157 protein-coding genes, 2 tRNA genes and 1 riboswitch are annotated in these 180,899 nt (G+C 72.0%); of the genes, 70 read left to right on the forward strand and 89 right to left on the reverse strand.

Going from position 1 to position 180,899, the window contains the following annotated elements:
• Positions 1-110: 110 nt before the first annotated feature.
• Positions 111-356 (forward strand): hypothetical protein, encoded by a 246-nt coding sequence (locus ACWEVP_RS37875; protein ID WP_452067390.1) that lies wholly within the window; start codon positions 111-113, stop codon positions 354-356.
• Between the two features lie 58 nt (positions 357-414).
• Here the strand turns inward: ACWEVP_RS37875 and infA are convergent, their stop codons facing one another.
• From infA to ACWEVP_RS37910, 7 genes are all read right to left on the reverse strand, one after another.
• On the reverse strand, positions 415-636 hold the full coding sequence (gene infA, locus ACWEVP_RS37880) for a translation initiation factor IF-1 (protein WP_364462868.1): 222 nt from the start codon (positions 634-636) through the stop codon (positions 415-417).
• Complete coding sequence (locus ACWEVP_RS37885; protein ID WP_452067391.1) at positions 626-1,408, reverse strand: GNAT family N-acetyltransferase; 783 nt, start codon at positions 1,406-1,408, stop codon at positions 626-628. Before ACWEVP_RS37885 ends, infA begins: the two co-directional genes overlap by 11 nt.
• 176 nt (positions 1,409-1,584) lie before the next feature.
• Positions 1,585-2,196 (reverse strand): TMEM175 family protein, encoded by a 612-nt coding sequence (locus ACWEVP_RS37890; RefSeq protein WP_452067392.1) that lies wholly within the window; start codon positions 2,194-2,196, stop codon positions 1,585-1,587.
• Between the two features lie 29 nt (positions 2,197-2,225).
• A complete protein-coding gene (locus ACWEVP_RS37895; protein WP_452067393.1) occupies positions 2,226-3,728 on the reverse strand; it encodes a phosphodiester glycosidase family protein in 1,503 nt (500 codons plus the stop codon).
• A gap of 87 nt (positions 3,729-3,815) precedes the next feature.
• Entirely contained in the window at positions 3,816-4,424 is a 609-nt protein-coding gene (locus ACWEVP_RS37900) for a DUF3618 domain-containing protein (protein ID WP_452067394.1), read from the reverse strand.
• Positions 4,421-4,849 carry a phage holin family protein gene (locus ACWEVP_RS37905; RefSeq protein WP_452067395.1) on the reverse strand — a complete coding sequence of 143 codons (429 nt, stop codon included), beginning with the start codon at positions 4,847-4,849 and terminating at the stop codon, positions 4,421-4,423. The genes ACWEVP_RS37900 and ACWEVP_RS37905 overlap by 4 nt, the downstream gene beginning before the upstream one ends.
• Positions 4,849-5,388, reverse strand: coding sequence for a hypothetical protein (locus ACWEVP_RS37910; protein ID WP_452067396.1), 540 nt, complete (start codon positions 5,386-5,388; stop codon positions 4,849-4,851). The genes ACWEVP_RS37905 and ACWEVP_RS37910 overlap by 1 nt, the downstream gene beginning before the upstream one ends.
• Positions 5,389-5,449: 61 nt before the next feature.
• Here ACWEVP_RS37910 and ACWEVP_RS37915 point away from each other — a divergent pair, with 61 nt between their 5' ends.
• A complete protein-coding gene (locus tag ACWEVP_RS37915) occupies positions 5,450-5,701 on the forward strand; it encodes a hypothetical protein (RefSeq protein ID WP_452067397.1) in 252 nt (83 codons plus the stop codon).
• A 105-nt stretch (positions 5,702-5,806) separates the two neighbouring features.
• Here the strand turns inward: ACWEVP_RS37915 and ACWEVP_RS37920 are convergent, their stop codons facing one another.
• The 3 genes from ACWEVP_RS37920 to ACWEVP_RS37930 all read right to left on the reverse strand — a co-directional run bounded on the left by ACWEVP_RS37920 (position 5,807) and on the right by ACWEVP_RS37930 (position 9,163).
• Positions 5,807-7,789 (reverse strand): amino acid transporter, encoded by a 1,983-nt coding sequence (locus tag ACWEVP_RS37920; protein ID WP_452067398.1) that lies wholly within the window; start codon positions 7,787-7,789, stop codon positions 5,807-5,809.
• 96 nt (positions 7,790-7,885) lie between these two features.
• On the reverse strand, positions 7,886-8,686 hold the full coding sequence (locus tag ACWEVP_RS37925; RefSeq protein WP_452067399.1) for a MerR family transcriptional regulator: 801 nt from the start codon (positions 8,684-8,686) through the stop codon (positions 7,886-7,888).
• Between the two features lie 12 nt (positions 8,687-8,698).
• Positions 8,699-9,163 carry an SRPBCC family protein gene (locus ACWEVP_RS37930; RefSeq protein WP_452067400.1) on the reverse strand — a complete coding sequence of 155 codons (465 nt, stop codon included), beginning with the start codon at positions 9,161-9,163 and terminating at the stop codon, positions 8,699-8,701.
• Between the two features lie 104 nt (positions 9,164-9,267).
• Here ACWEVP_RS37930 and ACWEVP_RS37935 point away from each other — a divergent pair, with 104 nt between their 5' ends.
• Positions 9,268-9,630: an STAS domain-containing protein gene (locus ACWEVP_RS37935; RefSeq protein ID WP_452067401.1), complete on the forward strand. Its 363-nt coding sequence runs from the start codon at positions 9,268-9,270 to the stop codon at positions 9,628-9,630.
• A gap of 32 nt (positions 9,631-9,662) precedes the next feature.
• On the opposite strand, the gene ACWEVP_RS37940 is transcribed toward ACWEVP_RS37935, so the two are convergent.
• The 4 genes from ACWEVP_RS37940 to ACWEVP_RS37955 form a co-directional block, all read right to left on the reverse strand.
• Positions 9,663-9,935 carry a hypothetical protein gene (locus tag ACWEVP_RS37940; protein ID WP_452067402.1) on the reverse strand — a complete coding sequence of 91 codons (273 nt, stop codon included), beginning with the start codon at positions 9,933-9,935 and terminating at the stop codon, positions 9,663-9,665.
• 62 nt (positions 9,936-9,997) lie between these two features.
• Positions 9,998-10,435, reverse strand: a complete 438-nt coding sequence (locus ACWEVP_RS37945) for an Hsp20/alpha crystallin family protein (protein WP_452067403.1) — start codon at positions 10,433-10,435, stop codon at positions 9,998-10,000.
• Between the two features lie 98 nt (positions 10,436-10,533).
• On the reverse strand, positions 10,534-11,316 hold the full coding sequence (locus ACWEVP_RS37950; protein WP_452067404.1) for a GAF and ANTAR domain-containing protein: 783 nt from the start codon (positions 11,314-11,316) through the stop codon (positions 10,534-10,536).
• Entirely contained in the window at positions 11,306-11,695 is a 390-nt protein-coding gene (locus ACWEVP_RS37955; RefSeq protein ID WP_452067405.1) for an STAS domain-containing protein, read from the reverse strand. Before ACWEVP_RS37955 ends, ACWEVP_RS37950 begins: the two co-directional genes overlap by 11 nt.
• 146 nt (positions 11,696-11,841) lie before the next feature.
• On the opposite strand from ACWEVP_RS37955, the gene ACWEVP_RS37960 reads away from it, so the two are divergent.
• Complete coding sequence (locus ACWEVP_RS37960) at positions 11,842-12,012, forward strand: hypothetical protein (RefSeq protein ID WP_452067406.1); 171 nt, start codon at positions 11,842-11,844, stop codon at positions 12,010-12,012.
• Positions 12,012-12,509, forward strand: a complete 498-nt coding sequence (locus ACWEVP_RS37965; RefSeq protein WP_452067407.1) for a hypothetical protein — start codon at positions 12,012-12,014, stop codon at positions 12,507-12,509. Before ACWEVP_RS37960 ends, ACWEVP_RS37965 begins: the two co-directional genes overlap by 1 nt.
• Here the strand turns inward: ACWEVP_RS37965 and ACWEVP_RS37970 are convergent.
• Entirely contained in the window at positions 12,485-13,063 is a 579-nt protein-coding gene (locus tag ACWEVP_RS37970; protein ID WP_452067408.1) for a TetR/AcrR family transcriptional regulator, read from the reverse strand. The genes ACWEVP_RS37965 and ACWEVP_RS37970 overlap by 25 nt on opposite strands.
• Before the next feature lie 96 nt (positions 13,064-13,159).
• Here ACWEVP_RS37970 and ACWEVP_RS37975 point away from each other — a divergent pair, with 96 nt between their 5' ends.
• The gene (locus tag ACWEVP_RS37975; RefSeq protein ID WP_452067409.1) at positions 13,160-14,053 is read left to right on the forward strand and encodes an SDR family oxidoreductase; all 894 of its coding nucleotides are present in this window, start codon (positions 13,160-13,162) and stop codon (positions 14,051-14,053) included.
• A 3-nt stretch (positions 14,054-14,056) separates the two neighbouring features.
• Here the strand turns inward: ACWEVP_RS37975 and ACWEVP_RS37980 are convergent, their stop codons facing one another.
• The 3 genes from ACWEVP_RS37980 to ACWEVP_RS37990 form a co-directional block, all read right to left on the reverse strand.
• Positions 14,057-15,727: an alpha/beta fold hydrolase gene (locus tag ACWEVP_RS37980; protein ID WP_452067410.1), complete on the reverse strand. Its 1,671-nt coding sequence runs from the start codon at positions 15,725-15,727 to the stop codon at positions 14,057-14,059.
• Between the two features lie 111 nt (positions 15,728-15,838).
• The gene (locus ACWEVP_RS37985) at positions 15,839-15,997 is read right to left on the reverse strand and encodes a hypothetical protein (RefSeq protein WP_452067411.1); all 159 of its coding nucleotides are present in this window, start codon (positions 15,995-15,997) and stop codon (positions 15,839-15,841) included.
• A 37-nt stretch (positions 15,998-16,034) separates the two neighbouring features.
• Complete coding sequence (locus ACWEVP_RS37990; RefSeq protein WP_452067412.1) at positions 16,035-17,159, reverse strand: serine hydrolase domain-containing protein; 1,125 nt, start codon at positions 17,157-17,159, stop codon at positions 16,035-16,037.
• A gap of 161 nt (positions 17,160-17,320) precedes the next feature.
• On the opposite strand from ACWEVP_RS37990, the gene ACWEVP_RS37995 reads away from it, so the two are divergent.
• Positions 17,321-18,271, forward strand: a complete 951-nt coding sequence (locus ACWEVP_RS37995; RefSeq protein ID WP_452067553.1) for a zinc-binding dehydrogenase — start codon at positions 17,321-17,323, stop codon at positions 18,269-18,271.
• Between the two features lie 2 nt (positions 18,272-18,273).
• On the opposite strand, the gene ACWEVP_RS38000 is transcribed toward ACWEVP_RS37995, so the two are convergent.
• Positions 18,274-19,467 carry a S8 family peptidase gene (locus ACWEVP_RS38000; protein ID WP_452067413.1) on the reverse strand — a complete coding sequence of 398 codons (1,194 nt, stop codon included), beginning with the start codon at positions 19,465-19,467 and terminating at the stop codon, positions 18,274-18,276.
• Positions 19,468-19,568: 101 nt separating this feature from the next.
• Here ACWEVP_RS38000 and ACWEVP_RS38005 point away from each other — a divergent pair, with 101 nt between their 5' ends.
• On the forward strand, positions 19,569-22,205 hold the full coding sequence (locus tag ACWEVP_RS38005; RefSeq protein WP_452067414.1) for a CHAT domain-containing protein: 2,637 nt from the start codon (positions 19,569-19,571) through the stop codon (positions 22,203-22,205).
• On the opposite strand, the gene ACWEVP_RS38010 is transcribed toward ACWEVP_RS38005, so the two are convergent.
• Complete coding sequence (locus tag ACWEVP_RS38010; RefSeq protein ID WP_452067415.1) at positions 22,206-22,871, reverse strand: DUF4097 family beta strand repeat-containing protein; 666 nt, start codon at positions 22,869-22,871, stop codon at positions 22,206-22,208.
• 96 nt (positions 22,872-22,967) lie between these two features.
• Positions 22,968-23,930 carry a LysR family transcriptional regulator gene (locus ACWEVP_RS38015; RefSeq protein ID WP_452067416.1) on the reverse strand — a complete coding sequence of 321 codons (963 nt, stop codon included), beginning with the start codon at positions 23,928-23,930 and terminating at the stop codon, positions 22,968-22,970.
• Between the two features lie 136 nt (positions 23,931-24,066).
• Here ACWEVP_RS38015 and ACWEVP_RS38020 point away from each other — a divergent pair, with 136 nt between their 5' ends.
• The gene (locus ACWEVP_RS38020) at positions 24,067-24,867 is read left to right on the forward strand and encodes an alpha/beta hydrolase (RefSeq protein WP_452067417.1); all 801 of its coding nucleotides are present in this window, start codon (positions 24,067-24,069) and stop codon (positions 24,865-24,867) included.
• 2 nt (positions 24,868-24,869) lie between these two features.
• On the forward strand, positions 24,870-25,664 hold the full coding sequence (locus tag ACWEVP_RS38025; protein WP_452067418.1) for an SDR family NAD(P)-dependent oxidoreductase: 795 nt from the start codon (positions 24,870-24,872) through the stop codon (positions 25,662-25,664).
• 5 nt (positions 25,665-25,669) lie between these two features.
• Here the strand turns inward: ACWEVP_RS38025 and ACWEVP_RS38030 are convergent, their stop codons facing one another.
• Positions 25,670-26,401: a hypothetical protein gene (locus tag ACWEVP_RS38030; protein WP_452067419.1), complete on the reverse strand. Its 732-nt coding sequence runs from the start codon at positions 26,399-26,401 to the stop codon at positions 25,670-25,672.
• Positions 26,402-26,870: 469 nt separating this feature from the next.
• On the opposite strand from ACWEVP_RS38030, the gene ACWEVP_RS38035 reads away from it, so the two are divergent.
• On the forward strand, positions 26,871-27,662 hold the full coding sequence (locus ACWEVP_RS38035) for an SDR family oxidoreductase (protein ID WP_452067554.1): 792 nt from the start codon (positions 26,871-26,873) through the stop codon (positions 27,660-27,662).
• Between the two features lie 27 nt (positions 27,663-27,689).
• Here the strand turns inward: ACWEVP_RS38035 and ACWEVP_RS38040 are convergent, their stop codons facing one another.
• Entirely contained in the window at positions 27,690-28,766 is a 1,077-nt protein-coding gene (locus tag ACWEVP_RS38040; RefSeq protein ID WP_452067420.1) for a DUF5937 family protein, read from the reverse strand.
• A 104-nt stretch (positions 28,767-28,870) separates the two neighbouring features.
• Between ACWEVP_RS38040 and ACWEVP_RS38045 the strand changes: the two genes are divergently transcribed.
• From ACWEVP_RS38045 to ACWEVP_RS38060, 4 genes are read left to right on the forward strand one after another with little or no spacing between them, the layout of a single operon-like run.
• Complete coding sequence (locus ACWEVP_RS38045; protein ID WP_452067421.1) at positions 28,871-29,617, forward strand: amino acid ABC transporter permease; 747 nt, start codon at positions 28,871-28,873, stop codon at positions 29,615-29,617.
• Positions 29,617-30,345, forward strand: a complete 729-nt coding sequence (locus tag ACWEVP_RS38050; protein ID WP_452067422.1) for an amino acid ABC transporter ATP-binding protein — start codon at positions 29,617-29,619, stop codon at positions 30,343-30,345. Before ACWEVP_RS38045 ends, ACWEVP_RS38050 begins: the two co-directional genes overlap by 1 nt.
• A gap of 22 nt (positions 30,346-30,367) precedes the next feature.
• The gene (locus ACWEVP_RS38055; RefSeq protein ID WP_452067423.1) at positions 30,368-31,189 is read left to right on the forward strand and encodes an ABC transporter substrate-binding protein; all 822 of its coding nucleotides are present in this window, start codon (positions 30,368-30,370) and stop codon (positions 31,187-31,189) included.
• Positions 31,189-33,006 carry a CocE/NonD family hydrolase gene (locus ACWEVP_RS38060; RefSeq protein ID WP_452067424.1) on the forward strand — a complete coding sequence of 606 codons (1,818 nt, stop codon included), beginning with the start codon at positions 31,189-31,191 and terminating at the stop codon, positions 33,004-33,006. The genes ACWEVP_RS38055 and ACWEVP_RS38060 overlap by 1 nt, the downstream gene beginning before the upstream one ends.
• Here the strand turns inward: ACWEVP_RS38060 and ACWEVP_RS38065 are convergent.
• The 3 genes from ACWEVP_RS38065 to ACWEVP_RS38075 are packed head-to-tail and all read right to left on the reverse strand — an operon-like array spanning position 33,003 to position 34,894.
• A complete protein-coding gene (locus tag ACWEVP_RS38065) occupies positions 33,003-33,350 on the reverse strand; it encodes a UBP-type zinc finger domain-containing protein (protein WP_452067425.1) in 348 nt (115 codons plus the stop codon). The genes ACWEVP_RS38060 and ACWEVP_RS38065 overlap by 4 nt on opposite strands.
• A gap of 34 nt (positions 33,351-33,384) precedes the next feature.
• Positions 33,385-34,380, reverse strand: a complete 996-nt coding sequence (locus ACWEVP_RS38070) for an aldo/keto reductase (protein ID WP_452067426.1) — start codon at positions 34,378-34,380, stop codon at positions 33,385-33,387.
• 58 nt (positions 34,381-34,438) lie between these two features.
• Positions 34,439-34,894: a VOC family protein gene (locus ACWEVP_RS38075; RefSeq protein ID WP_452067427.1), complete on the reverse strand. Its 456-nt coding sequence runs from the start codon at positions 34,892-34,894 to the stop codon at positions 34,439-34,441.
• 91 nt (positions 34,895-34,985) lie between these two features.
• Here ACWEVP_RS38075 and ACWEVP_RS38080 point away from each other — a divergent pair, with 91 nt between their 5' ends.
• Positions 34,986-35,975, forward strand: a complete 990-nt coding sequence (locus ACWEVP_RS38080; RefSeq protein WP_452067555.1) for a helix-turn-helix transcriptional regulator — start codon at positions 34,986-34,988, stop codon at positions 35,973-35,975.
• 149 nt (positions 35,976-36,124) lie between these two features.
• Here ACWEVP_RS38080 and ACWEVP_RS38085 read toward each other — a convergent pair whose 3' ends face one another.
• The 3 genes from ACWEVP_RS38085 to ACWEVP_RS38095 all read right to left on the reverse strand — a co-directional run bounded on the left by ACWEVP_RS38085 (position 36,125) and on the right by ACWEVP_RS38095 (position 39,059).
• Positions 36,125-37,438, reverse strand: a complete 1,314-nt coding sequence (locus tag ACWEVP_RS38085) for a glycoside hydrolase family 6 protein (RefSeq protein WP_452067556.1) — start codon at positions 37,436-37,438, stop codon at positions 36,125-36,127.
• A gap of 151 nt (positions 37,439-37,589) precedes the next feature.
• Positions 37,590-38,192 (reverse strand): TetR/AcrR family transcriptional regulator, encoded by a 603-nt coding sequence (locus ACWEVP_RS38090; protein WP_452067428.1) that lies wholly within the window; start codon positions 38,190-38,192, stop codon positions 37,590-37,592.
• 9 nt (positions 38,193-38,201) lie between these two features.
• The gene (locus tag ACWEVP_RS38095) at positions 38,202-39,059 is read right to left on the reverse strand and encodes an oxidoreductase (protein ID WP_452067429.1); all 858 of its coding nucleotides are present in this window, start codon (positions 39,057-39,059) and stop codon (positions 38,202-38,204) included.
• 146 nt (positions 39,060-39,205) lie between these two features.
• On the opposite strand from ACWEVP_RS38095, the gene ACWEVP_RS38100 reads away from it, so the two are divergent.
• From ACWEVP_RS38100 to ACWEVP_RS38110, 3 genes are read left to right on the forward strand one after another with little or no spacing between them, the layout of a single operon-like run.
• Complete coding sequence (locus ACWEVP_RS38100) at positions 39,206-39,412, forward strand: heavy-metal-associated domain-containing protein (protein ID WP_452067430.1); 207 nt, start codon at positions 39,206-39,208, stop codon at positions 39,410-39,412.
• A gap of 27 nt (positions 39,413-39,439) precedes the next feature.
• Entirely contained in the window at positions 39,440-40,294 is an 855-nt protein-coding gene (locus tag ACWEVP_RS38105; protein ID WP_452067431.1) for a hypothetical protein, read from the forward strand.
• Between the two features lie 20 nt (positions 40,295-40,314).
• The gene (locus tag ACWEVP_RS38110) at positions 40,315-42,543 is read left to right on the forward strand and encodes a heavy metal translocating P-type ATPase (RefSeq protein WP_452067432.1); all 2,229 of its coding nucleotides are present in this window, start codon (positions 40,315-40,317) and stop codon (positions 42,541-42,543) included.
• A gap of 8 nt (positions 42,544-42,551) precedes the next feature.
• Here ACWEVP_RS38110 and ACWEVP_RS38115 read toward each other — a convergent pair whose 3' ends face one another.
• The 5 genes from ACWEVP_RS38115 to ACWEVP_RS38135 all read right to left on the reverse strand — a co-directional run bounded on the left by ACWEVP_RS38115 (position 42,552) and on the right by ACWEVP_RS38135 (position 46,967).
• The gene (locus ACWEVP_RS38115) at positions 42,552-43,481 is read right to left on the reverse strand and encodes a M56 family metallopeptidase (protein WP_452067433.1); all 930 of its coding nucleotides are present in this window, start codon (positions 43,479-43,481) and stop codon (positions 42,552-42,554) included.
• Complete coding sequence (locus ACWEVP_RS38120) at positions 43,478-43,840, reverse strand: BlaI/MecI/CopY family transcriptional regulator (protein ID WP_452067434.1); 363 nt, start codon at positions 43,838-43,840, stop codon at positions 43,478-43,480. Before ACWEVP_RS38120 ends, ACWEVP_RS38115 begins: the two co-directional genes overlap by 4 nt.
• Before the next feature lie 85 nt (positions 43,841-43,925).
• A complete protein-coding gene (locus tag ACWEVP_RS38125) occupies positions 43,926-44,465 on the reverse strand; it encodes a DUF305 domain-containing protein (protein WP_452067435.1) in 540 nt (179 codons plus the stop codon).
• A 59-nt stretch (positions 44,466-44,524) separates the two neighbouring features.
• Complete coding sequence (locus ACWEVP_RS38130; RefSeq protein WP_452067436.1) at positions 44,525-44,905, reverse strand: DUF6153 family protein; 381 nt, start codon at positions 44,903-44,905, stop codon at positions 44,525-44,527.
• Between the two features lie 49 nt (positions 44,906-44,954).
• Entirely contained in the window at positions 44,955-46,967 is a 2,013-nt protein-coding gene (locus tag ACWEVP_RS38135) for an APC family permease (RefSeq protein WP_452067437.1), read from the reverse strand.
• A 245-nt stretch (positions 46,968-47,212) separates the two neighbouring features.
• Here ACWEVP_RS38135 and ACWEVP_RS38140 point away from each other — a divergent pair, with 245 nt between their 5' ends.
• Complete coding sequence (locus ACWEVP_RS38140; protein ID WP_452067438.1) at positions 47,213-48,769, forward strand: Na+/H+ antiporter; 1,557 nt, start codon at positions 47,213-47,215, stop codon at positions 48,767-48,769.
• Positions 48,770-48,872: 103 nt separating this feature from the next.
• Here ACWEVP_RS38140 and ACWEVP_RS38145 read toward each other — a convergent pair whose 3' ends face one another.
• Complete coding sequence (locus tag ACWEVP_RS38145; RefSeq protein ID WP_452067439.1) at positions 48,873-49,247, reverse strand: hypothetical protein; 375 nt, start codon at positions 49,245-49,247, stop codon at positions 48,873-48,875.
• Positions 49,248-49,264: 17 nt separating this feature from the next.
• Positions 49,265-50,245, reverse strand: a complete 981-nt coding sequence (locus tag ACWEVP_RS38150) for a hypothetical protein (protein ID WP_452067440.1) — start codon at positions 50,243-50,245, stop codon at positions 49,265-49,267.
• 194 nt (positions 50,246-50,439) lie between these two features.
• On the opposite strand from ACWEVP_RS38150, the gene ACWEVP_RS38155 reads away from it, so the two are divergent.
• Together ACWEVP_RS38155 and ACWEVP_RS38160 are read left to right on the forward strand one after the other, a co-directional pair.
• Positions 50,440-53,292 carry a hypothetical protein gene (locus ACWEVP_RS38155; protein ID WP_452067441.1) on the forward strand — a complete coding sequence of 951 codons (2,853 nt, stop codon included), beginning with the start codon at positions 50,440-50,442 and terminating at the stop codon, positions 53,290-53,292.
• A 182-nt stretch (positions 53,293-53,474) separates the two neighbouring features.
• On the forward strand, positions 53,475-56,606 hold the full coding sequence (locus tag ACWEVP_RS38160) for a tetratricopeptide repeat protein (RefSeq protein ID WP_452067442.1): 3,132 nt from the start codon (positions 53,475-53,477) through the stop codon (positions 56,604-56,606).
• Between the two features lie 59 nt (positions 56,607-56,665).
• On the opposite strand, the gene ACWEVP_RS38165 is transcribed toward ACWEVP_RS38160, so the two are convergent.
• The 3 genes from ACWEVP_RS38165 to ACWEVP_RS38175 all read right to left on the reverse strand — a co-directional run bounded on the left by ACWEVP_RS38165 (position 56,666) and on the right by ACWEVP_RS38175 (position 60,034).
• Positions 56,666-57,184 carry an RICIN domain-containing protein gene (locus ACWEVP_RS38165; protein ID WP_452067443.1) on the reverse strand — a complete coding sequence of 173 codons (519 nt, stop codon included), beginning with the start codon at positions 57,182-57,184 and terminating at the stop codon, positions 56,666-56,668.
• A 120-nt stretch (positions 57,185-57,304) separates the two neighbouring features.
• A complete protein-coding gene (locus ACWEVP_RS38170) occupies positions 57,305-58,753 on the reverse strand; it encodes a non-reducing end alpha-L-arabinofuranosidase family hydrolase (protein WP_452067444.1) in 1,449 nt (482 codons plus the stop codon).
• A gap of 123 nt (positions 58,754-58,876) precedes the next feature.
• The gene (locus tag ACWEVP_RS38175) at positions 58,877-60,034 is read right to left on the reverse strand and encodes a mandelate racemase/muconate lactonizing enzyme family protein (RefSeq protein ID WP_452067445.1); all 1,158 of its coding nucleotides are present in this window, start codon (positions 60,032-60,034) and stop codon (positions 58,877-58,879) included.
• A gap of 71 nt (positions 60,035-60,105) precedes the next feature.
• Here ACWEVP_RS38175 and ACWEVP_RS38180 point away from each other — a divergent pair, with 71 nt between their 5' ends.
• From ACWEVP_RS38180 to ACWEVP_RS38200, 5 genes are all read left to right on the forward strand, one after another.
• Complete coding sequence (locus tag ACWEVP_RS38180; RefSeq protein WP_452067446.1) at positions 60,106-60,852, forward strand: FadR/GntR family transcriptional regulator; 747 nt, start codon at positions 60,106-60,108, stop codon at positions 60,850-60,852.
• Between the two features lie 48 nt (positions 60,853-60,900).
• Positions 60,901-62,049, forward strand: a complete 1,149-nt coding sequence (locus ACWEVP_RS38185) for a Gfo/Idh/MocA family protein (protein WP_452067447.1) — start codon at positions 60,901-60,903, stop codon at positions 62,047-62,049.
• Between the two features lie 95 nt (positions 62,050-62,144).
• Positions 62,145-63,569 (forward strand): ABC transporter substrate-binding protein, encoded by a 1,425-nt coding sequence (locus ACWEVP_RS38190; RefSeq protein ID WP_452067448.1) that lies wholly within the window; start codon positions 62,145-62,147, stop codon positions 63,567-63,569.
• The gene (locus ACWEVP_RS38195; protein ID WP_452067449.1) at positions 63,566-65,572 is read left to right on the forward strand and encodes an ABC transporter permease; all 2,007 of its coding nucleotides are present in this window, start codon (positions 63,566-63,568) and stop codon (positions 65,570-65,572) included. The genes ACWEVP_RS38190 and ACWEVP_RS38195 overlap by 4 nt, the downstream gene beginning before the upstream one ends.
• Positions 65,569-66,837 (forward strand): mandelate racemase/muconate lactonizing enzyme family protein, encoded by a 1,269-nt coding sequence (locus tag ACWEVP_RS38200; protein ID WP_452067450.1) that lies wholly within the window; start codon positions 65,569-65,571, stop codon positions 66,835-66,837. The genes ACWEVP_RS38195 and ACWEVP_RS38200 overlap by 4 nt, the downstream gene beginning before the upstream one ends.
• Here the strand turns inward: ACWEVP_RS38200 and ACWEVP_RS38205 are convergent.
• Positions 66,834-67,574: a ribonuclease activity regulator RraA gene (locus ACWEVP_RS38205; RefSeq protein WP_452067451.1), complete on the reverse strand. Its 741-nt coding sequence runs from the start codon at positions 67,572-67,574 to the stop codon at positions 66,834-66,836. The two genes, ACWEVP_RS38200 and ACWEVP_RS38205, sit on opposite strands and share 4 nt — an antisense overlap.
• Positions 67,575-67,928: 354 nt before the next feature.
• Here ACWEVP_RS38205 and ACWEVP_RS38210 point away from each other — a divergent pair, with 354 nt between their 5' ends.
• The gene (locus tag ACWEVP_RS38210; protein ID WP_452067452.1) at positions 67,929-74,498 is read left to right on the forward strand and encodes an RHS repeat-associated core domain-containing protein; all 6,570 of its coding nucleotides are present in this window, start codon (positions 67,929-67,931) and stop codon (positions 74,496-74,498) included.
• On the forward strand, positions 74,495-74,971 hold the full coding sequence (locus tag ACWEVP_RS38215) for a hypothetical protein (protein WP_452067453.1): 477 nt from the start codon (positions 74,495-74,497) through the stop codon (positions 74,969-74,971). The genes ACWEVP_RS38210 and ACWEVP_RS38215 overlap by 4 nt, the downstream gene beginning before the upstream one ends.
• Before the next feature lie 7 nt (positions 74,972-74,978).
• On the opposite strand, the gene ACWEVP_RS38220 is transcribed toward ACWEVP_RS38215, so the two are convergent.
• Together ACWEVP_RS38220 and ACWEVP_RS38225 are read right to left on the reverse strand one after the other, a co-directional pair.
• Positions 74,979-76,577, reverse strand: a complete 1,599-nt coding sequence (locus ACWEVP_RS38220; protein WP_452067454.1) for a hypothetical protein — start codon at positions 76,575-76,577, stop codon at positions 74,979-74,981.
• A 369-nt stretch (positions 76,578-76,946) separates the two neighbouring features.
• Entirely contained in the window at positions 76,947-77,936 is a 990-nt protein-coding gene (locus ACWEVP_RS38225; RefSeq protein ID WP_452067455.1) for a PaaX family transcriptional regulator, read from the reverse strand.
• Positions 77,937-78,148: 212 nt separating this feature from the next.
• Here ACWEVP_RS38225 and ACWEVP_RS38230 point away from each other — a divergent pair, with 212 nt between their 5' ends.
• The 10 genes from ACWEVP_RS38230 to ACWEVP_RS38275 all read left to right on the forward strand — a co-directional run bounded on the left by ACWEVP_RS38230 (position 78,149) and on the right by ACWEVP_RS38275 (position 88,601).
• Positions 78,149-79,066, forward strand: coding sequence for a transporter substrate-binding domain-containing protein (locus ACWEVP_RS38230; RefSeq protein WP_452067456.1), 918 nt, complete (start codon positions 78,149-78,151; stop codon positions 79,064-79,066).
• On the forward strand, positions 79,063-79,938 hold the full coding sequence (locus ACWEVP_RS38235; RefSeq protein ID WP_452067457.1) for an amino acid ABC transporter permease: 876 nt from the start codon (positions 79,063-79,065) through the stop codon (positions 79,936-79,938). Before ACWEVP_RS38230 ends, ACWEVP_RS38235 begins: the two co-directional genes overlap by 4 nt.
• Positions 79,935-80,720: an amino acid ABC transporter ATP-binding protein gene (locus tag ACWEVP_RS38240; protein WP_452067458.1), complete on the forward strand. Its 786-nt coding sequence runs from the start codon at positions 79,935-79,937 to the stop codon at positions 80,718-80,720. The genes ACWEVP_RS38235 and ACWEVP_RS38240 overlap by 4 nt, the downstream gene beginning before the upstream one ends.
• The gene (locus ACWEVP_RS38245; protein WP_452067459.1) at positions 80,717-81,856 is read left to right on the forward strand and encodes a CapA family protein; all 1,140 of its coding nucleotides are present in this window, start codon (positions 80,717-80,719) and stop codon (positions 81,854-81,856) included. Before ACWEVP_RS38240 ends, ACWEVP_RS38245 begins: the two co-directional genes overlap by 4 nt.
• Positions 81,853-83,091, forward strand: coding sequence for a CaiB/BaiF CoA transferase family protein (locus ACWEVP_RS38250; protein WP_452067460.1), 1,239 nt, complete (start codon positions 81,853-81,855; stop codon positions 83,089-83,091). The genes ACWEVP_RS38245 and ACWEVP_RS38250 overlap by 4 nt, the downstream gene beginning before the upstream one ends.
• The gene (locus tag ACWEVP_RS38255; RefSeq protein WP_452067461.1) at positions 83,088-84,104 is read left to right on the forward strand and encodes a 2-hydroxyacyl-CoA dehydratase; all 1,017 of its coding nucleotides are present in this window, start codon (positions 83,088-83,090) and stop codon (positions 84,102-84,104) included. The genes ACWEVP_RS38250 and ACWEVP_RS38255 overlap by 4 nt, the downstream gene beginning before the upstream one ends.
• Entirely contained in the window at positions 84,101-85,324 is a 1,224-nt protein-coding gene (locus ACWEVP_RS38260) for a 2-hydroxyacyl-CoA dehydratase (protein ID WP_452067462.1), read from the forward strand. The genes ACWEVP_RS38255 and ACWEVP_RS38260 overlap by 4 nt, the downstream gene beginning before the upstream one ends.
• 61 nt (positions 85,325-85,385) lie before the next feature.
• Positions 85,386-86,258, forward strand: coding sequence for a transporter substrate-binding domain-containing protein (locus ACWEVP_RS38265; RefSeq protein ID WP_452067463.1), 873 nt, complete (start codon positions 85,386-85,388; stop codon positions 86,256-86,258).
• A 411-nt stretch (positions 86,259-86,669) separates the two neighbouring features.
• A complete protein-coding gene (locus ACWEVP_RS38270) occupies positions 86,670-87,206 on the forward strand; it encodes a hypothetical protein (RefSeq protein ID WP_452067464.1) in 537 nt (178 codons plus the stop codon).
• A gap of 12 nt (positions 87,207-87,218) precedes the next feature.
• Positions 87,219-88,601 carry a hypothetical protein gene (locus tag ACWEVP_RS38275; RefSeq protein ID WP_452067465.1) on the forward strand — a complete coding sequence of 461 codons (1,383 nt, stop codon included), beginning with the start codon at positions 87,219-87,221 and terminating at the stop codon, positions 88,599-88,601.
• Positions 88,602-88,623: 22 nt separating this feature from the next.
• On the opposite strand, the gene ACWEVP_RS38280 is transcribed toward ACWEVP_RS38275, so the two are convergent.
• Both ACWEVP_RS38280 and ACWEVP_RS38285 read right to left on the reverse strand, forming a co-directional pair.
• Positions 88,624-89,046: a PPOX class F420-dependent oxidoreductase gene (locus tag ACWEVP_RS38280; RefSeq protein WP_452067466.1), complete on the reverse strand. Its 423-nt coding sequence runs from the start codon at positions 89,044-89,046 to the stop codon at positions 88,624-88,626.
• Positions 89,047-89,083: 37 nt separating this feature from the next.
• Entirely contained in the window at positions 89,084-90,268 is a 1,185-nt protein-coding gene (locus ACWEVP_RS38285; protein WP_452067467.1) for an MFS transporter, read from the reverse strand.
• An 83-nt stretch (positions 90,269-90,351) separates the two neighbouring features.
• Between ACWEVP_RS38285 and ACWEVP_RS38290 the strand changes: the two genes are divergently transcribed.
• From ACWEVP_RS38290 to ACWEVP_RS38305, 4 genes are all read left to right on the forward strand, one after another.
• Entirely contained in the window at positions 90,352-91,290 is a 939-nt protein-coding gene (locus ACWEVP_RS38290; RefSeq protein WP_452067468.1) for a LysR family transcriptional regulator, read from the forward strand.
• A 339-nt stretch (positions 91,291-91,629) separates the two neighbouring features.
• Positions 91,630-92,163, forward strand: a complete 534-nt coding sequence (locus ACWEVP_RS38295; protein WP_452067469.1) for an RNA polymerase sigma factor — start codon at positions 91,630-91,632, stop codon at positions 92,161-92,163.
• Positions 92,164-92,218: 55 nt separating this feature from the next.
• Positions 92,219-93,505 carry an ABC transporter substrate-binding protein gene (locus ACWEVP_RS38300; RefSeq protein WP_452067470.1) on the forward strand — a complete coding sequence of 429 codons (1,287 nt, stop codon included), beginning with the start codon at positions 92,219-92,221 and terminating at the stop codon, positions 93,503-93,505.
• A 34-nt stretch (positions 93,506-93,539) separates the two neighbouring features.
• Positions 93,540-94,217: a hypothetical protein gene (locus tag ACWEVP_RS38305; protein WP_452067471.1), complete on the forward strand. Its 678-nt coding sequence runs from the start codon at positions 93,540-93,542 to the stop codon at positions 94,215-94,217.
• An 18-nt stretch (positions 94,218-94,235) separates the two neighbouring features.
• Here ACWEVP_RS38305 and ACWEVP_RS38310 read toward each other — a convergent pair whose 3' ends face one another.
• Both ACWEVP_RS38310 and ACWEVP_RS38315 read right to left on the reverse strand, forming a co-directional pair.
• Positions 94,236-95,603 carry a DUF2867 domain-containing protein gene (locus ACWEVP_RS38310; protein WP_452067472.1) on the reverse strand — a complete coding sequence of 456 codons (1,368 nt, stop codon included), beginning with the start codon at positions 95,601-95,603 and terminating at the stop codon, positions 94,236-94,238.
• Complete coding sequence (locus ACWEVP_RS38315) at positions 95,600-97,672, reverse strand: glycosyltransferase family 4 protein (protein ID WP_452067473.1); 2,073 nt, start codon at positions 97,670-97,672, stop codon at positions 95,600-95,602. Before ACWEVP_RS38315 ends, ACWEVP_RS38310 begins: the two co-directional genes overlap by 4 nt.
• A gap of 56 nt (positions 97,673-97,728) precedes the next feature.
• Between ACWEVP_RS38315 and ACWEVP_RS38320 the strand changes: the two genes are divergently transcribed.
• Positions 97,729-99,099 (forward strand): glycosyltransferase, encoded by a 1,371-nt coding sequence (locus tag ACWEVP_RS38320; RefSeq protein ID WP_452067474.1) that lies wholly within the window; start codon positions 97,729-97,731, stop codon positions 99,097-99,099.
• A 349-nt stretch (positions 99,100-99,448) separates the two neighbouring features.
• Positions 99,449-100,171, forward strand: a complete 723-nt coding sequence (locus ACWEVP_RS38325; RefSeq protein ID WP_452067475.1) for an oxygenase MpaB family protein — start codon at positions 99,449-99,451, stop codon at positions 100,169-100,171.
• A 1,029-nt stretch (positions 100,172-101,200) separates the two neighbouring features.
• Here the strand turns inward: ACWEVP_RS38325 and ACWEVP_RS38330 are convergent.
• A tRNA-Lys gene (locus tag ACWEVP_RS38330) sits at positions 101,201-101,273 on the reverse strand.
• Positions 101,274-101,439: 166 nt separating this feature from the next.
• Here ACWEVP_RS38330 and ACWEVP_RS38335 point away from each other — a divergent pair.
• Entirely contained in the window at positions 101,440-102,624 is a 1,185-nt protein-coding gene (locus tag ACWEVP_RS38335; protein WP_452067476.1) for a L,D-transpeptidase, read from the forward strand.
• Here ACWEVP_RS38335 and proP read toward each other — a convergent pair.
• The 3 genes from proP to orn all read right to left on the reverse strand — a co-directional run bounded on the left by proP (position 102,621) and on the right by orn (position 105,048).
• The gene (proP, locus tag ACWEVP_RS38340; RefSeq protein ID WP_452067477.1) at positions 102,621-104,024 is read right to left on the reverse strand and encodes a glycine betaine/L-proline transporter ProP; all 1,404 of its coding nucleotides are present in this window, start codon (positions 104,022-104,024) and stop codon (positions 102,621-102,623) included. The two genes, ACWEVP_RS38335 and proP, sit on opposite strands and share 4 nt — an antisense overlap.
• A 262-nt stretch (positions 104,025-104,286) precedes the next feature.
• Positions 104,287-104,362, reverse strand: a tRNA-His gene (locus tag ACWEVP_RS38345).
• Between the two features lie 77 nt (positions 104,363-104,439).
• Entirely contained in the window at positions 104,440-105,048 is a 609-nt protein-coding gene (gene orn, locus ACWEVP_RS38350; protein WP_452067478.1) for an oligoribonuclease, read from the reverse strand.
• A 102-nt stretch (positions 105,049-105,150) separates the two neighbouring features.
• Here orn and ACWEVP_RS38355 point away from each other — a divergent pair, with 102 nt between their 5' ends.
• Both ACWEVP_RS38355 and ACWEVP_RS38360 read left to right on the forward strand, forming a co-directional pair.
• Positions 105,151-106,686, forward strand: coding sequence for a helicase HerA-like domain-containing protein (locus ACWEVP_RS38355; protein ID WP_452067479.1), 1,536 nt, complete (start codon positions 105,151-105,153; stop codon positions 106,684-106,686).
• A 67-nt stretch (positions 106,687-106,753) separates the two neighbouring features.
• Positions 106,754-107,131, forward strand: coding sequence for a DUF3224 domain-containing protein (locus ACWEVP_RS38360; RefSeq protein ID WP_452067480.1), 378 nt, complete (start codon positions 106,754-106,756; stop codon positions 107,129-107,131).
• A 115-nt stretch (positions 107,132-107,246) separates the two neighbouring features.
• On the opposite strand, the gene ACWEVP_RS38365 is transcribed toward ACWEVP_RS38360, so the two are convergent.
• From ACWEVP_RS38365 to ACWEVP_RS38375, 3 genes are all read right to left on the reverse strand, one after another.
• Positions 107,247-108,275, reverse strand: coding sequence for a S1C family serine protease (locus ACWEVP_RS38365; protein WP_452067481.1), 1,029 nt, complete (start codon positions 108,273-108,275; stop codon positions 107,247-107,249).
• 98 nt (positions 108,276-108,373) lie between these two features.
• A complete protein-coding gene (locus ACWEVP_RS38370; RefSeq protein ID WP_452067482.1) occupies positions 108,374-109,696 on the reverse strand; it encodes a M20 family metallopeptidase in 1,323 nt (440 codons plus the stop codon).
• Positions 109,697-109,735: 39 nt separating this feature from the next.
• Positions 109,736-110,488 carry a class I SAM-dependent methyltransferase gene (locus ACWEVP_RS38375; RefSeq protein ID WP_452067483.1) on the reverse strand — a complete coding sequence of 251 codons (753 nt, stop codon included), beginning with the start codon at positions 110,486-110,488 and terminating at the stop codon, positions 109,736-109,738.
• Positions 110,489-110,631: 143 nt separating this feature from the next.
• Between ACWEVP_RS38375 and ACWEVP_RS38380 the strand changes: the two genes are divergently transcribed.
• The 3 genes from ACWEVP_RS38380 (at position 110,632) to ACWEVP_RS38390 (ending at position 114,032) form a co-directional block, all read left to right on the forward strand.
• Positions 110,632-111,534 carry a DNA-3-methyladenine glycosylase family protein gene (locus ACWEVP_RS38380; RefSeq protein ID WP_452067484.1) on the forward strand — a complete coding sequence of 301 codons (903 nt, stop codon included), beginning with the start codon at positions 110,632-110,634 and terminating at the stop codon, positions 111,532-111,534.
• Between the two features lie 442 nt (positions 111,535-111,976).
• A complete protein-coding gene (locus ACWEVP_RS38385) occupies positions 111,977-112,744 on the forward strand; it encodes a M50 family metallopeptidase (RefSeq protein WP_452067485.1) in 768 nt (255 codons plus the stop codon).
• A 55-nt stretch (positions 112,745-112,799) separates the two neighbouring features.
• On the forward strand, positions 112,800-114,032 hold the full coding sequence (locus tag ACWEVP_RS38390; protein WP_452067486.1) for an aldehyde dehydrogenase family protein: 1,233 nt from the start codon (positions 112,800-112,802) through the stop codon (positions 114,030-114,032).
• 444 nt (positions 114,033-114,476) lie between these two features.
• Here ACWEVP_RS38390 and ACWEVP_RS38395 read toward each other — a convergent pair whose 3' ends face one another.
• A complete protein-coding gene (locus ACWEVP_RS38395; protein ID WP_452067487.1) occupies positions 114,477-114,728 on the reverse strand; it encodes a hypothetical protein in 252 nt (83 codons plus the stop codon).
• Between the two features lie 87 nt (positions 114,729-114,815).
• Here ACWEVP_RS38395 and ACWEVP_RS38400 point away from each other — a divergent pair, with 87 nt between their 5' ends.
• On the forward strand, positions 114,816-115,907 hold the full coding sequence (locus ACWEVP_RS38400) for a dihydrofolate reductase family protein (RefSeq protein ID WP_452067488.1): 1,092 nt from the start codon (positions 114,816-114,818) through the stop codon (positions 115,905-115,907).
• A gap of 5 nt (positions 115,908-115,912) precedes the next feature.
• On the opposite strand, the gene ACWEVP_RS38405 is transcribed toward ACWEVP_RS38400, so the two are convergent.
• The 9 genes from ACWEVP_RS38405 to ACWEVP_RS38445 form a co-directional block, all read right to left on the reverse strand.
• Positions 115,913-117,121, reverse strand: a complete 1,209-nt coding sequence (locus tag ACWEVP_RS38405) for a chitinase (protein WP_452067489.1) — start codon at positions 117,119-117,121, stop codon at positions 115,913-115,915.
• A 146-nt stretch (positions 117,122-117,267) separates the two neighbouring features.
• Complete coding sequence (locus ACWEVP_RS38410; RefSeq protein ID WP_452067490.1) at positions 117,268-118,350, reverse strand: sensor histidine kinase; 1,083 nt, start codon at positions 118,348-118,350, stop codon at positions 117,268-117,270.
• A complete protein-coding gene (locus ACWEVP_RS38415) occupies positions 118,347-119,003 on the reverse strand; it encodes a response regulator transcription factor (protein ID WP_452067491.1) in 657 nt (218 codons plus the stop codon). The genes ACWEVP_RS38410 and ACWEVP_RS38415 overlap by 4 nt, the downstream gene beginning before the upstream one ends.
• Before the next feature lie 35 nt (positions 119,004-119,038).
• Positions 119,039-120,868, reverse strand: coding sequence for an ArnT family glycosyltransferase (locus ACWEVP_RS38420; protein ID WP_452067492.1), 1,830 nt, complete (start codon positions 120,866-120,868; stop codon positions 119,039-119,041).
• Between the two features lie 39 nt (positions 120,869-120,907).
• Positions 120,908-124,471 (reverse strand): cobaltochelatase subunit CobN, encoded by a 3,564-nt coding sequence (cobN, locus tag ACWEVP_RS38425; RefSeq protein ID WP_452067493.1) that lies wholly within the window; start codon positions 124,469-124,471, stop codon positions 120,908-120,910.
• A 32-nt stretch (positions 124,472-124,503) separates the two neighbouring features.
• A riboswitch (cobalamin riboswitch) is annotated at positions 124,504-124,615 on the reverse strand.
• Positions 124,616-124,665: 50 nt separating this feature from the next.
• Positions 124,666-125,673 (reverse strand): NlpC/P60 family protein, encoded by a 1,008-nt coding sequence (locus ACWEVP_RS38430; protein WP_452067494.1) that lies wholly within the window; start codon positions 125,671-125,673, stop codon positions 124,666-124,668.
• Positions 125,674-125,680: 7 nt separating this feature from the next.
• Complete coding sequence (locus ACWEVP_RS38435; RefSeq protein ID WP_452067495.1) at positions 125,681-126,163, reverse strand: poly-gamma-glutamate biosynthesis protein PgsC/CapC; 483 nt, start codon at positions 126,161-126,163, stop codon at positions 125,681-125,683.
• Positions 126,163-127,341 (reverse strand): poly-gamma-glutamate synthase PgsB, encoded by a 1,179-nt coding sequence (pgsB, locus tag ACWEVP_RS38440; protein WP_452067496.1) that lies wholly within the window; start codon positions 127,339-127,341, stop codon positions 126,163-126,165. The genes ACWEVP_RS38435 and pgsB overlap by 1 nt, the downstream gene beginning before the upstream one ends.
• Before the next feature lies 1 nt (position 127,342).
• A complete protein-coding gene (locus ACWEVP_RS38445) occupies positions 127,343-129,709 on the reverse strand; it encodes a HAMP domain-containing protein (protein ID WP_452067497.1) in 2,367 nt (788 codons plus the stop codon).
• Between the two features lie 195 nt (positions 129,710-129,904).
• Here ACWEVP_RS38445 and ACWEVP_RS38450 point away from each other — a divergent pair, with 195 nt between their 5' ends.
• Entirely contained in the window at positions 129,905-130,807 is a 903-nt protein-coding gene (locus ACWEVP_RS38450; protein ID WP_452067557.1) for a hypothetical protein, read from the forward strand.
• Here ACWEVP_RS38450 and ACWEVP_RS38455 read toward each other — a convergent pair.
• From ACWEVP_RS38455 to ACWEVP_RS38465, 3 genes are read right to left on the reverse strand one after another with little or no spacing between them, the layout of a single operon-like run.
• On the reverse strand, positions 130,804-131,037 hold the full coding sequence (locus ACWEVP_RS38455; RefSeq protein WP_372671072.1) for a helix-turn-helix transcriptional regulator: 234 nt from the start codon (positions 131,035-131,037) through the stop codon (positions 130,804-130,806). The two genes, ACWEVP_RS38450 and ACWEVP_RS38455, sit on opposite strands and share 4 nt — an antisense overlap.
• A 2-nt stretch (positions 131,038-131,039) precedes the next feature.
• A complete protein-coding gene (locus ACWEVP_RS38460) occupies positions 131,040-131,891 on the reverse strand; it encodes an ABC transporter permease (protein WP_452067498.1) in 852 nt (283 codons plus the stop codon).
• A complete protein-coding gene (locus tag ACWEVP_RS38465) occupies positions 131,888-132,814 on the reverse strand; it encodes an ABC transporter ATP-binding protein (RefSeq protein WP_452067499.1) in 927 nt (308 codons plus the stop codon). Before ACWEVP_RS38465 ends, ACWEVP_RS38460 begins: the two co-directional genes overlap by 4 nt.
• A 109-nt stretch (positions 132,815-132,923) precedes the next feature.
• On the opposite strand from ACWEVP_RS38465, the gene ACWEVP_RS38470 reads away from it, so the two are divergent.
• The 4 genes from ACWEVP_RS38470 to ACWEVP_RS38485 are packed head-to-tail and all read left to right on the forward strand — an operon-like array spanning position 132,924 to position 136,423.
• A complete protein-coding gene (locus ACWEVP_RS38470) occupies positions 132,924-133,238 on the forward strand; it encodes a DUF6191 domain-containing protein (RefSeq protein ID WP_452067500.1) in 315 nt (104 codons plus the stop codon).
• Positions 133,239-133,242: 4 nt separating this feature from the next.
• Positions 133,243-134,316 (forward strand): precorrin-3B synthase, encoded by a 1,074-nt coding sequence (locus tag ACWEVP_RS38475; protein WP_452067501.1) that lies wholly within the window; start codon positions 133,243-133,245, stop codon positions 134,314-134,316.
• The gene (locus tag ACWEVP_RS38480; RefSeq protein WP_452067502.1) at positions 134,313-134,936 is read left to right on the forward strand and encodes a precorrin-8X methylmutase; all 624 of its coding nucleotides are present in this window, start codon (positions 134,313-134,315) and stop codon (positions 134,934-134,936) included. Before ACWEVP_RS38475 ends, ACWEVP_RS38480 begins: the two co-directional genes overlap by 4 nt.
• Complete coding sequence (locus tag ACWEVP_RS38485) at positions 134,933-136,423, forward strand: precorrin-2 C(20)-methyltransferase (protein ID WP_452067503.1); 1,491 nt, start codon at positions 134,933-134,935, stop codon at positions 136,421-136,423. Before ACWEVP_RS38480 ends, ACWEVP_RS38485 begins: the two co-directional genes overlap by 4 nt.
• Here the strand turns inward: ACWEVP_RS38485 and ACWEVP_RS38490 are convergent.
• Positions 136,420-138,393 (reverse strand): S53 family peptidase, encoded by a 1,974-nt coding sequence (locus ACWEVP_RS38490; protein ID WP_452067504.1) that lies wholly within the window; start codon positions 138,391-138,393, stop codon positions 136,420-136,422. The genes ACWEVP_RS38485 and ACWEVP_RS38490 overlap by 4 nt on opposite strands.
• A gap of 260 nt (positions 138,394-138,653) precedes the next feature.
• Here ACWEVP_RS38490 and ACWEVP_RS38495 point away from each other — a divergent pair, with 260 nt between their 5' ends.
• Entirely contained in the window at positions 138,654-139,361 is a 708-nt protein-coding gene (locus tag ACWEVP_RS38495; protein WP_452067505.1) for a GNAT family N-acetyltransferase, read from the forward strand.
• Between the two features lies 1 nt (position 139,362).
• Here ACWEVP_RS38495 and ACWEVP_RS38500 read toward each other — a convergent pair whose 3' ends face one another.
• Genes ACWEVP_RS38500 through cbiE form a run of 6 tightly spaced genes read right to left on the reverse strand, consistent with a single transcriptional unit; the run spans position 139,363 to position 146,768 of the window.
• Positions 139,363-142,455 carry an arabinosyltransferase domain-containing protein gene (locus tag ACWEVP_RS38500; RefSeq protein ID WP_452067506.1) on the reverse strand — a complete coding sequence of 1,031 codons (3,093 nt, stop codon included), beginning with the start codon at positions 142,453-142,455 and terminating at the stop codon, positions 139,363-139,365.
• 18 nt (positions 142,456-142,473) lie between these two features.
• A complete protein-coding gene (gene bluB / locus ACWEVP_RS38505; protein WP_452067507.1) occupies positions 142,474-143,133 on the reverse strand; it encodes a 5,6-dimethylbenzimidazole synthase in 660 nt (219 codons plus the stop codon).
• On the reverse strand, positions 143,130-143,849 hold the full coding sequence (locus tag ACWEVP_RS38510) for a cobalt-precorrin-6A reductase (RefSeq protein ID WP_452067508.1): 720 nt from the start codon (positions 143,847-143,849) through the stop codon (positions 143,130-143,132). The genes bluB and ACWEVP_RS38510 overlap by 4 nt, the downstream gene beginning before the upstream one ends.
• A complete protein-coding gene (locus ACWEVP_RS38515; RefSeq protein WP_452067509.1) occupies positions 143,846-144,862 on the reverse strand; it encodes a Gfo/Idh/MocA family protein in 1,017 nt (338 codons plus the stop codon). Before ACWEVP_RS38515 ends, ACWEVP_RS38510 begins: the two co-directional genes overlap by 4 nt.
• A complete protein-coding gene (gene cobM / locus ACWEVP_RS38520; protein WP_452067510.1) occupies positions 144,859-145,620 on the reverse strand; it encodes a precorrin-4 C(11)-methyltransferase in 762 nt (253 codons plus the stop codon). The genes ACWEVP_RS38515 and cobM overlap by 4 nt, the downstream gene beginning before the upstream one ends.
• Positions 145,617-146,768, reverse strand: a complete 1,152-nt coding sequence (gene cbiE, locus ACWEVP_RS38525) for a precorrin-6y C5,15-methyltransferase (decarboxylating) subunit CbiE (protein WP_452067511.1) — start codon at positions 146,766-146,768, stop codon at positions 145,617-145,619. Before cbiE ends, cobM begins: the two co-directional genes overlap by 4 nt.
• 68 nt (positions 146,769-146,836) lie before the next feature.
• Here cbiE and ACWEVP_RS38530 point away from each other — a divergent pair, with 68 nt between their 5' ends.
• The 5 genes from ACWEVP_RS38530 to ACWEVP_RS38550 all read left to right on the forward strand — a co-directional run bounded on the left by ACWEVP_RS38530 (position 146,837) and on the right by ACWEVP_RS38550 (position 152,176).
• Positions 146,837-148,789, forward strand: a complete 1,953-nt coding sequence (locus ACWEVP_RS38530) for a putative cobaltochelatase (protein ID WP_452067512.1) — start codon at positions 146,837-146,839, stop codon at positions 148,787-148,789.
• The gene (cobO, locus tag ACWEVP_RS38535; RefSeq protein ID WP_452067513.1) at positions 148,789-149,403 is read left to right on the forward strand and encodes a cob(I)yrinic acid a,c-diamide adenosyltransferase; all 615 of its coding nucleotides are present in this window, start codon (positions 148,789-148,791) and stop codon (positions 149,401-149,403) included. Before ACWEVP_RS38530 ends, cobO begins: the two co-directional genes overlap by 1 nt.
• On the forward strand, positions 149,397-150,728 hold the full coding sequence (locus ACWEVP_RS38540) for a cobyrinate a,c-diamide synthase (protein WP_452067514.1): 1,332 nt from the start codon (positions 149,397-149,399) through the stop codon (positions 150,726-150,728). The genes cobO and ACWEVP_RS38540 overlap by 7 nt, the downstream gene beginning before the upstream one ends.
• Positions 150,721-151,737 carry an Rv2231c family pyridoxal phosphate-dependent protein CobC gene (gene cobC, locus ACWEVP_RS38545; RefSeq protein WP_452067515.1) on the forward strand — a complete coding sequence of 339 codons (1,017 nt, stop codon included), beginning with the start codon at positions 150,721-150,723 and terminating at the stop codon, positions 151,735-151,737. Before ACWEVP_RS38540 ends, cobC begins: the two co-directional genes overlap by 8 nt.
• Positions 151,738-151,819: 82 nt before the next feature.
• Positions 151,820-152,176 carry a VOC family protein gene (locus tag ACWEVP_RS38550; protein WP_452067516.1) on the forward strand — a complete coding sequence of 119 codons (357 nt, stop codon included), beginning with the start codon at positions 151,820-151,822 and terminating at the stop codon, positions 152,174-152,176.
• Here ACWEVP_RS38550 and ACWEVP_RS38555 read toward each other — a convergent pair.
• Genes ACWEVP_RS38555 through ACWEVP_RS38570 form a run of 4 tightly spaced genes read right to left on the reverse strand, consistent with a single transcriptional unit; the run spans position 152,160 to position 155,281 of the window.
• A complete protein-coding gene (locus ACWEVP_RS38555) occupies positions 152,160-152,846 on the reverse strand; it encodes a helix-turn-helix transcriptional regulator (RefSeq protein WP_452067517.1) in 687 nt (228 codons plus the stop codon). The two genes, ACWEVP_RS38550 and ACWEVP_RS38555, sit on opposite strands and share 17 nt — an antisense overlap.
• 32 nt (positions 152,847-152,878) lie before the next feature.
• Positions 152,879-153,592 carry an adenosylcobinamide-GDP ribazoletransferase gene (locus tag ACWEVP_RS38560; RefSeq protein ID WP_452067558.1) on the reverse strand — a complete coding sequence of 238 codons (714 nt, stop codon included), beginning with the start codon at positions 153,590-153,592 and terminating at the stop codon, positions 152,879-152,881.
• A gap of 23 nt (positions 153,593-153,615) precedes the next feature.
• Positions 153,616-154,629, reverse strand: a complete 1,014-nt coding sequence (cobT, locus tag ACWEVP_RS38565; protein WP_452067518.1) for a nicotinate-nucleotide--dimethylbenzimidazole phosphoribosyltransferase — start codon at positions 154,627-154,629, stop codon at positions 153,616-153,618.
• Positions 154,630-154,642: 13 nt separating this feature from the next.
• Positions 154,643-155,281, reverse strand: a complete 639-nt coding sequence (locus tag ACWEVP_RS38570; protein WP_452067519.1) for a bifunctional adenosylcobinamide kinase/adenosylcobinamide-phosphate guanylyltransferase — start codon at positions 155,279-155,281, stop codon at positions 154,643-154,645.
• Between the two features lie 36 nt (positions 155,282-155,317).
• Here ACWEVP_RS38570 and ACWEVP_RS38575 point away from each other — a divergent pair, with 36 nt between their 5' ends.
• Positions 155,318-156,265: a cobalamin biosynthesis protein gene (locus ACWEVP_RS38575; RefSeq protein ID WP_452067520.1), complete on the forward strand. Its 948-nt coding sequence runs from the start codon at positions 155,318-155,320 to the stop codon at positions 156,263-156,265.
• Positions 156,262-157,743 (forward strand): cobyric acid synthase, encoded by a 1,482-nt coding sequence (locus tag ACWEVP_RS38580; RefSeq protein WP_452067521.1) that lies wholly within the window; start codon positions 156,262-156,264, stop codon positions 157,741-157,743. Before ACWEVP_RS38575 ends, ACWEVP_RS38580 begins: the two co-directional genes overlap by 4 nt.
• Positions 157,744-157,746: 3 nt before the next feature.
• Here ACWEVP_RS38580 and ACWEVP_RS38585 read toward each other — a convergent pair whose 3' ends face one another.
• From ACWEVP_RS38585 to ACWEVP_RS38595, 3 genes are read right to left on the reverse strand one after another with little or no spacing between them, the layout of a single operon-like run.
• Positions 157,747-158,382, reverse strand: a complete 636-nt coding sequence (locus tag ACWEVP_RS38585; RefSeq protein WP_452067522.1) for a septum formation family protein — start codon at positions 158,380-158,382, stop codon at positions 157,747-157,749.
• Positions 158,383-158,438: 56 nt separating this feature from the next.
• Complete coding sequence (locus tag ACWEVP_RS38590; protein ID WP_452067523.1) at positions 158,439-159,200, reverse strand: CbtA family protein; 762 nt, start codon at positions 159,198-159,200, stop codon at positions 158,439-158,441.
• An 18-nt stretch (positions 159,201-159,218) separates the two neighbouring features.
• The gene (locus ACWEVP_RS38595) at positions 159,219-159,428 is read right to left on the reverse strand and encodes a CbtB domain-containing protein (protein ID WP_290052629.1); all 210 of its coding nucleotides are present in this window, start codon (positions 159,426-159,428) and stop codon (positions 159,219-159,221) included.
• A gap of 195 nt (positions 159,429-159,623) precedes the next feature.
• On the opposite strand from ACWEVP_RS38595, the gene ACWEVP_RS38600 reads away from it, so the two are divergent.
• Complete coding sequence (locus tag ACWEVP_RS38600; RefSeq protein WP_452067559.1) at positions 159,624-160,520, forward strand: ROK family protein; 897 nt, start codon at positions 159,624-159,626, stop codon at positions 160,518-160,520.
• 89 nt (positions 160,521-160,609) lie between these two features.
• Here the strand turns inward: ACWEVP_RS38600 and ACWEVP_RS38605 are convergent, their stop codons facing one another.
• Together ACWEVP_RS38605 and ACWEVP_RS38610 are read right to left on the reverse strand one after the other, a co-directional pair.
• The gene (locus tag ACWEVP_RS38605) at positions 160,610-162,007 is read right to left on the reverse strand and encodes a Dyp-type peroxidase (protein WP_452067524.1); all 1,398 of its coding nucleotides are present in this window, start codon (positions 162,005-162,007) and stop codon (positions 160,610-160,612) included.
• 223 nt (positions 162,008-162,230) lie between these two features.
• Positions 162,231-162,863, reverse strand: a complete 633-nt coding sequence (locus tag ACWEVP_RS38610) for an RICIN domain-containing protein (RefSeq protein WP_452067525.1) — start codon at positions 162,861-162,863, stop codon at positions 162,231-162,233.
• A 258-nt stretch (positions 162,864-163,121) separates the two neighbouring features.
• Here ACWEVP_RS38610 and ACWEVP_RS38615 point away from each other — a divergent pair, with 258 nt between their 5' ends.
• On the forward strand, positions 163,122-164,108 hold the full coding sequence (locus ACWEVP_RS38615) for an ArsR/SmtB family transcription factor (protein ID WP_452067526.1): 987 nt from the start codon (positions 163,122-163,124) through the stop codon (positions 164,106-164,108).
• A 76-nt stretch (positions 164,109-164,184) separates the two neighbouring features.
• Here the strand turns inward: ACWEVP_RS38615 and ACWEVP_RS38620 are convergent, their stop codons facing one another.
• Complete coding sequence (locus ACWEVP_RS38620) at positions 164,185-165,633, reverse strand: glutamate synthase subunit beta (protein WP_452067527.1); 1,449 nt, start codon at positions 165,631-165,633, stop codon at positions 164,185-164,187.
• Positions 165,626-170,197: a glutamate synthase large subunit gene (gene gltB, locus ACWEVP_RS38625; RefSeq protein WP_452067528.1), complete on the reverse strand. Its 4,572-nt coding sequence runs from the start codon at positions 170,195-170,197 to the stop codon at positions 165,626-165,628. Before gltB ends, ACWEVP_RS38620 begins: the two co-directional genes overlap by 8 nt.
• A gap of 547 nt (positions 170,198-170,744) precedes the next feature.
• Here gltB and ACWEVP_RS38630 point away from each other — a divergent pair.
• Both ACWEVP_RS38630 and ACWEVP_RS38635 read left to right on the forward strand, forming a co-directional pair.
• On the forward strand, positions 170,745-171,377 hold the full coding sequence (locus ACWEVP_RS38630; RefSeq protein ID WP_452067529.1) for a YigZ family protein: 633 nt from the start codon (positions 170,745-170,747) through the stop codon (positions 171,375-171,377).
• Between the two features lie 229 nt (positions 171,378-171,606).
• Complete coding sequence (locus ACWEVP_RS38635; RefSeq protein ID WP_452067530.1) at positions 171,607-174,318, forward strand: GH92 family glycosyl hydrolase; 2,712 nt, start codon at positions 171,607-171,609, stop codon at positions 174,316-174,318.
• A 61-nt stretch (positions 174,319-174,379) separates the two neighbouring features.
• Here ACWEVP_RS38635 and ACWEVP_RS38640 read toward each other — a convergent pair whose 3' ends face one another.
• From ACWEVP_RS38640 to ACWEVP_RS38660, 5 genes are read right to left on the reverse strand one after another with little or no spacing between them, the layout of a single operon-like run.
• A complete protein-coding gene (locus ACWEVP_RS38640) occupies positions 174,380-175,453 on the reverse strand; it encodes an ABC transporter ATP-binding protein (RefSeq protein WP_452067531.1) in 1,074 nt (357 codons plus the stop codon).
• A gap of 2 nt (positions 175,454-175,455) precedes the next feature.
• Complete coding sequence (locus ACWEVP_RS38645) at positions 175,456-176,289, reverse strand: carbohydrate ABC transporter permease (protein ID WP_452067532.1); 834 nt, start codon at positions 176,287-176,289, stop codon at positions 175,456-175,458.
• Positions 176,286-177,218 (reverse strand): carbohydrate ABC transporter permease, encoded by a 933-nt coding sequence (locus ACWEVP_RS38650; RefSeq protein WP_452067533.1) that lies wholly within the window; start codon positions 177,216-177,218, stop codon positions 176,286-176,288. The genes ACWEVP_RS38645 and ACWEVP_RS38650 overlap by 4 nt, the downstream gene beginning before the upstream one ends.
• On the reverse strand, positions 177,218-178,552 hold the full coding sequence (locus ACWEVP_RS38655) for an ABC transporter substrate-binding protein (RefSeq protein WP_452067534.1): 1,335 nt from the start codon (positions 178,550-178,552) through the stop codon (positions 177,218-177,220). The genes ACWEVP_RS38650 and ACWEVP_RS38655 overlap by 1 nt, the downstream gene beginning before the upstream one ends.
• Complete coding sequence (locus ACWEVP_RS38660) at positions 178,545-179,549, reverse strand: zinc-dependent alcohol dehydrogenase family protein (RefSeq protein ID WP_452067535.1); 1,005 nt, start codon at positions 179,547-179,549, stop codon at positions 178,545-178,547. Before ACWEVP_RS38660 ends, ACWEVP_RS38655 begins: the two co-directional genes overlap by 8 nt.
• A 128-nt stretch (positions 179,550-179,677) precedes the next feature.
• Here ACWEVP_RS38660 and ACWEVP_RS38665 point away from each other — a divergent pair, with 128 nt between their 5' ends.
• The gene (locus ACWEVP_RS38665; RefSeq protein ID WP_452067536.1) at positions 179,678-180,667 is read left to right on the forward strand and encodes a sugar-binding transcriptional regulator; all 990 of its coding nucleotides are present in this window, start codon (positions 179,678-179,680) and stop codon (positions 180,665-180,667) included.
• Positions 180,668-180,899: the final 232 nt, after the last annotated feature.

The raw sequence follows: 180,899 nt of genomic DNA on the forward strand, positions 1-180,899 counted from the left end.
GGCTACACACCTACAATCACCACCGCGGACACACCGCACTCGCAGGCCACCCACCCGCCAGCCGCGTCCCCAACCTCACAGGGCAATACAGCTAGGCCGGCCGCAAGCGGGTGCACACCACCGAAGTCCGCAACGGCCGGTTCGCCTTGCTGCGCCTGGGCTCCGGCACGCTCGGCCTGCTCGAACTCGGCGCCGTCGTCGCACGGGAAGCCGGGCGGCTGCGGCAGTTCGTCCAGGTCGAACTGCTCGCCGGCGACGTCGTCGAGCTGTACGAAGACTTCCTCGCCCGCGAGCTCCAGCTGCGCGACCCGGACGGCTTCACCGTCGAGTTCGCCGACCGGAGTCCCCGCGGCTGAGGGTCGTGGGTGGGAAACAGTGTCAGAACACCGTTTCCCACCCACGACCGCGGCGGGACTAGGTGCGGTAGCGGAACAGGATGCGGCCGCGGGCGAGGTCGTACGGGCTCAGCTCCACCAGGACCCGGTCGAACGGCAGGATCTTGATGTAGTTCTTCCGGATCTTCCCGCTGATGTGGGCCAGGACGTGGTGCCCGTTCGGCAGTTCCACCTTGAAGGTGGCGTTGCGCAGGCACTCGATCACGGTGCCCTCGACTTCGATGCCGCCCTTATTCGCCATGGTGCACCAGCTCCAGGGTGCTGCTCGCCCGCCGGGCGCCGACGCTCTCGAACAGCGCCGTCGCCGCCGGGTCGGCCTCGCTCACTTCCGCCGTGGCCGTGGGGATCCCCGCCGCGCGCAACGAACCCAGTACCTCGGCCAGCAACGCGCGGGCGATGCCGCGGCGCTGCCGGTCCGCGCGGACCGCGACCAGGCCGATCCGCGGCAGCCGCGTCACCTGGACCACCCGGACCAGGCCGACGTAGGAACCGCCCTCGGCCGCCGCGGCGTACAACGCCGGGTCGACGATCGTGTCCCCGGCCGGCCGGGGCAGCACCTCGGCCGGCATTTCCCGCCAGCCGACGCTCGCCTCGACCTCGGCCCGGATCACGCGGTCCAGCTCGCGCAGCGGACCTTCGGAAGCCGAGCCGCGGGGCACGATCGTCACGCCCGGCGGCGGGGCGGCGGCCGGCTGATCGGTGGGCACCAGGTACTCCCACTCGCGACGCCGGATCGTGAAGCCGGCTCGTTCCCACCCCGCCGTCAGGTCGGTGTGGACTTCGTCGACCACCGTGTGCAGAGGGGCGGGCAGGTCCGTGCGCATCGCGGCGGCGAGCTGGTCGAAGACCGAGCGGTGCCAGGTGTCGATGCTCAGGAAGACGCGCCCGTCGGGCCGGGTGGTGGCTTCGCCGCGGCCGACGACGACGTCGTCCTCCAGCGCGTGCCAATGCCGTGGCGTCACCCGCGTGATCACCGCCGCGGGTTCGCCCGCGACGAAATGCGTGGTTTGCATGGGGTTCGTACCTCTCGGGAGTGCTCGAAGCGCTCCCGGCGACCCCTACGTCAGTCGCCCGACCGTGACGACGAGGGGAGCACCCACATCGAAACAGCGTTCATGGGGCTCACCTCCCGGTGTCGAGTCACGGTCTCCGGCACGATAGCGCTCCGGTATCCGCGCGCCCAACCGATTTACCGGGCGGTGCGGCGCTCCCGCAGCCAGAAGGCGATCCGGGCCGGGAAAAGCAGCAGCAACAGCACGTAGTAGCCGAAAGCGGGCTTGACGAACCCGACCACGACCGCGAGCGCGAACACGACCGAGCTCAGCGCGTGGTTCCAGAACACCTCGTCCGACACGGGCTCGGCGTCCCCGCGGATCGCCGGGTCGCGGCGGATGATGAACACCATCGTCGTGTGGCACAGGCTGCTGGCCAGCAGCGTCCCGAGGTAGAACAGCACGGTGAAGCGCTCGGACTGGTACGCGCCGATCAGCTCGGTGGGGAAGGGCAGCAGGGCGATCGTCAGCAGCCAGCAGAAGTTGACGCGGACGAGCGCGCTGCTGTACGAGCGCACGTGCTCGAAGATCCGGTGGTGGACGCCCCAGAACCGGCCGATCACGACGAAGCTGAGCACGAAGCTGACGATCTTCGACCAGTTGCCGGTCACCGCCTCCACCGCGGGCTTGTGCTCCGCCACGAGTTCGGGCACCAGGTCGGTGAGCGGCAGGACCAGCAGCGTCAGGGCGATCGCGACCACGGCGTCGGTGAAGAACACCAAGCGCTCGGCCGACTTCTTCTGCTCCACGCGAGCATCCAACACCACGATCCCGGGGGTCAGCGCCGCGGCACCACCAGCACCGCGTCGCCCACCGGGCGCTCGCCCGTCACGTCCGACGGGGAGCTGACCAGCTTGCCGCCGATCGCCATCGCCGTCGAGCCGCCGCCGTCGAGGTTGATCGCCGTCACCGCGCCCAGCCGGGCCATCAGCCGCGCGCCCTCGATGAGGGAAAGTCCTTCGGCGAAGCCCGGCTGACGCCCGTCCGCGGTGACGATCAGCAGCCGTCCCCGCCGGTCGAGGCCGACCATCGTGCGCGGGTTGCGCTTGACGCCCCAGCCGTACACGAAGGACGGGTCGCCCGGGTGCACGATGCCGTCCGAAGCCGCGTTCACCGCGATCCGCCCGTCGCGGACCAGCCACGGCCCGCCGTTGACGACGCCGGTGGGGTGGACCGGGCGGCCGGCGTCGAAGACGTGCGTGCCGACCGGCAGTTTCCCGCCCGGCCGCGCGTGCGCGGTCAGCCACGTCGCCGCCGCGCCGATGCCCTGCACGGTGTGCCCGCCGGCGGGCACGTCGCCGCCGGCCGGACGCATCGCCGTGACGACGTCGCGGGCGTCCAGCACGGCCTCGACGCCGGCGTCGGCCGGGGTCGGCGTGCCGAGCTGCGGGGTGAAGAGCACGAGTTCGTCCGGGTGGGTGCAGGTCGTGTCGTGCAGCGGCCGGTCCGTCGGGACGTCGCCGGGCTCGCCGCAGTTGCGGATCAGGCCGGGCTTGCGGTTGACGCCGTTGACCTCGCGGCCGCCGACGGTGAGCACGGTTCGCGGGACGCCGATCGACGGCCGCTCGCCGAGCAGCAGCGCGGGCCGCCCGGCGGTGGCTTCGCTTTGGAGGAGGCCTTGGTAGACGCCGATGCCGGCCGGTTCGCCGGGAATGCCGTCGCGCGGGTCGATGACGAAGAAGCCGCCGTTGGTCCCGACGAGCGCCCCGGCCGCGGCCGCGAGCGCCGAGGTCGTGCGCCGGCCCGCGACGGACTCGCCGTGCGAGGCCACGATGTCGCCGCGGAACCGCCGCGGATCGACGACGGCGACGCGGACGCGTTGCGGCCCTTGGGCTTCCGGCCCGTCCTGACCGGTCCACTCGACGGCCCCGGTGAAGCCGTTGGCGGCCATGGCGCTCGCGGTCGCGGAGGCCTGCGCGCGGTCGGCGAAGGAGCCGACGCGGACCCGCCAGCCGAGGGGACCGCGGGGAGTGTCGGCGAAGGCGGGCCAGTCGACCTCTTCGGCGCGCGCGGCGAAACCCTTGCCGTGCAAGGCGGTGACGAGTGCGTCGGCGTGCTCGCGGGACCCGAGCGCGGACGGCGGCGCGTCCGGATCGGGGCTCGACCCGCCGGGCACCTGCGTGGTGACGGTCCAGGAGTTGTGCCCGGTGCCGTCACCGGTGGCGGTGGTGGAGACGGTCAGCCCCGGCGCGAGAACCTCCCCGGCGGCCGAAGCCGGGGAGCTCAGCGCGAGGGTGAGCACGGCGGACAGGGTCAGGGCGAGCGGCGCCGGTGTCTTCACGCGGAGCAAGCTACCCCGCCGGGGTGGACCGCGCGTGGGTTCCGGTTGAACTCCCGGGGCACGGCGCGACCGCCGTGCCCCGGAAGGTCACGACGAGCGGACGTTCTGCTGTGCTTCCTGCGCCCGGCCGGTGACGTCGCCCGTCGCCGAGCGCGCCTCCTCCTTCACCGTCGAGGCGCTGTCGGCCGCTTCGGACTTCACCGACGCGACCGCCTGCTGCGCCGGCTCGCGGAGGTTGTCCTTGAGCTCCTCCGCCGCCTGCTGGGCGACCGGGGCGAGCTGCTCGCGGGCCAGGTCCGTCGCCTGGCTCGCCAGCCTGCGCTCCGGCTCGCTCGCCGGCAGCAGGGACGACACCAGCCAGCCGGCGCCGAACGCGATCAGGCCGGCCGCCAGCGGGTTGCCCTGCGTGCCGCGGCGGATCTGCTGCGGTGCTTCGGACACCGCGTCGGCCGCGGAGCTCACCTTGTCCTGGGCGGTCGAGGCGACCGAACCCGCCTTGTCACCCGCGACCGACGCGTGGTGGTCGGCGGCGCCCATGACACGGTCCTTGGCGTTGCCGAACGCCGTCCGCACCCGGCCGACCCGGCGCTCGACGATGCGGCCGGGGCTCACCTTCTCGGTCAGCGCGTTGACGTCGGTGCTCAGGTTCCGTTGCGTGCCTTCGATTTCCCGGCGGATCCGGTCCGGTTCGGTCATGGTCGTTCGCCTTTCAGTGCGTCCGGGACCTGCTGCAGGGTCTCGACGGTGCGTTCGGGTTTCGGGTTGATCCGGCGGAACTCGCTGCGCCCGGTGGCGTACAGGACCGCGCCGGCGATCGCCCAGACCGCGGCCACGACGAGCGCCGCCCAGCCGCCGTCCATCACGTTCTCGAGGGCTTGCCAGAGCGCGACGGACAGGAACAGCAGGACCATGTAGCCGGCGAACCCGGCGCCGCCGAACATGCCGGCGCCCTTGGCCGCCTTCGTGGCTTCGGCTTTCGTCTCGGCCTTGGCCAGCTCCACTTCCTGGCGCACCAGGGTGGAGAGGTCCTTCATCACGTTGGACAGCAGCTCGCCGACCGAGCTGTCGGCGACGTCGACGGGCGGGCTCGCCTGTGGCGGGGGCCCGGGTGGCTGCGTCATCACGGCACCTGCCCGCGGCTGGGCTGCGGCAGGGGCGGCGCGGCGAACCCGCCGGGCGTGGTCGGCGGCGCGTCGGCCGCACCGGAACCGGGCTGCGGCGCGGTGAGGCCACCCGGGCCCGGCTGGGGCGCGATGAGGCCATCGGGACCGACCGGCCCACCCGGCTGGGGCGCGGTGTACCCGCCCGGCGCGACCGGCGGCGGGTAGCCCGGCCCGCCCGGGCCGGGAGCCGGCGGCACCGGCGGGACTCCGGCCGGACCGGGGTGCGGCGGCGGGGTGGCCGCGGCGGCCTGGCCGTTCGCGGAGTTTTCCTGCTGCTGCTGGGCGACGACGCCGCGGGTGAGCCGTCCGACGAGGGCGCCGGCCACCGCCGCGCCCACCAGGAAGGTGCCGGGACGGCGGCGGGCGAAGCGCCGCACCTCGTCGAGGAGGTCGCCGGGTTCGCGGTGCTCCAGCCAGTCCGCCACCGAGCGCGTCCGGTCGGACACCTGCCGCGCGACGTCGGCGGCGACGCCGGGGGAGTCGGTCTGTTCGGCCATCCACCAGCTGGCCCGCCAGCTGGTGGAGGCTCCGGGCCGCCTTCCGCTGGCCGTCCTTGGCTTGCGCCTCGAGCTGCGCGCGGCCTTCGCGAAGGAGGTCGCGCGCTTCGTGCTGAGCGTGCTCGGCGACGTGTTTCGCTTCCTGCGCGGCGGTTTGCGCGACCTCGCCCCCGCGGTCCGTGGCCGTCGTGGCCACTTCGCGGGCTTCGTGCTTGGCGGTGTCCGTCGTCGACGGCGGCGACTGGCCGCCGGATCCCTGTGTCATCTCGACCTCCTTGCGGGAGAGGCACATCCGGTGCCCCCGGCCTCGTAGGGCGGCGGGCTACCCGGGCGGAACCGGCATAAACGGGCATGCGTGTCCGGCCGGGAACGGGGTAGCCCCGCTCGCGGAGGTGGTCGATGGGAGGGAAAGCCGCCGTCAGCCGCCGACGTGGATGCCCGGCCTGCGCGCCGGGTCCTTCTCCGCGCTGCGGATGATCTCCCTGACCACCGGGGCGGTGTCGCCGCGGCCCAGGATCAGGTAGCGGAACAGGTGCCCGAGCGGGTTGCCCTCCGACCACTCGAAGTGGCACTGCGGCCGGACGCCCGTGACGTCGCGCAGGGCCAGCAGGATCGCCGCGATCGCGTTCGGCGCCGCGGGGCTGTCCGCGCGCAGGATGCGGTAACCGTCGACGTCGACGCCGCGGACCTTCAGCACGTTGCTGAACTCCGACGGGTCCACCACGTCGATCTCGAGGAACAGGATGTCGGCCGCGCCGGGCACCGGGTTCATCCCGCGCTGTTCGGCTTCCTTGGCCGAGTACTCGGCTTCGTCGCCGCCCTGGCGGCGGTTCGCCACGATGTGCAGCGCGCCGTCGTTGGCGAGGGAGTCGGCGACGAACCGGCGGGCCTCTTCGTCGAACTCGATGCGCTCGGCCCGCAGCTCCGTCGTCCGCGAGACCCGCGACACCAGCGAAACCACGATGATGCCGAGGATGAACAACGCCGAGATGGCGATGCCGTCCGGCTTCTCGATGACGTTCTCGACGAGCGCGTACACCAGGACGAGCGTCAGCACGACGAACCCGATCGCCGCACCGCGCTGGTGGCGCCGGATCGCCGAGATGCTGACCGCGACCGAGCCGGACACCATCATCGCGAGGATCCCGGTGGCGTAGGCCCCGGCCTGCGCGTTGACGTCGGCGCCGAAGGCGACGGTGATGAGGACGCTGATCACCGTGTAGACGATCACCACCGGCCGCACCGCGCGGCCCCACTCCGGCGCCATGCCGTAGGACGGCAGGTAGCGCGGGACGATGTTGATCAGCCCGGCCATCGCCGACGCGCCGGCGAACCACAGGATCAGGACGCTCGAGATGTCGTAGGCGGTGCCGAAGATCTCGCCCAGCTCGTGGTGGGCGAGGTAGGCCATGGCCCGGCCGTTGGCCTCGCCGCCTTCCTTGAACGCGTCCGCCGGGATCAGCACGGTCGTGATGAAGCTGGTGGCGATCAGGAAGACCGACATGATCAGCGCGGCGGCGGTCAGCAGCTTGCGCGTGTTGCGGATCCGCGACTCGAGCTTCTCCTCCGGCGTCTTCCCCTTCGCGGCGACCAGCGGCATCATGCTGACCCCGGTTTCGAACCCGGAAAGACCCAGCACCAGCAGCGGGAAGGCGATCACGGCGGGCCCGACGATGCCGCCGAACCCGCCGCCGTTCGCGGTGAGCGCGTCGGTCCAGTGCGACAGCGCCGCGGAGTTGCCGAGCAGGTCGAAGACGCCGGCGACCGTGACGATCGCGTTGAGCAGCAGGAAGACCGCGACGAGCGGGATGGCGACGCCGACCGCCTCGCTGAAGCCCAGCAGGAAGACCCCGCCGAGGATGAGCAGCAGCACGACGGTGATGAGCACGGCGTGACCGTGCAGGAAGCCCGGCAGGTACGGGTTCTCCAGCATGTGCACGGTCGCGTCGGCCGAGGACAGCGTGATGGTGATGATCCACGACGTCGCGACGAAGCCGAGGAGCGTGAGGACGAACAGCTTCCCGCGCCAGAACGGCAGCAGGTCCTCCAGCATCGCGACCGAGCCCTGCCCGTGCGGGCTTTCGCGGGCGACCCGGCGGTACATCGGCAGCATGCCGAGCAGCGTCAGCGCGACGATCAGCAGGGTCGCCAGCGGCGAGAGCGCCCCGGCGGCGAGCGCGGCGATGCCGGGCAGGTAGGAGAGGGTGGAGAAATAGTCGACGCCGGTCAGGCACATGACCTTCCACCAGGCCTGCGGGGTACCGTGATCTTCGCCGCCCTGCCTGCCGACGGGCGCCACCCGGTGCTCCAGCAGCCACCGGGCCAGACCGGAGGCCGGTGGCTTCGGCGGCACGGGGCTCTCGACGCTCGCCGGCACGGTCACCTCGGGTGAAGCACCCATCCTCGTCCCCTCATCGCCCGACAACTCCGGGCACCAATATGCCCGACGCGCGGGGGACCGTTCGCGCAGGTGGCGATCACCGCCGGACGAGCGTGGTCAGCCCGGTCGCCCGGCCAGACAGCGGAGCGCGTCGCCGAGGGTCGCCGGGCGCGCCGGGCGGCCGGTGCGGGCCGGCCAGCCGGGCCCGGCCAGGACGAGCCGCGGCACGCGCAACCCGCGTGGAGGGGCCGCCGCGCGGCTCGCCCACAGCACCACGGCCGCCGGGTGCACGCGGGCCACCGCGTCCCGCAGCGCGGTGTCCGGAATGGACGCGCCCAGGAACAGCGCTGCCCGGCCGCGCTCCGCCAACGCCGCGCGCAGCGCCTCCGGCGCCAGGGTGTGCCGGTCCCCGTCCGCGCAGGCCAGCAGGACCGGCGCGGCCGCGCCGCCCGGCGTCGGGACGCGGTGCAGGGCCGCGGCGATGGCCCACGACAGCCCGTGCGTCAGGTCGATGCACCGGTCGCCGTCCAGCGCGCCCAGGGCGGGCCGGCAGAGCTGCTCCCACGTCCCGGTGACGCCGTGGCCGCCCAGGTGGGCGTCCAGCAGGGCGGTCGCCGTGTCGATCTTCAGCTGCCGGACCGCGGCCAGCAGCGTCGCGACGTCGGTGCGGCCGCCGTGGAACGCCCGGGCGGCCGCGGACTCCGCGCCGAGCCCCTGGTCGATCAGGTGCTTCATGCGCAGCAGCGCGTCGACGTCGGACTGGCCGTACCGGCGGTGGCGGCCCGGCTGGGGCGTGGTGAGCCGCAGGTCGTAGCGGCGGTGCCACGCGCGCAGCGTCGACGGCGGCAGGCCGAGCATGCGCGCGACCGCCCCCGCCGTCCAGGTGACGGCGGGGGCGGTCGCGGTGGGATCCGGCAAGGGTCCGCCCGATCAGGTCCCGGGGCGCTGGACGTCACCGCGCCACGCGCCGGTCTCGCGGCCGCCGCGTTCCTCGATGAAGGTCTTGAACCGGCCCAGGTCGCCCTTGACCCGGCGGTCGAGGACGCCGAGCTTGTCGGCCACGTTCTCGACGAAGCCCTCGGGGTCGATGTCCAGCTGCGCGGTGACCCGCGTGTGCCGGTCGTCGAGGCGGTGGAACGTCACCACCCCGGCGTGGTTCGGGCCGGTGTCGGACTTCCACGCGACGCGCTCGTCGGGGTGCTGCTCGGTGATCGTCGCGTCGAACTCGCGCGTCTGCCCGCCGACGCTGATCTTCCAGTGCGTGTGCGTGTCGTCGAGCTGCCGGATCTCGTCGACGCCTTCCATGAAGTGCGGGAAGGACTCGAACTGGGTCCACTGGTTGTAAGCGGTGCTGACATCGGTTTCGACGTCGACGGTCTCGGTCACGGTGCTCATCGTGGGCGTCTCCTTCCTGATGTGGTCGAGGTCCGGTTACCCGGGGAATCGATGACAAAACGATGCGGGCCGCATAAAGTCGGGCGGCGGCGGAAGGAGGCTCGGTGACCGACGACCGGACACTGACCGTGCGGGTGCGCACGGTGCCCGGAGCCGTCGTCGTCGCGGCCGCGGGCGACCTGGACCTCGGCACCGCGCCGGTGCTGCGTGCCCGGGCCAGGGCCGTGCTGGACGACCGGCCGGGTGCGCTCATCGTCGACCTGGACGGGATCGGGTTCTGCGGTTCGGCGGGCCTGCAGGTGCTGGCCGAACTCGCGGCGGCGACCACGGCGGACGGCGTGCCGCTGGCCGTGGTCGCCGACGGGTACCCGGTGCTGCGCGTGGTGCGGATCAGCCGGCTGAACGAGGCGTTCGCCGTGCACGCGTCCGTGGACGACGCCTGCGCGTGGCTCCGCGACCGACCGTAAGTCCGCAGTGGACGTCCACTGTGGACGATACGTCAGGCGGCCGCGCGCGGCTTCCGCGCGGCGCCGGTGACGGCGGCCAGCACGGCGTCCGCGTCGAGGGCCGGGTCCCACAGCGCGCAGCCGGCGACGTGGGCGAGCCGGCGCCGCCGGTGCGTGGCGGAGTCGGTGAGCGCGACGTCGGTGCTGCGGCCGTTTTTGACCGCGTGCACCGCGCGCGTGACGAGGACGGCTTCTTGGCGGGTGGTGCCGAGTTCTTCGGCCGCGGCGAAGATCCGGTCCGCCGCGGCCTGGACGGGATCGGTCATGGTGTTCCTCGGAAGCCCTTCGCGGCGGACCGGCCGGTGCCGGTCCGCCGCGTGCGGGTGGGTCAGGCCTTGATCTGCTTCCGGTCGGAGTCCGCGCCGGCGATCTCGATGCGGCGCGGCTTCGCCTTCTCGGCGACCGGGATGCGGAGGGTCAGGACGCCGGCCTCGTAGTCGGCCTTGATGTGGTCGGCGTCGAGGGTGTCGCCGAGGAAGAGCTGGCGCGAGAAGACGCCGAGGGGACGCTCGGAAACCTGCATCTGGACGTCGTCGCCGCCGGGCAGGGGCCGCCGTTCGGCCTTGACGGTCAGGACGTTGCGCTCGATGTCGAGCTCGATGGCGTCCTTGGTGACGCCGGGCAGGTCGAAGCAGACGACGAACTCGTCACCGGCGCGGTAGGCGTCCATCGGCATCGCGGCCGGCTTCGACCAGGTGCCGGGGCTGCCGAAGACCTGCTGGGCGAAGCGGTCGAGCTCGCGGAACGGGTCGGTGCGCATCAACATCGTTCTCCTCCTGTTCGACGATCGGGGTGTCAACACGCACCACCGTTCTAACATGTCATCGCAACGATGACAAGAGGGAAGTCGTCTATGTGATGACCTCAGCCGGGCAGGTCGATTTCGGCGTGCCGGTCGGCGAGGGTCGCGGCCAGCTCCGCCAGCTTGACGTTCAGGTCCTGGGACGTGCGCCGCAGGACGTCGAACGCTTCGTCGGCCGAAACGCCGCGGCGGGCCATGATGATGCCCTTGGCCTGGCCGATCACGTCCCGGCTGTCGATCGCCTTGCGCAGGTGCGCGGCCTGCAGCTCGCCGCGGGTGACGGCGTCGGTGGCCGCGAGGGCCAGCGACGCGTGAGTGGCCAGCAGCAGCAGGACGTCGCGGTCGGCTTCGTCCAGCCCGTTCGGGGAGCGCGAGTACACGTTGAGCGCGCCGATGGACCGGCCGGTGGGCGCGCCGGGGATGAGCGCGGTGGAGACGACGGCGCGCACCCCCAGCCCCGCCGCGGCGGGGGCCCACCGCGGCCAGCGGGGCTCGTCGGCGAGGTCGGGTGCGATCGCGACCGCGGGCCCGGCGGGCTCGGCCGCCTCGACGCACGGCCCTTCCCGGAACCGGTACTGCAGCAGGTCCAGCTCGATGGCCACCGTGCCGGTCTCGGCCGGGGTGTGGAACAGCCCGTCGGCGTCGATCAGCGTGAAGCTGGCGAGGTCGGCGGACGGAACCATCAGGGTGGTGGCCTCCAGGACGCGCTCCAGCACGTCCTCGACGCTGGGTGCGGTCAGCAGCCGGGCGGTCAGCCGGGCGAACTCCCCGGCGAGCGGACCGGGCCGGGTTTCGCCGGCGACGAAGGTTTCCTTGTCGCGCTGCCATTCCCGCTCACAGGTCATGGTGCCCCGTCGCTTCGGCGAGGGTCCGGTGCAGCGGCAGCTCGTCCGCCAGCCCCAGGGCCTGTACCGGGCGCAGCACCGCCCGGTTCCCGGCGACGACGGCCACCGGCACGCCCGCCGCGCGGGCCGCCGACACCGCGTCGAGCACCACCCCCAGCCCGCGGGCCGAGCAGAAGTCCAGTCCGGTCAGGTCGATGACCAGCGCTCTCGGCGCCAGCTCGAGCTCTTCGCCCAGCAACGACGCCAGGTGGTCCGTCCGCGCCAGGTCGAGGTCGCCCGTGACGGCCACGACCGTGCGGTCGGCCGTCGTGGTGATCGCGGTGCGGGACGGTGCGTTCGCCAGCAGGGCGATGCCCGGGCGGATGACGGTGGCTTGCATGGTTTCTCACCTCGGTCCCGGCCGGCGCGGGAGTGCGCGGGCCTTCGGGGTTCCAGGAGGCGGCTGCTGTGCTCAACCGCAGCGACGACGACACTACCCCCGCGTGGCACCCGAGTCACCAGGCGCGCGCCGGTACCGTGAGCCGCGTGGCCGGCGACACCTGGGCCGCGCCGGCCGGCCGGTTCGCCGACGACGCCTACGCGTCGGTGAAGGGCCGCGTGCGCACCTACGTCCTGCCCCCGCCGGCTGCTGGAGCACCTGCCACCAGTCCTTCCCGCCGGCCAAGGCGCGGCAACGGCCGGGCGCCGAGCGCGTGATGTTCCTCCAGGCAGCGGGTGAGCACGCCGAGGAGGCGGTGGGCGGCCGGCGCTTCGACGCCGTCCTGTGCCACGGCGTCCTCGGGTACCTCGAGCGGCCGGAGCCGGTGGTCGGCCGGCTGTGCCGGCTCGCCGCGCCCGGGGGTGTCGTCTCGATCATGGCGGGCAACGCCCACGCCACGGCGGTCCGGCCGGTGCTGGAGCAGCGGTGGGAGGACGCGCTGGCGGCGTTCGGCGCCCGCGGCGAGATCGGCGTGCTGGGCGTCCCGACCCGGGCCGACACCGTGGAAGAGCTGAGCGGGCTGCTCCGGGCCCGCGGCGTGGAACCCGTGCGGTGGTACGGGGTCTGGCTGTTCGTCGACTGGCTCGGGTTCGGCGGCGCCGAAGTGGACCCGGCCGACGCGGAACGGGTCGCGGCCGTCGCGTTCGAGGCCGGCCGGCGCGATCCCTGCCGCGGGCTCAGCCGCGTCTTTCACCTCGTCGGGCGCAAGGCCTGAGCGGCCAGCGTCAGCAGCTCGGTCAGCACCTCGGCCGCGATGTCGGCCATCGACCGCTCTTCGCGCAGCCAGCGGGTGAACGCGATCCCGAACACAGTGGCGCCCGACTCCGCCGCCAGCGTCGCCGCGACGTCGTCGACGCCCCGGTCGCGCAGGGCGGCGGCGACCGTCTTGGCCAGGGTCGTGAGCTTGTGGTGCTCGCGTTCCTGCAGCGCGGGGTTGCGGTCGATCACCGACTGCCGGGTGCGGGAGTGCGGGCGGCGCTCGTCGGGGAAGAAGGTCGCCGCCGACCGCAGCGCGCAGGCCACGACTTCGAACGGCGAAGCGTCCGCTGGAGCGGCGTCGATGCCGTCGAGGAACGCCTTGACCAGCAGTTCCTGTCCCTGGAAGAGCACTTCGCGCTTGTCGCTGAAGTGCCGGAAGAAGGTGCGCTCGGTGAGGCCGACGGCCTGCGCGATCTCCGCGGCGGTCGTCTGCTCGTAGCCGCGGGTGGCGAACAGCTCGAGTGCGGCCTTCTGCAGCCGTTCCGCGGTTCCGGGTTCCCAGCGCACCATGCGCTCGAGTCTAGGTGATGACAGCCGCTGACATGGAGGCGTAGGGTAGGGATGTCAGCCACTGACATCGTCTCTCTTCTTCAAGGAGTTCACGCCATGCGCGTTTTCGTCACCGGAGCCTCCGGCTGGATCGGCTCCGCCGTCGTCGACGAGCTGCTCGCCACCGGCCACGAGGTCGACGGGCTGGCCCGGTCGGCCGCGTCCGCCGCCAAGCTCGAGGCGAAGGGGGTCCGGGTCCGCCACGGCGACCTCGACGACCTGGCCGGCATCCGGGCCGGCGCCGAGGCGGCCGACGCCGTCATCCACCTGGCGAACAAGCACGACTTCGCCAACCCGGCGGTGTCGAACGCGGCCGAGCGGGCCGCGGTCGAGACCATCGGCGACGCCCTGTCCGGCAGCGGCCGTCCGTTCCTCCTGGCGTCCGGGATCGCCGGCATCCGGCAGGGCCGCCCCGCGACCGAAGCGGACGCGTCCCCGTTCCACGGCCCGGACTCCCCGCGCGGCGGCGCGGAGAACCTGGCGCTGGAGTACGCCGACCGCGGCGTGCGGCCGGTGAGCCTGCGGTTCTCGCCGACCGTGCACGGGACCCGCGACCACGGGTTCATCGCGGTCCTGTCGGCGATCGCCCGGGAGAAGGGCGTGTCGGCCTACCCGGGCGACGGCACCAACCGCTGGGCGGCGGTCCACGTCCGCGATGCCGCGCGCATGGTCGTCCTGGGGCTGGAGAAGGCTCCGGCGGGCCCGCGGCTGCACGCCGTGGCCGAGGAGGGCGTGCCGACGAAGGAGATCGCGGAGGCGATCGGCCGGGCGTTCGACCTGCCGGTCAAGCCGGTGGACCCGGACGACGTGGCGGCGCACTACGGGTGGATCGGCGGGTTCTTCGCGATGGACCTGGCGGCGACGAGCACCGCGACCCGGGAACTGCTCGGCTGGACCCCGGAGGGACCGACGCTGATCGAGGACCTCGACGCGGGCGCCTACTCGGGCTGACCGTCAGCCGCGGTTGACGGCGCTGATGCGGTCCTGGAGTCGTTGGCGCGCCGGCGAAAGCGCGTCCCGGGGAGTCGGCTCCGGTGGCGTGGTCGCGTCGCCGGCCGGGCCCGTCACCGGGAACACCGTCTTCTCGCCCGGCAGCGGCACGCCGGGGCAGATCGTCGCCGCGGGACGGGCGGCGCCCAGGAAGAAGCCGCTCACCAGAGCGTCCACACAGGAATTGCCGCTGACCGCGTACTGGCCGTGGAACGGCGAATCCGCCACCGACACCATCGGGACCCCGGCGGCGCGGGCCGCGGCCTCGGCCTGCTCGTAGCCGGTCTGCGGGTCGAACTCGCCCTGCACCACCAGCACGTTCTTCGCCGCCTCCGCCGGCAGCGCCGGCAGCTCGTGGCGGGGGAGGTCGGACCAGAACCCGCACGGCTCGCCCAGCCCGTACGCCCAGCCGAACAGCGGGTACTGCGGTCCCTGCAGGTCGCTCAGCAGCTTGTACCAGGTCGCCGCGCGGGTCGGCTGGTCGCCGCACGCCACGGCCAGCCGGGTGCCGCCCACGTCCGCGTAGTCGGGCTCGGGCGGCGCCACGTCCGCCGCCGTCAGCCGGGCCGCCGGGACGCCGAACTCCGCGCGGGACACGCGGTCGAGGTCGTCCGCCAGCGCGGCGGGCGGCGCCGCGGCGGTGCCGTCGAGGGCCGCCACGCCCTTGGTCAGGACCAGCGCGCCGACCAGCCACTGCTTCGTGCTGCCGTTGCCGACGAAGACGTGGTCGAAGACGTCCGGGGCGAGGCCCTGGCCGCGGAAGTAGCTCCGCACCCGCTCGAAGGTCTTCTTGACCTCGGGGACGGTCTTGCCGAGCCGGTCCGGGAACCGCCGGGCCAGCCACGGCGCGTAGACCCGGTCGAACTGGCGCTGGTCGATCTTCGGGAAGGCCTCGAACGCGGCCTGCAGCCTGCCCTCGAAGTTGACGCTGGAGTCGAGGACGACCCGGCCGGCGTGCTCCGGGAACAGCGACGCGTACTTGGCGCCGAGCCAGGTGCCGTAGGAGTAGCCGAGGTAGTTCAGCTTCCCGTCGTCCAGCAGCGCGCGGATCAGGTCCATGTCGTGCGCGGTCTGCCAGGTCGTGACGAACGGCGCGAGCGCGTCGCTCTGGCAGGCTTCGGCGACCGCGCGGGGGGTCCGCTGGTGGGCGGCGATGCTGGCGGGCGAGCGGTCGCGCGCGTCGAGATCGGCTTCGGCCGGCAGCCGCCCGGTCGGTACCCGGCAGACGAACCCCGCGTCGTCGCCGCCTTCCTGGCCGGTGCCGCGCGGGTCCATGCCGACGAAGTCGTAGTGCTCGTTCACCGCCGGTTCCAGGCCGGCCAGCGCGCCCGCGAGCGACGTGCCCTGCCCGCCGGGGCCGCCCGGGTTGACCAGGATCGCGCCCCGCCGCTCGCCGGTGGCGGCGGCGCGGCTGATCGCCACCTTGAGGTCGGTCCCCGGCGACGGCGCGGACCAGTCCCGCGGCACGGTGATCCGCGCGCACTGGGCCTTGCCGCCCTTGAACGGGCAGCTGCCCCACTCGACCTTCTGCGTCAGGTAGGGCGCGAGCGGATCGGGCGTGGTCGCCGCGGCCGGCGCCGTCGCCGCCACCAGGATCGAGACGGCGATCGCCAGCCCCGCTTTGGACGTCCGCACCGCAGCTTCCCTCCGTGTTCCCCGGCAACCCGGGAACACCCAAGCACGGCGCGCCGGGCGCGGGCAGCCCGAAGACCCCCGACGGCACCGCGATTTCGCTCGATCCGGTGATCAGCTCGGCGGTTCGGGCTGCCCGGCGTCGTCGTCGACGTCCTGGTGCTCGGGCTCCGCGCGGTCCGTCTCCGGGACGGGAACGTCGAGGTCGAGCTCCGGCGTGCCGGGCGGGCGCGGCGCGTCGGGGGTGATGGGTCCGTTCTCGGCTTCGGTCATGGGAGCCGGTTACCCGGGAACCGCCGCGCCAAGCCCGTCACGAGCAGAACGCGGTGTCCACTGCGGACAGGACGGCCTTCGCCGCCTTTTCGCCGTCGCCGAACGTGCCCGGCAGCGCGGTCACCGCCAGGCCGACCGACCGGCCGTCCTCGGTGGCGCCGCCGCGGGTCTCGTAGCCGTCGATGTCACCGCCGTGGCCCCAGTACACGCCGCCGCAGCTGAGCGGGACGCGGAAGACGCCGAGACCGTACTGCCAGCCCGGGAACAGCGGCGCGTCGACCGTCTTGCGCATTTCCGCCAGCTGGGCGGGCGGCAGCAGCCGGCCCTCGAGCAGGGCCCGCGCGACTTTCGCGAGGTCGCTCGGGGTCGAGATCAGCTGCCCGGCCGCCCCGCCCCACGACGGGTCCATTTCGGTCGCGTCGACGACCTTCGTGCCCGTGCTGTTCGCGAGCGCGTAGCCGTGCGGGTGCGGTCCCTGGATCGTCTGGTCGCCGGGCTGCGGCCAATACGTGTCGCGCAGCCCCGCCTTCCGGATCACGCGGTCGGTGATCTGCTCCTGCACCGGTCGCCCGGTCACGTGCTCGACCAGCAGGCCGGCCAGCAGGTAGTTGGTGTTGCTGTACTCCCACTTCGTCCCGGGCGCGAACTTCGCCGGGTGGGCCAGCGCCGCGGCGAGCAGGTCGTGCGGCTGGAAGAACTTGTGCTGCACGTCTTCGAAGTTCTCGACCCCGAGGTACTCGGTGTAGTTCGGCAGCCCGCTGGTGTGCTGCAGCAGCTGCCGGACGGTGATGGCGCGGCCGTCGATGCCCTCGCCGCGCACCAGGCCCGGCAGGTACGCCTCGATCGGCTCGTCCAGCCCGACCTCGCCCTCGGCCACCAGCTGCAGGACGACGACCGCGGTGAACGTCTTCGTGTTGCTGCCGGCGCGGACCCGGCCGTCGCGCGGCACGGGCACCCGGCGGTCCAGCCGCGCGGACCCGGCGACCAGCGACGCCGAGGAGCCGGTGTCACCCACCCACGCGAGGGCCGCGGGGAACTTCTCCTGGCTCACCAGTGCGTCGAGGCTGTCCTGCACCGGGGACTTCGGGTCCGCGGCCGCCGCGGCCGTGGTGACGGTGCCCAGCAGGCCCGCCACGGTCAGGATCGCCACACCCTTGCGCATCGTTTCTCCTCCATGTCCGGATCGGTAACGGAAATGCTGCTCGAATCCGGCCCGAAGATCAGTAGCGCGAGCTACCGGATCGCCGGTAGCGCTGGCACCACCGTGCGAAAAGGCGTTGCCGTACCCGATCTTGCCGTGGCACGGTCGCGTCCGTGACGACTATGCGCGCGGCGGTCTGTGTCGGAGCCGGTGGCCCGGAGGTGCTGGAGATCCGCGAGGTGCCGGTGCCGTCGGTGCGGGACGGCTGGAGTCTCGTTCGGGTGCTGGGCGCGGGCCTGAACCGGTCGGAACTGCGGACCCGGCAAGGGCATTCGCCGAACGTGCGGTTCCCGCGCGTGCTCGGGATCGAATGCGTGGGCGTCGTGGCCGAGTCGACCGATCCGGCGCTGCCGGACGGCACGACCGTCGCTGCGGTGATGGGCGAGATGGGGCGGGAGTTCGACGGCGGCTACGCGGAATACGCGGTGCTGCCCAACGCTTTGCTGATGCCGCTCACGACGGCGCTGCCGTGGGACGTCCTGGCCGCGCTGCCCGAGACGTACCTGACGGCTCAAGGCGCGCTGGACACCCTCGGCATCGGGCGGACCCGGCTGCTGATCCGCGGCGGGACGTCGTCGGTCGGGCTGGCGGCGGCGTCGATCGCGGCCGGCCACGGCGCCGAGATCGCGGCGACGACCCGCCGCCCAGACAAGGCGGCCGCGCTGACCGCGGCCGGCGTCACCCACGTCCTCGTCGACGATGGCGGGCCGCTGGAGCTGCCGTGGCCCGACGGCCCCGACCACGTGCTGGACCTCGTCGGCGCGCGCACGGCGGTGGACTCGCTGAAGCTGGTCCGCCGCGGCGGCACGGTCTGCGTGGCCGGGTCGCTGAGCGGCTGGTCGATCGCGGACTTCCAGCCGGTGGCGATGATCCCGTCCGGCACCCGCCTGACGGCCTTCCACAGCGACGACATGAAGGGCCGCACCGACGTGCTGCAGCGGATCGTCGGCGAGGTGGAGGCGGGGGTCTACCGGCCGAACGTCGACCGGGTCTTCCGGCTGGACGAGATCGCCGACGCCCACCGGTACATGGAGGACGACCAGGCGAGCGGGAAGCTGGTCGTCATCCCCTGACGTCAGCCGAACACCGCCTCGTCCTTCCAGGAGTACGCCTTGACGACGTCGCCGGCCGCCAGCGCGGCGTGGAAGGCCCCGGCCGCGGTCACCTCGCCGCGCCGGGTGCGGGCCGCGATGGCCCCGCTGACCGTGGCGGTGGCGAAGGAGGTGCCCTTCCAGGTGGCGTAGCCGTGGAACTCCTGCACCTGACCGGTGCGGAGCCGGACGTCGCCGGGAAGGTAGGTGCTGGTGAGCCCGTCGCCCGGAGCGGCGCAGGAGACCCACGGCAGGTCCGGGCTGTACGGCGCCCGGGTGCCGTCCGCCCGGGTCGCCCCGACCGCGACGACGCCGGTGAGCGCCGCCGGCCAGGTCGGCGCGGTCCGCGTGAGGCCGTTGCGGAGGCCGGGGATCTCGCCGTGGTTGCCCGCCGCGGCGACGATCACCATGTGGGGGCTCAGCCGCTCGATCGCGCGTCGCACGGCCACCGGGCAGTCACCGTCCTCGTCCTGCGCCGCCCGCGTGCCCATGGCGAGGTTGAGGATGTCGATGTCGTCGTCGAGGAACTCGGCCAGCCGCTTGACGGTGGCCCACACCGGGGCCCGGCCGTCCGCCTTCAGGACGTCGCGCACCACCAGGGTCGCCGCCGGGGCCTGGGCGAGGATCAGCCCCGCCACGAACGTGGCGTGCCCGTTCTCCCAGGGGGTCGCCGTCCCCGGGGCCGGGGTTTCGAAGGTGGTGCCGGTGTCCGGTGTTTCGTAGTGACCCTCGAGATCGGGGTGGCGGTAGAGCTTGGTGTCGAGGATCCCGACCCGGACACCGTGGCCCGCCGCCGGCCCGGCGGCCGTACCCTCCGGCCGCTCCGCGGGGGCGGGGTCGAAGTCCGACTGCGACCGGGTCTGCGGGTAGGCCCCGAACTGGTTGCTCAGCGTCCGGTTCTTCCCCAGCAGCGGGACCCAGCCGCCGCACCGCGCGGCGAACCGGCGGCGCAGTTCGGCCACCACCGGGTCGATGGCCATCTCGAAGCCGAGGTCCTGCTCGTACGCCAGCTTCAGCTTCGTCAGGTCGAAGGGCTCTGCTTCGTCTTCATCGGTGACGACGACACCCAGTTTCCGGAGCGCGTCCTTCACGAGGTCGCTTTCGCGCGAGTCGACGATCAGCTCGTCGGGCTCGACGTGTTCGGCCGCGTCGGGCTGGTAAGGACCGTTTTCGGACACCGCAATCCCCTCCTCGATGTGGTGGCACCTCTTCAGACGCGCACGGGGCTCGTTCTGATACGCGCTGGCGGAGGACCGCGCCGCCGGGAATGCTGAACCCCATGGTGGCGGACTCGGCCCTCGCCGAAGCCCTGGCGGCCATGCGGCTGGCCGATCTGCGGCCCGGAAGGGCCGTCCCGGCCGCGGCCGGGGCCGTCCGGCGGGCGTTGCGCGAGCGCGATCCCCACGCGGCCGCGGTCGCCGAGCAGGCGTGGGGGCACGCGCTGCTGCAGTGCAGCGAAGTCGGCGAGGCCGTGCGGCACCTGCGTCGCGCGGTGCGGCACGGCGAACGCGCCGGGCGGCGCGAGCTCGCCGGGGAAAGCCGGATGAAGCTGGCGTTCGCGCTGGTGCAGCGGGGCAGCTCGCGGGCCGCGCTGCGCGAGATCGACGTCGCCGTGCGCGAGCTCGACGGAATCGCCACCGGAAAGGTGCGCGCCCAGCGCGCGGTGATCCGCTACCACGTGGGCCGGCTCGACGAAGCGGCCGTGGACTACCAGGCCGCGGTCCGGGAGCTGCGGCGCGGCGACGACCGGCTCGGGCTGCAGCGCGCGCTGATGAACCGCGGGATCCTGCACGCCGAGCGCTACGAATTCGATGCGGCGGTGCGCGATCTGGCCGAGGCCGACGTCCTCGCGCGGGAGCTCGGCCGCGACCTCGTGGTCGGGATCATCGCGGAGAACCTGGGGTTCGTGGAGAGCCAGCGCGGTGACGTCCCGGCCGCGCTCGCCTGCCTGGACCGGGCCGAAGAGATCATCGGCGCGCACGGCGGCCAGCTCGCACCCGTGCTGCAGGACCGGGCGGAGCTCCTGTTGTCCGTCGGGCTCGTGACCGAGGCGCGCCGGACCGCCGGGCGCGCGGTGGGCGTGTTCGCCGCCGAGAACCGGCGGCTGAAGGTCCCCGAAACGAGATTGCTGCTGGCTCAGATCGCGTTGCTGGACGAAGACTGGCCGACGGCCGCGGAGCAGGCCCGCACCGCGTTGCGCGCGTTCACCGCGCAGGGCCGGGAGCAGTGGGCCGCGCTCGCGCGCTCGGCGCGGTTGCGCGCGCACCTGGGCGCCGGCGAGCGCAGCCGGCTCAGCGGCGCGGCGGCCGAAGCCATGGTGTCCACATTGGACTCGAACGGCAGGCCGCTGGCGGCGGTGCAGGCCCGGCTGGACGCGGCCCGGCTCGCCGAGGCCCGCGGGCGGACGGCCGTGGCCGCGGAGCACCTCGCCGTGGCGGCGCGGGCCCGGCGGGGATCGGGCCCGGCGACGTTGCGGGCGCGCGGCTGGTACGCCGAGGCGTTGCTGCGCCGTCCGGACAACCCCCGCGGCGCGCTCGCCGCCGCCCGGACCGGACTGCGGATCCTCGACGAGCACCACGCCGCGCTCGGCGCGAGCGACCTGCGGGCGTACTCGGCGTCGCACCGCGCGGACCTGGCCGGCCTCGGGCTGCGCGTCGCGCTGGACGAGGGCCGCGTGCGCGGGGTCTTCGAGTGGGCCGAGCGCGGGCGGGCGAGCCGGTTGCTGCACCGCTCCGGCCTGCCCCCGGACGATCCCGAGCTGGCCGCGCTTCTGCCCCGGCTGCGGGCCACCGCCGGGGCGCTCGAACAGGCCAGGGCCGCGGGGGCGCCCACCGGACGGCTGCTGCACCGGCAGGTCGAGCTCGAACGGCGGATCCGCGACCGCAGCCGCCTGCTGCCCGCCGCGGGCGGGGACACCGCGTCCGGCCCGGTGGCCGTCGACGACCTCGCCGGGGCCCTCGGCGAGCGCGCCCTGCTGGAGTTCGTCGAAGCCGACGGGACAGTACTGGGGCTGTGCCTGGTCGAGGGCAGGCTGCGGCTGCACACCCTCGGTCCGGTGGCCGAGGTGGCCGGCCTGCTGGAGCGCGTCCCCTTCGCCCTGCGCAAGCTCGCCGCGCAGGCGGCCGGCCGGTCGCGGCTGCCGGTGGAGCAGTTCCTGCACGGCGCGGGCGCGCGCCTCGACGACCTGGTGCTGGGCCCGCTGGCGGAGATCGGCGACCGCCCGCTGGTCGTGGTCCCGACCGGGATCCTGCACAACGTTCCGTGGGCGGTGCTGCCGTCGTGCGCGGGCCGCCCGGTGGCCGTCTCGCCGTCGGCGACGCTCTGGCACGCGGCGGCGACGCGCCCGCCGGGACCGGTGCGCGACGTCGCCGTGGCCGGCGGCCCGGGACTCGCCGGTGCTCGCGAAGAAGCGCTGGCGGTCGCGGAGATCCACCGGCGGACCGCCTTGGTGGACGAAGCCGCGACGGTCGAGGCCGTGCTGGCCGCGCTCACCACGGCGGGCACCGTGCACCTGGCCGCGCACGGCAGGCTGGCGGTGGACAACCCGCTGTTCTCGGCGTTGCGCCTGCACGACGGCCCGCTCCTGGTTCACGACGTGCGGCGGCTGCCCCGGGTACCGGAGACCGTGCTGCTCGCCGCGTGCGACGTCGGCCGGTCGGTGGTGTGCCCGGGCAACGAGCTGCTCGGCCTGAGCGCCACATTCATCGAACGCGGCACGGCCCAGCTCATCGCTTCGGTGGTGCCGGTGCCGGACCTCGCCACGACGCCGCTGATGACCGAGGTCCACCGGCGCCTCGCGGCGGGCGAGGCACCGGCGGCCGCGCTGGCGTCCGCACAGCAGAAGGTGGCCTCGGACGGCCCCGCCGGGCTGGCGGCGTCGGCCGGTTTCGTGTGCATCGGCGCGGGAGCGCGCTAGTCACTTGCTCCGCGCCACGATGTCGCCGTACGACGTGGTCGCCCGGATGGCCAGCTCGGGTGTTCCGGTGTTCTTCAGGCCGTTGTCGATGCGGCCGTAGGACGTGCCCGCGTCCAGGGACGCCGAGACGCCCGGGGCCGCGCCGACGGTGATCGCGCCCTGCTGGGTGTCCAGCACGACGTCGCCGCGCACCGCTTCGGCGATGCGGATGTCGCCCCGGGCCGTGCTGATCCGCGCCGGGCCGTCCAGGCGGCCGACCTCGATGTCGCCGTCGGTCGCGGTGAGCTCGACGGCGGCCGCTTCGTCGAGCTGGATGCGGCGGTAGGCACCCTCGAAGGCGACGTCGCCGAGGCGGCCGGTGCCGACGAGCTCCGAGGCGTCGGTCGTGGCCCGCACGTCCGAACCCGCCGGCAGGCCGACGACGACCTCGATCGCGCCGGTGGGGCCGAAGTACTTGGTCTTGCCCCGCGGGGCCGTCACGCGCAGCACGCCGTCGGCGTAGCTGACCGTCGTCTGCTCGGCGGCCTTGACGTCGCGGCTCTTGGCCGGATCGGCGGGCCGGACCTCGACGGTGGTGTCGGTGCGGTCGCCTGCGGTGAGGTGGACGCGCCCGGCGGGCAGGTCCAGGACGGCGGTGATCGGGGCGGGGGTGGTGAAGTTCGGCATCGTGGTCTCCTGGGTTCCGGTGTGTCCCCGTCGGTGGGGACGAGAACCACGATGTCCGGCCGTCCTGACACCCGGCGGCCACCGGCCTGACACGGCTCAGCCGGGCGCTGACAGGTCCTCCGGCGGTGCCCACAGCGGGGCCGCCTCGGCCCGCTCGGGGTGCAGCCAGCGGTGCCGGCTCGCGGTTTCGCGGGCGATCCGGAGGTACTCGCGGACGGCCTCCGGCGGCTCGCCGTCCCGCCACGCCAGCGACCACGGGTAGACCGGCTGCAGTTCGCGGGGCCGGTGGACCGGGACGCCGTGGCCGGCGTACCGGCGGGCGTAGCTGTCGAACTCCAGCAGGAACGCGCTGTCCGTGGCGCGGCGGAGCGCGGCGTGGCAGTGCTCGAACGTGCCGGGGTTGCCCAGCCAGCGCAGGGCCAGGCCGGTCTGCTGCTCCAGCGCGGTCAAGTACCGGCCGTGGATGTTGTAGAGCGCCGTGCCGGGCGCGTCAGCGAAGACCTCGAGGGGACGCTCGTGCAGCGACGCGTCCGCCCGCCGCGGGTCGCCGGGCCGGCCGACCAGCCGGAACGGCTCGAGCCGCAGCCGCTCGTGCCGCCAGCCCGCCGGGTGCTCGGCCGTCAGCGCGGCGGTGACGCGGAGGACGGCGACGTCGAGGTGGTCGTCGAGCAGCGCGGCGAGCTGGCGCGCGCTGTCCATCTGGCTCTGCACCAGCTGGACGCCGGGGTGCGCGGCGACGAACGCGTCGGCGACCACGCGGCTGGTGTCCAGCTCGAAGATGTGCGCGATCCGCACGCGGTTCGGCGCGGGCTCGCGCAGCATCTGCTCCGCGGTGGCCAGCAGCTGCCGCGCGTGGTGCAGGAACCGCTCGCCGCGCGGGGTCAGCGTGACGTGGCGGCTGTCGCGCACCAGCAGCGGCGCGCCGACGTCGGCTTCGAGCCGGCGGATCTGCTTGGACAGCGCCGGCTGGCTGATGAACAGCTTGGCGGCGGCCCGCCCGAAGTGGAGTTCGTCGGCGACCGTGACGAAGTACCGCACCAGCCTGAGGTCGAGGTCCATCCGGGCCTTCCCGCGCGAGGGGAGCAGAGCGCCAACGATGCCATCCCGGCTATCGATGCGCACGCACCAGGTCTTGGACGCCGGGGCCGCGGACCGGTTGGCTGCACGGAAGAACCGGCGCGAAGCGGAGGATGCGATGGCGGACACGGGAACCCCGGTCGTGTTCATCCACGGTCTGTGGCTGCACGCCACGTCGTGGGACCCCTGGCTCGACCACTTCCGGGCCGCCGGGTACGCGCCCGTCGCGCCCGGCTGGCCGAACGAACCCGGCACCGTCGAGGCGGCGCGGGACAACCCCGACGCCGTCGCGGACATCTCCATCGACGACGCGACCGACCACTACGCGTCGATCATCGCCGCGCTCGACCGGCCGCCGGTCATCGTGGGCCACTCGTTCGGTGGCCTGATCACCGAGAAGCTGCTCGGCCAGGGCATCGGGCTCGCCGGCGTCGCGATCGACCCCGCGCAGATCAAGGGCGTCCTGCCGCTGCCGCTGGCGCAGCTGCGCGCCGGCCTGCCCGCGCTGGGCAACCCGGCCAACCTCCACCGGTCGGTTTCGCTGACCGAGAAGGAGTTCCGGTTCGGCTTCGGCAACGCGCTGAGCGACGAGGAGTCGGCGGAGCTGTTCCGGCGCTGGACGATCCCGTCGCCGGCCCGGTCGCTGTTCCAGGCCGCGGCCGCCAACTTCGTCCTGCACTCGCAGGCCGCGGTCGACACCGGCCGCGCGGACCGCGGCCCGTTGCTGCTGATCTCCGGCACCGCCGACCACACCGTCCCGGACGTGGTCACGCGCTCGACCTTCAAGCAGTACCGGGACTCCACCGCGGTCACCGAGCTGAAGCAGTTCGAGGGCCGCGGCCACTCGCTGACCATCGACAGCGGCTGGCGCGACGTCGCCGACGCCGTGCTCGGCTGGCTGCGCGAGCACGGGGTCTAGGCGTGGACCTGGGTCTGGACGGCGCGGTCGCCGTCGTCACCGGCGCCAGCCGCGGTATCGGCCTCGCCGTCGCCGAAGCCCTCGTGGCCGAGGGCGCCCACGTCGTGGCCGGCGCCCGCGCGCCGGGGCCGGGCCTGGAGGCGCTCGTCCGCGCCGGGAAGGCGCACGCGCTGGCCGTCGACCTCGGGACGGCCGAAGGTCCGGCCCGGCTCGTGGAGCTGGCGCTGGCCGAACTCGGGCGCGTCGACGTCCTCGTCAACAACGTCGGCGCGGTCACCCCGCGGCCGGACGGCTTCCTGCTGGTCACCGACGAGGAATGGACGCGGTCGCTCACGCTGAACCTGCTGAGCGCGGTCCGCGCCACGCGGGCGGTGCTGCCGTCGATGGTGACGGCCGGGCGGGGCAGCGTCGTCACGATCGCGTCGATCAACGCCACCCTGCCCGACCCCGGCGTCATCGACTACAGCGCGGCGAAGGCCGCACTGGTCAGCTTCACGAAGTCGGTGTCGAAGGAGTTCGGCCCGCGCGGCGTCCGCGCCAACGCGATCAACCCGGGCCCGGTCGCGACGGACCTGTGGCTCGGCGCGGGCGGCGTCGCCGAGACGATCGCGGCGACCACCGGGGCGAACCCCGCGGCCGTCGCCGACGAGGCCGCCGCCCACGCCGTGACCGGCCGCTTCACCCGGCCGGCCGAGATCGCGAACCTGGCCGTCTTCCTGGCCAGTGACCGGGTGGCGGCGAACATCACCGGCACCACGGTCACCGTCGACGGCGGCTACACGACCGAGCTGCACTGAGCGGGTCAGGCCCCGGGGCCGGAGTAGATCTCCGAGGCCTTGGGGGCGGTGACGGTCGTCGGCTTGTCCCAGTCGGAGAACTCGAGCGTGCCGCTCTTGGGCTCCTGCATGCGCAGCAGGTAGTGCGGCTCGGCGGCGGCGATGGTCGCCGTGCCGTCGGGGCTGGTGAAGGTCAGGGCCGGGATGCCGTCGGTCGTGGTCTGGCCGCTCGCGGTGAACGTCGCCGAGTCCAGCTGGCCGACGGTGTTGTCGGTGAACGTCTTGTAGTCGAGGAACTGCTTGAACGCCTCGCCGATGCCGGCGCCGATCTGCGAGGTCGAGGGCACCCACTTGTCCTTCAGCAGCTTGCCGACCGACGCCGGGACGCCGGCCTTCTTGACCAGCGAGTCGCTGAACCGGAAGAAGTACTTGTCGCCGGTGCGCAGGACCGGGATCTCCAGGCCGTCCTGCACCACGGTGCCGCTCGCGCTGTCCGGGTTGAGCTGCAGGTCGAGGTTGAGGTTCCCGCCCTCGGAGACGACGCCGCGGACGTGGACGGCCTTGGCCTGCTTGGCCGCGTCGACGACGGCGGAGCCCGCCTTGGCGGCGTCGAGCGAGGCGGCCGCGGGGCTCGCGGACGTCGGCGCGGAGGAGGCGGCGGCCGGCTCCGCGGTACCGGTGCTGCCGGCGCACCCGGCGCTGACGAGGGCGGCGACCGCCCCGGTGGCGATGAGCGCTCCCAGGTGGAAACGAGACATGGAGAAGAGTCCCCTCGTGAAGGTCCGGGTGTTCCGGACACGAACGGGTTATCGACCGAGTGGGTGATGCGTTACGTCCTGTCGGCCCTGTGGGCTACGACACGGACCCGCGGGCCCCATCGCCGCGTCGATCAGGGCGCGGAGGACGTCGGTCAGCGCGCCGCTCCGGAGGGTGATCACGCCCAGCACCAGGGGACTGGTGGACCACCCACCGCGGGAGAAGGAGTCGTCGAGCACGACACCTTCGCGGGCACCGATGCGGTCCGCCGCGGCCGACAGCCGCTTCCGCCCGGCCCGGCCTTGCTTGCCGAGGATGCCGATGTCGAGCAGGGTATCCGGCCGCGTGGCCGAGCGGGCGGTGTCAACGGCGGCTCCCCGGGTACACGGAACTGGTCCTGCCCCCGCAGCCGAGGAGCCAGCCGTGTCCCAGCCCGCCCAGCAGCAGAGCCCGCCCGGATCCACCGCGGAGATGTCGCCGCGGCCCGACCACGGCGAACACTCCTACCGCGGCTCCGGGAAGCTGACCGGGAAGGCGGCCCTGATCACCGGCGCGGACAGCGGGATCGGCCGCGCGGTGGCGATCGCGTACGCCCGCGAAGGCGCCGACGTCCTGATCTCGTACCTGAACGAGCACGACGACGCCGAAGAGACGCGGCGCTGGGTGGAAGAAGCGGGGCGAAAGGCCGTCGTCGTCCCGGGTGACGTCGCCGACCCGGCGCACTGCCGCGCCCTGGTCGCCCGGGCGGTCGAGGAGTTCGGCCGGCTCGACGTCCTGGTGAACAACGCCGCCTTCCAGATGACGCACGAAACCCTGGAAGAGATCCCGGACGAGGAGTGGGACCACACGCTCGCGACGAACCTCAGCGCGTTCTTCCACCTCGCCAAGGCGGCCGTGCCACACCTGAAGCCCGGGGCGTCGATCATCGGCAGCTCGTCGGTGAACTCCGACAACCCGACCCCGCAGCTGATGCCCTACGACGTCACGAAGGCCGGCGTCGCGAACATGTGCGCGGCGCTGGCGCAGCTGCTCGGGCCGAAGGGAATCCGCGTGAACAGCGTGGCGCCGGGGCCGATCTGGACACCGCTGATCCCGTCGACGATGCCGGCGGAGCAGGTGGAGTCGTTCGGCCGGCAGGTGCCGCTGGGCCGAGCGGGCCAGCCGGCGGAGCTGGCCCCGGTGTACGTGCTGCTGGCCTCCGACGACGGCAGCTACGTGTCGGGCGCGCGCGTCGCGGTCACCGGCGGCAAGCCGATCCTCTGACTCCGGTCTCGGCCGAGCTGACCGCGGTCACCGCATGATCGTGGTCAGCACGTCCACGCCGAGCTGCATCAGCCGCTGCAGGTCGAGGCGGTGCTGGATCATCCGGCCGTCGCGGCGGGAGACCAGCAGGCCGGCCTCCCGCAGCCGGCCGAGGTGGCGGGACACCTGCGGCACCGTCATCCCCGTCCGGGCCGCCAGGTCGGACGTCGTGATCGGCTCGTTCACCAGGTGGCGGCACAGCGACAGCCGGGCCGGGTCGGCGAGGATCGCCAGCCGCAGGCGCACCTGGGCGAGGGTGTCGCGGGCGCCGTCGCCTTCGACCGGGAAGTGCACGACCACCGGGAACTCCGGGTCGACCTTGACGATCAGGTGCGGCCGGGCGTGCACGGACGGCACCAGCAGGCAGCGGCGGCCGCGCAGGTCGGCGTGCAGGGACTGGAGCTTGTCGAACACCACCGACGCCGGGTCGTGCCGGACCGCCGCGTTCGTGCTCAGCGACGCCAGCGCCTCGGCGACCGGCAGCGCGCTGAGCCGCGCCCGCACGGTCGCGCATTCGCTTTCCAGCCGGTGGGAAACCCGTGCCCACTCGTCGGCGAAGAACTCCTCGGCGCAGGCACGCAGGACGTCCAGCAGGTCGGCGCGGAACGCTTCCGGATCGGCCACCAGGTGCCGGGCCAGCTCGCCGCGGCCGAAGGAGCGCCGCTCGCACGAAGTCACGTAGGCGTCCCTCGCGTAAGCGTCGCCCAGCAGGTCGCCGACCTCCGCCAGGCCGCCGTGGATCGCGTCGGCCGCGGTGGCGGTGAAGCGGTCCAGGGGCAGCGCCTCGATCCGGCGCAGCTCGTCTTCGAAGGTCTGCCCGAGCGGCAGCTCGAACGGCAGGAGCAGCCGGCAGCGGCGGCGCGCCCACAGCGGCGCGTAGGTGTTCAGCCTGCCGTGCAGGGCGGCCGAAGTATCCGCGCGGACGCGGGTGAGCCACGGCCGCACCTCGAAGTGGTGCTCGGGCTCGGCGATCGAGTGCAGGCACGCGAGCAGCTCGGCCACCGGCGACACCCCGGCGACGAGGTCGGCCGCCCGCGCGCCCTGAACGGTCAGCACCACCGACATGCGCCCAGCGTACGACCCATCCTTACCGCGGTCGCGGTAAACGTCGGCAGCACGGCCGTGAAACGGACCTAGCCTTCCCGGAACGTCACACGAGAGGCCAGGCCATGCACGACTTCCTGCGCACCTTCTTCGATCTCCGGGAGATCCTGGACGTGCTGCCCGCCCTGCTCACCGAAGGGCTGCGCAACACCCTGCTGATCGCCGCGCTGGCGATCGTCTTCGGCGTCGTCGCCGGCGTGCTGCTGGCGATGCTGCTGCTCTCCCGGCGGCGGCTGGTCCGGCTGCCCGCCCGGATCTACGTCGACGTCTTCCGCGGGCTGCCCGCGATCGTCACCGTCAGCCTGGTCGGCGTCGGCCTGCCCGCCGCGGGCTTGCGGCCGTTCGGCCGCGAGCCGCTCGGCTACGCCGTGCTCGCCATCGCGCTGATCTCCGCGGCCTACTCGGCCGAGATCTTCCGCTCCGGCATCCAGGCCGTGCCGGCCGGGCAGCTGCACGCGGCACGCAGCCTCGGCATGCCCTACCTGACGGCCATGCGCGTGGTCGTCGTGCCGCAGGGCGTGCGCAACGTCCTGCCCGCGCTGGCCGGCCAGTTCATCATCGACGTCAAGGAGAGCGCCCTGGTGTACCTGCTCGGACTCGGCTTCGGCCAGCGGGAGCTCTATTTCATCGCCCAGGAACGGCAAGCGGCGACGTACAACTCGTCGGCGCTGGTCGCGGCGGGGCTCTGCTACCTGCTGCTGACGATTCCCCTCACGTACGCGGTGAACCGGCTCGACCGGCGGATGCGTGAAGGCCGGCGCTTCACCGCGGCCGCGGCCCCGGTCGCCGTCCCGGCGAAGGCGGCCGTGTGATGCCCGCGGTGTCCGTGCGCGGGCTGCGCAAACGCTACGGCCCGCTGGAAGTGCTCCGCGAGGTCGACCTCGACGTCGCCGCCGGCGAGACCGTCTGCGTGATCGGCCGGTCCGGCTCCGGGAAGTCGACGTTGCTCAAGTGCCTCAACCTGCTCGAGGAGCCGACCGCCGGGGAGATCCACCTCGCCGGCACGGCGATCACCGGCCCCGGCGTGGACGTCGACGCGGTCCGCGCCCGCGTCGGCATGGTGTTCCAGCACTTCAACCTCTTCCCGCACCTGAGCGTGCTCAAGAACGTCACCGCCGGGCTACGGCACGTCCGCCGCCTCGGCCGCGACGCCGCCGACGCCGCGGCGATGACCCAGCTGGAGCGGCTCGGCCTGGCGCACCTGGCCCACCAGCGGCCCGGCCGGCTCTCCGGGGGGCAGCAGCAACGCGTCGCGATCGCCCGCGCGCTCGCGATGGAACCCGAAGTGATGCTGTTCGACGAGGCGACTTCCGCGCTCGACCCCGAGCTGGTGAAGGACGTCCTCGACGTGATGCGCTCGCTGGCCGGCTCGGGCATGACGATGCTGGCCGTCACGCACGAAATCGGCTTCGCCCGCGAGGTCGCCGACCGCGTGGTGTTCATGGACGACGGCCGCGTCGCCGAGTCCGGCCCGGCCCGCGCCACCCTCGACGACCCGGAAACCCCGCGGCTGCGCGACTTCCTCGCCCGCGTCCTCTGATCAGTCCGGAAGGGACACTCCTATGCTGCGCCCTGTCTTCGCCGCGCTCGCCGGCGCCCTCCTGCTCACCGGCTGCGGCGCCACGTCGTCCGCCGACGACCCGTACGGCCTGCTCGAACCGGGCACCATCCGGGCCGCCACCCAGACCAGCCAGCCACCGTTCGCCTACGGCGACCCGACGGGGAAGCCGGTCGGGTTCGTCATCGACCTCACCGACGAGGCCGCGAAACGCCTCGGTTTGAAGGTCGACTACAAGGCGACGTCGGTGACGTCGTCGCTGGCCGGGCTGACCAGCCACCAGTACGACCTCGCCGCGGCCGGTCTCGGTGTCACCGAGGAACGGCAGAAGACCGTTTCCTTCACCAAGCCGCTGTTCTGGAGCACGACGGCGGTCCTCACACCGGCGAAGAGCGCCGCCGCGAAGCTGACCGACTTCGCCGGCCACAAGGTGGGCGTGGTCACCGGATCGACGCAGGAACCGTTCGTACCGGCCAAGATGCCGGGCGCGCTGCCGATCGGCTTCCCCAACGCCAACGCCGCGGTGAGCCAGCTGCTGGGCGGCAGCCTCGACGCGTTCGTCGTCGGCGGTCCCGATGCCGCGCAGTTCCTCAAGCAGTACCCGGCCCTGCGGCAGGCCGCCTCGGCGCCGGTGGAGCACCCGACGTCGATGGCCGTGCCGAAGGACCACGGCGCCCTGCTGACCGCGCTGGACCAGCAGCTCGGCGCGATGGTCGCCGACGGGACGTACGCCCGGCTGTACCGCAAGTACTTCACGACCGCGCCGCTGCCGCAGCTGGTCGCCGCCTGGCCCGCGCTCGGGGCGCAGTTCGCGGGTGGTCTCTGATGGGCTGGGAACAGCTGAGCCGCGACTGCTGGCGGCTCGTGCTCGACGTCCCCGCCCGCGACGGCACGACCCTGGTCGCCGACCTCTACGCGGCGCGGCCCGAGCCACCCGCCGGGCCGGTGCTGCTGGAACGCACGCCCTACGGCCGCCGGCTCACGCGGCCGTCCGACGGCGCCGGGCCGCCGTCGCCCGAGGCGGTCGCCCGGCGGTTCGTCGACGGCGGCTACCTGGTGGTGCGCCAGGACTGCCGCGGCCGCGGCGACTCGGGCGGCACGTTCACCAAGTACCTCAACGAGGCCGAAGACGGCTACGACACCGTCGAGTGGATCGCCGCGCAGGACTGGTGCGACGGGCGCGTGGCGACGATGGGCGTCTCCTACTCGGCGCACGCCCAAGCCGCGCTCGCGTCACTGGGCGCGCCGCACCTGGCCGCGATGTTCCTCGATTCCGGTGGCTTCGCCAGCGCTTACGAAGCGGGTACGCGAATGGGCGGCGCGTTCGAGCTCAAGCAGGTGACCTGGGCGTTCCACCGCGCCCGCACGAGCACCGAGGTGCGTGCGGACCCGGTGCTGCGGGCCACTTTGGACTCCGAGGACCTGCGGGCGTGGTTCACGCGGATGCCGTGGCGGCGCGGTGCGACGCCGCTGCGGTTCGTCCCCGGCTACGAGGACTACCTGCTGGAGCAGTGGGAACACGGCGTCTTCGACGACTACTGGCGCCAGCCCGGCATCTTCGCCCGCGGGTTCTACGACCGGTTCCCGGACGTGCCCAGCCTGCACATCTCCAGCTGGTACGACCCCTACATCCGCACGGCCACCGAGAACTTCCGCGAGCTGGACCGCAAGAAGCACAGCCCGGCCTACCTCGTGCTCGGGCCGTGGACGCACGGCGCGCGCAGCGTCCGGCACGCCGGCGACGTCGACTTCGGCCCCGAGGCACCGCTCGACGGGAACCTCGACGACGACTACGTGACGATGCGGCTGCGCTGGTTCGACGCCCACCTCGCCGGCGCGGGCGAGCCCCCGCCGCCGGTGCGGTACTTCCTGATGGGCGGCGGCTCCGGGCGCCGGACCGCCGACGGGCGCCTCGACCACGGCGGCCGGTGGCGCACGGCGACGGCGTGGCCGCCGGAAACGGCCGAGCAGCGGGTGTTCCACCTGAGCGCCGACGGCGGTCTCACGCGCACGCGACCGGAGGGCACGTACCTGGAGTACGACTTCGACCCGGCGGACCCGGTCCCGACGCTCGGCGGGCAGGTCACCTCGGGCGAGCCGGTGATGAGCGGCGGCGCGTTCCACCAGCGTCCCGACGAGCGGTTCTTCGGGGCGGCGCCGCCGTTCCTGCCGCTGGAGAGCCGGCCGGACGTGCTCGTGTTCCAGACCCCGCCGCTGGCCCGCGACGTGGCGGTCGCGGGGCCGGTGACGGTCCGGCTGGCGGTCTCGTCCACGGCCGCGGACACCGACTTCACGGTCAAGCTGATCGACGTCCACCCGCCGAGCGCGGACTACCCGCAGGGGTTCGCGATGAACCTGACCGACGGCATCCTGCGCTGCCGCTACCGCGACTCGTTCGCCGAACCGGCGCCGCTGGTGCCCGGCGAGGTCTACGACATCACGGTGGCGGCACCGGACACGGCCAACCTGTTCCGCGCGGGCCACCGCATCCGGCTCGACGTCAGCTCCAGCAACTTCCCCCGCTTCGACGTCAACACCGGCACCGGCGCCCGGGAAGTGGGCGACCGGCGCAAAGTGGTGGCCACGAACCGGGTCCACGTGGACGGCCGGTCGTGGCTGACCCTCACGGTGCTCCCGGGCTAGTGGATGTGTGTCTGCCAGTCGTCCGGTACGCGGCCCTCGGGGCCCGGCACCGGCTGGGTGACCGGCCGGTGCTCCGGCGGTGCCAGCGCGGGACCGTCGTAGGCCTCGCCCGTCTCGAAGCTGTAGAACCAGTCCTCACCCGGCTCGAAACTGCGGATGAGCGGGTGCCCGGTCGCCTTGTAGTGCGCCGTCGCGTGCTGCGCGGGCGAGGTGTCGCAGCACCCGATGTGGCCGCACTGGGCACAGCGCCGCAGGTGCACCCACCACCCCTCGGCGGCGAGGCATTCCGCGCAGCCGGTCCCGCTCGGCGTGGCGGTGACGTCGATACCCTCGATTTCGGCCATGCCGACAGTCTGCCAAGTGACGGCCCCGGCCGCATCAGCCCCTCGCGCGGCGCAGGTGGGGCGGTTCGTAGGCGACGTCGACCGGGCCGAGGTCGGTGCCCGGCGCGACGATTTCGCCGATCCGGTCGAGCAGGTCGTCGTCGAGTGCCGCGCCGGCGCCGGCGACCAGGTCGTCCAGCTGCTCCTCGGTCCGGGGTCCGATGATCGCCGAAGCGACCGCCGGGTGCGCCGTGACGAACGCCAAAGCCAGGTGCCGCAGGGGGATCCCGGCCTGGTCGGCGAGGGGGAGCAGGGCTTCGACGGCGTCGAGCTTGCGACGGTCGGTCAGGTGCTTCGGCACCCAGTGCAGGCGGCCGGGCGAGGCCGTTTCCGGGCGGTAGCGGCCGGAGAGCAGCCCCATCGACAACGGGCTCCACACGAGCACGCCCAGGCCGTGGCGCCGGCAGACCGGCAGGATTTCGCGCTCCACGCCGCGGTTGAGGATCGAGTAGTGCAGCTGCTCGGTGCGGAACCGGGCCAGGCCCCGTCGTTCCGCGACCCACTGGGCCTCGACGATCTCCGACGCCGGCAGGTTGGAGTGGCCGATGGCGCGCACCTTGCCCGCGCGCAGCAGGTCGGTCAGCGCGCTCAGCGGTTCCTCGATGTCGGTGCCGGGCTCGGGGTGGTGGAGCTGGTAGAGGTCGAGGTGGTCGACGCCGAGGCGGCGCAGCGACCCTTCGACGGCGGAGACGATCCAGCGCCGCGAGTTGCCGCGCCGGTTCGGGCCGGGCCCCATCGGGCCGTTGCCCTTGGTCGCGAGCACGACGTCGTCGCGGCGGCCGCGCAGCGCCTTCCCGACGATCCGCTCGCTCTCGCCGTCGCCGCCGTAGACGTCGGCGGTGTCGATGGTGGTGATGCCGTGGTCGAGCGCGCGGTGGACGATGCGGACGCACGCGTGCGCGTCGGGGTTGCCGTACGGTCCGAACATCATGGTGCCGAGCGTGTAGGCGCTGACCTGGATGCCGGTCCGGCCCAGGGGACGGGTCTGCAAAGCGATCTCCAGCGGTCGGTCGCGGTGGGGTGCGCGGGCGCACCCCACCGCGAAGTGGTCAGCCCTGGGCGACGTCGACGATCCACGTGACGCCGAACCGGTCGGCGAGCATCCCGAAGGCGGGCGCCCACGGGGCCGGGCCGAACTCCTCGATGACCGTCGCGCCTTCGGCGAGGCCCTTCCACACCGGCGAGACCTCGTCGACGGTCGCGCCGCGGACCGACAGGAAGAACGGCTCCTTCGTGATCGTGGTGCCGTTCTCGCGGCGGGTGGTGGGCGTGGCCGGGGTGGCCGGGCCGTCGGTGCCCGGGACGTCGTAGGCCAGGACGCTGAAGCCGTTGTCCGCGGTGACCTGGCCGAAAACCACCTTGCCGGCGTCGGGCAGCTCGGCCGGCATCCCGAAGTCGCCGTAGGTGACGATCGTGGCCCGGCCGCCGAAGACCGACGCGTAGAACTCGAGGGCCGCGCGGGCCTGGCCGGTGAAGTTGAGGTGGGCGGCAGTGGTGAGAGACATGGCGTTCCTTTGCGAGTGGTGATCCGACGAACGCCACGGTGTCAGCAGTAGCGGTCAGGGAACGTCCGCTTCTCGTGGCACCATGGAAACCGTGCCGACCGCCTCCTCGACGGCGACCTCGGGTCGCCTGCTCTCGCTGCTGTCCCTGCTGCAGGTCCGCCGGGACTGGCCGGGCGCGCTGCTGGCCGGCCGGCTCGGCGTCAGCGAACGGACCGTGCGCCGCGACGTGGACCGGCTGCGCGAGCTCGGCTACCCGGTCCAGGCGGTCAAGGGGCCGGACGGCGGCTACCGGCTCGAAGCCGGCCGTCAGATGCCGCCGCTGCTGTTCGACGAAGAGCAGGCGGTCGCGCTCGCGGTGGCGCTGCGGATCGCCGTCGGGACCGGCGCGGGCATCGAGGAAGCCGCCGCCCGGGCGCTGGCTACGGTGCGCCAGGTGATGCCGTCACGGCTGCGGCAGCGCGTCGACCAGCTCGAGATCACCGCGGCTCCCCGGGACACGCAGGTCGGCACCGACGTCCTGCTCGCGCTCAGCTCGGCCATCCGCGCCACCGAGGAAGTGCGGTTCGACTACGGCACCCCGCCCCGCCGTCGCCGGGTGCAGCCGCACCACCTGGTCGTCCGCGGCGGCCGCTGGTACCTGGTCGGCTGGGACGCCGAGCGCGCGGACTGGCGGACCTACCGGGCCGACCGGATGGACCTGCGCGTGCCGAACGGCCCGCGGTTCACCCCGCGCGAGGTACCGGGCGGCGACGTCGCGACGTTCCTCGCCGCCCGGTTCAAGGGCTCCGCCACCGTCGACGCGTGGCCGTGCCAGGGCGAAGTGGTTCTGGACCTCCCGCTGTCCGCGGTCGCGCCGTTCGCCGGGGACGGCGTCGCCGAGGAGGTCGAACCGGGCCGGACCCGGCTGCGCACCGGGTCGTGGTCGTGGGCCGCGCTGGCCGCCGGCCTGGCGCGGTTCGACGCCGACATCGAGGTGGTCGGGCCGCCCGAGCTGCGGGCGGCTTTCGGGGACCTGGCCGCGCGGGCCACCCGCGCGTCGACGTCCGGCGCGACCGGGTCGACCCGCGCCGGGACGAGCTGACCGGCCTCGCTCGTCGAGCGGGAGGGCGACGAGCCCTTCGAGGCGCACCCGGGCGAGGCCGGGTCCCGCTGCCAGGGGCAGCGCGGCCCGGCCCCGGGCCGGTCGATGCCGTGGTTCCCCACGAAGGCGTGCGCGGCCGGGTGATCAGGTCAGTCGCAGGACGTCCCGTTGAGCGCCGGGGCCTGGAACGGCGGCGCCGAGCCGGTGTAGCTCGCGTTGTAGCCGATCGTGGCGGTCGCGTTCGTGGCGAGGCTGCCGTTCCAGGCGGCGTTGTCGACCTTGACGACGTCGCCGGTGTCGGTCCAGGTGCCGTTCCAGCCCTGGCTGACGGTCACCCCGGGAGCGGAGAACGTGAGCGTCCACCGGGTGACCGGCGCGCCGCGGTTTTCCAGGACGATCTCGCCGGTGTACCCGTTCGCCCAGCTGCTGACCACCCGGTGCGTCACCTTGCAGCCACCGGTCGGCTGCGGGGTGCTGCTGGTGGGGGTCGTGGGCGTGGTGGGCGTGGTGGGCGTCGTGGTCTGCACCGGACCGGCGGCGACGGCGAGGTCGTAGGCCCGCTGGGGCACGAACTGGCCGGCGGCGGCCAGGCAGCCGTCCGCTTCGCCCGGCGGCTTGACCCAGAGGAAGGCGGCGATCGCGCTGTCGCCGGTCTGGTCGGTGCTGGCCGTGCCGATCGCGCGCCCGGCGGGGTCGCACCACTCGCTGCCCTGCGGCCCGTTGCCGTTGCGGCTGGTGTCGACCACGGCCTTCAGCCGCGAGTCGCCGAGCTGGCCGAGGACCGCCTTGTCGTAGGCGACTTCGTCGGCGGTGGCGCGGTAGTTGGAGACGTTGGTGGAGATGCCGTCGGCGCTGTTCGAGATGTCCGCGGCCCGCAGCCGCGCGGCCGCGTCACCGGCGGAAAGCCAGGCGGAGTGCCCGATGTCGAAGTACACCTTCGCCTGGGACGAGCCGGCCTTGAGCCGCTTGCCCGCGTAGGCGATCGACGCGGTGGTCTGGCTCTGCTGGTCGCCGCTCTGGCAGTTCGTCATGAGCGCGAGCACGTCGGGCTCGAGCACGATGGCCGCGGGCCGCCCGGCCAGGCCCGCCGCGACCTGGTCGATCCAGGCCCGGTAGGCGTCGTGCGACGGCGCCCCGCCCCCGCTCGCGCCACCGCAGTCGCGGTTGGGGATGTCGTAGACGACCAGGATGGGGATCTTCCCGGCGGCGGCCGCGGCGCCGGTGTAGGCGTCGACTTCGCCGCGCACGGCCGAGGTGTTGGTGGTGGTGAACCACTTGGCCTGCGGCACGGAGGCGATCCGGTCCCGGATGACGGCGGCGCGCGAGTCACCGGGGTTCGCGGCCACCCACTGAGCGGCATTGGTGGTCGGATCGACGTAGAAGGCGGACCCGGCGGCTTCGGCGCCGGTCGTCAAGGCGACGACGCTGCCCACAGCCAGGGCGGCGACCGCACCGGCGGCCACGGTTCTGCTTCGCATGCACGTTCTCCTTTGAACGACCGTGAAGTGTTCCGTCATCGCCGCGCCCGAGACGACTGGGAGCGCTCCCAGTGATCCGGAATGGTAGCCGTGCGGGAGGGATCGGGGAAGGGGGTGCGCCCGTTCGGACGGGCGCTCAGCTCGCGGTGAGGGTGCGACGCCAGATCTCGGCACAGGTCCCGGCGGCGGTGTCGAGTTCGCGTGGCTCCCCGGTCCGCGACGCGTGGTAGAAGACGCGTTCGGTCATCCAGCACAACGCGCGGGCCAGCGCGGCCGGCTCGTCGCCCGCCGGCACCCCGGCCCGTTCCAGGACGGCGGTCATCGCCTCGGCGTAGCGGTCGACGGTGCCGTTCCACAGCCGGGCGATTTCGGGGACCGTGGGGGACAGCTCGACCGCCGCCCGCATCACCGGCCCGTGTTCGCGCCACATCTTCGCGGTCAGCCGCACGGCCGCCCGCGCCGTCTCCGCGGGCGGCGAACCGGTGTCCACCGAAGCGGTGCGGGCGTCCTCGCCGAGGACGGCGACCGTGCGGGCGACGAGCGCCGTGAGCACGTCCTGTTTGGACCCGAAGTAGAAGTACAGCGACGCGCGGGAAATCCCCGCGCCCTTCGCGATGGTCTCCACGGTCATCGGCTCGACGTGCTCGCGCTCGAGCAGGGCTTCGGCGGTGTCCAGGATCGCCTGTTCCCGCAGGTCGCCCTTGCGCGGTGCGTCGCGCCGCTTGCGCGTGGTGGCCATGGCCGGATCCTAGTTCGCGGCGATCCGGTGCCCGTCGGGGAAGTCCGTCGAGCGGGACAGCTCCGCCCACTTCCCGATTTCGGCGTCGACGGCCGAACGTCCCGCCGCGACCAGGCTCAGCGCGTCGGAACCGAGCACCAGGTGCGTGGGCGGCTCGGCGGCGCCGATGACCGCGAGGAGGGCGTCGGCGGCCTTGGCCGGGTCGCCGAGCTGGTTGCCGCTCGCGGCCTGGCGCGCCTCGCGGATCGGGGCGAACAGCTCGTCGTAGTCGGCGATGGACCGTTCCGCGCGCACCATCGAACGGCCGGCCCAGTCGGTGCGGAAGGAGCCGGGTTCGACCAGGGTGACGTGCACGCCGAACGCGGCGACCTCCTTGCCGACGGTTTCGAGCATGCCTTCGACGGCGTACTTGCTGCCGCAGTAGAAGGCGAGCCCGGGCACCGTCATCAGCCCGCCCATGGAGCTGACGGCGAAGATGTGCCCGGCCCGGCGCCGCCGCATGTGGGGCAGCACGGCCTGCACGGTCGCGGCGACGCCGAAGACGTTGGTGGCGAACTGCGCCCGCAGCTCGGCGAGCGGGGATTCTTCGAAGACGCCTTCGTGGCCGTAGCCGGCGTTGGCGACGAGCACCTCGATCGGCCCGACCTCGGCTTCGACGTCCCGGACGAGCGCGAACACGGCCTCGTCGTCGGTGACGTCGAGCCGCCGGGCGTGCGCGCGCCCGGGTGCGAGGGCTTCGAAGGCGCCGAGGTCGTCCTCCCGCCGCACGGTGCCGACGACGGTGTGCCCGGCGTCGAGCGCACCGCGCGCGAACGCCCGGCCGAGGCCGCTGCTGACGCCGGTGATGAGAAAGGTCTTGGGGGACATCGGGTGCTCCTGTCCTGAGCTGTCGTCGCCACCGAAACTACACTACGTCGATTTTAATCGACACAACGTCGATTCTGCGGTCGACGGCGGAGACCCGCGTCACGCACGCTCTTGAAACCCGTACCCCCTAGGGGTATGGTCGAGCCATGATCACCAGCAGCTACACCGTCACCGGCATGACCTGCTCGCACTGCGTGGCTTCCGTCGGCGAAGAGGTCGGCGCCATCGACGGGGTCACCGACGTCGCCGTCGACCTGCCCACCGGGGCCGTCACCGTCACCAGCAGCCGGCCGGTCGACGACGCGCGGGTCCGCGCCGCCGTCGAGGAGGCCGGGTACACGCTCGCCGGGTAGCACCGGCCTTCACGCGAGGAAACGCACATGAACACCACAGCACGGCTCGCCGCGTCCGGCGGCGCGCTCGTCCTGCTGGCCGCCGGGGGATTCGCCGTGGGGACCGCGGCCGGCCCCGGCTCCGCCGCCACCAGCGAGCACGAAGACCTGGCCGGCGAGCACGCGGGCATGACCGCGCCGGCGGCCGGCCTGCCGGGCGGGCTGGCCTCGAGCAAGGACGGCTACACGTTCACCGTGGCCGACGCGACCCCGGAGCCGGGCCGGTTTTCGTTCACGATCACCGGGCCGGACGGCAAGCCGGTGACGGCGTTCGACGTCGAGCACGAGAAGAAGCTGCACCTGATCGTGGTGCGCCGGGACACCGCCGGCTTCCGGCACGTCCACCCGGAACTGGCGCCGGACGGCACGTGGAGCGTCCCGCTGACCCTGGCGGCGGCGGGTTCCTACCGCGCGTTCGCCGACTTCACCCCGGCCGGCGGCCAGGGGATGACCCTCGGCACCGACCTGTCCGTCGCGGGCGACTACCGGCCCGCGACCTACGCGACCAGCCGCACGGCCCAGGTCGACGGCTACACCGTCGAGCTCGCCGGGGACCTCACGGCCGGGCGGACGTCCCCGCTGACGCTGACCGTCACCCGCGGCGGCGCCCCCGTCACCGACCTGCAGCCCTACCTCGGCGCCTACGGTCACCTGGTCGCCCTGCGCGAAGGCGACCTCGCCTACCTGCACGTCCACCCCGACGGCGCTCCCGTGCCCGGCCCCGAGGTGAAGTTTGCCGCCGAGGTGCCCAGCGCGGGGACCTACCGGCTGTTCCTCGACTTCCGGCACGGCGACGTCGTGCGGACGGCCGAGTTCACCCTCACCACCGGCCACGGCCACTGACCGCGGAAGGAGAGCCGATCATGACCGAGATCGAACTCGCGATCGGTGGCATGACCTGCGCGTCGTGCGCCAACCGCATCGAGCGCAAGCTCAACAAGCTCGACGGCGTCACCGCTTCGGTCAACTACGCCACCGAGAAAGCGCACGTGCGCGCCCCCGAAGGCGTCGACCCGGCCACCCTGGTGGCCACGGTCGAAGCCGCCGGCTACCAGGCGACGCTGCCTCGGCCGGCGAAGCCCGAGTCCGAAGTGGACGAAGTGGCCGAAGCGGACCCGACGCGGTCGCTGCGGCAGCGGCTGGTCACCAGCGTGGTCCTCGCGGTGCCGGTGGTCGTGCTCGCCATGGTGCCGGCGCTGCAGTTCACCTACTGGCAGTGGATTTCGCTGACGCTCGCCGCGCCGGTGGTCACCTGGGGCGCGTGGCCGTTCCACCGGGCGGCCTGGACGAACCTGCGCCACGGCGCCGCGACCATGGACACGCTGGTGTCGATGGGCGTGCTGGCCGCGTTCGCGTGGTCGGTGTGGGCGCTGCTGTTCGGCACGGCCGGGACGCCGGGGATGGTGCACCCCTTCGAGCTGACGGTGGCGCCCTCGGACGGCGCCGGCAACATCTACCTCGAGGTCGCCGCGGGGGTCACCACGTTCATCCTGGCCGGCCGCTACTTCGAGGCCCGGTCCAAGCGCCGCGCGGGCGCCGCGCTGCGGGCGCTGCTGGAGCTGGGCGCGAAGGAGGTCGCCGTCCTGCGCGACGGCGCCGAGGTCCGGATCCCGACCGCGGAACTGGCGGCAGGGGACCGGTTCGTCGTGCGGCCCGGCGAGAAGATCGCCACCGACGGCGTGGTCGAGGAGGGCAGATCCGCGGTCGACGCGTCGATGCTCACCGGCGAGTCGGTGCCCGTCGAGGTCGGCGAAGGCGACGCCGTCACCGGCGCGACCGTCAACGCCGGCGGCCGGCTGGTCGTGCGGGCCACCCGGGTCGGGGCGGACACGCAGCTGGCGCAGATGGCCGCGCTGGTCGAAGCCGCCCAGAGCGGGAAGGCCGACGTGCAGCGCCTGGCCGACCGCGTGTCCGGGGTGTTCGTGCCGATCGTCATCGGGCTGGCCGCGGCCACGCTCGGCTTCTGGCTCGGCACCGGCGTCGGCCCGGCCGCCGCGTTCACCGCCGCCGTCGCGGTGCTGATCATCGCCTGCCCGTGCGCGCTCGGACTGGCGACGCCGACGGCGCTGCTCGTCGGGACCGGCCGCGGCGCCCAGCTCGGGATCCTGATCAAGGGCCCGGAGGTGCTGGAGTCCACGCGCCGCGTCGACACGGTGGTGCTGGACAAGACCGGCACGGTCACCACCGGGCGGATGACGCTCGTCGGCGTGCACGCGGGCGAGGGCGTCGACGAGGCCGAGCTGCTGCGGTTGGCGGGCGCGCTGGAGGACGCGTCGGAGCACCCGATCGCGGCGGCGATCGCCCGCGGGGCCGGGGACCGCGTCGAGCTGCCGCGCGCCGAGGACTTCACGAACGTGGAAGGCCTTGGCGTGCAGGGGATCGTCGAGGGGCACGCCGTCCTCGTGGGACGCACTGCGCTGCTGGAGGACTGGAGCCTGCCGCTGCCCGCGGGCTTGGCCGAAGCGAAGGCCGGGGCGGAGGCACGGGGGCACACCGCGGTCGCGGTGGCGTGGGACGGCGCGGCCCGGGGCGTCCTGGTGGTCGCCGACACGGTCAAGCCGACCTCGGCCGAAGCGATCGCCCAGCTCCGGGACCTCGGGCTGACCCCGGTGCTGCTGACCGGGGACAACACGGCCGTCGCCGACGCCGTCGCGGCCGAGGTCGGCATCGACGAGGTGATCGCCGAGGTGCTGCCCGCGGACAAGCTGGACGTCGTCAAGCGGCTGCAGGACGAGGGCAAGGTCGTCGCGATGGTCGGGGACGGCGTCAACGACGCGCCGGCGCTGGCCCAGGCCGACCTCGGGCTGGCCATGGGCACCGGCACGGACGTCGCCATCGAGGCGAGCGACCTCACGCTGGTCCGCGGCGACCTGCGGGCGGTGGCCGACGCGATCCGGCTGTCCCGGCGGACGCTGCGGACGATCAAGGGCAACCTGTTCTGGGCGTTCGCCTACAACCTGGCGGCGCTGCCGCTGGCCGCGGCCGGGTTGCTGAACCCGATGATCGCGGGCGCGGCGATGGCGTTCAGCTCGGTGTTCGTGGTCGGCAACAGCCTGCGGCTGCGCGGTTTCACCTCGCGCGCGACGGCCTGACCCGCGGCTCAGCGGCAGAAGACGAAGCCGCCGGCCAGCACCAGGACCGCCGCGATCGCCGGCGGCGCGAGGAACGCGGCGAGCCCGCCGGCCACGGCCGTCAGCCGCGGTGCCGGCGACGAGCCGGTGTCGAGCCGGCTCAGCCGGATCGCCGCGTCGCCGCCGGCCATCGCGAGGGCGCGCCGCGGTCCGGCCACCGCCTTGATCGTCAGGAGCGCGGACCGCAGCGGCTCGCGCCCGCACCGCGCGGCCGCTACGCGGTCGGCGGCCAGTTCCACCAGCAGCCGCGTCGCGCCCGGCAGCTCGCGCATCAGCGGGACGAACCGCAGCGTCCGGCCGAGCACCTCCGACCAGCCGGTGAGCAGGTGGTGGTGGCCGTGGACGTGGGCTCGCTCGTGCGCCAGCACCGCGCGCAGTTCCCGGTCGGTCAGCCGCGCCGCGAGCCCGTCGCTGGCGACCACCAGCGCCCGGCGGCCGCCGAGGCTGTACGCGATCGGCTGCTCTTCCGGCAGCCACAACGTGGGCAACGGCTTGGTGTCGCGGGTGCCGGCGAGCCGCAGCGCGGTCAGGTGGCGCCGGTGCAGCACGTGCCGCCTCCGTCGCCGGCGCAGCGAAGCCAGCGCCAGCCGGCCGAGCGCGGCGGTGAGGACGGTCCCCGCGACCGTCCCGACCAGCGGGTCGAGGCCGGGGAGGTCGTCGTGGTTCAGCGCCGACCAGCAGCCGTGGAGCACGCCGACGACCGCGTCGGCGGGGCCGTGTCCCGGCAGGACGAGCACCAGCACGCCGGCGATCGTCCCGGCGACCACCCCGGCGGCGGTCAGCAGCCACCAGGCGATCGCCGTCCCGGGGTCGATCCGCGTGGCGAGCCTGCTCAGCGGTACCGGAGACCACCAGGCGACCGCGAAGGTGCCGAGCAGCAGCGCGGCCGCGAGGATCACCGCTTCCCCGGCTTCCGGCGCAGCGCCCGGCGGAGGACGTCCGACTCCTCTTCGGTGACGGTGCTGACGAAGTGCAGCAGCACGGATTCGCGGTCGTCGACGGAGTCGAGCACCTCGCGCAGGCTCTGCGCGGTGGCCTCCGCGCGCGTGGCGACGGGCCGGTAGCGGTAGGCGCGGTTCTCCAGTTCGCGGGTGACCCGGCCTTTGCGGTGCAGGTTGTCCAGGACGGTCAGCACCGTGGTGTAGGCCAGGTCCCGGTGCCGGTTGAGCTCGTCGAGCACCTGCCGGACCCGCAGGGGCTCCGCTGCGTCCCAGAGCACGTCCATCACCGACGCTTCGAGCTCGCCCAGACCCAGCATGGCACCTCCGCGGGCCAGGATACTTCCCACGCGGCGGGCGGCCGAGGGGCGCCGGGGCGGGATCCGCCGCCCCGGCGACCGGTGCTCAGCTCCGCGTGCGCAGGCCCCGCATCTCGGTGATCTCCGCCTGCTGGGCGTCGACGATCCTGCGGGCGAGGGCCTTGGCGTCGGCGTTGGCGCCCCGGGCCAGCTCGGTCCCGGCCATGTCGATCGCACCCTGGTGGTGCTCGACCATCATGTCCAGCCACAGCTCGTCGAACTCGGTGCCCTTGGCGGCCTCGAGCTTCTTCAGGTCGGCGTCGGGCATCATGCCGGGCATCGGCTCGTGGGTCATGCCCGGCATGCCGGACGGCCCGGCGCCCCAGGTGGTCAGCCAGGTCCGCATCTGCTGGATCTCGGGGTCCTGGGCCTTCGCGATCCGGCTCGCGAGGTCGATCACCTTCGGGTTCGTGCTGCGGGACGGGACGAGCTTCGCCATGTCGAGCGCCTGGCTGTGGTGCGGGACCATCTGCTGGGCGAACATGACGTCGTCGTCGTTGTGCTCGCTCGCGGTGCTGCTGCCGCAGGCGCCGAGCACCACGGCGCAGAGCACGGCGATGCCGCTGATGAGGACGTTTTTGCGCATGACAATTCCTTCTTCGTGCTTGGGGGTACGTGGATCGATCGGCGGTCGAGCCGGGTCGATCACGTGCGCGACACGCACAAAGAAGCCAGGACGGTCCGGCCGGCTCGGTCGGGCGGCCGTCCCGGGGCCGGTGAGCCGCGGGGCCGGGCGGGCCGGAAGAGCGGGGTCCGGAGCTGGGACCACACCAGCAAGGCGGCGAGGAGGGCACCGGCGGCCGCCAGCACGGCCAGGCAGAGGTGCAGGACGTCGTGCAGGCCGGCCGGCATGCCCGGTCCGTGGTCACCGGAGGCGGCGACCGGGAGCTCGGCGGCGTGCATCGACGTCTCGGTGGTGGCCGGCATCCCGTGTGCCGACGGCACGTGGTGCATCGCGACGACGCAGAAAGCCAGCGCGCACAGCAGAACGATCCGCCGCGCGTTGCCGAACCGGTTCGCCGTCACCATCTCACTATGCAGCATAGTAGACCGGCCGGGCCGGCGCAGCCGGGCGTCAGGACGACGACGTCTGACGCTGCGCCGTGACCCCGCGGCGCAGGTCGCCGGGCAGCGGGCGGACGCGCTGGAGGTCGCGGCGGCTGGTGGAGCGCAGCTGCCAGGGGACGCTGGTGACCATGACGCCGGGCTCGAACAGCAGCCGCCCCTTCAGCCGCAGCGAACTCTGGTTGTGCAGGATGTTCTCCCACCAGCGGCCGACGACGTACTCGGGGATGTAGACGCTGACGACGTCGCGGGGGCTGGCGCGGCGGATGTTCTTGACGTGCTGCACGACGGGCCGCGTGATCTCGCGGTAGGGCGACTCGAGGACCTTGAGCGGGATCTTCATCCCGCGCTGCTCCCACTGCCGCTGCAGCGCCCGGGTGTCGGTGTCGTCGACGTTGACGGTGATCGCGGTGAGGGTGTCGGGCCGGGTGGCGCGGGCGAACGCGATCGCGCGCTGGCTCGGCTTGTGCAAAGTGGACACGAGCACGATCGCGTGGACGCGGCTGGGGAGCAGCTCGAACTCGTCGTCCGGCTGGAGTTCTTCGCGGACGTGGGTGTAGTGCCGGTGGATCGTCCGCATCAGCACGAACAGCGCCGGGATGGCGATGACGACCAGGTAGGCGCCGTGGGTGAACTTCGTGATCAGCACGACGATCAGGACGATCGCGGTCAGGACCGCCCCGACGGCGTTGATCAGCCGGGACCGGTGGAACGACCGGCGTTCGCGGGCGTCGGTGCTGCCGGCGAGCGCGCGGTTCCAGTGCCGGACCATACCGGCCTGGCACAGCGTGAACGACGTGAACACCCCGAGGATGTAGAGCTGGATCAGGCGCGTGGTCGAGCCGTCGAAGGCGAAGATCAGGATCCCGGCGACGAGGGCGAGCGCGACGATCCCGTTGGAGAAGGCGAGCCGGTCGCCGCGGGTGTGCAGCTGGCGCGGCAGGTAGCGGTCCTGGGCCAGGATCGAGGCCAGCAGCGGGAACCCGTTGAACGCGGTGTTCGCGGCGAGGATCAGGATCAGCGCCGTGGCGGCCTGGAGGAAGTAGAACAGCACGGAGTGGTCGCCGCCGAACACCGCCGCGGCGACCTGGCTGATCACCGTGCGCTGCGGGTCGGTGGCGCAGTCGCCGCGGAACCCGGTCAGGTCGCACGTGTTTTCGGCGATCCGGACGTGGCTGACCATGGCGAGCGCGGTGATGCCGCCGAACATGGCGACGGCGGTCGCGCCCATCGCGGTCATCGTCTTGGCGGCGTTGGCGCTCTTGGGCTTGCGGAACGCGGGCACGCCGTTGGAAATCGCTTCGACGCCGGTGAGCGCGGTGCAGCCGGAGGAGAACGACCGCAGCAGGAGGAACACCAGCGCCAGGCCGGTCAGCCCGGCCTGTTCGGGCCGGACGTCGTAGCCGGCGCTCTCGGCGACCGGCGGGTGGCCGGCGATCGCCTGGCCGAGGCCGAGCGCGATCATCAGCACCACCCCGCCGATGAACAGGTAGGTCGGGATGGCGAACGCGCGGCCGGACTCCCGGATGCCGCGCAGGTTCATCGCCATCAGCAGCAGGACGAAACCCAGGTTCAGCTCGATGCGGTAGTCGTTGAGCCCGGGCACCGCGGAGATGATGTTGTCCACACCGGACGCGACCGACACGGCGACGGTCATGATGTAGTCCACCATCAGCGCGCCGGCCACGACGAGCCCCGCCGAGCCGCCGAGGTTGCGCGAGGCGACCTCGTAGGAGCCACCGCCGCTGGGGTAGGCCTTGACCACCTGGCGGTAGGAGACGACCACGACGGTGAGCAGCACCGCGACGGCCAGCCCGACCCAGGGCGCCAGCGTCAGGTACGCCAGGCCGCCGATGCTCAGGATCAGGAGGATCTCCTGGGTCGCGTAGGCCACCGAGGAGAGCGGGTCGCTGGCGAAGATCGGCAGGGCGAGCCACTTCGGCAGGAGCGTCTCGCCGAGGGTGTCGCTGCGGAACGGCCGTCCGAGTACCAGCCGTTTGAGCCATGAGGTGGGTGCCGGCACGTACGGCAGCGTGCCTGACCGCCGAAGGGAGCGGCATATGGAAACCGTCAAGATTCGGGGCTGCGCGTAGGGAAACCGTAAAGGGGGCGGGGCGGCTCGTCAGGGTTGCGTCAACGCCCCTTCCCAGCCCGGCGCGTCCTGGCCACGCCGTCCGGGATGTCACCGAACGGGTGGCTCGCGTAGGCTGAGCGCGGCGCGCCGGGAAGTCTGGTCGGCATCCGGATTCGGATCGGAAGGGCCGGCTGATGCGCGGGGTCGAAACCGTACTGTTCCTCGTCGTGGTGGCGACGGTGGTGGCCACCTTCGCCCGGCGGCTGCGGGTCCCGGCGCCGTCGCTGCTGGTCGTCGTCGGGGTGGTCGTGGGGCTCCTGCCCGGCGTCCCGGCCGTGCAGGTGACGCCGGAGGTGATCAGCCTCGTCGTGCTCCCGCCGCTGCTGTTCGCGGCGGGGGAGGAACTCCCGTGGCGGGACCTGCGCGCGGTCGGTCGGCCGGTCGCGGTGCTGTCGGTCGGGCTGGTGCTGCTGTCGGCGGCGGCGGTGATCGGGACGGCCGTCGCGGTGACGCCCTTGCCGGTCGGGATGGCGTTCGTGCTGGGTGCGGTGCTGGCGAGCACGGACCCGGTCGCGGTGACGGCGCTGGCGCGGCGGCTGGCGTTGCCGCCGCGGGTGCAGGCGCTGATCCAGGCGGAGAGCTTGTTCAACGACGCGACCAGCCTGCTGCTGTTCCGGGTGGCGTTGTTCCTGGCCGTCGCCGGGGGCGCCGCGTCGTGGGGCCGGACGCTCGCGGAGTTCGGCGTGCTCGCGGGCGGCGGGGTGGCGGTCGGCGTGCTGACCGCGCTCGGCGCGTTCGTGATCCGGCGGCGCACCGAGGACCCGGTGCTGGAGACGGTGATCTCCCTGGTCACGCCGTATGCGGCGTACGTTCTGGCCGAGTCCGTCGGCGGGTCGGGCGTGACCGCGGTGGTCGTGGCGAGCGTGATCCTCGGGACCCAGGCCGAGCGGCTGACGACCGCGCGGATCCGGCTGCAGGTCGGCGCGGTCTATCAGACCGTCGTGTTCCTGCTGGAGAGCGTCGTGTTCGGCCTGATCGGGCTGCAGCTGCCCGCCCTGGTGCGCCGGGTCGCCGGCGGCGGCGCGTGGTGGCTGCTGCAGGCCGTGGCGATCGCGGCGACGCTGCTCCTGGCCCGGTTGGTGCTGGTCTTCGTCCTTTCGGCCCTGCGGCAACGCCGTGAGGCGGGCCGGATCTCCTGGCAGGTACCGGCGGTGGTCTCGTGGGCGGGCGCGCGGGGTGTGGTGCCCCTGGCGGCGGCGCTGTCGTTGCCGGTGGTCGTCGCCGACGGTTCGGCGCTGCCCGCACGCGACCTGGTGCTGCTGCTGACCACGGCGGTGATCGTGCTGACGCTCGTGGTCCAGGGCTTCACACTGGCCCCGCTGGTGCGGCGGGCCGGAATCGCGCTCGACCCGGCCGACCTCCGCACGGAGTACGCCACCGCGCGCCGCAAGCTCGCCGAGGCCGGGCTGAGCCACCTGGACCACCTGGCCGAAACCGAGTCGGCCGCGGCGTTCGCCGTGGACCAGCTGCGCGCGAGCTGGCAGGCCCGGCTGGACCGCATCCGCGGCGACGGCGAGGACGAATCCGGCGACCCGCTGCGCGGAGTCGACTACCGGGCCCTGCGCCGGGAGCTGATCGCGATCGAGGCCGCCGAGCTGACCCGGCTGTTCGAGGCAGGCGAGATCACCGACGGCACCCGCCGCCGGATCCAGCGGCTGCTCGACCTCGAGCACGCGGGGCTCGACGACTGAGCGGGCCGGGGAAAGCCGCGCGGGCGAAGAAGCGGCTCGCTCTTTTGGGCAAAGGTGCCGGTCCTTCCGGCCCGACGTGCCCGACGTCGGCGGTCAGCAAGCTCTAGCCGGCGATGAATCCGATCGAGGCCGTAGTCGCGGCGATCACCAGGAACGCCACCGATATCAGGTATGCACGTGTGGCGGCGTCGAGGTCCTTGAGCGCCGTGGCGAATTTCGCGATGCCTTCGAAGGTCGATCCGAGGGTGTCGAGAGCGTTGGCTTGAGCTTCGAGCGTCTGTGTCTTGCTGCCATCGGAGGAGGACTGCTTGATCAGGTCCGCATTGGCCTCGACCGAGGTCTTGCCGGACTCCAGCACCGCACGAGCCGCGTCGCGGACGGGCTTGCCGTAAGTGAGGTCCTGTTTGACGCCGATTACGAGCATTGCCAGAGCGGCCGCGACTCCGGCGAGCGTGACGAACCAGATGAGCGCTTGCATCAGTGGGTCCCTTCGGGTCAGCGCAGTCGGAGTTCGAGCGCGTGCAACTGGTAGTCGAGGTCCTGCACGAGTGTGCGGACGGCGTCGCCGGCCACGACGTGACCGACGAGCGCCCCTGGCGAGTCGGCCGGCTCGACCGTCGATCCGGAGTCTCCCGACTCGCTCACGAGGCGGTCGGTCTCCAGCACGTTGCCCCACGCCGCATGGGATCGATCGAGCAGGATCGTCGATCTGACCGCTCGTGCCCAGACCTCCTGCGGTCCTGAACGGACATTGACGACGAGATCCTCGCCCTGCCGGGGACAGTGGTAGGAGAAGAAGGGGCGAGACAGGGCGTCCTCGTGCCTCCGGTCGAGTTTGATCACCGCGACGTCGGCGGACGCGGTTCCCGGTGCCTCACGGCGCGGATCGATCGACTGTGCGATGCGCCCGATCCGGTAGCCGTCCACAACCGCTCTCGCGCCGCGCGATCCGGTGTGCCCGGCAGTCGTGATACCCCGCTCACCGCGGGGGAAGCGAACCCGGCAGCCCAGGGTTCCGGTTTTCGCGGCCACAGTGACCGCCTCGCCGGGGGAGCAGTGCTGCATGCGTGGACGCGTACGGCCGACGACCCAGACATCGAGATCCGAAAATGCCACGGGCAGGTTCAGCTCCCGGATTCGTCCGCCAACCTCGGAAGAGCGACGGAGTGGCCGGCCTTCCTCGCTGCTGTCCAGGCTCGTATCGACGAAGAGCGCCGGCAGTGGTGTCTCGTAGCGGTCGGGCAGCCACAGGCCTACGCCATAAAACCCGGCGATTCCCGGAGCGTCGAGCCATGACCGCGGCAAAGGTTCGCGTCGCACACGCCGCCGATCGAGGTCACGGCCGCGTTCGCGTGCTCGGTCTCTTCTGTACTCCTCGACTGCGATGCCGGCGAGCACACTTTCGGTGGCACGCAACGTCCGCACGACGTTTCCGGGATCGCGCGTTCTCACTGCCCACTGTTCGAGCAATTCCATGGTGCTGCCTCACGTGTGTGCGGATAGCAGGAAAAGTCGTTCGAACGGGGCAACCGTTACAGGTGGACTCCCCGGGGAGGCGAAACGCAATGCGCCCGAGTCCGTGCCGCGATCTTCCGGGCACACCTCAGGCCGCCGATCGCGGAGCTTGCTAGGCTCGATCCCCGCGCGACAGCACGATGGGGAGCAGTGGGGTGGCCGGCGCATCCGAAACCTGGGCGGAAGACTACCTGCCCGTTGATCTCGCCGGTCCGGAACCGCCCAGCAGTTGCCCGGAGGTGACCGATCCGAAGATCGCGGTTCTGCCGTTCGACGCCCTGCGCTGGGAAGACTTCGAGCGCTTGCTGCTGGATGTCGCGCAAGCGGTCGACGAGCTCGTCGAAGCTCGGCGCTACGGTGTGTCCGGCCAGGAACAGGCGGGCATCGACGTAGTGGGTCGTGGCGCCGACGGGTCCTGGTACGCCTATCAGGCCAAGAAGGTCACTCGGCTGAGCCGCGCGCAGATGCGGACCGCCCTCGACACCTTCGTCGCGGGCCGCCGGCCCTTCGACGCACGCCGGCTCGTCGTCGCCACCGCGTGCAAGGGGACGCGTGCCGAGGTCAGCGACTTGATCTACGACTACCGGACCAGGTACCCCGGGTTGGAGTTCGAGCAAGTCTGGGACGCCGAACACCTCAGCAGTGTGCTGAGACGCCATCCGCGCATTGTCGGCCGGTACTTCGGGGACGGTGTCGCCTGGCGGTTCTGCGACGCCGACGTGCTCTCGGCCTACCGGTCCCCGGACCGGGCGATGCCGGCGGTGGGGATCGCGCTCGCGCAGGCCGACCCGCTCACCCTCGGCGTTCACGAGTCGATCGAGGCACCTCGCCGCGCCGCGCGGGGGAGCGCTCTTCCGATGTATTTCCGGCGTGCGTTCGATTCGCTGCTCGACGATGTCGTGGAGTGCGCGCGACGCGGCGACAGCGCGATGGCGATCTTGGTCGGAAATTCCTCCACCGGCAAGAGCAGGGCGGCCTGGGAGGCGGTGCGAGGATTACCCGGCGACTGGCGCGTCTGGCATCCTCGTTCCGGCCCCGAAATCCTCGACGAACGGGGCCGGATCGCGCCGCGCACGGTGATTTGGCTCGACGAAACAAAGGATGTGCTGCTCTCCGGTGACACCGCGGCCGACGAACGGGTGGCCGCCGCGCTCGGCAGGCTGGTTCGCGATCCGGGGTGCGCACCCGTTCTGCTGCTGGGCACCGCGTGGCATGAACACTGGATCCGGATGACGCTCGTGCCGGGAGCCGTCGACGACCGCAAGCAGAGCCGCACTCTGCTGGAGGGGTGTCGCATCGACGTCCCCGAGTACTTCAGCGACGAGGAGCTCGCAGAGCTGCTGGCCGGGCCCGCCGGCCGCGACGAACGATGGGAAGAGGCCGCCGAACACGCCGAAGATCGGCACGTCGTCCAGTACCTGGCCGGCGGCCCGGCGCAGTTGCGGCGCTATGAACTGGCGCCACCGCCTGAGCGGGCCGTGCTCGACGCGGCGATCGACGCGCGTCGTCTCGGCAACGGATTCCGGCTCACCGAACAGTTCTTGGCGGCGGCGGCGGAGTCGGCGCTCACCGGTCTGCAGCGCGACTTGCTCGCCGATGACTGGTTCGACAAGGTGATCGCCTACACCAGCGCGCCGTGCCGCGGCGCGCGCGGTGCGTTGAGCCGCGTTCGTCGCTCACTGCTCGAAGAAGCCGAGCCGGCGGAGGGCCTGCGCCTCGCGGACTACCTCGAACAGGTCGTTTCCCGTCGTCGAGAACAACTTTGCCCGGCCGAAGGCTTCTGGCTGGCGGCCGAGCGCTTCGCCGCGAACGCACGTGACCGCGTCGTCCTGGTTCGCGCGGCTCTCGAACGGGGTCGGCTCGAGGCGGCCGAGCGGTTGGCGGCACGGGCGGCGGAGCTGGGCAACCCCCGTGGCCTGGTACTGGTCGCGGAACACCTGGAGGAGGAATTCCCCGATCAGGACGCGTTGGCCTTGTTCGCACGCGCTGCGGAGTCCGGCGACGGTTCCGCTCAAGTCAAACTCGCCTGGCGGTACGAGAAGGTCGAGCGCATCGAAGAGGCCGAGCGGTGGTATCGCGCGGCGATCGACGGGGGTGAGCGGTCCGATGCCGTCGTGGGCCTGGCTTCCGTGCTCTGGAAGCAAGGGGAGCACGAAGCGGCGATGGACCTGTACGAGGAGGCGCTCGGCAACGGTCATGCGCGGTCCGTCGAGTACCAGGCACGCCACCTGGCCGGAAGGGGCGACCACGAGCTGGCGTTGGCGCTGACCCGTCGTTCGTTCGAGGAGGGGAACACCGAAGCGTTCACGGGGCTCGCGTGGCGGTACATGTACAGCGACCACGACCGTGCCATCGAAGTTTTCCAGCACGCCGTCGAAGCCGGTGACGTCAACGCTTTGCGTGAGCTGGCGTGGGCAATGGAGGAGGATGGCGACCGCGAAGCCGCCGAGGTGTACTGCGAGCTCGCTGTCGCCTGCGGCGAGATCAATACTCTGCGCGGGCTCGGGATGATCCGTGCGAGCGCCGGAGACACCGAAGGAGCGAGAGCGCTGTTCTGGCGAGCCTACAACGCCGGGTTGTCCTGGGTTCTGCCGCAGATCGGCGAGTTGCACGAGAAGGCTGGTGCCTGGCGCAAGGCCGAGCGCATCTACCGGCGGTGCGTCCGGGAGAACGCTTCTCCTGAGGTGGCGTTACGAGGCCTCGTTCGCGTCTACGAGAATGCCGGGCGTTGCGCGCGTGCCCAAGCACTTGCGATGACCAAACCGAAGGAGCTCGTGCCGACGCTCGCCGGAGCCCGAGCGGAGCGCGGTGACCGCGACGGCGCCGAACGACTACTCCGTGCGTTGGTGGACTCCGGACACGTCGACGCGTTGCTGAAACTGGCGCAGCTGCGTAAGGGCGCGGGCGATCTCGCCGGGGCCGAGACCATGCTTCGCCGTGCCTGCGATGCCGGCGTCTTCGGCGCGCGGAAGGCGTTACGCGAGCTTCGCGGGCAACGAGTGGCTTGACGGGAACTGCTTCGAACGGCCCAAGCTCCGGGCCGCGGTTTGCCGCTACGATCACCGGGCCGCCGGGCGCTGTCCGGCGAGGGGGTTCGCACCGCCGGCTGCTCTGTTCGGACCAGCGGTGTATCTCCGCGCCGGGCCGGTGCTTCCTCACCACGGCGGAACGTGGCTGCGCGGAGGACCGGATGGCGGGTCGGCAGGCCCCGGACATCGACATCCGGGTGCTGGGACCGTTCGAAGTCGAAGCCGGGGGCAGTCCGCTCGATCCCGGCGGGCCGCGGTTGCGGGCGACACTCGCGCTGCTCGCCGCCTACGCCGGCCGGCCCGTGAGCGTTTCCCTGCTCGTGTCCCAGCTCTGGGGTCCCGAACCGCCGCCGGATGCCGAGCGGACCGTGCGCACCTACGTCTCCCGGCTGCGCCGGGCGCTGCCGGCGGTCGCCTCCCTGATCCGGACCCGGACGCCGGGGTACGTGCTGGTGGACCCGGAAACCGTGGACGCCGTGCGGTTCCGGCGGCTGGCCAGGGACGGGCACGCGGCACTGGCCGACGGTGCGGCCCGGCTCGCCCGCGAACGGCTGACCGCGGCGCTGGAACTCTGGCGCGGCACGGCCTACCCCGAGTTCGACGGGATCGCCGCCCTGGAAATGGAGCGCACCCGGCTGACGCGGGAACGCCTCGATGCCGTCCAGGGCCGCATCGACGCCGATCTCGCCGCCGGGCTCGGCGGCGAGCTCATCGCCGAGCTGACGGATCTGACGGTGGCGCACCCCGGGCACGAACGCCTGTGGGGTCAGCTGATGACGGCCCTGTACCGCGCGGGACGGCAGGCGGACGCGCTGGAGACCTTCCGGCGGGCCCGGCACGAGCTGGCCGAGCAGGCCGGGGTCGACCCCTCGCCCGCGCTGACCGACCTCCAGCGCCGGATCCTCGCGCACGATCCCCGGCTGCTCGCGGCGGTCCGGCCCGGACCGGCGCTCGCGCGGCCGGCGCAGCTGCCGCCCGCGGTGCGGGGGTTCGTCGGGCGGCCACGCGAGCTCGCGGCCCTCGACGCCGCCGCGGAGGATCCGGACGCGGGGGTCGTCGTCGCGGTGTGCGGCACGGCGGGTGTCGGCAAGACGGCGCTGGCGGTGCGCTGGTCGCACCGCGTCGCGGCCCGGTTCCCGGACGGGCAGCTCTACGTCGACCTGCGGGGCTTCGACCCCGACGGGGTGCTCCCGGCCGAAGAAGCCCTTCGCGGGTTCCTGACCACGTTCGGCGTCACCGAGCACCAGCCCGGCACCCTGCCGGAGCAAGTCGCGCTGTACCGGAGCCTGACCGCCGGGAAGCGCGTGCTGGTGGTGCTGGACAACGCCCGCGACGCCGCGCACGTCCGCCCGCTGCTCCCGGCCGGCCCGGGCAGCACGGCGGTCGTCACCAGCCGCGATTCGCTGGCCGGGCTCGTGGCCCGCGACGGGGCCCGCCGGATCGAGCTCGACGTGCTGGGCGGGGACGAGGCGGTCGAGCTGCTGCGGCAGCTCATCGGTGACCGGATCGCCGGGCCCGCGGAGCTCGAGGACCTGGCCGCGCACTGCGTCCGGCTCCCGCTCGCGCTGCGGGTCGCGGCCGAGCTCGTCGCCCGGCGGGGCCGGGTGGGGCTCGAGGACCTCGCCGACGAGCGGCACCGGCTGGACATGCTCGAGGCCGGGGCCGATGCCGAGACCGCCGTGCGGGCCGTGTTCTCCTGGTCGGAACGGCACCTGCCGCCCGCGGCGATCCGCCTGTTCTGGCTGCTGGGCCTGCACCCCGGTCAGGACGCCGGCGACGACGCGCTCGCCGCGCTGGCCGGGGTCGACGTCCGCGGCGGCCGGCACCTGCTCGACGTGCTGGCCGGCGCCCACCTCGTGGAGGCGGCCGGCGGGAACCGCCGTCGGGTGCACGACCTGTTGCGGGCCTTCGCCCGGGAGCGCGCACACGAGCGGCTCACCGAGCTCGAACGGCGAAGCGCGCTGAAGAACCTCTACGAGTTCTACCTGGCGCACGCACTGGCCGCGATGGACGCCCTGTTCCCGGAAACGGCGCGGTGGCGCCACGCGGGCGCGGAGCCTCCTCGGTCCGCGCCGATGTCGCCGGTCGCCGCGAAGGCGTGGCTGGACACCGAAAGGCTGACCCTCGTCGCGATCACCCGCACCGCGGACGGCGAACTTTCCGGGTATGCCGTGAAACTGGCGCGGGCGATCGACCAGTACCTGACCGTCGGCTACCACAACGCGGACGCGTTTTCCGTGCACCGGCGCGCGCTCTGGGCGGCCGAGCGGCTCGGTGACCGGCCCGGCCAGGCGCGCGGGCTGCTGGAACTCGGGCGGTCGCACGCCCGGGCGGGCGCCTACGGGGACGCCGACGACCACTACCGGCGAGCGCTGGAGCTGTTCCGGCGGCTGGGCGACCGCGCGGGCGAGGCGCGCACGCTGATCGCGCTGGGCCACAACGAAGGCCGCGTCCGCCGCTACCACGACGCGCTCGCCAGCTACCGCCAGGCGCTCGCCCACAGCCGCGAAATCGGCGACCGCGCCCAGGAAGCCGTGGCGCTGGCCAGCATCGGCCAGGTGCAGCACAGCCTGGGTCGGCACGAGGACGCCGTGGCGTGCTACCGCCTGGCCGCCACGATCTACGAGGAGACCGGCCAGCGCGTCGGCCAGGGCCGGATCCTCAACGACCTCGGCACCGCCCTGCAGGGCTACGGGCGGCTGACCGAGGCCCACGACCATCACCAGCGCGCCCTGCGGATCCTGCACGACATCGGCGACCGCGCGGCCGAGTCGGTCGCGCGCACCGAGCTCGGCCGGATCTGCTCGCGCTGGGGCCGGCACACCGAGGCGCTCGAGCACCACCGCCAGGCGATCGCCGTGTTCCGCGGGATCGGCGACCCGGTCGGGGAAACCGAAGTCCTCGTCAACCTCGGCACCGCCTACGAACGCATGGGCCGCCACACCGACGCGGCCGACGCGCACCAGCAGGCCCAGACCCTGGCCGCGAAGCTCGGCGACCGGCGGCTCGAATGCGCCGCTCTCAACGGACAGGGCCGGGTGGCGTGCGCGGCCGGCCGGTGCGACGAGGCGCTGGGATACCACCGGCAGGCCCTGCACCACGCCCGGACGATCGAAGACCGGGAACAGGAAGCCCAGTCGCTCGACGGGATGGCCGCCGCGCACGCCCGTTCCGGCGCGGTCGCGGAGGCACGCCGGCTCTGGTCGGAAGCGCTCCCCATCTACGAGGAGCTGCGCATGCCGGACGCCGCCGAGGTGCGGCAACGGCTGCTCGAGCCACCCGCGCCCGATTAGCGGCAGGTGGCCCGGCCGCGGCGACCGCACGGGCCGCCGCGGCCGGAGTGGCCCGTGCGTCAGACCGGGAACACGCCGAAAGCCTGCGCGGCGGTGCCGTTGCAGACCCACAGCTGCATCGCAGCGCCCTCGGTGGCCAGCCCGCCCGGCACGTCGAGGCAGTGGGTGTTCGTGCCCGCGACGCGCGACCGGAGGGTCACGAAGTCCGGCAGGTCCCGGCTCGCCTGGAACCGCTGGTTGCTGATGCCGGAGCACGGCCACTGGATGACGGGCACCTGGTTGGTGTTGAGCCCCGCCGCGTCCATGCACTTGAGCGTGACCGCGTTGCGGATCTGGAAGATGTGGTCGTCGTGGTCGACGAAGTCCCACCGCTGGAACGGGCTGCCGGTGCAGGTGACCTGCACGATGGGCACGCCGTCGGCCGACGACTCGCCCTGCGGTGCCAGGCACTTCCCGCTGGCCGTGTTCCGGACGGTGACGTCGAAGTGGTCGTCGGCGAACGCGGGCGCGGCGGCGCCCACGGTCAGTACCGTGGCCGCCGCCGACGCGAGCGCTGCCGTGACGATCCGCTTTCTCATCTGGGAACCTCCCGTGGATTCGGCTGCCGGACCGGCAACGTCCGGCGTCCGCTCACCATGGCGAAGGTCGTCGACAACCCGTCGACACCCCGTCGACGGCGGCACGGGAGTCCTCGCGTGCTACCGCTGCAACGTCAGCACCCCCGGCCGCCACGGCAGCTGGTCGTAGGGTCCGCCGGCGCTGGGGGACTTGCCCTGGTACAGCAGCTGGAGGTTGCACGGGTCGACGGTCATGGTCTGGTCCGGGTTCGCGCGGACGAGGTCACCGTGGCTGATGTCGTTGGTCCAGCCGGCACCGCTGTTGGCCTTGCCCGCGAAGGGGGTGCTCTCGCTGGCGGCCTGCGGGGTCCACGAACCGCTCAGGCTGCTCGAGGTGAACGAGCGGAAGTAACGCCCGTTCGCGCCGATCGCCTCGACGATCATCAGGTACTGGTTCTGGCCCTGGACCTTGTAGACCTGGACGGCCTCGAACAGGTTGTTCGTCGAGTCGCTCATGACGGTCGTGTAGCTCGAGCCGAAGCTGCCGGGGAAGTTCCCGATCGGCATGCTCGCCCGGTAGATCTTGCCGTTGTCACCGGCGAAGAACAGGTACATGTTCGAGCCGTCGGCGATCAGGGTCTGGTCGATCGGGCCGGTGCCGGAACCGGAGATGCTGCCCGTGAACAACGGCTGCGGCGAGGACCAGCCGTTCGGGTTCGTGGGGTCGCTGGACGTGCGGTAGATGAACGGCCATGCGCCCCACTGGTAGGCCAGCACCCAGATGTTCTTGGGCGCGAAGTAGAACAGCGTCGGCGCCACCGCGGCCTGGTTCATCCCGGTCTGGCCCGCCGAGGCCATGTCGGACCAGTTGGTGAACGGGCTGAAGGCCATCGAGCCGTAGGTGGACCCCGAGACGTTCGAGGCGTAGACGAGGTGCTGGCCGTTGTAGACGACGTTGGTGAAGTCCTTGAGCGAGACCCAGCCGTTCTTCGGCGTCGCGAGCACCCCCGTCGACGACCAGCGGTAGGTCGACGGAAGCGCGCAGCCGGTGCCGGGGGTCGTGGTCGTGGGCGTGGTCGTCGGTGTCGTGCCCGACAGGCCGGTCCACTTCTGGTTGCTGCCGCCGTTGCACGTCCAGAGCTGCACCGCGGTGCCGTTGGCCGTGCCGGCGCCGGTGACGTCCAGGCAGAGCCCGGACTGCACCCCGACCACCGTGCCGTCGGAGTTCACCCGCCACTGCTGGTTGGCCCCGCCGTGGCAGGTCCACGTCTGCACCCGGGTCCCGGCGGTGGTCGCGCTGCCCGGCACGTCGAGGCACTTGCTGCCGAACACCGTCAGCTGACCGCTCGACGTCGCCGTCCACTGCTGGCCGGAACCGCCCCAGCAGTCGTAGATCTGCAGGTACGTCCCGTCGGTTTGACTCGCGTTCGGCACGTCCAGGCACCGGCCCGAACCGACCCCGCGCAAGGAGCCGGTGACGTCGGCCGAGGCCGGCCCGGCTCCCAGCGTCACCGCCGTCGCCACGGCCGCCGCGACCGTCGCCGCGGCGGCGAGCGCCGCGACCCTGCGGCTGGTACCTGCTCTGTTCATGGTGGCCTCTCCTGCTCGAGGTGCTGTTAGCGCTAACATTCACGCCGTCACTTACCGCAAGCAGAAGAACACGGCGGATCGCCCGCCCGCAAAGACTTTCGATCGACTTTCGAGCCCTCGCCGCTACTCGAAGACCCCGAAGCCCGCCACGGCGTTCGCCCGGACGCCGTCCATGTCGAGTTCCACGCCGATGCCCGGGGTTTCGGGAAGCGTGAGGTAGCCGTCCTTGACGATCGAGCCGCTGCCGTCGGGGGCGTGGACGTAGCTGTCCCACACCGCGCGCTCCTCCAGCGCGTGCCATTCCTGGACATAGAAGTTCGGGATCGCGGCGCACTGGTGCGCCGTGGCCATCGTGCCGAGCGGCGTCGACACCAGGTGCGGAGCGAACGGGATGTAGTGGAGTTCCGCGAGGTTGGCGATCTTCTTGGCCTCGGCCAGGCCGCCGCACTTCGGCACGTCCGGTTCGATGACGTCCACCGCGCCGCGCTCGAGCAGCTCGCGGAACCCCCAGCGCAGGTAAAGGTTTTCTCCGGCGCAGATCGGGGTGCGGGTCTGCGCGCGCACCCGCACCAGCGCGTCGACGTTCTCCGCCGGCAGCGGCTCCTCGAGCCACATCAGGCGGAACGGCTCCAGCTCCCACGAGATCCGGCACGCGCTCGGCACGTCGTAGCGGGCGTGCAGGTCGATGGCCAGGTCGACGTCCGGCCCGATCGCTTCCCGGACGGCCGCCACGCGCTCGACCATCGAGCGCAGCTCGGCCGCGTTGACCGTGTGGTTGAAAGCGTCGAACTTGTCCGGGTGCCGCAGGTTGTCGATGTCGAACTTGAGGGCCGTGAAGCCTTCGGCGACCATCCGCTGGGCCCGGTCGACGCACCCGGCGACCGAGCCCGCCGGGTCGTCGCCGTCACCGCAGTCGGCGTAGAGCCGGATGCGGTCGCGGAACTTCCCGCCGAGCAGCCGGTGGACCGGCTGGCCCGCGGCCTTGCCCGCGAGGTCCCACAGCGCGAGCTCGATCCCGGAGAGGGCGATCACGAACACCCCGCTCTGCGCGCCCGCGAAAACCTTGCTGCGGCGCAGCTTTTCCCAGCACCGTTCGACGTCGCGCGGGTCTTCGCCGATCAGCAGCGGGGTCAGTGACTCGATCATCCCGACGACGGCGCCCGCGCCGGCGTCCGGGTTGGCCTCGCCGAAACCGCTGAGGCCCTCGTCGGTGTCGATCCGCACCAGCGTGGCCTGACCGTGGTAGGCGACCACGGCCGTCGTGACGTTCACGATCCGCATTGCTCTCCCGCCGCCGGGTAGTGCACAAAAGGGACTGTCGCGAGGTCCAACTTGTCCGATAAGCTGATGACATGCCAAGGAGACAAGAGTCTCCGGACGCTGTCAAGGTCCGGACCCTTCCGGTGCAGGTGGCGGCCCACCTGACCCGGCGGATCGTCCGCGGCGAAATCGAGGACGGCCGGGCCCCGTCGGAGCTCGACATCGTCCAGGAGTTCGGGGTTTCCCGCGTGGTGGCGCGGGAGACGCTCAAGATCCTCGCCTCGCTCGACATCGTCGACGTCGCGCAGGGCCGCCGCGTCGTCGTGCGCCCCCGCGCCGAGTGGGACTACCTGAGCCCGTTGCTGATCGAGTGGCTGCCCACGGAGATCGTCGACGAGCTGCTGCAGGAACTGCACCAGATGCGCGCGCTGCTCGAGCCCGAGCTCGCCGCCATGGCCGCGGCCGCCGTCACCGACGAGACGCTGGTCCGGCTCCGGAACGAGATCGAGCGGATGACGGCGCTCGAGGCGGACCCCGAGGCCTACCTCGAAGTCGACCACGAGTTCCACATGGAGATCTGCCGGGCGGCGGACAACCGCATCCTCGACCGGATCATGTACTCCGCCCGCTGGCTCGGCACCGCCAGCCGGCGCCTCACCAACGAGGCACCGGCCGGGTTGCGCCGCGCCACCGCCCAGCACACGGAGATCTACGAGGCACTCGTCGCGCGCGATCCGGAAGGCGCCCGCACGGCGATGCGCAAGCACCTGAGCAACAACTATTCCACGCTCCTCGCGGAGAAGGAGCAGCGAAGCAAGCGGGCCGCCAAGCGGCGATAGCACACTGCACCACCGAGATCCGCAATCCTTGACGAGGACGGACGAGGCATGGCAGCACCGGCGATCCCACCGATCCGGCTGGGGCTGATCGGCACCGGGCTCGCGGTCGAGAAGCTGCACTGGCCGGCGTTGCGCGGGCTCGCCGAGCGGTACGTCGTCACCACGTTCACCGACCCCTCCGCCGAGCAGCGCTCGCGCTTCACCGGCTACAGCGGGACCGATCCGGCCCTGGCCACCGCCGACCGGGCGGAGTTGCTGGCCCGTGACGACGTCGACGCCGTGCTGATCTCGGTGCCGATCCCGCACTTGTACGAGGTGGCCCGCGACGCGCTCGCGGCGGGCAAGGACGTGTTCTGCGAGAAGCCGGCGGGCGTCGACGCGCGGCAGGCCGCGGCCTTCCTCGCGCTGGCGGCCGCGCACCCGGACCGCACCTTCATGGTGGGGGAGAACTACTTCTACCGCGACGACCTGCGCTACGCCCGCGCGTTGCTCGACGACGGCGCGATCGGCCGCCTGCACCTGATGGCGTGGCGGCACGCCGGCCAGTCGGTGCCCCGGCCGGGCGGGTTCACCAGCACGCCCTGGCGGCACCGGCCGCAGTACCGCGGTGGCGTGCACCTCGACTTCGGCGTGCACCACATCGCCCAGATCCGGCTGCTCTGCGGCGACATCGCGCGGGTGCACGGTGCCGTGCAGGCGGCCAACAGCACGATCGACGCACCGTCGGACCTCACGCTCAACCTCGTCTTCACCGGAGGCGCCATCGGCAACTACACCGCGTCCTTCCCCGAAATCCCGGTCCCGCCCGAACCCAACGACATGCGGCTGTACGGCACCGAGGGTGTGCTCGTGCTCGCCGGATCCGAGTCGGAGCGCCGCGTGACCCGCAGCAGCGCCGACGCCACCACCCACACGACAGTCTTCCGCGGTATCGACAACGGCTACCGCGCGGAGCTCGTCGACTTCGCCGACGCCGTCCAGTTCGGCGCGCGGCCGGCCGGCAGCGTCGCGCAGAGCGTGGCCAACGCGATGGTCGTCCAGCGGGCGTTCGACTCCGCGGAACGGGCGGCCGCACTGGCGCTCGACGTCGTGCCCGGCGCCGGCCCGGTGCCGCTGTGGCGGCCCCGCGGCCACACCGGGCTGTTCGACGGGCTGCCAGGACAACGCATCAGCAGTTCGGCGTCCTTCGCCGCGTGAACGACCCGCAGCGCGGCGCACGCCCCGCTGTCCCGCCGGTTGCAACGTCGCCCCGTCGGTACGCGTCCGCCCGATCGGACGCGAGAGGAGTTGTCATGGAACAGAAATCGGACCTGTCGAGGCGCACGTTCCTCGGGGTGAGCGCGCTGGGGGTGCTCGGTCTCGCCGGGTGCGGAGGTGGCTCCGAGGCCCCGCCGAAGGTCGACGTCCAGGTGCCCCAGCCGCTGCTCGACCAGGCGGCCTCGCTGCGCGGCGGGTCGGTGGGGATGCTTTCGCAGAAGCTCTATTCGGAGGCCGCCAACAAGGCGCTGGACAAGTCGCTGCAGGCGTTCGCGCAGGCCACCGGCACCACGATCCGCAACGACCTGGTCTCCGGCGACGCCGGGGACATGGTCGCGAAGATGGACGCCGAGGTGAAGGCGGGCACCAACCGCGACCTGGCGTTCGTGAGCGACCGGCGGTTCGTCGGCCAGCTCCACAACCTCGGCGCGCTCACCGACGTCACCGACGTGGTCACCGACATGAAAGCGCTTTACGGCGAGCCCGCGACCGAGGCGAACGACTACTGCGTGTTCGACGGGCGCTGGTTCGCGATCCCGTACCACTTCATCGCGTCCGGGATGTACCTGCGCAAGGACTGGTACGCGGAGAAGGGCATCCCGCTCAAGCCGTACTACACGTGGGAAGAGCTGCGCGACAACGCGTTGGCGGTCTCCGACCCGGCGAAGCGGCGCTTCGGCTGGGGGCTCACGGTGAACCGCTCCGGCGACGCCAACGGCTTCATCCAGAACGTCATCAACGTCTACGGCGGGGCGATCGCGGACAACACCGGCACGAAGGTCGTGTTCAACTCGCCGGAGACCGTTGCCGCCGTCACGTTCATCGGCGACATCTACACCAACCCCAAGTACAAGCCGATGCTGCCGCCCGGGGTCGGCAGCTGGACCGACTCGAGCAACAACGAGAACTGGCTGGCCGGAATCCTCGGGCTGACGCTCAACCAGTTCAGCGTCTACGCCGACTCGAAGACCAAGAAGAACCCGGTCTACGGCAACACGCACGTGTTCAACGGAGCCACCGGACCGGCGCTCGACGTGCCGCTCGCGTACGGCGAGTCCAACTCCTTCGTCGTGTTCAAGGGGGCGAAGAACCCCCAGCTGGCCAAGGTGGTGGCGAAGTTCATGGCCGGCGGGACGGCGCTGCTCGGGGTCGCGAAGGAAGCACCGTGCCTGGTCAACCCGTCGTGGAGCAAGGTGTGGGACTCCGACCCGTACTACACGAGCGGTGACCCGGCCTTCGCCGCGCTGCGGGAGCAGACCCGCGTGCAGCTCCCGGTGAAGACCAAGACCGGCTACGCGTTCCCCCAGACCCCGAGCCCCGGCGAGCAGGCCGCCATCGCCGCCTACCTGCTGACCGACATGATGCAGTCGGTCATCCAGGGCACCAAGCCGGCCGACGCCGTCGCCGCGACCCACGGCCGGATCGTCCAGATCTTCGAGCAGCAGGGCTACCGGCAGTGACCATCCTCCGTCCGCGTCCGGCGCCGGCCCGGCCGGCGCCGAGCGCGTCTTCCTCGCTCACGCGCGCGCAACGGCTGCTCGGGCGCGACTGGCGCCTCGCCGCGGTGTTCATCGGGCCGACGCTGGTGCTGGTGGCCGGCCTGATCCTGGTGCCGATCATCGGGTCGGTCTTCACCAGCGCCACGGAACGCCACGGCGCCGAGACGGTCTTCGTCGGGCTGGACAACTACACCGCCCTCATCGGCGACGGCCTGTTCCACCGGGGCGTGCTCAACTCGTTCGTCTTCACCGCGTACGCCGAGGTCTTCAAGGTGACCTGCGGCCTCATCGCGGCGTTGATGCTGCACCACCTGCGGCGCGGCAAAGCGCTCCTCGCCGGGGTGATCCTGCTGCCGTGGGTGATCCCGACGGTCGTCACGGCCTTCACGTGGCGGTCGCTGCTGGACCCGATCTTCGGCAGCGTCAACGTCCTGCTCACCGAGTCCGGGATCGGGCCCGGCCTCGCCGCGATCGGGCTCGTCGACAAGTGGCCGGCGGAGTGGCTGTCCGATCCCGCGCTGGCGATGCCGTCGGTCATCCTGGTCAACGTCTGGAAGGGCATCCCGTTCTTCACGGTGACGTTCCTCGCCGGGCTCAAGGCCATCGACAGCGGTCTCCACGAGGCGGCGATGGTGGACGGCGCCTCGCCGTGGCAGCGCTTCGTCCACATCACACTGCCGGGGCTGCGGCCCGTCATGATCGTGACGGTGCTGCTGTCGTCGATCTGGACGTTCAACAACTTCGACCTGATCTGGCTGATGACCCAGGGCGGCCCGGGGGACGCCACCGCCCCGTACGTGATGGTGGCCTACTCCAAGGCCATCCAGCAGCTGCAGCTGGGCGCGGGCGCCGCGGTCACGCTGGTGATGCTGCCGGTCATCGCGATCCTCGTGGTGATCCTCGTGCGGCTGATGCGCCGCGACGACCGGCCGGGCGCGGCGGACCTCGGGCGGCGGCGGCTGACGCCCGGCCAGCGCCGGGCGCTGCCGTGGGTGGTCGTCGCCGGCTCGGTGCTCGTGCTGGCCTGGGCGTCGCCGCACATCGTCTGGAAGGCCGCGCTCGTGCTCGGCGTGTTCGTGCTCCTCGCGGCCGCCGTCGGCCGGGCCGTCTCCGCCTTCGCCGCGCGGGGCAACCGGGTGGCGGCCCGCCTGGTCGCCGGCAGCGGCTCCGGGATCGCGCTCGTGGGCTTGCTGGGCTTCGTGCTCGCGCCGCTCTACTGGATGACGATCACGGCGTTCAAGTCCGACGACCAGATCGTCGCGCGCACCGACGACCTCTGGCCGACCCCGTGGACCACCGAGCAGTTCACCAACCTGTTCACCGGGGCGTTCGGCACCTGGTACGTCAACACGATCCTGGTGTCGGTCGCGTCCACAGTGGTCGCGTTGGTCTGCGCGGCGCTGGCGGGGTACGCGCTGGCGCGGCTGAAGTTCCGGGGTTCGGAGAGCTTCACGGTGACGATCCTGCTCACCTACGTGATGCCGGGCGCGCTGCTGTTCATCCCGCTCTACCAGCTGGTGAGCGGGATCGGGCTCAACGACTCGCTGTGGTCGCTGGTGCTCGCCTACCCGACGTTCACCCTGCCGTTCGCGACGTGGCTGCTCGTCGGCTACTTCAAGTCGATCCCGGCCGACCTCGAGGAGGCCGCGCTGGTCGACGGCTGCACGCGGTTCGGGGCGTTCCGCCGGATCGTGCTGCCGCTGGCCAAGCCGGGGCTGCTCGCGGTCGCGCTGTTCACCCTCACCAACGCGTGGAACGAGTTCCTGTTCGCGTTCGTGTTCATCACCAAGGACGAGAACAAGACGCTGCCCGTCGGCATGCAGTCGATGATCTTCGGCGACGTCGTGCCGCAGGGCCAGCTGGCCGCGGCCTCGCTGCTGGTCAGCATCCCGGTCGTGCTGATGTACGGGTTCGGGCAGCGGTTCCTGGTCGAGGGCCTCACGGCGGGGGCGGTGAAGGGGTGAGCGCGATCACCGAGGAGCACGTCGCGACCGCGTCCCGGCCGAGCGACCTGCGCATCACCGACCTGCGGGTGGCCACTGTGGACGGTGTGCCGTTCCGCTCGTCGATCGTCCGGATCGACACGAACCAGGGCCTGGCCGGGTACGGGGAGGTGCGCGACCAGGCCAGCGCCACCTACGCGCTGGTGCTCAAGAGCAGGCTCGTCGGCGAGAACCCCTGCAACGTGGACAAGATCTTCCGCAAGATCAAGCAGTTCGGGTTCCACGGCCGCCAGGGCGGCGGGGTGTCCGGCGTCGAGATGGCGCTGATGGACCTGGCGGGCAAGGCGTACGGTGTGCCCGCGTACGCGCTGATCGGGGGCCGGTTCCGGGACGAGGTCCGCTGTTACGCGGACACGCCGTCGATGGCGGACCCGCACGCGATGGGCGCCCGGCTGCTGGAGCGCAAGCTGCGCGGGTTCACGATGCTGAAGATGGACGTGGGCATCGACCTGCTGTGGGACGTGCCGGGGGCGCTGATCGCGCCGCCGGGCGCCCGCGAGGACGCCACGACGATGCACCCGTTCACCGGCATCCAGGTCACCGCGAAGGGCGTCGACCACCTGGTGTCCTATGTGGACATCGTCCGGTCGGTGGTCGGCTACGACGTCGCGCTCGCCGCCGACCACTTCGGCCACATCGCCCTCGATTCGTGCATCCGGATCGGCCGCGCGCTGGAACCGTTCACCCTGGCGTGGATCGAGGACCTGATCCCGTGGCAGCTGACCGACCAGTGGCGGCAGCTGACGGCGGCCGTCGCCGTCCCGACGTGCACGGGCGAGGACATCTACCTCCTGGAAGGCTTCCGGCCCCTGCTGGACGCCGGCGCGATCCGCGTCGTGCACCCCGACCCGGCGACGGCGGGCGGCATCGCGGAGACCAAGCGGCTCGGCGACTACGCGCAGGAGCGCGGGATCCCGATGGCGCTGCACTTGGCGGCTTCGCCGATCGCGACGATGGCGTGCGTGCACCTGGCGGCCGCCACGGAGAACTTCCTGGCCCTCGAACACCACGCGGCCGAGGTGGAGTTCTGGAGCGACCTGGTCACCGGGCTGCCCCGCCCGTTGATCCGCGACGGGCACATCACGGTGCCGGACACCCCGGGGCTGGGGTTCGGCGACCTCGACGAGGAACTGGTGCGCAGCCACCTCGACCCGCGCGACCCGGTGTTCTTCGCGGAGACGAAGCACTGGGACACCGAGTCGAGCCACGACCGGCTGTGGAGCTAGGCGCGCCCCTGTTCCGCGCGCCACCGCTCGTATTCGGGCCGGGCTTCGTCCGAAAGCGGGTAGTACCGCCGGAGATCGCCGCCTTCGGAGAGCCGGATCCGGGAGAACTCCTCCCAATCGGCGTGCTCCCGCGCGTTCGCCACCAGCGCGGGGGCGAGCTTGACCGGCACGACGACCGCGCCGTCGTCGTCGGCGACGACGATGTCGCCCGGCTCGACCACCGTGCCGCCGCAGGCGACCGGCACGTTGACGGCGGCCGGGACGATGCCGGTCTGGGCGTGGAAGTTCGGCGTGGCACCGCGGATCCACAGGCCGAGGCCGAGCTTCTTGGCCTCGCCGGTGTCGCGCAGGCACCCGTCGATCACGACGCCCGCGCCGCCGCGGCCCTTGAAGTAGGTCAGCATCATTTCGCCGAAGACGCCGCTGCTCATGTCACCGCGCGCGTCCACGACGATCATGTCGCCGGGCTGGGCGTGGTACATGACGTGGCGGTGCAGTTGTTTTTCGGGTTCCTCGTACTCGTCGACCGGGTAGAGGTCCTCCCGCTTGGGCAGGAACTGCAGCGTCAGCGCGGGCCCGGCGACGCGCACGCCGGGAGTCCACGCGACGGGGCCGTTGATGAAGGCGCTGCGGATGCCCATCCGGCTGAGCTCACCGGTGGCGGTGGCACTGCCGATGGCCGCGAGGGCGGCGCTGAGTTCGGCGGGCGGGCGAACGATGTCGTGCGTCTCGACCACGTCGATGGCTCCCTCGGGTCCGCGTCGACCTTGCCGGTGTCGGTCTTGATCCAAGCCTAGCCCGGCCGGGGCGAATCGGACCAGCGTCCGCCGTGATCATGAAGGGTAAAGCCGGATTAATGTGCGGGAATCACGGGTTTTGCATCCGTAGAGAAAACTTCACCCCAACGGCTGATGGGTGCGTTCACCGGGAGCGTTAGATTTCGTCTGCGGCTCCGGGTTCCCGGGTAGCTGACTTGACTGCCTCTTCGCAGGCTGCCTGGGGGAAGGTTCGCTATGCCCGGCTCGTCCGTTCCTGCGCGCGAAAGATCCGCACTCCGGTTCGCCCGGCTGCTCACGGTTCTGGTGAGCGTCGTGGCCTTGACGGCCGGCGTCGTCTCGGCCGCCCAGGCGAAGCCCTCGGCGGCCGCGAAACCGGATCCCGCATTCCCGGCGAAGCCCGCCGACTTCGGCCCGGACGCGGCGAAGTCCGCGGACATCGCCGTCGACGGCTGGGGTGACGCGCAGGGCTACCACCTGGCAGCCGGCCGGGAGAGCAGCGGCTTCGCCTGGCACGAAATCGCGCTGATCCACCCCGCCGGTTTCGACGACTCGTCGTGGACCGGCTACCAATGCGTGTCCGGCGACGGCCGGTTCGCCGCGCTCGCCATCCTGCCCGCCTCGGCGGTGAACACCCAGGCGGCGCGCGACCACGGCGCCTTCGCCTACTCCGTCGACCTCACCTCGGGCGCGGTGCGCGCGCTGGCCGGCGGCGTCGGCCTGAAGTACTACTCACCCGGCTGCGGCATCGACGACGAGGCCGTTTTCACCGTCGCGGCCGACCGGAACACCCGGCTGCTGACCGCGAACCTCGCCACCGGGAAGATCACCGGCTCGATCACCGCGCCGGGGCAGATCACCTCGGCCGTGCCCACCCGGACCGGCGTCGTCGGCGTCGCGGGCAACCACGTGGTTTCCCTGCCCGCCATGGGAAACCCCGCCGTCGTCGCCACCGTTCCCGGTGCGGTGTACGACGTTCGCCCGTCGGCCGACGGCGGCGTGAGCTTCCTGCACACCGCTCCCGGCGCCAAGACCGCGACCGCGGCCCACGAGCACGGCGGAGTCGTCACGACCCTCGGCACCGGCGACCTCGCCCGGATGCAGCTGTCGCAAGGCCGCAAGGGACATGCCGTCCTCTCCGGAGCCACGGCGGCCGACGCGGGCCTGCTCGCCGCGGCGAACGTGACGGCTGTCGCGGACACCAATCTCGCCCGCGGTGCTTCGACGGCATCGCTCGACGGTGACGCGCTGCTCGGGCCGGACGCCGACGGGCGGAAGCCGACGCTCGCCGTGCTGGCCACGAAGACGGGCAAGGTCTTCGCACCCGCCGTTCCCCCGGCCACCGCCCGGATCGCGACCGCGGTGCCCACCTATTCCGCGGTCCCCGGGAGCCCGGCTCCGGCACCGCGGGCGAACCGCCTGAGCCCGAAGGCCGACGCGGCGCCGGCCGCGAACGTCTCACCGAACACGACCCAGGCACAATCGCCCAAGTGCGCGGTGCCGCCGCTGGCCGCCAACCGGCAGGTGATGCAGCCGAACCCGGCGCAGGTCAACTGGGCCGTGCAGATGGCGGAGCAGGGCCTGCTGACCGGAAGCGCTTACACGCGCCCGGCCGGGTTCGGGAACCTGGGTCTCGTCGCGTACGCGCCGAACAGCGACTTCCCGCTGATCCCGCTGTCGCACCCGGCGGGCGGCACGAACACCGTGCCGCGCTCGATCTTCGAGGGCATCATGGCCCAGGAGTCCAACTGGTCGCAGGCGTCCTGGCACGCCCCCGCCGGCACCGCGGGCGACCCGCTGATCGCCAGCTACTACGGCGCCGGCGGCGACATCGTGTCCATCAACTACGCCGCTTCCGACTGCGGCTACGGGATCAGCCAGGTCACCGACGGCATGCACATCGGCGACCACTCGCTCTCCGAGCACGGCCAGTGGAAGGTCGCGGTCGACTACCAGGAGAACATCGCCGCCGGCCTGCAGATCCTCGAGACCACCTGGAACCAGCTCTACAGCGCCGGGATCACCGCGAACAACGCCGACCCGCGCTACCTGGAGAACTGGTACTTCGCGGCCTGGGCGTACAACTCCGGCATCCAGCCGAACGCGGCCAACGGCAACACCACCGGCTGCACCCCGGGTCCGACGTGCACCGGCCCGCACGGCACGTGGGGCCTGGGCTGGACCAACAACCCGGCCAACCTGGACTACCCGCCCAACCGCGACCCGTACCTGCAGGACACCTACGCCGACGCGGCGCACCCGGCGAGCTGGCCGTACCAGGAGCGCGTGCTCGGCTGGACCGCGAGCCCGCTGATCCGCTACGGCAGCCCGGCCTACGCGAAGCCGACCTACAACGGCGGCCAGCACTGGGTGCAGCCCGCGCCGTACACCACGATGTGCTCGCTCGCAGCCAACCAGTGCGACCCGAACAACACCAACACGTCCAACCCAGGCGCCAGCCACTGCATGCTCGACGACTTCCAGTGCTGGTGGCACGACCCGGTCACCTGGATCCCCGGCTGCGCCACGACGTGCGCGACGAGCCCGTACGCGGTCTCGGGCGGGTCCGAACCGGCGAACCCGACGCAGAACCCGCCCACGTGCAGCCAGGACACCTCGAAGGTGCCGGGCGGTTCGATCATCGTGGACGACGAGCCGAACCGGCTGAACCTGCAGGGCTGCGGCGGCGCGAACTGGTCGAGCAACGGCACGTTCACCTACACCTACGGCACGAACTCCGCGGGCGACCCGATCGGCGCGATCGACACCCACCAGCTCGGCACCGGCCTCGGCGGCCGGGTCCTGTTCACCCACACCGAGAACGGCTCGAACCCGGCGCTGATCAACACGGGCGTGTGGACGCCCAACCTGCCTTCGCTGCAGTACTACAAGGTCAAGCTGCACCTGCCCGGCCTCGGCGCGCAGGCGACGAACGTGGTCTACAACGTCAACCCCGGTGGCGGCGTGGCGCCGTGGAAGATCCGCGTCAACCAGGCCTGGAACTCCGAACAGTGGGTCACCATCGGCACGTTCGCCATGCAGAACGGCGGCAACGTCACCCTGACCAACAACGGCAGCTCCCAGGACAACGGCGGCTACGGCTACTCGGACTTCGACGTCGCCTTCGACGCGATCGCGTTCGTGCCCCAGGGCGGCACACCGGGGCAGCCGATCGGCGGCCCGCCGGGCATCCAGGACGCGCCCAAGGGTTCCAACCCGGCCTACATCGCGTGTGGCTGCGCCCGCCGCACCGCGGGCGACCCGGTCGACACCTCGACCGGCTACTTCGGCGACAGCTTCACCGATCTCGCCACTCCCGGGCGCGGCATGGCGCTGAACTTCAACCGCACCTACGCCGAAAGCATCGCCGACCCCAACGGCCCCAACAAGGCGCTTTCGGCCGACGGCCCGTTCGGCTGGGGCTGGACGTTCTCCTACAACCTGACGGCGGCCACGGACGGCTCGACCGGCAACGTCACCGTGAAGCAGGAAGACGGCTCCTCCGTCACGTTCGTCGCCGGCGGCGGCAGCTACACGCCCACGGCACCGCGGTTCGACGCGACACTGGTGAAGTCCGGCTCCTCGTACGTGTACACCCGGCGCGGCAGCCAGATCTTCACGTTCGACACCGCGAGCGGGCGCCTGACGGCGGAGACCGACCTGGCCGGGAGCAAGGCTTCGCCGCCGTACCGGACGACCCTGGCCTACGACGGCTCGGGCCACCTCGCGACCATCACCGATCCCGGCGCCCGCGCGTACACCCTCACCTGGACCGGCAACCACATCACCGGCCTCGCCGACACCGCCGGGCGTCAGGTGACCTACGGGTACGACACCGGCGGCAACCTGACGGACGTCTACGGGATCGGCACCACGCGCACCCCGGTCCTCAAGGACGACGACCACACGAAGTACGGCTACGACGGCGACCACCTGATGACGTCGATGCGCTCGCCTGCCAACTTCGCCGGACCGGCGTCGGCGGCGACGTCGATGGTCTACGACAGCGCCGAACGCGTGCACACCCAGACCGACGCGAACGGGCACACCACGACGTTCACCTACGGCCCGGACGGCGGTCTCGCGGCCGGGCAGACCCTGGTGACCGACCCGGCCGGGCACCGGAACCTGGACACCTACCAGAACGGCCTGCTGGTTTCGGAGACCAAGGGCTACGGCACGCCCGACGCGGGAACGACGTCCTACACCTACGACCCGGTCACCCTCGGGGTGAGCACCCTGACCGATCCGGACGGCGGCCTGCAGACGTTCACCTACGACGACCACGGCAACAAGACCTCGGAGTCCAACGCCCTCGGGTTCACCACCGACTACGGCTACGACGACGCGGGCAACCTCGTCGAGACCGTCGACCCCGACGGTGTCGCGACGGTCAGCCAGTTCGACCAGGCCGACCACATCCCCGCCGGGGCCACCGGGGTGCGCGTGCCGACGTCGACGACGGTCACCCGCGCCAACAACGTGGTCGAATCGACCACCGGGAACTTCGGCCCGGCGCCGGTCCGGACCACGAACTTCTACTACGACGACGCGGCCCACCCCGGCGACCGGACCCGCACCACAGATCCGAACGGCAAGACGACCACCACCGGGTACGACGGTTACGGGAACAAGGTCTCGGTGACCGACGGCGCCGGGGACGAGACCCGGTCCGGCTACGACGTCCGGACCGGCCTGCTCACGTCCACTGTGGATGGGAACGGCGTCGCGGCCGGGGTCGCCCCGGGCTGTGTACCGCCCGCGAAGGGGTGCACGACCTACGGCCACGACGCGCACGGCCACGTCACCCTCACCACCGACGCGCTCGGCCACCAGACGTCCGCTGGTTTCGACGCCGACGGCAACCAGACCTCGGTGACCGACGCCAACCACCACACCACGACGTCGTCCTACGACCCGGTCGGCCAGCTGGGCAAGGTGACGCAGGCGGACGGCACCACCCAGATCACCGACCACAACCCGGACGGGACCGTCGCCGACACCATCGACGGCCTCAACGCCAAGACGACGTACGGCTACGACGGCCAGGGACGCAAGAACTCGCGCACCGATGCCGACAACGGCACGACCGGCACGCACCTCGATCCGGCCGGCCGCGCGCTGTCCACCACCGACCCGGCGGGCCGGGTCGTGACCATCGGCTACGACGCGGCCGGGCAGCCGAAGACGGTGTCCTATTCGGACGGAGTGACTCCCGGCGTCACCTACGGGTACGACCCCGCGGGCCACCGGGTGTCGATGACCGACGGCACCGGCACCTCGGCCTGGACCTACGACACGTTCGGCGAGATCACGTCCCAGAAGCAGGGCTCCGGCGCCGTGGTCGGCTACGGCTACGACGACAACGGGAACCTGACGTCGATCACCTACCCGGGCCAGACCACGCCGGTCGTGCGCACTTTCGACGACGCCGAGCGGCTCAAGACCGTGACCGACTGGAACGCCGCCAAGACGACTTTCGGCTACGACAACGACAACGCCGTCAAGACCACTTCCTACCCGGACGGGATCACGGTCACCAACGGCTACGACGACACCGACGCGCTGACCGGCACGACGGCCGCCACGGCGGTGTCGATGACGTTCGGCCGTGACCCCATGGGCCAGCTGTCGGCCAGGACGGTCGGCTCGACGTCCCAGAACTTCGGCTATTCCGCCCGCGAACAGCTCGGTTCGGACGGCGTCACCACCTACGCGAACGACGCGGCGAACAACCCGGTCACGGTCGGCGCCGAGACGCAGGCGTTCGACCCGGCCGGCCGGCTGTGCTGGTCGTTGCCGAGCGGCACGGTGAGCAATCCCGCCTGTGCGGCGGTTCCGGCCGGTGCCACCGCCTACACCTTCGACAACCTCGGCGAGCGCAAGACGGCCGGCTCCGCGGCCTTCGGCTACGACCAGGTCGGCAGGCTGACGAGCCTCACCGGGCCGGCTTCGGCGGCCTACGCCTACGACGGCGACGACCTGCGCGTCTCGAAGACGGTCGCCGGGGTCACCACCCCGTTCGTCTGGGACGCCGAAGCGACGCCGAACCTGTTGAACGACGGGACGAACAGCTACCTGTACGGCCCGGGCGGGACGCCTCTCGAACAAGTCGGCGCGGGCGGCTCGTTCTGGTACGTGCACGACCAGGTGGGTTCGACCGTCGCGCTGCTGAACAACGCGGGAGCGGTCGCCGGCAGCTACACCTACACCCCGTACGGCCGGGCGGCGGCCGCGGGCACCGCCCGGACACCGCTGCAGTACACCGGGCAGTACACCGACGCGGAGTCGGGGCTGGTCTACCTCCGCGCCCGGTACTACGACCCCGCGACCGCGCAGTTCCTGACCGTCGACCCGCTCGTCGACCAGACCCGCACGCCGTACGCCTACACCGGCGGCAACCCCCTCAACTACACCGATCCGACGGGCCGCAGTTTCTGGAGCTCGTTCACCGCCGGCCTGATGGTCGCCGGCGCGGCGCTGGCCATCGGCGCGTGCGCCGTCCTCGAACCGTGCGGCGCGATCGCCGTCGGGGTCGGCGGCGCGATCGCGATCGACGCCGGCGCCGTCGCGGTGATCGGCGCGGCCGGCGCGGCCGCCGGCGGCATGACGGCCGCCATGGCCGGCGGAATCGGCCGGTTCGAGGACATGGAGTGGGACCCGGGCGACGATGACGACGACGACGGCTGGCACACGTCGAAGAGCCGGGACGTCCAACAGGAGCAGGCCGACAGCGCGTGGCGGGAGATCCAGCGGCGCGCTTCCCAGCTCGGCAAGCGGCTCACCGAAGCGGACCGGCGCACCTGGCACGACGCGATCAGCCACCGCGGGCTCGACTACAATGGGATCCTCCGTGAAGGCCTGCACCTGTTCTGTGGAGGATGAGTCCGCTGTCGACGGTCGATGAGCTGAAGGCCGCCCTGGCCGAACTGGTGTCGGCCAGGGTGATCGGCTTCAGCAGGACGGTGAACATCGCCGAAGTCGGATTCGCCCGCGGCGAGGTCGAAACCTGGCTGCACGCGCAGTGCCCGTTCCGGGTGTGCCGCGGCGAGACGACCTGGTTCGGTTCGGTGGACATGGCCTACCCCGCGACGGCGGACGCGGACCCGGACGAGGCGTACCGCGGGAACGCGACGATGTTCGACAAACGGGCCCGTCAGGTCAGCGAGCGTTTCCAGTCGGTCGAGTACGTGGTCGAAAAGGCGGCTTTGGGCCGGGCGGGCACGATAACGCTGGAGCTGACGGGCGCGGTGGTGATCGAAGTCTTCCCGGCCTCCGGCGGTCCGATCGAGCAATGGCGGTTGTTCGACCGGGGGTCGGACGTCCACTACGTGTTCCCGGACGCCGCGGACCGCTGAACGCCCTTCACAGGGTCGCGCTGTGACGCAAGTGCGGTGGCAAGCCGAGCCACCACGCGGCGGCTGTGCGTACGTTGCCGGGCAGCGTCTGGTCCGAGGCGGCGGCGCGGAGCAAGCCGTCGTCGTGGTGGATCCCGGAGGCGTAGACGAGCCGGTCGAGCACGCTCGCGTCGTGTGCCGCGCCGGTGCGGGCCCAGTCACCCGAGTACCGCGAGAACGCCGTGCGGTAGAACGTGATCGTGCTTCGGCCGCCGATGTGGCCGAGGGTGTAGGCGGCCATGTCGTGGATCTCGGCGGGCAGGTCCCGTGCGAGCAGCAGCCGTTCGACGAGAGTTCGCTGGGACGGCCCGCCGAGCACGCGCAACGACTCGAGGATGCGGAGCGTGCGGCGTCGTTCGGTGCGGCGGCGCAGCAGGGTGATCAGTTCGGTGGCCAGTGCCTGCGCGAGGTGCGGCCGGTACGGGCTGGCGTACAACAGGAACATGGCGCAGAGCCGGACGTCGAAGACCGGGTCGGCCAGCATCTCGTTCACCAGCACCGGGAGCACGGGATCCGGTGGCAGTTCGCCGTCCCCCGCCGCGGTGCCGAGCACGCTGTCACAGAGGCGGACGACGGATTCGTCCGCGGTGGCGGCCGCGCCGGGACCGGTTGCCGTGCGGATCCGCCGCGGCAGCTGTGCGCGCAGGTCGCGCGGCAGGGCGGCGAACATGCGCGCCGCGAGCCCGGCCTCCTCGTGGTTCCCGGACAGCAGTTCGTGGAGCACGGGGATCAACGACCGCAGCTGTGGTTGGCTGAAATGGCCGTAGCGCACCTTCTTGACGCTGGTCAGCAGGGCTCCGTAGAAGGTGCGGATCGTCGCGGGGTCGGTGACGTGCCGGATGACCGAGGTGCTGGCTGCCGGGTGTGAGCTGGCCGTGAACACCGACAGGTGCCCGATCATGCTCTGCGCCGAGCTGTCGTCGGCCGCGGCCGTGGCGGTGGAGATCGCGGGTTGCTGGCCTCGGGGATGCGCGATGAGCCGGTGGTAGGACTCGGCCCGGACCATCCACTGCACGCCGTCGGCGATGCTCAGCTCGGTCAGCAAGCGCTCGGTCAGCCGCGCCCAGGTCGTCGCGGGTGAGAGCACGAGTTGTGGGCGCCTGGCGATGAGCTCGCTGAGCCGGTCCCAGTCGCCTGCGGTCAGCACGTCGCCGCCGATCGCGCGATCCACCAGCTGATCCAGTACCGGTCCGGGCGCGGGCGGCCGCCGGCGCTGCGCCCAGTTCGGAATCAGTGGCGAAGGCCGCGTGTGATAGCGGTAAGACGTGTCCGCCGCGGCCGACAACAGCATGAACGGCAAGGCGAGGGTCGCTTCGTAGCGGGCGGGCGCCCAATGGGGGATGGCGGACTTTCCCGTTTCCCAGCGGGAGAGCGTGCTGGGAGCGATGCGCTGGTCCGGCGCGAAGTCCTGCGCGAAACCGCTCAGGCTCCGGTTCCGTGACCGGGTGCCGAGTACCCGGTTGACGCGCAGAAGCCAGCCGACGCGGGCGCGCGCGGAAACAGGCGGCGACGCGGCAAATCGTTCGGTGGGCCGGTACCCGATCGGTTTCGAGGTGGTGGACGTCATGGGGGTTCCGCGATTTTCGACGGCTGGACCAGCCACCGTCCCGCGATTCGCCGCGCGTGGCAAGCCGCTGAACGGAGTGTGGGGGACGCCGGTTCGTGACCGCGGCTTTTAGCGCTCGGACGCGTGGATGTCCAGCGCTCTTGCACGGATTTTCGGATCGGAAGCGACCGCGCCGACTCGTGGCGCGGCTGGCTAGCTTCGTGGTGCGGGCCGGCAGCAAGCGGTTGCCGGGGCGATGTTCACGAAAGCCGGTCCGGTCCGGGAGGGCCATCATGGAAACCCACTAGCGGTCGGCCGTCGGGGGCCAGGCCCGGAGAAGTTCCGATCCACGACCAGCCCCCGCACGGACGACCCGCGAACTGCCGTCCTTCACCCGCGACGCGCGTCGTCCAGACGGCGGGCTTCGGCCGCTTGCTCGAACGGGGTGTCGCCCGCCGGGTGGCGGTCGCCCAGGCCGGCGAACAGCTCGGCCACCTTCACGGAGTCGTGGTGCGACGCGAATTCGGCCAGCGCGGGGTCCGTCGCGGCCAGCACCTGGCGGAACCGGAGCTCCGCGAGCGGACCGAGCCGGTCGTAGATCTGGAGGAACACCTTCTGGGCCCGGTCGCGCGCCCAGCCGGCCGGCAGCAGCTCCGCCGGCAGGTCCGGGTCGGTCTCCGGGAACCGGCGCCAGTCCACGCGCAGCTCGGTACGCGTGCGGAACGCCTGCGCCGGGCTGATCAGGCCGGCGTCCAGACCCGTGAGCACCTGCTCGTAGCGCTCCACGAACTGCCCGTACTCCCGGGCCAGCGGGTCGAGGTCGAACGCCGTGACCGCCGCGGCCGGTCCCGGGACCTCGGTCGCGCGGAAGACCGTGGCGCTGCGGAGGCCGAGTTCGTCCAACGCCGTCAGCGCCGGGCCGGTCAGGTCGTGCGGGCTGATCCACACGCCGTCGTAGAGCGCGGCGAACCGCAGGACCCGCAGCCGTGAGCGCAGCGCCGTGCGCAGCCCGCGATCCTGCTCCGGCACCGAGAAGGTGACCACCGTCCACCGCCCGTCCCACTCGGGCGCGGTCGTGCCGAAGGTCAGCATCCGGTGGGTGCGTTCGATGATCACCTCGGACGTGCGGGCGGGGATGCCGTACGCCGTCGTCCGCCCGCTGCGCGACACGGTGAGCAGGCCGCGGGCGGCCAGCCGGCGGATCGCCGCCCGCGCGCTCGCCGGGCTGATGTCGAACTCGCCGAGCAGTTCGACCAGGGCGGCCGAGGGGATGTGCTCGTCGCGCCAGTACCAGAAGTCGCCGAGCAGGGACGTCAGCAGGAGCTGCGGCTCGGCGCCCTGCTGGGCACGGGGCAGCGGACCCGAGGGCGTCACCGTCATCGCGCGCCTGCCTCTTCCGGGGTTCGGCTCGGCGGTCGGGCGGAGCTGCCCACCGCGGGTGTCCATGGTGGCAGTGCCGGCCGGCCGGGTGAAGCGAGGGGTTGAATCACGCGACACATCATGCGACGATCGGCGCCCAGATAGCAACCAATAGCTTCTCCAGGGTCTCGCGCCGCCCCCTCCGGACGGCCCTTCCGCAGGAAGAACACGACATGGGTTCCTCACTTCGTCAATGGCGTCGAAGCACGCTCGCCGCGGTCGTCGCGGGTCTCGCGCTGGCCGGGTGCACGGTCGACGACGGCACCGCCTCCGCCCCGACGGCCGCGGCTCTCACGACCGACCAGGCCCTGCACGACCAGCTGCCGCAGGCCGTCAAGGACTCGGGTGTCCTCCGGTTCGCCGGGGACTCGCATCCGCCGTACCGGACCGTCGGCCCGGACGGCAAGACCGTCACCGGCATCGACCACGACTTCCAGCAGGCGCTCGGCCAGCTCTTGGGCGTGCGCACGGAAACCACCATCGTCAGCGGGCTGCCGGCCGCGCTGCAGGGCATGCTCAGCGGCCGCTACGAGGCCTTCAACGGGCCGGTCAAAGCCACTGCCGAACGCGAGAAGCAGTTCGACACCGTCACGTGGATGACCACCCGCACCGCCTACGTCGTCCCCGAAGGCTCCGCCGCGGGGATCAAGAAGGCGGACGACCTGTGCGGCAAGCGCGTCGCGGTGGTCACCGCCAGCGTCGTGGAGGAGCAGCTCGCCAAGCTGTCCGCGTTCTGCCAGCAGCAGCAGCACCCGGCGGTGCAGGTGGTCGGGCTCGACGACACGAACGCCACCCTCCTGGCCGCGAAGTCCGGCCGCGTGGAGGCCGCCGGCATGACCCAGGCCGCGGCGATCGACGTGACGACGCAGCAAAAGGGCCAGTACGAATACGTGACGCAGACCGAGGAACAGGGCGCGACCAAGGACAACCTCGCGCTGTACACGCCGAAGGCCGGCAAACTCGGCCCGGTCCTGCAGAAGGCGTTCGAGGAGCTGTTCCGCAACGGCACCTACGCCCGGATCATGCGGCAGTGGGGCCTGCAGGACGTCACGGTCCCGGCGCCGATCTTCGACGCGGCGTCCGCGAAATGACCGCCGTGTCCACTGTGGAGGAACCGGCGGCGGTCCACGAGGACGTCGCCGGCGCCCGCGGCCGGTTCCGCCCGCTGCGCTGGCTGTTCGTGCTCGTGCTGGTGGTGCTGGCCGCGCAGCTGGTCGTCTTCCTGGTCGGCAACTCCCGGTTCCAGTGGGACGTCGTCGCGAAGTACCTGTTCGAAAAGAGCGTCCTGGCCGGCCTGGGCACCACGGTGCTGCTCGCGGTCGCGGCGATGGTCCTCGGGTCGCTCGCCGGCGGGGTGGTCGCGGCGATGCAGCTGAGCGGGTTCGGACCCGCCCGGTGGGTGGCGACGCTGTGGGTGGGCCTGTTCCGCGGGATCCCGCCGCTGGTGCAGCTGATCTTCTGGTTCAACCTGGCCTACCTGCTGCCCCGGCTCTCGATCGGTGTCCCGTTCGGCCCGGTGTTCGGCACGTGGGACGCCAACAGCGTCATCACGCCGCTGACCGCGGCGGTGATCGGACTGTCCCTGGTGGAGTCGGCCTACCTGGCCGAGATCTTCCGCGCCGGGGTGTCGTCGGTCGACCCCGGCCAGCGCGACGCGGCCCGGGCGATGGGCTACCCGCCGGGCCAGACGCTGGTGCGGATCGTGCTGCCCCAGGCGATGCGGGTGATCATCCCGCCCGCGGGCAGCCAGTTCATCAACGTGCTCAAGGGCACCGCGCTCGTGTCGGTCATCGCGATGTCGGACCTGCTGCACTCGGTGCAGGTCATCTACAACCGCACCTACGAGATCGTGCCGATGCTGCTGGTCGCCTGCTTCTGGTACCTCGTCGTGGTCACGCTCCTGACGGCCGGGCAACGCCGGCTGGAACGCCGGTTCTCCCGCGGCCACCGGAGCGCCCGATGAGCGCGCCGGTGCTGCGGATCAGCGACGTCCGCAAGGAGTTCGGCGCGGTGACCGCGCTGGCCGGGGTGAGCCTCGACGTCCACGAAGGCGAAGCGGTCGTGGTGATCGGGCCGTCCGGGTCGGGCAAGTCGACGCTCGTCCGGTGTGCCCACCAGCTCGAACCGATCGACGGCGGCGCGATGTACCTCGACGGCGAGCTGCTGGGCCACCGCCGCTCGCCGGGCGGGCTGCGGCCGCTGACCGAGCGGCGGATCGCCGCCCAGCGGCGCCGGATGAGCATGGTCTTCCAGCAGTTCAACCTGTTCCCGCAGTTCACCGTACTGCGCAACGTGACCGACGCGGCGATCCGCGTCCACGGACGCGATCGGTCCACAGTGGAGCGGGAGGCGCGGGAACTGCTCGAGCGCATCGGCCTGGCCGGCCGGGAGGACCACTACCCGCGCCAGCTCTCGGGCGGGCAGCAGCAGCGCGTCGCCATCGCCCGGGCCGTCCTGGTCCGGCCTCGGATCATGCTGTTCGACGAACCGACCAGCGCCCTCGATCCCGAGCTGGTCGACGAGGTCCTCGCCGTGCTGCGGACCCTCGCCGCGGCGGGCACGACGATGGTGGTGGTCACCCACGAAATGACCTTCGCCCGCGAGGTGGCCGACCGGTGCGTGTTCATGGAGGCGGGCCGGATCGTCGAGGAGGGCCCGCCCGCCGAGCTGTTCACCCGGCCGCGGACCGACCGGCTGCGCGCCTTCCTGTCCCGCCATCTGTCCGAAAAGGAAGGTGTCTCGTGATCACTGTCGGCGCCGTCGGCGACCTCATCCTGGACGAGCCGGACCCGGAGTCCTTCCTCGCCCCGGCCGCGCCGGTGCTGAAGGCGATGGACCTGGCGATCGGCCACATCGAGGTGCCGCACTCGACCACGGCGGTGCAGCAGAGCACCGACGTCCCCGCACCGCCGGCGGATCCCGCGGCGCTGAAAGCGGTGGCCGAGGCCGGGTTCGAGGTGGTCACCCTGGCGGGCAACCACGTCCTCGACGCCGGGGCCGGGGGACTGGCCGACACCATCGCCTACTCCCGCGCGGCGGGCATGGTGCCGACGGGGGCCGGGTCGAACCTGGCGGAGGCCCGGCGCCCGGCGGTCGTCGAACGCGGGGGGCTGCGCGTCGGCGTGCTGTCCTACAACTGCGTCGGCCCGCGCGAGTCCTGGGCCGGCTCCCGCAAGCCGGGGTGCGCGTACGTGCACGTCCTCACCCACTACGAGCTCGACCACGCGAGCCCGGGCGGCCCGCCGAAGATCTACACCTTCGCCGACCCCGACAGCCTGGAGGCGATGGCCGGCGACGTGCGCCGCCTGCGTGCCGAGGCCGATGTCGTGCTCGTGTCGCTGCACAAGGGCGTCGGGCACACCCCGGTCGAGGTCGCGATGTACGAAAGCCCGGTCGCCCGCGCGGCGGTCGACGCCGGTGCGGACGCCGTGTTCTCCCACCACCCGCACATCATGCGCGGCATCGAAGTCCACAGAGGACGCCCGATCTTCCACGGCCTCGGCAACTTCGCGACCGTCACCCACGCCCTGACACCGGGAGCCGGCGTCGGGGCGGACGAGCTGCGCGCGTGGGCCGAGCGCCGGACGAAGCTCTACGGTTTCGCGCCCGACCCGGACATGCCGTTCTTCCCGTTCCACCCCGAAAGCCGCAACACCGTCATCGCCTTCTGCCGCTTCGACGGGACCGGGCTGCGCGAAGCCGGGTTCGTCCCGTGCTGGATCGACGACCGGGGCCGCCCGGTCCCGGTCGGCGGCACGCCGGAAGGCGAGGCCGTGACGAAGTACGTCGAGGACATCACCCGCGGGGCCCGGCTCAACGCCCGGTTCACCACCCGCGGCGCCGAAGTGCTCGTCGATCTCACCGAGGGGGTTCCTTCATGACCGACCAGCCACTGGCCGGCCGCACCGTCATCGACCTGACCACCGCGCTCGCCGGACCGTACGCGACCCTGCTGCTCGCCGGGCTCGGCGCCACCGTCATCAAGGTCGAAAACCCCGCCACGGGTGGGGATTCCTCGCGCAACAACGCGCCCTACGTCGGCCGCGACGGGCTGAACCTCGCCCGACGGCACGACGACGACCTCTCGGTGTCGATGCTGCTGCGCGGCCGCAACAAGCTCAGCGTCACCCTCGACCTGAAGAACCCGCGGTCCCGCAAGGTGTTCACCGACCTCGTCCGCGACGCCGACGTGCTGGTCGAGAACTACAGCCCGGGTGTCACCGACCGGCTCGGCATCTCCTACGACCACGTCCGCGAGATCAACCCGCGGCTCGTCTACACCTCGATCAGCGGGTTCGGCGCGCAAGGCGGTCCCGGTTCCGGCAAGGCGATGGACTCGATCATCCAGGCGCTGAGCGGCGTGATGATGACCGCGGGCGAGCCCGACGAGGGCCCGGTCCGCTTCGGCCTGCCGATCGGCGACCTACTCGCGCCGCTGTTCGCGGTGGTCGGCACGGTGTCCGCGCTGCTGCAGGCCGAGCACACCGGCGAGGGACAGCGGGTCGACGTGTCGATGCTCGGCGCGCTGACGTCGCTGGTCGCCTGCGAACCCTTCGACGCCTTCGACGCGGTGGGCCTGCCCCAGCGCACGGGGTCGATGGTGCCCCGGCTGGCGCCGTTCGGGATCCTGCCCGCCGCCGACGGGTACGTCGCCCTCTGCGCGCCGACCGACGCGTTCGCCCACGGCGTCCTGCGCGCGATCGGACGGCCGGAGCTGGCCGAGGACGACCGCTACCGGACGCGGGACCAGCGCGTCCGCGCCGCCGACGAGCTGCACGGCCTCATCCGCGAGTGGTGCCGGGTGCGGCCGCTCGCGGAGATCCTCGCCGCGTTCACCGCCGAAGGCGTGCCCGCGGCCGAGGTTCGCGAACCGCGTGACGCGGTGCGGGACCCGCTGGTGCTGGCGCGCGAGGAAGTCGTGCCGCTGCGGCACCCGCGCCACGGGGACGTGGCCGACCTGGCGGGGACCGGCGTGCCGATCCGGTTCTCCGCCGCCCGCGTCTCCCTCGACCGGCCCGCGCCGGGGCTGGGGGAGCACAACGAGCACGTTTACCGCGAACTGCTCGGCTACACCGAAGAGCAGCTGGCGGAGCTGGTGTCGGAGGCGGTGATTTGAGCGCCCCGGTCGTCGGGTACGTCGGCGCCGACGTCCCGGTCGAGCTGATCACCGCCGCGGGGCTGCTGCCCCGGCGGCTGACCGGGAACCCGGACGCGGACCACGCGCTCGGCGACCGCTACCTCGGCCGCGGGGTGGACCCGGTCGCCCGCTCGGTCCTGACGCGGATCCTCACCGGGGACTACGGGCCGCTCGAAGCCATCGTCGTCTCTCGCGACTGCGAAGCGTCCTTGCGGCTGTTCTACGCCTTGCGGGAGCTGCACCGCGTCGAGCCGGCCCTGGGATTGCCGCCGGTCCGCCTGGTCGACGTCCTGCACCTGCCGCACCACACGACCACCCGGTACGTCCACGCGAAGATCGCGCAGCTGCGCGAGTGGCTGGGCCGCTGGCGGCCGATCGGCGACGACGACCTCGCCGCGGCCATCACCGCGCACGACGCCCTGCGGCGGTCGCTCGGGCGGCTCGCCGACCTGCGCCGGGCGAACCGGCTGAGCGGCACGCGCTTCCTCGAGATCGTCGCCGAAACCACCAGGCTTCCGGTCACGGAGGCCGTCGCGCTCGTCGATGGCGTGCCGGCCGGCCCGCGCGAGACCGAAGGGGTCCGGCTGTTCCTCACCGGGAGTTCCCACGACGGTCCGGGTGTGTACGAAACGTTGGAGCGCAACGGTTTCGTCGTCGTGGGAGAGGATCACGACTGGGGCGAGCTGCTGTTCGCCCGCACCTGCGCGGCGCCGACCGAGCTGGCGCTCGCCGAGCGTTACCAGCACAACGGCCCGTCCGCACCGCGCGCGTCGATCCGGCAGCGCGCCGCGCACACCGCCGCGGCCGCTCGCGCGTGCGGTGCGGAAATCCTGTTCTCCTACGCGCGTCTCCACGACGACGCGCCGCCGTGGGACTTCCCGGAGCAGCGGGCCGCGACGGGCCTGCCCGCGGTGCTGGCCGAGCGTCAGCCGTACGGCCGGCTGACTTCGGAAGCGCTGGCCTTACTAGCACCGGCGGGGGCGGCGGCATGACGGAACGGCTGGCGTCGGCGACCACCGCGACCGCCTACCAGCGAGAGTGGTTCGCCCGGGTGCGCGCCGAGGGTGGCCCGCTGGCGTTGGTCAACGCGGACGCGCCCCAGGAGATCTTCCGCGCGATGGGCATCCCCTACGTGGTCAACCAGTGGTGGGCCTCGATCGTCGCGGCGAAACGCCAGACCCAGCGCTACCTCGGCCTGCTGCGCGACCGCGGTTACCCCGACTACGTCGAGCAGTACAGCGCCACCTCGCTCGCGTCGGCGTTCGAGGACGATCCCGCCCAGGCACCGTGGGGCGGGCTGCCGGCGCCCACGATCGTGCTCGGCGAGACCACCGGCGACGCGTCCCGCAAGATCTTCGACGTCTGGGACGCCCAGCCCGGCGTCACCTACTACCCACTGGAGAGCGCGGCGGAGAACGCCGTCCCGGAGCGGTGGTGGGAACTGATGCCGCACCGCTGGGAAGAGGCGATCGGCAGCGACCGCCTCGACCTGCTGACCGGCGAGCTGACCGGGCTCATCCGGTTCCTCGAGCAGACCACCGGCCGCGTGTTCTCCGAGACGCGCTTCCGCGAGGTCCTCGACCTGGTCAACGAGCAGCAGGAGTGGAACCGCCGCACCCGCGACCTGATCGCCGCGGCCCGGCCGTGCCCGATCGCCGTCACCGACGGGATTCCCAGCGTCATGGTGCCGCAGTGGCACCGGGGCACGGAATGGGCGCGGGACGCCGCGCGCGCGTTCCACGACGAGGTGCGCGCGCGGATCGACGACGGCGTCGCCGTGTGCCCGGACGAGCGGCTGCGGCTGATGTGGATCGGCCGCGGGCTGTGGTTCGACCTCGCGTTCTACCAGCGGTTCCAGCGATCGCACGGCGCGGTTTTCGTGTGGTCGATGTACCTGGCCATCGCCGCCGACGGCTATCTGCGCTACGGCGACGACCCGCTGCGCGCACTGGCCGCCCGGTTCGCGGCGTTCAGCGACCAGCTCTACACCCCGCCGTGGTCGGCGGAGTGGTACGTCAAGGAAGCGCGGCACCACGGGGTCGACGGCGTCGTGCACCTCGTTTCCGACGACGCCCGCGGCAGCTACTTCACCACCCGCGCGCTGCGCGCGGCGGGCATCCCGGTGCTCGAACTGCACGCGGACAACGTGGACGCCCGCACGGGCGACGACCTGGACACGCGGATGGCCGCGTGGCTCGACGGATTGACCTGACCGTCTGGAAAGGACCTCGATGAGATCCCCACTTCGCCGACGAAGCCGAAGTGCGCTCCTCGTGACCGCCGCCCTCGGGCTGACCGCCACCGGGTGCACGGTCGGCGCCGGTTCCCCCGGCCTGGCCACCGGAACGAACCTCCCGGTGGTGCAGTCCCTGCACGACGCGCTGCCGCAGGCGATCAAGGACGCCGGTGAGATCCGGTTCGCCGGCGACTCCCACCCGCCCTACCGGACGGTCGCGCCGGACGGCACGGTCACCGGGATCGACGCGGACTTCCAGGCCGCGATCGGCCAGGTGCTCGGCGTCCGCACCCGGACCATCGTCGTCGCCGGGCTCCCGGCCGCGCTGCAGGGCATGCAGGCCAACCGGTACGACGCGTTCAACGGCCCGGTCAAGGCGACCGCCGAGCGCGAAAAGCAGTTCGACACGATCACGTGGATGACCACCCGCACCGCCTACGTGTTCCCCACCGACTCGACGGCCGGGATCGTGCGGGTCGAAGACCTCTGCGGCAAGCGCATCGCGGTGGTGACCGCGAGCGTCGTCGAAGAGCAGCTGAACAAGCTGTCCCGGTTCTGCACGGACAGCAAGCGGAAGGCGACGCAGACCGTCGGCCTCGACGACACGAACGCCACGCTGCTGGCCACCCGCTCGGGCCGCGCGGACGCCGCGGGGATGACCGAGGCCGCGGCGATCGACGTCACGCAGCGCCAAGGCGGGAACAAGTACGTCACCCAGACCGAGGCGCAGGGGGCGACCAAGGACGACCTGGCGTTGTACGTCCCCAAGTCGTCCGGACTGGGCCCGGTGCTGCAGAAGGTGTTCGAGGAGCTGTTCGAGAACGGCACGTACGTCGGGATCATGTCGCGCTGGGGGCTCAACCAGGTCTCGGTGCCGAAGCCGGTCTTCAACGCGGCCACCCCACGGTGAAAGGACATTCGATGGGACACGCCCGGCTCAAGCCCGCTCTGGTCGCCGCCGCGACCGTCCTCGTCGCGGTCGCCGCCGCGACGGTGCCCGGCTCGTCCGGCTCGTCCGAAGCCGGTGTCGCGGCCGCCCCGGCGCCGCCCGCGGCCGCGGTGTTCCACCCGGTGGTCCGCGAAGGCGCGGCCCGGACGGGGGACTACGCCGCCGAGTACACCGTCTACCGGCCCGCGGACCTGGACCGGGTGCGCGGGCGCCTGCCGGTCGTGGTGTTCGGCAACGGCGCGTGCCGGCACACGAGCAACGACGAGCTGCTCACCCTGGAGACGCTGCTCGCCGCGCACGGGTTCGTCGTCGTGGCCGTCGGCGGGTTCGACGAGCCCGCCCTGACCGAGAACGGCAGCCCCGGAACCGAAGGTGATCCTCGACGCGATCACCTGGGCGCAACGGGAAGACGACCGGCGGGGCAGCGAGCTGCGGACCAAGCTCGACACCCACCGGATCGGCGTCGCCGGGCACTCCTGCGGCGGCATCGAAGCCCTGGTCGCGGGGGCGGACCCGCGGGTGAAGTCGGTGCTTTCGCTCGACAGCGGGTTCTTCGCCGACGGCACCCTCGGCTACGGCCGGGAGAACCTGCGGAACCTGCACTCGCCGGTCCTGTTCGCCGACGGCGGTCCCGCCGACGTCGCCTACCCGAACAGCGGGGCCAACTACGACCTCGTCACCGTCCCGGCGGTCCGCGCCACCAATCCCGCCGCCGGCCACACCGGGTTCGTCTACGGGCAGCGCGACGGCAACCCCGACCCGAGCGTCCGTGAAGAAGCCGTGCGGGTGCTCGTCAACTGGTTCGACCTGACCCTCAACGGCAACCGCGCCGCGCGGGACTACTTCCTCGGCGCGGGCTGCGGTCTGTGCGCCACCCCGGGCTGGACCGTCACCGCCAAGAACTTCTGACAGGAGCGATTCATGCGCACCAGGATCACCGCACTGGCCGCGGTCGCGGTCCTCTGCACCGGCCTGCCGGCCACCGCGCACGCGGCGGAGGCCGGGAAACCGTGCCCGGACCCGGTTTCGGCGGCGAGGTGCACCGACGGGCAGCTGGCCGACGGAACGCCGTTCGCCTTCGCCAGACCCGCGCGGTGGAACGGCACCGTGCTGGTGGACCTCGACTTCGCGGCGGGCGGGCTGTCGAGCCCGCTGACCGCGAGCCTGCTGGCGGGTGGCTACGCGGTCGGCGGCACCACGCGCACGGTCACCGGCTGGAACATCGCGCGGGCCATCGACAACCAGGCCGAGGCGCTCGGCCGCTTCGAAACCACGTTCGGCCGGGCGCGGTACGCGATCGCCGAAGGCCGGTCGATGGGCGGCATGGTCGCCGCGGGGGTCGCGCAGGTGCACCCGGACCGCTTCGACGCGGCCGTCCCGATGTGCGGCGGCCTGGGCGGCGCGGTGGGGCAGTGGAACCAGAAGCTGGACACCGTGTTCACGCTCAAGACGTTGCTGTTCGGCGAGACCACCCTGCCGGTCACCGGCATCCCCGCCGACGTCCCCGGCCTCCAGCAGCAGTGGGTTTCGGCGATGACGGCGGCGCAGTCGACCGCCGGGGGCCAGGCCCGGATCGCGCTCGCGGCGGCGATCGGCCAGGTGCCGGGCTGGGGCCTGGCCGCCGACGGCACGACGACCCCGGTCCCGGACGGCCGCGACGCCGCCGGGGTCGAGCACGGGATGTTCCTGGCGCTCGCGGGCGGCCCGCTGCCGTACCTCGGGCAGGCGGTCAGCAGCCGCCGCGCGATCGAGCAGCTCGCGGGCGGGAACCCGTCGTGGAACACCGGGGTCGACTACGCCCGCCAGCTCGCGAAGGCCGCACCGGAACAGCAGAACACCGTCCGCCGGCTGTACGCGCGGGCGGGGCTCGACCTGCGCGCCGACCTCGCCCGGCTGGCCGCGGAGCCTCGCGTGTCCGCGGATCCCGCCGCCGTGCGCTACCTGGAGCGGGGCATCGTGTTCACCGGCCGCCTGCGGATCCCGGTGCTCACGGTCAACGGCACCGGCGACCAGATCTCGACGGTCGCCCAGCAGCAGTCGTACGGCACGCTCGTCGAGCGGGCAGGAAACGCTCCGCTGCTCCGGCAGACGTACGTGCAGACCGCCGGGCACTGCACGTACACGACGGGCGAACAGCAGGCGGCGGTCGACCGGATGCAGACCCGCCTCCGGACCGGGCACTGGCCGGACACGGCGCCGGCGACGATGAACCACCTGGCGGTGGCCGCCGACGGCGTGCCGGGCCGGTACCTGCCCTACACACCGCCGCGGTTCAACCGGATGTACCCCGCCGTCGGCCGGTGAACGAACTCTGGGGGGAGCGACCTCAGCCGAGGCCGGATCGGGCGATGACGTTCGAGATGCTGAGGTGCACGGCCGTGAACCCGTTCCGCACCAGCGATTCGGCGAAATCCGCCGCGGGCCGAGCGGGGTAGTAGCGCTCGGCGACGCCCGTGGCGACGTCGAGGACCCGGTCCGGCTCGGCTGAGATCTTCGCGTCTCCTTCGATGGCAACGAAGCTGTAAGGCTGTCCCTCGTCGCTGACGCAGACCGCGATGCGCCGATCCCGTGCCAGGCTCGTGCCCTTGACGCTTCCCGGCGACAAGGCGAAGGCGAGCTCGCCGCCGTCGAGGACGAAGCAGACCGGGGTGACGTGGGGCCGCCCGTCGGCCCGGGTGAGCGCCACGTGGGCGAGCTTCGTTCCCGTCGTCACGAAGGTTCGCCATTCGTGGTCGGTCATCGTGGTCATCGCTGTCTTCCTTTCGTTCGGTGCTGCCCAGGGACGGTCAGGACGGATTCGCCCGCCGCTCGCGCAGGGCCGCGGCGACGGCTCGCTGCGCGGAGAAAAGGAGGAACCCGGCGCCAAGGGCGCCGGCGCCGAGCCAGGTCCGGCCGACGTGCTCCAGCAGCGCGGTGCCGGCCAGGGGACCGAGGATCGCGCCGAGGCTCCAGGCACTCGAGGCGACGCCCAGGTACCCGCTGCGCAGATCGGCGGGGGCGAGGTCGGCGAACGTGGCGCCGAACTGGACCGCCATCCCGACCTGGCCCAGGCCGAGGACGAACACGGCGGCGGCGTAGCCGGTGGTGCTCTGGGACAGCGCGGCCAGACCACCGCCCAGGCCGGTCAGCAGCATCGAGGTGGCGAGGACCGTCGCGCGATCGCGGTTCGCCAGGACGACGGCGGCCGGCGGCTGGAGGACGACGATGGCGAGCCCGTTGAGGGCGAGCACGGCGCCGTAGGTGGCCGCGCCGGCCCGTTGTGCCGTCATCAGCAGCGGCAGCGTGGCGAACGCCTGCATGAGCAGCGTGAAGAAGGCGATGTGGATCAGGACCATGGTGATCATCAGGCGATCGCCGAGCAGGGCCGGCAGCAGCGCGCGCCGGGAGCGGCCGGCAACCGATCGGGTCTCCGGCACCGCGGTGACCACGATCAGCGCCGCGGCCAGCGCGGCCCCGGCGTTCAACCAGAACAGGAGGCCGAACCCGTTGCTCGCCAGCGTCCCGGCCACCCCCGCCGCGACGGCGTAGCCGAGGTTCGCGGCCCAGTAGAGGAGGCTGTACGCCCGCACCCGCTGCCGGGGCGGCAGGTCGGCCACGGCCGCCGAGCCGGCCGGGCGGAAGAGCCCCGCGGTCACGCCGTAGCCCACGGCGGCCGCCGAGATGACCGGTGTCGAGCCTGCCGATCCCAGAGCGGCCAGCGTGACGGCGGTACCCACGAACCCCAGTAGCATCGTCCGCCGGCGCCCGAGCCGGTCCCCGAGCCATCCGCCGAGCAGCTGCGAACCGAAGTCGCCGATGCCCACAGCGGCCACCACCGCGCCGGCCGCGGTGGGTGTCATCCGCTGTCCCTGGGTCAGGTACAGCACCAGCATCGGCTGCACGAACGCGCCGCCCCGGGCCACGAGGTGGCACGCTCCGAGGCTCCACGCCAGTGCCGGGAGCCGGTTCGCGGTCGTCGTCGTGACTGTCATGGCTTCGACGCTAGGAGCGATGAGCGATCGGGAAAAGCGATTGTTTACGATCGATTCCATCGTGATCTGCTATACATATCGGCATGGGTGAGGTCGACCTGCGGCAGCTGGCGACGATGATCGCGATCGCCGAGGAAGGGACGTTCTCCCGGGCGGCGAAACGCCTGGGCTACACCCAGTCGAGCGTGAGCCAGCACATCGCGGTGCTGGAGAGGGCGCTCGGCGGCTCGGTGTTCGACCGGCCGGGCGGTCCGAGGCCGGTGCGGGTGACCCCGCTCGGTGCCGTGGTGCTGGAGCAGGCGAGGGAGCTGCTGTCGAAAGCCGAAGCGCTGGAGCACGCGGTCGACCGGTTCAAGGCCGGTGACGGCCGGATCGACGTCGGCACGCTGCCGAGCGTCTCCACCGTGATCCTGCCGACCGTGCTGCGCCGGCTCCGGGACGAGCACCCCGGCTGCGAGATCAGGCTGTCGGAAGCGGAGCCGGACGACGCGCGCATCGGCGATCTCGACCTGTTGTTCCACGACGGTCTGCTGGACGACCCCACCGAGCACGTCCTCCTGCTGGAGGACCCGTACCTGGTGGTGGCACCCCCGGGAGAGCTGCCGGCCGGTCCGGTGGCCGCGCGGGAGCTGGCCGGGAAGGCGATGGTGGCCTGGCCGGAAACCGGTGACCAGCCCCGGGCGGAACAGTTCCTCGCGGACGCAGGAGGGCGGCCACGCGTCGTCTTCCGGTCGGCGGGCAGCGAAACGATCTTGTCGATGGTACGCGCGGGAATGGGGCTCGCGGTGCTGCCCTGGCTGGCGATCCACCACGTGGTGTGCCGCTCCTGCGGGGCGATCCACGGGCCGGAAGGCTGGCCCGACCTGCTGGTGCACGAACTCGCCCCGACACCCGCGCGCGCGATCCACCTCCACCGGCCGCCGGGACGCGGTGGTCGGTCGCCGCTGGCCGCCCGCGCCGTCGAGGTCGCCGTCGAAGTGTCGCGCGAGCTGGCCCGGCAGGCGCCGCCGATCCGGACCTGATCAGCTACCGGCCCGCCGCTGTTTTCGAGCGGTCGGGCCCCGGCCGCTTCTGACGCTGCCGGGGCCGTGGCGCGGCTGATGCGCGACAAAATCGAAACCGAGTCGATGTTGCCGAAGAAAGTCAATGTTTTGACCGTTTTCCGCACGGAATAGATGTCCGCCGATCGGGTGATATCTGTCGTGGTGTCATGATCATCTCGTCTATCCAGGCATGAGCCTCGACCCTACCGACCAGGAACCGCCTGTGAAGCGCGCGGCCACAGGGCGCACTTTCAGTCCGACGCAATTCCGGACCGTTAGTCGCCGCCCAGGCCGGCGGCTCATCGAAGGCGAGTGAGCGTGACCAGTGATTCGGAAACCGTACCCGCCGGTCAAGGAAGGAAGGAGCTTGCCGAACTGCACGCGCTCGTCGGTCCGCAGGTGAAGATATACGCACGGGCTCGAACCCGCCGAATGGATCCCGACGACATCGTCCACGAAACAGTCCTGCGGCTCAGGCAGCACCTGGATCGCAACCCCGGCGACGAGTCGGCGAACCTGGTTCCGCTGGCGCTGACGATCGCCCGCAACCTCGTGATCGACCAGTCGCGAGCGGGAAGCCGCGAAGTGTTGCTGTCCGCCGAGGACCTGATCAAATTCGAAGCCCTCCGAGAAGAGGATTTCGCCGACCGAAGCGTCGAAATCATCGACGCCCACAACGCACTCCGCGCACTGCCCGAAGACCTGCAAGAGGTCGTGACGCTGGTGTGCATGAACGGGTGCCCCGTGCAGGTGGCGGCCCAGATCTTGGGAATCACCGAACGGACGGCCCAGCGCCGTTACAGGAAAGCCCGGGAAAGGCTCTGGCGGGCCCTCAGACCGCAGGACGGCTGAGGCCGACGTGAGCCGGCGGGGAGCAATGTACAGAACGAAAAAGGGAGCGGGGAGCATGGTTCTCGGATGGTTCGGCCGACGCGCTGTGGAGATCGACGAGGTCGAGCTCGATCGGCGCCTGACGGATCTTCGTCGCGCGCTGAGCTGCGCGCCGCCTGATTGGAGTGGTGTCGAGCCCGACCCCGCCGCGCGTCGCCGCAGGCCCGGAGGCCGGGAACTGCTCGCCATCAATGGCAACGGCTCGGGCGGGCGGCCGCCGGCGACGATCCCGGCGAAGCTCCAGGTCGTGTCGTCACGGCAGAAAGTGGTACGCCGCGGCCGTGCCGTGCACCACTTCACGTGGGGCGGCGGACGGGCCCGTCGCAAGCGCCGGCACCAGCCGGTCGCAGTCGTGGCGGGAGTCTTGATCGTGCTGTCGGCGATCGTGGTCGGTTTCTATTCGCACCGCGGGCCGGGGCAGCCGGCGGTGCCGCCGCCGGTGCCGGTCCGGGTGGGGGTGCTGCCGCTCGTCGATGTCACGGCGTTCCACCGATCCGTCGACCGGGGGTATTTCCGCGAGGCCGGCCTGGATGTGCAGGTGGTCACCGTGGCCAGCGGCCCGGAGGCGGTGCAGGGACTGGAGAAGGGCGCGCTCGACGTGGCATTCAGCAGTTATCCCGGGATGTTCACGGCGCAGGCGACCCACGCGGCCGACCTGAGGATCATCGCGCCGGCCTACGTCGCGAAGCCCGGTCACCTGATGCTCGTCGGCGCACCGAACCGGTCCTTCACCCGGCCCGACCAGGCTGCGCACAAGCGAATCGGGGTGACCAGCCGGGGCTCGATCTCCGACCTGCTCGCGATCTCGGAAATACGGCAGGCCGGCGGAGATCCGGACAGCGTCGACTGGGTCACCATGGACATGCGAGCGATGGTTCCGGCGATGCAGCGCGGCCAGATCGACGGCGCTGTCGTCGCCGAGCCGTTCGTCACGATGGCCGACGAAGCCGGGGCGGTCCAGCTGCTCGACCTCGGACTCGACTTGAACTTCGAGATCGCCATGTCCGGCTGGGTGGTGCCGGCGGGGTTCGCCACGAGCCGGCCGGAGGTGGTCGACGCCTTCCAGCGCGCGCTCACCCGCGGCGTGGGCGACGTCCAGAACCGGGATGTCCGCGAGCAGATATTCCAGCAGGACCTGGGGGTCGACGCCAAGACGGCCGGCGAGGTCCGGGTCGGCAGTTTCCCCGCCCACTTGGACCTCGGCGATCTCCAGCGCGTCGCCGATCTGATGGTCAGTCAAGGAATGCTGTCCGGGCCGTTCAACGTAACGACCATGCTGCTGTCCGGGCCGCCGGGATCTTGACCGGCCACGACACACGCCAAAGCAGGAGGAAACCATGCCGAACCGGGAGACCTCGGTCTTTCGCTGGAACATCGGCCGGCTGCGGCCTCGTCGAGGTCACGCCGCGGACGCCATGCACTACACGATCCTCGCGGTGGACGTCGAAGGCTTCAACGCCCTCGGCCGGACCAACCGCCACCGGGTCGCCGTCCGGTCCGGGCTGTACCGGGCGGTCGAGGACGCCCTGGCCACCTCGGGTGTGCGATGGCGTGGCTGTCACCGGATCGACCTCGGGGACGGGGTGCTCGTGCTGGCGCCGGGAACCTACCCCAAGGTGGTTTTCGGCGAGCGAGTACCGCAGGAACTGGCGAGGAACCTGGGTGCGCACAACAACGGGCATGCGGCCGAGGAGCAGATCCGCTTGCGGATGGCGCTGCACGCGGGGGAGGTGACCCGAGACGCGCACGGCTTCACCGGATCGGCGATCATCCACGCGTTCCGGCTGCTCGATTCCCCGGCGGTCAAGGACGCGCTGTCAGGCTCCGACGGAGATATCGCGGTCATCACGTCGAACTGGTTTTACGAAGAAGTGATTCGCCACAGCAAGTTCGCTGACCTCGCGGGGTACGTTTCCGTGTTCGCGGCGGTGAAGGAGACCGCGGCGCGCGCATGGGTTCATGTCCCGGCCATCGACGCCGTGGGTGAGCGGGCTGTCCACGCGTCCGAGCCGTAGCACTCGCCGAACGCGACATCACCTTTCGGCCACCCGGACGATCGACTGGGCGAGCCAAGCGAACACCAGGTCGTGGGCCGGTTTCTGGACGAGCCAGTAAGCGTCACCCACCCTTCCGGCCGGGGTGAACCGCACCCGTTGCCGCAGCAGGCTTCCGGAGCCGGCCGGTTCCGCGCGCAACGTCAGTTCCGCGTCGCCGGGCAGGCGCATGTCCGCGGTCAGCACGAGTTCGCGACGGGAGTCGTCCCGGTGCCGGACGGTCCAGAAGTCCACGACGTCCCCGGTCACCGGGCGTTCCGGCCGCCCTCGGTAGAGCCCCGCGCCGCCGATCGCCTGGTCGAGCAGGCCGCGCAGCGCCCAGGCCGGTCCGGGCGGGAACCGGCCCCGGTCGCCGCCCAGCCCGGTGATCGCCTGCCACAGCCGTTCCGGGGTGGCGGCCGCGCTCCGGGTGGATTCCTGCCGGTACGACCGGCCCGGCGGGGCCTCCGGCAGCGGGACGCCGAGTGCTTCCCGCAAGGCGTTGTCGAGGCTCGCCGGTCCGGTCGGTGCGGGCGGCAGGACGGTTTCCGCGGGGACGTCGACCGGGAGCAGATCGTGGTCGAGCGACGCGAACAGCCCGGCCGCGACTTCCGCGGGGACGGGCGAAACCGCCCCGGCGATCCGGGCCGCGACCCGGTGCGACCACAACGGTGCCGGCACCGCGAGGGCGGCGGGCCGGCGCAGGAGGCGGGCGCACCGGCGCACGAGGTCGTGGTAGCTGATCGTCTCCGGACCGCTGACGTCGAACCGGCCTCGCGACGGCGGGAGATCGACGGCGGCGCGCAGGTAGTGCCGGACGTCGGCGAGCGCGACCGGGCGGCTGCGCCGGGCGGTCCACCGCGGCCGCGGCCGGATCGGCAGCCGGGCCGTCCGCGACAGCAGCTCGACCCCGGCCGATCCGCGGCCGAGGATCATCGACGCCTGCAAAGCGATCGCCGGGACGCTCCCGCCGAGCAGGAGGTCGGCCACTTCGGACCGGGAGGCCAGGTGCGGCGACGCCGCGGTCACCGGACGCGGGCCGCCGAGGTAGACGATCTGCCGGACCCCGGCCGCGGCCGCGGCGGTGGCGAGGTGTTCGGCGATGACGCGGTCCCGCTCGGCGAAGTCGGCTCGCTCGAGCGAGTGCACCAGGTGGAACACGACGTCCGCGCCGGCGACCGCGGTCGCGAGCGCCCGTGGATCCGCGGCGTCCCCGAGCGTCACCTCGACGCTCCCGGGTAGGTGGTGCGCCGCGGAGCGGGAGAGCGCGCGGACGGGGTGCCGGCCGGCGACGAGGTCGGCGACCAGCGCCCGGCCGACGAACCCGGTCGCACCCAGCACGGTGCAGCGGGCCGGTGGAGACGTCATCGCGGCTCCGGAAGCGACGAAACGGCGGTCGGTGCGACGGTGCCGGCGGTGCGCTGGTAGACATCGGCGAAATTGCGGGCCACTTCGCGGATGCCGAAGCGCCGCGCGACGGTTTCGCGTCCGGCGGCCGCGGCGGCGCGGGCCCGGACCGGGTCGCCGGCCGCGCCGCGGACGAACGCGGTGAGGGCGTCGCCGAACGCTTCGAGGGTCGAGGTGTCGGCGAGCAGGCCGTTGCGGCCGTGGTCGATGTAGTGGCCGAGGCCGCCCCGGCGGGGGCCGAGGACGAGCAGGCCGGCATCCATGGCTTCGAGCACGGCGATGCCGAATTCTTCCTTCCGGCTGGGACAGACGTAGAGGTGCGGTGTCGGCGCGGGGAGCCTTCGGGTCAGGCCGTGCTCGAGCACGCGGACGTCTTCGTTGCCCATGGCGGCCAGCACCGCCAGGCGGCCCGCGGCGGCCGGGTGCCCGGCCGCCAGCCGCCGGATGCGGGCCAGGATCCGCGCTTCGTCGTCGGTCGGGCGGCTCGGGTCGCCACCGACGAGCACGAGGGCGCTCTCCCGGTACAAGCCGCGGGTCAGCCAGGCTTCGACCAGCAGGTCCTGCTGCTTCACCGGGTGGAGCCTGCCCACCGACACCACGATCGGCAGACCGCCGGCCGCGGAGTCGAGCCGGGGGAGCTCGGGATGGGCGCTGAACAAGGACGCGATCACCAGTTCCTCGCGGGCGCCGGACGTGGCCGCCGGCGAGAGCACCGGGATCCCTTCGGCCACCGACTCCGGTTCCGGGTGCCCGCGCAGCTGGGGGAAGTATCCGGCAAGCTCCCCGGCCGGGCGGCCGGGGAGCCCGAGCAGGGTGTCGGCGGCGCTCACGAGCCGGTCGGCGGTGTACACCCGGTGCAGGTCGAACCGGGCGGCCGGGCGGGCGGCCGCGCTCCCGGGCCCGTACCGCTCGGCCAGCGAGCGGTGTGGATCGGCGGTGAGGGTGAACACCGTGCGCGCGCCCATCGCCCGGGCCGCGTCGGCCACCGCGGCGGATCCGTCGTCGGAGTAGCGCACGTGGACCACGTCCGGCGTGCAGTCCGCGAGCCACAGCAGGTGCCGGGCCAGGAACCCGATGGCGGAGCGGTGCCGGGCCAGGTCGGCCTGGGCCGGTGCGCCGGGGGCGTCCACGGGCAGCCGCAGCACGACGTGCCCGCGGTCGTCGGCTTCCGGGAGGGCGGCCCGGTCTGCCAGCACGTCGTGGCCGGCCAGGGTCAGCGTCACGACCCTCGCGATGCCGTCGTGGCGCGGCAACGCGGTGCCGAGGTGCCGCAACAGGACCGTGAGCCCGCCGCTGGCGCCCGCACCCGGCTGGTCGAAGGAGCCCAGCAGCATCGACTGCACCACCGTCAGCCCGCGCCGGCCCGCCGCCGGAATCCTCCACAAAGGACTGTCGAAGCCCTGCCCCGACTGCCGGGCCAGGCACACCGCGGACAGGGCGCGTTCGTAGGGGTCCGCGGTCCGGATGTGGGCGGCGGCCAGGACTTCGGTCGCGGCCGGGTCCCGGTCGAACTGGGACAGGTAGCGCCACACGGCGTGCCGGTACCCGCGATCACCCGCGTCCGCCCGGGTCACCGCGTCCACCGACAGGCTGTGGATGCCGTGTCGTTCCGCGAGGTCCAGCAGGAGCGCGCCGCGCCGGGGTGACGAGCCGGCGAACGCGGTACCGATAGCCGCGCCCGCGGCCACGAGGCCGTGCGTGACGACCGCGTCGGCGAAGAGGTCGAAGGCGACCGAGCCGGCGAGGTCGTCGAGAGCGGCGTCGCCGGTCTCCGGCACCGCGGCGAGGACGTCGTCGGCGCCGGGCCTGCGGGTGCCCCGTGTGAGGGCGCGCAGCGCGGCCAGCGCGCCGTCGGGATCGCCCGCCCGCGGGAGGACGCCGGCGTATTCGACCAACGCGGGTCCGGCGAAATCGGGGTGGAAGGCACGGCGCACGGCGTCCACGCGGACGGGGTCGGCGCCGGGAGTCAGCCCGCGCAGGACCGTCAAGGGATCGTGGGTCGAGGCGGTTCGGGTGTCCTGGGTGGTCACTGCGCTGCTCCGGTGGTCGGACCGTAGGGTCGGCGGGTGAGAGGGAGGAGTTCGGGATGACGGCAGCGCGGATCGTGGTGGCGAGCCCGCCGTTCGCTTCGCACGCGCGTCCACTCGCGACGGTGGGCGCGGCACTCGCGGCCGCGGGCGCGGACGTGACTTTCGCCTGCGCGCCGCCTTTCGCGGGCTTGGCCGCTGAGCACGGGCTGCCGTTCGCGGAGCTGGCGTTCGGCGACAACGCGAACACGGGCATCGCCGAACGCACCCGGCAGGAGGCCGACGGAGCGCGGCGGCTGGCCGAGTTCCTCGACGCCACCCGTGCCGGCGCGGTGCCCGCTCTGCTCGCGCAGGCGCGGCACCGCCGGGCCGACATGCTGCCCGACCCCGAGGGCGTCTTCGCCTCCGTGCGGGCACTCGACGAGCGGCTGCGGCCGGACTGGTACCTGATCGACCAGCTCGCCTACGCGGTGACGCTGGCGGTGTACGCCCTCGGCCGCCGCTGGGCCGCCTTCTGCCCCGGCCACCCCAGCTACGTCCTCGAAGGTCCGGGCCGGTACTTCGGGCTGCCGCCGTACTGGCCGGGCGCGGTCCGGCCCGCCGGCGAGGAGCTGGCCCGCCTGCGCGCCGAAGCCGTGACCAACGACCGCACGTTCACCGAGCTGTTCGCCCGGTTCCTCGCCGGGCACGCCCCGGACCGCCCGGCTCCGGTGAGTGCGTTCGGGCTGACCTCGCCGGACGCGGTGCTCTTCAACTACCCGGACCTGCCGTGGCTGCCCGCTCTGCCGCCCGGCCCGGCCCGGATCTTCGCCGGGCACTGCAGCGACGTCGGGCAGGCGCCGCTTCCCGGCGATGCGGCCGCGCGCGTGGACCGGCTGACGGACGGCGGGCGGCGAAGGCTCGTGCTGGTTTCGTTCGGGACGTTCCTGTCGGCCCGGGACGACGTGGTGCGCACTGTCGTGCGCGGCCTGCTCGACGTGCCCGGCGTGTCCGTGCTGGTGGCCGCGGGCGACCGGGCGGCCGCGGTCGGCGGGGCGTTCGCCGGGGAACCCTGGGTCGAGGTGGCCGATCAAGTACCGCAACGGGCTTTGCTGCCGTGGGTGTCGGCCGTCGTGCACCACGGTGGCAACAACTCCTTCACCGAGTGCCTGGCCGCCGGCGTGCCCGCGGTGGCCCTGCCGTTCTCCAGCGACCAGTTCGCCGTCGCCCACGACCTCGAACGCATCCCGGCCGGCCGGGTGCTCGATCCACACGGCGTGACGCCGGACGCTGTGGCCCGGACGGCGGCGGAGGTGCTGGCGGAAGCTCATGAACTGGGGAAGGCCGGGCGCCGGCTCCTGGCCGGCCGAGGACCGGGGCCGGCCGCTGGCGAGCTGGTGGCGGTCATGCAGGGCCCTCCGATCACCGATGCACAGACGATGCAAACGTAAGCCTGTGCTCGCTCCACTGCCGCACAAGTCGCCAATCGAGCTGCCCGCTTCGCTCGGCCGGAGTGCGAGAAAGTAGCGGCGAACGACCGGTATTCGCAGGTAGAATGCCCTTTGTGGAGTCGGTGACAGTCTGCGTGGTCGCAGGCTAATTGCATCGAAGTTGAATCGATGCACTCGCGAAGTGGAGGACCTCTTGGCCGCAACGCCTGCCGTGGTGTCCGCGATCCGCGAACGGGCTCGTGATGCGCTCTTCGCACGTGTCGCCGGCCCTGAAGGTCCCCGCAACCGGGCTCGCATCCACGGTGCGCCGGGGCCGCGGTGGTTCACGCCGGGGAGCGCGATCCAGCAGGTGCACGGCGACACCGCGATGTTCGTCGGAGGCTTGCGCGCGCTGCTGCTCCAGTCGTTGCACCCGCTGGCGATGGCGGCGGTGGCCGCGCACTCCGGGTATCGCGGCGATCCCTGGGGCAGGTTGCAGCGGACCAGCACCTTCCTCGCCACGACGACGTTCGGCACGGCCGCCGACGCCGGCCGCGCGGTGTCGGCTGTGCGCGCCGTGCACCGGCGGGTCCGCGGGATCGCCCCGGACGGCCGGCCCTACCGCGCGGACGACCCGCACTTGCTCGCGTGGGTCCACATCGCCGAGGTGGACAGCTTCTTGCGTGCGCACCAGCTGTACGGCGCGCACCCGCTGGACGACGCGGGCCGAGACAGCTACGTCGCCGAGACGGCGGTCATCGCCCGGGCGCTCGGCGTGCCGAACCCGCCGACGACAATGGCGGCGCTCGAGGAAGAGCTGGCGACGTACCGCCCGGAGCTGCGCGGCACCCGAGACGCCCGCCAGGCGGCTCATTTCCTGTTGATCACCCCACCGATCCCATGGCCGGCGAGGCTCCCTTACTCGGCGCTGGCGGCATCGGCGGTGGCGACGCTCCCACCTTGGGCGCGACCGGAGCTGAGGCTGCCCCACCTGCCGGCGGCGGAGGCCACTGTCGTGCGCGTCGCCGGGAAGGCTTTGGTGAAGGCGCTGCGCTGGGTGATGTCGGCCCCGGAGGCGTCAACGGCCGGATGATCCGGGGAGTCGAGGCTCCTCGTCCGTCTGCGACACGGCCGGTGAACCGCCGCAGGTCGGCTCGGGCGCGGATGAGCCGCAGTGCCGGGGCGGTGCGTTCGGCGGGCTTGTCGAGCTCGAGGGGACTTCGGCACCAGTGTCGCCAAGGAGGCGCTCTACGAGGCCGCGTTGAAGGGGGGCGGGGATCGTCCCGCGGAAGCCGTAGCGCCAGGCTTGCGCTCTCGGGCTCCCCTCGGGCTCGCGAGGCGGTGATCGCGTCAGACCGTCCACGATGCCTGGCACCAGCGGATGTCCGCCCACTGTCACGGTCGGTGTTCCTTGTTGCCCCGGGTCAGCTTCAGGAGGCGGATGAGCGCCAGAGCGTGGGCGCGGCCGGCTTTGTCAGCCTTGAGAGACCAGAGTGAAACAGTTGCGAGTAAGGCGAAACGCGCGACCATGAGGGCTGCGGTGACTATCCCACCGACGATCCCGAGCTGCCCCAACAAAACCACCAGACCTTTCCATGGGCACACGTCACCTAGGGAAGCGTCGTGCGACGACCACGAAGGTCATGCGGCCAGTGGTGACCGCACTGGTGGTCATTCCATGGGAGGGCTCCTCTCAAGACTTGTACGCCTTGATACCAGAGGTCGCGTGGCTGGGACAATTTGCCGCGCCGAAGAGCTCGTGTCCGACGGCGAACGGCGGGGCAAGCCCAGCTGGCGAGGTCGAGCTCGCCAGCTGTTCCACCTGGTCGCCCGCGCCGGCGGGCAACGCCGCTCGGACACCTACCTCGAGGCGAGGCGGCCAACCAGGTCCTCCAGTACGGCTGGGAGACCGGTCAGGGCATGCTCAAGACGAGTACTGGCCGGCTTGCCTCCGATCACCCTCCACGGAACCGCGCCCCTGGCGTTGGCGGCGGGGTCATCGGAAAGACGTCCTGGAGGGGCACGCTCTGGAGGCCACTGTGGACAGTGATGAAGTGGACGAAGTACGTCCAGATACCACAAAACCCCAGGCTGAAGAAATCAGACCTGGGGTGGTGGGGTGTGCGCCATCAGGGACTCGAACCCCGAACCCGCTGGTTAAGAGCCAGCTGCTCTGCCAATTGAGCTAATGGCGCCGGTGTCTGCCGGAGGTTTCCCTCGGCGACGTGGAAAAGATTAGCACCCGGTTCAGAGGCCGTTTCACGGGGGGTCCCCTACCCGAGTTCGGGCGTTGCCGCACCGGTGTCCGGGCTGGTCGGGCACACTGTAGTCGGACATCGACGGCGAATCAGGCAGGTGGGCATGACGAGTTCGGGGGTGCGGCTGCTCGTGGCCGCGGGGGTGATCGGCCTCACGGTGGCCGGCTGCAGCAGTAGCCCATCGAGTGAACCGCCGTCGGCGCCGACGGCGTCCTCTCGAAGCCAAGTGCCCGTGAAGGCGGCCGCGCTCACCCTGACTCCGGCCAAGGATGCCAAGGACGTCGCGCCCGGAGAGCCCGTCAGCGTCACCGTCGCCGACGGGAAGGTCGGTTCGGTCACGCTCACCGGGGCCGATGGGAAGGTCGTCGCCGGGAAGGCGCGCCCTGATGGCTCCGGGTGGGACTCCGCCGAGCCGCTCGGCTACAACAAGACCTACAAGCTCACCGCGACCGCCACCGGCACCGACGGCAAGCCCGTGACGCAGGAGTCGTCCTTCAGCACCGTCAAGCCCGCGCGCCAGCTCGGCGTCTCGGTGAACCTCGAAGAGGGCGAGACCGTCGGTGTCGGGCTGCCGCTGATCTTCACCTTCAGCGGGAACGTCGCGGACAAGGCCGCCGCCGAGAAGGCGCTCAAGGTCACCGCCGAGCCGGCCACTGAGGGCGCCTTCCGCTGGTCCGGCGACAAGCAGGTGACCTGGCGGCCGAAGGACTACTGGAAGAGCGGCACCAAGATCAAGGTCGACGCCGCCGTCTACGGCAAGGCGCTCGGCAAGGGCAGCTACGGCCGTGAGGACAAGACGATCAGCGCGGCGGTCGGCGACAAGCTCGTCGCGGTCGCCGACGGCCAGACCCACCAGATGACCGTCACGATCAACGACAAGGAGGTCAAGACCATGCCGACCTCCATGGGCAAGCCCGGCCACAACACCCCGGCCGGGACCTACACCGTCATGAGCGAGCACACCGGCTACACCATGAACTCCGCCACCTACGGCGTCCCCGAGGACGCGCCCGGCGGGTACAGCACCTTCGTGCAGTACGCCGTGCGCCTGTCCTACAGCGGCATCTTCTACCACTCCGCGCCGTGGTCGGTGCGGCAGCAGGGCCGCAGCAACGTCAGCCACGGCTGCCTCAACCTCTCGACCGAGAACACGAAGTGGCTGATGGACACGTCCAAGAAGGGCGACGTCGTCACCGTCCAGAACAGCGGCGGGCCGAAGCTCGAGCCCACCGACGGGTGGAGCGTCTGGCAGCTGTCCTGGGACGAGTGGCGCACGGCGGGCAACTAACCCGAGTCGCGGACCAGCTCCCGTGCCTCGGCCTCCGTCGCGACCGACGGGCCCGAGCCCCACAGGGGCTGGTTCGCCGTCTCGCGGCTGAAGTACACCGCGACGGCGCCGATCACGCCGGCCGCCATCAGGTACCAGGCCGGCCAGAAGTCGTGCTTGGTCGACGAGATCAGTGCCTGCATCACCAGCGGCGTCGTGCCGCCGAACAGCGACACCGAGATGTTGAACGCGATCGACAGCGCGCCGTAGCGGATGGCGGTCGGGAAGAGCGCCGGCAAGGCCGCGGGCATCGACACCTCGAAGCAGAGCAACAGCAGGCCGAGGCCCATCAGCCCGAGGAAGGTGAGGACGAGGCCGCCGTCGTGCACCAGCAGCATCAGCGGCCACGAGAAGACGACGAACCCGACGCAGCCGGCCATCATGACGGGTTTGCGGCCGACGAGGTCGGTGATCCGCCCGCCGACGAGGATGATCAGCATCATCACGACCATGACGACGATGATCAGCAGCAGGCCGTGGGTGGCGTCGAGGTGGAGCTGCTCGGACAGGTATGTCGGCATGTACGACAGCAGCATGTAGTCGGTGACGTTGAACACGAGCACGAGGCCGACGCAGATGAGCAGCGCGGGCCAGTACTCGGTGAACATCTTCCAGAACGGCTCGCCGGACCGCCCGCGCTTCTCCGCCTCTTCGGCGTGCTTCTGGAACGCGGGGGTCTCCTCGAGCTTCAGCCGCAGGTAGAGGCCGATGATGCCGAGCGGCCCGGCGACCAGGAACGGGATCCGCCAGCCCCAGTCGAGCAGCGTCTCGTGGGGGACCCACGCCTTCATGCCGGTGACGACGGACGCGCCGAGCACGTACCCGGAGAGCGTTCCGAACTCGAGCCAGGACCCCATGAACCCGCGTCGTTTGTCGGGTGAGTACTCGGCGATGAACGTGGTGGCGCCGCCGTACTCGCCGCCGGTGGAGAAGCCCTGCACCATCCGCGCGACCACGAGCAGGATCGGCGACCAGACGCCGATGCTCGAGTAGGACGGGATCAGGCCGATGCAGAGGGTTCCGATGGCCATCATGATCATCGTGACGGCGAGGACTTTCTGTCGTCCGATCCGGTCGCCGAGGGGGCCGAAGACCAGGCCGCCGAGCGGTCGCATGAGGAAGGCGGCGGTGAAGGCGCCGAAGGTGCCGATCAGCCGCACGCCGGGCGAGACGCTGGCGGGGAAGAAGACTTCGGCGATGGTGTCGGCGATGTAGGCGTAGACGCCGAAGTCGAACCATTCCATGGCGTTGCCGAGCGCGGCGGCGCCCACCGCGCGCTTGAGCAACGACTGGTCGACGACGGTGATGTCCTCGTACCGCAGTTTCTTCTTCCGCTTGAGCTTCGGTCCTGAACGTGCCACCAGAACACGGTGCACCGGCATTCGGCGGCTCGCACGCTGAGCCATCCGGTCGTGAGGGTTGCCACCAACCCGACCACACGGGAGCAGTGAGCGGCACGACCAACCCGACCACACGGAAGGGGTGAGCGGCACGACCAACCCGACCACACGGGACGGGGGTCCGGGGGCGAGCCCCCGGCGGGGGCGTGGGGGCTCGGCCCCCACAAAAAGGCGAAACCCCAGCCTAGGGGAAGGGGCGCAAGCCCCGAACAGGCTGGGGTGATGGGGTGAGCGACGGGTTTCGAACCCGCGACCTCCTGGACCACAACCAGGTGCTCTACCAGCTGAGCTACGCCCACCATCGCCAAGGGGATCCACTTGCGATCACCTTGCTGTCAGCAATCGTAGCGGGTGCCCTCGACCGGTTTTCACGGGGTTACCTCTGGTGCTGTTCCTGCACTTCAGCGGCCACGGCCTTGGCTTCGTCGCTGGTCGGGCCGGGTTGCGGCACGAAGGCGACCCGCCGGTAGTAGTCGAGTTCGCCGATGGATTCCCGGATGTCGGCCAGTGCCCGGTGGGCGAGGCCCTTCTCCGGCTTGGCGTAGTAGATCCGCGGGTACCAGCGGCGGACGAGCTCCTTGACGGAGGAGACGTCGACCATGCGGTAGTGCAGGTGGGCGTCGAGGTCCGGCATGTCGCGGGCGATGAAGCCGCGGTCGGTGGCGATGGAGTTGCCGGCGAGCGGCGCGGTGCCCGGCTCGGGGACGTGCTCGCGGATGTATTCGAGGACGCGGCGTTCGGCTTCCTCGAGGGTCACGGTGGAGCGCCGGACTTCCTCGGTGAGGCCGGAGTGGGCGTGCATCTCGCGGACGACGTCGGGCATGCCGGCGAGTTTTTCCTCGTCGGCGTGGATGACGATGTCGACTCCTTCGCCGAGCACGTTCAGCTCCGCGTCGGTGACGAGTGCGGCGATTTCGATCAACGCTTCCTTGCCGAGGTCGAGCCCCGTCATTTCGCAGTCGATCCAGACTAGGCGGTCGGTCACCTGGTGACCCTAACCCGACACGGGGATACGACGGGCGTTACCTGCGCGTACGGCGCGTTACGCTCCCGGTGTGGTGCAGGACACACGATCGGGGAGCTGCGAGTGACCGAGCAGGGGTCGCCGGCGAGTGAGATCGCCGCCGGTTATGCGAGTGAGGGTGCCGCGCTGGAGCTGGGCGCGGTGGTGATCGACGGCGAGGTGGACGCCGCGGCCGCGGTGCGCCTGCCGTTGGCGACGCTGAACCGGCACGGCCTGGTGGCCGGCGCGACCGGGACGGGCAAGACGAAGACGTTGCAGCTGGTCGCGGAGCAGCTGTCGGCGGCGGGCGTGCCGGTGGTGCTCGCGGACGTCAAGGGCGACCTGTCCGGCCTCGCCGCGGCCGGCGAGGCGAACGACAAGGTCGCGAAGCGCTCTCAGGAGCTGGGCGACGACTGGGCCGGCGCGGCGTTCCCCGTGCAGTTCCTGTCGCTGGGCACCGGCGGGAAGGGCTCGCCGATCCGGGCGACGATCACGAGCTTCGGGCCGGTGCTGCTGGCCAAGGTGCTCGGCCTGAACGAGACGCAGGAGTCGACGCTCGGGCTGATCTTCCACTGGGCCGACCAGCGTGGCCTCGCGCTGCTGGACACGAAGGACCTCCGGTCGGTGATCACGCATTTGACCAGTGCCGAGGGCAAGGAGGACCTCAAGGGCATCGGCGGCGTCTCGGCCGCGACGGCCGGGGTGATCCTGCGCTCGCTGTCCAACCTCGAAGCCCAGGGCGGCGAGGACTTCTTCGGCGAGCCCGAGCTGGACGTCCACGACCTCATGCGGCAGGCCGACGGCAAGGGCGTCGTCACGCTGCTGGAGCTGGACAACCTGCAGTCGAAGCCGGCGCTGTTCTCGACGTTCCTGATGTGGCTGCTGGCCGAGCTGTTCGAGGAACTGCCGGAGGAAGGGGATCTCGACCAGCCGAAGCTGGTCTTCTTCTTCGACGAGGCGCACCTGCTCTTCAACGACGCGTCGAAGGCGTTCCTCGAACGCATCGAGCAGACCGTGAAGCTGATCCGGTCGAAGGGCGTCGGCGTGTTCTTCTGCACGCAGCTGCCCACGGACATCCCGAACAACGTGCTTTCGCAGCTCGGTGCCCGGATCCAGCACGCGCTGCGCGCGTTCACCCCGGACGACCAGGCGGCGCTGGCCAAGACCGTCAAGACGTATCCGAAGACGAAGTTCTACGAGCTCGACACGGCGTTGACGTCGCTGAGCATCGGCGAAGCGATCGTCACGGTGCTGTCGGAGCGGGGCGCGCCGACGCCGGTGGCGTGGACACGGCTGCGGGCGCCGCGGTCGAAGATGGGCTCGATCGGCGACGAGGCCGTCGCCGCTTCGGTCTCTTCGTCGGACCTGCACGCGAAGTACGCCGAGACGATCGACCGGGAGTCCGCCTACGAGAAGCTGGCGGCCAAGGTCGCCGCCGCGCCCGCCCCTTCGCCGGACGCTCCTGCTGCGCCGGCGCCGGCGCCCGCTCAGGAGAAGGACGAACCCGGGTTCATCGAGTCGGCGATGAAGAACCCGGCCGTGAAGTCGTTCATGCGGTCCGCGGCCAGCGCGCTGGGCCGGGAGATCACGCGCGGGCTGTTCGGCAACCGGAGGCGCTGACAAAACCTGACGCATCCTGTCAGGTATGGCTGCCAGGCTGGCTCCACCAACGAGACAGGGGAAAGCCATGACCAGCACCGCGACCGCGTCGTTCGTCCTCGACAAGTGGGAGCCGCAGGCCACCGACGAGGCCGGCGGCACCGAGTTCGCCCGGGTGGCCATCGCCAAGACGTTCACCGGGGCGGTAGCGGGGACCAGCACTGTCGAGATGCTCTCGGCGTCCAACGCGACTTCGCGCGCGTACGTCGCCTTCGAACGTCTCGAGGTCTCGGTCGACGGCCGCAAGGGTGGCTTCGTCCTGCACCACACCGCCGACGACTCGGGCCTGACGCTCAAGATCCTCACCGGCTCGGGCTTCGGCGAGCTGGCCGGGATCGCCGGCACGGCGAACATCGAGATGGACGCCGAGCAGAACCACACGCTGGTCCTCAGCTACGACCTGTAGACAGCGCGAAGGCCGTTTCGAGAGCCCCCGATTGACTCTCGAAACGGCCTTCGCTCGTTCCCCGCTCCCCGAAGCGGGTGAGGACGGACCGCCCCGACCACGGTCCGTCCGCGTCCTAGTTGTTCACGATCTGGTCGACGATCTTCTTGGCGTCGTTGATCGGGATGGCGAAGCCGATCCCGACGCTGCCCGCCGAGCCGTTGGCCGAGGCCGTCGGGCTGTAGAGGGCGGAGTTGATGCCGATGACGTTGCCCTGGGCGTCGACCAGCGCGCCGCCGGAGTTGCCCTGGTTGATCGAGGCGTCCGTCTGGATCGCGGTGTAACTGGGCGAGTTCTCGGACTGGTTCGAAGTGCGGCTGAAGGGCGACTGCTGTTGATGCTGGCCCTCGCCGATGTCGGACAGGTTCCGGTTGAGCGCGCTGACGATGCCGGTGGTGACGGTGTTCTCCAGGCCGCCCGGCGAGCCGATCGCGACCACCTGCTGGCCGACGACCAGCTTGCTGGAGTCGCCCAGCGTCGCCGCTGTCAAGCCGCCGGCGTTCTTCGCCTGGACCACCGCGATGTCCGCCTTGGTGTCCGCGCCGACCACGCTGGCCTGGTACTTCTTGCCGTCGGATGTCGTGATCACGACGTTCTGGGCGCCGTCGACGACGTGCGCGTTGGTCAGGATCCGGCCGTCCGAGTTGAGGATGACGCCGGAGCCGATGGCCTCGCCCTGGCCGGTGGTCACGTTGATCTGGACGACGCTCGGCGTCACCTTCGCCGCGACGCCGCTGACGTCACCGGAGGCGGCCGAGTTGGCGACTGTCTGCCCGTTCGCGGCCGGCGTGCTGACCGACGTCGTCGCGCCGTCGGCCGAGTTCGTGGTGAGCCCGACGATCGCGGCGCCGCCGACCCCGCCGACCAGCGCGGCGCCGAGGGCGGTCGCGCTGACGATCATCGCGACGCGGCCGCCCTTGCGCGGCTTGGTCTTCAGCGCCGTGGGCGCCGGCTGCGGGGTGAACAGAGGGTTCGGCGCGGCCTGGTGCTGGTAGCCGTAGTGCGGCGGCTGCGGCTGCGCGTACGGCCCGTACTGCTGGGTGCTCTGGTGCGGCTGGTGCCCACCGGGTGAGGCGGGGCCGGGCCGACTCTCGTTCTCGGTCATGCACCAAGGTTCGCGCCCGTGCTTGTGAACAGCCTGTGGAAATACCTCAGGCTTTGCTGAGAAGAATCAGCTGAGAAAACTCAGGCAATCCTCAGGCGTCACGCGAAGAACGACGGAACGTCCAGCGCACCTCCCGCCGCCTCGAACTCGTCGTGCACCGCTTGCCGCAGCTCGGCGTCGCCGAGGTAGTCGGCGGCGGTCAGGGCCAGCCCGAGCGCGCCGTCGCGGACTCCGGCGTCGCCGGTTTCCGAACCGGCCGCGGCCGCGAACTCCTTGGTGTGCAACGCGACCGTCGGTCCCGAGACGGCGAGCATCGGGTGCAGCGCGGGCATCCGGTACGACAGGTTGCCCAGGTCCGTCGAGCCGGTCAGCGACTCCGGCACGATGCCCGGCGGCAGCGGCTTGCGGCCGGTGCCCAGCTGGTTGGCCGTCCACCGCCCGGCGAGCGCGGTGTTGAACCGGATCGGCAGGTACGCGGCCTGGGCGTCCCAGGTCAGCTCGACCCCGCAGCCGGTCATCGCCGCCGCGCCTTCCGCGATCGACGTCATGCGGGCGGCGAGGTCGCGGAGGGTTTCGGGGGATTGGGAGCGCAGGTAGAACAGCAGCGCGGCCCGCGCGGGGATGACGTTGGGCCGCGCGCCGCCGTCGGTGAACACGCCGTGGACGCGGTCGCTCTGCGGGAGTTGCTGGCGCAGCGCGGAAACGCCCTGGTAGGCCGCGACGGCGGCGTCGAGGGCGTTGCGGCCCATGAACGGCTGGGCGCTCGCGTGGGCGCCGACGCCGTGGAAGACCATCTCCAGCTGGCGGCGGCCGAGGAACGGGTGCAGCGCGATGTCGTGGCTGAACGGGTGCAGCATGATCACGGCGTCGACGTCGTCGAACACGCCGGCGCGGGCGAGGATCTCCTTGCCGCCCCCGCCTTCTTCGGCCGGCGTGCCGATCAGGCTGACGCGGCCGCCGAGCCGCTCGGCGACGGTGGCGGCGCCGAGGAAGCCGCCCGCGGCGGTGGTGCAGATGACGTTGTGGCCACAGGCGTGGCCGAGCCCGGGCAGCGCGTCGTACTCGGCGAGGACGGCGATGTGCGGGCCCTCTCGCGCCGGCGTGCTGACGCGCAGCGCGGTGTCGAGCCCGCCGACACCGACGGTCGGCTCGTGGCCGTGGCGCTTCAGGAGATCCGCCAAGGCCTGTACGGACCGGTGTTCGGCGAAGCCTTCCTCGGGGTGGGCGTGCAGATCTTGGCTCAACGCCACCAGATCGGGTGAACTGCGCTCGACCGCGGCGGTCACTTCGGACCGCGTCGCCTCGTCCGCGCCGGTGTGCGGTGAGGACAGCGGTTCGGCGGCCGCGACGGCCTCGGCGGTGGCCTCGACCAGGGAACGCAGGTAGCTGTCGTCGGGCGGGACGGGCTCGTGGTGGGTCATGAGGCGATGCTAACCGGCGCCACCGACAATCCGCGGTGCTCAGCCCAGCCGGCCCGCCACGATCTGCGTGACGCCCGCGTACCGCTCGGTGATCCCGGTGAAGCCGCGGGCGCGCAAGCTCGCCGCGACTTCGCCGCGGTCGAACATCCGCTGCCCGCTCAGGATCCCGCCGACGGATTCCGCGACTCGCGCGGGTTGCCAGCCGCGCCGGGCGCTGGTCAGCAGCACGATTCGCCCGCCGGGTTTCAGCACGCGCGCGAAAGAGTCCAACGCCGTCTCGGGTTCGGCGAACATGTGGAGGGCGGCGAAGCAACAGACGCCGTCCACAGTGGATTCTTTGAAGGGGAGGTGCACGGCGTCGGCGCGCAGGTAGGCGACGGAGGCCGGGCCGGGTTCGGCCACGGCCTTGTCGAGCATCGAGCGTGCGCCGTCGAGACCGACGGCGAGCCCCTCCGGTCCGACGGCCGCCCCGAACGCGCGCGTGAACCGGCCGGTCCCGCAGGCGACGTCGAGAGCCGTATCGCCCGGCCGCAGGGCGAGCAGTTTCGTCGCGAGCCGGACTTCGCCCGCCATGCTCGGTCCGAGCGGGCCCTTGAGCGCGCGGCCGAGCGCGGGACGCCAGTACCGCTCGTAGACCTGCGGGAGGAGGGTGGTGCGCATCAGGCGCTGCGTGAGGCCGGTCGGCGGGCCGGCCTGGGTGGCGGTGCCCAGCAGATCGAGGTAGCCGTTCTGGGGCTTCGCAGGCGTGTCGAGCAGGGCTTCGAGGCGTTCGGTGGTGGTGTTCGTCGGCATTGCGCTCCTCTCGGATACCGGCAGTATGTCAAATCCGCTGCACTCGATCGAGTGAACAATCCGCGCGCTCAGGCGTTCGAGGCCCGGAATTGTCGGTGGCCCGGCCTAGCGTCGCAGGCGAGGTCCCGACCCGAGGAGGAGAGATGACGATTTCCCTGATGGACAGCGAAATCACGGTGCAGGGCGAGTTCGACCTGGCCGCGGCGGCGAGGTTCTTGTGCGGCTTCGCGCCGGCCGGGCAGCCGGAAGCGGAGGCCGGCGCGCTCAGGGTGGCGTTCCCGCTCGAGGGCGAGTGGACACCGGTGGGAGCGGTGCTGCGCCAGAGATCGCCCGGCGAGGTGTCGGTCGAGGTCCACGGGCCGCCTCCGTCGGCGGAGGCGGTGGTGACGCAGGTGCGGAGGATGTGCTCGCTGGACATCGACGGCACCGGCTTCCGCGAGGTCGCCGGCCGCGACCCGGTGGTGTCCCTGCTGCAGGAGCTGCATCCGGGGTTGCGCCCGGTGCTGTTCGCGTCGCCGTACGAAGCGGCGTGCTGGGCGGTGCTGAGCCATCGCATCTGGATGACGCAGGCGGTCCGCTTGCGCCGCCGCCTCGCCGAGCGCCACGGAACGGAGGTCGAGGTCGGCGGCAGCGTCTTGACGTCGTTCCCGGCGCCCGCGGTGCTGGCGAAACTGGAGTACCTGCCGGGTTTGCCGGGCGCGAAGGTGCAGCGCTTGCGAGCGATCGGGGAGGCGGCCGCCGACGGCTTGCTCGACGCTGCTTCGCTGCGCGCGATGCCGGCGGACGAGGCACTGAAACAGCTGCAAGTCCTGCCAGGGGTGGGCAGGTTCAGCGCGGAGCTGATCCTGATCCGCGGCGCGGGCCACCCGGACGTGTTCCCCCGAGCGGAGACGCGCCTGCACGAGATCATGCGGGAGGCGTACCACCTCCCGGACGCGGGAGCGGAGGAGCTGGCGGAGATCGCCGGGTCGTGGGCGCCGTTCCGGAGCTGGGCATCGTTCCTGTTCAGGGTGGAGGGAGAGGCCCGGATGAGGGAGTCCCGATGAGCTGACGGCCCGCGTGGGAGCCGTGGCAAGGGTGCTGCGGAATCGTCCGCTTGGCCACTGCTCCGGCCGCGACGACCTTGTCGCGGCTCGGCTGGCCCGGTCGCTCGAGCGGCCGTGCGCTCGCTCCGGCTGGGAGTCGAACCGGGCCCGGCTCGATTCCGGCGGCCGCACGTCCGCCTTCGCCGGGGGCGGAATCCGGGAGGCGAACCCGCAGAGTAAGGCCGGCAGGGCGCTATACCGGAGCCCGAAGGCCTGGAGCCGCTGGCTCTCGCGCCGGTGACCGAGCCCGTCGGCGCCGTCCGGCCGGCCGCCGGCCGCACCCCGCTGAAGCCTGACCGCCGACTCCGGAGAGGAGACCGCATCGAGCCCTTACCCGAAGCCGCGGAACCGCGAGCCGTGGGGACTCACCGTAGCCAGATATCGCCTGTGGTGAGGTGTCCGGGTGAGCTCGCCCGTTCAACTCGCGCTCGGCGACCCGGCCCGCGCCGGTGCCGTCCTCCGCGCGGCCGCCGCCACTCCGTCGCTGCTCGAACAGGCCCAGACTCCCGCCGTGATCACGCTGGTCGCCGGGGGTGCGGCGCTGCTGGTCGTGCTCGTCGGTGGCAGTCCGTGGCGGGTGGCCCGCAACGGCGTCACCATCGTGCACGAGGCCGGGCACGCGCTGGCCGCCGTGCTCGTCGGGCGGCGGCTGCAGGGGATCAAGCTGCACTCGGACACCTCGGGCGTCACCGTCTCGCGCGGGAAGCCCGACGGGCCGGGCATGGCCTTCACCGCGATGGCCGGGTACCTGGCGCCGTCCGTGCTGGGGCTGCTGTTCGCCAGCCTGCTCGGCAACGACCTGGTCGGCACGGTCCTCGTCCTGATCGCGCTGCTGCTGCTCGGCGTGCTGGTGATGGTGCGCAACGCCTACGGGGTGTTCACCGTCGTCGTCAGCGCCGTCGTGCTCGCGCTCGTCGCGTTCGTCGCGCCGGTCGAGGTGCAGGCCCCGTTCGGCTACCTCGTGACGTGGTTTCTGCTGTTCGGCGGCGTGCGGCCGGTGGCCGAGCTGCAGGTCAAGCGGCGGCGCGGCCAGGCCCGCGACTCCGACGCCGACCAGCTGGGCCGGCTCACCGCGGTGCCGCCGGTGCTGTGGGTGCTGGTCTTCGCCGTCGCGACGATCAGCTGCCTGATCGCCGGTGGGTTGTGGCTGCTGGAGCCCGTGGCCGCCTAGCCACGCCCATGCGGCAAACTGGTCTCTCGCTGGTCCGCGCGGAGGGAGACGAACGATGGACGAGGTCGCCAAGGCCGTGGAGGAGTGCGCACGGGCGGCGAAGCTGGCCGCGCCGTCGCTCGCCGCCGCGAGTGCCGGGGCCGTCGACGCCGCCCTGGGCGGGATGGCCGAGCGGCTGCTCGCCCACCGCGACGAGATCCTCGAGGCGAACCAGGCCGACGTCGAGCGTGCGAAGGCCGACGGGATGAGCGCCGGTCTGCTCGACCGGCTCACCATCACCCCGGAGCGCCTGATCGGCATGGCCGAGCAGCTGCGGCTGCTCGCCGGCGCCCCGCACCAGGAGCGCTCGGTCGACGTGTCCATCCTGGACGGCGGGCTGAAGCTGGTCGAGCGGCGACGTCCGGTCGGCGTCATCGGCGCGAACTACGAGGCGCGGCCGAACGTGACCGTCGACGTGGCGTCGCAGCTGGTCAAGTCGCGCAACGCGGGCGTGCTGCGCACCGGCTCGGCCGCGCTCGGCTCGGCGCAGCGGCTGCGCGAGGTCGTCATCGCCCCGGCGCTGACCGAGGCCGGCATCGACGCCGACTGCGTGCAGCTGGTGCCGCGGGTGGAGCGCGAGGCGGCGTCCGCGCTGGTGCGGCTGCCGAACCTGGTCCCGCTGGTGATCCTGCGCGGCAGCGGCGACAGCACGCGGGCGCTGGCCACCGAGGCGGCCGTCCACGGCGTGCGCACGCTGGCCCACGCCGACGGCGGTGGCGTCCTGTACGTCGACCGCGGCGCGGACGTCACGAAGGCGCGTGACCTCGTCTTCGCGAGCCTCGACCGGCTGGGCGTGTGCAACCGGCTGAACCTGCTGCTCATCCACGAGGGCATCCACGACGACGTCTGGCCCGGCATCGCCGAGGCGCTGGCCGAGCGCGGGGTCACGCCGTCGCTGGCCCCGCACGAGCACGCGATCGGCTACGAGTGGGCGCTGGATTCCGACCGCGAGGCGACCGTGACTGTGGCGAAGGTCGGCGCGCTCGCCGACGCGGTCGAGATCGCCAACGAGCAGACCTCGGGCCTGGCGGCGGGCATCGCGACCGAAGACACGGCGGCCGCCGACGCGTTCTTCGACGGCTACACCGGCACCGGCGTGTTCTGGAACGCCCCGACCCGCCTCCTCGACGGCTTCAAGCTGCTCGCGGTCCCGGAAACCGGCATCAACCTGGACAAGGTCCCCGGCCCCCGTGGCCCGGTGACGTACACAGACCTCTACGTCCGCCAGTACGCGGTCCTGCCGGCCTGACCGAGCGACTGCGCGGCTGAGGCCAACTCGGCCCGGTGGGTCAGGTCGGCAGCGGCCTGGTTCCGACGGCGACTCCCGCGGGTGGTCGGCTCGAACTGAGCCCGCTCGGCTCGGTGGGTCAGGTCGGTGGTGTCCTGGTTCGGGCGGGGCGACCCCCGTGGGCGGTCCGCTCGAATAGAGCCCGCTCGGCCCGGTGGGTCAGGTCGGCAGCGGCCTGGTTCGGGCGGGGCGACTCCCTTGGGCGGTCCGCTCGAACAGGGCCCGCCTCGGCCCAGTGGGCCAGGTCGGCAGCGGCCTGGGCTCGGGCCGGGCGCCCCCTGCCCGCGGTCGGCCCGAACAGAGACCGACCGGGCGGTGGCGCGCGTCCGCCCGGTCGGAAACGAGCCTGCCGGCTGCCCGGGCGGTGTGGGCCGGGCAGCCGTGGCCCTTCTCGTGCCGGTCCGGCTAGATCGTCGGTCCCATGCTTGCCAGGCGGCGGAGTTCCTTCACCGTTTCCGCCGCGTTCAAGACCAGCTCCGTTCCCTCTCCTGCCTGGCCCGCGTAGCGGAAGATCGCTGTCGGGCCGTCGCTGATCGCTATGGCCGCCACCAGGCGGCCCTCCGGGTCGCGGGTGAGTCCGGTCGTCACCGACACCTCGCGGCCGACCGTGTCGACCGTGGTCAGTGTCCGCTCCTTGTACCAGCCGCGCGTTGTCATGTTCAAAAAGCTCCGGGGGATGGGCTCGACGGGGGATACGTCGTGAGACGCCGGGATCACCGAAGGCGTTACGGCATACTGGGCCGGGTGATCACCCGGCCGCACGTCCTGCTGTCCGCCGCGCAGTCGCTCGACGGCTTCCTCGACGACACCTCGCCCGAGCGGCTCGTACTGTCCACTGAGGACGATTTCGCCGTCGTGGACCGGTTGCGGGCCGAGGCCGACGCGATCTTCGTCGGGGCCGGGACCGTGCGGGCCGACAACCCCCGGCTGCTCGTGCGGTCCCCGGAGCTGCAGCGACGACGGCTGGAACAAGGGAAACCCGAGCAGCCCGTCAAAGTCACCGTGACCACCCAGGGCCTCGACCCGGACGCGCAGTTCTTCACCGTCGGGGACACCGAAAAGATCGTCTACGCCCCGCCCGGGGCCGGTGACGCGCTGAAGCACGTCGCCACCGTCGTCGATGCCGGGAATCCGCCCGAATTCGGGCGCGTCCTCGATGACCTCGGTGCGCGCGGGATCGAGAACCTGCTGGTCGAGGGCGGCGGCGGGATCCACACCCGGTTCCTCACCGAAGGCCTCGCCGACGAGCTGCGGCTCGCGATCGCGCCGTTCTTCGTCGGGCAGCCGGCCGCGCCGCGGTTCGTCGGGCCCGGGCTCTACCCGCGTCCGCTGGTGCTCACGAGCGCGGAAGAACTGCAGGGGATGGCGATCCTCCGGTACCGCGCGGCGCCCGAGCCGACCGGCCGGGACGTCGCGCGCCTGCGGGAAGCCATCGCGCTCGCCGCCGAATGCCCGCCGAGCCACACCTTCCGGGTCGGGGCCGTGATCACCGACGCCGACGGCGAAGTCGTCGCGACCGGGCATTCCGGCGAAGGAGATCCGCTCAACCACGCCGAGGAAGCCGCGCTCGCCAAGTGCGACGGTGACCCGCGCCTGGCCGGCGCCACGATGTACAGCTCACTGGAGCCGTGCAGCCACCGCAGCTCCCACCCGCGCAGCTGCACGCAGCTCATCCTCGACGCCGGGATCCCGCGGGTCGTGTTCGCGTGGCGCGAGCCACCCGTCTTCGTCGACGCCCAGGGCACCGAGCTGCTGCGCGAAGCCGGGCGGCACGTCGTGGAGGTTCCCGCGCTGACCCCGGAGGTCCAGCGCGAGAACACCCACCTCACCTTCTGAACCGCTCAACAGGCGCCGTTGTCGACCCAGACGCCCCACTCGCCGGTGGTGCCGGGCTCTTCGCCCTGCGTCCACCACTTGGCCGTCCACTTGTGGCTGTTGTGCGAGACCACGTTGTCCTTGACATAGACCTTCGTCCGGTCCCACTCGGCCGCGGTGCAGGAGCCACCGCCCGGGGTGGTCGGGGTCGTCGTCGGCTGGGTCGGCGTCGTCTGCGGCGGCGTCGCGCCCGCGAACCGGACGCTGAACTTCGTGAAGTCCCAGTCGTTCTGCGGGACGTTGCTGCAGACGCCGTTGTCGGTCGTGCCGACGCAGGCGCGGTCGCGGTTGACCGACCAGAACGTGAAGCGGCCGAGGCCGTGGCTGGTCGCGTAGTCGTAGACCGTCTGGAAGTCCGAGGTGTAGAACATCTCGGCCGCGTCCGACTTGCCGTTCATGCCCGAGAAGCCCTCGTGCGAGTACGCGGTCGCGCTGTCCCAGCCCATGTGCGACATCAGCAGGCCGTGCAGCGCCTCCAGCGCGGACACCTGCGACGAGCCGCCGTTGAAGCCGCCGTCGAACGGCATGATCGAGAAGTTGTTGGGCGAGAAGCCGATCGACTTCGCCTGGTCGAGCAGCTGCGTGCCGAACCAGCCGGTGCCGGCCGCGGTGCCCGGCATGGTCACCGACACGAACAGGCCGGGGTTGCTGGCCTGCAACGTCTTCGCCGCGCCGAGCTCGTTGGCGATGGCCGCGGTGTTCTCGTACTCGGGCTCTTCGAGGTCGAAGTCGATGGCCTTGAGCGAGTACTTCGTGATGACCTGCTGGTACGCCGCGGCGGTCGCGGCCACGGTGCCGCAGGTCTGGCCGAGCTTCGTGCCGCCGTAGCCGCCGACGGACACCGAGACGTCGCCGCCGTTGGACCGGATCCGCGAGATCACGTTCGCGACCGTGGTGTCGGACGAAACCGCGTTCGTGCCGTCCCAGGTCGGGCTGCAGCCGCCGCCGTTGGGCGCCAGGATGAACGCCAGCTGGAACGCCTTCAGCCCGGTCGCGTTCATCACGGTGATCGGGTCGGGCGGGTTGTTGCTCACGGGCATGAGGTAGGGCGCGGCGGCGTACCAGTTGTTGCTCAACGCCGCGGTGGCCGACGGCGCACCGAGCACGAGGCTCACGGCGGTGGCGGCGAAAGTGGCGGCGGCGAGCCCGATGGCGGCCAGTCTGCTCCGGCGCATGATCTGTCCTCCCGGTGGGGATCGAGGGTGGACAAACTATTGGACTAGACCATTGACCAAGTCAAGACGCGATCGTCGGAGACTGTCGAATGGCGGGCGAAAAGCGCCGTTATATCCGATATTCGTACGGGAATTCGGTGAGAAAGTCACCCTCGCGGCAGCGACACGACCACGACCAGCCCACCCTCCGGCCGGGCCGCCGCCACGACCTCGCCACCGTGCGCGTGCGCCACCGAGCGCACGATCGACAACCCCAGCCCCGCGCCGTCCGCGGCGACCCGCGCCCGCCGGTGGAACGGGTCGAACAACGCCGGCACCTCCGCCGGCGGGATCACCGGCCCGCTGTTCGCCACCGACAGCTCCACCCGCCCCGGCACCGACCGCGTCGTCACGCGCACCCAGCCGTCCGGGACGTTGTGGCGGAGCGCGTTCTCCACCAGGTTGTGCGCCAGCCGCTCCAGCATCAGCGCGTCACCCAGCGCCGTCGCCTCGCCGAGGTCCGCGACCACCGCCGGTGGCACGACGTGCGCCACCACCGCCGCCAGATCGACCGGGCAGCGCTCGGTCAGCGCGCTCTCCGACCGGGCCAGCAGCAGCAACCCGCTGATCAGCTTCTCGTGCCGCGCGTTGATCTCCAGCAGCTTGCCCCCGAGCTGCCGGACGTCGTCCGACGCCGTGCGGCGGTGCATCGCCACCTCGACCAGGGACCGGTTCAGCGTCAACGGCGTGCGCAGCTCGTGCGACGCGTTCGCGACGAACCGGCGTTGCGCGTCGAACGACCGGTCCAAGCGCTCGACCATCACGTCGAACGCGTCGGCGAGGTCCTTCACCTCGTCGGCCGGGCCGCGCAACGCGATCCGCGCGTGGCCGCCCGGGTCGGCCGCCGCCGCGATGCCGCGGGCGGTGTCCGTCACCTGCCGCAACGGCGCCAGCGCGCGGCCCGCCACCAGCCAGCCCAGCCCGGCCGCCAGCACCGCCACCGCGCCGAGCGCGATTGCCCCCTGCGTCAGCAGCGACGTCGCCGCCGCCGCGCGCACCTGCCGCGCCTGCTCGTCGAGCGCTTCGAGCGAGGGCAGCGTCGGCAGGCCCGGCGGCGGGCTGCCGGAGATCACCGTGACCCGGCGGCCGACCTGCTGGGTGAACAGCAGGTACGTCACGCCCAGCAGCCCGCCGCCGGCCAGCAGGAACAGGCCGCCGTACAGCACGGTCAGCCGCAGCCGGAGGCTCACCGGAGCCGGTAGCCGACGCCGGTGACCGTCTCCACCAGCGGCGGGTCGCCGAGCTTGCGGCGCAGCTTGAGGACGGTGAGCCGGACCGCGCCGGTGAACGGGTCCGCGTGCTCGTCCCACGCCTTCTCCAGCAGGTGTTCGGCGGACACGGCGGCGCCGTCCGCGCGCAGCAGCTCGGCGAGCACGGCGAACTCCTTTTTGGACAGCGGCAGGTAGCGCCCGTCGCGGAACACCTCGTGCCGCGCCGGGTCGAGCGTGACGCCGGAGCGGCACAGGACCGGCGGCGCGGCCGGGCGGCAGCGCCGGCCCAGCGACTGGATGCGCGCGGCCAGCTCGGGGAACGCGAACGGTTTGGTCAGGTAGTCGTCGGCGCCGAGGGACAGCCCGGCCACCCGGTCGGTGACCTCGACGGCCGCCGTGAGCATCAGCACCCGCGTCGCCGCCTCGGACGCCACCACCCGACGGCAGACGTCGTCGCCGTGCACGACCGGCAGGTCCCGGTCGAGCACGACGACGTCGTAGTCGTGGACGGCGATCCGCTCGAGCGCGGCGCCGCCGTCGTGGGCGACGTCGACCGCGTGCGACTCGTCGCGCAGCCACTCCGCGATCGCGTCCGCGAGCATCGGCTCGTCCTCCACCACCAGCACCCGCATGTCCCGATGATCGCCGCGCCGGTGTTTCCTCGCCGTTAGCACCGGTAGAGCGTGTCCGGGCCGCCGAGGACGCGCGCCGGGCCGGAACCGCCGTACTCGGCGGCGTCGACGACCGCGCAGTGCCGCTCGATCCAGCGCTGACGTTCGCCCTGGACCGGGCTGCGCGGCGGCATGCCCGGCAGGCTGCCACCGCTGAGCACGAACCGCAGCTTGCCCTCGGCGAGCCAGCGGTCGAGCTGCGCGACCGACGGCGCGTCGTCGCGGCCGCCGAAGCCGCCCATGCCGATCACGGTCGCGTCCGAATCGATGAGGAACGGCGCGACCGCGCCCGCCTCGGCGTTCACCGCCAGGGTGATCTCGGTGCCGTTGCGGCGGGCGTAGTCGAGGATGCGCCGCTGGACGTCCGAGAGCGTGGCGGTGCCGTCCCCGCCGGAGCGGATCACCCGCGGTCCCGGCCCGCCCGGCGTCGGCGGGGGCGCCGCGCCCGGTCCCGTGGCGGGGCCGGCGGCGGGCAGCGTCCCGGCCGACGTGCTCTGCGCGGCCGCGTACGACCACACGGCGGGCGTGAGCAGCAGTGGCACCAGCGCGGCGACGAGCGCACGCCGCTGCGGCGCCACGACCAGCCACGCGACCGCGGCGACGCCCGTGCCGGCCACCGCCCAGCGCGTCCAGCCGTGGAACGACGTGTCGCGCGAGGTCAGCACGAACGCCCAGGCCGCGGTCAGCGCGACGACCAGCGGGAGCACGGTTCGCCGGTGCCGTCGCCACAGCAGCGCCAGCCCGGCGGCGGACACCGCGGCGACGGCGGGCGCCATCGCCGTCGTGTAGTACGGGTGCCAGATGCCGCCGGCGAAGCTGAAGACCACGGCCGTCACGAGCAGGTAGCCGCCCCAGAGCAGCCAGCCGGCGTCACGCCACCGGCGGCCGAGGACGGCCAGGACGACGAGGGACAGCGGCAGCAGCCACGAGATCTGCCCGCCGACCAGGTCGTTGAACATCCGGCCGGGTCCCGGATCGCCGCCGAACGAGCTCGTGGTCTGCTGCCCGTTGCGCATGATCATCATGCCGCCGCCCTCGCCGTCGCCGGAGAGGCGGCCGAAGCCGTTGTAGCCGAAGACGAGGTTCCACGCCGAGCCGTCTTCGCTGCCGCCCGTGTAGGGCTTGGCGCCGGGCCACCAGTCGTGGAGCGCGATCCACCAGAACGAGGAGACGACCAGCACGAGGCCGGCGCCGAGGACGTCGAGCAGGCGACGCCTCAGCGGCCCGCTCGTCCCGGCGAGGTAGGCGGCGACCAGCGCGGGAACGATGATCCACGCCTGGAGCATCTTGGTCAGGAAGCCGCAGCCGACGAAGAAGGCCGACCACCACAGCCAGTGCCGGCCGTCCCGGAGCGCGCGGGTGAGCGCGTACGCGGCGGCGACGAGGAAGAGGACGAGCAGCGTGTCCGGGTTGTTGTCGCGGTTGATGATGACGGTGACCGGCGTCAGCGCGAGGATGGCGGCGGCCAGGAGGGCGACGTTCTCGCCCGCCCAGATCCGGACGGTGCGGTGCAGCAGGAATACCGCCGCGACGCCTTCGAGGACCTGAGGAAGCAGCAGCGCCCAGCCGTGGTAGCCGAATACGAGGACCGAGAGCGCCTGGGGCCAGAGCGCGAGCGGCGGTTTGTCGACGGTGACGACGCCGTACGGGTCGAAGGAGCCGAAGAGGAAGTTGGTGAAGCTTTCGGTCATCGACTTGACGGCGGCGGCGTAGTAGGTGTTGCCGACCTGTCCGTCGCCGATCTTCCAGGCGTAGAGGACGGCGGCGCCGAGGCAGACGAGCGGAAGCGCCCAGGAGCGGGTCTTCGCGGGAGCGGCGGTGATCATGACCGCTACCCAACTCCGGCCCGCGTTTCCCGGGCGTTTCTACTCCGACTCGAGGTCGCCCTCCAGCGACAGGTACACCTCGCGCATCTTCTCCAGCAGCGAGGGGTCCGGCTCCTCCCACAGCCCGCGGTCCGCGGCTTCGTTCAACCGCTCCACGATCCCGCGCAGGGCCCACGGGTTCGCCTGCCGCAGGAACTCCTGGTTCACCTCGTCCAGCACGTACGACTCGGTCAGCTTCTCGTACATCCAGTCGCCGACCACCCCCGCCGTGGCGTCGAAGCCGAACAGGTAGTCCACTGTGGCCGCCAGCTCGAACGCGCCCTTGTAGCCGTGCCGCCGCATCGCCGCCAGCCACCGCGGGTTGACCACCCGGGCCCGGAACACCCGGGCCGTCTCCTCGCCCAGCGTCCGCGTCCGGACCGCGTCCGGCGACGTGCTGTCGCCCACGTAGGACGCCGGAGCCGTGCCCGTCAGCGCGCGGACCGTCGCGATCATCCCGCCGTGGTACTGGAAGTAGTCGTCGGAGTCCGCGATGTCGTGCTCGCGGGTGTCCGTGTTCTTCGCCGCCACCACGATGCGCTTGTACGAGTTCTCCATGTCCTCGCGCGCCGGGCGGCCGTCCAGGTCCCGGCCGTACGCGAACCCGCCCCAGACCGCGTACACCTCCGCCAGGTCCTTGTCGTCGCGCCAGTTCCCGCTGTCCATCAGGGGCAGCAGGCCCGCGCCGTACGCGCCCGGCTTCGAACCGAAGATCCGCGTGGTCGCCCGGCGGGCGTCGCCGTGCTCGGCCAGGTCCGCGGACACGTGCGCCCGCACGAAGTTCTCCGACGACGGCTCGTCCAGCGAAGCCACCAGGCGCACCGCGTCGTCCAGCAGCGTGATCACGTGCGGGAACGCGTCCCGGAAGAAACCGCTGATCCGGATCGTCACGTCGACGCGGGGCCGGCCCAGCTCGGAAAGGGGAATGGCTTCGATGCCCGTCACCCGCCGCGAAGCCTCGTCCCACACCGGCTGGACACCCAGCAGCGCCAGGACTTCCGCCGCGTCGTCGCCGGACGTGCGCATCGCCGACGTCCCCCACACCGACAGCCCGACCGACTTCGGCCAGTCGCCGTTGTCCTCGCGGTACCGGCGAAGCAGCGAGTCCGCGAGCGCCTGGCCCGTCTCCCACGCCAGCCGGCTCGGGATGGCCTTCGGGTCGACCGTGTAGAAGTTGCGGCCCGTCGGCAGGACGTTCACCAGGCCGCGCAACGGCGACCCGCTCGGCCCCGCGGGGATGTAACCGCCGTCGAGGGCGTGCAGCACCGCGTCCAGCTCCGCCGTGGTCCCCGCCAGCCGCGGGACGATCTCCTCCGCCGCGAACGAAAGCACGCGGGCGACCTCGGCGTCCGGGGCGACCGACGCGACCGCCGTCGCGTCCCAGCCGCGCATCTCCATCGTCTGGACGAGCTCGCGCGCCGTCTTCTCGACGGCGTCCACTTCGGACAGTGACGCGTCTTCCTTCAGCCCGAGAGCCGACCGCAGGCCCGGCACCGCGCCCTGCTTGCCGCCCCACATCTGCTGCGCCCGCAGCATCGCCAGCACCAGGTTGACGCGCGCCTCGCCGACCGGCGCCGCGCCCAGGATGTGGAGCCCGTCGCGGATCTGGGCGTCCTTGACCTCGCACAGCCAGCCGTCGATGTGCAGCAGGAAGTCGTCGAACTCCGCGTCGTGCGGCCGCTCGTCGACACCGAGGTCGTGGTCCAGCTTCGCCGCCTGGATCAGCGTCCAGATCTGGGCGCGGATCGCCGGCAGCTTGGCCGGGTCCATCGCCGCGATGTTGGCGTGCTCGTCGAGCAGCTGCTCCAGCCGCGCCAGGTCGCCGTAGGACTCCGCGCGCGCCATCGGCGGGATCAGGTGGTCGACGATCGTCGCGTGCGCCCGCCGCTTCGCCTGCGCGCCCTCGCCCGGGTCGTTGATCAGGAACGGGTAGACCAGCGGCAGGTTCCCCAGGACGGCGTCGGGTGCGCACGACGCCGACAGCCCGGCCGTCTTGCCCGGCAGCCACTCCAGGGACCCGTGCTTGCCCAGGTGGACGACGGCGTGCGCGCCGAACTCCTCCTCCAGCCACCGGTAGGCGGCCAGGTAGTGGTGGCTCGGCGGCAGGTCCGGGTTGTGGTAGATCGCGACGGGGTTCTCGCCGAACCCGCGCGGCGGCTGGATCATGATGATCACGTTGCCGCTCTGCAGCGACGCCAGCACGATGTCGCCGTGGTCGACGTACAGCTCGCCCGGCGCCGGGCCCCAGTGTTCTTCCACCCCCGAACGCAGCTCCGCGGGCAGCGCGTCGAACCACTCTTGATAACGCGCGGCCGGGACGCGGATCGGGTTGCCGGAGAGCTGTTCCTCGGTCAGCCACTCCGGGTCCTGGCCGCCGGCGGCGATCAGCGCGTGGATCAGCGCGTCACCGTCGGGCTGGTCGGTGCCGGTCGGGTCGACGCCGGGGAAGGCGTCCGGGCCCAGGTCGTAGCCCAGCTCGCGCATCCGCCGCAGCAGCTCGATCGCCGACGCCGGGGTGTCCAGCCCGACCGCGTTGCCCACGCGGGAGTGCTTCGTCGGGTACGCGGACAGCATCAGCGCGATCCGGCGCTCCGACGTGGGCGTGTGCCGCAGCCGGGCGTGCGCCAGGGCGATGCGGGCGACGCGGGACGCGCGCTCGGCGTCCGGCACGTACCGGGGGAGACCGTCCTCGTCCAGCTCCTTGAACGAGAACGGCACCGTGATCAGCCGCCCGTCGAACTCGGGGACGGCCATCTGGTTCCCGGCGTCGAGCGGCGACAGGCCGTCGTCGTTGGCCGCCCAGGTCTCGCGGTCGCTGGTCAGGCACAGCGCCTGCAGGATCGGGACGTCGAGCGCCGCCATCTCGGCGACGTCCCACGCCTCGTCGTCGCCCCCGGCGCCCACCTCGGACGGCCGCGTGCCGCCCGCCGCGAGCACGGTGACCAGCAGAGCGTCCACGGAAGCCAGTTCGGCCATCATCTCCGGCTCGCGCGTGCGCAGCGAAGCGCAGTAGATCGGCAACGCGCGCCCGCCCGCCGCTTCGATCTCGTCGGCGAGGGCGTGCACGAAGTTCGTGTTCCCGGACAGGTGGTGCGCCCGGTAGTACAGGATCCCGATGACCGGACCATCGCCCCGCGCGGGACGCTCGAGGATGCCCCATTCGGGCTGGCGGGCGGGCGGCTCGAAGCCGTCGCCGGTCAGCAGGAGCGTGTCGGAGAGGAACCGGTGCAGCTGGGTGAGGTTCGCCGGGCCGCCCTGCGCGAGGTAGGCGTGGGCTTCGGCGGCGATGCCCGCCGGGACGGTCGAGAGCTTCATCAGCTCGGCGTCCGGGGTCTGCTCCCCGCCCAGGACGACGACGTGCGCGCCCGACGCCCGCAGCGTGTCCAGGCCCTCCTGCCAGGTCCGCGGGGTGCCGAGGATGCGGACGACCACGATCCGCACGTCTTCGAGCAGGCCCGGCAGCTCGGCGACGTCGATCCGCGACGGGTTCGCCAGCCGGAACTCCGCGTCGGCCGAACGGGCGCTGAGCAGGTCGGTGTCCGAAGTGGACAGAAGCAGGATCACGAGGTTCCTCCTCGGGGTCCGCGCCCCGGGTAGTACGGGCGCGCCGGCCGGAGTTCCTGGCTCCCGGAGATCGCTCTCCGGTCACAGTGGCGGGACCGCCCCGGATTTCCACCGGGTTCCTCCACCTGCCGACGCGTGGGTATCGGTCTCACTCTCCGGTGCGGCCGACCCGGCGTCAAGGTGACGTGTGCGGCTCAGAGCCGCTTGGCCGCGCGGAACGCCTTCGCGTACGTGCCCGAGCCATCGATGAGCGACACCCCGCCGGCGTCCCCGAACGTGGGCCCGTTGGCGACCTTCCGGCTGGACAGCACGCGGTGGTGGCCGTCGCTGTCGATGCCCAGGTAGATGCCGGTGTGCGACACCTGCGTCCCCAGCTGCGGCTCGAGGTTGAAGAACAGCACGTCACCCGGCTGGAGCGCGCTGAAGTCCGTCGCCTGCTTCTTCTCGTCGTGGACGACCTCGGTCCCCGGCCCCAGCTCCGACAGCGCCCACGCGCGGCGCGGCAGGCCCGGGCCCTTCGTGTTCGTGCCCAGCAGCGGGTAGCCCGACCGGTAGCCGTACACCATCCGCACGAACCCGGAACAGTCCAGCGACCGTGCCCTGGCGGGCTCCGCCGCCTCGTGGACACCGCCCGGGAAGTCCCAGCCGATACCCAGGTAGTCGTAGAAATCCGACTTCTCGAGCCGGCCCTCGGCGCTGTCCGGGCCGAAGTTGGCGTCCCCGCCGATCCGCAGCTTCTTCGAGATCTGGTCGGCCGCGCCGTCGGTGTACTGCAGCGCGATGGCCAGCACGTCCGGGTCCGTGTCGCCGACGGCCTTGGGCAGCCAGCCGGTGAACCACTTCTCCTTCTCCGCGCCCGCCCGCCACGCCTGCGGCGCGAGCCGGATCCAGGCCGTCGAGGTGATGCTGACCTTGGTGAACTTCGGCTCGGTGAACGTCCGCGACCGGCCGGTCAGCATGACCGTGCGGGAGCCGTCGGTGAAGGACGCGAGCTGGGCGCCCGCCGCGTCGCGGACGATCGTGCGGGCCGGGTTGTCCAGCCGTTCGTAGGTGTACCCGCCGGTGACCGCCGCGCCGGACGGGGCGGCCGACGCCGAGATCGCCGTGATCTCCTGCTCCTGGCCGCGCGCGACGTACAGCGCGGCCGCGCCGGACACGCCGATGACCGCCGCGAGCACGCCGATCCGGACCGCCTTGCGCATCGTCACCTCATACCGTCGGGACCAGCCCGACCAGCACCCCGCTGATCAGGATCGCGTAGCTGGCCAGGCTGACCCCGCCGGTGGCGAGCATCGTGGCCACGGGCTTCTGCCGCACGAGCTGGTAGGCGACCAGGCCCGGCACGACGAACCCGAGCGTCTGGTGCACGAACAGCAGCGGGAAGTCGGCCTGCAGGAAGATCAGCAACGTCGTCTGCAGCACGACGCCGAGCAGCACGACCGCCGCGAACAGCCGCTTGCCGTACAGGATCACCAGGCGCTGCAGCAGTTTCGTGCCGCCGAACGTCAGCGCCGTCATCAGCACGATGATCGCCGCGCGGCGGTAGTCCTCGACCATGGTCAGCGCGATCCAGCCGGGTGTGATCATGCCGCCGGGCGACAGGTTCGTCGTCAGGTAGCAGACCAGCGACAGCAGCAGGCCGATGGCCAGGCCGACGGTGGCGACCTCGGGGGCGAGGGACGTGGTGAGCATCAGGCGACCGGTTCCAGTTTGGCGAGTTCCTCGATGAGCAGTTCCCCCTGGCCGTGGATGTTGCCGATGGCGATCAGCGACGCCTGCCGCCCGACGCCGCCGACGATCCCGCGCAGCAGCTCCCGCGGCGACCGCGAACCGCCGAGGTCGACGACCCGGTCGTGCCACTCGCTGGGGATCGCGACGCGGGCGCTGCGGGTCGGCTCGCCGATCAGCACGACGCGTTCCGGGGCGATCTTCGGGATGAGCGCGCCCATCTGGCCGTTGCGCTCGACGCGGTCCGGGCGGCAGTTGATGATCACGTGCAGCGGGTCGGCGATCGCGCCCTGGCGGCGGAGCTGGTCGATGTTCAGCAACGTCGATTCGGGGTCGTTCGCGGCGAAGACGTTGGCGAAGCGCAGGAGCCGGCGCCCGGCGCGGTACCGGTGGACCTGCAGCACGCCGGGGTCCGGCGGCGCGGCCCACATGCCCTCGAGCGCCAGCTGCCGGTTGACGTTGAGCAGGTCCGCCACCGCCAGCGCGATGGCGACGTTCTCCTTGAACGTGATCCAGCTGAAGCCGCGCATCTCGGCGTCGGTGACGGACTCGGGGTCGACGGCGATGAGCTCGCAGTCCCGCTTGGCGGCCTCTTCCCGCAGGATGTGCAGCCGGTCCTTCTCCGCGGTCAGGCAGATGCCGCCGACCGGCATGGACCGGCTCAGCGAGCGCGCGACGTCGTCGAGCGTCGGGCCCATCTCGGCGAGGTGGTCCTCGCGGACGTTGCAGAGCACGCCGATGGTCGAGCGGATCAGCTTGCTCTGGTTGATCTCCTGCAGGTCCGGCATGACGGCCATGCACTCGATGACCAGCGCGTCGGGCCGGTAGGCGGCGGCCCGGCGGACGATCCCGATCTGCTCGACGACGTTCGCGATGCCGAACTTGCGGTAGACCGGCTCCTCGCTGCCGTCCGGGTGGATGAACCGGGCCGCCGTACCGGTGGTCTTCGCCGTGGTGACGAGCCCGCCGCCGCGCAGCGCGCCCGCGCAGAGGCGGGTGATGGACGACTTGCCGCGGATGCCGTTGACCAGCACGCGCGTCGGGATGCTGTGCAGGTGCTTGTAGTGCTGCCGTTGCTCGGCGATCCCGGCGGCCAGCATCGCCGCCGACGCCGCGAGCAGCACGACGTAGAGGAACGTCACGTCAGACCCCGGCCCCGTCCAGCCAGCTCAGGTAGTCGCTCTTGGCCTTTTCCTCGGGCGTCCGGGCGGGCAGCCGCGGCGGCGTCTGCGGCCGGGGACGCGCCGGCCGGGTCGCACGCGGGGGCTGTGGCTTCGCCGGTGGCCGCGGCTTCGGTTTCGGCGCGGGTTCCGGCTCGTCCACGATCTTCTGGAGCAGCTCGGTCTCGTCGGTCGCCGCGCCGGCGGGCCGCCGGACCTCGCCGAGCCGGTCGCGGCCGTCGGTCAGGGCCTGGCGGCAGATCTCGACGCAGGAGGCGACGGTGCCGATCTCGTCCTGGCGCTGCGGGTAGACGACGGCGCCGGTGTCACCGGCCGCGATCCGCCGCGCCTGTTCGCCGACCCGCCGCAGCGGCCGCACGACGACCAGCAGGTGCCAGGCGAACAGCATCAGCGCGACCACGGCGGTGAGCAGCGCGGCGACCCGCGCGCCCGAGCGCACGGTGTTGTCCGCGACACCGAGGGAGCCGATCGGCTGCTCGGCGACGACGACCCACTTCAGCGTCGCGGCGTTGCCCTTGTCGGCCAGGCGCTGGGCCGCGACGAGCGCGGACGGCGTCGTCTCGCGGGCGTCCTTGCCGGACTGCGCGGCATCGACGTTCTTGATCAGCGCGGGGTCGGACAGCGGGGAGAACGCGAGGTAGCCCTCGGTGTCGGCGATCGTGCGCTTGCCCTCGTCGACGACGCGGACGCGGCCGCCCGCGGAGCCGAGCAGCTCGGCCATGCGCGGCACGTCGTACTCGCCGACCAGGACGTTCTTCGAGTCCGGCAGCGGCGTGAAGGCGTAGACGACCGGGACGCGGCCGCTGGTGTTGTGCTGGCGCAGGCCTTCGCCGTCGGGCAGCTTGCCGGGGTCGCGCAGCGACTCGCGCCCGGCCAGCAGCCGGACCGCGCCCTGGGGGTCGGCGACGTAGACGCTGCGGAACCGGCTCTCGGTGCCGGCGAGCCGCTCGAGCATGCCCCGCAGCTGGTCGGGCTCCTTGCCCTTGCCGAGCCGGGCCACGGACTGCAGGTCGGTGAGGCCTTCGGCGAGGCTGCGGCGCAACGTGTCGGCCGAGCGCGTGACGCGGACGCCGTGCTCGCTGAGCATGGTCGGCGACACCTCGGCGTGCTGCCGCCCGAGCGTCGCGGCGACCGCGCCGGACCAGCCGAGCAGAGCCAGCGCGACCAGCGCGACGACGAGCTGGGCGGACAGGAACGGGCGCACCTTCGGCGCCGGCTTGCGGCGGCGCAGCTTGGCCCGGGCCCGCTCGAGGGCCGCCGTGACGCGGTTGACCTCGCTGATCCGCGACTGCCGGACCGGCTTGCCGAGCACCCCGGCGGCCACGGCGAGCGCGTCGGTGCGCAGCCTTCGGACCGGCGCGACGACCGTGCGCCGCAACAGGACGAAGCCCGCGACGGCCAGCACGAGCAGCGCGGCGGCGGGGATCAGGCCCGGCCAGCGCACCGGCACGGCCTCGACCGGGAAGCGGCTGAACGCCACGACGGACAGGCCGAGGCTGCCGCCGATGCCCGCGGGGGAGACCGGGGCGTAGGAGACGACCGGGGCCCGCTCCTTCCCCTTGTCGGCGACGGCGGCCCCGGTGAGGACACCGGACTGCCCGGCCGCGGCCGCGGTGGCGGCGCGGGCCAGCAGCTCCTGGGCGGGGGTGTCGGTCGCGGCGACGTCGGAGCCGTGCGAGTGCAGGACCGCGCCGTCCGCGGTGACCAGGCGGACCTGCTGCTGGGTGTCCTTGTCGAGTTCGCCCGCGGTCGTGCGCAGCGCCGTCGAGACGACGAGGAGCTTGCCGGCCCGGGCACCGGTGAGGGGGAGCGCGGTCAGCACGAGCGGGGTGTCGCCGGGGCGGGCGACCGGGCGGACGGTGAGGTTCGCGACGGCGACGCCGCGCAGCGTCTCCACGGGCACCGGCTCGCCGCGGGTGGCCAGGACCTTCTGCGCGGCCGGGTCGTAGACCACGACCCCGCGCCAGTCTTCGTACGTTTCACCCAGCCGGGTGAGCAGGGCGGTGTCGTCCGCCGTGTCGAACACGCCGGAGCCGGCCGCGACCTGGAGGTCGCCGGCGGCGGCCGTCGCCGAGGTCGCGACGCTCTGCGCGAGCCCGGCGGTGGTGCGCTGCTGGCCGGCGGTCACCTCGTCGGGAACGCGGCCGGCGGCGTCGTTCGCGCGGATCAGGGACAGCGGGCCCGCGGTGGACAGGTAGAGCGCGGTGAAGGCGGCGATGAGCAGCAGCAGGACGAACGTGGTCGCGGAAGCGACACCGGCGCCGCGGGGGAACCCCGCTTCCGGAATCTGGGCGCGCAACCGCGCCGTGCGAACTTCGTGCTGGTTCAAGAGGGTCTCCCCAGGCCCTTCGCGTCATGCGTCCCGGAGGACTCCGGCCACTGCGGCCGCTACCGAAAACGCCCACCCGTTCGGGTTACATGCAGGTATCAATGTGGTCTTCGGTGACGTTACAACTGCCCCCATCGGGGGACAAATGGCGGCTAAGGCTAACCAATGGGTGACATCAGTACACTCCGGGTGGTGATGAGCCGACCGCGGATGTTGCTCAGCGTGGCCGGCGTGGCCGTCGCGCTGGCCTTGGTCCTCACCCTCGTGCTGACCCTGGGTGACGACGCACCGCCGAAGCCAGCCCCGGAGGCCGGTGTGGATTCCCTGGTGACCGACTTCACCGCCCGGCTGTCCGCGGACCAGGAGTACCGCTCACCGAAATCCGACGAACGTCGCACGGCGGCGGCCGGGTTCGCGGCGCTTCTGGACCGCCGTGGCACCGCGGATTTCGAAAAGCTCGGTTTTTCGGTGCGCGACGGCGTCGACCCGGCGACCGGGCGGCCGTACACGATCGCCGTCAACGAGCCCGGCACCGAGCGGGCGTGGGGGATGTACGTGATCGACCGGTCGGCGCCGCCGTCGCTGGCCGTCGAGGTGCCGCACCCGGCGTTCGACCTGCGGACCGAGCTGTTCGGCGTCGACCTGTTCCGCCGCACCCCCGGCGCGGTGCTGCTGGTGGCGGGCGCGCACCGCAAGGCCGACGACAGCAAGGCCGACGTCGCGCACGAGGAGGACTCGGTGTTCCACGTCGTGGCTTCGGCGTTGGCCGGGCGCGGGCTGGCGCAGGTCCAGCTGCACGGGTTCCACGACGAAAACCTGCCGTCGACGGACATCGTGCTGTCCTCGGGTGCGTCGGTGGCGGGCGACGCGGCCCGCCGGACGGCGACGCGCCTGACGGCGGACGGCTTCGCGGTGTGCCGGGCCTGGGAGGAGCGCTGCGGCGCGCTCGAGGGGACGAAGAACGTCCAGGGCAAGCTGGCGGCGGCGGACGACACGGTGTTCCTGCACGTCGAGATGAGCCGGACGGTGCGCGAGTCGCCCGGACGACGCGCCGACGTCGTCCGGGCGCTCACCGAGGCCGAGCTCACCACGCCTTAGGCGGACCGCTCGCCCAGTCGCGGGAAGGGCTTCGTCGAGAACAGGACCTCCACCGGGACCTCGAAGAACTCCGCGATCCGCAGCGCCACGAACAGGCTCGGGCTGTACTCGCCGCGTTCCAGGTAGCCGATCGTCTGGTAGTGCACGCCCAGCGCCTCCGCCAGCTGGCGGCGCGAGATCGACCGCTCCGCGCGCAGCATCGCGATCCGGTTGTAGACGACCTCACTCATCACTACCCCACACGCTGCATGGCCTTCTCCCGCCGCTGTGCCACCGACGAACCCGCTTCCCGCCGCGCCATGCGCCGCAGCAGCACCGGGGCCAGTGCCAATCCGATCACGGACCACGCCAGCAGCACGCCCAGGGTCGGCAACGGCCGCCACGACTGGCCGATTTCGACGACCACCGCGCTGTCCGGCAGCAGCGCCGAGCGCATGCCGAGGCCCAGCCAGTACATCGGGAACACCTGCGCGATGCCCTGCACCCACGCCGGCAGCGCCGTGACGGGGTAGAAGATCCCGGAGATCGCGCCGAGGCCCATGATCGGCAGCGTGATCAGCGCGATGGACCGCGGGCTGTTGGTGAGCGAGCCCAGCGCGGCCCCCAGCGGCAGGGTGGCGACCAGGCCGAGCGCCAGCACCCACAGCAGGTGCAGGTACGACCAGCCGCCGTCCGGTGCGAGCGAATCGAACAGGAACAAGCACGGGACCAGCACCAGCAGGATCCCGGTGACCTGCGCCATCGCCACCGCCGCCGTCTTCCCGACCAGGTAGCCGAACATGCCGTTCGGTGTCGCTTTCGCGCGCAGCAGCGTGCCGTCCTCGCGGTCGATGGCGAGGTAGCCCGCGGTGCTGTTCAAGCCGTTGAACACGATTCCGGCGCCGAGCACCCCGGGCACGGTCGCCGCGCCGAGCGAGAAGCCGGTGCCGGGCAGGGTCGCGTTCCGCATGAAGAACAGCGTGCCGAGGAAGAGCGCGACGAAGACGAACTGGCCGACGACGTCGTCGCGGTTGGTCCACGTCTGCTTGAACTCGATCCAGCCGCGGTCCAGCCCGGCTCGCAGGGCGGCGGTCCTGGCGTTCATCGCGCGCCCGCTTCCTGGAGACCGAGCTCCGTCTCGCCGCCGGCTTCCGCGCGGTGGACCAGCGTCATGTAGGTGTCCTCCAGCGACGCCCGCCGCACCTCGAGGTCCGAGACGGCTTCGCCGTGCTGCTTGAACAGCTCGTAGACGTACTTCGTCGCTTCGGTCGTCAGGTGCACGAAACGCTGGCCGTCGAGCGTCCAGCGGACCTCGGCCTCCCCGGAGATTTGCCGCGACAGCGCGTCGGCCGAGCCGTCGGCGATGATGCGGCCGCCGTTGAGGATGAGGATCCGGTCGGCCAGCTTCTCGGCCTCGTCGAGGTCGTGCGTGGTCAGCAGGATCGTGGTGTCCAGTTCGTCGGACAGCCGGTGCACCAGGTCGTGGAACTCCCGCCGCGCCTCCGGGTCGAAGCCCGCGGTCGGCTCGTCGAGGAACAGCAGCTCGGGCCGCCCGACGATGCCGATCGCGACGTCGAGCCGCCGGCGCTGGCCGCCGGAGAGGTTCTTGATCTTCTTCTGCGCGTGCTCGGTGAGCCCGACGGCCGCGATCAGCTCGTCGGCGTCCCACGGCCGCGGGTGCGACGCCGTCGAGTACGGCGCGTAGTAGCGGCCGAGATGCGCGAGCAGCTCCCGGACGTGCCACTTCCCGTGGTCGCGCCAGGACTGGAGCACGACCCCCAGCCGCGCCCGCCAGTCCTCACCGCCGTGAGCGGGGTCGACGCCGAGGACGTCGACCTCGCCCGCCGACCGCATCCGGAACCCTTCGAGGATCTCGATCGTCGTCGTCTTGCCCGCGCCGTTCGGCCCGAGCAGGCACACGACCTCGCCCCGGTACGCCTCGAATTCAACGTCGTGGAGCACGTCGTTCGCGCCGTAGCGCATCCGCAGCCCGCGCACGCGGACCACGGGGACAGCTGGATCTCTCATCGTGCCAACCCCCATCAGACTGATGCGATCGAATGTAGCACACCTACTACATCCGATCAGAGTTCTGCTGCGTCGGGAACTTGACCGGCGGTCACCCGGTTCGCCGGGCATGGGTACCTGGCTGGGGCTGGCTCTTCCGGGCGGCGTCGTGATCCTGCTGGTCATGGCCGCGATCGAACTGCGGCCGCGCAAGAACGGCTCCCGGTTCAAGGCGCGGCTGTCCGCGACCTACCTCGAAGAGACCACCGCGTTCCTCTACGGCACCAAGCGGCGTGAGCTGGAACACCGGGAAACGATGTCGATGCTCGTCGAACAGGACGCCGACGGCGCGCCACCCCTGCGTGACGTGGACCTGGACGCCGGGATCGCCCGGATCCGGCCCCGCTCGGACCCGCCGGAGCCGGAAAACCGCCAGCTACAGTGACCTCATGCCGACCCCAGCGCGTGTGCGAGCCGACGCGTGCCCGGGTGTTTTCGCACCCCACGACGCCGCCGACGGCCCGTTGGCCCGCGTCCGGCTGCCCGGTGGTGCGGTTTCCGCAGCCCAGCTGCGAGCGTTGGCAGAGTGCGCCGAAGCGTGCGGCGACGGCGACCTCCACCTCACCTCGCGCGGCAACGTCCAGCTGCGCGGCGTCACCCGGCCCGGCCTGGCGGCGCGGCTGACCGACGCGGGCCTGCTGCCTTCGCCGTCGCACGAGCGGGTCCGCAACGTCCTCGCGTCGCCGTTGAGCGGGGTGCGCGGCGGGCTCGCCGACGTCCGGGGCCTGGCCGCTTCGCTCGACGAGCTGGTGTGCGCCACCCCTGAGCTGGCCGCGCTGCCGGGCCGGTTCCTCTTCGCCTTCGACGACGGACGCGGTGACGTCGCCGGCGAAGGCCCCGACGTCTGCTGGCAAGCCCTCGACGCCGACACCGGAGTTCTCCTGCTCGCGGGCGGCGACACCGGACGGCGCGTGGCGCGCGCCGACGCCGTGGCCACGCTCTTCGAGGTCGCGCTGGAGTTCCTTCGCGTGCGCGGATCCGCTTGGCGCGTCGCCGAACTCGACGACCCGGCCTGGCGCGGGACGCCCGTGCCGCGTGCCGACGTCGAGGTTCCGGCCGGGTTGATCGAGCGGGACGGCGGCTTCGCGGCGGGTGTCGTGCCGCGCTTCGGGCAGCTGACCGCCGGCCAGGCCCGCGCACTGGCGGAGTTCGGCCCGGCGCTGGTCACGCCGTGGAAGTCGCTGGTCCTGCCGGACGTGGCCGCCGACGTCTTCGAGCGGCTCGGCTTCGGCGGCGAGCCGCTGGGGACCACCGCGTGCATCGGACGGCCGGGCTGCGCGAAGTCCCGGGCCGACGTTCGGGCCGACGCCGTCTTCCGGCCGGGCCTGCGCGCGCACTTCTCGGGCTGCGAACGGCGGTGCGGAAAGCCGTCGCAGTCCCATGTGGACGTTGTCGCCGAAGCGGGGGGCTACCGCATCGACGGCCACTGGGTGCCGCTCGACGAGAGGGAAGGAAAGCTGTGATCGACTACCTGCGGGACGGTGCCGAGATCTACCGGCACTCGTTCGCCACGATCCGCGAGGAGGCGGACCTGGCGATCCTGCCCGACGACGTGGCGGGCCTCGCGGTCCGGATGATCCACGCCTGCGGCATGGTCGATCTGGTCGACGACCTGCGCTACACGCTCGACGTCGTCGAGTCCGGCCGCGCCGCGCTCGAGGCGGGCGCGCCGGTTCTGTGCGACGCGCAGATGATCGCCAGCGGCGTCACGCGGCGCCGCCTGCCCGCGGGCAACGAAGTCGTCTGCACGCTCTCGGACCCTTCGGTGCCGGGACTCGCCGAGCGGATGGGCACCACGCGCTCGGCCGCGGCGCTGGAACTGTGGCGCGACAAGCTGCCCGGCTCGGTGGTGGCGATCGGCAACGCGCCGACCGCGCTGTTCCGCCTGCTGGAGATCCTCGACGAAGGCGTCGGTGCACCCGCGGCGATCATCGGCGTACCGGTCGGCTTCGTCGGCGCGGTGGAGTCCAAAGTGGAGCTCGCCAAGCGGGCCCCGGCGCCCTACCTCGTCGTGCACGGACGCCGCGGCGGCAGCGCGATGGCCGTCGCCGCGATCAACGCCCTCGCGAGCGCCGAAGAGTGACCGGGACCCTGTACGGCGTCGGGCTCGGCCCCGGCGACCCGGAACTGATGACGGTCAAGGCCGCGCGGCTGATCTCCGAAGCCTCGGTGATCGCCTACCACTGCGCACGGCACGGGCGCAGCATCGCGCGGTCGGTCGCCGAGCCGTACCTGCGCGAGGGGCAGCTCGAGGAGAAGCTCGTCTACCCGGTCACGACCGAGACGACCGACCACCCCGGCGGCTACGAGGGCGCGATCGCCGATTTCTACGAGCTGAGCGCGAAACGGCTCGCCGAGCACCTCGACGCCGGCCGCGACGTCGTCCTGCTCTGCGAGGGCGACCCGTTCTTCTACGGCTCGTACATGTACATGCACGAACGGCTTTCCGGCCGCTTCGAGGCGGTCGTGGTGCCCGGCGTGACGTCGGTGAGCGCGGCGTCGTCGGTGCTCGGGCGCCCGCTGGTCCAGCGCGACGAGGTGCTGACGGTGCTGCCGGGCACCCTGCCGGCACCGGAACTGGCCCGGCGGCTCGCGGACACCGACGCGGCGGCCGTCCTCAAGCTGGGCCGGACGTTCGGCTCGGTGCGCGAGGCCTTCGAGGAGGCCGGGAAGCTCGGCGACGCCGTCTTCGTCGAGCGCGCGACCTGGGGACAGCAGCGGATCGAGCCCCTCGGTGAGGTGGATCCCTCGACCGTTCCGTACTTTTCCTTGGCATTGCTGCCTTCGCCGGCTTATGCCTCGCGCGTTTCGCCCGCGCCCGCCCCCGTCCCGGCCTCCGAGAGCGCGGGTGAGGTCGTCGTGGTCGGGCTCGGCCCCGCCGGTCCCGAGTGGCTGACTCCCGAGGCCGCGGCGGAACTTTCGGTCGCCGAGCACGTCGTCGGGTACGGGCCGTATGTCGCGCGGGTGCCGCAGAAGGCGGGCCAGCAGCGGCACGCGTCGGGTAACCGCGTCGAAGCGGACCGGGCTCGCGAGGCACTGGACCTGGCGGCCGGCGGTGCCCGGGTGGCGGTGGTGTCCTCGGGCGATCCTGGCGTGTTCGCGATGGCGTCGGCGGTGCTGGAGCAGGTGTCCGCCGGGCACGGCGCCGGGGTCCGCGTCCGGATCGTCCCGGGCGTGACGGCGGCCCAGGCGGCGGCCTCCCGGGTGGGAGCGCCGCTGGGCCACGACTACTGCGTGCTGTCGTTGTCCGACCGGCTCAAGCCGTGGGAGATCATCGAGAAGCGCCTGGACGCGGCGGGTGCGGCGGATCTGGTGCTGGCGCTGTACAACCCGGCGTCGAGGTCCCGGACGACGCAGCTCGCCGACGCTCGTGACGTCCTCCTCCGCCACCGCGACCCGGCGACCCCGGTGGTGGTGGCGCGGGACGTCGGCGGGCCGGAGGAGGACATCCGGATCACCACGCTGGGCGGACTGGATCCGTCCACAGTGGACATGCGCTGCCTGCTGATCGTGGGGTCCAGCCGCACCCGCGTCGACGGCGGCGTCGTCTGGACCCCACGCAGCTACTAGCCGAGCCCGGTCAGGAACGCCGTCCCGTTCGGGGTGCCGATGCCCGTGACGTCGTCGTAGCCGTCGCGGACGTGGATCGTCAGCACGGCGTCGGCGTCCAGCGAGCGCAGGCTCGCCGCCGAGTACCCGGCCGAGGCGTCCACCGAGTTGGTGTAGTTGACCCGGGCGACCGCCATCGGCGACGGCGGCTGCCTGACGTCGTGGAACGCCGGGCTGCCCGCCTTGGCGTACAGCAGCGGGTTGGCGAAGCCGAACGTGCGGCCCGCCCGCTGCTGCGCCAGTGCGACGAAGGCGGCGAACAGCGGCGACGCCAGGCTCGTGCCGCCGATGCGGTACTCGCTGTACTTCGCCGTGCCGTCCGGGAACGCCTGCGTCTGCCCGACCAGGAACCCGGTGTTCGGGTCGGCCAGCGCGGCCACGTCCGGCACCGCGCGCATCGGCCGCGGCCGGGCGCCGTTCGCCGTCGCGATCGCGGTCGGCACCACCCCGGCCTGGTAGGCGGGCTGGGTGAACAGCCGGCTCGTCCCGCCGCCGGCGCCGCCGAAGAACTCACCCGGCGGCGTCGGCACCCAGGCACCGTTGGTCAGCGTCGACCGCCCGGTCTCCCAGCCGGTCTCGAAGAGGTACTCGCCGCCCGCGCCGACGCCGAGCGACGTCCCGCCGACCGCGGTCACCCACGGGCTCACCGCGGGCCAGTCCGGCGTCGCGGCGGGGAAGTTCGCGGCGATGCCGTCGGTCTCGTCGGCGTTGTCCCCGCTGGAGAAGTAGACGCCGATGCCGGTCGCGGCCGCTTCGACGAGCGTGTCGTTGAACGGCTTGACGTAGCCGGTCGGCAGCAGCTCGGTCGAGAACCCGTAGGAGTTCGTCACGATCGAGGCGAGGTGCTGGTCGACGACGTGGTTCATCGCCGCGTCGAGGTCCTGGTAGTTGTTCGGCGAACCGACGTAGACGATGTTCGCGCCCGGCGCGATGCTGTGCACCGCTTCGACGTCGAGGGTCTCCTCGCCGTACCAGCCCTGCGGGTCCTGCTTCGGGTTCTGCGGCCGGTTGTACACCCCCGGCGGCACCACCTGGGTGAACTGGTTGCCGGACAGCTGCGGCAGGCCGTGCAGGCGGGAGTAGGTGTTGACGTCGGAGACGATCGTCGGCGACGCGTAGGCGTCTATGATCGCGACGGTCTGGCCGGCGCCGTTGGTGCCCGACGCGATGGCCTGCTGGACACCGTAGGCGCTCTGCAGCTGCGCGGGCGTGTAGCCGCACGGCGCCCAGGGGTTCGGGTGCCCGTAGGCGTCCGGCACCTTGACGCCGTCCGGGGTGAGCGTGGTCGCGGTGGTCTTCTCGCCGTAGTAGGCCGAGCACGGCGGCGCGTTGACGAACGCGGGCGACGGCGTCGCGGCCGGGCCCGCGGACGGCTGGAGGAGCGCGAACGACTCGTCGAGCCCGACGACCGCGCTGACGGTCGACGGGAGGCCGGCGGGCAGCGACAGGTCCTGCTCGGGCGCCCGGAGCGTCTTGCCGGCGACCTGGTACTCGCCGAAGCTCGTGCCGAACGCGGCCGCGGCCTGCGCGACCGTGCCCTCGGCCTGCACGTACCGGTGGTTGCCGGGGGTGTAGCCGACGTCGAAGCCGGCCTTGCGCAGCCACTGCTGCACCGCGCTCACGTCGGTCTGCGACGGCGCGAACCGCTGCCGGAACTGCGCGGCGGTGAGGTAGTGGCCGTATGCGGCGGAGCCTGGCGTCGAGACGCTGTTCGCCGTGGCGGCCGCGTCGCCGGCCCAGCCGAGGTATACCCGGAACGCCACGTTGTCCGCCGAATTGGCCGCGCCGGTCCGGGCGGACGATTTCGCCCAGGCCGGGACGCTGCCCGGCAACGGGGTCCGGTCGCTGGCCGCGGCGGCCCCGACCAGGAGACCGGCGGCCGTCACGGCCGTGGCGGCCAGTGCGATCAGCCGGATCGCGGGTCTGCGCATCACTGGTCCTCCTCAGAAGAAAGTCGCCCCTGCGACGGTGAAGGGGCGAAGAGAAAACTAGTTCCGGAAATGGGAAGAGACCAGTTTCGTGATCGAGTCGATGCGGGTAACGGATATATCGGGCGGTGCCTTTTTCGCTTATTGAATGCGTTAACCGGGCGCTAATCTATTACGCACTCAGAGTAGATTCACGGGTGCTGGCGACCGCCCGGTCGGCGGTACCGATACCGTGGGCTCCCGTGTGGGGAGCAGCGTCCGAAGTGGTCAGAGCGGAACGGGCACTGCACCGCCGGACGGCGCTGGCTTGCGTCGCGGCGGAGGACGCGGGTGTGCCCGGCCGCTTCCGGGTGTGGGAGCGCGAGGGCCTGCTGGCCGTGCTCGCGACGGAGCCCGCGCTCGGTTTCCTGGCGACGGTGTCCGGCGTGACCCGCGAGACGGTGCAGGCGGCCCTCGACCTGGTCGACGAGCCCGTCTGGAACGGCGTGCGCCCGGCGGTGGTGACCGACGGCCTCCCGGTGCCGGGGTTCGAGCGGACGGACGACCGCCTGCTGGCCACCAAGCGCCTGCGACGGCACCGTGCGGTGCCGTCGGAGGTGGTCGACGCGGAGGTCTTCGCGGGCGTCCTGCTGGCCGGCTTCGAAGCGCACGGCATAGTCGCCCGGTTCATGGCGGCGGAACACCGGCTCCCGGCGGTCCGGCGGTTCCTGGTGCGGGAGGGGGAGAAACCGGTCGCGGCGGCGGGCATGACGATCCACGACGACGTGGCCGTGCTCGGCGCGGCGTCGACGTTGCCCGCCCACCGAGGCCGCGGCGCGCAGCTGGAGCTGCTGCGCCGCCGGCTGGCGGTGGCGGCCGCGGAGGGCTGCACCCTCGCGGTGGCGACGGCCCGCCCCGAGTCGGCGAGCGCGGCCAACCTGGAGCGGGCCGGGTTCCGCCTCCGCCGCCGTCAGGCGTGGCGGAAACCCTGACTCAGCGCGTCGGGTCCTTGCCGTTGGGCTGGCTCGGTCCCGGCCCCGGCGACCACCACCCCGGCACGGTCTTCTCGCCGTGCACGACAGTCGGCGCGATGCCTTCCGTGAACGGCTCGATCTGCAGCAGCTGGCCCCACGACTGGCTCGGCTGCCCGATCAGGTAGCTCGGCACCTCGGGCTCCTCGGCCAGCTCCTCCAGCCACCCGATCGGCCCGCCGTTCGTCGACGACGCCCACTGGGCCTCGTCCGCCAGGCCGCCCGCCGTGATGCGGTACTCCGGGACCTGGGAGATCCCGTCGTGGGACGTCACCGGCTGGACGCACGGGTACACGAACGACGCGGGCCAGTCGACGTACACCGGTTTCGAGCCGATCTTGTCGGTCAGCGTCGTGAACGTCGGGACGCGCGGGGCCGACGCCGCGATCCAGCCGTCCTCCGTCAGGTCGTTGTCGACGATGTTGATGCGGACCGCGTTCGTCTCCGGCGGCAGGTCGCGCAGGTTGATGCGCGTGTCGTTCCAGCCGCCCGTGCCCGAGCCCGGCGGGAGCATGAACTGGCTGCGCAGGATCTTCACGCCCTCCGGCGTGTCGACGCCGTAGTCGAGGCTCACCGACGTCGGGCGCCGCGCGGCTCCGGCCGTCGCCACCACGATCTGGCCGTCCGCCGGCTTCTCCGTCAGCGCGTACCAGTCGCTGCGCAGGCGGCCCGCGCGCGTCTCCGGGTCGAGGTAGCTCGACCACATCGGCACGGTCTCCGGGGTGAACCCGTGCGGCGGCTCGGCCAGCGGGTCCTTGTCGTCGACCGCGCGGGTGTGGAAGCCGGTCTGGACGCGGCCGTTGTCCTGGTCGGGGTTCGGCAGCGGGGAGTCGTTCTCCTTCGGCTTCTCCGCGACCGTCCGCTGCTCGGACTGCGGGCGCAGGATGCTCGTCGCCGCGTCGCGCTCGACCATCACGTGGTCGGAGAGGTTGCAGCTCTTGCCGAACAGGTGGCCGATGTTCGCCGCGCCGAGGCTGTAGCTGCCGGACTGGTTGTGGATCGCCCACGCCATCGTCACGAACTCGCCGGCCGCGACCAGGCCGCAGACCACCACCAGCGACAGCGAGCCGAGCCGCAGCGCGCGCAGCCGGCCTTCCTGGGGCTGGGCCGGCAGACCCGGCCGGTGCGCCCGGACGTTTTCGACGAACGCGTAGATCCCCGCGACCGCGGCCGCGATCAGCAGGATCGTCGACAGCGGGATGCCGCCGATGGACGGCGCCACGTTCGTCCACTGGACGCCGAGGCGCGAGACGAACCAGTAGGTGTTCGGCCCGGTCGCGGCGAGGGCGGCGACCACCAGCAGCGCCGCGAGGAAGGCCGCGCGGTTGCGTTTGGACCGCAGCACCGTCGAACTGGTCGCGAGCGCGGCCAGCGCCGCCATCGACGCGCCGACCGCGGCGAACGCGCCGAAGTGGTGCGTCCACTTCGTCGGCGTCAGGGCCAGGAGCAGGAAGAACAGCGCCGTCGTGCCGATCAGGCGGCGGGCGGGGCCGAGCGACGCGCCGGGGATGCGGCCGCGGCGCAGCAGCACCACCAGGCAGGTGGCCGTGCAGAGCACGACCAGCAGCACCGGGAACCGGCGCGGCGCCGAGCCGTCCGGCAGGCTCTCGAAGAGCAGCTGGTAGCGCGCGAGCTCCTGGAACCACGAGAGGTTCGGGCCCACCTGGGTCCGGATCCGGGTCGCCTCCTGGACGGTCGCGAACGTCTGGTCGGCGAACACCACGACCAGCACGAGCAGCCCGGCCGCGGCGATCGGCGCGAGCACCGGGATCCAGCCGTTCTCGTTCGCGCGCTGGCGGATCAGCTTGAACAGCGGGCGCGCGGCGACCAGGAACGGCGCCACGGCGATCAGCCCGGTCGGCGTCGCGGCGAGGGTGAACCCGGCCGCGGTCAGGCCGAGGCACAGCGGGAGCAGCCGCCGCGTCACCAGCGCGCGCTCCACGGCGCAGATCGCCAGCAGGGAGCCCAGCGCGGCGACCGGCTCCGGGCGGACGCCGTTGTTGTAGGGCATCCACCAGATCAGGAACACCGTCGCGGCGGCCCAGCTCGCCGGGCGGCTGGTGCGGATCTGGGTGCCCAGCCGGGGCATCACCTCGCGGCTGATCAGCAGCCAGCTCAGCACGCCGAGCAGGAACGACGGCAGCCGGATCCACGGCGGCACCGTGCTGACGTGCGTCATCAGCTCGAAGACGTGGTAGAACCAGCCGAACGGCGCTTCGGCGACACCGAACCAGCGGTGGTAGTTCGTCAGGAACCCGGTCTGCTCGGTGACCCGGGCCATCGTCAGGATGTAGCCGTCGTCCGAGGTCACCGGCCCGATGAACACCCACGCGCCGAGCGCGGCGATCACCGTGACGTCCCGCAGCGTCAGCCGCCACCAGCCGACCGGCGCCCACCGCGGCGCGCGTCTGGCGAAGCCGGAGTCGCGCCGCCAGACCGCGATCATGCAGCCGATCAGCGACAGCACGGCGAGCACGCCGACGGTGACCTTCAGCGCGGTCGGCGACGTCTGGTAGCGCGTGTCCGGCACGACCGAGACGTGCAGGCCGGCGATCGGGTCCTTGCTCGAGTTGATCGAGGAGTAGATGCCGACCACCCGCGGCCGGACGTCGCCGTTCGCGTGGAAGATCGGCGTCCCGGCCACGGCCAGGGTCATCTGCGTCGCGTCGACGTCCAGCTCGACGTCGCACATCTGCGCCGGCAGCGGCTGCTGGGCGATCTGCTGGCCCTGGCTGGAGGCGAACAGCACACCGTTGTCGACGCGCAGCTGCAGGCCGACGCCCTTGCCGGCGTTCGGGTCCGTGCGGCCGTCCGGCACGGTGGCGAACAGCAGGCCGGGACCGCCGGTGCGGGCGTCGACCGAGCGGATGGCCGCGCACGGCAGTTCGGCGCGCAGGTCCTGGGCCCAGTACCCGGTCAAGGGCGCGTTGACGGAGCGGGTGTCGCTGCCGGTCGGCCAGACGACCTCCGCCGTGTCCTGCACCACCGGCAGGAAGGGGAAAGCCAGCGCGCACAAGGCCGAGAGCAACCCCAGCGCTACGGCAATCAGACGCATCGGCGCAACGCTAACGGGTCAGACGTCGGCGGCTGACGCAACCCCCGGGTCACGCGGTGTGAAGCGGCCGTGGTGGAGGGCCTCGGTCAGGGGACGGCGGCTGCGCCAGCCGTGGCGTTCCAGGTCGGGCACGGTTTCCAGCCTGCTCACCGGCCCGACGCAGAGCCACGCGACCGGCCGGATGCCGTCCGGGACGCCGAGCAGCTCGCTCAGGAACGGCTCGCGGTAGAAGCTGACCCAGCCGACGCCGAGGCCTTCGGCGGTCGCGGCGAGCCAGAGGTTCTGGATCGCCAGGCACACCGAGTACAGGCCGGCGTCGGCGATGGCGTGCCTGCCGAGGACGTCGGGCGCGCCGCGAGCCGGGTCGTAGGTGACGACGACGCCGAGGCTCGACTCGAGGATGCCCTCGATCTTGATGTTCGCGAAGGTGCTCGCGCGGTCTTCGTCGAGCTGGGCGGCGAAGACCTCGCGCTCCTCGTGGACGTGCTTCGCGAACTGCTCGCGCGTCGCGGGGTCGTCGACCAGCACGAAGTCCCACGGCTGGGTGAGCCCGACGCTCGGGGCGGCGTGCGCGGCCCCGAGGATCCGCAGGAGCGTGGCTTCCGGGATCGGCTCGCCGGTGAACTCGCCGCGGACGTCCCGGCGCTTGCGGAGGACTTCGTAGAACTCTTCGATCATCGGTCGCGCACCCATTCGACGGCTTCGGCCACGGTTCCGGCGGTCTCCGTACGCGGTCTCGGCGGCCGCCGGACCACGACGACGGGCTTGCCGAGTTCCCGGGCCGCCGTCAGCTTCGCTTCGGTCTGCGGGCCGCCGGAGTCCTTGGTGACCAGGACGTCGACCTTTTCGAGCAGCGCGCGTTCGGCAGCCACCTCGTACGGGCCGCGGGCGAGGATCAGCTCGTGGTGCCGCGGCAGCGGCGGCTCCGGCGGGTCGACGCAGCGGATCAGGAACCACAGGTCGTCGAGGTGCGCGAAGGCCGGGAGACCTTGGCGGCCGCTGGTGAGGAAGACGCGTTCGCCGAGGCCGGGGAGCTTCTTCGCGGCGTCGTCGAGGTCGTCCGCCCAGTGCCAGACGTCTTGTTCGCCCGGTTGCCAGCCCGGCCGCGCGAGCCGGAGCAGGGGGATTCCGGTGCGTTCGGCCGCTTTCGCCGCGTTCGCGCCGATGCGCTCGGCGAAGGGGTGCGTCGCGTCCACGACGGCCTTCACGTCGTTCTCGCGCAGCCAGGCCGCGAGCCCGTCCGCGCCGCCGAAGCCGCCCACGCGCACTTCGCCGGCCGGGAGCCGTGGCCGCGCGACGCGTCCGGCCAGCGAAGACACGACCCGGACGTCGCTTCCCACCAGTTCTTCGGCGAGCTTCCGCGCTTCGCCGGTGCCGCCGAGGATGAGGATCACTGCGGATGTCCGTAGCCGACGGCCTCGCGCCACCGGTCGAGGGTCCGCATGTTGGCCAGCGTCTCCGCCCAGGTCAGCTCCGGTGCCTGCCGGTCGCCGACGTGCGCGGCGACGTGGTCCGCTTCGCGCGCGAAGACACCCTGGGTGGCTTCGACCTCGATGACCTCGGGCTCGCCGTCGGCCGGCGTGAGGACGATCCGCGAGACGCCGGGCTTGCGCAGCGGGTGGATCCACGCAGGTCGCGGGACGTGGAGCTGACCGCGTGAGCCGAAGACGCGGATGCCGTCCTCGCGGGTGAGCCGGATCCCGCAGGAGATCGTCGCGAGGATGTCCCCGGGCAGCCGCAGCAGGCCGGTCGCCCACTCGTCGACACCGGTCGCGGACAGGTGCGCCATCCCGCTGACCTCGGTCGGTTCGACGACGTCCTGACCGGTCGCGGCCTGCGCGACCAGCCGCGACAGGGACGTGCAGTAGCAGCCGACGTCGAGGATCCCGCCGCCGCCGAGCGCCGGGTCGCTCAGCCGGGCGGTTTCTTCGGGGTTGCTGTCGAAGGAGAAGGTCGTGTCCACCGCGCGGACCTCGCCGATGGCGCCGCTCGCGACGAGTTCGGCCAGCCGCCGCGTCTGCGGGTGCAGCCGGTACATGAACGCCTCCATCAGGAAGACGTCGTGCGCCCGGGCGGCGGCGATCACCTCTTCGGCGTCGGCCGCGGTGATCGTCAACGGCTTCTCGCACAGCACGTGCTTCCCGGCTTCGGCGGCGGCGATGGCCCACTGCTTGTGCATCGCGTGCGGTGTCGAGACATACACGGCGTCGATGTCCGGATCGGCCAGGAGCTCTTCGTAGCTGCCGTAGGCCTTGGGGATTTCGAAGCGGGTGGCGAAGTCGCGGGCCCGGCCGCCGTCCCGGGCCGCGACGGCGGCGAGCGTGCCGTGCTTGCTTTCGTCGACGCCCGCGGCGAAGTGGGCGGCGATGGTCCCGGCGGCCAGCAGGCCCCAACGCAGTTCGGTCACAACGACTCCGGTTGGTTCGCCCGGTCGCGGGCACTGGAATAGAGGAAGCTGTCGGGGAAGTTCGCGGCGGCGAGCACCCGGCCGACGAAGATGGTGGCGGCGCGGGTCATCCCGGCTTCCCGGACGAGTTTCGGCAGTTCGCCGAGCACTCCGCGCACGACCGTCTCGCCGGGCTGGCTCGCGAGCGCGACGACGGCGATCGGGCATTCGGCCCCGTAGTGCGGAACCAGCTCTTCGGCGACGCGTTCGACGTGGTTGACGGCCAGGTGCAGCGCGAGGGTGGCCTCGGTGGCGGCGAAGGCGGCGAGGGTTTCCTTCGGCGGCATCTTCGTCGACCGGGCCTGGACGCGCGTGATCACCAGGCTCTGCCCGACTTCGGGCACGGTCAGCTCCCGGTTCAGCGCGGCCGCGGAAGCGGCGAAGGCGGGCACGCCGGGAACGACGTCGTAGGGCACGTCCAGCGCGTCGAGGCGGCGCATCTGCTCGGCGACGGCACTGTAGAGCGAGGGATCGCCGGACGTCAGCCGGACCACGTCCTGACCCGCGTGATGAGCCTCGGCCATCCGCGCGACGATCGCCTCCAGCGCGAGGTTCGCCGTGTCGACGAGGACGGCCTCCGGGCGGCAGTACGCGAGGAGGTCGGTCGGCGTCATGCTGCCGGGGTAGAGGCAGACGTCGCAGCGGGCGAGCAGGTCGCGGCCCCGCACGGTGATGAGGTCGGCGGCACCGGGCCCGGCCCCGACGAAGTGCACGGTCATCGGCTGCTCCACTGCGTCACGACGCGAGCCGGCGTCCACCCGGTGAAGCCGCCGAGCGTCCCGGCCCGTTCCACCCCGATCCGCACCAGCTCACCCCCGTGCTGCGCGTACGCGCGTGCCAGCACCTGCTCCGCCTCCAACGTCACTCCGTGCGCGACCACCCGCGCCTCCGTCGCCAGGCACGCGTCCAGCACGCCCGGCACCGTCACCCCGCCGCCGATGAACACCGCGTCCGGTGACGGCAGCGTGCTCAGCGCGTCCGGTGCCTCGCCCGTCACCACCTCCAGTTCCGGTACGCCCAGGTCGAGCGCGTTGCGCCCGATCCGCTCGGCCCGCGTGGGGTCGCGCTCGATCGCGATCGCGCGGTTCAGCCCGTGCAGGCGCGACCACTCGATGCCGACGCTGCCCGCGCCCGCCCCGACGTCCCACAGCAGCTCGCCGGGGCTCGGCGCGAGCCGGGCCAGCGCCGACACGCGCAGGTCGCGCTTGGTCAGCTGGCCGTCGTGGGAGTACACGTCGTCCGGGACGCCGATCAGCGGCAGCGCCGGGCCCGCGCACGCCAGCGCGAACACCGTCAGCGGGCCGGGTTCGCCCGACCAGCCGTCGGAGATGCGCTCCTCGGGCCCGCCCAAGTTCTCCAGCGCGAACAGCTCGCTCTCGCCGTACCCGCGCACGGTCAGCAGCGAGCGCAGCGCCACCGCGTCGGCACCCAGGACCAGCACCCGCCGCCCCGGCGCCAGCACCCGGGCGACGCGGGCCGACGACCGGCCGACGAGGGTCACCACCTCGGTCTCCTCGGCGGACCAGCCCAGCCGGGCCCTGGCCAGTGTCACCGACGAGAGCGCGGGCAGCGCCTCGACCTCGTAGCCATGTGCCACGAGCGTAGTGCCGACCCCCGACAGAAACGGATCACCGCTGGCCAGGACGCAGATCCGCTGCCCTTCGTGCTCCGCGATCAGCGCGTCGAGCCCGGGCAGCAGTGGCGACGGCCACGGCTCGGCCACCACCTCCGGGGGCAGGTATCCCAGCTGCCGCGGCGCGCCGATCACGATGTCCGCGCCGAGCACCAGGGCCTGGGCTTGCTCGGACAGGCCGGACCACCCATCGGCCCCGATCCCCACCACCGTCAACCGTGATTTTTCGCGCACGATTTCCCACCCTAAGCGAGCCGGGCGCTGTGCGATGATCGGCCGGTCGCCGACCTGGAGGAGCGCTGTTGAAGCCGTACCCGTTCACCGCCGTCGTCGGGTTGCCGGACCTGCGCCTGGCGCTCGTCCTCTCCTCGATCTCGCCCGCGGTCGGCGGCGTGCTGGTGCGCGGCGAGAAGGGCACGGCGAAGTCGACCATGGTCCGCGCGCTCGCGGGCCTGCTGCCGGGCGTGGACGTCGTGGACGGCTGCCGGTTCTCCTGTGCTCCCGCCGCTCCCGACCCGCTCTGCCCGGACGGCCCGCACGACGGCGCCACGAGCCGTCGACGCCCGGCGAAGCTGGTCGAGCTGCCGGTCGGCGCGGCCGAAGACCGCGTCATCGGCTCGCTGCACCTGGAACGCGCGCTCGCCGAAGGCGTCACGGACTTCCAGCCGGGCCTGCTGGCCGCGGCGCACCGCGGCCTGCTCTACGTCGACGAGGTCAACCTGCTCCACGACCACCTCGTCGACACCCTGCTCGACGCCGCCGCGATGGGCCGCGCGACCGTCGAACGCGAGGGCGTCTCGGTGTCGCACGCGGCCCGGTTCGTCCTGATCGGCACCATGAACCCCGAGGAAGGCGAGCTGCGGCCGCAGCTGCTGGACCGGTTCGGGCTGACCGTCGAGGTCGCCTCCAGCCGCGATCCGGAGCAGCGCGTCGAAGTCGTCCGGCGCCGTCTCGCCTACGAAGCGGATCCTGACGCCTTCGCGGCGCAGTACGCCGAGGAAGACGCGAAGCTCGCCGCGGACATCGAAGCGGCGCAACGGCTTCTGCCCGCGGTCAAGCTCCCCGACGACGCGCTCCGGCAGATCGCCGAGATCTGCGCGTCCTTCGAGGTCGACGGCATGCGCGCGGACATCGTCACCGCGCGCACCGCCGTCGCGCACGCGGCCTGGGCCGGCCGCGACGAGGTGACCACCGACGACGTCCGCGTCGCCGCGCGGCTCGCGCTGCCGCACCGGCGCCGCCGCAACCCGTTCGACGCCCCCGGAATCTCCGAGGAGCAGCTGGAGCAGGCGCTGCAGGACGCGCAACCGCCGGAGCCGGGGCCCGAGGACGACGGCCCCGGTTCGGGTTCGACGCCGGACGAAGCTCCGCCGGAGGTTCCGCAGGGCGACGCACCGCGGGGACAGCAACCGCAGCAGAACGCGGGTGGGCAGCAGAAGACCGTCGGCGCCGGCGAAACGTTCAAGGCCCGCGTGTTCCGCGTCCAGGGCATGGGCGAAGGCGAGCGCGGCCGCCGGTCGCGCGCGATCACCGACAGCGGCCGCACCATCGGCGTGCAGCCCCCGAGCGTCCGCGACGGCCGCCCGCACCTGGTCGCGACCGTGAAAGCCGCGGCGCCGCACCAGAAGTCCCGCGGCCGCACCGGCGCCGCGCTGAAGCTGCGCCCGGAGGACCTGCGGTACGCGCTGCGTGAAGGGCGCGAAGGCAACCTCGTGCTGTTCTGCGTCGACGCGTCCGGCTCGATGGGCGCGAAGGCGCGCATGCGCGAGGTCAAGTCCGCGGTGCTCTCGCTGCTGCTCGACGCCTACCAGCGCCGCGACAAGGTCGGGCTCGTCACGTTCCGCGGCGACGCCGCCGAGCTGGCGCTGCCGCCGACGATCAGCGTCGACGCGGCCGCGTCCCGCCTCGAAGGCCTCCCGACCGGCGGCCGGACACCCCTCGCGGAGGGACTCCTGGAAGCCGCGCGGGTGCTGCGCGTCGAGGAGATCCGCGACCCGCGGCGCCGTCCGCTGCTGGTCGTCGTCACCGACGGCCGCGCCACCAGCGGGCCCGACGCCGTCGCGCGCGCCCAGGCCGTGGCCGGGCTCCTCGCCGGCGTCACCACCGTCGTCATGGACTGCGAGAGCGGCAAGATGCGGCTCGGCCTGGCCGCCGATCTGGCCGCCCACCTCGGCGCGGAGCACGTGCCGCTGGCCGACGTCGCCGCCGAGTCGCTGGCGAGCGCCGTCCGCGCCCGGACCGGGAAGGCCGCCTGATGCCGCAGGGAAAACCGTCGGTGGTGCCGGCCGACGGCCTGACCACGCGCCAGCGTCGCAACCGGCCGCTGCTCGCCGTGCACACCGGCGAGATGAAGGGCAAGTCGACCGCCGCGTTCGGGATGGCGTTGCGCGCCTGGAACCAGGGCTGGTCGATCGGCGTGTTCCAGTTCGTCAAGTCGGCGAAGTGGCGCGTCGGCGAGGAAGCCGCGTTCAAGGCGCTGGGCAAGCTGCACGACGACGCCGGCCAGGGCGGCCCGGTCGAGTGGCACAAGATGGGCGAAGGCTGGAGCTGGGCGCGCAAGTCCGGCACCGAGGACGACCACGCCGAAAACGCCCGCGAAGGCTGGGCCGAGATCAAGCGCCGGCTCGCCGCCGAGGCGCACGACTTCTACGTCCTCGACGAGTTCTCCTACCTGCTCAAGTGGGGCTGGCTCGACGTGGCCGACGTCGTGTCCGCTTTGGTCTCGCGGCCCGGGCACCAGCACGTCGTCATCACCGGCCGGTACGCGCCGCCGGAGCTGGTCGAGGCCGCCGACCTGGTCGCCGAGATGACCAAGGTCAAGCACCCGATGGACGCCGGCCAGAAGGGCCAGCGGGGGATCGAGTGGTAGCGCGCGTGGTCGTCGCCGCGCCCGGGTCCGGGCACGGCAAGACGACCGTCGCCGCGGGGCTGATGGCGGCGCTGCGCGCGGCCGGGCACCGCGTGTCCGGGCACAAGGTCGGGCCGGACTTCATCGACCCGGGCTACCACGCCCTGGCCACCGGGCGGCCGGCGCGCAACCTGGACCCGTTCCTGCAGGGCGAAGACGCGTTGATCCCGTTGCTGCGCCACGGTTCCCTCGGGGCGGACATCGCCGTCATCGAGGGCGTGATGGGCCTGTTCGACGGCGCTCTGGGCACCGAGGGCTACGCCTCGACCGCGCACGTGGCCCGGCTGCTGGACGCGCCGGTGGTGCTGGTGGTGGACGCGTCGGCGGCGTCCCGCAGCGTCGCGGCGACCGTGCTCGGGTTCGCCCACTACGACAACCGCGTGCGGCTCGCCGGGGTGATCCTCAACAAGCTGGGCTCGCGGCGCCACCTCGACGAGATCGCGGCCGCGCTGGAGGCGACCGGCGTCCCGCTGCTGGGAGCGTTGTACCGCAACGAAGAGATCCACGCGCCGAGCCGGCACCTGGGGCTCGTCCCGGCGGCGGAACGGGCCGCCGAAGCGCAGCACGTGCTGCCCGCGCTGGCCGCGTGGGTGCGCGACGGGGTGGACCTCGAAGCGATCGTGCGGATCGCGTCGGCGGCTCCGCGGCTGTCCGCGCCCGCCTGGGAACCGTCCGGTGTGGACGGTCCGCGGGTGACGGTCGCGGCCGCCGGGGGACCGGCGTTCACCTTCCGCTACACCGAAAACGTCGAGCTCCTGGCCGCCTGCGGCGTCGACGTGGTCGACATCGATCCGCTGCGGGACACGGCGTTGCCCGACGGGTGCGCCGGCCTGTACTTTGGGGGCGGGTTCCCCGAGGTGCACGCGGCGGAGCTGTCGGCGAACACGCCGTTGCTGCGGGAAGTGGCTTCGGCCATCGCGGGCGGGATGCCGGTGAGCGCGGAGTGCGCGGGCCTGCTGTACCTGTGCCAGTCGCTGGACGGCGTGCCGATGGTCGGCGCCGTCCCGGCGGACGCGAAGATGACCGCGCGCGGCAAGCTCGGCTACCGGCGTGCGGTCGCCGTCGAGGACAACCTCCTGGCGTCGGCCGGCCAGCGCGTCACCGGGCACGAGTTCCACCGCACCGAAGTGACGCCGTCGCACGGGACTTCGGCGGCCTGGGGCTGGGACCGGCAGCTGGACGGCTTCGCGTCGCCGACGTTGCACGCGTCCTACTTGCACGTCCACTGGGCCGGGTACCCCGAGCTGGCGCACCGGTTCGCGGCGCGGGTCCGGGCCCGTGGCTGACTACGACCTGCACCACCACGGCGATCGGGAGGTCGGGCCGGGGCTGGTCGACCTGGCCGTGAACGTCCGGCTGCCGCGGCCGCCCGGCTGGCTGCGGGACGAACTCGCGTCCGCGTTGGACTCCCTCGCGGCTTATCCGTCCACCGCGGACGCTGCCGCGGCCGTCGCCGCCCGCCACGGCCGACTCCCTTCCGAAGTCCTGGTCACCGCGGGCGCGGCGGAGGCGTTCACGCTGCTGGCGTCGGCTTTCCGGCCGCGGCACGCGGTGGTCGTGCACCCGCAGTTCACCGAGCCCGAGGCGGCGTTGCGGGCGGCGGGGCATTCGGTTTCGCGAGTCGTCTTGTCCGAAGCGGACGGGTTCGTCCTGGACCCCGCGCTGGTCCCGGCCGGCGCCGACCTGGTGTTCGTCGGCAATCCCACGAACCCGACCTCGGTCCTGCACCCGGCGGCGTCGCTGCTCGCCTTGGCGCGTCCCGGGCGGCTGCTCGTGGTCGACGAGGCGTTCCTGGACGCGATCCCGGGCGAGGCCGAGAGCCTGGCCGCGGGCGTCCCGGGTGTCGTCGTGCTGCGCAGCCTGACGAAGACGTGGGGGCTGGCCGGGCTGCGGGCGGGTTACGTACTCGCTCCGGCGGACGTCATCGATCGGCTCCGCGCGGTGCAGGTGCCGTGGTCGGTGTCCACTCTGGCCGGTGTGGCGACGGTGGCGTGCTGTCGCCCGGCCGCCTTGGAGGAAGCGGAAAAGCTCGCGATCGCGGCGGAATCGGACCGCGAGTACCTGGTGTCCGGGCTGTCGGCGGCGGGGGTGCCGGTGCTGGGCGATCCACGCGGCCCGTTCGTGCTGGTGCGCGTGCCTGACGGCGCTTCCCTGCGCGCGCGGCTGCGCGAAGCGGGCTACGCGGTACGGCGAGGCGACACGTTCCCCGGACTCGGCCCGGACCACCTGCGCCTGGCGGTCCGCGACCGGGCGACGACGGACGCGTTCCTGACCGCGTTGCGGGAACTTTCGTAAACACCGACAGGGGGTTGTCGTCACCGCGGCCGAAAGTGGGGTGCAGCCGGGAAACGCCCGGCGTGGCAGCGGAGGGAACGACATGCCCGGATTCAACGACGTCGCCTGGTTCGAGATCGGCACCGACGACCCGGCGGCCGCCGAACGGTTCTACGGCGACGTCTTCGGCTGGAAGGTCGCGCAGGACGACGCGGCGAGCACCGATGCCGCCTACCGCGTGATCGACACCGGCGGTTCGCGCGGTGGCCTGTTCACGGGCGAGGAGAACTACGCGATCTTCACCGTGCTGGTCGAAGACGTCGACGCCGCCTGCCGCGCAGTGGAGAAAGCCGGCGGGCGGGTGCAGCGCCCACCGACAGTCAACCCGGTCGGCGTGACGTTCGCGCACGTGCTCGATCCGGCCGGCAACCACTTCTCGGTGTTCACCCCGCCAAAGTGAGCTGCTCGACGTCGCCGTACGGGATGTCGAGGTCCTCGGGCCGCAGCCGGCGCAGCGGCGGCACTTCGGCGGTGACGGAGAAGGAGGCGATGCGGTCGGTTCGGAAGGCCCGGATCTCCTCGCGCAGCCTGCACCAGGCGATGAGGTACCAGTGCTCGGGCTTGCCGACATAGCCGAGCGGTTCGACCTCCCGCCGCGTGACGGCGCCCGCGCGGTCGGTGTAGCGGAGGCGAAGGACGCGGCGGATGCCGAGCACGCGCGGCATCGGCGGGATGGGACCGCTGCCGAGCAGGTGGACACAGGTGGCGAGGTCTTCTGCGGCCTTGACGTCCTCCCGCCGCATTGCCGCGACGAGCTTGCGCAGCGCCGAGCGCCCGTCCGCCTGGAACGGGGTGCCGTCGAGGTGCCTCAGCGCGAGCGCCATGGCGACGGCCTCGCCGGGTGTCAGGTTGACCGGCGGCATCGTGTGCGCCTTGTCGAGGCAGTACCCGCCGGTGCGGCCGGTCTCGGCGTAGATGGGCACGCCGGACTGCTGCAGCGCGCTGAGGTCCCGTTCGACGGTGCGGACGCTCACCTCGAACCGGGACGCGAGCCAGCGCGCGCTGCGCGGGCGCGGGGCGACAGCACGGAGTTCTTCGACGAGCGCGTACAGCCGATCGGTTCGGTTCACGTGCCGCACTCTAGGAAGGGGGTACGACAGTTTCAGGCGAGCGCGAGCAGGGCGGCCGCGACGGCGGCTTCGACACCGGCGCCCAGGACGTCGCCGGTGACGCCGCCGAGGCGGCGGGTGCACCGCCACAGGAGCGCTCCGGCGACGGCGTAGGCGAGGACGACCGCGAGGGGGCCGCGCCACCACGGCAGCCCGGGCAGCAGCGTGGCGAGCCCGGCGGCGGCCACGCCGATCGCGAGGGCGGCCGTCTTCGCAACCGAGCCGGCGACGGTGGCGCCGAGCCCCTCGGGCCGCGCGGACGGGACGCCCCGCGCGCACGACATCGAGAGGGTGCAGCGCCCGATGAGGACGCCGGCGGCCGCGGTGACCGGTCCGGCCGCGGTCAGCGCGCCGGCCTGGGCGAGCAGGACGAGCAGGAGCGTAGCGACCCCGGTGGGCCCGGAGTCCCCGCGGCGCATGACGTCGAGTGCCTTGGCGCGGTCGTAGGAGGCACCGAGGCCGTCGGCGGTGTCGGCGAGCCCGTCGAGGTGCAGCCCCCGGCTGCCGAGCGCGACGGCTCCGAGCGCGAGGGCGGCGGTAGCGAGAGCGGGGAGGTGAACAGCTTGCCCGGCGGCGACGACGAGCCCGGCGGCGATGGCGAGCGGAAGCGCGGCCAGGGGGGCGAGCAGCATGGCACCCCCGGCCACCCGCCGGTCGATGACGCGGGGCGCCGGGACGGGAACGGTGGTCAACGTCCCGACGGCCATCCGCGCGGAGTCCGTCCAGCGGCTCACGTCAAGTCGGCCAGCAGACCCATGTCCGCCAGGATCGCGCGCGCCGCCCTGAGCGTCGGCACGGCCTGCACCGCTCCGCTGCCCTCGCCGAGCCGCAGCCCGAAGTCCAGGATCGGCTCCAGCCCCAGCGCCTTGAGCGCGAACGCCTGCGAAGGTTCGGTCGACCGGTGCCCGGCCAGCCACCACTGCTCCACCCCCGGCGCGATGTCCCGCGCGACCAGCGCCGCGGCGCCCGAGAACACCCCGTCCAGCAGCACCGGGATTCCCAGCACGGCCGCTTCGACCAGGAAGCCGGCCGTCGCCGCGACGCACGCACTGCCCAACGCCGTCAGCCGCTCGAACGGGTCCTCCGTCCGGCCCGCCGTCCTCGTCAGCGCCGCCGCGACCGCCGCCGTCTTGCGCTCGAGGCCGTCGGCGTCGACTCCGGTGCCCGTGCCGACCACCTCGGCGGCCGGCAGCCCCAGCGAGGCCGCCACCAGCGCCGCGCACATCGCCGTGTTGCCGATGCCCATGTCGCCCGGGATCAGCAGGTCCGCGTCCGCTTCCTCGCGGGCGATCGCCCGGCCGGCGTCGAACGCCGCCTGCGCTTCGCCCGGCAGCAGGGCGTCCTCGACGTCGATCGAGCCCGAGCCGCGGCGGATCTTGTGCGCGGTGACTTCGGGCGGGACGTCCGCGCCGTCCCAATCGACGCCCAAGTCCGCCACGCGCACCTTCGCGCCGACCTGCGCCGCCAGCACGTTGACCCCGCTCTTGCCCGCCAGGAACACCCGCACCATCGCCGCGGTCACCTCGCGCGGGTACGCCGACAGCGCCGACACGCCGTGGTCGCCGGCGAAGACGACCACCCGGACGTCGTCGAGCGGGCGCGGCGGCACGCTCCCGTGCGCCGCCGCCAGCCAGGCGGCGATCTCCTCCAGCCTGCCGAGCGCGCCGAGCGGCTTGACCAGGCCGTCGAGCCGCTCCTGCGCGGCGGCGCGGGCGGCGGGGTCGGGTGCGGGAACGTCGAACACGGGCGCCTCCTGGCTACAGGTCGAGCGCCCGGCCCGCGACGACCAGCACGACCCGGTCGGCGTCGGCGGACACCCGGTTGTTGAGTGCGCCCAGCACATCACGGAACAGCCGTCCGGACGACGTTGCGGGCACCACACCGCTGCCGACCTCGTTGCTGACCGCGACCACCGGCACCCGCGCCGCCGCCCAGGCGGCGAGGAAGTCCTCGAGCCGGTCGTCCAGCCGGTGTTCCCAGCCGGGCTTCTGCTTCCAGGCGCCGACGTCGTCCAGCACACGGGACAGCCAGGTGCCGAGGCAGTCGATCAGCAGCGGCTCGGTCGCCTTCCGGAGGGTGCCCGCGAGGTCGGTGGTCTCGACGGTCTTCCAGTGCGACGGCCGCCGCGCCTGGTGCGCGGCCACCCGCGCGGCCCATTCGGGGTCGTCGTCGCCGGCCGGGAGGCCGGGCGCGACGTAGACGAGGTGCGGGTGGCCGGCGACGAGCCGTTCGGCGTGCCGCGACTTCCCCGAGCGGACGCCGCCGAGGACCAGCACCTTGCCTTCGTCACGGCCGTACCGGCGGAGGGCGCGTGCCAGGGTCTCGAGGTAGCCCGCGAGGCGGGCCGTCAGCCTCGCCGACGTCTTCTTCCCGGCGGAGGCGGTGGGCGCAGTCATACCCGGCATTGTGGTGCACGCGCTACCGTGCGCCACGTGCCACTCCGTCTAGGGACAACCGCTGCCGGACTCGTTACCGGATACGCCGCCGACACCCTGTTCGGCGACCCTCGACGGGGGCACCCGGTCGCGCTCTTCGGGGCGGCCGCCGCGCGCCTGGAACGCCTCGTGTGGGCGGACTCGAGATCGCGCGGGGTCGCGTACGCGGGGTTGTGTTCCTTCGGCGCTGTCGGCCTCGGAGTCGCGCTTCAGACGGCGACGCGGCGAAGCCCTTTCGCGCGCTTCTCCCTCACAGCGGTGGGTACGTGGGTCGTGCTCGGCGGACGCGGCCTCGCGGCCGAAGGCGCCGAAATGGCCAGGCTGCTCGAAGCGGGCGACGTGCCTTCGGCGCGTACGCGGCTCTCGCACCTCTGCGCCCGCGACGCGACGGCGCTCGACTCCGCCGAGCTGACCCGCGCGGCGACCGAGTCGATCGCCGAGAACACGTCGGACGCGGTCGTCGCGCCGCTGTTCTGGGGTGCGGTCGCCGGGCTGCCGGGACTGCTCGGGTACCGGGCGCTGAACACGCTGGACGCGATGGTCGGCTACCGGTCGCCGCGGTACCGCCGGTTCGGCTGGGCCGCCGCCCGGGCCGACGACGTGGCCAACCTGGTGCCATCGCGGATCGGCGCGGTGCTCACGGCGTTGTGCGCACCGCTGGCGGGCGGACGCGCCCGCGAGGCGTGGCGGATCTGGCGCCGCGACGGCAGCAGGCACCCGAGCCCGAACGCGGGCCAGGTGGAAGCCGCGTTCGCGGGAGCGCTGGGCATCAAACTGGGCGGCACGAACAGCTACGGAGGCGAAGTGGAGAGCCGCGCGCGGCTGGGGGAGGGACGCGACCCGGAGCCGGTCGACCTGCGTCGGGCGGTGCGGTTGTCGCGCTGGGTCGGGGCGGCTTCAGCCGTCGTCGCGGCGGCAGCGGTCGCCGCGGGGGCCGCGCGGTGAGCGGCCTCCTCATCGCCGGTACCACTTCCGACGCCGGCAAGAGCCTCGTCACCGCCGGCGTCTGCCGGTGGCTGGCCCGCCGTGGGGTGCGTGTCGCGCCCTTCAAAGCGCAGAACATGTCGAACAACTCCATGGTCTGCGCCGACGGCGCCGAAATCGGGCGCGCCCAGTGGCTGCAGGCCCGGGCCGCCCGCGTCGAACCCGAAGCCGCCATGAACCCCGTCCTGCTCAAGCCCGGCAGCGACCGGCGCAGTCACGTCGTCGCGCTCGGGAAGCCCTTCGGCACCCTCGAAGCCGGCGAGTACGCCACCGGGCGCGCCGGGCTGGCCGAGATCGCCTTCGGGGCCTTCCGCGACCTCAGCGACCGCTACGACGTCGTCGTCTGCGAAGGCGCCGGCAGTCCGGCCGAGATCAACCTGCGCGGCGGCGACTACGTCAACCTGGGGCTCGCCCGGCGGTTCGGGCTGCCGGTGCTCGTCGTCGGCGACATCGACCGCGGCGGCGTCCTCGCCGCCATGTTCGGCACCCTCGCCCTGCTGTCGGCCGAAGACCAGGCGCTGGTCGCCGGCTGGGTGGTCAACAAGTTCCGCGGCGACGTCGGCCTGCTGCGGCCCGGCCTCGACAGCCTCGAGAAGGTGACCGGACGGCCGGTGCTGGGCGTGCTCCCGTGGCTCGAGCGCGTCTGGATCGACTCCGAGGACGCCCTCGCCGCCGCGGGCTGGCGCCGGGAGGCCCAGGGGCGCGGCCTGCGCGTGGCCGTCGTCCGGTTCCCGCGCGCGTCCAACGCCACCGACGTCGACGCGCTCGCCGCCGAACCCGGCGTCACCGTCACGCTCACCGCCGACCCGGACGTCGTCGCGGACGCCGACGTCGTCGTGCTGCCGGGGTCGCGCGCCACCGTCACCGACCTCGCCTGGCTGCGCGAGTGCGGCCTCGACACGGCGGTCGCGGCCCGCGCCGCCGCCGGCCGCCCGGTGCTGGGCATCTGCGGCGGTTACCAGATGCTCGCCGAGTCCATTGTGGACCAAGTCGAGTCCGGCGCGGGCGAGGTGCCCGGCCTCGGCCTGCTGCCGGCCCGGGTGACGTTCGCCGAGGAGAAGGTGCTGGCCCGCCCGGCGGGAACGTGGCGCGGCGCCCCGGTCGAGGCGTACGAGATCCACCACGGTTCGGTGACGACCCGAGCGTCCCTCGAGTCCTTTCTGGACGGCGTCCGCGACGGCGCGGTCTGGGGCACGATGTGGCACGGAGCCTTCGAGAACGACGCGTTCCGCCGCGCCTGGCTGACGGAGGCGGCGGCCCAGTCCGGCGTCGAGTGGAAACCGGCGCCGGACGCCCCCGGCTTCGCCGACCTGCGCGAGCAGATGCTGGACAAGCTGGCCGACGCGATCGACGAGCACCTGGACACCGCGGCGCTGCGCACCCTGCTGGAGGCGGGCGCGCCGAAGAACCTGCCGTTCGTCCCGCCTGGCGCGCTTTAGCCGTCAGGGCCGGACGGTTGCGGTGAGCTTCCCGCTGATCTGCCGCAAGGTGCAGACCGCCTCCCGGGCCCCGGCGTTCCAGGACGACTGGGTCGGAACGTGCGCGGCGAACTCGATGCTGGGCGGCGGAGTGCCCTCGGTGAAGTACGCGGCCGCCGCGATCCGGCACAACGGCTGCGCCAGCTCCTGCAGCGCGGTGACCCCGGGGTGGGTCTCGTACCCGTTGCCGACGTCGACCCGCGCGGCGATCTGCTCGTCGTGCGGCACGTCGCAGGCGACCCGGATCACCTGCGCGCCGTCCGCGCCGGAGTCCAGGCAGTCGCCGATCGTCATGGTGTCGATGGAGTCCGTGGCCGCCGCCGCGTGCTTGGCCTGCTGCGGCGTGATCGCCACCAAGCCGCCGATGATCCAAAGTCCGCTGAGCACGAGTCCGGCGATGGCCAGGCCGGTGCCGTCCCGGCCGGTGCGGCCGACCCGGACCAGGGCGCGGATCCCGAGGCCGACGGCGAGCGGGACCACTCCCAGCAGCCCGAGGACGAACGCCGTGATCGCGAACCCGTCGGTCCCGGGGGACTCGACGGGTCCGCGGACGGTCGTCTGGTCGTGGTTGGACAGCGTGGATCGTGTCTCGTCGAACAAATGGGGTCCCCTCCGGAATCCCCCGACCCGGCCGGGAGAACTCTAGGACCCCGAGATCACGATGCGGCGACGGCGGCGTTCTTCTTGGTGAGCGCCTTCTCCGCGAAGGCGCCGAACGCCAAGCCCAGCGCCAGCCACAGCGTCACCTGCGTGCCGACCGAAGCCGTGCGGAAGCCCCACAGCGTCGAGGCCGGGAAGCCCGCCGGGACCTCGTCGACCACCGGCATCAGCCAGGCCACCACGCCGATCACGACGAGGTAGCCCGCCGCCGCCAGCAGGAAGCCGTTCCACGCTCCGAAGCGGTCGGCCAGCTTGCGGCCGAACACCGTCGCGAGGATGCCCACCAGCAGCGACACCGCGACGAACCCGAAGTACAGCTCGGTGCGCGAGCCGATCGTGCCGGCCTGGCCGACCGCCGGCGGGTTGGCCGGGTACTTCAGGAACGGCACCAGGAACACCACCGCGAACGCGCCGCCGGTGAGCAGCAGCGCCGTCACGCGGGGGCGGAGGTTCCCGAGGCGGCCCTGGGCGAACGCGAAGGCCAGCGAAAGCAGACCGCCGATCGCGACGCCGTAGACGAGCACGCCGGTCAGCAGCCCGACGGTGCTCTGGATGTCCCTCGGGACGAGCTCTTCCTCGTGTTCTTCGGCCGGGGCCGGCGTGGCGCCGGCGTCGTGCGAATGGGAGTGGCCGCCGGACTCTTCGAGGCCGATGGCGGTGTTGACCGACGGCTCGCCGAAGGCGTAGGCGAACCCGAACGCGAGCACGCCGGCGATCAGGCCCGCGAGCATGCCGCGGACCAGCAGGGTCTTCATCATCGGAGGTCGTGCCGCCGATCAGTGGCAGGGGAAGGCCAGCAGGTGCCGGCCGTCGTGCACGAACTCGTGGACGTAGGAGTTCGCGAAGACCGCGGTCGCGCCCTGCTCGGCGCTGACGAAGTAGAGCGCGATCAGGGCGAGGAGCACCACGAACACCGCCCACGGCACGATCTCACGGATCGGGATGCGGATCGGGAGCGGAACGGCGGGAGCTGCCGTGTGGGACATGAGCGTGGCCTCCTCGGGCTTTCGCGGCCTCATCGGGGTCGGTCACGAGGATCCGGGTCTGGCTTCCCCCTGGTGGGGGTCACAGTGGCGCGACCGCGCGGACTTGCACCGCGTTCCGGAATCTCCTCGTCTGGCCGGTTGAGCGTAGGTCCGCCGTTCGGGCGGCGTCAATGTGACAATGCCGCGGTGACTCGAATGGTGGCGGCCCTCGATGTGGGCGGGACGACGATCAAGGCGGCGTTGCTCGACGAGCGGCTGGAGCCCAAGGCGACGCTGCGGGCGGAGACGGCGCGCAGCGCGGACGGCACGGCGCTGGCGGCGCAGGTCGCGGAGATCGTGACGGCGCTGGCGGAGCAGGCGGGGACCGGGAGGCCGTCGGCGGTGGGCGTGGTCGTGCCCGGGATCGTCGACGAGGAGACCCGCGTCTGCCACTTCTCGGCCAACCTGGACTGGCGCGAAGTCCCGTTCGGCGAGCTGCTGGAGGGACGCCTGGGGCTGCCGGTGGCGTTCGGCCACGACGTGACGGCCGGGGGCATCGCGGAGTTCCGCGTGGGCGCGGGCCAGGGGGCGACGAACGCGGCGTTCATCCCGGTCGGCACGGGCATCGCGGCGGCGCTGCTGCTCGACGGCCGCATCCACCGCGCGCACGGGCAGGCGGGCGAGGTCGGCCACATCGACGTGGGCCACCCTGGCAAGTGCGGCTGCGGAGCGACGGGCTGCCTGGAGGCGATTTCCTCGGCGGCGGCGATCGCCCGGAGGTACACGGAGCGAACGGGCCGCGCGGCCGACGGAGCGCGCGAGGTGGTGGAGCTGGCCCGCCACGGCGACGAGGTGGCGGTGGCGGTGGTCCAGGACGCACTGGACGGCCTGGGACACGGGATCCGGACATTGCTGACATTGCTGGGCCCCGAGGTGATCGTGCTGGGCGGCGGTTTGTTCACGGCGGCGGACTACGTGCTGGAGCCGGTCCGGGAGTGGCTGGCGGCGCACTTGACGTTCCAGCGGATGCCGGAGCTGCGCATCGCCAAGCTGGGCGACGAGGCCGGGCGGCTCGGGGCGGGGCTGCTGGCGCTGGACTTGCTGGCGGACTGAATTGCCGCGAGGCGGTGAAGGGCACATTCAGGGGCAACTTGTCCCTGAATGTGCCCTTCACGGATTTTGACGGCAGGCTGAAGAGCCGCTCAGAGCGCCCGCAGGAACGCCAGCGACGGCATGAAGAAGTACTCCCCACCCCGCACCGTCACCGCCTGTGGCACCGGCTCGGCCGTCCGCTGCGCCGATCCGCCCCACTCCACCGTGTACTCCGATGTCCCGCGCTCGCCTTGGCCGATCACCGGGTCCAGCCCCGGCGTCACGCCCTCGACGATCGGGAAGCCCGGGTTGTCCGCCCACACCGCCTGCGTGAACTCGAACTGGTTGCCCAGCACCGAATTGAACGCCATGAACAGCAGCCCGACCCCGCCGCTCGGCCGCGCCGAAGGGGGTACGTCCGCGTTCGGGTCGTCGGGGCGCTCTCCGTACGTCACGCCGCGACGCGCCATCAAGTGCAAGCGCTCCTCCGGTGGTGCCTCCGCGCCTCCCGAGCCTCGGGGGTTCGTCTTGCGGATGTGCGCCTGGAACGGGCACTTCAGCGCCGCGCGGTCACTGTCGTAGGTGAAGTTGTTCGACACCGGGCTTTCCGCGCCGTCTTCGCGTTGCGTGGTCAGCGGCGTTCCGTCCTCGAACCGGCCGATCAGCATCGCGCCCGCGCGCTCGCGGTCTTCGCCCGTCAGGCCGAGCGTGTCGGCCAGGTCCGCCTCCGCCTGCTTGAACCTGCGCACGTTCTGCTCCAGCTTGCGGAACACGAAGTAGCTGCCGAAGTGGACGCCCGGATCCGGGGCCGCGGTGTCCGGCACCAGCACCTGCGACAGCGGCGCCGCCGGGTTCCACACGTTGATGCCGTCGGTGTTGTTCTTCTCCGCGTCGACGTCCTCGGTGAGGAACAGCGGCTGGCTCCGGCCGTCGACGTACCCGAAGTGCTCGATGCCCTCGCCCCGCGCGTTGACGCGGCCGAGGCCGGTTTCCTCCGCCAGTACCGTGATCGAATCCGGCAGCAGGCCGAGGATTTCGTTGCGCCGCGCGGTCATCGCCTTGTCCGTCGCGTCGCCGATCAGCACCACCGCGTGGATTTCGCCGTGGTAGCCCGGATCGAACGTCGAGCGCGGCGGGTCGTTCAGCCGCCGCCGCGTCTCCGGCGCCGCCATTCCGCGCCGGAACGCCTCGTCCGCCGGGAACTCCGGGACGCCGAGGACGCCGTAGCCCGCCGCCGTGAGACCGACACCGACGTACGGCGTGCCCGCCGCGCCGCCGTCCTTGAACGCGCCGACCTCTTCGAGGTGCGCCTTGGCGGACTTCATCTTCCCGGTGAGCGACACCAGGAACGCCCGCGCCTCCGCCGCGTCGCCGAATCCCAGCAGCAGCGCGGAAAGGTGGTCGCGGACGTGGGCCTTGAGGATGTTCGGCTGCAGTTCGCCGAGCATCACTTCGGCGTCGCCGGTCGCGGTGGTCCAGGACAACGTGCTGGACAGATCGATACTCATAGCGGGCTCCCCTCCCGTGTGCAACGGGCGCACGCCCGCACCGAACCCCCTCGCCGGTGCGGTGCGTGCCCCCTGGAACCAGGCTGCCCTCGCCGTCCTGTCGCGTGCCACCGAAACCCGGGCATTCACACGAAAGATTAAGTTGAACGCGAAATCTGTTAGCCCGCAACGAAAAACGCGGGACCCGGGAACCGGGACCCGCGTTCTTCGTTCGGCTAACGGATCAGTACCACCACTGCGACTTGCCGCCCGCGATGAAGTCCCACAGCTGCAGGCGCGTGCCGTTGGAGCCGACCGAACCCTCGCCGGTCAGGTACCGGTTGTTCTGCGGGCTCTGCAGGCGCAGGTAGCCCTCCGGGTTCACGGTGTCGGCCCACCACTGGTTCTTGGCGCCGGCGCGGTAGTCCCACAGCTGGACCTTGGTGCCGTTGGCGCCGGCCGTGCCGAGGTCGGCGTCGAGGTACCGGCCGCTCTGCACGTTCTGGAAGCGCAGGTAGCCCTCCGGGATGCGGGTGACGTAGAACGCCTGGTTCGCGGCGTAGACGTCGCAGTCCCACAGCTGCATCTTCGTGCCGTTGCCACCGATCGTGCCCAGGTCCGCGTCCCAGCAGCGGCCGAAGGCGGCGGACTCGATCAGGTACGCGTCGGCCTCGGCGACCTGCGCGCCCGCGACCCCGGCGGTGGACTTGTGCGCGGCACCGACCTTCGCCGGCCGCAGCTTGATCCCGCCCGCGAGCGCCGAGACCGCGGTGCCCTTGCCGTCGGCGGGCGCCGCGCCGGCCTGCGGAACGGCGACGAGGCCGAACAGGCCCGCCGCCGCGGCGACCGTCACCATCAGCCGCTTCATCTTCGTCATGCTTTCCCCTTGTCGTCGGTTCACCCGTGGTGACGAAAGGGCGCCACCCGGCCCCGGGCCCGTGTGGACCCGGTGCGTGGCCGTGCCGGCGAATCCCCCTCGTCGAGACCGTCAAACCCCCGAAAGCGGTCTCTCGGACCATCATTCAGTGCGGTTCCGCCGCCGTCGAGGTCATTTCCGCGAGAGGCCAAAACGCACGTCAGACGTGTAACGGAACGGAACCGGCGCCGATAGAGGGGCAGACACCGGGGGGAGAGCTTGCGCATCGAGCTGACGTTGCCCGACCTCGTCCGCGTCGGGCTCGCCGCCGCGGCCGACCCGATGGGGGAGCTCGCCGCGAGCCTGCAGGTCCTGCAACGCCGTGACGGCGGCCGCACCGCGGCTTCGGCGGCGTTCACGCGGTGGCGGCACCGCGTGTGGCAGAGCCTGCCCGAGTCGGCCGCGGTGCTGATGTGGCTGTGCCGGCCGGGCGCCCCGCTCCCGGGGTTCCTGCTGCCCGCGGCGGGGCGCTACGAGCTGGAGTCCGGGCTCGCGGCCGTGCTGAAGACGGACCCGCTGAGCCTGAAGACGGCGGTGCGCACCGCGCCGGCCGCCCGCGACCTGCCGTCGTGGGCCGCCGCGCTCGCCGACGGCGACACCGCCGGCCTGCCGCGGCTGGTGCAGGCCATGCGGGACTACCACGAGGTCGCGATCGCCCCCGGCTGGGAGACGGTGTCCGGCCAGGTGGACGCCGACCTCGGGATGCGCACGCAGCTGCTGCTCCACGGCGGCGTCGACGCGGTGCTGACCGGCCTGCGCCCGCTGGTCCGCTGGGACGCGCCGGTGCTGGAGACCGAAGACCGGATCCCCGGCGCGGTCCCGTCGGAGGGCACGGGCCTGCTGCTGGTGCCGACGTACTTTTCGGTGTGCCCGGGCCTGGTCCCGCCGGCCCCGGGCGGCATGCCGCGGCTGTACTACCCGTGCGTGCGCCAGGCGGGCCCGCCGGCGGGCTTCGGCCGCGGCGCGCACAAGGCGACGGAACGGGCACTGGCGGACCTGCTGGGCCCGACCCGCGCGGCGGCGCTGGCGGTGCTGGCGGTGGGCTGCTCGACGTCGGAGCTGGCGGCGCGGCTGGGCGTCACGCCGTCGGCGGTCAGCAAGCACACGACGGTGCTGCGGCGGGCCGGGCTGATCACCACGCACCGGGAGCGCAACACGGTGCTGCACTCGCTGACGCCGCTGGGAAGCGCTCTCCTGGACACCTAGCCCCGTTGTCGAGGCCGGGCAAGTGGGACAGCGCCGGCGGAGGTGGCGACAGTGACACCCCCGCCGGCGCCGGGTTCTACGCGATCGGCCGGTCCGTCGGCGCGATCGGGGCGGGCAGGACGTCCCGCCCGGTCAGGTACGCGTCCACGCCGGCCGCCGCGCTGCGGCCCTCCGCGATCGCCCACACGATCAGGGACTGGCCGCGGCCCATGTCGCCGGCCACGAACACGTTGTCCAGGCTCGTCTTGAACGCCTGGTCGCGGGCGACGTTGCCGCGCGCGTCCAGCTCGACACCGAGGTCTTCGATCAGGCCCTTCTTCTGCGGCCCGAGGAAGCCCATCGCCAGCAGGACGAGCTGCGCGGGCAGCTCGCGCTCGGTGCCCTCGACCGGGACGAACTTGCCACCCTCGTTGCGCACCTCGACCAGCTTCAGCGCCCGCACGCGGCCGTCGGAGTCACCCAGGAACTCCTGCGTGTTCACCGCGTACAGCCGCTCGCCGCCCTCTTCGTGCGCCGAGGACACCCGGTAGATCATCGGATACGTCGGCCACGGGTGGGCGTCCGAACGGGACTCCGGCGGCTTCGGCATGATTTCCAGCTGCGTCACCGAACGCGCGCCCTGGCGGTGCGACGTCCCGACGCAGTCCGCGCCCGTGTCGCCGCCGCCGATCACGACGACGTCCAGTCCGGCGGCGTCGAACGGCGACTTCTCCAGCTCGCCCGAAGCCACCCGGTTGGCCGGCGGCAGGAACTCCATCGCCTGGTGGATGCCGTCCAGCTCCCGGCCGGGGATCGGCAGGTCGCGCCAGTCGGTGGCGCCGCCGGCCAAGACCACGGCGTCGTACCCCAGAAGCTCGGCGACGGGCATGTCCTCGCCGACGTTCACCGACGTCCGGAACTCCGTGCCCTCGGCCTCCATCTGCGCCAGGCGCCGGTCGAGGCGGGACTTCTCCATCTTGAACTCGGGGATGCCGTAGCGCAGCAGCCCGCCGATCTTGTCGGCCCGCTCGAGGACCACGACGCTGTGGCCCGCGCGCGTGAGCTGCTGCGCCGCGGCGAGTCCCGACGGGCCGGAGCCCACGACCGCGACCTTTTTGCCCGTCTTCGTCACCGGGAGCTGGGGCGTCACCCAGCCCTCGTCGAAGGCGCGGTCGACGATCGAGATCTCGACCCGCTTGATCGTCACCGGGTCGTCGTTGATGCCGAGCACGCACGCGGTTTCGCACGGCGCCGGGCACAGGGTGCCGGTGAACTCCGGGAAATTGTTCGTCGCGTGCAGGCGTTCGATCGCCTGCTGCCAGTCCTCCCGCCAGGTCAGCGTGTTCCACTCGGGGATGAGGTTCCCGAGCGGGCAACCCTGGTGGCAGAACGGGATCCCGCAGTCCATGCACCGGCCGGCCTGCTTCTGCAGCTTCGTCGTGGCGAAGTCCTCGTAGACCTCTCGCCAGTCCATCAGCCGCAGGTCGACCGGGCGGCGCTTCGGCTCTTCGCGGGTGGTGGTCAGAAAGCCCTTGGGGTCAGCCATGTGCGGCCTCCATGATCGCCTCGTTCACGTCGCGCCCGTCGCGCTCGGCCTGCACCTGGGCGGCGAGCACGCGCTTGTAGTCCTTCGGCATGACCTTCCCGAAGCGGTCGACGCCCGCGTCCCAGTCGGCCAGCAGTTCCCGCGCGACGGCGGATTCCGTTTCGTCGTAGTGCTTTTCCAGGGTCTCGCGCAGGAAGTCCGCGTCCTCGGAGTCGAGCGGGTCGAGGTCGACCATCTCCGGGTTGACGCGGTGCGCGGGCAGGTCCAGCACGTAGGCGATGCCGCCGGACATGCCGGCCGCGAAGTTCCGCCCGATCGGGCCGAGCACGACCATCCGGCCGCCGGTCATGTACTCGCCGCCGTGGTCGCCGACGCCTTCGACGACGGCCAGCGCGCCCGAGTTGCGCACGCAGAACCGCTCGCCGACCTTGCCGCGGATGAAGATCTCGCCGCTCGTGGCGCCGTAGGCGATGACGTTGCCGGCGATGATGTGGTCCTCGGCGGCGATCCGGGCTTCGCGAGGCGGCCGCACGATCAGCCGGCCGCCGGAGAGGCCCTTGCCGACGTAGTCGTTGCCGTCGCCGTAGAGCCGCAGCGTGATGCCCTTGGGCACGAACGCGCCGAACGACTGGCCCGCGGTGCCGGTGAAGGTGACGTCGATGGTGTCGTCGGGCAGGCCTTCGCCGCCCCACCGCCTGGTCAGCTCCGAGCCGAGCATGGTGCCGACGGTCCGGTTGACGTTGCGGACGGGCAGTTCCAGCCGCACCTTGTCCCCGGAGTTCAACGCGCCCTCGGCCAGCTGGATCAGCGTGTTGTCCAGGGCCTTCTCCAGGCCGTGGTCCTGCAGCGTCTGCTGCAGGCGCAGCCCGGCGGGGGCCATGTCGGGCACGTGGAAGATCGGCGAGAGGTCGAGCCCCGAGGCCTTCCAGTGCTCGATCGCCTTGCGCTTGTCGAGGAACTCGGCGTGCCCGACGGCCTCGGCGATCGACCGGAACCCGAGCTCCGCCAGGTACTCGCGCACTTCCTGGGCGATGAACTCGAAGAAGTTGACGACGTACTCGGCCTTGCCGCTGAACTTCTCGCGCAGCTTCGGGTTCTGCGTCGCGACGCCCACCGGGCAGGTGTCGAGGTGGCAGACGCGCATCATGATGCAGCCGGACACCACCAGCGGCGCGGTCGCGAAGCCGAACTCCTCGGCCCCGAGCAGCGCCGCGACGACGACGTCGCGGCCGGTCTTGAGCTGGCCGTCGGTCTGCACGACGATCCGGTCGCGCAGCCGGTTGGCCAGCAGCGTCTGCTGCGTTTCGGCCAGGCCGAGCTCCCACGGGCCACCCGCGTGCTTGATGGACGACAGCGGCGACGCACCGGTCCCGCCGTCGTGGCCCGAGATGAGGACGACGTCGGCGTGCGCCTTCGACACGCCCGCGGCGACCGTGCCGACGCCGACCTCGGACACGAGCTTCACGTGGATGCGCGCGTTCGGGTTGGCGTTCTTGAGGTCGTGGATCAGCTGCGCCAGGTCCTCGATCGAGTAGATGTCGTGGTGCGGCGGCGGGGAGATCAGGCCCACGCCCGGCGTCGAGAACCGCGTCTTCGCGATCCACGGGTACACCTTCGCGCCGGGCAGCTGCCCGCCTTCACCGGGCTTCGCGCCCTGCGCCATCTTGATCTGGATGTCGTCGGCGTTGACGAGGTATTCGCTCGTGACGCCGAACCGGCCGGACGCGACCTGCTTCACGGCGCTGCGCCGCTCCGGGTCGTACAGCCGCTCGGCGTCTTCGCCGCCCTCACCGGTGTTCGACTTGCCGCCGAGGCGGTTCATCGCGATGGCCAGCGTCTGGTGCATCTCCATCGAGATCGAGCCGTAGGAGATGGCGCCGGTGGCGAACCGCTTGACGATCTCCGAGACCGGCTCGACCTCCTCGATCGGTACCGGCGCGCGCTTGCCGTACTTGAAGTCGAACAGCCCGCGCAGCGTCAGCAGCTTTTCGGCCTGGTCGTCGACGGCCTTCGTGTACTCCTTGAAGATGTCGTACTTCCCGGACCGCGTGGAGTGCTGGAGCTTGAACACCGTCTGCGGGTTGAACAGGTGCGGTTCGCCCTCGCGGCGCCACTGGTAGTCCGCGCCGGTCTCCAGCTCGCGGTGGGGCGCGTGGAACCCGTCGGCCGGGAACGCGTACTTGTGCCGCTTCGCGACCTCGTCGGCGAGGGTTTCGAAGCCGACGCCGCCGAGACGGGACGTCGTGCCGGTGAAGCAGTTCTCGATGACCTCTTCGCCGAGCCCGATCGCCTCGAAGATCTGCGCGCCGGTGTAGGACGCGACGGTCGAGACACCCATCTTGGACATCGTCTTGCGGACGCCCTTGCCGAGCGCCTTGATCAGGTTCTGCGTCGCTTCCTTCGGCGTCACGCCCGGGATCAGGCCCTGGTGGGCCATCTCCTCGACGGTCGCCATCGCCAGGTACGGGTTCACCGCGGCGACGCCGTAGCCGATCAGCAGCGCGATGTGGTGCACCTCGCGCGCGTCGCCGGCCTCGACGATGAGGCCGACCTGCGTACGCGTCTTCTCACGGACGAGGTGGTGGTGCACCGCGCCGGTCAGCAGCAGCGAGGGGATGGGCGCGTGGTCTTCGTCGACCCCGCGGTCGGACAGCACGATCAGCCGCGCGCCGTCCTCGATCGCCTCGGACACCTCGGCGCGGATCTCGTCGAGGCGCTTGACCAGCGCGTCGCCGCCGCCGTGGACGTTGTAGCGGCCGAGCACGGTGACGGCCTGGAACTCGGGCAGGTCGCCGTCGTCGTTGACGTGCACGAGCTTGGCGAGCTGGTCGTTGTCCAGCACCGGGAACGGCAGCACGATCCGGCGGCACGACGACGCGTCGCCCTCGAGGAGGTTCGGCTCGGCGCCGATCTGCGTGCCGAGCGCGGTGACGAGCTCCTCGCGGATCGCGTCCAGCGGCGGGTTCGTCACCTGGGCGAAGAGCTGGATGAAGTAGTCGAACAGCAGCCGCGGCCGGCTGGACAGCGTCGCGATCGGCGAGTCGTTGCCCATCGAGCCGATCGGCTCCGCGCCGGTGCGGGCCATCGGCTCGAGGATGGCCTCGAGCTCTTCCTCGGTGTAGCCGAACGCCTGCTGACGGCGGACCAGCGCCGCGTGCAGCGGCACTTCGCGGTCGCGCTCGGGCAGGTCCTCCAGGTGCAGGAGACCGGCCTCGACCCACTCGTCGTACGGGTGCGCGGTGGCCAGCTCGGTCTTGATCTCCTCGTCCTCGATGATCCGGCCCTCGGCGGTGTCCACGAGGAACATCCGTCCGGGCTCGAGGCGGCCCTTCCGGACGATCGTCGCCGGGTCGATGTCGAGCACGCCGACCTCGGAGGCCAGCACGACGAGGCCGTCGTCGGTCACCCAGTAGCGGCCGGGGCGCAGGCCGTTGCGGTCGAGGACCGCCCCGATCTGGCTGCCGTCGGTGAACGCGACGAGCGCCGGGCCGTCCCACGGCTCCATCAGAGTCGAGTGGAACTCGTAGAAGGCGCGTCGCGCCGGGTCCATTTCCTGGTGGTTCTCCCAGGCTTCCGGGATCATCATGAGAACCGCGTGGGGCAGCGAGCGGCCGCCGAGGTGCAGCAGTTCCAAGACCTCGTCGAAGGACGCCGAGTCGCTCGCGCCGCGCGTGATCACCGGGTAGACGCGCTTGAGGTCGCCCGGGATCAGATCGGTTTCGAGGAGGGCTTCGCGGGCATCCATCCAGTTGCGGTTGCCGCGCAGGGTGTTGATCTCGCCGTTGTGCGCGACGTAGCGGTACGGGTGCGCCAGCGGCCACGACGGGAAGGTGTTGGTGGAGAAGCGGGAGTGCACCAGGCCGATGGCGCTGGTGACACGCTCGTCGGTCAGGTCGGCGAAGAAGCGCTCGACCTGCGGCTCGGTGAGCATTCCCTTGTAGACGATCGTCCGCGAGGACAGCGACGGGAAGTAGACGTCGTCCTCGACGAGCTCGTGCTCGGCGCGCTTGCGGACGCAGAAGGCGCTGCGCTCGATGTGCAGCGGGTCCGAGTGCTCCGGCTTCGGGCGGCGCGCGGCGAGGAACAGCTGCGTGAAGTGCGGCATGGTCTCGGCCGCGGTCGGCCCGCAGTGCTCGGTGTGCACCGGCAGCTCGCGCCAGCCGAGGACGCGCATGTCCTCCTCGGCGGCGATGCGCTCGATGGTCGTCATGGCCCGGCCGCGGCGCTTTTCGTCCCGCGGCAGGAAAGCCGTGCCGACGGCGTAGGTGCCCGGCTCGGGGAGCGCGAAGTCCACGACCTCGCGGTAGAACTCGTCCGGGATCTGGATCAGCAGGCCGGCGCCGTCGCCGGTGTCCGGTTCGGCGCCCCGCGCCCCGCGATGTTCCAGGTTGCGCAACGCGACCAGGGCCTTGGCGACGATCGAATGATCTCGTCGTCCGGTCAGGTCGGCGACGAAGGCGACACCGCAGGCGTCGTGTTCGTAGTCGCTCCGGTAAAGGCCCTCGGCCTCGGCGTTGCTGAGCTGCTGCCCCGCCGGGGGCAGGGAACGGGCACGGTGGGTCACGGCTGGCCGCCTCCCAAGGCGTTGGCGCGACCGGTACTCACCTCATCGAGTGGTTCGAGCTGAACCGGTTAACGAAGTGGTCCGGGACCGCGATGGTCAGTCGAGAACAGTTGCTGTTGTCGGCGTTGGTGGTGTCACAGTGCAAGATGCCGCCAGGTACCGGCCGAGCCGCGATGCTCGGAAACCGGACGCGGTCATCTGGGAGGCCGCACAACACTGGGCAGCCGAACATGTCGGGTCCTGCGTGCGCGCACAGACCGGCCACTGTGGTGGGGGTCAGCCGGAGCGCGCGGTGTTACTCCCGGGTTCGCCGGGTCTTATGACGATAGTGTGAATTCGCTGTTATCGACATACGTCGTTGCGCCCGGGTGGGAAATGCCACGGTTGCGTTGACGGACCCCAGGGTAGTCCCATATGTCGGGCTGTCGCTCCCGAAGTGCGGTCAATATCGGCTCTGGCCTGCGAAAACGTCCGTCCCAAGTGGTCTGGGGCCACCTTCCCGGTGCTGCCGCGGGGTGGGATGCTGGCTGCATGGCGGACTCGTCCGATGACTGATCGTTATCTCTCCGTGGCTCGTTCCGGCGTCCGCGAACTCGAGATCAAGCGCTCCCGGTTCCTCTGCGCGGTCGCTCCGGTGACGTCGGAAGCGGCCGCGCGCGAGTTCATCGCGGCCCGCCGCCGGGCCGATCCGGGGGCGCGGCACCACTGCCACGCGTTCGTTTTGGGTGCTGATGGGCGAACCCGGCGGTCCAGTGACGACGGTGAGCCGGCCGGTACGGCGGGCACGCCGATGCTCGAGGTGCTGCGGCGGCGTGAGCTGACCGACACGGTCGCGGTCGTCACGCGCTACTTCGGCGGAGTGCTGCTCGGGGCGGGCGGGTTGATCCGCGCGTACGGTCAGTCCGTTTCGGACACGCTGGAAGTTGTTGGTGTACTAGAACACCGGCGTCTCAGGCTGGTCGAGGTCGCCGTGAGTTACGACCGCGCGGGCCGGCTGGAGAACGACCTGCGCGCGTCGCCGTACCTCGTGCACGCGACCCGCTTCGACGAACTCGCCCGGTTCGAGATCGGGCTGGCGCCGGGGGAGGGGCCGGCTTTCGAGGGGATGCTGGCGGACCTGACGAACGGCGAAGCGTCGACGACCGAGCTCGGCGACCACTGGGTGGTCCACCGCGGCTGAGTGGTCCGGTCCGCCAAACCGCTTGGCGCGCAACGAACTTTCGGCGCTTCCACCCGAGGGTCCCGCCGTGGCACCATGTCGTGCCACTCCAGTTCCGGCACCACCTCGATCACCAGAACGTCGTCAGCGAAGCAGGTTCCACGCTGACAACGTTGTCACCACCTGCTTCGCCCGCCCGACAACGTTGTCGCCCAGCGGAAAGCGTGTGCGACAAGGAGAGGAAAGGTTCATGTCCGGACCATTCGCCAGACGGTTGCGCGCGGCCGTGCTCGCCGCGGTCGTCGGGGGCGCGGGACTCGTCGCGCTGCCCGCTTCCCCCGCCGCGGCCGACACGCTGGCCCTTACGCAGTACGTGAATCCCTTCATCGGCACCGACAACAGCAACTCGCCGAACCCCGTTCCCGGCGGAGCGGGCGGCAGCACGTACCCCGGTGCCGTCGTGCCGTTCGGGATGGTGCAGTTCAGTCCGGACACCCCGACCGCGTCGCCGTCCGGGTACCGCTACAGCGACACGAGCATCGAGGAGTTCAGCCTCACCCACTTCAACGGCGCCGGCTGCGCCAACAACGAGGACCTCGGCCTGCTGCCGATCACCGGCGCGATCGGGACCTCGCCGGGCACCGGCTGGACCGGCTACGCGGGCCGCTACACCAAAGCCAACGAGTCGGCCGCGCCCGGCTACTACAAGAACAAGCTCGACAACTACAACACGACCGTCGAGCTTTCCGCGACCAAGCGGTCGGGCTTCATGAAGCTGACCTACCCGAACACGACGTCCGCGCGGCTGCTCGTCAACACCGGCCGCAGCGCCACCGGAAACCGCACCGGGTCGATCTCCATCAGCGGCAGCCAGCTCACCGGTTCGGTGACCGGCGGCGGTTTCTGCGGTTCATCGAAGACCTACCAGATCTTCTACGTCATCCAGTTCGACCGCGCGCCCAGCGGGTTCGGCACGTGGCTCGGCGGCACGGTGAGCGCCGGATCCTCGAGCACCAGCGGCACGAACTCCGGCGGCTACGTCACGTTTGACACCTCGAGCACCACGACGGTGCAGGCGAAGGTCGGCATCTCGTTCGTCAGCCTGGCCAACGCGCAGGCGAACCTCGCCGCCGAAAACCCCGGCTTCGACTTCGCCGGGATCCGCGGCGCGGCCGACACGAGCTGGAACAGCGTCCTCAACCGCGTCCAGGTGACCGGCGGCGCGACCGCGGACCTGCAGAAGTTCTACACGGCGCTGTATCACGTCTTCCAGAACCCGAACATCGCCAGCGACACGAACGGCCAGTACCGCGGCTTCGACCAAGCGGTGCACACCGCGTCGCACACCGTCTACCAGAATTACTCCGGCTGGGACATCTACCGGTCGTGGGCCGCGTTGATCAGCCTGGTCGCCCCGGCGGAAGCGAGCGACATCGCGAAGTCGATGGTGCTCGACGGCCAGCAGGGCGGGCTGCTGCCCAAGTGGTCGCACAACAGCAACGAGCACTTCGTGATGACCGGTGACCCCGGGCCGATCATCGTGGGCAGCATGTACGCCTTCGGCGTCCGCGGCTTCGACACGGCGGCGGCGCTCACGTTGATGGACAAGAGTTCCAACGGCGGCACCACGCAGGGCCAGGCGATCCGCGGCCGCCAGTCCGGGTACGTCAGCCGGCACTACGTCTACGAAGACCCGTCCGACTCGCTCGAGTACTCGGCGTCGGACTTCGCCGTGGCGCAGTTCGCGAAAGCCGTGGGCGACACCACGAAGTACACCACCTACATGCAGCGCGCCCAGTGGTGGCAGAACGTGTTCGGCACCGACTCGGGCTACATCCAGCCGCGCGGCAGCGACGGGAACTGGGCGTGGCCGGTCGTGCCGTCGAGCAACAGCGGCTACACCGAGGGCAACCCGTCGCAGTACACGTGGATGGTGCCCTACAACTACCAGGGCCTGATCAACCTGATGGGCGGCCGCCAGACCGCCGTCCAGCGGCTGGACCACCACTTCACCCAGCTCAACGGCGGCCTCACCCAGCCGTACTTCTACATCGGCAACGAGCCCGAGCACGGCGTGCCGTGGGCGTACAACTACGCCGCCCACCCGCAGGGCGCGAGCTCCGCGGTCCGGCGCGTGATGAACGAGTCGTTCACCACCGGCCCGGGCGGCCTGCCGGGCAACGACGACCTCGGCGCGACTTCGGCGTGGTACGTCTTCGCCGCGCTGGGGATGTACCCGGCGACGCCGGGCGCGGACGTCCTGGCCCTGCACGGCCCGCTGTTCCCGGCGGCCTCGATCATCCGCCCGAGCGGCACGATCCAGATCACCGGCTCCGGCGCGGGGCAGGGCTCGCAGTACGTGCAGAGCCTGAGCGTCAACGGGACCGCGACGACGAAGTCGTGGATCCGCTACGGCGACATCGCGGGCGCGTCCACGCTGAACTACGCGATGGGCTCGTCGGCGAGCGCGTGGGGCACGAGCACCGCGGACGTCCCGCCGTCGTACAACGACGGGTTCACGCCGCCGCCGGCCGCGCCGGAGCTCGGCACGAACCTGGCCCAGGGCAAGGCGGCCACGGGATCGGCCACCTGCAACTCGGCCGAGGGCCCGGCCCTCGCCGTGGACGGCAGCCTGGCGAACAACAGCAAGTTCTGCTCCCTCGCCTCGGCCAAGTACCTCCAGGTCGACCTGGGCTCGGCGCAGAACGTGTCGTCGTTCGTGGTCAAGCACGCCGGCCTGGGCGGTGAGACGACGGGCTGGAACACCGGCGCGTTCACCATCCAGACGTCGACCGACGGCAGCACGTGGACGACGGTCGCGTCCGTCACCGGATCGCGGGCCAGCCGCACGTACAGCCCGATCACGACGAGGTCGGCCCGGTACGTGAAGCTGAACCTCACCACGCCGACCAACAACGGTGACGGCGCGGCGCGGATCTACGAGTTCGAGGTCTACCGCTGACCCACCGGTCGTGAGTGAGAAACAGTGTTCTAACCCTGTTTCTCACTCACGACGGGTGGGGTCATGCCAGGCGGAGCGTCGTCTCCGGGTGGAAGGCGTGGGTCTCGCCTTCGCCGCGCAGACCCACCCGGACGTTGTCGCCCATCCGGGGCGGCGTGCGGCCGTCCACGCGGACGACGAACCGGTCGTCGCCCACCTTGCCGTGCAGGTACGCGTCCGCGCCCAGTTCCTCCACGAGCTCCACCACCAGCTCGAACCCGCCTTCGGACACCAGTTCCAGCGACTCCGGGCGGACGCCGAACACCACTTCGCGCAGATCTCCCGCGGCGGAAAGCACCGACCGCGGCAGCGGCAGCACGACGTCGCCGAGCTGGACGCCGCCTTCGGTGAGCGGCAGCGTCGCCAGGTTCATCGCCGGTGAGCCGATGAAGCCCGCCACGAAACTGTTGTGCGGGTTCTCGTACAGCTCCCGCGGCGACGCGCACTGCTGCAGGACGCCGTCCTTCAACACGGCCACCCGGTCGCCCATCGTCATCGCCTCGACCTGGTCGTGCGTGACGTAGATGGTCGTCGTGCCCAGCCGCTGCTGCAGCTTCGCGATGTTCGCGCGCGTCTCCACCCGCAGCTTCGCGTCCAGGTTGGACAGTGGTTCGTCCATCAGGAACACGCTCGGCTCGCGCACGATCGCCCGGCCCATCGCGACGCGCTGCCGCTGCCCACCGGACAGCGCCTTCGGCTTGCGGTCCAGGAAGCGAGTCAGGTCCAGCATCTTCGCCGCCTCGCCCACGCGAGCCGAAATGTCCGAAGAGGACATTCCACGCAGCTTCAGCGCGAAGCCCATGTTCTCGGCCACCGTCATGTGCGGGTACAGCGCGTAGGACTGGAACACCATCGCGATGTCCCGGTCCTTCGGCGGCAGGTGCGTGACGTCCCGGTCGCCGATGTGGATGGCGCCCTCGTCGATGTCCTCCAGCCCCGCGAGCATCCGCAGCGCCGTCGACTTCCCCGACCCCGACGGCCCGACCAGCACCAGGAACTCGCCGTCCGGCACCGCGAGGTCGAGCTTGTCGACGGCCTTGACCGCGTGCGCGCCCGGGTAGATCCGCGACGCCTGCTCGTAAACGACTCCGGCCATGGTTACTTCACCGCTCCCATCGACAGCCCGCGGACGAGGTGGTTCTGCGCGATCCAGCCGACGATCATCACCGGCAGCGAGGCCAGCAGCGCGGCGGCGGAAAGCTGGGCCCAGTACAGGCCCTCACTGGTGATGAACCCGACGAGGAACACCGGCACGGTGCCGGCGCGCGCCGCCGTCAGGTTGACCGCGTAGAAGAACTCGGTCCAGGAGAAGATGACGCAGATCAGCGCGGTCGCCGCGATCCCGGGCGCCACCACCGGCATGATGATCTTGCGCAGCAGCGTCGGCAGGTTCGCGCCGTCGATCCGGCCCGCCTCGATCATCTCGTGCGGCACCTCGAGGAAGAACGACCGCATCATCCAGATGGCCAGCGGCAGGTTCATCGACGTGTACAGGATGACCAGCGCCCACACCGTGTCCAGCAGCTCGGTGTTCTGGGAGATGATGTACAGCGGGATGATCGCCGCCACGATCGGCAGCATCTTCGTCGAGAGGAAGAAGCCCAGCGCGTTCGACGTGCCCTTCACCGGTGCCAGCGACAGCGCGTACGCCGCCGGGACGCCGAAGAGCAGCACCAGCGCCGTCGAGAGGATCGTGACGAACGCCGAGTTGGACAGGTAGGGCAGGAACCCGCCACCCAGGACGTTGCCGATCTGGTCGAACGTCGGGGTGAAGAACAGCTTCGGCGGGTCGGTGTAGGCGTCCGCCTCCTGCTTGAACGCCGTGAGGATCATCCACAGCAGCGGGAAGACGAACAGGATGGCCAGTACCCAGGTCGCGACGGTCAGCGACCCCTTGCCGTACTGCCTCTTCCGAGGGGCGATGGTCGTCATTTGATCCCTCCGCTCACGGAGAACGTGCGGAACATCAAGCGCAGCGCGAAGGTCGCGACGATCATCGTCAGGATCACGACGATCACGCCCATCGCCGACGACTGGCCGACGTCGAAGCCTTCGAACGCGCGCTGGTAGATGTAGTACGGCAGGTTGGTGCTGGCCGTGCCCGGCCCGCCCTGGGTCATCAGGAAGATGGCGTCGAAGCTGTTGACGATGTAGATCGCGCCCAGCAGCGTCGCCAGCTGCAGGAACCGGGACAGGTGCGGCAGCGTGATGGAGACGAACGTCCGCCACCGGCTGGCACCGTCCACAGAGGCCGCTTCCAGGACCTCTTTGGACTGGCTCTGCAGCCCGGCGAGGATCAGCAGCATCATGAACGGCGTCCACTGCCACACGATCTGCGCCATCACCGCGGCGAGGGGGAACTCGGAGAGCCAGTCGACGTCGGTGCCGAAGACGAAGTGCAGCAGCCCGTACGTCGGGTCGAACACCGTGGTCTTCCACAGCAGCGCGCCGGCCGCCGGCAGGATCAGGAACGGCGTGATCAGCAGCGTCCGGACGACGCCGCGGCCGAAGAACTTCCGGTCGAGCAGGATCGCCAGGCCGAGGCCCAGCAGCAGGGCGACCAGCACGCACACGACCGTCAGCACGACCGTGTTGAGCAGCGCGACCAGGAACGTCGTGTCGCTGAAGACGTCGATGTAGTTGTCGAGGCCGACGAAGTGCCGGGAGCCCGGCCGGACCAGGTTCCACGACTGGAACGAGTAGAACACGGTGAGCAGGAACGGCAGCTGCGTCACCGCGATGACGAAGATCAGCGCGGGCAGCAGCGGCAGCCGCCGCTTGGCCGCGGTGCTCAGGCCTTTCTTTTCCTCGGCCTTCGCGTGGGTGTGGGAGGTGGGGGCATCTACGGAGAGGGTGGACATCACTGCACCGCCTTGTAGGAATCGCCCACCGTCTGGGCGTAGTCCTGGGACTGCTTCAGGGCGTCTTCGACGGACTCGCGGCCGGCGATCGCCGCCGACAGCTGCTGGCTCACCCGGGTGCCCAGGTCCTGGAACTCGGGGATGCCGACGAACTGGATGCCGGGGTAGGGCACCGGGTTCGCCATGGCCTTCTGCTGGTTCGCGTCCGCGATGCCGTCGAGCGTCGGCTTCGCGTAGGCCGCCGCGGCCTTCGCGTAATCGGGGATGGCGTAGGTCGACTGGCGCACGCCCGGCGGGACGCGGTTCCAGCCGTAGGTCGCCCCGACCTTCTGCACGTAGGCCTTGTCGGTCATCCAGGCCATGAACTTCCAGGCCGCGTCCTTGTCCTTGGCGACCTTCGGGATGCCGAGCGCCCAGGTGTAGAGCCAGCCGCTGGCCTGGGTCTTGACGACCGGCGCGGGCGCGTACCCGGACTTGCCGACGATCTTGCTGCTCGACGGGTCCTCGTTGGTGCCCGCCATGACCGTCGCGTCGTACCACATCGCGGCCTGGCCCTGGGTGTAGCGCGTGCCGCACTCGGAGAACCCGGCGCTGGAGGCGCCGACCTCGCCGTGCTCGCGGATCAGGTTGACGTAGAAGTTCGCGGCTTCGGTGAACTCCGGCGACGTCAGCTTGGCGTTCCAGTCCTTGTCGAACCACTGCGCGCCGAAAGTGTTGGCCACGGTCGTGAACGGCGCGAGGCTCTCGCCCCAGCCGGGCTTGCCGCGCAGGCAGATCCCGCTGACGCCGGCGGCCTTGTCGTCGAGCTTCGCGGCGAAGTCCGCGATCTGCTGCCACGTCGGCTTGGCCGGCATGGTGATCCCGGCTTTGTCGAAGAGGTCCTTGCGGTAGGCCAGGAACGACGACTCGCCGTAGAACGGCACCGCGTACATCTGGTTCTGGTACGACAGCGACTGCTTGATGCTGGGGATGAAGTCGCCTTCGTCGTAGCCCGGGGTCGACGCCATGTGCGGTTCGAGGTTCTCGAGCCAGCCGTTGGCCGCCCACTGCGGAGCCTCGTAGTTGCTGATCATGACGACGTCGAACTCGCCGCCCTCGGTGGCGGTCGACGCGGTGATCTTCGCGCGGGCCTGGTTTTCCGGCAGCGACACGAACTTCAGGTTGATGCCGGTGGCTTTCTCGAACTCGGGCGCGAGCGAGATCGCGTCCTTCATCTGCGGGTTGGACACGATCGCGATGACGAGCGTCGAGTTGCCCTGGCCGATCGAGCCCGCGCCCGCGCAGCCGGTGACCAGCAGCGACGTCGCGGCGAAGAGGGTGAGGAGCTTACGCACGGCCGCCTCCCGGGAGTACCTGGACCTTGAGGCCCGAGCCGCTGCGCATCTTGGCCAGCGCCTCGGGGTACTGCTCCAGCGGCAACCGGTCCGTGAGCAGCGAGTCGGTGTCGATCGCACCATTCGCGACGAGGTCGAGCGCCGTGCCGAAGCTGTGCAACACGGCCATCGAGCCGACGATGGTGATCTCGTCGTTGTAGATGCGGAACGGCGAAAGCGCGACGCGGGCTTCGGCCGGGGCGACGCCGAAGACGAGCAGCCGGCCGCCGCGGCGGATCGAGTCGAACGCGGCTTCGATGGCGGGCGCGGCGCCGGTGGCGTCGACGGCGACGTCGAACTTCTCGCCGTTCAGGTCACTGACGTCCTTCGCGGTGGCGACGGCGCCGAGGCTCTTCGCCCGCGGCAGCCGGGCTTCGTTGCGGTCGACCACCGTGACCTGCGCGCCGGAGCGCTGCAGCAGCTGCTGCATGATCAGGCCCATGGTGCCGGCGCCGACGACGAGAAAGCGTTCTCCGGCTTCGACGCCGACGCGGCGCACGCCGTGCACCGCGCAGGAGACGGGCTCGACCAGCGCGCCCTGCTCCCACGTCATGGTGTCGGGCATGCGGTAGCAGGTGGACGACGGGACGGCGACGTACTCGGCGAAGGCGCCGTTGACGGTGTCGCCGGTGGCGCCCCAGTTCGCGCAGAGGTTGCCGTGGCCGGCGCGGCACGGGCCGCAGTAGCCGCAGAACAGCGACGGGTCGACGGCGACGCGGTCGCCGACCTTCCACTCGCCCGGCACGTCGGCGCCGAGCTCGACGATCTCCCCGGCGAACTCGTGCCCGGGGACGATGGGGTACGGGGTGGGCGGGAAGTGCCCGTCCGCGATGTGCAGGTCGGTCCCGCAGATCCCGCACGCTCCGACCTTGACGACGACCTGGCGTTCCCCGGGTTTCGGATCGGGCACCTCGCCGACCCTGATCTCACCGGGCCGGTCGACGATGGCGGCACGCATGCCTTGCCCCTTTCTCGCGCTCATATGAGCGGCGGTGACCTATGGCGTCGAGAACATGTGAAGGCATTACAGGTCTGACGTCGGTGTTACGTCAACCTTTCGGGCAGATTTCGCGCTATAGTGCTCAGATGAGCGCTTCTCGCAAGGGTGCGTCGCTCTCGGAAGCGATGCTGCTCGCCACCGTCGCCCGGCGCTTCTACGTGCAGGGACGCTCGAAGCTGGAGATCGCGGACGAGTTCGGCGTCAGCCGCTTCAAGGTGGCCCGGATGCTCGACACCGCCATGGAGTCCGGCCTGGTCAGGGTGGAGTTCTCGCTGCCGGCGCCGGTCGACCTGGCGTTGTCCGACGAGGTGCGCACGGCGTACGGGCTGAAGCAGGCGCTGGTGCTCGAACGCTCAACCGAGCGCGAGCCGCGGGAAGTCGTCCGGGCCAAGATCGGGACACTGGCGGCCCGGCTGCTGGAGGAGATCGCGACGCCGTCGGACGTGATCGGGTTGTCGTGGGCGCGGTCGGTGAACGCGATGACGGAGGCGATCCGGTCGTTGCCGCGCTGCCCGATCGTCCAGCTGTGCGGGGTCCAGGCGGGGATGGACATGCGCGGCCGGTCGGTGGAGACGGTCAGCCGCGTGACATCGGTGTCCGGCGGCGACGCGTACCCGATCTTCGGGCCGCTGGTGCTCCCGGACCGCCGCACCACGGAGACGTTGCGGCGCCAGCCGGGCATCGCGGAAACGTTCGGGCAGTTCCGGAACCTGACGAAGGCCGTGGTCAGCATCGGCGCGTGGCAGCCGGGCGAGTCGACGGTGTACGACGCGCTGGACGAGGCCGAGCGAGCGGCGATCGCGGCCCGCGGAGCGACGGCGGAAGTCGCGGCGCGGTTGTTCGACGCGTCGGGGAACGCTTTGTCGACGGGGCTGGCGCACCACGTGCTGGCGATCAGCCATGAAGAGCTGATGGCGGTGCCGGAGGTGATCGCGCTGGGCTACAGCAGGCCGAAGGCGGCGGCGGTGGACGCGGTACTGCGCTCGGGAATGGTGTCGACGCTGATCACGGACGCGGCGGCGGCGGTCCCGTTGCTGGCGCTGGCGGCGAAGAACCCGCCGGCCCCGCGCGGCTGACCGCGGCTTGCCCTTCCGCTCGGCCACGCCCCGCAGGCCCGCTCGCTTTCCCGCCCGGCAACCCCGCAGACCCGCTTGCCCCTGCCCGGCCGCGCCCCGCGGGCCCGCTTGCTCCCACCGCTCAGCCGCGCCCCGCAGGCCCGCTTGCTCCCACCGCTCAGCCGCGCCCCGCAGGCCCGCTTGCTCCCACCGCTCAGCCGCGCCCCGCAGGCCCGCTCGCTCCCACCGCTCA

Source organism: Amycolatopsis sp. NPDC003865, from assembly GCF_053605345.1.

Excerpts from the sequence above, each read along its gene's own strand:
- ACWEVP_RS38380 (WP_452067484.1), top strand. The coding sequence starts at position 110,632 with ATGACGATTTCCCTGATGGACAGCGAAATCACGGTGCAGGGCGAGTTC.
- ACWEVP_RS37920 (WP_452067398.1), bottom strand. The coding sequence starts at position 7,789 with ATGGGTGCTTCACCCGAGGTGACCGTGCCGGCGAGCGTCGAGAGCCCC.
- ACWEVP_RS38015 (WP_452067416.1), bottom strand. The coding sequence starts at position 23,930 with ATGGACCTCGACCTCAGGCTGGTGCGGTACTTCGTCACGGTCGCCGAC.
- ACWEVP_RS38280 (WP_452067466.1), bottom strand. The coding sequence starts at position 89,046 with ATGACCACGATGACCGACCACGAATGGCGAACCTTCGTGACGACGGGA.
- ACWEVP_RS38605 (WP_452067524.1), bottom strand. The coding sequence starts at position 162,007 with ATGAGTATCGATCTGTCCAGCACGTTGTCCTGGACCACCGCGACCGGC.
- ACWEVP_RS37930 (WP_452067400.1), bottom strand. The coding sequence starts at position 9,163 with ATGAGCACCGTGACCGAGACCGTCGACGTCGAAACCGATGTCAGCACC.
- ACWEVP_RS38150 (WP_452067440.1), bottom strand. The coding sequence starts at position 50,245 with ATGGAATTGCTCGAACAGTGGGCAGTGAGAACGCGCGATCCCGGAAAC.
- ACWEVP_RS38465 (WP_452067499.1), bottom strand. The coding sequence starts at position 132,814 with ATGAGAGATCCAGCTGTCCCCGTGGTCCGCGTGCGCGGGCTGCGGATG.
- infA (WP_364462868.1), bottom strand. The coding sequence starts at position 636 with ATGGCGAATAAGGGCGGCATCGAAGTCGAGGGCACCGTGATCGAGTGC.
- ACWEVP_RS37990 (WP_452067412.1), bottom strand. The coding sequence starts at position 17,159 with ATGCGCAAGGGTGTGGCGATCCTGACCGTGGCGGGCCTGCTGGGCACC.
- ACWEVP_RS38550 (WP_452067516.1), top strand. The coding sequence starts at position 151,820 with ATGCCCGGATTCAACGACGTCGCCTGGTTCGAGATCGGCACCGACGAC.
- ACWEVP_RS38105 (WP_452067431.1), top strand. The coding sequence starts at position 39,440 with ATGAACACCACAGCACGGCTCGCCGCGTCCGGCGGCGCGCTCGTCCTG.
- ACWEVP_RS38470 (WP_452067500.1), top strand. The coding sequence starts at position 132,924 with ATGGGTACCTGGCTGGGGCTGGCTCTTCCGGGCGGCGTCGTGATCCTG.
- ACWEVP_RS38100 (WP_452067430.1), top strand. The coding sequence starts at position 39,206 with ATGATCACCAGCAGCTACACCGTCACCGGCATGACCTGCTCGCACTGC.
- ACWEVP_RS38020 (WP_452067417.1), top strand. The coding sequence starts at position 24,067 with ATGGCGGACACGGGAACCCCGGTCGTGTTCATCCACGGTCTGTGGCTG.
- ACWEVP_RS38170 (WP_452067444.1), bottom strand. The coding sequence starts at position 58,753 with ATGAACAGAGCAGGTACCAGCCGCAGGGTCGCGGCGCTCGCCGCCGCG.
- ACWEVP_RS38140 (WP_452067438.1), top strand. The coding sequence starts at position 47,213 with ATGCGCGGGGTCGAAACCGTACTGTTCCTCGTCGTGGTGGCGACGGTG.
- ACWEVP_RS38435 (WP_452067495.1), bottom strand. The coding sequence starts at position 126,163 with ATGCTCACCACGTCCCTCGCCCCCGAGGTCGCCACCGTCGGCCTGGCC.
- ACWEVP_RS38395 (WP_452067487.1), bottom strand. The coding sequence starts at position 114,728 with ATGACAACGCGCGGCTGGTACAAGGAGCGGACACTGACCACGGTCGAC.
- ACWEVP_RS38335 (WP_452067476.1), top strand. The coding sequence starts at position 101,440 with ATGACGAGTTCGGGGGTGCGGCTGCTCGTGGCCGCGGGGGTGATCGGC.
- ACWEVP_RS38590 (WP_452067523.1), bottom strand. The coding sequence starts at position 159,200 with ATGATGAAGACCCTGCTGGTCCGCGGCATGCTCGCGGGCCTGATCGCC.
- ACWEVP_RS37995 (WP_452067553.1), top strand. The coding sequence starts at position 17,321 with ATGCGCGCGGCGGTCTGTGTCGGAGCCGGTGGCCCGGAGGTGCTGGAG.
- ACWEVP_RS38145 (WP_452067439.1), bottom strand. The coding sequence starts at position 49,247 with ATGCAAGCGCTCATCTGGTTCGTCACGCTCGCCGGAGTCGCGGCCGCT.
- ACWEVP_RS38035 (WP_452067554.1), top strand. The coding sequence starts at position 26,871 with ATGTCGCCGCGGCCCGACCACGGCGAACACTCCTACCGCGGCTCCGGG.
- ACWEVP_RS38390 (WP_452067486.1), top strand. The coding sequence starts at position 112,800 with ATGGACGAGGTCGCCAAGGCCGTGGAGGAGTGCGCACGGGCGGCGAAG.
- ACWEVP_RS38260 (WP_452067462.1), top strand. The coding sequence starts at position 84,101 with ATGACGGAACGGCTGGCGTCGGCGACCACCGCGACCGCCTACCAGCGA.
- ACWEVP_RS38660 (WP_452067535.1), bottom strand. The coding sequence starts at position 179,549 with ATGCGTGCCGCCATCGTCGACCGGCCCGGTGAGATCAGGGTCGGCGAG.
- ACWEVP_RS38065 (WP_452067425.1), bottom strand. The coding sequence starts at position 33,350 with ATGGCCGAAATCGAGGGTATCGACGTCACCGCCACGCCGAGCGGGACC.
- ACWEVP_RS38415 (WP_452067491.1), bottom strand. The coding sequence starts at position 119,003 with ATGCGGGTGCTGGTGGTGGAGGACGAGCCGATGCTCGCGGACGCGATC.
- ACWEVP_RS38500 (WP_452067506.1), bottom strand. The coding sequence starts at position 142,455 with ATGCGTCTGATTGCCGTAGCGCTGGGGTTGCTCTCGGCCTTGTGCGCG.
- ACWEVP_RS38305 (WP_452067471.1), top strand. The coding sequence starts at position 93,540 with ATGCCGAACCGGGAGACCTCGGTCTTTCGCTGGAACATCGGCCGGCTG.
- cobM (WP_452067510.1), bottom strand. The coding sequence starts at position 145,620 with ATGACCGTGCACTTCGTCGGGGCCGGGCCCGGTGCCGCCGACCTCATC.
- ACWEVP_RS38320 (WP_452067474.1), top strand. The coding sequence starts at position 97,729 with ATGACGGCAGCGCGGATCGTGGTGGCGAGCCCGCCGTTCGCTTCGCAC.
- ACWEVP_RS38235 (WP_452067457.1), top strand. The coding sequence starts at position 79,063 with ATGACCGCCGTGTCCACTGTGGAGGAACCGGCGGCGGTCCACGAGGAC.
- ACWEVP_RS37985 (WP_452067411.1), bottom strand. The coding sequence starts at position 15,997 with ATGACCGAAGCCGAGAACGGACCCATCACCCCCGACGCGCCGCGCCCG.
- ACWEVP_RS38190 (WP_452067448.1), top strand. The coding sequence starts at position 62,145 with ATGGAACAGAAATCGGACCTGTCGAGGCGCACGTTCCTCGGGGTGAGC.
- ACWEVP_RS37945 (WP_452067403.1), bottom strand. The coding sequence starts at position 10,435 with ATGTTGATGCGCACCGACCCGTTCCGCGAGCTCGACCGCTTCGCCCAG.
- ACWEVP_RS38240 (WP_452067458.1), top strand. The coding sequence starts at position 79,935 with ATGAGCGCGCCGGTGCTGCGGATCAGCGACGTCCGCAAGGAGTTCGGC.
- ACWEVP_RS37900 (WP_452067394.1), bottom strand. The coding sequence starts at position 4,424 with ATGACCGAACCGGACCGGATCCGCCGGGAAATCGAAGGCACGCAACGG.
- ACWEVP_RS38420 (WP_452067492.1), bottom strand. The coding sequence starts at position 120,868 with ATGATCACCGCCGCTCCCGCGAAGACCCGCTCCTGGGCGCTTCCGCTC.
- ACWEVP_RS38635 (WP_452067530.1), top strand. The coding sequence starts at position 171,607 with ATGTCCGGACCATTCGCCAGACGGTTGCGCGCGGCCGTGCTCGCCGCG.
- ACWEVP_RS38430 (WP_452067494.1), bottom strand. The coding sequence starts at position 125,673 with ATGCGCAAGGCGGTCCGGATCGGCGTGCTCGCGGCGGTCATCGGCGTG.
- ACWEVP_RS38600 (WP_452067559.1), top strand. The coding sequence starts at position 159,624 with ATGGTGGCGGCCCTCGATGTGGGCGGGACGACGATCAAGGCGGCGTTG.
- ACWEVP_RS38650 (WP_452067533.1), bottom strand. The coding sequence starts at position 177,218 with ATGTCCACCCTCTCCGTAGATGCCCCCACCTCCCACACCCACGCGAAG.
- ACWEVP_RS38455 (WP_372671072.1), bottom strand. The coding sequence starts at position 131,037 with ATGAGTGAGGTCGTCTACAACCGGATCGCGATGCTGCGCGCGGAGCGG.
- ACWEVP_RS38010 (WP_452067415.1), bottom strand. The coding sequence starts at position 22,871 with ATGCCGAACTTCACCACCCCCGCCCCGATCACCGCCGTCCTGGACCTG.
- bluB (WP_452067507.1), bottom strand. The coding sequence starts at position 143,133 with ATGATCGAAGAGTTCTACGAAGTCCTCCGCAAGCGCCGGGACGTCCGC.
- ACWEVP_RS38365 (WP_452067481.1), bottom strand. The coding sequence starts at position 108,275 with ATGACCGAGAACGAGAGTCGGCCCGGCCCCGCCTCACCCGGTGGGCAC.
- ACWEVP_RS38475 (WP_452067501.1), top strand. The coding sequence starts at position 133,243 with ATGCCGACCCCAGCGCGTGTGCGAGCCGACGCGTGCCCGGGTGTTTTC.
- ACWEVP_RS38225 (WP_452067455.1), bottom strand. The coding sequence starts at position 77,936 with ATGACGGTGACGCCCTCGGGTCCGCTGCCCCGTGCCCAGCAGGGCGCC.
- ACWEVP_RS38095 (WP_452067429.1), bottom strand. The coding sequence starts at position 39,059 with ATGTCCCCCAAGACCTTTCTCATCACCGGCGTCAGCAGCGGCCTCGGC.
- ACWEVP_RS38450 (WP_452067557.1), top strand. The coding sequence starts at position 129,905 with ATGAGCCGACCGCGGATGTTGCTCAGCGTGGCCGGCGTGGCCGTCGCG.
- ACWEVP_RS38370 (WP_452067482.1), bottom strand. The coding sequence starts at position 109,696 with ATGACCCACCACGAGCCCGTCCCGCCCGACGACAGCTACCTGCGTTCC.
- ACWEVP_RS37965 (WP_452067407.1), top strand. The coding sequence starts at position 12,012 with ATGTTCCTCCAGGCAGCGGGTGAGCACGCCGAGGAGGCGGTGGGCGGC.
- ACWEVP_RS38560 (WP_452067558.1), bottom strand. The coding sequence starts at position 153,592 with ATGGCCGTCGGGACGTTGACCACCGTTCCCGTCCCGGCGCCCCGCGTC.
- cobO (WP_452067513.1), top strand. The coding sequence starts at position 148,789 with ATGCCGCAGGGAAAACCGTCGGTGGTGCCGGCCGACGGCCTGACCACG.
- ACWEVP_RS38215 (WP_452067453.1), top strand. The coding sequence starts at position 74,495 with ATGAGTCCGCTGTCGACGGTCGATGAGCTGAAGGCCGCCCTGGCCGAA.
- ACWEVP_RS38490 (WP_452067504.1), bottom strand. The coding sequence starts at position 138,393 with ATGCGCAGACCCGCGATCCGGCTGATCGCACTGGCCGCCACGGCCGTG.
- ACWEVP_RS38180 (WP_452067446.1), top strand. The coding sequence starts at position 60,106 with ATGCCAAGGAGACAAGAGTCTCCGGACGCTGTCAAGGTCCGGACCCTT.
- ACWEVP_RS38300 (WP_452067470.1), top strand. The coding sequence starts at position 92,219 with ATGGTTCTCGGATGGTTCGGCCGACGCGCTGTGGAGATCGACGAGGTC.
- ACWEVP_RS38075 (WP_452067427.1), bottom strand. The coding sequence starts at position 34,894 with ATGTCTCTCACCACTGCCGCCCACCTCAACTTCACCGGCCAGGCCCGC.
- ACWEVP_RS37885 (WP_452067391.1), bottom strand. The coding sequence starts at position 1,408 with ATGCAAACCACGCATTTCGTCGCGGGCGAACCCGCGGCGGTGATCACG.
- ACWEVP_RS37905 (WP_452067395.1), bottom strand. The coding sequence starts at position 4,849 with ATGACGCAGCCACCCGGGCCCCCGCCACAGGCGAGCCCGCCCGTCGAC.
- ACWEVP_RS37970 (WP_452067408.1), bottom strand. The coding sequence starts at position 13,063 with ATGGTGCGCTGGGAACCCGGAACCGCGGAACGGCTGCAGAAGGCCGCA.
- ACWEVP_RS38570 (WP_452067519.1), bottom strand. The coding sequence starts at position 155,281 with ATGACTGCGCCCACCGCCTCCGCCGGGAAGAAGACGTCGGCGAGGCTG.
- ACWEVP_RS38665 (WP_452067536.1), top strand. The coding sequence starts at position 179,678 with ATGAGCGCTTCTCGCAAGGGTGCGTCGCTCTCGGAAGCGATGCTGCTC.
- ACWEVP_RS38610 (WP_452067525.1), bottom strand. The coding sequence starts at position 162,863 with ATGACGAAGATGAAGCGGCTGATGGTGACGGTCGCCGCGGCGGCGGGC.
- ACWEVP_RS38005 (WP_452067414.1), top strand. The coding sequence starts at position 19,569 with ATGGTGGCGGACTCGGCCCTCGCCGAAGCCCTGGCGGCCATGCGGCTG.
- ACWEVP_RS38110 (WP_452067432.1), top strand. The coding sequence starts at position 40,315 with ATGACCGAGATCGAACTCGCGATCGGTGGCATGACCTGCGCGTCGTGC.
- ACWEVP_RS38040 (WP_452067420.1), bottom strand. The coding sequence starts at position 28,766 with ATGTCGGTGGTGCTGACCGTTCAGGGCGCGCGGGCGGCCGACCTCGTC.
- ACWEVP_RS38290 (WP_452067468.1), top strand. The coding sequence starts at position 90,352 with ATGGGTGAGGTCGACCTGCGGCAGCTGGCGACGATGATCGCGATCGCC.
- ACWEVP_RS38090 (WP_452067428.1), bottom strand. The coding sequence starts at position 38,192 with ATGGCCACCACGCGCAAGCGGCGCGACGCACCGCGCAAGGGCGACCTG.
- ACWEVP_RS38310 (WP_452067472.1), bottom strand. The coding sequence starts at position 95,603 with ATGACGTCTCCACCGGCCCGCTGCACCGTGCTGGGTGCGACCGGGTTC.
- ACWEVP_RS38285 (WP_452067467.1), bottom strand. The coding sequence starts at position 90,268 with ATGACAGTCACGACGACGACCGCGAACCGGCTCCCGGCACTGGCGTGG.
- ACWEVP_RS38045 (WP_452067421.1), top strand. The coding sequence starts at position 28,871 with ATGCACGACTTCCTGCGCACCTTCTTCGATCTCCGGGAGATCCTGGAC.
- ACWEVP_RS38375 (WP_452067483.1), bottom strand. The coding sequence starts at position 110,488 with ATGCCGACGAACACCACCACCGAACGCCTCGAAGCCCTGCTCGACACG.
- ACWEVP_RS38620 (WP_452067527.1), bottom strand. The coding sequence starts at position 165,633 with ATGGCTGACCCCAAGGGCTTTCTGACCACCACCCGCGAAGAGCCGAAG.
- ACWEVP_RS37955 (WP_452067405.1), bottom strand. The coding sequence starts at position 11,695 with ATGCAAGCCACCGTCATCCGCCCGGGCATCGCCCTGCTGGCGAACGCA.
- ACWEVP_RS38185 (WP_452067447.1), top strand. The coding sequence starts at position 60,901 with ATGGCAGCACCGGCGATCCCACCGATCCGGCTGGGGCTGATCGGCACC.
- ACWEVP_RS38120 (WP_452067434.1), bottom strand. The coding sequence starts at position 43,840 with ATGCTGGGTCTGGGCGAGCTCGAAGCGTCGGTGATGGACGTGCTCTGG.
- ACWEVP_RS38055 (WP_452067423.1), top strand. The coding sequence starts at position 30,368 with ATGCTGCGCCCTGTCTTCGCCGCGCTCGCCGGCGCCCTCCTGCTCACC.
- ACWEVP_RS38640 (WP_452067531.1), bottom strand. The coding sequence starts at position 175,453 with ATGGCCGGAGTCGTTTACGAGCAGGCGTCGCGGATCTACCCGGGCGCG.
- ACWEVP_RS38165 (WP_452067443.1), bottom strand. The coding sequence starts at position 57,184 with ATGAGAAAGCGGATCGTCACGGCAGCGCTCGCGTCGGCGGCGGCCACG.
- ACWEVP_RS37910 (WP_452067396.1), bottom strand. The coding sequence starts at position 5,388 with ATGGCCGAACAGACCGACTCCCCCGGCGTCGCCGCCGACGTCGCGCGG.
- ACWEVP_RS37940 (WP_452067402.1), bottom strand. The coding sequence starts at position 9,935 with ATGACCGATCCCGTCCAGGCCGCGGCGGACCGGATCTTCGCCGCGGCC.
- ACWEVP_RS38275 (WP_452067465.1), top strand. The coding sequence starts at position 87,219 with ATGCGCACCAGGATCACCGCACTGGCCGCGGTCGCGGTCCTCTGCACC.
- ACWEVP_RS38460 (WP_452067498.1), bottom strand. The coding sequence starts at position 131,891 with ATGAACGCCAGGACCGCCGCCCTGCGAGCCGGGCTGGACCGCGGCTGG.
- ACWEVP_RS38125 (WP_452067435.1), bottom strand. The coding sequence starts at position 44,465 with ATGCGCAAAAACGTCCTCATCAGCGGCATCGCCGTGCTCTGCGCCGTG.
- ACWEVP_RS37975 (WP_452067409.1), top strand. The coding sequence starts at position 13,160 with ATGCGCGTTTTCGTCACCGGAGCCTCCGGCTGGATCGGCTCCGCCGTC.
- ACWEVP_RS38050 (WP_452067422.1), top strand. The coding sequence starts at position 29,617 with ATGCCCGCGGTGTCCGTGCGCGGGCTGCGCAAACGCTACGGCCCGCTG.
- ACWEVP_RS38160 (WP_452067442.1), top strand. The coding sequence starts at position 53,475 with ATGGCGGGTCGGCAGGCCCCGGACATCGACATCCGGGTGCTGGGACCG.
- ACWEVP_RS38595 (WP_290052629.1), bottom strand. The coding sequence starts at position 159,428 with ATGTCCCACACGGCAGCTCCCGCCGTTCCGCTCCCGATCCGCATCCCG.
- ACWEVP_RS38220 (WP_452067454.1), bottom strand. The coding sequence starts at position 76,577 with ATGACGTCCACCACCTCGAAACCGATCGGGTACCGGCCCACCGAACGA.
- ACWEVP_RS38175 (WP_452067445.1), bottom strand. The coding sequence starts at position 60,034 with ATGCGGATCGTGAACGTCACGACGGCCGTGGTCGCCTACCACGGTCAG.
- ACWEVP_RS38060 (WP_452067424.1), top strand. The coding sequence starts at position 31,189 with ATGGGCTGGGAACAGCTGAGCCGCGACTGCTGGCGGCTCGTGCTCGAC.
- ACWEVP_RS38630 (WP_452067529.1), top strand. The coding sequence starts at position 170,745 with ATGACTGATCGTTATCTCTCCGTGGCTCGTTCCGGCGTCCGCGAACTC.
- ACWEVP_RS38030 (WP_452067419.1), bottom strand. The coding sequence starts at position 26,401 with ATGTCTCGTTTCCACCTGGGAGCGCTCATCGCCACCGGGGCGGTCGCC.
- ACWEVP_RS38645 (WP_452067532.1), bottom strand. The coding sequence starts at position 176,289 with ATGACGACCATCGCCCCTCGGAAGAGGCAGTACGGCAAGGGGTCGCTG.
- ACWEVP_RS38230 (WP_452067456.1), top strand. The coding sequence starts at position 78,149 with ATGGGTTCCTCACTTCGTCAATGGCGTCGAAGCACGCTCGCCGCGGTC.
- ACWEVP_RS38250 (WP_452067460.1), top strand. The coding sequence starts at position 81,853 with ATGACCGACCAGCCACTGGCCGGCCGCACCGTCATCGACCTGACCACC.
- ACWEVP_RS37950 (WP_452067404.1), bottom strand. The coding sequence starts at position 11,316 with ATGACCTGTGAGCGGGAATGGCAGCGCGACAAGGAAACCTTCGTCGCC.
- ACWEVP_RS38405 (WP_452067489.1), bottom strand. The coding sequence starts at position 117,121 with ATGCGCCGGAGCAGACTGGCCGCCATCGGGCTCGCCGCCGCCACTTTC.
- ACWEVP_RS38360 (WP_452067480.1), top strand. The coding sequence starts at position 106,754 with ATGACCAGCACCGCGACCGCGTCGTTCGTCCTCGACAAGTGGGAGCCG.